Origin of the sequence: Pectobacterium sp. S5 (assembly GCF_051707265.1) — a bacterium.
GTDB lineage: Bacteria > Pseudomonadota > Gammaproteobacteria > Enterobacterales > Enterobacteriaceae > Pectobacterium > Pectobacterium polare.
Window position 1 is genome coordinate 1 of sequence record NZ_JAULSZ010000004.1, and the last position, 230686, is coordinate 230686.

Below are 230686 nucleotides of genomic sequence, written 5' to 3' on the forward strand. Positions count from 1 at the left end.
GGGTCTTCGGCGGCGATGGTTGGGCATACGATATTGGTTACGGTGGGCTAGACCATGTGCTGGCCTCCGGCGAAGACATCAATGTGCTGGTGTTTGACACCGAAGTGTATTCCAACACGGGCGGGCAATCGTCCAAATCCACACCGGTAGCCGCCATCGCCAAATTTGCCGCCGAAGGGAAGCGCACGCGCAAAAAAGATCTCGGCATGATGGCCATGAGCTACGGCAACGTGTACGTGGCACAGATCGCTATGGGCGCGGATAAGACACAAACCCTACGCGCGATGGCGGAAGCGGAAGCCTGGCCGGGCCCGTCGTTGATCATTGCCTACGCCGCCTGTATTAATCACGGCTTGAAAGCCGGAATGGGGTGCAGCCAGCGTGAAACCCAGCGCGCTGTGGATGCCGGTTACTGGCATTTGTATCGCTTCGATCCACAGCGGGTGGATAAGGGGAAAAATCCCTTCTCGCTCGACTCGGACGAGCCGGAAGAGAGTTTCCAGGATTTCCTGATGGGCGAAGTCCGCTATGCGTCCTTAAAACGTCAGCATCCTGCCATCGCCAATAGCCTGTTTGAGCAAACCGAACGGGATGCCAAAGAGCGATATGAACGTTATCGACGTTTAGCGGGCGGTTGATCGTCGCGAGAGCAGAAAACACAACGAGCAGGCGGATAGAACGACACGCTATCCGCTCCTTCGTTTCCCTACTGACTTTTCCTTGCCTGCCGATGACGGACAGTATCTTTTATACTGCCGATAATTTATCCTCTTCCGCCTTTCGTCATCGACCGATAAATAAGAAAAAGTAAGAGCCTGCACCTATGATCTCATCATCCGACGCCACGCCGACGTCAGCGCCCTCTGCCACGTCAACGCTTGCTGTATTACGCTCGCCCTCGCTGCTGATGCGCGAGGTTTTGGCGGGCACCATCACCGCGCTGGCGCTTATCCCAGAGGTGATTTCCTTTTCCATCATCGCGGGGGTTGATCCCAAAGTCAGCCTGTTCGCCTCCATCGTACTGTGCTTCACCATGTCCTTTCTCGGCGGCAGACCAGCGATGGTGACCGCCGCAGCGGGTGCCGTGGCGCTGGTTATCGGCCCGATGGTACACGCGCACGGCGTAGCCTATATTCTGCCGGCGGTGATCATGGCTGGGATCATCCAGATCCTATTTGGATTGGCCGGGCTGGCGAGGATGATGCGCTACATCCCCCGTTCGGTGATGATCGGTTTCGTGAATGCCCTGGGCATCCTGATTTTTGCCGCGCAGGTGCCGCATATTTACGGGCAATCCTCGCTCGTCTGGCTGCTGTTCGCGCTGACGCTCGCGATTGTTCTGCTGCTGCCTTATGTGGTGAAAAGCATTCCCGCACCGCTGGTTGCCATTGTGACGGTGACCGCGATTGCCCTATTTACCGGTATCACGGTGCCTAACGTCGGCGATGCGGGCCCCATGCAGCCCGGATTGCCGAGTTTCACCCAGTGGCTGGTGCCGTTCAATTTTGAAACGCTGCACATCATCTGGCCGACCGCGCTGAGTATCGCGTTTGTCGGGCTGATGGAATCGCTGTTAACCGCCAAACTGGTCGACGACATCACGGATACGCCGTCCAGCAAGCGTCGCGAATGCTGGGGGCTGGGCATTTCCAATATCTTCTCCGGATTTTATGGCGGCATTGCCGGGTGTGCGATGATCGGGCAGACCGTGGTCAACGTGGAGTTGGGTAAAGCGCGCACGCGCATTTCCACCCTCGCCGCCGCGCTGGTGCTGTTGTTGCTGGTAACCGGACTGAGCGAAATCATGGCGAAGATTCCGATGGTGGTGCTAGCGGGCATTATGATGATCGTCGCGCTGAAAACGATGAACTGGCATAGCCTGCACCCGACGACGCTGAAGCGGATGCCGCTGTCGGAAACGCTGGTGGTCATCGTGACGGTTGTCGCGACCGTCTCGACGGGGAATCTGGCTATCGGCGTAGCGGGCGGCGTGATCTTTGCCATCCTGCTGTTTGCCCGCCGCGTGGCGCACGTCATTCACGCGGAGCGTCAGGTGAGCGACGACGGGCAGTCGGTGCACTACACGGTACGCGGGCCGCTCTTCTTCGGCAGCAGCAACGATCTCTTCGAACACTTTCTTTATGCGCAAGACCCGCAAAACGTCACCATCGATCTGACGCACGCCCAAATCTGGGATGCCTCCAGCGTGGCGGCACTCGACGCGATCGAAACCCGCTATCATCGCTACGATGCGAAGGTCACGATTGTCGGGCTGGATACCCATAGCACCAAAATTCACCAGCGCCTGTCAGGACATCTCTAAGTCACTCGGCGTTCGAAGGCGGCTACCGTCGCGGACGCCAGCGTTGACAACCCGCACGCCTCTGTGATTAGACTCAATGCTAAGCAGGCTAACTTAAGGAAAGCATTGATGAAAATTACCGACGTGCGCGTGATCCTCGCGAATCGATATATGTTTGTTGAGGTCACTACTGACGAGGGGCTGACGGGTATTGGCGAATCCGGTGCCTGGGGCTTTCTCGATGCCTCCAAAGGTGCCGTCGAGGCATTGCGCACGTATCTGATTGGGCAAGACCCGCTGCGTATTGAACACCACTGGCAGTATATGTACCGCTGCTGGCATTTCCGTGGTGCTGCGATCATGGGTGCCATCAGCGCGATTGATATCGCCCTGTGGGATATCGCGGGCAAATATTACGATACGCCGGTTTATAACCTGCTGGGCGGACGCTGCCGCGACAAAGCGCGCGTTTATGCCCACGCGGGCGGGCGCACCACGGAAGAAACCATCGCCAATCTGAAAAAAGCCAAAGCCGACGGCTTCACCGCGATTGGTCACCTCACGCCATTTCTCGATGAATCGCGCGATACCCCCTACTTCACCACTCACGCCAAAGAGATCGGCGAAGCCATTGAGCGCATCGGCCTCTATCGGGAAGCGGTCGGTAACGATGTCGACTTGTGTATCGAAATCCACCGCCGTCTGAAACCCGCCGATGCGGTGGTGTTCGCTCGCGGCATTGAACCGTTTTACCCCTATTTTATTGAAGACCCTATCGGCGCAGATAACTTCGATTCGATGGCGGAAGTGGCCGACAAAATCAATATTCCTATCGCCACCGGTGAACGCCTGAATAACCCGCAGGAGTTTGCGATGCTAATTCGCCGCAACGCCGTCGCCTATGTGCGCCCTGACGTCTGCATGTGCGGCGGCATCACCGGTGCGAAAAAAGTGGCTGCATTAGCAGAAGCCAACGATTTGATGGTGGTGCCGCATAACCCGCTCAGTCCGGTGTCCACCGCAGCCTGCTTGCAGATCGCTGTCAGTATTCCGAACTTTGCGCTGCTGGAATATCCGGGCGATGACCAGCCAGCGCTGTCAGAAAAATTTGGCGCGACAGGCGTAGAGAACGGCGTGCGGAAGAAAGACGTGGTGAAGAACACCTTCAAATGCGTGGACGGGTTCATGGAGATACCGACGCAGCCCGGCATCGGCATCGAGCTGGCGGACGATCTGGAGAACCGCTTCCCTTATCGCCGCCGCGGCCTGAAAACCCGACTGCACGTCGACGGTTCCGTCGTCGATCAATAACGGCGTGTCGGCAGGCCGTGGCGATCACTCGTCGCGCCACGACCTGCCGACGTTTCACCTACGGCATAGGATTTGCCGTTTTCCGCCCTTCCCATTGCATGAGCAGGCTTAGTGCCGCGGGCAGAGCAAGCAGCGTCAGCAAGGTCGCCACCATCAATCCACCGATAATCGCGTACGCCATCGGCCCCCAAAACACCTGATGCGCAATCGGGATCATGCCGAGAATCGCTGCCAGCGCCGTCAGTATAATCGGGCGTGAACGATGGCTGGCTGCATTGACAATCGCCTCTGTCGCAGGCTGTCCATTTTTCACATTCAGATCGACCTCGCCAATCAGAATAACCGCATTACGAATGATCATTCCTGCCAGCGCAATCGCCCCCAGCAGCGCCACAAACCCCATCGGCGTGCCGGTCGGCAGCATGGCCGCGACAATACCGATCAGGCCGAACGGTGCGGTCAGAAATGCCAGCGCCATGCGGGAAATACGCTGTAGCTGAATCATCAATAGCACCAGCATCACCAACAGCGTCACCGGCAGCACCGCGTACACGGAACCATTGCCCTTATCAGACTCCGCCGCAACGCCGCCTTCCGTGATGTGGTAACCCGCTGGTAACGCGGCGCGATAGCGTTCAATCTCGGGTGCCAATTTTTCAGACAGCGCAGGTGCCCGCACGCCCGGCGCGACATCCATTTGCACTACAATAAACGGCTCGCGCTGACGCCGCCAAATAATCGGATCCTCGACGCCATACGCCACGGTAGCGATCTGCCCCAGCGGAACGGAGCGCCCCTCCGCAATCGGGATTTGCAGATTGGCGATCGTTGCGACATCTCTGCGTTCCTGCGGCGTGCCACGAATCACTACGTCCACCAGCCGATTACCATCTCGTACCGACGTTAGCGTTGAACCAGAAAATATCGCTGCCAGCATACTGGCCACATCCTGCGAACTGATGCCAACGGCGCGGGCTTCGGTCTGATTCAGCACCACGTTCACCGTGCGTTCTGGCTCGCCCGCCGTCAGATTCACCTCACGCACATCAGCCTGTTTCCCCACCAGGCTCGCCAGCCCTTGTGCGATATCGCGGACACGATGACTATCTGGTCCCGCTACCCGGTATTTCAGCGGCCAGCCTACCGGTGGCCCCAGCTCCAGTGCAGACACCCGCGCGACAATGTTACTGAAATCCCGCTCAAGCACCTGATTTAACCGTGCTGCCAACGCGTCCCGCGCCTCCAGATTTTTTGCCACCACCACCAGCTGCGCAATATTCTCATGGCTCAGCAACACATCCATCGGGAGATAAAATCGCACCGCGCCCGATCCTACATAAGTGGAAAAATGGTCAACGTCAGGATCGTTTTTCAGGATAGCTTCCAGCCGTTTTGCCTGCGTTTCCGTCACCGCCTGTGAGGCATTCGCCGGTAGCGTCAGGCTGACCAGCAGCTCAGGCCTGTCGGAGGCCGGAAAGAACTCGCCCTCCAGCCGCGTCGCACCGAACAGGGCAATGATCAGTAGGATCAGCGTGATCGCCAGCGTCATCCCCCGGTTTGCCAGTGCGCGCTGTAGCCACTGACGATAGAGTCGTCCCAAGCGTCCCGGTTCGTCGGAATGGTGACGAAACGTTTTTGGCAACAGCCAGACGCCGAGCAGCGGCGAAAAGAGAATCGCGACGATCCAGGAACTCAGGAGCGAAATCAGAACCACCACGAAGAGCGAAAAGCAGTATTCCCCCGCGCTGGATGCGGCAAACCCCACCGGAATAAACCCGGCGATCATCACCAGCGTCCCCGTTAACATCGGAAACGCCGTGCTTTCATAGGCCCAGGCCGCCGCCCGTTTGCGATCCCAGCCCTGTTCCAGCCGCGAGACCATCGCTTCCACCGTAATCATGGCATCATCCACCAGCAGCCCCAGCGCAATAATCAGCGCGCCTAGCGAAATGCGCTGTAGCCCGATACCGGTGATTTCCATGCCAATAAAGGTCATCGCCAGCACAATCGGGATAGAAGCGGCCACCACCAGTCCGGCCCGGCTGCCGAGGGAGACAAACGACACCGCCAGCACAATCGCCACCGCTTCCAGCAGCACTTTCACGAAGCCGCCAACCGCACCTTTCACCACCTCAGCCTGGTCGGCCACGCGCGTCATTTCGATCCCATGCGGCAGTTGCGCAGAAAGCGTGTTCATTTTTTCGCGAATCGCTTGACCGAAATTGAGCATGTTGCCGGTGGGTGCCATTGAGATCGCCAACCCAATGGCTTTCTCGCCATTTACCCGAAACGTCGGCGACGGCGGATCTGCCGTTTCACGGTTAATCGTGGCGATATCGACCAGCGGGACAAACTTGCCGCCGATACGCAACGTAATCTGACGCAGGCTTTGCTCGGAGGTAAACGCCCCGCTGACGCGCACGGCAATCTTATCGTCCTCGGTACGAATAATACCGGCGGGCGTGACCGCATTCTGCGCTTTCAGTGAATCGATAACCTGCTGCGGATCTAACCCCAGCCCAGCGAGACGTCGGGGAGAAAACGTCACCACAATCTGTTCTTCTTCGACGCCCAGCATGTCGACCTTACCGACATCCGGCACGCTCAATAACGCCGAGCGAATATCCTCGACGCGATCGCGCAGCTCTCGCGGCGAAAAACCGTCGGCGGTAAAGCCATAAATCGTCCCGAACGTATCATCAAACTCGTCATTAACAGCGGGCGGACTGACGCCATCGGGAAGCGAGCTGGCAATGTCCGTCATTTTCTTACGCACCGTATACCAGATATTCGGCACGGCAGACGGCGGCGTGTCATCGCGCAGGTTAACGAAAACCACCGCCTCTCCGGCTCGGGTGTAGCTCTCGACATAATCGAGGTATGGCGTTTCCTGTAATTTTTTCTCCAGCTTATCGGTGACGAAATTGACGGTATCGCTCACCGTCGCGCCCGGCCAGGCGGCAGACACCACGGCAGACTTGATGGTAAATGCCGGATCTTCGTTACGAGGCAAACGTTGATAGCTCATCACGCCTGCCGCCATAATCACCAGCATCATAAACGCGACCAGTTGCTGATGCGCCAGTGCCCAGGCGGACAGGTTAAATCGTGCGCGGGTCGATTGCGGTTCTTGTGACATCAGCGACGCTCCTCTTCATCCAGTCGAATTTTTTCATCCGGCCGTAGCTTACTGACGCCAGCGATCACCACGCGATCGCCCTGTTCCAGTCCCCCGGCAATGAAGATCGCCGTGTCGCTGTAGCGCGCCACGGTAACCGGCTGCAAGCGTACCGTCTGGGTTGTGGTATTTACGACGTAGACCGCAGGTTGATCTCCCTGCCGCGTGAGCGCAGACGCCGGCAGTTCAATAACAGCCGCGTCGGACTGCTGTATCGCGCCATTCACGCTGGCACCGAATACCATCGCGGTGGGTGGCGAGGTTAACGTGACTCTCACCCTGAAGGTTCGCGTAACGGGATCGGCCTGCGGGCTGATATCCCGCACGCGCCCCTCTGTCTGAACGCTCGGCTCAGACAGCAGTGAAACGCGGATAACGCGCGTGGAAAGCGACTGATTGACCAGCCGTTCCGGCACATCAAACACCGCATCGCGCCCGCCGAGGGAGGCCAGCTTCACCACCTCTTGTCCGGCGCTCACCACCTGACCGGGATTGGCGCTGACCGTCGTGATCACTCCGTCCTGCGCGGCCGTAAGCTGCGTATAGCCGAAACGCTCCTGCGCACCTTTCACCGTTGCCTGCGCACTTTCACGACGGGAAACCGCCGCGTCCCAATTTGCCTGCGCTTCATCAAGCTGCACGCGCGCAATCGCGCCGCCCGGTGCCAGCGCCTTCATGCGGGAAAAGTTGCTTTTTGCCAGCCGTTCCGCCGAGACTGCGCTCGATAAATCCGCCTGCGCGCTGCGCAGCTGGTTTTCACTGTCGCGAGCATCGAGCGTCGCAATCACATCGCCGCGCTTCACCGACGCACCCACATCCACCAGACGATTCAGGATGCGACCATCCAGCCGGAAACCTAGCGCGGTTTCTTCATGCGGGCGAACTTCCCCCGTCAACGTCACCGGTTCCCGGCTCATCGCCGGCATAACCACCAGCGTTTTTACCGGCCTGACGGGCGGTGACGCGGGCGTATCATTAGCGCTGTCACAGCCGCTAAGCAGCACGGCCAACAGCAGACAGAAAGCAAAACGGCTGACCATCATCACGTCCTCTCACTCATCAGATAGCCTCAGAACGCATACAGAACGGCCAGCGTGGCACCGGTATCATTGCGTCGTTCCACAACCTGACTGTCCGCGACCTTGTCAGTGAGCCAGGTTGAGGTCACCCCGACGTTGGTTGACCACGCAGGGCTAAATTGATGCGTCCAGTTCGCGCCCAACGCATAGCCGTAAACGCCTTTCCCGGCATGATAGGCCGCCAGCCCAGAGCGGATACTCTGCTGCTGCGTTACGCCGTAGTAGGTTTGATTAAAGCGGGCATCCCCCATCAGCACGTCCGCCGACAGCGCCAGCACATCGTCTTTTGTCGCGGACTGCCACACCGTGCTCTTTGCCCCGATGCGGTACTGATTTCCCCTATCTCTTTCGCTCAGCGCAAATTCGCCGCTCGCTTCCAGCGCCAGCCAGGGTGCAAACTGATACCCCGCCGTTAGCGTGGTCGTTACCGATCCTTTAACCTTGCCCATCCCTTTCAGACGGTTTGAACCCGCGCGCCACTGGCTGTTTTTGTCATCCCTTCCCAGGTCGTAACCGATCGCGTGATCGAGATAAAAACCGGAGGGCGACTGGTATTGCCAGCCGATACCGTGCGTAGAATCAACATAAAGTGCGCCGCGCTGAATGGTCAGCACAGGCAGCGCAGTGGTTTGACGATCTTTGCTCCCTCTGTAGCGCGGCGCATTCTGGGCAGCGACACCCACGACGACATCCGTGTGGTCACCCCAGAATGAAGGCGCGGCGTCTTCTGCCGCTTCGGCAACAGCCGCACTGGACAGCGCGGCAGCGGACAGGCAGGTGGATAAAATAATTTTTGTTATGTTCATACATCCCCTCTTTTACGCGGTAATCTTGCACCGTGGCGTTTCCCCGACGGGTACAGCGTGATTGGTGTTGGCTTTTCAGCATCGTGGCGGATTATGCTGACGTTTAGTCAAGAAACGCTTTGTGGTTTTTTAAGATTTCATCAAGAGGGTGCGATGGCAGAAAAACGGGAGTTGATTATTGAAGACGATATGGATGCTGCCAGCGTGCTTGAGGCCTATCTGCGGCGCGACGGCTATCAGGTGTCTATCGCGTCTGATGGGCAACGGGGTCTGCACATGGCGCTGACCAGTAAACCCGATTTGATTTTGCTGGACGTGATGCTGCCGAAGATGAATGGCTCAGAGGTGCTGTCCGCCCTGCGGCAGCGCAGTAATATTCCGGTGATTATGGTGACGGCTATCGGCGACGAACCGGAAAGAATCGGCGCGCTGCGCTACGGCGCGGATGATTATGTCGTCAAGCCCTATAACCCACAGGAAGTGGTGGCGCGGGTGCAGGCCGTACTGCGACGTACCGGCTACGCGATCCGGGAAGATGCAGTCCTGACATTCGAGAATTTGTCGGTTGACCCGACCTCCGTCACGGCAAGCATCGCGGTATCGCCATCAGAATCCGTGGTGCTCGATCTGACGCCGACCGAATTCAACATTCTGGTGACGCTGCTCAAAGCGCCCAACCGCGCCTTTACCCGTGGTGAACTGCTGGAAGCCAGCCTGCCGGAAAGCGACGCGCTGGAGCGTGTGGTGGATACCCACGTTCACAACCTCAGGAAGAAGCTCAATCAGTACGACATCATCAATGTATTAGTCACCGTCCGCTCCGTCGGCTATCGATTCCGGTAAGTGTTGCGATGAAAAAATCGATCTTTCTGTCAGAAAAAATGTCGCTGTGGCGCTGGCTATGCTTTCGCATTATTTCTCTGCTGCTTGCCGCCGTGGTGATTATCGCGGGCCTCATGTGGCTGCGTTTCGCCGTCAACAATCTCTACGTCGAGCAGCACATGCCGGTCGAGATACGGACCGAATTTCAGCAATTAAGCGAACAGAAAGACTACGCCAACCCGCGCTATCAACAGATTATCAATCAGTATTACGGCCCGGAGTTCTTTGTGCCGAATATTGCCAGCAGCGACTGGCTGGTGCTCGCCATTATGGTGCTGATCGCCCTGCCCACCATGGTGGTCGTGGTACTGTGGCGCGCGCGACCACTGTCACAGCAATTTTCCAACATCGCCAGCGCCGCACGCGATGTCGCTCAAGGGAAATTCGATACCCGCACGCAGTTGGTCGAGCAAGCACCGATGGAGTTGGTAACGCTGGCGGACGACTTTAACAACATGACCGCACAGCTGGAGCGCTACGAACGGGAACTGCGTGAATCCAGTGCGGCGCTGGCTCACGAACTGCGTACGCCGTTAAATGCGGCAATGGGCCGCGTTCAGGGCATGCTTGATGATGTCTTCCCGCGAGATAAAGCCCAGTTGACGATGGTCATCAAACAGCTCGAACAGCTCAATCATGTGATTCAGGATCTGCATTTTCTGTCGCTCGCCAGAGCCGGACAACTGCAACTGGTTCAGACCCCTTTCTACTTCGACGAACTCATCACCGAACGACTAACCTGGTATCGGCCACAGCTAGAGCAGGCCGGATTTCAGACACAGACGCATATCGAACAACACGACTTCTGCCTTGCCGACCGCGAACGGTTAGGACAGGTGTTCTCTATTTTGATCGAGAACGCCTTAAGCTACGCCAGCGATGGCCGCTATCTGGCGATTGAGGTGCGTGAAACGACGCTGCGTGAGAACATACCGTGCTGGCAGATTACCGTCTCCGATCGCGGACCGGGCATTGAGCCAGAATCGTTGCCCCTGCTTTTCGACCGCTTCTGGCGCGCCGAGCATTCGCGTGGAAGGCACTCCGGCGGCAGCGGGCTGGGGCTGTCCATCGCCTCAGCCATTATCACGGCACACGGAGGCACGATTTATGCCTGTACTGAAAATTCTGCTTATGCGGAAAGTTACGCAGAAAGTCATACGAAAAGTCATGCAGAAAGCGATACGCCAGAGCACGGTCATCACGGCGGTCTTACCATCGTGATGACGCTGCCACGTAGTATCTAATACGCCGCATACCGTGAGTTAATTGCCCATTATTAAAAAGCATAGCGAAATTATTGCTATGCCCTGCCGCAGGGGAAAAACATGGTAAATAGCGGCAATCCTCATCGGCTACATGACAAGCTAAACAGAACAACCCCAGACGCCGCGCCCTACCGCGGGGCAGACAGTCCGCCAACGTGATTTTTCTCTCAATGAATCGTTATATTTATCTGGAATGAGATAAGGCGAAAAGAACTAATTTCGCTATAAGTATTTCGCTACTCTGCATGAGCGAAATATATCGCCTCGATTAAAACTCAATCATCAAGGTAATTATCATGAAACGTTCACTTCACCAGGCATTCATGGCGATAACGCTGATTAGCGCCTCCTTTTTCAGCCACGCCGCCGAAACACAAACCTCGACGTGGCAACATATCAAACAGACCGGTGAGTTACGCATCGGCGTGGCACAGGGCGAGCCCTGGTATTTTAAAAACCCATCAACCGGAGAATGGGACGGCATCGGCTATAACATCGGTAAAGAGCTGGCAAAAGACCTCGGGGTAAAATTGGTGACGGTGGAAACCACATGGGGCAACGCCATCGCCGCCTTACAAACCGGTCAGATCGATACCATGCTGGTGCTCGACCCAACGGAAGAGCGGAAAAAAGCGGTCGATTTTCCTGAGCAGCCTTTCTTTTGGTATGCGCAAGGCGTGTTGATTCGCGATGGCATTACGGTGACCAACTGGGACGACCTCAATCGGGAAGATGTTAAAATCGGCGTCACGCTGGGCTCCAGCCCAGACCTAATTCTGACCAAACGCCTGCCAAAAGCGCAGCTGGTACGTTTCCCGAATATGGATGAAGGCGTGGCGGCGTTCTATGCGGGTCGGGTCGATGCGCTGTCCTATTTCCACCCGGCGCTGGCGCTGCAACAGGCTAAAGTCGGCAAGGGCAATCTGATTCTGCCGAAGCCGATTATTGAGGTCAGCACCAGCGGGGCAATCCGTAAAGAAGCCGATCAAACCTTCCATAACTTCCTGAATGACGAGTTTGCCAAGCTGTATCAATCCGGCAAGACGCAGCACTACTATGAACAGGCTCTCAAACTGCGCGGCGTGGACGTCAGCAAAGTGCCATCGGTCATTAAAGAAGATTGGAAATAAGTCGGAAACGGTTAAAGCAACAGTCCTGAATGGAGTCAGGACATCTGCATTAGCGGGGTCAGCAGCGCGGCGACATCCTGACATTGTTCCAGTTCGGATAACGCCGCCGTTGCCTCCGCCACCGTTGTTGAGGCAAATCGGGACGAGAGATTCTCCGCAAATTTCGCCATGATGCGGCTTTCCGCCAACGGGTGTTCTGCGCACCCCAGCGGGAAGGCAATGCGCTCACCGCTTACCACTTTTCCCCGCGTGACGACATCAACCTGCAACACTGGCCGACGCGCCTGCGCCATCAGTTGGTCGAGTTCGGGAGAAACCTCAACCTGTACCTTACCGGCCAGCGCCAGAAGTTCTGGGTTGGTTAAGGTGTCGTCCGCACTCCAGCGATGCCTCGGAATACGATAAGCCAGACACGCCAGCGCAAACGGCAGGCTGAACTGCGCATCCGTCGCATTTTGCGGCCGTGCATCCATAAAATCAGCGGCCAGCCTCTGGCTTCCTTTGACCCGAATCAGGTCAATAGCCTGCGGCGACAGCACCAGTTCGTGCTGTACGCGTTCGAAGGATTCCAGCGCGGTATGTATCCAGCGACAGGACGGATACGCTTTGAAACTGGCGTGCTGGATCGCCCACGCCTCTCCTAGTCCATCCAGCAATGCCACTTCATCAAAGCGATCAGACCCCATCATGCGCCAGAATCCTTGCTCGCCGGACAGCACATCCCTTGGGCCGATAATCCCGCCACGATGCAGCTCGACGGCACGGACGCCCGACTCCGCCGCAGGGGCGTTGTAATCCTTGAAAGACACCAGCGGACGCTGCTGCCAGTTGTATTTGTGCAAGCTAGGCAACGGCGTCAGCGACGCCGCCAGACCGATGGCGTTCTCTAGTCCTTCAGAATCACATCCAGTGAGCAGTCCGTAGGCCACCGCCGCCCCGATGGATTCGTGCTGGCACACGCCATACACCTGCTGAAAACGCGCCTGACTCGGCTGCTGAGACTGAATGATACGACCATTGATTTCATACGCGGCGGCCAGCGCACAGATCAGCGTTTCGCCGTCAATCGGGCGCGATCCGAGTGCCGCCAGCGCGGCGGCAACCAGCGTGGCGCCGGGGTGCCCCATGCCGCGTCCGGCAACCTCATAACCATCATCGTAATCCAGCGCATTGATCGCCGCCGCATTCAAAAACGCCGCGCCAATGGCCGCCAACGGCACGCCGCCATCCAATACCGGGCTATTGCCCGCCGCATAATGCAGGCGGGTGACACGCGCGCAGTCCTTCACCACCTGGCTGCTCGCACCCGCGATGCCGCAGCCCAGACTGTCGATAAAATGCAGCTCGATTTTTCGTCTTAACGCAGCGGGAATGTCCTGAATCGTCAATCGATGGGCAAAGGTCGCGAGGCGCAACGTCAGAGGGTGTTCAGCAGCGTGAAGCATCGGCATTCCGCCATTCTTTTATAAATAAAAGGAATATTAGCACCACGTTTTATTATTTATTTATCATTTTTTCGACCTGCTAAGATGCATCGGTTCTAACAAAATAAGAAACGTATTTCCTAATTATGCATTTTCCAGGGGCGCTATTTTATGTCGTATCAGTGGGATTTTTCCGCCATCTGGCCCTATTACCAGCTGCTGCTGGAAGGGCTATGGGGAACGATAAAGATCGGTGCCACCAGCATCCTGATCGGGATGGTCGCTGGCATGGTGCTCGCCGCCATGAAAATGTCGCCCCGCCAACTCTTGCGCCTGCCTGCCGCGATGTTGATTGGCTTTTATCGTAATACGCCCGCGCTGGTGCATTTTTTCTGGATTTACTACGCCCTGCCCGTCATTACGCCGTTAACGTTTTCGCCTTTTACCGCCGCCGTAATCGCGCTGTCCGCACAGTCCGGTGCCTTTTATGCCGAAGTTTACCGTGGCGCGATTTCCTCTATTCACGCGGGGCAATGGGAAGGGGCAAAAGCGCTGGGCATGTCGAAATCAACAGCACTGCGTCGGGTCATTCTTCCTCAGGCGTTACGCCGGATGATCCCGCCCTTTATTGAACGCTCATTTGAACTCATCAAATCCACGTCGCTGGCGTCATCGCTGGCCTACAGCGAACTGCTTTATCAGGCGATGCAGATCAACAGCCAGACCTACCGACCGCTGGAAGTCTACAGTCTGGTGGCCGTGATGTATTTCACCCTGCTGCTGCTGATTAGCCTGTTCAGTCAACATATTGAGAAACGGCTGTCGCTAGCAGATCGCCGGCTCGCGTAAGGAACATCATGCATTATCAATGGGATTTCTCGCTGGTCTGGCACAACCTTCCCGTGCTGCTGAAAGGCCTTGGCGTCACGCTCGAACTCTGGCTGCTGGCCGGTGTGCTGGGCACCGCGCTGGGGCTGGTTCTCGGTCTGTTTCGCGTATTTGGCAAACGCTGGCTGTCGCTGCCCGCCAGATGCTTTGTCGAAATCTTCCGTAATACGCCCGTTCTGATCCAACTGATCTGGTTTTATTACGCTTTCCCGGTTCTGGTCGGCGTGCAGTTCAGTACCTTTGCCGCCGCAGCGCTGGCTCTGACGCTGTATAGCGCCGCGTACTGTACGGAAATTTTCCGCGCTGGGCTGCAATCCATCGACCACGGACAGTGGGAAGGTGCAAAAGCGCTGGGCATGCGGCAGGCAGTGATCCTGCGGCGCGTGGTTCTGCCGCAGGTATTACGCAACATGCTGCCCGCCCTCACCAACCGGATGATCGAACTGGCCAAGGTAACCTCGCTGGCCTCGATACTGGCCGTCAACGAACTGATGTATCAAGGGCGGCTGCTGAGCAGCACCTATTATCGTCCGCTGGAAATCCTGACGGTGGTCGCGCTGCTCTATTTCGTTTTGATCTGGCCGGGGAGCTACCTTGCCGCACGACTTGAACGTCGTTTCCGTTCAACCCCCTAGCCTGACAGCACCACAGGATTGCTATGCGTGAAGCTATTAGTTTGAGTGAAAATCGTACTTTGAATGAAAACGGTACGCTGAGTAGAAATAATCCGTTGAGTGGAAATGAAGCTCTGAACGACGATATCGTCCTGCGCATTCGCGGACTCCAGAAACGCTTCGGTGCCGTTGAGGTATTGAAAGGGATCGATCTCGATGTGCGCCGCGGCGAAAAAATTGCCATCATCGGCGGCAGCGGATCGGGAAAAAGCACCCTGCTGCGCTGCCTGAATTTTATGGAGATCCCCAGCGCCGGCACCATCGAACTGGATGGTGTGGTGTTGGGAAAAACCAACGCGCAAGGCCAGCGCGACTACCCGGAAAAGCAGCTGTGCGCCGTGCGGGAACGCGTAGGCATGGTGTTCCAGCAATTCAACCTGTTTCCCCATATGACCGTGCTAGAGAATGTGCGTGAAGCGCTGCTGTCGGTGAAGAAAATGCCACGGCATGACGCGGATATCATCGCCAAAGCACAGTTGGAAAAGGTCGGTCTGGGCAACAAACAAGAAGCCCGCCCCGGTAGCCTGTCCGGCGGTCAGCAGCAGCGGGTGGCGATTGCCCGCGCGCTAGCGATGTCACCAGAAGTCATGCTGTTCGATGAACCGACATCGTCACTGGATCCAGAACTGGTGGGCGAAGTGCTGCACACCATCCGAGCATTAGCGGAGGAAGGCCGCACCCTTCTGCTGGTCACCCATGAACTGGGGTTTGCCTATCACTTCGCCGACCGCGTCGTGTTTATCGAAAACGGCGTGATCCATGAAATGGGCAGCGCCGAACAGGTACTCAAAAACCCGCAGCAGCCGCGAACCCAGGCCTTTCTTGCGCGCTTTGCCGAGCGCTCCTTTTAACTCATCATTCACATTCAGGAACAGCACGATGCAACCCACATTATTCAGCCAGAGCAGCCAGGCCTATTTGCAGGATCCGCGTAACAGCGACGTACAGGTGTATGTGAATGGAGAGTTTGTTCATCGCGATAACGCGGTGGTGTCGATTTTTGATTCCGGCTACGTGTGCGGCGATGGCGTATGGGAAGGCCTGCGTTTGGTTAACGGCCGCCTGATTGCGCTGGATGCCCATCTGGATCGTCTGTTCGACGGTGCCGCCGCAATCCAGCTGGATATCGGCCATAGCCGGGAAGCGCTGACCGATATTATCTATCAAACGCTCGCCATCAACGGCATGACCGATGGCGCGCATATTCGCCTGATGATTACCCGAGGGAAAAAGCATACCCCGAATCAGGATCCCCGCTTTATTATCGGCGGCGCAACGGTCGTGTGCGTGGCGGAGTATAAAGTCGTCGATACGGCGGCGAAAAAGCGCGGGCTGACGCTGTTTACCTCCACCTACCGCACCAGTACGCCAGACGTCTTCGATCTGAGGCTGAACTCACATAGTCGGCTCAATCTGATTCAGGCGCTGCTACAGGCCTTGCAGGCTGGTGCCGATGAGGCGCTGATGCTGGATCCACACGGTTTTGTCGCCAGTTGTAACTCCACCAACTTTTTTATCGTCCGTCGCGGTGAACTGTGGACGTCGTCGGGCCGCTACTGCTTCAACGGCATTACCCGTCAGACCATTATCAACCTTGCAGAGGCCAACGGGCTGAAGGTTAAGACTCAAGATTTTACGCTGGCAGAAGCGCTCACTGCCGATGAAGCCTTTGTCACCGGCACGCTGGCGGGCATCACCCCGGTAAAAGCGCTGGACGGCCGCCCGTTTAACCCCGAACACCGCCCGGTAACCGAACAGCTCAGCCGCTGGTATGAGGCGTATCTGCACGCGTAGTGATTGAGGCGCTACGTTCAGCAACGAATTGATTCAACGAAATATTAACCGTTAGAAACATTTCATGTAACCTAAGCGCACTTTTTCAAAAGAGCAGGTCAGGGAATGAAAGCCGTAAAGTTACTGTTTGGCATCCTACTACTGAATATGGTCATAGGGGTCAGCACGGCTATCGCCGCCCCGGACGACACCGCACACCCTTTTTACGCGGGTAAAACGCTGGCGCATCCTATTATTTCGGGCGCACGCGACAGCAGCGCCCTTCTGGTTTTCATTCAGGAAAACCAGGTGGTCAAAGGCTATTATTGCTTCTGTAGCGAAGAGGATCAGAGTGTCGATCACCTTCCCCACCTGCTCGGTACCTTCCCCGATTCCACCATCGAATCCGTGTTTTATGCTGACGTGGACCAGGCTGGTCAAATCACGCTGGTGTTGAGTAAAAGCCAGGGCAAGTTCGCCCTGCGCGGTTGGCGTTACATTGAAGACGGCAGCTATATTCCGGTGCTAAGTTTACAGCCGGTTCTGGACAAGCTGGTTCGCGAGAATAAGGACCTCAATTCAACGCTGGTGAAACGCGCACTCGGCAAGCTTCCACCTTATGACTACAGCGCGCAGTACCCTAAGTTCGATAATCACGATTTCGATAACATCGACTTTACTCAGGGCAACGTTGTCGGCTGGTATCTTGACGATGGCACACCTTCTCATGCTGCGAAACAGCCAGCAGACAACGTCTACGCTTATAAAAAAACCTTTGCGGAAAAAGACGGTTTATTTCTCACCGTAACCTTCCGTCGCGTGGAAGACAGCGCAACCCCCGGATTTCGCGCGACAGCCATCAGTTGGCAAACTGACCCGGCTAAATTCAGCGGCAGCGAGAATGGGCCTTATGTCTATTACTCGGCGCAATATGGCTTAGTAAAAGGTTTTTTCCTGCATGGCGTTCCTGACGGAAAATGGACCACCGTCGGCGAAAACTTCGGCAGTTCAGGTAGCTATATAGCGGGACAACAGCAAGGCCAGTGGACCATCAGCGATGGGCAAGAAACGGCAACGGGATTGATGAAAGACGATGAGCGTGAAGGCCGCTGGGAAATCACCGACGGCATGGATGGCAATACACCAGAGCTGGGTGGCTTCGATACCTACCTCAATGGACAGCGTCATGGCCCAAGCGAGCGCCGTCTAGCGGGTGTGCTACGCTCGAAGGGCGATTATGTTGATGACCAGCCTGAAGGCATGTGGATCACCGAAAACGGCGAAGGCCCGTTTGTGAAAGGCGTGGCTAACGGTATGTGGAAACTAAAGACGGCTGACGGCGAGATCCAGCAGGTCGAACTGATCGCTGGCATAAAGCAGGGAGAACTGCGCTGGAGTGATGAGAAAGGCCGTCTGACACAAATCATTCATTATAAAGATAATCTTCCCCACGGTTTGTACCAGAAGTTCAACGCTGCCGGAAAAATGGTTTATCAGGCTGACTATGTCATGGGCAAACTGGAGGGCCGTGAAATCGAATATTATGACGATGGCACCACTCTGCGCGCCGATCGCGGCTACCGCAATGGCGAACTCGACGGCCTGTATATCTATAATTTCCCCGACGGAAAACCGAAGTCCGTATCGACCTATGACCACGGTTATGAAGTCGGACTGATGCAGGAATTTACCGCCACTGGCGTCAAAATTACCGAGCGCAATTACTGCCCTCTGTCGATGAGCGGCCGCGGCTACTGCGGTAAACAGCAAACCTTCAACCCTGACGGCACGCCGCTCACCGAAGCCGATTATCTGTTCAACCGCCAGCAAACCAATAATACCTGGTATGCGAACGGTCAGCGTCAGGATGAAACGCGTATCGGCACCGATGACAGCTACACCCAAATCAGCTATTACCCTAACGGCCAGATGCAATGCATTAGTCGCGCGCAGGGTTTCAAACCGTTGGTGGTCGATGGCAAAGAGTACAAAGATTATCAGGGCGCGCTGCGCCAGGGCGAAAGCGCCTGTTATTACCCCGATGGCAAAGTCAAAAGCAGCGGAGTCTGGAAAGACGGCAGGCTGACCACAGGCTGTGAAACACGTTTCGATGAGAACGGAAAACAGACCGCCCCCGGCCCTAAAGGCTGCGTGATTCCGAAATGGGAGTATGAACGCTGATATCCCACACAGGAGAAACGCTCAGTAATCGATGATTCTGCGCGGGTGTGCGGGTGATTCATATCCTTTCGAAAGTGGCTCCGCATTGAGTGAGGTTATATGGAGGCAAGTGCTTTCCATTACCCACTCAATGGGATAACAATAAGTCCCAACGTCTGCTCGGGGAGATTGAGTCGCCGGGGTTTATGGGTCGTTCAGAGGTATTATTCAGCGACTTCTCAGATTTAAGAGCTCGTAAGGGACGTCTGCTTTGAGCGAGAGCGGAAGTTCGCCCATATTTATAATGCTAACATTGCCATGTGGGAATCTATGGGAAATTGGTCAATTATCGACTGATCCTCAATTTCACTTTTACAGCTTACTTGCATACTTTGCTCCTTATCCCCCCGCGTCAAATTTCGATTTCTGGCGGTTCTTCACCGAATATTTCAATCCATTCTGACTGCCAGGTGCTGCTCAGTGAAAACTTCCTGAACTTAGGATGTAAATCTGTCCTGATCAGCAACCATTTCTGTTTGATTAGAGAGTTAGAACGCAGCGCACGTGAAACATTATTTGTATATTTTTTATTGTCATCATTTACTATGTGATCGTTAATTGTTTCTGTGATCTGAGTGCCAATGCTGGTCTCAAAACCAAGATAGGATCGTATCACCAGAGCGACAAAAATGAGAGGGATATACTCACTTCCACAGGACATGGCATTTTCAAGAGATAATGGCTTGAATGAAGGCGGGATGTCTCGCTCTTCACCGGATGCGCAGGTTGTTTCAATTCCATCGTCGAAATCGAAAGATAAATTACCGTGATCGTTTTTTTCACGGCTAGCGGTAAACTCGTCGTTGTTCCCTATGTTACGACTGAACGATGCCACCAATCGGTTTATGCTTTTTTCCGTTAAGAGTACGTCTGTTTGAGTTCTCAGTAATGATAAAGTCAGTTTTTCTCTTACATACTCTGATGACAGATATCTTGATATCAGAATTGGCATCTGACTTTCTTCGACCAGATCAATAATCTCATGATTGGTGTTAATACTCTTATCATTATAAATTGAATTAATCAGTCTGGTGAGTTCTTGTTTTGCTTCATTATAGGGCTTTTTTTCATGGAAAGGTAAATAAAGAGATGTCAAAGACAGGTAAATTGATGTGTGGCAGATATCGAGTATCAAACAGGTGCCTAAAGGCGATATACGAAATGTATGGGCTGAGCTAACGGTGTATTCGATGTTGAAGTCACTGTCAGAGGGTAGTTCAATACATTCAATAATCCTTTCTTTAACCGAACCTTCAATTGCTTTGCTAATCCAGTCTTTTTTATAACCGTAAAGTGATGCGAACCGGATTATCCGTTCAAGGCTAATTCCTTTTGCAATTTCTCCGGGGGAAACGGCGTCATTCAAAAAATAGAGTATTCTTAACTTCAGGAAGTAGCACTGGTTTACGTTCTGATAGGGCAGATAAACATTCGGTATATATGCTTTTTCCGTGTGATCTGGATGGTAAGTGAGCGTGGAGATGACATCCTTTTTACGCCACGCTGACTCATTTCCCAATTGGTAGTGTACGTGTTTAATCAATTGATAAAAGTTTCGGATATTATGCCAAGACACAGAAGATAATATCTCCAGGATGGGCATGCTCTCACTCGACAGTTGAAGGTTTTTTCTCAGCACATCTGCGTAGAAATTCATTTTTTCCAAGAAATCTTGAAGCTGATATTTTTTTCTCCAGTCTTTAATCCTAAAATCCTCACTCAGATATTCTTTAATGTACTTTATCCTGGTCGAAATCAGTTTGTTAAAGTCTGGTGATTTGAGGTGAATGATCTTGTCTTCTGGCCTAACGTCCAGAAAACCTTTATCTTTATTTTTAAAGAAGGTGAACTCTCTGAGTGTGATGATGACTGTTGCACCCGATTCTTGGGTTATTAAATGAGATAAAGCATAAATTTCCTCTTGAAACGATTCAGAAGCTCGGTCGACATTATCAATCACAATAATAACGGATTTGTTTTCTTTGACACGTTTTTTGAATATTTTTAATACTAGACTCTGTCGGTTGACGCTTTCCTTCTCCAGCAGTTCAGCTTCTTTGACCATAAACATTTCTGGATTCTTGGAAAAGATATCCTTGTAGGGCCCATTTTTTAATACTTTAATTTCATGCGAAAATGTAATGCGTAGCTCATCTAATGTAAATTCACTTTCATACTCGCTTTTTATCTTGTCATGCAGATAAGTGAATACGACGTTTTTTACATCAATGCTATGTTTTGAAACGTCATTTATTAAATCTATGATGATTGGAGTTGCATATATGTTCTTTTGCTGTCTGGCTTCTACTAAACATTTAGTCACCAGAGTGGTCTTTCCACATCCAACGGCACCAGTAATGATGATAACTTTACCAGTATGATGCTCTAGAATGAATTCTTTACCTTCAGCAGGTGAGAGATCTAACGCATCATTCGGAAGAAAGCTGGGTTTTGAATCTTTTAACGCTCTTTTTATTTCTCCTTTAAACTGATCCAACTTAGAGTCACTGACAAAGCAGTGTTCCAGCATTTTTCGCTGATTGTTCTCTGTTATCTGGGAGAAAAAGTTTTCATAAAAGTCATCTATCCATTGATTATCTTTGTTACTATCCCAAATGAAATCATGAACATGATCTTTTAGCATGTAACACACTTCTGATGGTACATGATTCAGTTCTGAGAGATAGCTGTCCAGATTATTCTTTTCTGTGCTGTCCCTAGAGATGAGGTTGTACATGAGATCAAACGAAAACTCATCTCCAAAGATATTTCCAAAATAAACGCCTTTCATCGAGTCAGTTGTTTTACCGGCTTTTGGCAGCATGGGGCAAACAAACCACTCTGCACCATTTGTGATTAATGCATATTGAACTGCTTTTTCGACACAGTATCTTTGTGCCTGATCGATAACCTCAGAAATTTTCTTATTGAATGCTTTTTTGAGATAGGCGACAGAGTATTCGTTCAAGGTTAAGGTGTTTTTTGGAAGGCCAAAGGTCACGCCGATTTTTTTGGCTTCAACAACAAGGCGAGGCATTCTTTCAATACTCAGTATATAATCGGCATACCCCGCTGTTCCGCAATACGCTTCCGGTGTAAATTCTTCTTTATTCCAGCCCAGTATACTTAGGATCTCATCTATCACCAGTAAGCGGCTTTCAGCTTCATTTGCTTCAAAAAGAGTATCTTTTCGAGCGATATACCGTTCCTGCACTTCCTTAAATTTTTCGAATGCCTTTTCTCTGCTCATACATAGCCCCAATAAGAGTATTGAAAAATTTTCATTTTTTCAGTTGCTCAGTTTGAATGGTCGGGGGAAACCTCTCAGTATAACTTAAAAATTTATCACCCCCGGATTTCTGATCTGTGGCGCTTGTCTCAACGATCACGCTTTGCCGTTTAACTTGCAGGTCAAAAGAATGAAAGAGAGTAAGACAATGCTTTTCTGTTTGTTTTATAGCCTGTTATTGCATCTTTCTGAAACAACTGAAATAGGGATGGCGTCATTTTTTTTAAGGGTAAGCCTGCTTTCATGGCAAATCAGGCCTGACATACTTCCCTTTGGTTAGTACAGACTGTTTTAGGAACTTCCGCTTCTGGCACGAAGCCGTTCACAGCAGAAATTCTTGGCTGCTAAGAACAAAAGCTAGTCAATTATTGCAGATGGTTTTTCATTCTCGGGCGACCAATAGCCACCACTGCCATGGTAGGTTTCAGCTCCCAATGCGAACCGAGTCCCACAATGCTTACAAACAAAATGATAATCAACTATATCGCCCCATATCATCTTTTCAGCACACTCATGAAAGCTGTATTGGTTCCAATCATCAGTTGCTTTAATTTCGGTCAGAACCCCTTCGCTGAGCGCATGCTTTGCAATGCGGATTGCTTTACGTAATTGTTCAGGTTGACGGATAACGTATTTAACACATAAATCTAGACACTGGCCACAACTCATAAAACAGCCTCCATAATAACGTTAGCTATATCCGCTTCTGGCACGAAGCGGGCAGTGTGCAACATGATCTGCAGTGAGAGGCCAGTGGAAGTTCGCGATTTTCCTGGCGGCTGATCGATACTTTACGATCATAGCCGCGTATTTATCTATGGGGAGCAGATCAATGCTTGTCTGTCTGAACCTGAACGAAGGGGCGGGCGTAAAGATAACTGTTTATGACACTTCATCCTAACTGCTGTTAAAATAACATTTCTCCTCGTTATGAGATGCTATGTGCCGCCCAACACTGATAAGGAGTTCAGATGTCTATCTGGCAGCCAAAGAGCCATGAAAATAGCCTTAAATTGCTACTGAGAGATATTCCTGATTGTAATTGGGTGCCTTGTATCGAGATGGCCGTAGGTGGTTTAACCGAAGTCGCTTTTTCACGTAATTATAACCACTTGCTCCTGATAATTTCCTCTTCCGGAAGAGGGGTGCTTGATTGTATGAGTGGAGAGATTATTGCCAGAGATCATGAAGAGTATGGTAACTGGTACGACTCAGTTGGCCTTGCATGTGCAGGTATAGGACCGCTGAGCGGTGAGACTCTTTCCATTGCAGGTCTGTGTGGCGGTGGTTTACCAATGTATAACCGGTATGGAGAGGCCCTGGAGCGAGTGTCGCCAGGGTGGCCTCTGGAAATGTTAATCTGGTGCCCGCCGGGTAAGAGTGCATTAATTGCCTCCCATAAAGAAGGGTGTCTCAGACTTGCAAATGATTACTTTCGCTGTGTTGGTTTCTCATGGGATGGTGAGTTAATTATATCGGCAACAAGCAGTGATATTACGGTCTGGAAAAGACAGGGTTGATTAATCTGGCTGCTACGTGGTGTTAAAAATGACGGAAATGGACAATGAGTTTTTAGAATATGATTTGGACTGGTTTTTATCCAGCCAGGAAGGATACCTCGCGCATTTTGCAACAGCTGGTCAAGGTCCTGTTCCTGAAAGGATCAAAGCTTCTGCCGAGAACTATAATTTTATTCTTGATTATATATACACACTGGAATCTTTGTCAGAGGTTAGTGTTATAAAAAGTAATATTCCTTCATTTTCAAATGAGCAGCAACGTTCTCGCTACTTACGTTCTTTTGTTGAAATGTCAAGCAAAGGATTGTTCAGCTACGACTATGAACAAGGTGAATATAGATTAATTTCGACACCCCAAAAACCTTTGAGATATGAATCATTGCCAAATGAAGTGAAAAGCGCGATCTATGTTTCAGATGAGAAGATAGAATTAAAGATGTAATAGGGTAGTATGATCCGCGCCCAGTTTTTTGATACTCAATAGCCATAGAAACGTCCGCTGTTGGCACTTAGTAGTCAGGTAAAAGGACCGCTCCGTCAGTTAAGAGCGAAAAACAAAAATTTGCATCCCCAGTGAGTGAATTTATTAAGTAGAAACATTCAAAGCCAGATTAGAACTCGCTTGGGGTTGTGCCCATCATTGAACGAAATGCAGCAGAAAACGCGGCAGGGCAGGAAAAGCCGAGTTGGTAGGCGATCTGTTTAACGGATACACCATTAGAGAGAAGGTCTAATGATGTATATATTCTGGCTCTCTGTTTCCACATTCTGAAGCTAAAACCTGTGTCGCGTAAAAAATGGCGGGAAAAAGTACGTTCCGACATATTCGCAATATCAGCCATCTCAATTAAGGTCGCCTCCCACCGATGGCTGAGCATCAATTCTCTTGCGGTACGAGTGCTTCATAGAATAGTGGCAACCCAGTCAGAAAACGCGCGAACGGCCGGAGAAAGAAAACGCTGATGTGGGTAAAGTAATGTGACCGGAACTGATGGCGGCTGCCAGTCAGCCATAACCTCAACAAGTCTTCCTTCCTGAAGATTCTCAAAAACGATGCTTTCAGCAAGCTGTGCCAGCCCAAAACCGTCAAGACACATTTTAATATAGAGTCCCGTTTCATTAACGGCGGCATTTCCCTTTACTGGCACAGACAAAGTCTCAGTGCCACGCAGGAAATGCAGTTCATCCGCGCGCCTGGCAGAGCCGGAAAAGTAGTGAATGGCCCGATGCTGTGACAACTCTTCAGGGCTATCAGGAATACCATACTCCCTGAGATAGTCCGGTGAGGCGCAAGTGATCCACCGAAAACGGCCAAGCGGACGAGCCACAAGCGTAGAGTTATTCAGCTCCCCCGTCCTGATTACGCAGTCCACGCCCTCCTGAACGAGATTGACCTGTCGATCGCTTACTCCAATCATCAGGTAAATATCCGGATAAAGCCGGTAAAAGTCTTTCAGGTTTGGCATAACGATGAAATGGGCTATCCCACTCGGCATATCAACTCGCAGACGCCCCTGTGGTCGCCTGACGGAATCCTTCAGGCCGGATTCCGCATGTTCGATTAATGAGAGAATTTCCCTGCACTCACTGAGATACTGCAAACCTTCTGGGGTAAGGCTGACCCGTCTCGTTGTCCGGTTAAGCAGGCGTACCTGTAGATATTTCTCAAGACTTTTAATCGTACTGGTAACCGTTGAAGCAGGCAGTGAAAGCGCTTCTGCCGCCCGCACGAAGCTTCCGGCTTCAGCCACCCGGATAAAGATCTGCATAGCCTGTATACGATCCATTTCTTCCTCTTCCCGGCAGTCAGTGAATCTTATTATTCGCAGATTATGAATTATGAAAACGGTTTGAGCACCTTTTTAAGGTTAATTGGGTGACGTATCGTTTTCCTGATTTTCAGGAAAGAGGCTGTATAAATGACCGATTACATCAGAAACATTGTTAATAACCAGGTTGTAAACCCGCCTGTAACGTTGATTCGGGGCGCAACAATCCTGAGCATGGATGACAGCGTGGGTAACATTGAACGCGGCGACATTCTTATCAGTGGTTCAACCATTACCGCCGTAGGTCAGAACCTGAACGTACAGGATGCGCACGTAATAGATGCCACGAACATGATTGTCATGCCGGGGATGGTGGATTCGCATCGTCATTCATGGGAAGGTCAGTTGCGCCGCATCAACCCAAATGCCACCTGCCTAGACGATTACAGCAACGCCACGCACTTCTCTTTCGCCAAATACTACCGCCCTGCCGATATCTATGTTGGTAACCTGCTTACCGCTCTGGGGGCTATTGACGCAGGTATCACCACAGTGATTGATAATTCGCACAATAGCCGCACCGCTGCGCATTCGGACGCCGCCGTAGAGGCCCTGCTTGATTCGGGTATTCGCGCCATCCACGCCTCCGGTGCACCGGTCTCGGGCGAATGGGACAGAGCGCACTGGCCGGGCAACTGGCAACGCCTGCAGGAGAAGTATTTCAAAAATAACCCCGAGGGGCTTGTTACTCTTGGCGTCATGGCACAGTTGGAGCCAGAGTTGTGGGCCGAGGCCCGCAGGCTGGGACTGCCAATCGTCACTGAATTCTTTGGCGCTGAAATGGCCTCTGAACTTGAATCACTGCATCAGCAGGGGCTTCTTGGGCCGGACAATATCTTCAATCACTGCACGTCATTGCCTGACGAGGGATGGAACATCCTGCGGGAAGCGGGTGTTCGCGTGAACGTCTGTCCCCGCTCCGATGCGCACTATGGCATCGAAGACGGTATGTATGCCATTGAGGCTGCGCATCGCCACGGCATCAGCCCGGGACTCAGCGTTGATAACGAAACGTCTTACAGTACCGACATGTTTATGGAAATGCGCGTGGCATTTTACCTGCAGCGGGTGATGGGCATACACCAGCAGCACTGCTGCGATCCCGCACATTCGCTGAAAACTCTTCCAGCAGCACAACTCCTTAAAGCAGCGACCGTCGACGGTGCGGCCTGTGCAGGGTTGCAGAACAAAGTTGGCAGCCTGACGCCGGGCAAACAGGCCGATCTGATCCTGATTAACGCCAGTGACATCAACCTCTACCCGTCCGGGAATGCCTTTGGCACGGTGGTACATGCGACGGAGCGCAGCAACATCGATACCGTCATGATCGGCGGACGCATCGTCAAGCAGAACGGCAAAGTCCTGGGCGTGGACAGCACGCGTCTTCGTGCAGCCATTGATGAATCGCGTGAGCATCTGTTTGCCGCCGCCGGATATGAGCCTGACATTTTTGCGGAAACCTTCCTACCTCTGAAGTAAGCACACTGACAGGTAAACGCATGAGCATGATTTATTACGCCATCGCTTTTGCAGCAGGTCTCGGGATCACCCTACAAACCACCCTGAACAGCCAACTGGCACGAGGGCTCGGGGGCGATCCTGTCACCGCCGCGTTGTTTTCCTTCGCTGCCGGAGCGTTCAGCCTTGGGATTTATTCACTGCTGCGCGAGGGATCATTGACTTCGCTTGCGGCCATTCCGTCACAACCGTTGTGGAGTCTGGCGGGAGGTCTGATCGGGGCCTGCGCTCTGTTCAGCTATGTCGTACTCGCACCCAAAATCGGATTTTCAGCCCTGCTCGGGTTGGCGATTGTCGGACAGTTACTTTCATCACAGATGATTGACCATTTTGGTCTGCTGGGTGCCATACGAAGGCCGGTTTCGTTGCTCAGACTGGGCGGAATGCTGGTCATGCTGGCTGGGCTTGCCGTCATGCTCTTTGGCGATCGCCTGTCACAACGTTTTCTGAACTGACAGAGAAAACTCATACGCCCGTGGCGTCAGAAACTCATCCACTTTACGGCAGGGAATCCCTGCCTCTCTAAGGTAATAAACAATGCTTACTATTGCAGCTTATACCAGCAATGAACTGGGAGAGTGTCCCCTCTGGTGCGAAAGGACACGTCGCCTGTACTGGACAGATATTGAGGGGAGTGAATTACTCGCCATCCTGGAAGGCAGTGAAGAAATCAGCCGTTGGCCCTTACCGGAACGCCTCGGCTCATTTGCGCTGACCAATGAAGAACACATTCTGCTGATGGGGTTTGAATCCTGCCTGGGTTATTACGATTTGCAGAGCAATACGTTTACCCTGGTTGCCGCCTCACCCGGTGCACCCGGTACGCGTATTAATGACGGCCGCTGCGATCGTGCTGGCGACTTCGTATTTAGCACGATGCACGACGGCTATCCGGTGGAGCCCATCGGTAAATTTCACAGGCTAAATTCTGTCAGTCTGGAAACGGAAACACTCGACCTGCCCGCTGTTGCCATTCCTAACAGCATCTGTTTCAGCCCGGATGGGGGCACGATGTATTACAGCGATTCCATGCAGGGACGAATCTTTTGCTGTGATTATCCTACGCTCGACAATCAGCGAATCTTTACGGAAGTCGAAGGCGGCGGAGCGCCTGATGGTTCCTGCATTGATGCACAGGGTTATCTGTGGAACGCCGAATGGGGTGGCAGTCGGGTTGTTCGTTACAGCCCAGAGGGTGAAACGCACAGTATTCTGTCTGCTCCTGCCATCCAGACTACCTGCCCGGTGCTCGGCGGTTCGTCACTGAACACGCTTTTTTGCACCAGTGCACGTGTTGGGCTTACTGAGCCAACCACCTATGACGGTGCACTTTTCAGTATCCGGTCACCATTTTTTGCCGGATTGCCAGAAAGCCGCTTTGGCTTAATCTCATCCAGGCGTTGCAGGCGGAAGCGGATGAGGCACTGATGCTGGATCCGCAATGCGCGACTGATTTCTCAAGTAATAAGGAAAAGGACAACATTGTGTTTTCTTTCAGACGGAATTGTGGTGTGGAAAGTCAACCGTTACCGTGAGCCCGCCTTCTGCAGACGTACTTAGGTATACGTTGCTGTTGTGTTGCTGCGCAACCGCTTTGACTATTGCCAGTCCCAACCCACTCCCGCTTTGCATCTGATTGGGATCGCGAAAAAATCTATCGAACACACGCTCCCTCAATTCAACTGGAATACCGGGCCCTGCATCTGAGACACGTAACTGCGTGGATTTATCTAATGATCGTACATCTACCTCAACCCGTCCGCCCTCAGGACTGTACTTCACGGCATTTTCAATGACATTGTCAATCAGCGACATCAGGCGTTCCCTAACAGCGGTAATCCAGATTTCATCATGGGAGTAGAATTCAAGCTCAATCCTGCGCCCAGCCGCTAGCGGTGCCAACGCTGCCATTCGCTCTTGTATGAGCGTCGTCAGCGGCACAGGCTCCATAACCGTGTCAATGCGCGCTTCGCTGTGCATCAACAGCAGCAGTTGATTGACGAGACGAGCAGCACGGCTATTGCTGCGAATAATCCCTGCAAGCAACGCCTGTTGATTATCGCTGCTTATATAGGACTGCAAAGCCTCAACATTGATTCGCATCGCAGCCAGGGGGGTACGCAGCTCATGAGCGGCATCTGCAATGAAAACCCGTTCCCTTTCAGCACTTTCTCGCACTCTGGCAAGAAATATATTAATCGCGTCCACCATTTGGCGAAGCTCCCTGTGCTTTGGTACTTCTTTTAAGGGAGAGAGATCTTCTGGAGTGCGTAAGGCAATTTCATTTACCACCTTGTTCCAGGGTCGCATTGCAATGCGGATTGACAGCCACGCGGGAAACAAGAGAAAAGGAATGCATACCAGCAGCGGCAATATGTAGTATCCACGCGAGTTCAGGTATATAAAGAAATTCCAGCCTCCGGCAGGAGTGACCAGCGTGACCTCCGCATCGGAGTTCCCGGACTTTAGCGTACGGCTAGTCCAGGTGCGACCGTCGCTCTGAATGCTCTGAATTTTCCCATATTGGGTGTTTGTCACCCCTGCCGGAGCGCCATCAGATGAATAAATTATCTCTTTACTCTTCCGAACGATTAGGCTGATTGACAGTTCTGGATCTTCCCCCCCGCCATAACCTTCCTGCAACGCCTTGCTGAACGTTTCCAGCACATCAGTTAGATCCTGCGGACGATCCCCCATACGATCAACCAATGTAAGAATGGTTTCGTAAGTCTTGTTGCCCAATAGCATAGAGGGGCTACGCAAGTTCTCCCATAAAATGTAGGTCAGAAAAAGACACCAAAGCAGCGTAAGCAATAGCATTTGGGCGATCATAATTCTCCGTACGAGCGTTGGGATTTTTAGGTGGCGCCAAAAATTGCGCATCAACCAGCCCCCTTCTGAATCGGTACGGTATCAATGACATACCCTACGCCCCTCACCGTTCGCACATAGCCCTCGCCGATTTTGCGACGCAAATTACCCATATGCACATCGAGAGGATTGCTCATGTTTTCTTTTGCACCGAATATCTTTTCTTCCAGAAATCGTCGTGTAAGCACGCGGTCAGTACGCAACATTAACGTTTCAAGCAGCGCGTATTCACTTGCAGTCAAATCAACATTACGTGCACCCACCGTCACGCGTCGCGTCGGCACATGGAGGGATAATCCTCGAATTTCTATCACCTCATTCTGAAAACCGTAACTGCGCCGCGCAAGTGCTCTAACCCTGGCCAACAACTCAGCGAGAACAAAAGGTTTGACGAGATAGTCGTCTGCACCGGCATCCAGCCCAGCCAGACGATCTTGCAGAGTGCCTCGGGCAGTCAGGATGATCACGGGGATTCCCTTGAACTGCTGACGCAGGCTCGCCATCAGGCTCATGCCATCACCGTCGGGCAGGCCGAGGTCGAGCAATACAAGTTCTGGCACGCAGAGATCGAGTTGATGCAGCGCATCCACTTTACGGCGCACCCATATAACATCTAATCCTTGATCCTCAAGGGCAATGCGTACGCCATTGCCGAGATCGAGGTCGTCTTCAATTAGGAGAATGTTCACAATAGTTACTTTATCAACAGTGAATGAAGAACGTCTGAAGAAAAAACCGGTATCAGGAAATCTATCAGATTTGCAGCTCGGTACTGACTTCAGTATTTCTTCATTTTTGGCTCATGAGAACTTCAGGGTGAGCATTCAAACTGAGCGTTCTGGTGTTTAAAACCGCTTGTATCGTAATCAGTTGAATCCACAAGGACTTCTTTAATGAGAAACATCAACCTGCATCATAAGTTCCTCCATTCGCTCTCGGGCCGTGCCCTGAGAAAACTATTGTCAGGCGCTGTCCTGGCGTTACTGTCCACCCCAATACTGGCAGCAGAACAGAAACAGGGCAACGAGTTGACTCTTGGGGGAGGCGTGGATGTTGCGCCACGTTATTCTGGTTCGGATGAAAGCCGCGTCACGACTGCCCTGGTGATTGATTACTCTATGGTAAATGGTTTCTTCGTCAGCACCACGCGTGGTATCGGTTACGGTAACAGCATCGGCAAGTTGGATTACAGCGCTGCGCTGAGCTATCGCGCCGGCCGTAAGGATCGTGACGTGGACAGCGACTCGATCAGCTACGGTAGCGACCACTTGCGAGGTATGGGTGACGTCAAAGGATCGGCTGTCGGTGTGCTTGGTCTGGGGTATAAGGTGACGGACTGGCTTAATTTACAAGTGCAGGCTGAGGTGCCGGTTTCTCAACGAAGCAATGGTGAAGCCCTGCATTTTGGCATTATCAGCCCGCTCTATACGTCATCGAAAAATTCCGTCACGCTGGCGCTGACCAGCAGTTGGGGGACGAGCGAGTACATGCAGACTTACTACGGGGTAAATGCATCACAGTCGGCCGCATCGGGATTTGCCCAACATGATGTCGGATCTGGGATTTATGCCTATTCACTGAACGCTGACTGGACGCACAAGTTCAACCAAAACTGGAGCATGATTGCCGCAGCAGGCTTTACACAGTTGACTGGTGATGCGCGCAATAGCCCAATTGTTCAACGAAAAGCATCGCCTACCGGAAGCCTGAAGGTGACATATAGCTTCTGATTGTTGTTAGCTGTGTGCTTCCAGGCAGCTTGTGGCTATACACCGTCAATCAATACACATTCGAACCGCCCCAGTTCAGATGATGGGGCGGTACTCGGCTCACCCACTCGTCCTGCTTATGCCCTGTAAATCAGAGCATCTGCCTCATCTCAGGGGCCCCATAAAAATAAGGTTTTCTGAATAGATTCATCTGATGACCTGAAGTCACGCTTTCTGTCGGAAGTGTTAGTCTCCCGTCAAACCGCCCCATCCGCTTTTGGCACTTAGCAGTCATGCCAAAAAGAGATCAGGTCTCCAATGAGCGAGAAGCGGAATTTAAAAATTATTCTACGTAATAGTTGAAGGCTTATCTTACATGGGAAAATCAATCAGAAGTTAATTGCTCCAATGTAATGAATGGTTTTTCTAAAAATCAGAAAATAACCCTCCACCATACAGTTCTTTAAGATATTTAAATGGTGCTTTATAGATGGAGGGGAGTGCTGAAGCTAATTATTTATTTTATAATTTAATTTAAATTTAAACCCTTGTGGAGAAATGATCCTTCCACTATTTTCACTCTCATAGGCGCCCCATGAATGCTCATCATGTCGCTGGTTAAAATTCGCTTCGGTGACACTGTATTGATTAATCAATACAGATGCTTTGGTATTGTTTGAGGTGATGTTTTCTACCACATCAAATAACGACTTATCTATTCTAGTGCTGAATTTTATATGAGAAACTCCGCCTTCAGTTGGGTGTCTGAATCTGTGGCTGAATACTACTTTTTCTCGCTCAAAGTATTTTAATTCGGCAATGGACTGTGGGGAAAATTCGAAGCCTTCCCCTTTCACATAATTTGATAACTCATTCGCAGAATTGTTTGCACCAGCGAGATATAATTGTTTGATTACCGATCCCCGAATTATAGCCTTAGTAAGGTCCTGAGTATCAACCTCTGAAATGATTTTGTCAAATTCACTCCAGTCAGGATCACAGAAGTGTATAAGTGCATTTTGGGGATTGTCAAACTGCGGAATGAAAATCCCACCCACGAGCCCTATTTTAATTTGGCTAACGGGGTTTTTTGTTAAGTTTACCTTTTGGCCTATTCCCTTCGTTATGGCTTTATGTAAATCTTTTATTTTATTTTGTGTACCTTTACATTCAAGAGCGATGATTCTTCCAAAATTATCTAAGCCAATGTAGTCAGGAGTTTTACCTTGACCATTTTTAGATTTTTTTAAAAGAAGATGAGTAAGGTTCAATGTTTCCAATACATAAATTGCATCAATGAACCCCTGAAAACCTAGAGTATCGATTAATGTAAACGTAGTTGAGCCAACGCCTATCTCATCACTTAAAATGGTTTTTTGGTGAGGATCTATGTCTTTCCATTCTTTACGAAGTCGTAAGTCAGGAGATGTCTTTGAAAAGGCGGGGAAGTATCTTAGCCAGGCCCAGAAGTCAGACAAATTAAAACCAGTAAGCTTAGGAGGGCGAGTCCACAATGCGGTATGGATTAGCATGCAGTTGACATCGATTTTGTTAACATTGGTCAGAGGGATATAGTATTGACCTTGACCCTTAGGAAATGAATTTGAATTAATAGTTACTGTAATGTTTTTTTTCATAGAACATCCATTTAATGAATATATCTAAGGTAGCTGAAAAGGCAGTTGTCAAACCAGAATTTTACGGACTCGTTGGCTCACTTTCAATGATGAAAAGCCTATCAGGTTATCATTATCTTTTTTGGCACAAAAATTAAATGAGCATCTCACCCTTGGTTTAATACAATTATCCGCTAATAAGGAAAGTTTAACGAAGATGGTGAGTATGAGCATAGGTTGCCTGCCATAATGCCTGCTTCGTGTCATAATCTCGAGTTAATGTCTTTATGATAGTTATCAGTTTCCGTATTCAAGCAGGTTATATACAGTGTAGATAATAATCCAGCATTTAACGATAGCAGTAAAATAAATATAAATAACAGTTAAATTTTGTGAGCGCATGGGTTATGCTGCATGATTAACCTATCCTCTAAAAATTGATGCAGAGGCAACTTAGAAACGTCCGCTGTTGGCACAGAGCAGCCATGCCAAAAAGAGAGCTGGTCTCCTATGAGTGAGGGTAGACATCTGTATCCCCAATGAGTAAATTTATTAAGTAGAAATCGTCAAAGCCAGATTAGAACTCGCTTGGGGTTGTACCCATCACTGAACGAAATGCAGCAGAAAACGTGGCAGGACAGGAAAAGCCGAGTTGGTAGGCGATCTGTTTAACGGATACACCATTAGATAGAAGATCTAATGAGGTATATATTCTGGCTCTCTGTTTCCACATTCTGAAGCTGAAACCTGTGTCACGTAAAAAATGGCGGGAAAAAGTACGTTCCGACATATTCGCAATGTCAGCCATGTCAATTAAGGTCGCTTCCCACCGATGGCTGAGCATCAGTTCTCTTGCCGCACGAAATAAACGCTCATCACGCGGCACAGGGAGTTCCGCAGGCACGAATGACATCATTAGTGCGATAAATATATGCCGTCACTTTTAGGCTGAGAAAAAGCCCCCGGCTGAGACAGTCGTCGGGGGCTTATCGGAACAACATTGAGAAAGTTAAAGACCCAGCTCCGACAGACCTGGATGATCATCCGGACGGCGACCCAGCGGCCAGTGGAACTTGCGTTCACTCTCTTTAATCGGCATGTCGTTTATACAGGCGAAGCGGCGGTGCATCAGGCCATCTGCTTCAAATTCCCAGTTTTCATTGCCATAAGAACGGAACCAGTTACCCGAGTCATCATGCCATTCATAGGCGTATCGCACAGCGATGCGGTTGTCAGTAAACGCCCATAGCTCTTTAATCAGACGATACTCAAGTTCTTTTTTCCACTTCCGCGTGAGGAAACCTTTGGCTTCTTCGCGATTGGTTGCAAACTCAGCGCGATTACGCCATTTGGTGTCCAGCGTGTAGGCCAGCGATACTTTTTCGGCATCTCGGCTGTTCCAGCCATCTTCAGCGAGTCGCACCTTCTCAATCGCCGTTTCGCGAGTGAAAGGAGGAAGTGGCGGGCGAGTCTGTTTATCGGACATGGTAGAGCCTCCAGAAAATTTGGATATATCAGTAGAACGAGTTTTTTTGAAACTCAGGCCCTAGTGAGAGGCCTGCTTCAACAGCAGTTGCGCCACTTCTCTTGCGCTATCGGCCGCGCTGTCATCGCCCATCACGTGTGACATGGTGATAGCGCCCTCCATCAGAATCAGCAACTGTTTGGCCAAGGCTGACGGTTGCTCGATGTTTAATTGCCCGGTGAGTTCCAGCGTGTAATCCAGCAATTTTTGTTTATGAAGCTTTGCGATCTGGCGAACGGGATCGGCAGGGTCACCCACTTCTCCAGCCGTGTTAATAAAGGCACAACCACGAAAGCCATCTGACTCAAACCAGCCTTTGAGTACAGTGAACATATTCAGGATGCGCTCCTGAGGAGTAGTGCCTTTATCACATTCAGTTCTGAACCAGTGCATCCAGCGTTCATCACGTGCATTCAACGCGGCGGCAGCCACGTCATCCTTGGTCGCGAAATAGCGATAAATACTTTTCCTTGCTACGCCAGAGGTCTTGACCAGAAGGTCCATGCCTGTGGCATGAATGCCGTTCTGATAGATAAGTTGCTCGGCGGTCGCCAGGATTTTTTCTCGGGTATCGTTCGGCTTTTTGTTCATGAATTAATGGTAGAACGATCGTTCTACCTAGTCAAGCGTCAGCCTGAAAACATTTTTCAAAAAGTGAAGAAGCGAAGTCCGTGCGGGAGAGCGCTCTGCCCCTCTAAATAGATAGATCGTGACATGAGAACGTCCGCGTCTGGCAGAGCTATCACTGGAACGAGAAAATATCTATTACATAAAAGTGATGTCAGTCCCTCTCAAATATGAAAATACCACTTCCATTTTAAGCTCTACACCAGGCCATAACAGGAAGTTAGAATATAACCACTTTCAATAAATAACGGACTTATTGTTATGTAAATAACGTAAATACAATAAATTACCATTGTTTATGGCGTTAATATCCTTTTGAAAACCCACGCAGGATCTTTTCAAATTCATTACCAAATGTGAAAGGGTTTACGTTGTGATTGTTATACCAGCTGATAGTGACGCGAAATTGAATGAAGAGTCACAACATCTCGCCCAAGCACAAGTCCAGAAGGCTTTGCACAATAACTCCTGCAAGCATGGCAGGCGCTGGCACAGCTTCCCCTGGAGCTGACGGTTTATCCGAGCCAGCTGACTCGCAAGCACTTTTGGTCTGAACAGGAAATTTATCTAGAATGAATCAATTAGTAGCAGCTTACCTGAATCGCCTTGGCCTTGATGCCGAGACACCCTCCCTACAGGCACTGACCCGAATTCATCGAGCTCATGTTGAACGGATACCTTACGAAACCTTCTGGATTCACCTCAAAGAAGGATGGGGAATTGATCCACTTGAAAGTTTCAGAAGAGCAGCGACCACGCGGCGAGGCGGTTACTGTTTTCAGTTGAATGGCGGCTTATACACATTACTCACCCAGCTTGGTTATCGTGTGAGTCTCAACCCTGCAAACGTCCATGGTGTTGAAGGCCCTGAACGGATTAAGCTGGAAAATCATGTCGCCATTATCGCTGAGGGGATGCCGTGTGAAAGCAATCCCAATGGCCGATGGTGGGTTGATATCGGCCTCGGCGACGCGCTGCATGAACAAATGCCTCTTATAAATGCAACCGTCCACCAGGGATTAATGAAGTTTGGAATGGAGGCCGTTGGCGAGGATGGCGTGGGTGACTGGCATCTCACTGCCGATCCATCTTGCTGGATTGCAGGCGTAAGTATGGCTGATGAGCCTACTGATATGGGGAATTTATCAGACCGCCATCACTTTAATGTGTTTTCGCCAGAGTCTGGTTATGCCAAAGTTGTCACTGCGCAACTTCGACAGCCTAACGGTAAAACGGTAATGCGAGGTTGTGTTCTTACCAAAACTGACGGCGACGTCGTAACCACGCAGACTTCCGCGTCTCTACCGGAATGGCTAGACGTGCTGAGGGAAGAGTTTGGCCTGACTTTTGACAATGTTTCCGATGAATCACTCAAAACATTGTGGTCCAGAGTACAGAAGATCCATGAGGAATGGCTTCAGTCCCGTGATAAGGGGTAAAGCCGTAATCTGTTCGTTGAACCTGATACTTTAACACCCTGAATCGGTATTGCATCCGGCGGAAAGCTAAAGTGCTAAGACGTTGGTGCGTGCCACCTGTGAGCAACGATGTGGTCGGCCACAGGTGGCCGGGGCGGCATTCTTGAACGTCGTTGTCGACATTTGCTAGACCTATCATAAGCGCTGAGCAATCTGTCGGTGTGGTATCTCGCTTCGGATCTGAGGTGGACTACCAGTATGAAAGACTGTGGCCCGTGACGAATTATTTGAAGGCGTTATGAATCGAGTGACAGGCCGCTGTGAGCGAAGAGTGGATTTTTTCCTGCTGACGGAGGCTGATAAATGAATGGCATTTTCATTCATGTCATAGTTTTTTATAATGTTTTGTTATAATCCAAGCCTGCCATAAACTTTCTCTTTCCGCTAGTATCAAAGGACAGCATTACTACTAGGATAATGAGAATGTTTAATTTAACCATCGATGCATTAGCGTCTCCAGTTTCCCGCGAAACCGTTGAGCAGATAGCCTATTCTTTGGGAGTTGGTAGCTTTACGCTCACTCCATTACCTTATAATGAACTATCAAAAAAATTAGGATATACAACAAGTTTGCTAATGCTGTGCCTTTCAAAAAACCCCAGGGTCAGCATTCCTGCATTAAAAGGAACAGTAGAATTAATTTCTACACTGACTGAATATCCATCGTTCAAAATTAACTCGTTAACATTATCTAATGATGTCTATCCAGTTTTCACATTGGAGACCTTGGCTGCTCACGGTATATTTTCAAACGATTTGGAATCTTTTACAAACATCTCTCATTGCTTTAGAATTAGTCCAGAATTAAAAGTGCCAAAGATATCTCTAGGTTTGAATGCAAGAGGATCGTATGAATTAGACTTATCCTTGGAGTTGGTGATTATTAAAGAATTGATTGAATACTCTGTAGCAAAAGTAATCGTTGAATTTGATGGCCCGATGCATCTTAATTCAGATAAAGTTCGTGATGATAAACTAAGAGATTCTTATGTTCAAAGTCAAGGGGCTACGGTTTTTCGTATTCAGAGCGTGAATACTCATGATCTAACCAAAATCCAGCAAACCGAGAAATCACATGAACAATTGATGGCACATATTGGAAATATTAAAGAGCACTTTCGCACGAGACTATTCGAATTTTTAAGAACGTTTCATAATAGTTGATTAGCGACTATAAGTGAGTACCCCTCAATCAGAAATTATCACTTATAGCAATTCGGCATCAGCCCGAATTAATGGCAATACCCAGAAATTAGCTAGAACACGAGCAACGTCCGCTCCTAGCACGGAGCGGTCTGGCACGTGGAACTACAGGCCCGCCTTCAGCTAAAAAGCAGACAAGGGATAGTTGCTCGTTTAAATGTTCAGTTGGGGTATTTCAAAAATCATGTACTGCTAGAGGTAGCCAGAGCCAAGACCTAATCCCTTAGCTCTATTTACGCTCACGTACATTATTCTTGCTTTTTGGGAGGCCTTGGATGTTTCTCAGGTAATTTTTCTGCAATTTTAAATATACCATCATCTTTTAGTATTGTTCGCATTACAAAATTTTCTATAATTATCAAAAGCGATTTGAATTCAGCTTCGTTCGGTGCCCATGCCCTATGTGCAGCTGAGTTGCCAGCTTCGGTTACAATTTTAAGTTGGCTCCTTTCTGTTTCCCCAATAAAACCTTCCTCTTTGAGAATATCAACCTTCTGGCCTAATGTATGCCCGGGGTGAATATTTAGAATTTCAACTGTTCTGTCAAAAATAGTTCTAAGCCCAATCGCCGCTAAGATGAGTGATTTATTTTTGAATGCGATGTACATTTCGTTCATTATTACATACAGCTGATAATCTTTGCTTAATATCTCACCAAACCAAGTGGGCCTAATTTCTTCTTGCTCTTGCGTAGGATATGTTGATATATGATAGTTATGTACCATGCAATCATAGCCTGACTCATCTCTTTCTAAGTCGTAATCTTCACTGTGACGGGATTTTATATATGTAAATATTCCGTCGCATCCCATACATTCTAATAGTTTGTATTCACTTTCAGCCCAAAAATAGTTGTCTCCATCATATTCACTCCATTCTCTTTTTTTATAGCCTATTGTGTGGCAATTTTTTTCACCTTTACAGTATGGACAAGGAGCTTTATTTTTTTCCATGGTAATTATTCTGCCATTTAAATGAATGTTGGCATGACATATATGTTAATGATTTATAAATGATAACTTGAATGTACACTTTACTACAATAATGTTCATATGAGTAGTGATAAGCATCTCATTTTCTTTGCTGTAGATTGGTCTGCTCTGCATTGATTAACAACGAATGGGGGAGTAACTTCCGCTTCTGGCACAAAGCTGCCTGCTGTAGGACTCACAATGGAAACCGGAACCTTGCACTGCAATCATGATGAAGTCTGCCGTTAAGTTTCTGTCTGAGCGACGACAAGCTCATGAAAGTCAATATGTACGGTCCTTGCTAAACTAGGTTGGTATCATTTAAGGGATACAGCCTAAGATTGACTAAATTTTACTAATGATTCAGATATGTCCGTTATCTCAGGCTCATTTCATTGAGTTGTAACTTTGAATGCGGGATTTTTTTCAAAGATTTCAGCAACAAAATCCATGAACACAATCGCCCGTTTTGGTAAAAGTCGATTAGCAACATAAACGGCTTGAATGGGAACGGGCGGTGCAGTGTAATCAGCCAGTAATAACTGTAAGTTACCATTTTCCAGCCCCTCCTCGAACAGCCATTCTGGGCCTTGTGCGATCCCAACCCCTGCATTAACAAACTTCTGTACTGCTTCCGGTGAATTGACCCTGAGCCGACCAGAAACAGGGACATTGCTATCCTGAAATCTCCAGGTAGCTCCTGTTGTTAGCAAGGTATAGATCAAACAATCATGTTTTTTTAAATCTTCTGGGATATTAGGAGTGCCGTGTTTAGCTAAATACTTGTTACTGGCAACACAGACTCGCTCATACATGCCAAGTCTGCGGGCACGCATAGCACTGTCCTCCAGGTGTCCAATACGGATTGCCAGTTCAACCCCTTCATCAACAAGATTGATATAGCGGTCATTAATCTGTAGCTCGAGTGTTAGCTCAGGGTAGCGTTCTAAAAAATCGGGGATGTGCGGGACTAAGAATGTGTGAGCTAATGCTGTGGGGCAAGCAACGCGTAATAGCCCTGTGGGTGTAACATTTTCTCTGAAAGAAGACTCTGACTCTTCAACGGCTTCCAGAATACGCCTTGCTTCCAAATAATAACGTTCTCCTTCAGGAGTTAGGGAAAGCTTGCGGGTTGATCTGTGAAGTAATCTGGTCTGCAAATGCTCTTCGAGGGTGGCAACATGGCGACTCACGTTCGGTTGCCCTAAGCCTAAATCCCTACCGGCTGCGGAAAAGCTGCCTGTTTCAGCGGTACGGACAAAGCATGTCATCAAAAGTAATCTGTCCATCCTAAAACCTATCTATGCTTTTAAAGCATGAAACATATTTAAAAATACAATCTTATCACCATATGCGCATGAACTTATAGTGACTATCAAATCGGTCATTCGCCGATTCCTTGATAACACTATTTGGAGATTTGAAATGTCTAGACTACAAGGTAAACGCGCACTGATTACGGGTGGTACAAGTGGTATTGGTCTTGAAACAGCGAAGCTGTTTGTTGCAGAAGGTGCACGCGTAATTGTTACTGGTGTTAACCCTGATTCTATCGCAAAGGCGAAAGTAGAACTGGGTAATGATGTGTTAGTCGTGAGCGCGGATTCCGCTGATGTGAATGCGCAGAAAGCTCTGGCTCAAACGGTTAAAGAACACTTTGGTGAACTGGATATCGCTTTCCTGAATGCGGGTATATCAATGTATATGCCAATCGAGGTATGGACAGAAGAGACGTTCGACCGCATTTATGATATCAACGTTAAAGGTCCTTACTTCCTAATGCAGGCACTGCTGCCCGTGTTCGCAAGCTCGGCATCAGTGGTTTTTAATACCTCAGTAAATGCTCACACCGGCCCCGTGAACTCTTCCGTTTATGGCTCAACCAAAGCGGCATTGCTGAACCTGTCAAAAACACTTTCTAACGAATTACTTTCTCGTGGAATTCGTATCAACGCAGTGAGCCCAGGCCCAGTTGACACACCGCTTTACGATAAGGCGGGGATTCCAGTGGAATACCATGATCAAGTGATGAAAGATATCATTGCAACCATCCCAGCGGGTCGTTTTGGTAAGCCTCAAGAAGTCGCGCAAGCGGTGCTTTATTTCGCATCTGATGAGTCTGCCTGGACCGTAGGTTCAGAAATCATCATTGACGGCGGCGTTTCAATCTAAGCCATCTAAATAAGCGATATGGTTCTTCAAGCTCGCCACCTTGCTATGGCGGCGGGCTTTTATTTTATCTGGAGTTTGAAATGCCTAACCATGACCTAACACTTATTAGCCACCCACTCTGTCCCTTTGTACAGCGTTCAGCAATCGTGTTGCTCGAAAAAAATGTGCCATTTGAACGCATAAATGTAGACCTATCAGCGAAACCTGATTGGTTTCTAGCCCTGTCACCGACTGGTAAGGTGCCAGTACTGAAAGTGCATCAGGCAAGCGGTGAAGATGCCATTATTTTCGAAAGTATGGTGATCTGCGAGTACCTCAATGAAACACAAGACGGTGCTTCAATGTATGCAGACGATGCATTAATACGTGCTAAACAGCGCGGATGGATCGAATTCGCTACGGCGATACTTGGTAATGCATGGCAATTTTTAAATGCCACAGATCAAGCTGTAGCTGACAACAAACGTGCGTCGTTCCGTAACCAGCTTGAACGTATTGAAGCTGAGTTGGGCTCGGGGCCTTATTTCTCGGGTGCTAATTTCAGTATGGTAGATGCGGTATACGCTCCGATTTTCCGTTACTTCTCAATCATCGATGCCTCAGTATCTGAGTCGATTTTTGAAGGACTACCGCATGTTTCTGCATGGAAAGCATTACTTGCAAAAAGGGAAAGCGTAAAAGCTGCCGTACCAGCAGATTATGCACAACTTTTCCAAAATCATCTTCGTCAGCATTCAGCAATTCTCGCCGCTTGAAGATATTAACTGGGCAACCGTTGTGTACATATAAATTCGGCAAGTTGCCCAAACGCATTTTTCAGTTGGAGATTAATCATTAGCAACCGAGCTGTCGACAATAGTACCAAGAATGCTTTAATACTCATTTAACTCACAGCGTGAAGCGAATATTAGCTTGCGGAATAAGAGGCATCTCGATTATTCGTGGCTATTCGCAAAGAATTTGATAACTTGAGTCCCCATTACCTTAGAATGCGATCCTACTAATAAATGTGCGTGGGTTACTTGAAACTATAGTGGACAGAAACACGAGCGAAGTTGTAGAACGATATGAATATCATAATAGTCAATTCCCTGTACGCATAAGAAACTACAAAAATCAAAAGGACAAGCGCATCTTTTACCCATCCGGAAGCGCGCAATTTCTTGACTCAGAAGTAGTATCAAAAAGAGGGGAGTTAACTGTCCGGGTTAAGCAGAGCTGTGCTTACACCGCTGATGGCAACGCCGATAAATGTTCACTGATAACCTCCACTAATGACGACTATCACGGCTCAACCCTCATCTGGATTTCTAATCACGAAACGGAATATTTCTGAACCTATTAAAATCGCAACGCGTTTTGTACGGACTTGCCACCAAGTGATGCACCGGGTGGCAACATATCCTTTGGCCAACCTGACGTGTAGACGCAATGTTTATTAGAGGGCGTATTAAAGGGCGAAGACAGTACATACATGTTCCTTCATATATCAATTAAGGAACAAAGGTATCGGCATTATGACGTAGATTTTTAGTCTTACGTTAGCGAGATACACAACTAAGAAATACGTTTGCAGTCACAAAGCGATTTACTAAGCATTTCGCTGGCAGTCTATACACCCACACCGCTACGCCTCCGCACATCCTTACGGCCAAAAAGAATATTATATTACTTAAATGCATATTCTTTGGTGATTTACTTCGTTCAGTTTCGATTTTCAGCAGATCTACTATGTGGTATCCGACATTGTCGCCAGAGTGAAATGCTATGAAACGTGCTGAATCCGTTCTCGACTTCATCGGCCATACGCCGCTATTGGAGCTCACCCAGTTTGATATCGGCCCCTGCCGACTGTTCGTCAAGCTGGAAAACCAGAATCCCGGCGGTTCGATTAAAGACCGCGTCGCACTCTCCATGATCGAAAATGCGGAGCATCGGGGCTGGTTGAAGCCAGGCGGTACCATCGTTGAAGCTACGGCGGGCAATACCGGGCTCGGTCTGGCGCTGGTCGCCGCGCTAAAGGGCTATCACCTGATTCTGGTGGTGCCAGACAAGATGAGCCACGAGAAGACTTTTCACCTGCGGGCGCTGGGCGCAGAGGTTCAACTCACCCGTTCTGACGTCGCCAAAGGTCACCCTGACTATTATCAGGATTATGCCCGTCGATTAGCAGAAGAAACGCCTGATGCGTACTACATCGATCAGTTTAATAATCCGGCCAATCTGGAAGCGCACTACCGAACTACGGGCCCTGAACTGTGGCAGCAGATGGAAGAGAAGATTGACGCAATCGTCGTCGGCGTAGGTTCTGGCGGTACGCTGGGCGGCCTGAGCCGCTACTTCGCCGAGGTATCCCCTCAAACCGCCTTTGTGCTGGCCGACCCCGCAGGATCGATCCTGACCGACTACCTGCAACGCGGTGAATATGGCGAGGCCGGAAGTTGGCTGGTGGAGGGAATTGGCGAGGATTTTGTGCCTGCGCTGGCCGATTTCACTCAGGTCACCCACGCCTACGCGGTTGATGACGCCGAATCTTTCCACACCGCGCGTGAATTACTGCGTAAAGAAGGCGTACTGGCGGGATCGTCCAGCGGCACTTTACTGGCCGCCGCATTACGCTACTGTCGGACACAAACCGAGCCCAAGCGGGTCGTCACCCTCGTTTGCGACAGCGGAAATAAATACCTGTCCAAGATGTTCAACGACTATTGGATGATCGAAAAAGGACTTATCACGCGCCCGCAGCACGGCGATCTGCGCGATCTCATCACCTATCGCCATGATGAAGGGGCCACGGTTTCGGTGTCGCCCGACGACACGCTCAGCGTAGTGCATGCACGTATGCGGCTCTACGACATCTCCCAGCTACCCGTATTGGACAACGACCGCGTCGTCGGCGTGATCGATGAATGGGATCTCCTCAACAGCCTCAAAAATGATACCCAGCATTTTTCACTGACGGCGCGCGAGGCGATGTCCGATCAGGTCAAGACGCTGCCAAAAGAGGCATCACCTGACGATCTGCTGGCGATTTTCGACCAGGGATTTGTCGCCGTGATTCTCGACGGCGATCGGTTTCTCGGTTTAATTACGCGTACAGACGTCCTGAACCACTGGCGGCAGACGCTTCGCTGATACGTTTTCCACGCTTCCTTTTTCTTATTCATTCAGGAGTGACCATGTCTCAATTCGATACCCAAACCGTTCACGCGGGCTATACCCCGGATAGCACCGGTGCGGTGATGCCTGCGATTTATGCAACATCAACGTTTGCCCAGCCCGCCCCCGGTGAGCATACCGGCTACGAATATTCACGCAGCGGCAACCCAACGCGTGCGGTGCTGGAGGCGGCGATTGCCGAACTGGAGGGTGGGACGCGAGGGTTCGCTTTTGCTTCCGGCCTGGCTGCCAGTTCCACGTTGCTGGAATTGCTCGATCAGGGTAGCCATATTGTGGCCGTGGACGATCTCTACGGCGGCACCTGGCGTCTGTTAGAAAATGTCCGAAAACGCACTGCCGGATTACAGGTGACTTATGTTGACCCAGCCGATCTACGCGCGCTGGAGCATGCCATTACGCCGCAGACGAAAATGATCTGGGTGGAAACGCCGACCAACCCGCTGCTGAAACTGGCCGATCTGGCGGCCATCGCTGCGTTAGCCAAAAAACATCGGCTCATCAGCGTGGCGGATAACACCTTTGCTTCACCAGCGATTCAGCGTCCGCTGGATGTCGGGTTTGATATCGTGGTGCACTCCGCAACCAAATACCTCAACGGTCATTCAGACGTGATTGCCGGGCTGGCGGTGGTTGGAGATAACCACGAACTCGCTTCACAGTTAGCCTATCTGCAAAATGCGATTGGCGGTGTGCTCGATCCGTTCAGCAGCTTTTTAACGCTGCGCGGTATCCGCACGCTGGCACTGCGAATTGAACGTCACAATCAGAGCGCCCTTCAACTCGCGCACTGGCTGGAACTCCAGCCTCAGGTCGAGCAGGTTTACTATCCGGGGCTACCGAATCACCCGCAGCACGGGTTAGCGCAGCAGCAGATGCGCGGCTTTGGCGGCATGATCTCTGTACGGTTGAAAGGCGATGAGGACTATGCGCGTGACGTCATTAAGCGCACGCGGTTATTTACGCTGGCAGAAAGTCTGGGCGGAGTGGAGAGCCTGATTAGCCAGCCCTACTCCATGACTCACGCTTCCGTCCCGTTGGAAAAAAGGCTGCAAAAAGGGATCACGCCACAGCTGCTGCGTTTATCGGTAGGGATTGAAAATGTGCAGGATCTCATTGACGACCTGTATCAGGCACTGAATGCGAGCGCAGTAAATTAATGAAACCGGCGTCATCGGCCGCTTCAACGCGTTGGAAAACATCAACTAACGCGTATGGTTTTATGACACTTCCCTACACGGCGTAAAAAATTATGCTGAGGTGAACATGAACGCCGAGTGAGCGACAGGACGTCGCGAAAGCCAGCGCCATGCAGGGAGCATGTCGCTGGCGGCTCGAAAGCGGGCATGGGCACCGAAGGAACCGCGTTAGCGGCATAATTTCCGCCAAAAGCCAGGGTTCTTAGGGCGCTGGCGATTGAGCGCCCTAAGTCGGGCGTAGCATCAATGCCACAGAGAAATTCCGCTGCTTATCACGCACGAAACCTGACTGCTCCTTATATTGGAATGCATCTAACTGCCGCTATGGTTAATAGCGTTCCAGCCAGTGAGCGTAAGGCGCTGGCAGCGTCCACGAAGCGCGTTCAACGCCCAGTTCGCGGGCGGCCTGATAGCTCCAGTGCGGGTTCGCCAGATGCGCTTTACCTACCATCACCAGATCCAACTGACCCGATGCCACAGCCTGTTCCGCCAGTTCCGGCGTGCCGAAGCCCCAAGCGGAAGAAACAGGAAGATCGGCCTGCTCACGCACCTGTTTAGCAATCGGCCCCATAAAGGCGGGTGCCCACGGAACATTCGCTTCCGGCGTAGAGAAACCGATGCTGACGCTCAGCATATCCAGCCCTGCGGCTTTAAAGCGACGCGTCAGCTCAATGGATTCCTGCAAGGTTTCTTCATCACGGCCGTCAAATTCAATCACGCCGAAACGGGCGGTCAGCGGCAGGTGTTGCGGCCACACATCGCGAACGGCAGCCAGTGTTTCCAGCAGAAAACGACTGCGGTTGTCAAAACTGCCGCCGTACTGGTCGTTACGTTTGTTGGAGTGAACGGAGAAGAAACTCTGCGCCAGATAGCCATGAGCAAAATGCAGCTCCAGCCATTCAAATCCGGCTTCCAGCGCACGGCGAGCCGCAGCGACAAAATCATCACGAACGCGGGCGATATCTTCCAGCGTCATTTCCTGCGGCAAGTTTGGCAGATTTGCACCGAAAGCCTCTGCGGAAGGGGCGATGGTCTGCCAGGCGCGGGAGTCGCCAGCGGGGATATGGTCGTCACCTTCCCAGGGAATATTGGCGCTGGCTTTGCGTCCAGCGTGTGCAATCTGAATTCCCGGCACAGAGCCTGCGTCTTTAATGGATTTAGCGACCTTGGCAAACGCCTGTGCCTGCTCATCGTTCCAGATACCCGCACAGTGCGGCGTGATGCGACCTTCGGGCGCGACCGCAGTCGCTTCCACGATAACCAACCCGGCACCACCACGCGCCAAAGAAGCATAATGCACCTGATGCCACTCGTTGATCAGGCCATCATTCGCGGAATAGGTACACATCGGTGGAACGGCGATGCGGTTGCGTAACGTAATGTCTTTCAGTTTGAAGGGTTGAAACAGTGCGGACATAATATTTTCCTACCTTGTCAGGTTACTTCGATATTTCGATATTATTCGAATAATAGATTTCAGACAACCCTGACGCTATAATTCGCCCATGAGACCTTTTAAGCACCCTACCCCCGATGAGTTTACGCTTGAGCGCGTCCTGTACGCCCTGAGCGATCCCCTGCGCATGGAAATCGTCCGCCATCTGGCTAGGCAGGGCGAAGCAACATGCAGCGAGCTTGACGGCGGTCGCCCAAAATCCAGCGTGTCGCACCATTTTCGCGTCTTGCGTGACTCGGGTCTGCTTCATACCACCAACATCGGCACCACGCACATCAACCGGCTGCGCCGCAGCGACATGCAACAGCGCTTCCCCGGCCTACTCGACGCCATTCTGTCTCAACCCGCCGAGTAAAATAATCACGTCAATGGCGGCTTTCCGCCATTGCATATTGATTGCACATTCCCCCTCCCTTTCGCACTCTCTGCTATTCCAATATTGCTGCTTTGCTTTGCATTTCTATGAATATAGCGGCCGCCATTTTTCCATTATTCTGATGCTGATACGGGTTTTACGAGGCAGGATCAGAACAGGATGGACTACTACATTGGCATAGATATCGGGACCTCAAAGGTCAAATCGGTGCTATTCGATGCCGATTTCAATGAGCTGCTGATTGCGTCAGCCAACACCGTGACCTACTCTCCGCAGCCCGGTTACGCCGAGCAAGATATGTCTCAGGTGTGGGACGCCGTGATCGCTACCCTGAAAACGCTGGCCGCTTCGCCGTTGCTACAACATGGCCACGTGCGCGCCATCGGGCTGGCCGGACAGGGTGAAGGCGTCTGGCTGAGCGATCGCCACGGGCAACCGATACGACAGGCCATCCTCTGGAGTGATACCCGCACGGCGGAGCAGGTTCATCAGCTTAAACAGCGCCCGAATCTGGAAGCGACGCTCTTTCCCGAAACCGGTTCTCCCCTGCTCCCTTGTAATAGCGCGCAGCAGTTACGCTGGCTGGCACAGCATCAGCCGGATGTGCTAAGCGATGCCGATTACTTCTTTTTTGCCAAAGACTGGATTCGTTTTCGACTGACAGGACAGGCGAATCTGGAACTGACGGATGCCGGTACGTCGCTGCTGGACCTGCATAGCGAGACGCTGTCAAAAACCGTGCTGGATAAGCTGGATTTACACGCAATCAGACCGCTTTTTCCGCCGCTGCTTTATCCCGATGACATCGCCGGCACGCTCAGCGACGCCGTCGCCGCACAAACGGGCCTGCCCGCAGGAATCCCCGTCTGTGCGGGCGCACTGGATGTGTCTGCTGCGGCGCTGGGTATCGGCGCTATTCACGACGGCGACATTTTCACCATTCTCGGCACCACCTGCTGCACCGGCATTGTGTGCCGTGGTTTAACGCAGGTAAGCCTGAAAACCCGGTTTGTCGCCCACGCTTGGCCGGGTCACTATCTCAACCTGTTCGCCATGCAGTCCGGTACGCCGAATATTGACTGGGCGCTGAGCACGCTGACTGACGACGCCGATTTTCAGACGATCAATGCACGCATTGCCCGTGTACCACCCGGCAGCGGCGGCGTCTTCTACCAGCCTTATCTCAATGGCGAGCGTGCGCCGTTTTACAGCACTTCAGCACGAGCAGGATTTTTTGGTATCGAGCAGTCCACGACTAACGCGCATTTACTGCGCGCGGTCTTTGAGGGGCTCGCGTATGCGATTACCGATTCGCTCAGCGGCTACCCAGCCCACGGCGATCTCTATATCGCAGGCGGCGGTGCCGCCTCAGCGATTTGGCTGCAAATCATCGCGGACTGCACCGGACGGCGGGTGATCGCCAGTTCGGTCAAAGAGTTAAGCGCGTGCGGGGCCGCCCGCCTTGCCGCGCAGTCCGTCGGAGAAAGCGCCAACATGGTTCCTTCCGCCAACGCACAGGCGTCAACGTTTATCCCTAATGCCGATGTCCATCGGCAGTATCAGACACTGTTTCCCGTTTTTCGCCAACTGCGCGACCAGCTACAGCCGCTCTGGCAGGCGCGGGCTCAGGCGCTTAATGCACTCGACAGTCACAACGCGGCGCGTTCACACACGGTTCCCAGCTCACAGGAAAGTATTGCCTCATGAAAATCGTATTTACCGCCGAATACGGCGGCAGCCTTAATGCCTTTCAGGCACTGGGGGAATTGGTGGTAGACGGCTGGGCTATCGGCCAGCCCAAACTGAGCGAAGCGGCGCTAATTCGTCTGGCGGAGGACGCCGACGTCATCATCACCAGCTATGACGATATTACCGCCCACGTCATTGAGGCTTGCCCTCGCCTTCGACTCATCGCCTGTACCCGCGCCAACCCGGTCAACATCGATATCGAGGCCGCACGTCGTCGGGGCATTCCGGTGCTCTACACGCCCGGACGCAATGCCGATGCCGCCGCAGAATTAACGCTGGCGCTGATGCTAAATGCCACACGCCATATCCCTCAGGCTCATAGTGCGCTGAAGCGCGGCGAATTCACGCGTGAAACCCACAGCGCGACACAGACGCAAAATGGGCTACGGCAAGATGTGGTGTGGGACGTGGACAAAGACAGTCCGTATGAAGTTTTCAAAGGCGGCGAGCTGCGTAATAAGACGCTCGGCATCATCGGCTATGGCAGCATTGGTCATCGGGTCGGGAAGCTGGCGCGCGCCTTTGGGATGCAGTTGCTGATTGCGGATCCGTATGTCGCCGCCGAAGAGATCGACGAGCCGGGCATTCGAAAAACCACGCTGGACGAGCTGTTTTCGCAGTCCGACTTCGTCAGCCTGCACCTGAACAGCACGCCGCAGACCAAAGGGCTAGTCAACCTCGACAGGCTCAGAACGATGCGCCCCACCGCCTATCTGATCAACACCTCGCGCGCCGCAGTGGTTGTCGAAGCCGATCTGATCGCGGCGCTACGCGAAAAGTGGCTGGCGGGTGCCGCACTTGACGTTTACGACAGCGAACCGCTCTGGCGTCATCACCCGTTTATTACCGAATTTGATAACGTGGTACTTACGCCACACATTGCTGGCGCGACGCGGGAGACGCTGGTGAAACACACCGCGATGATCGCCGCCGACCTGCAACGCTTCATCCGCAGCGAACCGCTGCTTTACGAATGGAAATAGACGCAACTCCGATCTAGTAGGTCAGCGCCTCCTAATAGGTAGGCGTTTCTGCCATAAACCGCAACGTCTGTTCCCAGTCAATCACGCCCGCATCGGATCCCAATCCGGTGGCCACCAGCCCTGAAACGGCCGAGCCGAGCTGGCAGGCCTGCTCCAGATCCCAGCCTTTCGCCAGACCGGCAATAAAGCCGCCACAATAGCTGTCACCGCAGCCCGTGGTATCCGATACCACCACGCGATAGGCAGGAATGCGCAGCGCAACATCCTGGCCGAACACGTAAGATCCACCCGCCCCCGCCTTGAAAATACAGGTGCCGACGCCGCGATCGAGAAAGAAAGCCGCAATCTCTGCGGGTGTAGTCAGGCCGGAAATAAACGCAGCCTCGTCCAGCGAGGGCATAAAGTAGTCCACATCCGCCAGCAGCGGTGTCAGCAACGACAGCGTCTCCGCGTTTGGCGCAATCAAATCAAAACTGGTCGTCAGCCCCTTCGCTTTGGCGTGTCGAAGCAGACACGCGCTCTGCCCCTGATCCATTTTCGCCAGCAGCCCCGTGCCACCGTGGTGTAAGAAACGTGCATTGCATACAGCGTCAAAATCCTGCTCGTCGATAAAAAGATGATCTGACGCCCCGCGATAATGCAGCGCCGGACGCTCGCCGTCCGGTCGAATAGTTAGAATCGTTGCCGAGGTCGATGCCGCCGTCGTTCGCTGTACCAGAGAACAGTCGATGCCCAGCTTGCGATAGGCCGCCAGAATAAAATCGGCTTTTTCATCCTCACCAAGACAGGCCGCTGTCGCTGTGCGAATGCCGAGTTTGGCTGCGTTCATCGCCGCTCCGCTGGCCGTTCCGGCAGGATTAAGGCGAATTTCATCGATAAAGTGGACGCCGCCGCCTTCGGGCAAACCGGTCACCGGCCGACCGGCGACATCCAGAATAGTTAACCCAACAAAAACCGCATCAAATTGGCTCACGCTCGCTCCTTCTTCAAATTCTGCTTCTTCACGCTCTGTTTTTTATTCATGTTCTGCTTTTTATTCATGCTTGAACATTTATTGCCGCTGGCGCAGTCGCCCTTGTAGGAAAGAGAGCGCCAACGCCAGCACTAAAATCACGCCGCTCAGCGCATCTTTTACGATGAAGTTCAGCCCCATCAGGTTCAAACCGTTGGCGATCATACCGAGAAACAGTACGCCGATTAGCGTCCCCGCCACGTTGGGTCGCCCCTGCGCATGAAACGCGGTACCGATAAAAACAGCGGCAATCGCGTCCATCAGGTAAGCCTGTCCAGCCAACGGCGTAAACTGCCGCAGATTGGCGGATAACACCACGCCGCCGATGGCACACGTCACCGACGTGACAATCAGCAGCCAGAACATCGTACGCCGCACGTTAACGCCAGCAATCAGCGCTGCTGGCGCATTCAATCCCATCGCATGGATACGTTTACCCGCAATCGTCCGTTCAAATAACAGGTAATAAGCCAGCAACAGCACCGCCACAATAATGATCGGCACCGGAATACCCCACAGGTCACCCACGGCCAGCTCATGGTACTGCGGTGCCATCCGGCGGTAAGCGATCGGCCCACCGCCCTCGGTGTAGATACGTTCGATGCTGCTACCGATAAACCACGTCCCTAGCGTCGCCAAAAACGGCTTAATTCGACAGTGAATAATCAGCAGCGCGTTAAGCAAACCAATTAGTGCGCCTCCCGCTAATGCCGCCAACACCGCGGCCTGCCACGGCAGACCATAGACTTTGAGTGCCACCAGCGCGAAGGCAGCGCCAAAATCCAGTGCGACACCCACGGACAGGTCGATTCCGCCCGCTGTCACCACTAGCGTCATGGCCAGCGCCACAATCAGCAGTACCGCACTGCCCTGTAGCAGATTCGCCCCGTTGCCTAACGTTAAAAATATCGGGTTTTGCAGCGAGAAAAACACCAGAAAAGCCAGCAGGATGACCAGAAAGCCGTAGCGGATAAAGAACGACAGCCCCAGTCTGCCGCCCGGCAGCACAGGCAGCGCCGCCAAAGAAGAAGGTTTCACGCGTGACTCCTTTGCCTGCGTAGCGAGGCAGCGGTGAGCACCACCAGAATCAGTACGCCCTTAATCGCGCCGACCCAGAAGATATCGACTCGCAGCAGTGCCAGACCGTTCGACAGGGCGTTAACCAGCAGAGTGCCCAGCAATGCGCCCCAGATAGTGACCACCCGGCGGCGAGAGAAGGCCGCGCCGAGAAACGTCGCTAATACCATCTCCAGCAACAGCGGTTCTGCCGTGCCGGGCGAGCTGCCCGATCCTTGTGCCACCAGCGTTAGCGAGGCCAGCGCCGCCGCCAGCGCACCTAACAGATACGAACCGATAACCAGTGGCGTATGGGAAATGCCTGACAGCTGTGCCGCTTCTCGGTTTCCGCCTGCGGCCTGCAAGTGCTGGCCCCATCGGCTATGGTGAACGATAAATTGAAACAAGAGGAAGACCAGCAGCATAAACCAGACCGCCAGTGGCAACCCGAGCAGGCTGCTATCACGAAACGCCACAATCAGCGGATCGCTAACGCTGATGCGCCGCTGCTGGGTCAGCAAATTGGTAAGCCCGATAACCGCCACGGAGCAGGCCAATGTTGCCAATAGCGGCGGTAGCCGAATCGCCACCACCAGTGCGGCATTCACCGCCCCAGCCAGTAGCGCAGCTCCCGCTACCCATACAATCAACCACGGGTAGCTGACACCCGCATTCGTCAAACCGTCGCTGATTATCGCCACCGCAAGTACCGCAATCGCGGGCAGCGAGAGATCGATACCGCCGGAGACAACATCGTCACCGCCGCCCGTAATGACGCAGACCAACCCAAAGCACAGGATCGCCAGCGGCGCGCTTTGGCGTAAAATAATGGTGATATTTTGCCAGCTGAGAAAATAGGGTGCGCTCAGGCAGAGGAACAGCAGCAGCGCCGCAAACAGCAGTAAGGGAATATGATTGACGAGCCAGGCTAAACGCGGCGGCGCTCGGAGGGATTGTAAGGCACGAGTCATACCGCCTCCTGCGTTCGGCCGCTGCTGGTCAACGCCAACAGGCTATCCAGCGAGAGGCGTTCCGTCGGCACATCAGCGATGAGTTCACCGCGCCACATCACCAGAATGCGATCACACAATCCCAGAAGTTCGCCGTCATCGCTGGAAGAAACGATAACCGCTCGCCCTTCTGCCGCGAGCTGCCGGGTGAGCTGATAGATTTCTGCTTTCGCGCCAATATCGACGCCCAGCGTCGGTTCATCAAGAATAAACAAGCGAGTATCTGTCTTTAGCCAGCGTGCCAGTATCACCTTCTGCTGGTTACCGCCGCTTAAATTGCGCGCGGGCACGCTGACATCGCGCGGCCGGATATCCAGCGTCTGCGCCAGATGATTCGCCTGTGCTACCGCTTGCTTACGCCGCAGCCAGCCACGCCAGGCGACAGCGGGTAAGGAAGCCAGATTGATATTATCTGCTACGGATAGCGGTAAAATCAGCCCGTCGTGGCGACGATCGCGCGGCACCAGCGCCATACGCTGCGCAATGGCCTGTACCGGAGAACGCGGACGCAGCGTCTGACCATCGATCACAATGTGTCCTTCACGGGCGGGGCTGATACCATAGAGCGCATCAATCAGCGCCTCACGTCCCGATCCTAACAACCCCGCAATACCAACAATTTCTCCCGCCGCAACCTGAAAACGGATTGGCTGAAAATGCTGCCGATCCGTGAGCTGTTCGACCTGTAGCAGTGGTGTTTCACTTTTCGCTGCCTTCCGTTTCCCGTCAAACAGGCTGGCAATCTCTCGTCCCACCATCAGGCGAATCATCGTGTCGATATCCTTTGTTTCGGGATCGTCCAGCGTCGTCACGCCCTTACCATTACGTAACACGGTGACACGGTCGCAGATATCGGCAATTTCATTGAGATAGTGAGAGACATAGATAATCGCAATCCCACGCTGTTTCAGCGTCTGGAGCGTATGCAGTAGCTGCGTGGCTTCCCGCGCTTCCAGCGGCGCGGTCGGCTCATCAAACACCACTAGCCGCGCCTTGCCGTCAATCAGTGCTCGTGCGACCTGCACCAGTTTGCGTTCCGCCAGACTTAACTCTCGGATGAGTCGATTAGCGTCTATCGATAAATTGAATGTGTGCTGAAAGAACTGTTCCGTTTCACGCCGCATCGCCCGACGATCGACGCCTCGCCAGCGGTTCACTCGTTCCTGACCAAGAAACACCGACTCCGCCACGGTAAAATGGGGAATCAGATGCAGTTCCTGATGGATAAAACGAATGCCGTGCGCGTGGATAACCGCGGGCGTCACAGCGCTCAACCGCAGCCCATCGACAGCGATCTCGCCGCCGTCTGCGGCATAAACGCCAGCCAGCACCTTAATTAAGGTCGATTTCCCCGCACCATTTTCCCCGATCAGGCCGAGAATTTCTCCCGGCCTAACCGTTAGCGATACGTTGTCCAGCGCGGGAATCCCTGCAAACTGCTTGCTGATGTGCGCCATTGCCAGACCGCCGCCGGACGGCGACGGGGCTGAGTGATATCCCACCATAGCCTTATTTCAGTTCGCCATAGCCAAGTTGTTTATAGACTGCCTTGGCTTCTGCCTCCCCTTTTACGGGCAAGACCGGCACAAACGTCTGCGGCAGCAGTGTGGCACCCGCGAAATAACGGGCGACGTTTTTCGCCGATGTGGTGCCAATCAGACGAGGCTGCTGCGCAACGTTGGCAACAAACGGACTGCCTTTCTCCGCCATAATTTCCAATGTTTCTGGCCCGGCATCAATCGCCGTCACTTTCACGTCCTTGTCACGTCCGGTTTCTTCCAATGCCTGCACCACGCCGATGGCCGGCTGATCCCAACAGGCAACATGGATGGCATCCAGCGTGCCTTTCGGGTACTGGCTCAGCAGCTCAAGGGTTTTCTTGCGCGCGTCTTCCGGCGAGTTGGAATATTGTTCAGCCAGCTCAGGCTGAATAATTTTGATCCCCGGATAATCTTGCAGAACGTATTTCCACAGGTCATAGCGAATACCGCAGATACGCAGCGCGTTGGAGAACGCATTGAAAACTGCGATATTCCCTTTTCCGCCCAGCGCATCCGCGGTATAGCGCCCGATCGTCGAGCCGATCGCGTAATTATCCGACGTCGTGTTATTGATGGAATACGATGAAACATGGTCGACGGTAAAAACCGGAATCTTTGCCTCACGCAGCGCTTTAAACTTCGGCTCTACCGCACTGTCGCCGAGAATACTGATCACGGCATCGACCTTACGCGCCAGCAGGATATCGTGGTTATTGGCATGAACCTGATTATCACGCCCCCCATCCACGCCCACGACCTGCCCACCGAGTTTCTCAATTTCTTCGGTCGCCCCTTTGTAGGCCTCACGGTCCCAAAAGTGCTGTGTTCCCACCACGGCAACGCCAATGGTTTTTCCCTTCAATGACAGTGTCTCATCCGCTGCCTGAACAGAGGTCATAACCCCTGTAGCCAGCACGCATGCAGCCAGACGAGAAAAGCGAGTCTTCATCATTTTTATCCCGATTTTTATAAAATTATTAGCAGGAAAAGAGATTAGCAACGGGAAAAGTTAAATCGAAATAACAAAAATGATAATGGCTAGTGAATAAATAGAAATAGCATTGATGAACAGATGTAGCGATTTTTACTTATTGAATTTACAGGAATAAGTTATAAAAAATGCATCTTGTTTTTTATCCCTATAAAGGGAATGGTTAAGGTTCTTCTATACCTAAGGGAAAAGCAGACATGACAACATTATCGATTTACCACCGTCCACACATCACACAGCCCGTCCAGCAGATCACCGCGTTTACTGACATTGCTTCCCTGCTCGCCAGCGCTGGGATCCAGCTAGAGCACTGGCAGACCGACGCACCACCGCTCGACGCCAGCAGCGAAACCATTTTGACGCAGTATCATGCCGATATTGAACGTCTCAAACAGCAGGAGGGCTACACCTCTGCCGACGTGATCAGCCTGACGCCAGATCATGCCGAGAGAGTGGCGCTGCGGGAAAAATTTCTTCAGGAACACACCCATAGTGAAGACGAAGTGCGCTTCTTCGTACGCGGCAGCGGAAGCTTCTTTGTGCCGATTGGCGAGCAGGTTTTCCAGCTTACCTGCGAGGCAGGCGATCTCTTACGCGTTCCCGCTAACACACCGCACTGGTTTGACTGCGGCGAATTTCCTGATTTTGTCGCGATCCGCATTTTTACTAATCCAGAAGGCTGGGTTGGGCACTTTACCGGACGGGAGACGTTTCACTAATTCCACGATCGTTTCTGCATTTCTCCGCCGTTCCCTTTATACTGTGCGTTTTGTACCAAGACGAACGGCGAGACCCCTTCCGTAATGATGAATAACGATGTCCTGCGCAGCGTGCGCTATATGCTGAATTTGAATAACGACCACCTGCTGAAGATTCTGGCGCTGGTGGAGATGGCCGTCCCTCCGCAGCAGTTGGCGAGCTATGTCAAAAAGGAAGGGGAAGAAGGCTATCAACCTTGCCCAGACATCGTAATGAGTTATTTCCTGAACGGGCTGATTCTGCAAAAACGTGGGCAAGATGAAAACCAGCCTGCACCGCAGTTTGAGCGCAAGATGACCAACAATATTATTCTGAAAAAGCTGCGTGTCGCATTTTCATTAAAAACGGATGATATTCAGGCGATCCTGCTGGCACAAAATTTTCGCATTTCAGTGCCGGAAGTCACCGCGATGATGCGCGCGCCGGATCATAAAAACTATCGCACCTGCGGCGATCAGGTGATCCGCTACTTCCTGAAAGGACTGACGGCACGAGTACGCAAAGGCTAAAAGCGCCGTTAACGACACGACATGAGCGTTGCCTGACTGACCTTTTCTTGTAAAGGCATCAGCAACGCTCGGTTTTTAGTACGGTATCTTTTAATACAGTATTGTTTAATACAGTATCAATGCTGTGTGTCATGCAGGATAGCGGTTACCAACTGCTCGAGCTCTTCGTTTTCAAGTCGGGTAATTTGCCGCACTTTTTCCTTATCCATACCCGTTAACAGCAACTCTCGGGCAATTTGTCTGGCACTGTTTTTCATTCCTTGTTCAATGCCCTGCTCCAATCCTTGCTGAATACCGCGTTGGACTCCTTCCTCGAATCCCATTTTTTTCAATTGTTCTGCAATCGTCATTATGTCCTCCTGACCGGTTGATAGCGGTGCTGCCAGTGCGTCAATGAAATCTGCGGGTTTGGATGTGTTTCCCGCTTGTGCAACATAAAATAACAGCGCCCGACGCTGCGTCAGCGGCACCGACCAGCGTTCAAATAGTAACCCAATCTCACGCGCTAACTCCAGCATATCACGGGTACGAATATGCTTCTGTACCAGTTCCAGTAACGCCATGCGTCGGTGCGTGCGAATTTCATCGTCTGGCATGACCGTTAAATCCACCAGAGGGAAAGGCTGTTCATACAGCGCTTGTGCCAGTACAGGATCGGCAAAGCTGTCCAGCCAGCGAAGGCTGTAGGGATAAGGACGCGCTCTGCCATGATAAAACAGCAGCGGCACCACCAGCGGTAAGCGATCGTGTCCCTGATCCAGATGTTGCTGCATAGCAGCCAGACAATAGCGCAGCAGCCGGAAAGCCATCTGCTTTTCCGGGCGACTTTGGTGTTCAATCACGCAGTAAATGTACCCTTTGCCTGCGGTGGTACGTAGCGAGTACAGCACGTCCGATATCCGCGCGCGCAGCTTTTCATCAATAAACGACGCGGATTCCAATTGCAGCGTGCTGAAATCACATCGTTTGCGGATTTCATCCGGCAGATGAATAGTCAGAAAATCCCGTGCGACCGCGATGTCGCTTAGAAACTGTTTGAAGATCGCATCATGCGATGGCATCTCGTCCCCTTCCCTGTAGACCATGACTAAAAATTCAGTAGGGAGGGTAACGGGGACACGATAACAAAACAGGGAATAGCGTAGAAAGTGGAAAGCGCCTCGAAGAAAAACTGCTTTATTTCGAGGCGCTGGCTGTAGGCAGAGTGCCGTTGCTGTCAGGCGGCTTCATGTTTTTCCATCGTCAACCGCGCTGGGGCGGCGTCGACCTGTAGCGCCGGATGACGGCAGAAGCGGACGACGTCACCGACCACCAGCAGACTGGGCGACTGTGGCTGATAACGTGCCAGCAGTGCCGGTAAGGTCGCCAGCGTCGCGGTTAATAGTCGCTGATCCGGCTGGGTGCCGCGTTCGATAATCGCAACGGGCGTCTGCGCGGACAGCCCATGTTCGATCAAGCGCTGACACAGTCGACTGCTGTGGCTCAGCCCCATATAGAACACCAGCGTTTGCTGGCTGTCTGCCAGCGTTGGCCAGTCCAATTGCGGCTCGCCATCGCGCGAATGACCGGTCACGAAGCGGACCGACTGCGCACAGGCGCGGTGGGTCAGCGGTAACCCCACGGCTGCCGCACAGCCTGTCGCGGCGGTAATACCGGGTACGACATGGCAGACGATTCCGGCCTGTTGGGCATAATCCATTTCTTCACCGCCGCGGCCAAAAATAAACGGGTCACCGCCCTTAAGACGGATCACCCGCTGCCCGGCCTGCGCCAGTTCAACTAACAGCTGATTGATTTTTTCCTGTGACAGGCGGTGACAACCGCGCGTTTTTCCGACGTCGATACACAGCGCCTGCTCCGGCACCAAATCCATAATTTCCGCCGACACCAGCCGATCATAGACCACCACATCCGCCTGCTGGATTGCCCGCAGCGCCTTCAGCGTCAGCAGTTCTACATCACCCGGCCCTGCACCCACTAGCCAGATTTCACCGCCGAGTACAGGCTGACGCCGTTGGCCCTTCGCCAATATTGATTGTGTTGTCATCATGTCACACCTCATTACGCCGTGGCGCTCAACCTGCTTTTTTCAATTCATTGACCGTTATCGGCACATGCTGGCTCAATAACGCTTTCAGTTCGGGGATACAGGAACCGCAGTTGGTGCCACATTTCAGCGTGCCGCCTAACGCTGCTACGCTGTGGCAGCCTTTACGAATCGCGCCGACGATGATCGCTTCGCCAACGCTATAGCAACTGCAAATCGTGGCCCCTTGCGTCACTTGCCCCTGCGGTGCCTGACCCGCCAGCAGCGCATGGCGCTCGTGCGGGAGCTGCGGTGGAGTGATAAACGCCTGACGCACCGCATCGCTATCGATACGCAGCGCCTGTGCACTGACATAGCAGGCCAGTACCACGCGGCCATCGCGCCAGCCAATCAGGTGAAATACGCCGTTGCCCTGCGCAACCTGACACTGCATGTTTTCCAAACCATAATGCTCGGTCAGCCATGCCTGCCAATCGTCCACCGGTACGCGGTCGGCAAACAGATACTGCGTCACGCCTTCATGAGGCACTTTGCTCCAGTAGGTGGCGGGCGGCGGCAGAACGTCATGCTCTGCGGGTAACGTTAATGGTGCAGTCGGCGGTTCGTCAGCAAAAAACAGCGTGGCCTGCCAGGCGGTATGCCAGGGTTGGATACGCACCCGGCTGTGTTTGCTTTCCGGTTGCCCGGAATACGGGTCGGTAATCGGCGCAACTAAACTGTCAGCCCGCGCCTGAGCGCTGAACTGCTGATTCCAGTGCATCGGTACAAACACGCTACCGCGTGCCTGTCCGGCGTCGAGTCGCGCCCGCGCCAGCATCCAGCCGTTCACCGACGACAAGCGCACCAAATCGCCCGCCTGAATATCATGCGTCTGCGCATCCTGTGGATGCAGCTCGCAGTAGGGCTCGCTGATATGACGCATCAGCCGAGCCGCTTTTCCCGTACGCGTCATGGTGTGCCACTGATCGCGAATACGTCCGGTGTTCAGTATCAGCGGATACGCCGCGCTCCACGGACTTTGCGGCAGCGACGGCGTGACCGCCACCAGATGCGCTTTGCCATTGGCATGCCAGAATCGACCATCGTCACCCAGTCGGGCACGCCCGTGTGGATATGCCGCATTCACTGGCCACTGTATCGGTTCCAACTGCTGCCACTGCTGATTGCTGAGCGTCGCCAGCCCGCTGATATCAAACGCGCGGCTACCATTATTCTCAAATCCGGACAGCGCCGCATGTTCACGAAAGATTTCCGCCGGATGCTGATAAGCAAATGCTTCAGCAAATCCCATACGCTGCGCCACCTGACTCAGTATCCACCAGTTGGCTTTGGCTTCCCCTGGCGCGGGCAGAAAGGCTCGCTGACGTGACACCCGGCGTTCGGAATTGGTTACCGTGCCGTCTTTTTCTCCCCAACCCAGCGCAGGCAGTAAGATATCAGCAGTTTCTGCGGTATCGGTATGTCGCATCACCTCGGAGACGATCACCAGCGGGCAGCGTTCCAGCGCCTGTTTCACTCGGTCGGCATCTGGCATCGACACCACCGGATTGGTGCCCATAATCCACACCGCTTTAATATCGCCGCGCTCAACCGCGCGAAACAGATCCACCGCGTTCAGACCGGGCTGCGTCGCGACATTATCGCTCTGCCAGAAGCGCCCTACGCGGTCGATGTCCTGCGGCGTAAAGCCCATATGACTGGCAAGCTGATTGGCCAGTCCGCCGACTTCTCGTCCGCCCATCGCATTTGGCTGTCCGGTTATCGAAAAGGGGCCGGAACCCGACACGCCGATTTTACCGCTCAGCAGATGGGCATTGATGATCGCATTGCATTTATCGCTGCCCGAGGACGATTGATTTACGCCCTGCGAATAGAGCGTGACTACTTTATCGCTAGTGCTGAACAGGTGATAGAAGCACTCGATATCGGCTTCATCTAACCGACAGAACTCCGCCACCTGCGCCACCGACCACGCCTGTGCTGACTGTAATGCCTCTTCCACGCCGGAAAAGCGCTCGGCCAATTCGGCGCGATCGATGCGTGGATCTTGTGCAATCCAATGCAATAGGCCGTTGAATAGCCCCGCATCGCTGCCGGGTTGCAGCGGTAAATGCAGATCGGCAATGTCGCAGGTTGCGGTACGTCGAGGGTCGATCACCACCACCTGCATCTGTGGTCGCTGCTGTTTCGCCTGCACCAGCCGCTGATACACCACCGGATGCGCCCAGGCAGTATTAGAACCGACCAGCACCACCACATCCGCCAATTCGATATCTTCATAATTACAGGGGACGGCGTCCGCTCCCAGCCCGCGTTTGTAGCCGATCACCGCAGACGCCATGCACAGCCGCGAATTGGTATCCATATTGGCGACGCCAATGAAGCCTTTCATCAGCTTGTTGGCGACGTAGTAATCTTCCGTCAACAGCTGGCCTGAACCATAAAACGCGACCGACTGCGGGCCGTGTTGCTGCATGGTCGCCAGCAGCCGTTCGGCTACCGTATCGAGCGCCTGCTCCCAGCTAACGCGACGCCCTTCCACCAGCGGCCACAAGAGCCGGCCTTTCAAATCCAGCGTTTCTCCCAGCGCGGAGCCTTTAACGCACAACCGCCCCAAATTCGCCGGGTGTGCGGGATCGCCACTGATTTTTACCCCACCTTGCCCATCGTGTTCTGCCAGCACGCCACAGCCGACGCCACAATAGGGGCAGGTTGTCCGACAGACGCGCGCGTTCATGATGCTTTTGCCATGGCAGTGTCTGCCAGAACGACGCCTTCAGGCACGGCCAGCGGCTGACGGCATACCCAAATCTCGTCGTCTTCCACGCGCACTGGCCAGGCACGTACGTACAGCGTGCTGTCATCCGGGCTCACACCATCCCGCAGCTTGAAGCGTTTCTTGTACAGCGGTGAAATCACTACCGGTTCACCGGCGACATCCCCCAGTAGCCCACGCGACAGCACATTCGCGCCACTGCCCGGTTCGTGGTTTTCCAACGCGTACACCTGTTGCTCGCTCCCCGGCAGGTGGAACAGCGCGATCTGTTGCTGTCCGAGACGCGCCGCCATACCAGCATGGCGTGGAATATCGCCCAGCGTCGCCACCTGTACCCACTCCGCCTCATGCACGGCGGGTTTCAGGGAAACCGGTTCTGGCGAGACCACTTTCTCATGATCCTGCGCCGGACGAATCTGGCCACGCTCCGGCACCATCACCACCGCTTCATCCGGGCTATCGCTGTTCAGGAAGCCACGGAATAGCGCCAGACGTTCCGGGCTTTCCAGCGTGGTTTGCCATTCGCACTGGTAGGCATCTACCACGCGCTGCATCTCTTTATCTAATTCTTCGCCAATATTCAGGCTATCTTCCAAAATCACCTGACGCAGATAGTCGATACCGCCTTCCAGATTATCCATCCAGGTGCTGGTACGCTGAAGGCGATCGCCGGTGCGGATATAGAACATCAAGACCCGGTCGATGGTGCGCAGCAGGGTTTCTGTATCCAGATCGCTGGCGAAGAGATCCGCATGGCGCGGTTTCATGCCGCCGTTGCCGCACACGTACAGATTCCAGCCTTTATCCGTGGCAATCACGCCGATATCTTTGCTTTGTGCCTCAGCACATTCACGAGTACAGCCAGACACCGCCATTTTGACTTTATGCGGCGAGCGCAGCCCCTTGTAACGGTGCTCAAGCTGGATCGCCAACCCGGTGGAATCCTGCACGCCATAGCGGCACCAGGTCGATCCCACGCAGGATTTCACGGTACGCAGCGATTTACCGTAGGCATGACCGGTTTCAAATCCGGCATCGATCAGCTCGCGCCAGATTGCGGGAAGCTGCTCTAAGCGCGCACCGAATAAATCCACCCGCTGACCGCCGGTGATCTTGGTGTACAGGTTATAACGCTGCGCCACCTGACCGATCGCAATCAGTCCTTCCGGCGTAATTTCCCCCGCCGGAACGCGCGGCACGACGGAATACGTGCCATCTTTTTGAATGTTGGCAAAGAAACGATCGTTGGTATCCTGCAACGGCAGGTGCTGCGGTTGCAGCAGATAGTCATTCCAGCAGGAGGCCAACATAGAGCCCACCAGCGGCTTACACACTTCGCAGCCCAAGCCGTGGCCGTAACGCTCAAGGAGACTGTCGAACGAGCGGATCTCATGCACGCGAATCAGGTGGTACAGTTCCTGACGCGAATAGGCGAAGTGCTCGCAAATGTCCTTCTTCACTTCAACACCCAACTGCGTCAGTTCATATTCCATCACCTGTTTCAGCAGCGGCACACAGCCACCGCAACCTGTACCGGCTTTGGTACAGGTTTTCAGCGCGCCCAGCTCGCCGCAGCCGCCTGCCACCGCCGCCGAGATATCGCTTTTGCTGACGTTATGGCAGGAGCAAATCTGTGCGCTAGCCGGTAATGCCGCCACGCCCAATCCTTTTGGCGCATCGCCAGAACGCGCGGGCAAAATCAGCCCTTCCGGCTGTTTAGGCAACGGCATATCGTTGAGCATCATTTGCAGCAACGTACTGTAATCGCTGCTGTCGCCAATCAGTACCGCCCCCAATAAACGCTTGCCATCGGCGGAAACGACGATTTTCTTGTAAACCTCGTTTGGGCCGTCCGTCCATTGGTAGCTTTGGCTTCCCGCTGTGCGCCCGTGCGCATCACCAATCGAGGCCACGTCAACGCCCAGCAGCTTCAGCTTGGTGCTCATATCCGCACCGGTAAATGGCGTATCGCGCTGCGCCAGCGTATCCGCCACGCTGCGTGCCATCTGGTAGCCTGGGGCCACTAACCCAAAAATCTGACCTTTCCACAACGCGCACTCACCGATGGCGAAAATCGCGTCATCAGAGGTCTGGCAGCGGTCGTCAATCACGATGCCACCGCGAGGCCCTTTCTCTAAATCGCAGCTGTCTGCCAGCTTGTCACGCGGGCGAATCCCGGCGGAAAACAGCACCAGATCGGTTTCCAACACGCTACCGTCGGCAAAGCAGAGACGGTGCAACGCCTGCTCGCCGTCGGTGATCTCGCGCGTTTCTTTGCTGAGATGAATCTGTACGCCCAGCGCCTCAATCTTGCGCCGCAGCATGGTGGCACCGCCGTCATCGAGCTGCACCGCCATCAGACGCGGAGCAAACTCCACCACATGGGTGTCCAGCCCCAACTGACGCAGGGCATTTGCCGCTTCCAGCCCCAGCAGGCCGCCGCCAATCACCACGCCAGACTTGCCCTTTTTCGCCTGTGCTGCAATCGCATCCAGATCGTCCAACGTGCGATAAACCAGACAGCCGGGGCGCGTGTTGCCGGGAATCGGCGGAACAAATGCATAAGAGCCGGTCGCCAGCACCAGTTTGTCGTAGGCGGTTTCTCTACCCTGCGCATCGCACACGCACTGACGTTCACGGTCGATAGCCACGATCTCACTGGCGCTGCGCAGCTCAATGCCGCTCTCGGCAAAAAAGCCGTCTTTTACCAGTGACAAAGAAGCGGCGCTGCGGCCGGAAAAATACTCGGAGAGGTGAACGCGGTCATAGGCTTCATGGCGTTCTTCGCCAAAGACGACGATGTGGTAATGCTGATGCAGGTCACGTTCAACCAGCTGTTCAAGAAAATAGTGGCCGACCATACCGTGGCCGACGACCACCAAAATAGGTTTGCTCATGACAGGAATCCTTACAGCTTCAGGCTGTGGGTCAGAATCAGGGGAAGAAAGGCCGAAAAGCAGCGAGGCAGGCGGAGTCATCTCGCCCGCTGTCGTGCTCTCCATCGCGGCCAGCAGGCGCTGGCTGTCATCGGTGTCGCCATACAGCAGGACACCGCTCAGCCGCCCGTCGCGCAGTAGCAGACGACGGTAGTGCTGCGTCTGCGGATCAAAAAGGGTGTACACCTCATCATCCGGTGCCACGTTAATATCGCCGCCGCTGACCACGCCAATTCCTGTGACTTTCAGCCGCGTTGCCGCCTGTTCACGCTGATAGTCTTTCGGTGTGTGTCCGGCAAGGCGCTGTGCCACCAGCGTGGCATGAGCGAAACACGGGGCAACCAGCCCGAAGATTTCGCCATTGAGTTCACAACATTCGCCGATTGCGCTGATATACGGGTCGGCAGTTTGCAGCTGTCCGTCCACCAGCACGCCGCGGTTACAGGGTAAGCCGCAGTCGCGCGCCAACTGGCTAGCGGGAATCACACCCGCGGTCACCACCACCAGTCCGGCCGGAATCGTACGGCCATCGGCCAATTCAACAGCCGTTACGCCTTTTTCATCGCCATGCAGCGCGACTACCTGCACATCCGTCTCACAGGCAATACCGCGAGCACGCAGGCTGTCGCACAGCAGGTCGCTCGCCGTGGCATCCAATTGGCGCTCCATCAAAACCGGAACACGATGCAGCAACGTGACGTCAGCACCGCGCAGTTGCAGCGCCGCTGCCGCTTCAATGCCAAGCAAACCGCCGCCAATCACCACCGCAGGAACGGACTGGCCAATCGTCGCCAACATCAGCTCGACATCATCCAGCGTGCGAAAGCCGCACACGCCCGCCAGATCGATGCCCGGCATCGGCGGCATAAACGGCGTGGAGCCGGTCGCCAACACCAGATGATCGTAATGCAGCTGCCGTTGCTTCGTTGTCACCTCACGCTGCTGGCGATCGATATGCGTGACCCGCTCACCCAGCAAATAATTCACCGGCAGCACCGCATCGTCGTCGAGAGTCGCGGGCGTCAGCAGCGTATCCGTAAACGCTTTTTCGCCGCTCAATACCGGCGACAGCAGGATGCGGTTATAGCTGGCGCGCGGTTCATCACCAATCACGGTAATGCGGTAACGCGTTGCAGCCAGTTGGCGCAGTACCTCGACGAATCGCGCACTCGCCATCCCGTTACCAATCACAATCAGATGCGGTTTCATCATCGTTCCGGCCTCGCTGTCAGGCTGCTTTAGGCTGTTTTTCATATAAGAAATGCAGCACCTGCTGACGGTAGTGGTGGTAGCGCGGATCGTCGGCTAGCACGACGCGTGAACGCGGACGTTCCAGCTCGACTTTCATGATTTCACCGACCGTTGCCGCTGGGCCGTTGGTCATCATCAAGACGCGATCCGACAGCAGCACCGCTTCGTCAACATCGTGAGTAATCAGCACAATCGTGGTTTGCAAGCGCTGCTGAATCTCCATCACCGCATCCTGAAGATGTGCGCGGGTCAGCGCATCCAGCGCGCCGAATGGTTCATCCATCAGCAGAACTTTCGGCTTCATGGCCAGCGCGCGAGCAATCCCCACACGCTGCTTCATCCCGCCGGAGATCTCATTCGGCCGCTTGTTCAGCGCGTGCTCCATATGCACCAGTTCGAGATTGTGGGTAATCCATTCGTGCATTTCGCGCTTGTTCATCTGGCCGCGAAACACCTGGCGTACCGCCAGTGCGACGTTTTCGTAGGTGGTCAGCCACGGCAGCAGCGAGTGGTTCTGAAAGACCACGCCGCGCTCCGGCCCCGGGCCGTCGATTTCACGGTTGTCACACAGCAGGCCGCCGCTACTCGGCAGCGTCAGGCCGGCAATCAGGTTCAATAACGTAGATTTGCCGCAGCCGGAATGGCCGATCAGGCTGATCGTCTCACCGGTGTGAATATCAAAACTCACCTGATCCAGCGCCAGAAACTCACCGCTGGCGGTATTGAAACGCTGGCTCACCTGCTGCACTTGAATAATCGGTGTTGTACGCATCGTCGGCTCCTTAGCGGTTGTCATAGCTGAAACGGTTAGCAATCCACACCAGTCCCTGCTCAAGCAGCAGACCGATAACCCCAATCACCACGATGGCGATGATGATGTTTTCCACATTCAGGTTGTTCCACTCATTCCAAATCCAGAAGCCGATACCGACACCGCCAGTCAGCATCTCCGCCGCCACAATCACCAGCCAGGCGACACCAATCGACAGGCGCACGCCAGTCAACACGTTAGGCAGCACCGCAGGCAGTAGAATCTTGTGCATGATGGTGAATTCGGAAAGCTTCAGGACTCGCGCCACGTTCAGGTAATCCTGCGGGATACGACGTACACCTTCGGCGGTGTTGAGGATCATCGGCCAGATGGAGCAGATAAAAATGGTCCAACTGGATGCCGGTTCGGCACGTTGGAACAGCAGCAGGCCGATAGGCAGCCAGGCCAGCGGGCTGACTGGGCGCAGCAGCGAAATGATCGGGTTGAGCATGTTGGCCAGAAACGTAAAACGACCAATCAGGAAACCAGCGGGAATGCCGACCAGTGCCGCCAGCCCGAAGCCGATACCAACACGTTGCAGCGAGGCCAATACGTTCCAGCCGATGCCCTGATCGTTCGGCCCTGCGATGTAAAACGGGTCGGCAAAGAGGCTGAGCGCCGCAAGCCAGGTCGTCCACGGCGTCGGGAAGTTTTCGCTGTTAAGCGCGGCAATTTGCCAGACCGCAACCAGCAGCCCCAGTCCGAGAACCGCAGGGAAAAGTTGCTGAAACAGCTTACGCAGCAGCAAACGGTAGGCGAAAGTGGGAGCCGCGGGTGCTTTTGCGGGCGTGACGGGTTTAGTTGGCAGCGGCGTAATGTCAGCGCTGCGCACGGTTTCCGGGGCGTTATCCACGGTAATTGGAATGACCTGGGCCTGGTTTTTCATCATCAACCTCACTTATTTCTTCACGCTAAAACTGTTGGCATAACCCACCGGATCGCTACCATCCCAGCGACGGCCATCGATAAGCACGCTGCTGCGCATGTCGCTACCGGGCAATGGCACATTCCCCACGGCATCAGCCGCCTGCTTGTAGATATCAATACGGTTAACCTGCTTCGCGACGGCCAGATAATCTGGGTCTTCGGTGAGCAAGCCCCAGCGTTTGTGCTGGGTGAGGAACCACATGCCGTCGGACAGGTACGGGTAGTTCACGGAACCGTCGTGGTAGAAACGCATCGCGTGTTCGTCTTTCCAGCTTTTCCCCAGTCCGTTCTCGTACTGGCCCAGCATGCGTCCGACGATGGTTTCTTCTTTGGCATTGATGTACGCGCGTCCGGCAACAACGCCTGCCGTTTCGCGGCGGTTGTCGTCCGAGGCATCAATCCAGCGCGAGGCATCGAGGATCGCGGCGGTCAGCGCGCGGGCGCTATGCGGGTTGGCGTTTACCCAGTCAGCGCGGGTACCCAACACTTTTTCCGGGTGATCCGGCCAAATGTCTTGTGAAGTGGCAGCGGTAAAACCGATGTTTTCGCTGATGGCACGCTGGTTCCACGGCTCGCCGACGCAGTAGCCAACCATATTGCCAATTTTCATGTTCATCACCATCTGCGGCGGCGGCACTACCACGGTGCGCACGTCGTTCAGCGGATGAATGCCGGCGGAAGCCAGCCAGTAATAGAGCCACATGGCGTGCGTACCGGTTGGGAAGGTTTGCGCGAAGGTGTAAGTGCCCGCCGGGCTAGCGGCAACATATTTTTGCAGCGCAGCGAGATCCGTGACGTTGGCTGCACGCAACTGGTTCGCCAGCGTGATCCCTTGTCCGTTCTGGTTGAGCGTCATCAGTGCCGCCATATTGCTCTGCGATCCAGACAGCCCCATTTGCAGGCCGTACAGCTGGCCGTACAGAATGTGGGCGGCATCCAATTCACCCGACACCAGCTTGTCGCGTACCGCAGCCCAACTGGCTTCTTTGCTAGGAATAATGGTGATGCCGTATTTCTTATCGAAGCCTTTCACTGCGGCCATCACGACCGAGGCGCAGTCCGTCAACGGAATAAACCCAACCCGAATTTCCTTTTTCTCCGGTGCGTCGGAACCCGCCGCCCAGGCGCTATTCATCAACCCCGGCAACATCAGGCTGCCGCCCAGTGCAGCACTCCCCAACAGAAACTGGCGGCGAGAGACGGTCATGCTTTTGGTTTTGGTTTTGGAATCACTCATCAACGACACCCTTGCGCAAAACACCTTTTCAGGTGGTAAAAACAAAAACGGCGTCCACAAGCCCATGCAGAATCTGCACGCTTATGGACGCCGTTGTCCGATTAACACCTTCCGCACCGCCGTTGGCCCGAAACGCATTATGAATGTTTGGTTGTTACTAATGAGTTAAAGCAAGGTTTGTGCCAGCTATCACACTTTTACATATTGCCGAGGGGAGTAGTTTAATCGTGAGGTGAACTAAAATTTAGGTAACAATATGTAATTTAAGGTTATTGTTTCGTGCGCCAGAATATTGCCATTTCTATGCTACGTCGTAGCACGCGCCCGACACGGGGCGCTCAGTCGCCGCCGCCCCGTGACCCGTGGCTTTTTCGCGAGAAATAACGTCGCTACGCGATACCTTCATAAAAAACAGTCTCTTAACGGACCGTCGTTGACGCGTTCCCGACGCGGCAACGACTTTCGCGGCTTCCCTGCCGCTCATCCTAAGCCTGTTTTTTCTTCAGCGTTATTTACGCTCATCACAGCACAACAACAGTGGGTGCCAGCCAATATTTTTACGCACGAAACCACCTAACACTGTCAATTTCTCCTCAACAGTCCCTCCTACAAAGCGATGCCTTGCACCGCAAGCAAGCAGAACACGCACAGTTCATGTGCATATACCTCTTAAGGGTTATCTCCGAATACATCGGCCACCGCGAGCATCGCCGTCGCGATGTCAATCAGCTTTTTATTCTGACTCATCGCCATGCGGCGCAGGGTTTTGTAGGCCTCTTCTTCGCTTAATCCACGGTGCTGCATCAGTAAACCCTTCGCGCGATCGATCTGCTTTCTTTCATTCAACGTGGCTCGCAGCGCAGCCAGTTCATGATCCTGCGCCTGTAAGCGCCGCGACTGTTGCTGCACCAGAGACAGCAGCGATCGCCCCAGCTGTGGACTGACGCCATCGCTATTCAGCCAGCCGGGTGACGCACTTTGCCCTTCCAGATCATGACCAGCGATAAATATCGAATAGCCTGGATCGTCATGCTCCTGCTGCACCATCAGCGCGTCGAGATCCGCGCGCTGATCGCTGCATGCCTTCTCCGCTGCCGCAATGCGGGTACGGCAGCGCTGCATCAGCGTCTGCTCCAGCTCATCTTCCATCTGCTTCATTTCGTCGATGCGCCGCGTGGCAATCGAAAACCAGTGCAGGCTATCCGCTTCCGACAACTTTTCTATCGGGCTGCGGGTGCACACAATGCGGCGCAGGCGCTCAAATTCGCTGTCTACTGCGATAGCTCGCCAGCGCCGTTGGTTTTCTTCATCGCTAAAATTCAGAAAAGTATCGAAACAGCGATCCTGCCGCTCGATCAAATCCAGCAGCTTTTGCCGAGTTTCCTCATCGACGTTGCCCGCTGCATAGGCCGCCGCGCCAATAGCACGCTCCTGCCCCGCCAACTCTTTCCCTTGCATAAAGCTGAACATGGCAATCAACGCACGAGAAATCCCCGGGTCGGCCGCCGTATCCGATACCTCAAAAACCAGCGCCAGTAGGTTGCGGACAATGTCGTTGAAAAACGTCATCGCCTGCGGCTGGGGCAACAAGCGCTGACGAATCTGCTGACGCAGCGCGGGCAGCAGACTTAGCGCATAGACCACGCTGGCAACGCGGCTGAATAAACGGCTCGCCTGCGGCAACTCCGCCGTCATTTTTTCCAACCCGGCCAGATGCGTCATCAAATGCGTCTGCGCCGCTTGGACGTCTTTCTCACGTAGCGCCAGCTCGTCGGCGAACAATCGGCCGTCGGAGCAAAGAAACAGGTTGGCCGTTCCCCGTTCACGCTGCAATAGATGGACAAGCTGGCTAATTTTGCCCACCAGCTCACCGCTTTGCAGCAGGTAGCGCAGGCTGTTCAGCTCACACTGGCGCGAGGCAAGTAAAAATCGAATTGTCGTTGAAGGCTCCGCCACCATTGCACTCTCTCCTGAAAAAACCACAGTCAGGAATATGCAATTAGCGCGCCATTTGCATCAGCTCACAGTTATCAGGAAGCAAGGACATAGCATCCGCACGGTTACTGCTGCTCCGCACACGTTTCACCTCAATTTTTAAACTCCGTTACTAAACCAGCCACATCGCAACAGGTACTCTCATCATCGTTACTAAAACTGTTTTATAGCCATCGGCATGATGCTGGCATCGGCATGGAAACAGAAAGGATCGCTGTAAAAGCCGCATCGTAGCGACGTCACAACCATAGGAACGCATGAGCATGGCGAATTTATCTGAACAAGAAAGTTGGATTGATGGAATTTATCAGCTTGAGACATCGGATCCCGTTGTCGCAGGCCCTGGAGGTATCTCCAACCGTCAGGCAGAGCAGTTAGCCAGCCGCACGGCTTATCTGAAAAAAATGCAGGAAACCACCGGCGATAGTGTGCAAAAGCATCTCGCCGCCAGCGACCCGCATTCGCAATATGCCCCCAAAAATAGTCCGGCGCTGACAGGAACGCCCACCGCGCCAACGACCGCGCAAACGGCAAACAATACGCAAATTGCCACCACGGCATTTGTGAAATCGGCCATTGCCGCACTGATCAGTGGTTCTCCGGCAGCACTGGATACGCTGCAAGAGTTGGCGAATGCGTTAGGCAACGACCCAAACTTCAGCACAACCGTATTGAAGGCGATTGCTGATGTGAAATCTGACGTAGCCAATAAGCTGAATGCCCATGCTTCCATCCTCGATGCGCACCCTCAATATGCCCCAAAAGCGAGTCCGGCATTCACGGGCACGCCAACAGCACCGACTGCTGCATCCGGTGCTAATGACACACAATTGGCGACAACGGCCTTTGTGAAAGCCGCCGTGGCAGCATTGGTTAATGGTTCTCCTGCGGCGCTCGATACGCTGCAAGAACTGGCTAAAGCGCTGGGTAATGACCCGAACTTCAGCACAACGGTGCTGAATGCACTGGCGGGGAAGCTGGCAAAAGATCAGAACGGCGCGGATATTCCAGATAAGGCGAAATTCCGTGAAAACGTGGGGCTGGTGACTCAATCATCTGACACGGATGGTACTGCGGGTAGAGTGCTGAAATTTCAGAACACAGGAGGGGGGCCGTTTGGGCTGGGTAGTGCAGGAGTTATGTTAGAGAATAGCGATATTGTTGTTCAACTTCGCTCAGCTAGAAATGGTTTTTATCGCTGCCCTGCAAATACCATGCGTGCCCCATCGCCTGTTGCGTGGAATTTTTTAGTACAGCATTGGGATGCGAATACAATCAACATCATCGCATTTAGCACAACAATGGGCGTGGGGATGCAATTTATTACTATCCGCCCAGATACTGACTCTGGCTGGTATTCGCTGTGGGGACAAAACAATTTGCCTCACCCGATGAACACCGATACAGCGCAGACAATTACAGGCGTAAAGACGTTTACGCAGTATCCGCGAGCACCGGGCTACCACATCAGGACAAACGAAGCAGAGCCGAGGGACGTTTCATATTGGCGTGGTTTGCCAGCTGACCAGTCTAAAACTGAGCTATTTGCTAACATAAGCTCATTGTTTTTACGCTCGCCGACTGACGCATACATTACCGTTAACTGCGGTTACACTGGTACCAATTGGTACAAGTCAAACGCAGCAAACGCTTCACATATTCTGTCTATAACATCAAATGGTATTACAGTTTCTTCGTCACCTGCGGGTAACCCTAACGCAGTAGTGACGACTAATCCCATCCTCATCCGTAATGTCAACGCAGTAACAGATGCAAATGGGTATTATAAGACGCCGGGGAGCGCTGAAATCACACCTGTTTCAGCTAGTGATATCACAGGCATCCCGCTCCCATTCCCCGGCGCTGTTGCCCCTGCTGGCTGGCTGAAATGCAACGGCCAACAGTTCGACAAGGCGCAATACCCTATTCTGATCTCTCGCTATCCCAGCGGTTTCCTGCCCGATTTACGCGGCGAATTCGTGCGCGGCTGGGATGATGCGCGTGGGGTTGATGCGGGGCGTGCGCTCATCTCATCTCAATATGACGCATTACGCAGCCACAAACACTCAATCACCATGTCACATGAGCCAGGTGGTACGAAGGATTCTTCAGGTTTCCCCGCCACTGATGGGAGTGAGCCATTCATTGTTCACAGTGCGACAAATCCCGATGGTTCAGTATCGGATACAGCAGGGAAAGGTAATCCACTACATTCATTCGGCGATAACGAAACTCGTCCCCGCAATATCGCCTTTAACTACATCGTGAGAGCAGCATAATGAGCAACTATTCAACACAAATTAAAAACGCAGAACTGAACGAACACGGATTAGCTATCAACACCGGGTGGATTACGGTTTATCACGTTAACCCGGCTACGCGGGAATATCAGAGCGCCAGCTATGAATATGTTATGCAAGGTGTTGGTCTGCCCGCCGACAGCTACGCTGACGAGCCGGAATTACCGCCTGTCGGCAAGGCTCTGCGCCGCAGCTCTGACGGTAAAGCGTGGGAAGTTGTACCGGATTATCGCGGCCAGACCGTTTACAGTACGGAAACGCGACAGGCACAGGCGGTAACGCAGTTCGGCGAACTGCCGGGAAATATGACATTTCTGGCTCCAGCAACCGAGTTTGATCAGTGGGATGGGGCGGCCTGGGTGACAAACCCGGAAGCGCAACAGCTTGCCGCAACCAAAAACCTACAGCAGGAACTGGCGGCACGGCGCTCGACGGCAAATACCCAAATTGCCGAACTGAGCTACGCAGTGGACTTAGCGATTGCCACGGATGAAGAGCGAGAACGGCTAACCCAATGGAAAATTTATCTGGTTACGTTGAACCGCATTGACCTCACCGCTGCATCCGTCGTGTGGCCAGAAGCGCCTTCCGTGTAATCGCTGGTACCAGTACTTCATTATATAAAGTGTGCCGTATTTTAGCGTACGGCACACACGCCTCATCTCCGTCTCTTTAGGCAAGATAGCCTGATAATTCCCAATTATTTTTATCGCCAAATGTAAAATTAAATAAAAAATGAAACTGTTATATTTATACATCTCAAATCTGTACTATTTTAATTAAATTCAATTCCCAACACAGATAGAGACACAGAATAAAAAACCAATAATTAAATTTAAATAAAATTAACAACCAGAAAATAAAGTTAAATTGAAATATAAAAACAAAATAATGGCATTAGAGATAAAAAAACCAAATCAACAAACTGTACTATTTATCCTTCTATTTTTGCACGCTATAATCCCCGCACGTTTTATTCACTATTCATTCTTATCTCACTTCAATCAGTGAAGTTAATTTCTGACGGATGCAAATACCGTCGACTGTAATTTATTTTCGTTTTATTCGTCACGATTTATTCCGGCAAGCATCGGAATAACAATATGGCGTGCATTTTCCTGCCTGAAGCTAGGAGCCTAACATGTTTGATGTCGTTGAGCTGTCGCGGCTGCAATTTGCCCTGACCGCCATGTATCACTTTCTTTTCGTCCCGCTGACGCTGGGGTTGTCTTTCCTGCTCGCCATTATGAACACCACCTATGTGTTAACCGGCAAGCAAATCTATAAGGACATGACCAAATTCTGGGGCAAACTGTTCGCCATCAACTTTGCGCTGGGTGTGGCAACCGGTCTGACGTTGGAGTTCCAGTTTGGCACCAACTGGTCTTACTATTCTCACTACGTGGGCGATATTTTTGGCGCACCGCTGGCGATGGAAGGACTTATGGCGTTCTTCCTCGAATCCACGCTAATTGGTCTGTTCTTTTTCGGCTGGGATCGCCTGACCAAAGTCCAGCATATGCTGGTGACCTGGTTTGTCGCGCTGGGCTCCAACTTTTCCGCTCTGTGGATTCTGGTCGCCAACGGCTGGATGCAAAATCCGATTGCAGCTGAGTTCAATTACGAAACCATGCGCATGGAAATGCAGAGCTTCTCCGAGCTGGTGCTGAACCCAGTCGCGCAGGTGAAGTTCGTCCACACCGTGGCAGCAGGCTACACCGCTGGCGCGATGTTCGTCCTCGGGATCAGCTCTTACTATCTGTTGAGAGGCCGTGATATTGCCTTTGCCAAGCGCTCGTTCGCGATTGCCGCCAGTTTCGGTCTGGCCTCGGTGCTGTCCGTGATCGTACTGGGCGATGAATCCGGCTATGTGATGGGCGATGTGCAAAAAACCAAGCTGGCAGCGATCGAAGCCGAATGGGAAACGCAGCCCGCCCCCGCTTCTTTCACGCTGTTCGCCATCCCCAATCAGGAAACGATGCAGAACGATTATGCGATCCACGTTCCCTATCTGCTGGGGCTCATCGCCACGCGTTCGCTCGACAAACCTGTCGTCGGCATCAAAGACCTGATGGCGCAACATGAGATACGTATTCGCAACGGCATGACGGCCTATGGCCTGCTGGAGGAACTGCGCTCAGGTAACACCGACCCCGCCGTTCGCGCGCAATTTGAGGCTGCCAAGCGCGATCTTGGCTACGGCCTGCTGCTTAAGCGTTATACCGATGACGTCGCCAACGCCAACGAAAACCAGATTCAGCAGGCAACCAAAGACTCCATCCCTCGCGTCGCGCCGCTGTATGTCGCTTTCCGCCTGATGGTGGGCTGCGGTGTACTGATGCTCGGCATTTTTGCTCTGTCGTTCTGGAGCGTCATACGTGGCCGCATGGGACAACGTAAATGGCTGCACCGCGTCGCGCTCTACGGCATTCCCCTGCCCTGGATCGCGATTGAATCCGGCTGGTTTGTTGCCGAGTACGGTCGCCAGCCGTGGGCAGTTGGTGAGGTTCTGCCTACCGCCATCGCCAATTCGTCTCTGGAAGCACACGACATCCTGCTGTCGATGGGGCTGATTTGCGGACTGTATACGCTATTTCTGGTCGCGGAAATGTATCTGATGTTCAAGTTTGCCCGACTGGGGCCAAGCAGCCTGAAAACCGGCCGCTACCACTTTGAACAACCAACAACACAACCATTAGCGACACCTGCAAAACCGTAACGGGAGCCATAATAATGCTGGATTATGAAACATTACGCCTGATTTGGTGGGGATTGATTGGCCTGTTGTTTATCGGCTTCGCCATCACCGACGGCTTTGACATGGGCGTGGGCATTCTGCTGCGTCTGCTGGGCAAGAATGATACCGAACGGCGAGTCATGATTAACGTGATTGCCCCGCACTGGGACGGCAATCAGGTCTGGCTGATCACAGCGGCAGGCGCACTGTTCGCCGCCTGGCCGATGGTGTATGCCGCCGCTTTTTCCGGTTTCTACTTCGCCATGATTCTGGTGCTGGCCGCTCTGTTTTTCCGCCCGGTTGGCTTTGATTATCGCTCCAAGCTGGAAAACCAGCGCTGGCGCAATATGTGGGACTGGGGCATTTTCATCGGCAGCTTCGTCCCCACGCTGGTGTTCGGCATCGCATTAGGCAACCTGTTGCAGGGTGTGCCGCTGAGCGTCAATATGTATTTGCGCCTCACCTACCACGGCGGGTTCTTTGGCCTGTTGAACCCGTTCGGGCTGCTGGCAGGCGTTGTGAGTGTCGCGATGATCGTCGCACACGGTGCAATTTACCTGCAAATGCGCACCACAGAGGCGCTTCAGCGTCGCGCACAAAAAACTGTCCTGATCGCCAGCGCGCTGATGAGCATCGCCTTCTTACTGGCTGGCCTCTGGGTGCTAACCGGAATCGACGGCTACGTGATTACCTCCACGTTAGATAAAGCGGCCCCGTCTAACCCGCTGAATAAAGAGGTGGTCCAGCAGGCTGGGGCGTGGTTAACCAACTTTACGGCCCACCCTGCGCTGTGGGCGATTCCTGCACTGGGTGTAATTTTGCCGTGGTTCACCTGTCTCTTCTCACGCGTAGATCGCTGCGGCTGGGGTTTCCTGACCTCATCATTGACGATTGTCTGCGTGATTCTGACGGCAGGCATTACGCTGTTCCCATTCGTGATGCCTTCCAGTTTCGATCCCAACGTCAGCCTGACCATCTGGGATGCCACGTCCAGCCAGCTTACGCTTCAGGTGATGACCATTCTGGCCTGTATTTTTGTTCCCACCATCCTGATTTATACCAGCTGGTGTTATTACAAAATGTTTGGCCGGATCGATGCCCGCTACATCGAAGCCAATAAGCATTCCGTTTACTAACGACTTGAGGAGAAAGAGCATGTGGTATTTCGCCTGGATACTTGGCACGCTGCTGGCCTGCGCGTTCGCGCTGGTTACCGCGCTGGCAGTAGAGAACCATGAAGCGGGGAAAGACGCTTCGTAAAAAAACGAAGCGCCTCACTGGGCGCTTCATCATTCTTTGCTGAGACAGCATCGCTGAAACAATTGCCGCTGATACCGTCATCAGGGCAGACGAAACCCGCCAAGGGCGCTAGAATGCAGACGCTGCGCCCAATCGGATGCCCCCTTTAACCTGAAATCAGACGATGACATGACAACGCCCAGACAGGACAAAACGCCGTGGTGGAGTCAGGGGAAAACCCCGGACTACCGTTTTTCATTAGCGAATGAGCGCACCTTCCTGGCGTGGATTCGCACCGCGCTGGCGTTTCTCGCGGGCGCGGTGGGTATCGATCAATTCACCGTTCATATCGATCCGCTGGTGCGGCAGGGACTGGCCCTGCTGCTGGTCGTCTGTGCAGCATTACTCGGCGGTCTGGCCTATCGTCGCTGGGTTAGCAATGAGAAAGCGATGCGTCAGGAAAGTGATATGCCGTATACGCCGATGCTGCTGATCGTGACGCTGTTTATCACCCTCATTGCCATTGCGCTTGCCGCGATGATTCTGTTCGGGTAGCGCATGGACACGACACGCGATCCGGGATTACAGCCGCAGCGAACCGGCATGGCCTGGTCACGTACGCTGTTTGTGATGCTGATCAACAGCCTGCTGTGTTTTCGCCTGAGCATGGTGGATGACAGCCGTATCGTTTTTGCCTGCGCTATTCTGCTCTTGTGCGTTTCTGCCCTGATGTCGGTACTGGCGATTCTGCGCTACCGCTTTAATGCCCGTTGCCAACCGGTGCTATCACGCGCTAGCCACGGGCTGATCGTGCTCACATCATCATCGATTGTCATCACCGCGCTGGTCTTGCTGTTGCATTTCAGCGGCGTGTGGTAAGACCCGATTTTCTGTACTTTTTTCTGAAAAGAAAGGTTTTCTGAAAAGAAAAGCGGTGAAGCCCAAACGCGCTTCACCGATTAGGCGGGTTATTCGATCGAACTTTCCGGGAACAGGAAGGGGTTGATGCTACTACGAGAAAAGCCTTCTTCCTCCATTTTCACATCCAGCACCAGCGAAGCCAGATCGTCGGCGACAGCTTCCACTCGGTGATCTTTTTCCTGATATAGCAGCTTCAGATACGTGCCGCAGTGGCCACAGCTTTCCGCCTTGATAGCGGAATTTTCGCTATCCAGCGACCAGTAATTCAGCTCGCTCGACTCTTCACAGTTGCTGCATTTCACGCGCACCATGTGCCATTCGCTTTCGCACAGATTACAGTGCAGATAACGCAACCCGCTGGACGTCCCTAACTGCACCACTCCAGATACCGGAATACTGCCGCACACGGGGCAGAACTGGCGATGTTCACCGGGTACGGCGCGCGCTTTACCGGGCAGTTGGCTTGCCATCTGCGCCCAAAACAGCGATAGCGCCGCCCAGATGAACGGGGCTTTATCATTGCTCTCGGCACGAAACTCGTGTTGCAGCAGTGCAGTTGCCTGTTCTTCCAGCTCCTGCTCTGAGGCTTTTTCCAGATTCTCCAGCGTGGATAATACCTGTCCGCTGGCATCCGGTTTTAATTCTTCGATCAGCGCACGCAGCAGCGTGTGCCAATGCGCATCACGCGGGAACACCGCGATATCGAGCGGCGGACGTTCACCGGACTGTTTCAGCACATCACTCAGGTCAAGCTTCAACGGATGATCGTGCAATACCTTCTGCTGGGCTTCCACCACGCCTGCGGCGAAGGTGAGATAATCCCCCAACGGGTGCTCTTCAGCTAACTGGCGCAGACGCTCCGCGCGGCTGCTGTACAAGCTTTTCAGATTAGCAAAAAGCAGCGGAGGGATGTTCCCTTCCGGCATCGATTTTTCGTTCTGTTCTAACTGTTCCTGAGGAACAATGCGAATACTCATCAGGGTGGTTTTTCCTGTTGTTTACGTTGTCTATCCGATAGATTTCGGGGTGCAGGAAGGCCGCCAGCGCGGTCCGAAAGATAGCGGGTATAGCTCACCTTTAGCTGGGATTATACGCATCGTGCCTATCGACTTCCTGATTTCCGGCAAGGTTATGGCTGTTTTTCGCCATCCATTCCGTCACCTTCCGCCATGACGGGAACAGTAGCAGAAAAGCGGCAAACATCTCCACACCTCTAAAGAGGTGATCGGGTCAAACGCTCGCCTATCTGCGCCCGAATCAGCGATGCCAATACGATCACGCTTTGTTCGCAGCGCTCGTCCCATTCATAGGAGGCGTTGAAGCGGAAGTAGCGATCGTATTTGTCGCCAGTAGTGAACATTTTCCCCGGCGCAATGCTGACGCCTCGCTCCAGCGCGCGGCGGTATAGCTCCGTGCTGCTGACGCCTTCAGGCAATTCCAGCCAGAGAAAATAACCACCTTGAGAATGATTAATGCGGACGTCGCCCGGAAAGTGCTGGCGTAGCGACTGTAACGCCGCGTGTTTACGCTGTTCCAGTGCCCGTCGCAGGCGGCGAAGGTGGCTGTCATAGCTGCTGGTCGCCAGATAATCTGCAATCGCCAGTTGCATCGGGGCGCTGGTTGATAATGTACTCATCAGCTGTAAACGCTGAATACTGCCCGCATAGCTTCCTGCCGCCACCCAACCGATGCGGAACCCCGCCACCAGATTTTTAGAAAACGAGGAACAGTGCAGAATCGTGCCTTTTTTATCCAACGCCTTCGCGGGTAACGGACGTTGCAGGCCGGTATAAAGCTCACTGTAGACGTCATCTTCAACCAGCCCGACGCCGTGTTTTTCCAGCATCGCCACCAGCCGCTGTTTCTTCTCCCAGGACAGCGTGCAGCCGAGCGGGTTATGAAAATTGGTCATCAGCCAGCAGGCTTTGATCGGGTAGTCGTTCAACGCCTGCTGCAACGCGTCAAGATCGATGCCCTGCTGCGGATCGGTCGCAATCGCAATCGCTTTGAGTTTAAGCCGTTCGATCGCCTGTAGCGCGCCATAAAAAGCGGGAGATTCGATCACCACATAATCGCCCGGTTCCGTCAGCGCCTGAAGGCTGAGATTAAGGGACTCCATCGCGCCCGCCGTAATCACAATCTCATCGGGCGAGACGGCAATCCCCTGCAATGCATAGCGCTGGGCGATGTTCTTCCTCAGGCTCTCATTACCCGGCGGTAAATTATCCAGCGCGCTATGTGGCTGCATATGACGTGCCACCGAGGCCAGTGAGCGCGTCAACTGACGCTGTGGAAAGAGCTGTGGATCGGGAAATGCCGATCCGAACGGCATGACCGCCGGATCTTTGCTGGCCTGAAGCACATCAAAAATGAACGCGTTGACGTCCACGTCTTCGGTCAGTTGAACGCGCTCCTGTCCCACGGGCGAATGCAGGCTGTCTGCTGGTAGCGCGGACAGCTGTGGTGCCGCGTAATAACCCGACTGTGGACGCGACACAATCAGCCCCTGACTTTCCAGCAGCTGATAGGCGTGCAGCACGGTCATCAGGCTCATGCCCGAATGCAGTGATTTTTCCCGCAGCGAGGGCAGTTTGTCGCCCGGCTGCCAGATCCCTTCCTGAAGCTGCTCACGGATCTGGTGAGCGAGCTGTTCAAACTTTGCCATAGCGCTACGGTTTCGGTAGGTGAGTCTGTCATTATTTTTAGCTCGATCACCACCGACAGGTCATGATCGAGAAGGATGCTTTATCGAGAACAACGCATTTTTCGAGGACTATTTCGCCGCGTAGCGTTGTACAAAATCCAGCAGAATCTTGCGCGCCCAGATAGGTTCCTGCGGAATATCCATCATCCGATCGACATCCCAGCCGCCCTGTCGCAGCGCCGCTTCATTATGACGTAGGCACGTCAGCATGATGTCCGCGCTGAATTCCGGATGAAATTGCACTGTCAGGACTTTATCGCTGTAGCGGATAATCTGGCAGCCGTCCATCTCGGAACTTGCCAGCACCTGCGCGCCTTCAGGTGGTTCCAGCACAGATTGCTGATGGGTCAGATAAGCACCAAACTGCTGCGGATAATCACGCAGTAAGGTGTCTTGCGCAGCAGCTTCATGGGTTGTTACAACCTGAACGCCCACTTCCTTACCGTTCGGGTTATCCCCTACTTTGCCGCCCAGCGCATCGGCAAGCAGTTGATGTCCATAGCACACGCCCAGCAGCGGGATATCCGCGTAATATGCTTCACGCAGCCAGCCCGCGGTGTACTCGCTCCACTCCAGTCGATCGGTGACCATCGACCACGAACCGGAGATCACCACCGCCGCCAGCGTATCAAACGACGGCAGCGGCTCCCCGAGATCGGGACGGACCACCTGCACCGGCTGCGTGTTACCCTGCACCGCATCGGTAAACCACTTCCCTTGCTGCCCAACCTGAGACGCGATGCCTTCCGGCGGTTGGCCCAACTGAATTACCAGCAATACCTTTTCGCTCATCGTCCTGTTCTGCCCGTATTTGAAAAACCATCAACCTGAAAATCATCAGTTTGAAAAATCATCAGTCTGAAAAACCACAAGAATGCGGCGCTCGCTGCTGCTAACGAACGTAGCACTATGCTTTCATGAAAACCAGCCACTATGAAAATCTGCGCATGGGAAAAGCCATGCGCATTATTTTATCATCGCGAAATGAGACGGTTTGAGGGCAAAAAGAGTCTGCTAACGGGAAGGCTGTTGGTGGTAGGCCAGCGAGAAGACATCGTAGAAATCAACGTCACCTTTTGTGCGTCGAATTTTCTCTATCCCTGCTTTCACGGCTGACGGCACCTGTTCATTGCACAGTAGCTTATCCTGCGTGTCCTGCGATACGTGGCGGACAGTAAACCACTCGCCGTTATAGCACACACGGAGATCCAGGGTATCAATGTCTTCAAAGCGATAGGTCGGGTTGATATCTACCGAGAGCGCCAGCGTCATCACCAGCAGGAAAACAGTGAAGCCAATCAGGTAGGGCAAACCGAAATAAGGGGCATAAAAGAGGATGATCGCAACCGGCACGTAGCTCACCAGCATCGCGGCAAACAGATAGGGGTGTGACTGCATGAATTTGCGGCTAAAACGTATTTTATTGTCGCGTTTTTCTTCCCGATTAATACGTTCGATCTCTTCGGTCAGAAGGCGTTTTACTTCATCCATCGTCATCACCATCATGCTTGAGGAATACAACACTGCTGGCATCGATTAGAACATAGCCCCATGAGAGATAACAGATACAGTTTTCGACAGATTAACTATAACAGCTTGCCGGATGCCGGGATGGATTACCCCGGCAACCTCGGTGACAGAATGGTGAGATTATGGAATGGCGGGCATCGTGAGATCGGGATCGATCAGATTGTAGATATGATTGCCAAATACGGGTTGCTGCAACAGTTGATCAACCGCCAGCGCGACATCCCAACGTGACACCAATCCCAGCGTAGCAGCACCCTGCGTCAGTTTCGCATTGTGCGTCGCAACCACGTCCAGCAGACCGCCGGGACGAACAATACAGTGATCCAACGTGCTGCTTTGCAACCAGCTTTCTGCCAGCGATTTCTCACGTACGGCGAAACCAAACGCGGCTCTGGCGCGTGGCGACAACAGCGGCCAGCTATCGCCGCAGCCCAGTGACGTCACCAGCAGCATACGCTTAAGACCTGCCTGCTCGGCGCCATCAATCACCGTGCGGTGGCCCTGATAATTTACCGTGCCGCCGCCCATTGTCGATACCACAATGGCAGAGGGCCCCGCCACACGACAGGCTTCTGCTACCGTTTCTGGATCGCAGGCATCGCCTTCCACTACCGTCATTCCCTGCTCACGCCAGTGTTTGGCCTGTTCAGGATTACGCAATACGAGTACGACCGCCTGCTCACACTCAATCGCGCGCTGTAATAAACAGGCGCCGACCCCATTGCCTGCGCCGAAAAGTAACCACGTCATACCTGCTCCGGTTGTAATTCACTCGCCAGCGCGCGGAACGCCTCAACCTGAGCGCTCAGCAGCTGGCGGTGGCTGTCTCGTCCAAGGAAAATTTTAAACATCGCCGCACCACTGGCATTAAAGAACACCACGGACGCCGTGTCCATCCCCATGAACTTACGCTCAATAAACGCAATGTGCTGACAGCTTGTCGCGCGGATATGTCCGCTCAGGCCATTTTTGCCACGCAGGTTAAAGTAGCCGTGGCGGTGCGTACCGGTTGGCAGCTCGCTCTTGAATTCCAGAATCGCGTCCGCCGTGTGGCTGATTAGCGTCACTTCACCCCAGGTCGCAATCGTGTCCCAGACGTGATCGAAACGATCGCCCGTTACCAGCGTACGCTGCCCCGCAGGCAAGGCCTCTACGACAGCAAACAGCGAGGTATTATACTTTCCGGCAATCTCTTCCAGTGTGCCATCAGGGTTGGTTGCCAGTAATTCATTCAGTGTCATAGCCATGGTTGCGTCTCCGGTTAGTGCGCATGCTCTTCGGCATTAAGCTGGGGGATAATTTGTTGTAATGCCTGCATCAGGTTATTCGCCCAGAAGCGGCCATCATTGGTCAGGCGCAGGCAGGTGGAATCGTCACAGGTCAACCCGGCCTGATGCCATTGGCTGAGTAACGGCTGAAGTTCACGGGCATGTCGAGTCAGTTGAGGCAGCTTGATACGACCGACCTCAATACCCGCCTGAAGCTGATGCTGCCACGGCCCGGTAGGACTGGCTGGCGTCATCATCATGATCGGTTTTTTCCCCTGATCGATCTGCTGGTAGTAGCGCTCCAGGCTGCGTTCCATCATGTAGGCTTGCCCGTTTATATTGCCGCCCGCACCGCTGCCCATTGCCAGACAGTCCGCACCTTGTTTGATCAGCAGGTTATACAGGTTGCGTTCACGCGTGGTGCGCGCCCAGTGGCTGTTGCTAAGCTGGTGCCAGCCAGCGTCGGCCAGAAATGCCGCGCCAGTCCGGTAAAAATCACGGCGGGCAACCACATCAGGCAGCGAGACACGCTGGTTTTCAGCTGCCTTCGCCAGCGGCGTGGTTGGTAACAGATTCAGCGCATACAGATCGACGCCGTCTAGCGGTAAATCGCTGACGATCGCCAGATCTTCGCGCCAGATTTCCGGCGTTTGCTCCGGCAGGCCGAACATCAGATCGCACACTACGGCAGCTCGGTCCCGCTCACACAGACGCTCAAGGAAGCGAATTGACTGCTGCTTATCCGACGTACGCGCCATACGCTGACGAATACGGGTATCGAACGTCTGAATCCCGATAGAGAAGCGGTTCGCTCCCGCATCCAGACAGGCATCGATTCGCTCATCGTCGAAATCCATCGCCCGCCCTTCTACCGTGATTTCACAGTCCGGTGCCAGCGGCAGAGAGGTACGAATCGCACGAATGATCTGCGACAGCTCATCGGCCGCCAGCGCCGTTGGCGTCCCCCCGCCAAAATACACCGCATGAATCGGCGCAGACTGATGCAGCGGGCTGTCCGCTTCCATCGCCAATTCCTGCAACAGATAGCGGGTATAGGTCGCCGTGCTGTCATCACGCAGTTTGTTTTGATAAAAACCGCAGAACGTGCAGTGCGTGGCGCAGAAAGGAATGTGCAGGTAGAGCAGGCGCTTACGCGCCGGCACTGTCTGCTGCTTCAGCGCCTGCCAACCGGCCGGAATTTGTTCTGGTGAAAGCGGCACATGGTTGCGCCACGGCATTGCCATACGTCGGGCGCCAAAAGGCTGCTCACCGGGCTCAGCATAATACGGCGTAAAATCGATGTTCATTAACAGCCCCCAAATAATCAATAAAATAAATTAAATGATAATTATTTTTATTTGGCAACCTGCCCGGCAGGCAGAAAGGAGGCGGGTTATTCTTTTCGCGTCATTTTCTCTTTAAATTAACCGATTTGCTTATTTTGGTTAAAATTGCAGATATAAATAAACACGGTTATTTCTCATTACTTTCATAGCATTAATCCACTGCACCCACTTTAAATGTTAAATAAATGAAAACAAAAATCACTACATTAAAATTCGTTAACTTAACAACCAATAAAATATTGCAAGTCCTTATTTAATAATAAATGAGATTGCAGTCACATTTTTTAATATTCATTCAAATTTAATTATCGCCGCTCCCGCCCAAATGATAACGTTAATGATAATCATTAACTTTTCAGAGAAAAAGCCATGAATAAAAAGGCCACACACTGGGCTCTCTTTATGCTGCCTGCTATTTATAGCGGCGCAATTAATGCAGCGCCAAACGATTCATCCAGGAATCATTCGACCACAAACAGCGATGAAATAACCGTTATTAGTGCAGGGAGAACGGAACAGAATTTATGGGAAAGTCCGGTCACGATGCAGGTTGTCGATAATGAAAAGCTGAGTAAATATACGGGTGATTCTATTGCTGAAGCGCTACGTGATATTCCCGGCGTCGATATTACCGATACCGCATTGGCCGGTCGGAAACAAATACGTATTCGCGGCGAAGAAGCCTCACGCGTATTAGTGTTAATTGACGGACAGGAAGTCACCTATCAACGCGCCGGCCCCAATTACAGCCTCGGATTATTAATCGACCCTTCTTATATTGAACGCATTGAAGTCGTGAAAGGCCCGCATTCGGTATTATATGGCTCGCAGGCTATCGGCGGCGTGATTAACTTTATTACCCGCAAAGGCGGAGATAAACCGCTGAGCGGCAAAATCAAAGCCGTTTATGACAGCGCGACCGCAGGCTGGCAGGAATCGGGGTTAGCCTACGGCTCCATCGGTAATTTTGACTATCGCCTCAGCGGCAGCTATAGCGATCAGGGCAACCGCAGCACGCCGGATGGCCGTCTGCCGGATACCCACTTCCGCAACAGCGGCCAGTCCGCCTGGCTCGGCTATCGTCTTGGCGAGCATAAGTTCGGCCTGTCGCTGGACAGCTTCAAGCTCAGCACGCAGACCTACACCGACTCGGATGAATACGACAGCTTCAGCGTGCGCATTCCTGAACTGGAAAGAAAGAAGGTCGGCCTGTTTTATGACTGGCAGATCGGCGGTGATGTGCTGAAAAACCTGCATCTGGACGCTTATCAGCAAAATATCAAACGCGAATTCCGTAACGATCTGTCGCAGAGCGGCATGACCTATACCACGATGGGTAGAACGCTGACTAATGCGTCAATGGCCCTCAAAACAGGCACAGATGACAAGCAAGTTACCCGCGGTATGACCTTACAAGCCGATCTGGAACCGTTCGACCAACATTTGTTAATAATCGGTGGACAGTGGTCACAAGATGATGTGAAACAAAACGCTTACTCTAATGTGAATGTAGCGAGCCGCATTAATGTCATGGGTACCAATTACAACATCAATATCAGCCCACAATCTACTTCTGACGCACATTGGCAGCAAACCAGCTGGGCGTTGTTTGCACAAGACGAGTGGAAGCTAACACCAGACTGGAGCTGGACCGTCGGTGCACGTCAATATTGGGTCGAATCGTTATCTTATGGCGGCTCGCAACGAGGAAGTCTGACCTTATCCGGCTTCCCTGCGTTCACAAACGCAAACGGCACCACACCACTCAACAGCCAAAACAACAGCGAACGCACTCACGACAGCACATTAGTCACCGCCAGCAGCCTGCGCTATTCCGGCTTTGATAATATCCAGCTGCGCGCCTCCTTCGCGCAAGGTTATGTCTACCCTACCCTGACGCATAAGTTTTACGACACGGCAGCAGGCGGGAGCACCACTTACGGCAACGCCAATCTAAAGGCGGAAAAGTCGGATAACTATGAAGTCGGCATGCGCTACAAAGATGATAGCTGGCTGCTGGATAGCGCTGTCTACCATTCACGCGCCAAAGACTACATCACCACGCTGAACTGCGCCGGTAACGCCGTCTGTTCCGGCAGTACGGACAGCAGCAGCCGCTACTACGCCAACGCCAACCGTGCGACCACGTACGGGATGGAAATGTATGTGGAATACCTGGGCTGGCCGCTGTCTCCTTACGTTAACGGCAACATCATCCGCCGTGAGCTGGAATTGCCGACGCGCAGCACCTATCGCACTGGTGAACCCACCTTTACCGGACGCGTCGGGGTCAAAAACATCATGTTGTTTGATCGCATGGAGCTGGAGTCGGATCTCTACCTCCGGGCTGCCTCACGCGCGAAGGATGAAACGGCAGATACCGCCGTCCAGCACAGCGGTTGGGCAACGGCCAATCTGGAATTCACCAGCACCTTCGGTAGCGAAAATCAGTATCAGGTCACGCTGGCGCTGAATAACCTGCTGGATAAGCGCTATACCACTGCGCATGAAAGCATTCCTGCATCCGGCTTCAGCACCGCGATTGGCGCGGCGTTCTCATTCTAAGCATCATGATGATGAAGGCAATAATTGCGTTAATGCTTTTCGGGCTGTCTTCCTTCACCTGCGCGGCCAAGCCGCGCGTGGTGATTGCCGGTGGCTCACTGGTGGAAATCGCTTATGCGCTCGGCGCAGGCGATACGGTGGTCGGTGTGGATCAGACCACCACCTATCCACCACAAACGGCAACGTTGCCAAAGGTCAGCAACTGGCAACAGTTGACGAGCGAAGGCATTTTGTCGCTGCACCCAACGCTGTTGATGACCTGGCAAGATGCCAACCCGCCGCAGGTGCTTAATCAGCTTGAGCAGGCTGGCGTAACGGTAGCCCGTTTTACCCGCACGCCCAGCACGCCAGCGCAGTTGCTTAGCAATATTCGTCAGGCTGGTGCGCTGCTCAATCGCGCTGAGGCTGCTGAGCAGTTGGTCACTCGCCTTTCTCAGCAGTTGAGTGCGGTATCAGAGCGGCTGGCTACGCGGAAAGATCGCGTCAGCGTCGTGTTTCTGCTGAGTGTTGGCAGCAGTGCGGCGCAGGTCGCGGGGAAAAATACCGTGGTGGATGGCCTGATCACGCTGGCAGGCGGAAAGAATATTGCCACACATAGCCAGTATCGTATTTACGGCGGTGAGGCGATGATTGCGGCGAATCCTGAGGTGGTTGTAGTGACAACGCAAAGTGTGGAAAACGGCGTGGAGGCGCTGGCGGCAGTACCCGGATTAACGCAAACCGCAGCCTGGAAAAACCAGCGTATTATCGCGCTCGATCAGGCGATTTTATTGGGAATGGGGCCGCGCGTCGCCGAGGCGGTAGAAGCGCTGAATCGTGGCTTTTATCCTTAACAAAACGAATATATCCCCTAGATAATTCGAGTTGCAGGAAGGCGGCGACACAGTGAATCCTCAGGAGCTTACATCAGTAAGTGACTGAGGTGAGCGAGGAAAGCCAACGCACATGCAGCTTGAAGTATGACGGGGATTAACGGCCTCAATAATGAGGCCGTATCACAACGCTTACTGAATACCCTGACTGCGCAGGTAATCTTCATAGTTGCCGGTGAAATCGATCACTTTATTTGGCGTAATTTCCAGAATACGGGTCGCCAACGAGCTGACAAATTCACGGTCATGAGAAACGAACAGCAGCGTTCCTTCATACATTTCCAGCGCCATGTTCAGCGATTCAATGGATTCCATATCAAGGTGGTTGGTTGGTTCATCCATCACCAGAATATTCGGACGCTGCATCATCAGTTTACCGAACAGCATGCGGCCTTTTTCACCACCGGATAACACCTTCACTTTCTTCTTGATATCATCCTGGCTGAACAGCAAACGGCCGAGTATGCTGCGCACAGCTTGCTCGTCGTCTTTTTCCTGTTTCCACTGGCTCATCCAGTCAAAAACGGTCAGCGTCTCATCGAATTCGTATTCGTGATCCTGCGCGTAGTAGCCAATTTTTGAGTTTTCAGACCATTTCACTGTACCGCTATCCGGCTCGAAATCACCGACCAGCGTTTTCAGCAATGTCGATTTACCGATACCGTTGGCACCCAGAATAGCGACTTTCTCACCCACTTCGATCATCAGACCCAGCTTGCTAAACAGCGGGCCATTATCAAAACCTTTGCTCAACGCTTCAACTTCCAGCGCATTACGGAACAGTTTCTTATCCTGATCAAAACGGATAAACGGGTTTTGACGGCTGGACGCTTTCACTTCATCCAGCTGGATTTTATCAATCTGACGTGCGCGCGATGTCGCCTGCTTGGATTTAGAGGCGTTGGCGCTAAAGCGGCTGACGAACGATTGCAGTTCGGAAATCTGCGCTTTCTTCTTGGCGTTATCGGACAGCAAACGCTCACGAGCCTGCGTCGCTGCCGTCATGTATTCATCATAGTTGCCGGGATAAATACGCAGCTCGCCGTAGTCCAGATCCGCCATGTGCGTACAAACCATGTTCAGGAAGTGACGGTCATGCGAGATGATGATCATGGTGCTGTTACGCTCGTTCAGCACCTGCTCCAGCCAGCGGATCGTATCGATATCCAGGTTGTTGGTCGGTTCGTCGAGCAGCAGGATATCAGGATCGGCAAACAGCGCCTGCGCCAACAGGACACGCAGTTTCCAACCGGGAGCAATCTCACTCATCAAGCCATAGTGCTGCTCAACGGGAATCCCCACGCCCAGCAACAGTTCGCCCGCGCGTGATTCTGCGCTGTAGCCATCCATCTCACCGTATTGCACTTCCAGATCGGCAACTTTATAGCCGTCGGCTTCGCTCATTTCAGCCAATGAATAGATACGGTCGCGCTCTTCTTTTACCGCCCACAGCTCGCCGTGGCCCATGATAACGGTATCCAGCACGCTGTATTTTTCAAAAGCGAACTGATCCTGACGCAGTTTACCCAGACGTTCATTAGGATCGAGGAAGACGTTACCGCCGCTCGACGCCAGATCGCCGCCGAGAATCTTCATAAAGGTGGATTTGCCGCAGCCATTCGCGCCAATCAAACCATAACGGTTGCCGCCGCCAAATTTAACGGAAATGTTTTCAAACAACGGCTTGCTGCCGAACTGCATGGTGATATTGTTGGTACTTAACACAGCACTTATACTCGAGTCGGAATGTGATTTGGCGCGCATTATGCCACAAGCGCGCGATAGGATCGCGGTTAGTTTTGAGTAATATTTAAGCGATAGCGCATACAGGAGAAAAATGCGATGCCTATAGTACGTCGTTTCAAACAGGTCGACGTTTTTACCCAGCAGTCTTTCAAGGGCAATCCGCTTGCCGTCATTATGGAGGCGAAGGGATTAACCGATGCGCAAATGCAGGAGATCGCTCGCTGGACAAACCTGTCAGAAACCACGTTTGTCCTGCCAGCCACCGATCCTTTAGCGGATTACCATGTCCGTATTTTTACGCCAGAATCGGAAATTCCGTTTGCCGGACACCCTACGCTAGGCACCGCACATGCCCTGCTGGAAGAAGGATTGCGCCCTAAGTCTCCGGGCCAACTGGTGCAACAATGTGGTATTGGTCTTGTGCCGATCAACATCGGTGATGATGAGAGCCTCGCTTTTCACGCGCCCCAGGCCACCCTCGTTCCGCTTGGCGATGAGCACACGCCACTGCTGGAAAAAACGCTGGGTATTACCGGCGTTGATAGTCCCTGTATCGATAAACGCTACCCGCCTACTGCCGTACAGATGGGCATTCGTTGGCTTGTGATTCGCGTAGACAGCGCTGACACCTGTCTGAACATCACACCGGATGCTGAAGCACTCTCAGCCGTGCAAAACCTCAGCCAGACCAACGGCATCGCTGTCTATGGCCCGCACGATGGCGTAACGCCTGCCGACTATGAGGTTCGTGCTTTCTACATCGAACGCGGCCATCTCAAGGAAGATCCGGTTACCGGCAGTGCCAATGCTTGCCTGGCGGTACTGCTTCGTCAGCAGCATTATATCAATAACGTCACCGCGCCACTCAGCTACCGTGCGCGACAGGGCACCATGCTGCAACGCGATGGCCGCATTACCGTAACTTACCTGAACGATGAACCGTGGATCGGCGGGCACAGCGTCACGATCGTTGATGGAACATTGCAGCGGTAGGAGGGAGCGATTTTATGGAAGCGCCATTTGTCGATACGCCATTTAGAGATGCACGGTATGAATTACGTCATCAGCCACACCTGCGCTTAACGATCCAAGAAGAAAGCGATGCCGATGCGCTCTTTACTCTGATTCAGCAGGAAAAAGTGCGTCTGCGACGTACGTTACCCTGGCCGGATTCCGTCAAGAGCGTCGATGACACGCGTGAAACCATTCGCGCCAACCGAAAGGCATTCTTCGACAAAACGGCCGCTGTGTACGTTATTCGCTGGGACGATGCGCTGGCTGGCATCGTCTCCTTCAACACGATTCAGGATAAAGAAGGCGTCATCGGCTATTGGATCGCCGAAGCCTTTGAAGGCAAAGGCATCGTTTCTCAAGCTGTCAGCACACTGATAGCCGCCTATACCGATGCGAACCTCGTTGAGCGCTGCGTCATCAGAGCCTCAACCGCCAACACGCGTAGCAACGCGGTCGCTCAACGGCTTGGCTTCCGCTTTCACCACACGGAGAAAGACGCCGAGCAGATTGGCGAGCAGTGGTTCGATCACAATATTTATCACTATCCCGCCTGATATTACCTCGCATGCCTTCCATCACCTGATGCGCAACCGCAAGGTCAGCGCATCAGGTTCTTTCGCTCCACGACGCATTTCCTTTTCCATATCGTTATATTTTTGTGACTGACATCACAAAAATGTTGAAATCCGATCTCATCTTCGCTACCATTAAAAACGTGATGAACATCACACTTAACTAACCCGTTAGAGGAGTCTGATAATGAAAACCTTTCGCAAAATCAGCAAATTCTTTAAAAGAATGGGAGATGTTTATGTCAGTTACTGTGAACGTATTGGGTCAATCATCAGCCCGTTCTGATTGTGATATAAACAATCTCTAAAGCCGCCTCCTACAGGCGGCTTTTGTTTTTTCAGCCTCTCTCTCACCTTGTTCATCCCCCTTTCTTTTTTGTCTACCCATACGTCGCAGATTTGTGCAGCACACCGCATGCCTGAACATTCTCTTTTAAAAACAGCTCAATGCGTTTTCCTTTCACGGCAAAACCACCGTTAACAGACTATGCTTTTCTCTAGCTGTACTTGCTTCGCGTCCCCGACGTCTGCGCTAAAAGATAAAAAGGACATGACTATGAGTAAAGTTAAACAACAGGATATTGACCGTCTGATCGAACTGGTCGGCGGGCGTGAGAACATCGCGGCGGTCACGCATTGCATCACTCGTCTCCGCTTCGTCTTACATGATTCGTCCAAAGCCCATCCCAAGAACATCGAAGAGCTGCGTATTGTTAAAGGGTGTTTTACCAACGCCGGACAATTTCAGGTCGTGATCGGCACCAACGTAGATGAATATTACAAAGCGCTGCTCGCCACCACGGGAAAAGGCGAGATGAATAAGGAAGAAGCCAAAGTCGCCGCTCGCCAAAACATGAGCTGGTTTGAACGCAGCATTTCACATTTTGCCGAGATCTTTTTTCCGCTACTTCCGGCCCTCATCAGCGGGGGCTTGATCCTCGGGGCGCGTAACGTGATTGGTGATATCCCGATGCGCGACGGACAAACGCTGGTACAGCTCTACCCAACCTGGCAAACTATCTACGATTTCCTCTGGCTGTTGGGTGAAGCCATCTTCTTCTATCTCCCCGTTGCGGTCTGCTGGTCAACCGTACGCAAAATGGGCGGCACGCCCATCCTCGGCATCGTGCTGGGCATCACGCTGGTATCGCCGCAGCTAATGAACGCCTATCTCATCGGCCAACAAACGCCTGAAGTGTGGAATTTCGGCTGGTTCACGATTGAGAAGATAGGCTATCAGGCACAGGTCATTCCGTCCGTTCTGGCCGGGATGGCGCTGGCGATAATCGAGACACGGTTGAAAAAAATCGTGCCGGATTACCTCTACTTGGTGGTCGTGCCCGTAACCTCGCTCATTCTGGCTGTGTTCCTGGCACATACCTTAATTGGTCCGTTTGGTCGTATGATTGGTGATGGCGTCGCCTGGGCCGTTAAGGCAGTGATGACAGGCAGCTTCGCCCCCGTTGGTGCAGCGCTGTTTGGGTTCCTGTATGCACCGTTGGTCATCACGGGCGTGCACCAAACGACGTTAGCGATTGATATGCAGATGATTCAAAGTATGGGCGGCACGCCAGTTTGGCCGCTTATCGCGCTGTCCAACATTGCGCAGGCAGCTGCCGTTGTCGGGGTGATTCTCGTCAGCCGGAAAGCCAACGAACGTGAAATTTCTGTTCCCGCGGCGATTTCCGCTTTTCTTGGCGTGACCGAACCGGCGATGTACGGTATCAACCTGAAATACCGTTTTCCGATGCTGTGCGCCATGATCGGTTCCGCCTCCGCCGCGCTGATTTGCGGCCTGTACGGCGTAACGGCAAATGGCATCGGCGTAGGTGGGCTACCGGGCATTCTCTCCATCAAGCCACAGTTTTGGGGAATTTTCGCTATCGCCACGCTGGTTGCCACCGTCATTCCGATTGTGCTGACGTCGCTGGTCTATAAGCGCAAAATCCGTAATGGCACACTCGACCCTGCATAGCAGTGACATATCATTATTATCTCAACTCAGGCCGTGTAAACACGGCCCACTGTAATAAAGGAGCGACCTCATGACGATGAACGCCTCGCTTCCCTGGTGGCAAAACGGCGTGATTTATCAAATTTATCCGAAGAGCTTTCAGGACAGTACCGGAAATGGCATTGGCGACATCGCTGGCGTCACCGCACGACTCGATTACCTGCAACAGCTGGGCGTCGATGCGATCTGGCTGACGCCGGTTTATCTTTCTCCTCAGGTTGATAACGGCTATGACGTCGCCGACTACTGCGCCATCGATCCAACCTATGGCACGATGGCCGATATGGAAACGTTGATCGCGGAAGCGCATCAGCGCCGTATCCGTGTCGTTATGGACATGGTGTTCAACCACACCTCGACGCAGCATCACTGGTTCCTGAACGCGCAGGATCGCCGCAGTCCGTACCGTCACTTTTATATCTGGCGCGATGGTAATGACGGTGCACTGCCCAATAACTGGCGTTCAAAATTTGGTGGGCCAGCCTGGCAGTGGCACGCGGAAAGCAAACAATATTATCTGCACCTTTTTGCCACCGAACAGGCCGATCTGAATTGGGAACACCCACGCGTACGGGATGAATTAAAACAGGTGTGTGAATTTTGGGCGGATAAAGGCGTGGACGGGCTGCGGTTGGACGTCATCAATCTGGTCTCCAAGCAGCAAGATTTCCCGTCCGATGCTCAGGGCGATGGACGTCGTTTCTATACCGATGGCCCCCTGATTCATGATTACTTGCAGGAATTCAGTCAGGATGTTTTTCAGCCCCGTGGCTTGATGACCGTCGGTGAGATGTCATCTACCTCGCTGGAGCACTGCCGCCGCTACGCCGCGCTGGACGGCAGCGAACTCTCCATGACGTTCAATTTCCATCATCTGAAAGTTGATTATCCCAATGGGGAAAAATGGACGCTGGCGGAACCTGATTTCATCCAGCTCAAGCAGATTTTTAATCACTGGCAGGAGGGGATGCACAACCACGCCTGGAATGCGCTGTTCTGGTGTAATCACGATCAGCCGCGCATCGTGTCACGCTTTGGTGACGAAGGCGAATTCCGTGTGCAGTCCGCCAAGATGCTGGCGATGGTGCTTCACGGTATGCAGGGCACGCCCTATATCTATCAGGGCGAAGAACTGGGTATGACCAATCCCGGCTATACGCAGATTGAACAATACCGAGATATTGAAAGCCTGAATCAATTTGCTGAGCAACGCGATCGCGGTCATCCGGATACACAAACCTTAGCAATCCTCGCCAGCAAGTCACGCGATAACGGCCGTACGCCGATGCAATGGGATACCAGCCAGCATGCTGGATTTACGAGTGGTACACCGTGGATAGCGCCATGCCAGAATTTCACCCAAATTAACGCGGGGCAAGCGCTGGCGGATAAAGAGTCCGTCTTCTATACCTATCAGCAGCTTATCGCTATGCGTAAAGCGCTTCCGCTGCTGACGCACGGCGACTATCAGGATCTGTTGCCAGACCATCCTACAGTCTGGTGTTATCAGCGTATCTGGGAAGGACAACGGCTTCTGGTTCTGGCAAACCTCAGCAAGCAGCCCCAACGCTGGCAGCCCCCAATTGATACCCATGACCGCCGCTGGCGACTGTTACTCAGCAATTACTCTGACGCACAGCCTCAGCCCGCAATACTGGCGCTACGCCCGTTTGAAGCCATCTATTGGGTACAAGGGATGCCGGAGAAAGAGGATAAGATTCAGGACTAGAGGAGATCGGGAGATGTAGCGGGCAACCCCGCTACATTATTACCAGAAATTAAATTACCAGAAACGAGATTGGCAGAAACTAGCGCTTAGCCAGCAGTAATCCTAACACCAGACCCACGGTGGCGCCGATACCGATACCGTGCCAGGGTTTGTCATGCACATAGACGTCGGCTTTGTCGGCCACCTGCTTGGCGCGTGCATAATAGCTGTCAGTGACGCCAATGCGGGCTTTGACTTCCAGCAGCGCTTTTTCCGCGCCCTTCTTCAAATCAAGGTAGGCTTGGTCTGCCTGATCGCCCGTATAGCGTAATACCTCATCCAGCGTTTCAGACAGAAGTTTTAAGTCATCATCAACACGAATATCTTCAGGCTGTTTTTTTGTCGCTGCCATAAAGTGCTTCCTTCTGTTATGAAAAGTCATGAGTTATAAGTCGTTGCCTTCTTAACTATAGACAATTTTGCGCCGTTCCTACGGCTTCAACAGACCAGATCATTCCTAAAACGTATTTTGCTTCCATAAAAAAACGCAGGGAGCGTTTTTCAACGTCGCTTGCGACGGCCCTAAGGGTGGCGAGCAGGAAGCTCGCCATAAAAAACGCCGTTGATTCTCATCAACGGCGCTTCATTACTCAAGCAGACTCTCGTCAGCGGTTACATCATTGGCTGCGCCAATTGCACCAGAGAGATAAGTGGCTGCGGATACAAACCAAAGAACAGTACTGCGATGGAGGAGATCAGTACGACCACACCACCAGCGGTTAAAGCCCAGTTGTTTGGCGTATCACGCTGCAACACCTGCGGCGCATTCAGGAACAAACTGACCATCACGCGCAGATAGTAGTACAGGCCAATGGCGCTACCCAGCACGACCGCACCAGTCAGCCACCACAGCTCAGCATTAACACCGACAGCCAGCACGTAGAATTTACCGAAGAAGCCCAGCGTCATCGGGATACCCGCCAGAGACAGCATCATCACCGTCATCACCGCAGACAGGATCGGTTTATGCCAGAACAAACCACGGTAAGAGAACAGTGAATCGGCATCCGGGCCACGGTACGGGCTGGACATCAGGCTAACCACACCGAACGCACCCAGGCTGCTGAACAGGTAACCCACCAGATACACGCCAACGGTTTCCAGCGCCAGTTGATGGCTCTGAACCGCAATCAGGGCAACCAGCAAATAGCCCAAATGCGCGATGGAAGAGTAACCGAGCAGACGTTTGATATTGGTTTGCGATACCGCCATCACGTTACCGAACAGGATCGACGCGAACGCGATAATACCCAGCACGATTCTGACAGATTCACTGTCAGCCACCGGCGCGTACAGGAACAAACGCATGACGGCACCGAAAACGGCAATTTTACCGGCCGTCGCCAGAAACGTAGACACAGGTGCAGGTGCGCCCTGATACACATCAGGCGTCCACAGCTGGAACGGAACCAGAGACAGTTTGAAGCCCAGGCCAACAATCATCATCCCCAAACCTGCCAGCAACAGCGGCTCATGGATTTGGTGATCGCTCAGGCTCTTACCGAGGCTGGCAAAGCTCATATCGCCTGATTCAGCATAAATCAGCGCCATACCAAACAGCAGGAAGGAAGACGCCGCCGCCGACAGCAGCATGTATTTAATACTGGCTTCCAGCGAACGTTTCAGACGGAAGGCATAACCGACCAGACCAAACAGCGGGAGAGAAAGCAGTTCAATCCCGATGAACAACGAAGCCAGATGGTTAGCACTCGCCAGCAGGATTCCACCTAACGCCGCGATGAGAACCAGCAGGTAGAACTCATCACGGTTGTCCGGGTAGCCTTGCAGCCACGGATAGGCAAACGTGCTGGTTGCCAGACTGGCAAGCAGAACCAGTCCGGTATAGAACATCGAGAAGCCATCAACACGCAGCAGCGGCGTCACGTCCGTTGGGCCAACCTGACCGACAAAGTACAGTGACAGCAACGCAATATTCAGGCCGATAACCGTCATGGTTGCGTTGACAAAATGGTTGCGTCGCCACGCAATGCACAGCATCACAACCACTACCGTCAATCCGACGATCAACAGCGGCGATAGCGCAATTAGTTGTTGAAGAGTTATTGTCATGGCGAATTACGGCCTTGTTGTTGAAATAATTGAATCTGGAGCAGACGACATAAACCACTGCTGGATATTTGACATCGCGGCACTGGAGGTATCCAGAATCGGTTGCGGGTAAACCCCTAACAACACCAGTAATACCACCAACAGCATCACGATAGACAATTCGCGGAGCGACATACTCTTCAATGGTTCATCAGATTTAGGCGTACCGTAATAAGCACGCTGAATCATGATCAGTGAGTAGACCGACGCAAAGACCAGACCGAAGGTTGAGATCACCGTAATCACCGGCACAACCTGATAGCTGCCGAACAGAATCATGAATTCGCCGACAAAGTTACCTGTGCCCGGCATACCCAAGGTTGCCACAGCAAAGAACAGAGACAGCGCAGGCAGGAACTTCAGACGCGACCACAGGCCACCCATTTCACGCATGTCACGGGTATGCAGACGCTCGTACAGTTGACCACACAGAATGAACAGACCAGCAGCGGACAAGCCGTGCGCAATCATCTGAATCACTGCGCCCTGATAAGCCAGTTGATTACCGGAATAGATGGCAATCATCACGAAGCCCATGTGGGACACAGAGGTATAAGCAATCAGACGTTTGATATCCGTCTGTTTAAACGCCAGCCAGGCACCGTAGAAGATACCAATCACACCCAGCCACATAGCAATCGGGGCAAAGGCATGGGACGCGTTCGGGAACAGCGGCAGGCTGAAACGCAGCAGACCATAGGCCGCCGTTTTCAACAGGATCCCTGCAAGGTCAACAGAACCCGCAGTTGGCGCCTGACTGTGTGCATCCGGCAGCCAACCGTGCAACGGCACGACAGGCATTTTTACAGCAAACGCGATGAAGAAACCCAGCATCAGCAGATATTCAACACCGTATGACATTGGCGTCTTCAGCAGGTCTTCATAGTTGAACGTCCAAACGCCGGTGGCATTGTGATGCACAAAGACCAGCGCCAGAATCGCGATCAACATGATCAGGCCGCTTGACTGGGTATAAATGAAGAACTTGGTTGCCGCCGTAATTCTGGTTTTACCGTCAGAGCCTTTATGGCCCCACAGTGCAATCAGGAAGTACATCGGTACCAGCATCATTTCCCAGAAGAAGAAGAACAGGAACATGTCGATGGCAAGGAACACGCCGATAACGCCGCCCAGAATCCACAGCAGGTTCAGGTGGAAGAAACCCTGATAGCGCTGAATTTCATTCCACGAACAGAGGATTGCCAACACGCCCAGCAAACCAGTCAGCACCACCATCAGCAGCGACAGGCCGTCCAGCGCAAGATGGATGCCGATGCCGAAGCGTGGGATCCATGGCACATAAAACTCGGATTGCCATTGTGGTACGCCTGTCGGCGCCGTCAGTGAGTAACCGCCTTGCAACCACAGTTGCAGAGACAGTGCGAGTGTCAGCCCCATTGCAATCAACGCTATCCAGCGCGGTACTTTCGTACCAAAACGCTCTAACTGCCAGCACAGTAGACCGCCGATAAAGGGGAGAAGAATTAGCCAAGGTAGTAGCATGGCGTTTTGTGTCCCTAAATTAAAGAAATCTGAAAACTTGCCGTGGCGGGCATCCCTATCTGCGGAATGCCCTACCTTTTATACGTTACCGGATACTGCCTTAGACCAGCAGTAACAAGGCCAGCACCAGTACGGCACCAAAGCCCATAGAAGCAACGTACCAGCGCAACTGACCATTCGCACTGATCGCTAGCCCACGGTTACCCCAACGGGTAACTGTAGCCGGAAGCGTCATCAATGCATTTAACGGATCACGCTGCAACAGCTTCGCGATAGCCAGATACGGTTTAACAAAGACATGGTCGTACAACCAGTCGAAGCCCCACGCGTGGAACCACCAGGTCGAGAAGAAACGACCCGGAGCACTCTTCGCGATGCTATTCACCGCCTGACGTTTACCCAGCCACAGCACAGCGGCAAGCAGAATACCGGCAATCGCCACCACGCCAGAGGTAATTTCCAGCGTCATCAACTGGCCGTGTTCAAGCTCTGTCGTCGCCGGCAATACACCGTGCAACGGCGGAACAATCATCGCACCAATAAAGGTGGACAGAATCATCAGCACAACCAGCGGTAAGTGGTGAGAAATGCCTTTTCCTGCATGCGCTTTGGTTTTCTCTTCACCGTGGAACACGATGAAAATCATACGGAACGTATACAGCGAGGTCATGAAGGCACCGGCCAAGCCAGCCACCATCAGATTGGCGTGACCATTTGCCCATGCACCAGCCAGAATCTCGTCTTTACTGAAGAAGCCTGCGGTAACCAGCGGCAGTGCAGCCAGCGCCGCGCCCCCGACCAGGAAGCAAACATAAACCAGTGGAATCGTTTTACGCAGGCCGCCCATCTTGAAGATGTTCTGCTCGTGGTGGCAGGCCAGAATCACCGAACCAGACGAGAGGAACAGCAGCGCTTTAAAGAACGCATGCGTCATCAGGTGGAAAATCGCGGCATCCCATGCCTGAACGCCCAGCGCCAGGAACATGTAACCAATCTGGCTCATGGTAGAGTAAGCCAAGACTCGCTTGATGTCGGTTTGCACCAGAGCGGCAAAACCCGCCAGCACCAGCGTGACTGCACCCACAATACCTACCAGATGCAGAACATCCGGCGCCATCAGGAACAGGCCGTTCGTACGCGCAATCAGATAAACGCCCGCGGTAACCATCGTCGCGGCGTGGATCAGAGCAGATACTGGTGTTGGACCAGCCATCGCATCCGCCAGCCAGGTTTGCAGCGGCAGCTGTGCCGATTTACCGACCGCACCACCCAGTAACATCAACGTAGCCCAGGTGATTTCCGGTGAACCTTCAGCCAGTTTCTGCGGTGCCAATACCATCAGCTCGCGGAAGTTAAGCGTACCCAGTTCTTTGTAAAGGATGAACAGGGCAAAGGCGAGGAAGACGTCACCCACACGCGTAACGATGAAGGCTTTCATCGCCGCCGCGCCGTTCTTCGGATTGGTGTAGTAGAAACCGATCAGCAGGTAACTGCACAGCCCGACCCCTTCCCAACCGAGGTACATCAACAACAGGTTATCCGCCAGTACCAGAATGACCATACTTGCGATAAACAGGTTGGTGTAGGCGAAGAAGCGGGAATATCCCTCTTCCCCACGCATGTACCAGGAAGCAAACAGGTGGATAAAGAAGCCAACGCCCGTTACAACGGACAGCATCGTCACCGAAAGGCCATCGAGCGTCAGCGTTACGCTGATGTCGAAGTTGCCAACGGTCATCCATGTCCACAGATGTTGATTAAAGAAGGTCACGCCGCCGTGCTGTTGGCCCATGAAATCGACCACAACCCAAGCGGTAACCAACGCTGCCAGACCAATCGAGCCAACACCGACGGTCGCGGACGTATTTTCCGACCAGCGACCGCGGGAAAATGCCAGCAACAGAAAGCCGAGCAGCGGGAAGAGTATTGTTAAATAGAGTAAGTTCATCCGCGCATCTCACTGACTGTATCAATATTCAGGGTCTGACGACGACGATACATTTGCAGCAACAGTGCCAGACCAATACTGGCCTCGGCCGCTGCCAGCGTAATCGCCAGAATGTACATCACCTGACCATCCGGCTGCTGCCAGTAGCTACCTGCGACAACAAAGGCCAGCGCGGCAGCGTTGATCATAATTTCGAGACTGATCAACATAAACAGCAGGTTACGACGAATCAACAGACCAGTCAGCCCGAGAACAAACAGAATAGCGGCTAAAATTAACCCATGTTGTAACGGAATCATGCGCGTTCCCCCGTTATTTTCTTCTCAACGTCCTGGTTCGCGCCTTCTTTATTGACAACGTCACCACGTTTATCTTCACGACCAATGTGGAAAGCGACAACCAATCCCGCCAGCAGCAGCATTGATGCCAATTCAACGGCCAGAACATAAGGCCCAAACAGGCTGATACCCACGGCCTTCGCCTCAACTGGCGTACCCGTGATGCCCTGCTCTTTCAGGCTAAGGATGGCATTGACGACAATCACCAGTAACGCCAGTGAAAGGATGCTCGGACCGATCCAGACGCTGGGTTTCAGCCAATTCCGCTCTTGTTCTTCTACGGAATTACCGAGGTTAAGCATCATGACCACGAACACAAACAGCACCATGATGGCACCTGCATACACGATGATGCTCAGCGCGCCGGCAAAATTAGCCCCCAGCGAGAAAAATACGCCCGCAATCGCCATGAGCGAGGTGACCATATACAACAATGCATGCACAGGATTGGTATGCGTAATGACGCGCAATGTCGCCAGTATCGCAATCAAGCCTGTGGTATAAAAAGCGAATTCCATGCTAGCTCCTTAGGGCAACAGGCCTTTGACATCAATGGGTTTGGCTTCGTTTTCAGCTTCGCCTTTGTCTTTCCCATCGATTGCCATACCAGCCATCCGGTAGAAATTGTATTCCGGATATTTACCCGGCCCCGATATCAGCAAATCTTCTTTCTCGTACACCAGATCCTGACGTTTGTAGTCGCCCATCTCGAAATCCGGCGTCAGCTGGATAGCGGTTGTCGGGCATGCTTCTTCACAGAAGCCACAGAAAATGCAGCGCGAGAAGTTGACGCGGAAGAACTCAGGATACCAGCGACCATCTTTGGTTTCCGCTTTCTGCAATGAGATACAGCCGACCGGACAGGCCACCGCACACAGGTTGCAGGCAACGCAACGCTCTTCACCATCAGGATCGCGCGTCAGCACGATACGACCACGGTAGCGCGGCGGTGGATTCACAGGCTCTTCTGGATACATTCTGGTTTCGCGCTTCTTAAAAGCGTTCGATCCCACCATACAGATACTGCGTATCTGGGTGCCGAAACCAACCACTATGTCTTTCAATGTCATGGTTTATTCACCCCTTCTTAAGCGTTGTACAAAATGACGGCCGCTGTCGCCAGCAGATTCAAAAGCGTTATCGGCAGACAGACTTTCCAACCGAAAGACATCACCTGGTCATAACGCGGACGGGGTAACGAAGCACGAATCAGGATGAACATCATCATGAAAAAGCCTGTTTTCAGCGCAAACCAGACAAACGGAGGCAGGATTGGACCATGCCAGCCACCGAAGAATAAGGTCACCATCAGCGCGGAAACAGTCACGATCCCGATATATTCCCCGACAAAGAACAGACCGAATTTCATACCGGAGTATTCAATGTGGTAACCATCTGCCAGTTCCTGTTCAGCTTCAGGCTGGTCAAACGGGTGACGGTGACACACCGCCACGCCTGCGATGGCAAACGTAATAAAGCCGAAGAACTGCGGGATCACGTTCCACAGGTGTTCCTGAGAATCGACGATGTCACGCATGTTGAACGAGCCCGCTTGCGCGACAACGCCCATCAGTGACAGGCCGATGAACACTTCGTAGCTTACTGTCTGAGCAGAAGCACGTACCGCACCGAGCAGCGAGTATTTGTTGTTACTCGCCCAGCCGGCAAACAGCACCGCGTAAACGGCCAAACCCGCCATCATCAGGAAGAACAGGATACCGATGTTCAGATCGGCGACACCCCAAGTTGGCGTGATCGGCACAATCGCAAAGGCAATCAGCATTGAGGTAAACGCGATCATCGGCGCCAGTGTGAAGATCACCTTATCGGTGAAATTCGGCACCCAGTCTTCTTTGAAGAACATTTTGATCATGTCAGCGACAAGCTGCAATGAACCGCCCCAACCTACCCGGTTCGGTCCATAACGTCCCTGGAAGAGGCCGAGCAGTCGACGTTCACCCATACTCATGAATGCGCCACAGGTCACCACAACCAGCAGAATCACGATCGCTTTTCCGACAGAGATCAGAATCTCGATTAATTCCGGTGTTAACCAACTCATTGTGCGGCCTCCCGCAGATTTTCAACGGTTGCACCCGCCAGCATCGGTGCAATACCCGGTAAGCCCAGCGGTAAACCAACCTGTCCCTGACTCAATGCCGCACTTAAGCGCAGTGGCAGACGTAGCGTTTGTCCTGCACAGGTCAATTCCAGCAACGTACCGGCGTTCACGCCCAGCGTTGCCGCATCAGCCGGGTTCACCATCACGTAAGGCTCTGGCATACGCTGCTGAATCACGTCAGAACGCTGTGACATTTCATCACTACCAAACAGGTGATAATACGGCGCAACACGCCATTGGCCCGCTTGTGGGACGAAAGCCGCAGGAATGTTATCGAAATACGCCAGCGAACCTTCTCCGGCTTCGATCATACGCACACCCGGATCGCCATGACGCAGATGTCCACCCACTTCGTCCTGGAATTTGTTCCAGGCTTGCGGTGAGTTCCAGCCTGGCGCCCAGGCAAACGGAATCTGCTGACGATTAGCTGTCGGGCTGTTGTTCCCTTCCATTGAGAAGGCAAACATGGTGTCTTTATCAACAGGCTGACGCGGTTCATGCACGCTGATATTGGCACGCATTGCAGTACGGCCGCTGGAGCGAATCGGTGAACGCGACAGTTTCTGACCACGAATACGGAACGAGGCGTCAGGCGCGGCATCTTTAATTGCAGCCAGCTGCGGCAATTCAGCAACACACGCATCAATCACGTTATCCAGCTGCGTCCAGTCAACCTGACGGCTGTTATAGGTGATATACAGCGAGTGCAGCCAGCGCCAGCTTTCCAGCATCACAATTTTGTCGTTGTAATACGTTGGGTCATAAACCTGGAAGAAACGCTGAGCGCGGCCTTCCTGGTTCACCAACGTACCGTCGCTTTCAGCAAAGCTGGCGGCAGACAGAATGATGCTGGCCTTATCCATGATGCGAGTACGCTGATGGTCAACCACAATCAGGTTCTCAGCTTTTTCCAGCGCCGCATCAACGCGAGCGATTGGGGCATGACGGTAGAGATCGTTCTCCAGAACCACCACGCTGTCAGCGTCGCCGTTTTCCAACTGCGTCAGCGCGTCATCCAGCGAACCGCCACCCATGATTGACAACCCGATGCTGTTAGCAGCAGGCGCAACAAAGGTAATGCCAACGTCAGAGCCGCGATTTTTCAGCGCTTTGGCAACGTTTGCCGCCGCAGAGATCACGTCTTCGCTGCCAGCATTGGTGCCGGAGATGATGAGTGGTTTTCTCGCACCGGCCAGCGCCTGTACGATGATATCGACTTTCTGGTCGAGACCCGCAGCCAGATCGGTAACTGCTGGTGCGCTGTTATCCAGACCGTGTGCGATAGCGAAGCCAAGACGTGCCTGATCGGCAACCGGCGCACGGTAGTTCCATGCGGCGATATCGTCCAGACGGGTGTTGTCGACGTTGGTGACAAACAGCGGGTGTTTGGCATGCTGACCAATGTTCATGATCGCTGCAATCTGCCAGTCAGCCACTTTCTGTGCGGCTGCCATTTCGCGAGCTTTGCCTTTCACGGCCTGACGAACCGCCAGTGCGATACGCGCACCCGTCTGCGTCAAGTCTTCACCCAGGATCAGAACCGCATCGTAGCCTTCGATCTCACGCAGCGCTGGCGTTCTCACACCGCTTTCACGCAGCACTTTCAGGATCAGTTGCAGACGATTTTGTTCTTCCTGCGCGATACCGGTGTAGAAGTTCTCGGCACCCACCAGCTCACGCAACGCGAAGTTGCTTTCGATGCTAGCGCGCGGTGAACCGATACCGATCGTTTTCTTCGCCTGACGCAGCACATCCGCCGCACCTTGCAATGCCTGATCGGCATTCAGCGCGATCCAGTCATTACCACGACGTTGCAACGGCTGATTCGGACGATCTTTCTGGTTGACATAGCCGTAACCAAAACGGCCGCGATCACACAGGAAATAGTGGTTTACGCTACCGTTGAAACGGTTTTCGATACGACGCAGTTCGCCATAGCGTTCACCGGGGCTGGTATTACAGCCGATGCTGCACTGTTGGCAGACGCTCGGTGCAAACTGCATATCCCATTTACGGTTATAGCGCTCAGAGTGCGTTTTATCGGTGAATACACCGGTCGGACACACTTCAACCAGGTTTCCGGAGAACTCGCTTTCCAGCGTGCCATCTTCCGGACGACCGAAGTAGACGTTGTCGTGTGCGCCGTAAACGCCGAGATCTTTGCCATCCGCGTAGTCTTTGTAGTAACGCACGCAGCGATAGCATGCGATACAGCGGTTCATTTCATGAGAAATGAACGGCCCGAGATCCTGATTGCGGTGGGTACGTTTGGTGAAGCGATAGCGACGGAAGTTCTGTCCCGTCATCACCGTCATATCCTGCAAATGACAGTTACCGCCTTCCTCACACACCGGACAATCGTGCGGGTGGTTGGTCATAAGAAACTCAACTATCGTCTTACGGAATAGCTTCGCTTCTTCATCTTCAATCGCGATGAACGTTCCTTCGGTTGCCGGTGTCATACAAGACATCACCAGACGACCGCGGGTGTCTTCCGCGTTTTGGTACTGTTTTACCGCACAGAGGCGGCAGGATCCGACGCTCCCGAGCGCGGGGTGCCAGCAAAAGTAAGGAATATCAAGTCCCAGAGTCAGGCAAGCTTCCAGAAGGTTGTCTGCTCCGTTTACTTCATACTCTTTGCCGTCTACATGAATAGTAGCCATAGTCAGCATGCTTCCATAATGGCCCGTGTTACCACGAGCGCTAATCAAAAATTCTGTATACCCTCATCTTTCAAGCCGCAAATGCGTTGGCTACCTGCGCCTTGAAATCTATTGGGTTTATGAGGGTGGCTTATTTGCGCCACCCTGCGGATACATTCACTGCATCTCGCACGTGTTGATCGATAGCTTACCAGCGCTCTTTCAACAGGTTAGGCTGAATACCGCCAATCGCTTTAAGATTGCCTAAATACTGTTTAGAGATACCCGCTTCGAATTCTTCCCGGAAATACTTGATGGCACTTTGCAGCGGCTCGACTGCACCCGGCGCATGTGCACAGAAGGTGTTACCCGGTCCGAGGAAACGGCAAAGTTGCTCCAGCGTTTCGATGTCGCCAGGCTGGCCTTCGCCATTCTCCAGCGCACGCAGAATCTTCACGCTCCACGGCAGGCCATCGCGACACGGCGTACACCAGCCACAGGATTCACGGGAGAAGAATTCTTCGAGATTGCGCGTCAGCGAGACCATATTGATCTCATGATCGACGGCCATCGCCAGCGCGGTACCCATACGGCTACCTGCTTTCGCAATGTGCTCAAAATCCATTGGCAGATCGAGATGGCTTTCCGTCAGGAAATCCGTACCGGCACCACCCGGCTGCCAGGCTTTCAGCTTCAGACCATCGCGCATACCGCCCGCGTAGTCTTCCAGAATTTCACGCGCTGTCGTACCGAACGGCAGTTCCCACAGGCCCGGGTTCTTGACGCGGCCGGAGAAGCCCATCAGTTTCGTGCCGGCATCTTTACTTTTACCCGCAGACAACCCCTGATACCAAGCCGCACCGTGTTCGATAATCGCCGGTACGTTGCACAGCGTTTCCACGTTGTTGACGCAGGTCGGTTTACCCCAAACGCCCGCAGATGCCGGGAACGGCGGCTTAGAGCGAGGGTTAGCACGACGGCCTTCCAGTGAGTTAATCAGTGCGGTTTCTTCACCGCAGATATAACGCCCAGCGCCCGTATGCACGAACAGTTCGAAATCAAATCCGCTGCCCAGAATATTTTTACCCAGCAGACCCGCGGCTTTCGCTTCTTCGATTGCGCGACGCAGGTGAACGGCAGCCTCGATGTATTCACCGCGCAAGAAGATGTAGCCACGGTAGGCTTTCAGCGCAAAGGCGCTGATCAGCATGCCTTCAACCAGCAGATGCGGCTCTTGCTCCATCAGCAGGCGGTCTTTATAAGTGCCCGGCTCCATCTCATCCGCGTTACACAGCAGGTAGCGGATATTCATGCTTTCGTCTTTCGGCATCAGGCTCCACTTCAAGCCCGTCGAAAAGCCCGCGCCGCCACGCCCTTTCAGGCCAGCGTCTTTAACCAGTGAGACCACTTCATCCTGCGCCATGCCGGTTAACGCTTTTTGCGCGGCGACATAGCCGTTTTTGCTGCGATATTCATCCAGCCATACCGGCTGTTTGTCTGCACGTAAACGCCAGGTCAGAGGATGCTGCTCAGCAGTCAGAACAATGTCTTTACTCATTGATACTGCTCCAATAACGATTCAATTCCTTCCGGCGTCACATGGGTATGGGTATCTTCGTCAATCATCATTGACGGCCCCTTGTCACAGTTCCCCAGGCAGCAGGTCGGCAACAGCGTGAAACGTCCATCGAACGTTGTCTGTCCCGGTTTTATGCTGAGCTTACGCTCCAGCGCAGCCTGAACGCCCTGATAGCCATTGATGTGGCACACGACGCTGTCGCAATAGCGAATAACATGACGCCCGACAGGCTGACGGAAAATCTGGCTGTAGAACGTTGCCACACCTTCCACGTCACTGGCGGGGATACCCAGCAGATCGGCAATCGCGTGGATAGCCCCATCCGGTACCCAGCCGCGTTCTTTCTGCACAATTTTCAGTGCTTCGATTGACGCGGCGCGTGCATCTTCATAGTGATGTTTTTCGTGCTCAATAGCGTCACGTTCGGCGTCACTCAATACAAAAGCATTGTCTTTTGTCAGCGAGTCGGCAGCAGGTTGTCCCTGAGCGTCAATATGATCGTGATTGTTGTGATCATGCATAATTAGCGGTCCACATCTGACATTACGAAATCAATACTGCCGAGGTAAACGATCAGGTCGGATACCAGACATCCGCGAATTACAGAAGGAATCTGTTGCAGATGCGCATAGCTCGGCGTGCGAATACGGGTGCGGTAGCTCATCGTGCCGCCGTCACTGGTCAGGTAATAGCTGTTAATGCCCTTCGTTGCCTCAACCATCTGGAATGATTCATTGGCAGGCATAACCGGTCCCCAGGAAACCTGAAGGAAGTGGTTAATCAGCGTATCGATATGCTGCAACGTGCGCTCTTTTGGCGGCGGCGTCGTCAGCGGGTGATCCGCTTTGAACGGGCCTTCCGGCATGTTCTTGAGGCACTGATCCAGAATACGTAAGCTCTGACGCAGTTCTTCAACTTTCAGCATAACGCGGCTATAGCAATCGCTGATGCCGTCGCCTACTGGCACTTCAAAGTCAAAGTTTTCATAGCCGGAATACGGACGCCATTTACGCACGTCAAAGCCGATACCAGTGGCACGCAGACCTGCACCCGTTACGCCCCATTCCAATGCTTCTTTCGCATTGTAGGCAGCAACGCCCTGAGTACGGCCTTTCAGAATGGTGTTCTGCAATGCAGATTTGACATAGGTGTCCAAACGGGCCGGCATCCAGTCAAGGAATTCACGCAGCAGGCGTTCCCAACCGCGTGGCAGATCGTGCGCCACACCGCCAATACGGAACCACGCCGGGTGCATACGGAAACCGGTAATCGCTTCAACCAAATCGTAAATTTTCTGGCGGTCAGTAAACGCAAAGAACACCGGTGTCATCGCACCGACGTCCTGAATATAAGTACTGATATACAGAAGATGGCTGTTAATACGGAACAGCTCAGACAGCATGACGCGAATCGTCTTGACGCGATCCGGCACCTCAATGCCAGCCAGTTTTTCCACGGCCAGTACGTACGGCATTTCGTTAACGCAGCCGCCGAGGTATTCAATACGGTCAGTATAAGGAATGTAGCTGTGCCAGGACTGGCGCTCGCCCATTTTCTCCGCACCGCGATGGTGGTAACCCACATCAGGCACGCAGTCGACGATTTCTTCGCCATCCAATTGCAGAATAATACGGAAGGCACCGTGTGAAGATGGGTGGTTCGGACCGAGGTTGAGGAACATGAAGTCCTCATTTTCAGTGCCGCGCTTCATTCCCCACTCTTCCGGTTTGAACGTCAGCGATTCCATTTCCAGATCTTCTTTCTGCTTGGTCAGCTCGAAAGGATCGAATTCGGTCGCACGCGCCGGATAATCTTTACGTAACGGATGCCCTTCCCACGTCTGCGGCATCATGATGCGCGTCAGGTGCGGGTGACCATCAAAGGTCATACCGAACATCTCCCACGTTTCCCGCTCATACCAGTTGGCATTCGGGAACAGCTTGGTCACGGTCGGCAAATGCATATCATTTTCAGCCAACGCGACTTTCAGCATGATGTCGCGGTTACGCTCGATGGAAATGAGATGATAAAAGACGGAGTAGTCGGCGGCAGGTAAACCTTCACGATGGGTGCGCAGGCGCTCATCCATACCGTGCAGGTCAAACAGCATGACATAAGGCTTCGGCTGTTTTTTCAGGAATGCGACAACATCCAGTAATTGCTCACGTTTGACCCACACAACAGGGATACCTGTGCGGGTTGCCTGTACAGTAAATGCATCTGGTCCAAAACGGTTACACAGTTCGCCAACGACCGGATCGTTAAGATGATCGCGGGTTTGCCAGCCTGGCTGAGCGAGATCGTGTGTCGTTAAATCTGTCATAAATATGTCACCACATTAAATGTGCTATTTCTGTAGCTGATAATGACCGCACACTATTATCGGGGTATTACACGGCCACCGGGTTTATCATCTACAGGTCAAATCTCATCAGGCGAACGCAGGTTAGTCACAGCGATTCGTTCGCCGCGTTTGCGCTCACGCTCAGATTGCATGTTGGCGCGGTAAACGCCCTGTTCACCCACCACCCATGACAGAGGGCGGCGTTCTTTACCGATGGATTCTTTCAGCAGCAACAGCGCTTGCATGTAAGCTTCAGGACGCGGAGGGCAGCCCGGAATATACACATCAACAGGCAGGAATTTATCTACGCCCTGAACGACGGAATAAATATCGTACATACCGCCGGAGTTAGCACATGCACCCATGGAGATAACCCATTTAGGCTCAAGCATTTGCTCATACAGACGCTGAATAACAGGGGCCATCTTGGTAAAGCAGGTTCCCGCTACCACCATGAAGTCAGCCTGACGTGGCGACGCACGCAGAACCTCAGCACCAAAACGCGCCACGTCATGAACGGCGGTAAATGACGTCACCATTTCTACGTAGCAACAGGACAAGCCAAAGTTGTACGGCCACAGGGAGTTCTGACGACCCCAGTTCACCGTATCGTGTAATGCATGTTCCAGTTTGCCCATGTAGACACTGCGGTGAACATGTTGCTCCAGAGGGTCGGAAACGATCTCCTGACGTTGCAGGGGATAACGGTCATTCTCACCGTCCGGCTCTATGCGGGTGAGCGTATAGTCCATCTTAAAATGCCTCGCTGTTACTGCGGATGATTGTTGGTAGTGTTGATGATGTCTGATTTAACGACTTGTCTCTTGGAACGTACCGGGGTCCAGTCAAGTGCCCCAACGCGAACCAGGTAAATCAAACCAGCCAACAGCACCAAAATGAAAATGGTTGCTTCAATGAAGCCAATCCAGCCGCTTTCTTTGATAGACACAGCCCAAGCGTAAAGATAGAGGGCTTCAACGTCGAAGATAACGAAGAACATAGCGACAAGATAAAATTTAGCAGACAGGCGTAACCGCGCTGAACCTACGGAGTCGATACCGGATTCATAAGGTACGTTTTTGGCCCTGCCTTTTGCTCTTCCCCCCAGCAAGAATCCACCGGTCAGCATGAAGACGCAAAGGCCTACGGCAATGATAAGGAATAGCCCAAATGCCCAATGATGGGCGAGGATTTCAGTAGTTGTTGACATTCTCTTTGCTTACTCATCAAAAGTGGCGGGTAACATCTCTGCTCTATTATCGGCAGTTAATGCGCCACATCGATTAAAAGGAAGGATTAATAACCACAAAAAAGCACGGAAACGTATCAGGTAAGCCTTGCTTGGTATGGTTGAGCCCCTAAATTTGTAACCTTTTTTTCAACCTTACTAAAAATAACAGTACATTACTTTACATGCACGCTGTTTTGTTAACATTTTGTGTTCTCACCCGCAGCTAAATCGAGTCAGTACTTTTGTCAGTTAACCAATGTGCAGCAGCACAGGAAGCAAGTTCACTGCGTCACTATACCATTTTCACAGAAAATGCCTGTTCCCCCATGTGGTTATTAGGGGTATTTTTTGATCCAGCACACATTTTTACCAATTTAGTTAGTAAAAAAATCAAGATGATGCTGGACAAGGTTTGACGCTATTTTCCATAACATTATTTTAAAAAAATAGAACCGGCGTTTTATAAAATGGAAGAGGTCATTAATCTCGCCACGCCTAGCCTATTGATGTGAAATGGAAAACGCAAAATGGGATCGGCGTGAAAAAATCAGGCCAAGAAGGCGCTGCCGATGTGGGTTTAACACGTTAGTCATAAATCATCATCATTCGGGGTGCATCCCTACCCTCCCCGAATGATACTTAACTACCCATTACGATTAGATCGCGTCCTTCAGTGACGGATCGGAAGACAGTTTGCCATTAGCACTGTTTGCTAACATGCTGACAGGCGTAATGTGAGAGGGCTTCCCTGATTCAATCACATTGAAAATTGCCGTCGCCAGTTCGTTCTCCTGGTTAGGGTTCTGGCAGAGGAAATAACGTGTTTCAGGCAATCTCGGCAACCCTTCCTCCTCGCCCAATACCCGCAGTTCCGGGCTCATCATTTCTACTGAACGTACGGTGATACCCATGCCGGCCTTCACCGCAGCCCGCACCGCAGACAGCGTTGAAGCCACATAAGCAATTCTCCAGGGGATCCCTGCGGCCGTCAGCTGCTGTGTAGCCAGCGTACGGAAAGGGCTCGGTTCATCCAGAACAACCAGAGGCACGGGTTCTTGCGCTCGGAACTGATAATCCGCGGCGCAGTACCATAGCGTCGGAGAACTACGCAATAACACATGAGGAAACACCACACCGTTCATTGTGGTAATGACCAGATCTATTTTTCCCTCATTCAGCATCTCCATCATTTCAGCGCTACGTTTTACGCTGACATTGACGGAGAGTTTAGGAAATACAGATGTCACTCGGTGTAAAATATAAGGAAGGATAGTGTCTGCAGTATCGTCAGACGCCCCAATGGTCAGCGTACCCTGAATATCGCTGTACATTAATGAAATACAGGCTTCATCATTGAATTGTAATATTTTTCTGGCATAACCCAGAAACTGAATACCATGTTCGGTCAGCAGTTTATTACGCCCGTGTCGAGCAAAAAGCTCCTTTCCGATGAGTTGCTCCAGCCGCTGCATCTGCTGGCTGACAGCCGATTGAGTTCGATTAACTGCGGCCGCCGCAGCTGCAAACGTATTTAAATCTGCAACGGCAACAAACGTCCTCAGTAAATCAAGATCGAGATTAAGTACTGGTCGATTTGCACTGGTCATACGATTTTTCACTTATCTATTTTAATTTTAACAAAATATTCCTGGTGTTTTATTACATGTACAGGTAATGACCGATACATTTAAAGACACTATCGCAGACGCACGATAAGGGCAAAAAAATACTTATATTTCGTTACCACTATCGCCTTTCCATTGGTAAGACATCATGTAATTAAATGGCTCACCAGCCTTAATCCTTAATTCAATAACAACGGCACCTTCCCTTTATTTCATCTTGCGAAATAAATACGCTCCACACTTAAATAAACGAGATCTCCCTGTCACCCTATTTTGGCGCTAAAAAAGTGCGGCATGAACAGTCGTCCGCACCCCTACCATATCGCACCATCCAACGAGTACACAACCATATAGTGCAGATGCGCAATCATTTGCAGCGAAAGCGATAATCATTCTTCAAAAGGTACTATAGGAGGAGTACATTAAGCAGGTTATGCTATTCCGTCTGGGAATATGCGCTCTCTGCAAAAAGGTTCGTACTATTTATGTCTCCGATTGAAAAATCCAAGAAGCTGGAGAACGTATGCTATGACATCCGTGGCCCAGTCTTAAAGGAAGCCAAGCGGCTTGAAGAAGAAGGCAATAAAGTCCTTAAACTGAATATTGGCAACCCTGCCCCTTTCGGCTTCGAGGCACCGGATGAAATTCTGGTCGATGTCATCCGTAACCTGCCAACGGCACAGGGCTACTGTGATTCCAAAGGCCTCTATTCCGCCCGTAAGGCTATCGTTCAGCACTATCAGGCGCGGGATATGCGCGATATGACGGTCGAAGACGTCTATATCGGTAACGGTGTTTCCGAACTCATCGTGCAATCCATGCAAGCGCTGCTTAATCCGGGTGATGAAATGCTGGTCCCTGCACCGGATTACCCGCTTTGGACCGCAGCAGTTTCCCTGTCTAACGGCAATGCTGTTCACTATCTCTGCGATGAATCCTCCGATTGGTTCCCCGATCTGGATGATATCCGTAAAAAGATCACGTCCAATACTCGCGGTATTGTGATCATAAACCCGAACAATCCAACGGGTGCGGTCTACAGCAAAGAGCTGCTGCTGGATATCGTAGCGATTGCACGCGAACATAACCTGATCATTTTCGCCGACGAAATTTACGACAAAATTCTGTATGACGACGCACAGCATCATTCTATTGCCGCTCTCGCGCCGGATCTGCTGACGGTAACGTTCAACGGACTTTCCAAGACCTACCGCGTGGCGGGTTTCCGTCAAGGCTGGATGGTACTGAACGGCCCGAAAAAGCACGCAAAAGGGTACATTGAAGGGCTGGAAATGCTGGCTTCCATGCGTTTGTGTGCCAACGTGCCAATGCAGCATGCGATTCAAACCGCGCTAGGTGGATATCAAAGCATCAGTGAATTTATTCAGCCCGGCGGACGCCTGTACGAGCAGCGCAACCGTTCCTGGGAGCTGATCAATCAGATCCCCGGCGTGTCGTGCGTAAAACCACGCGGCGCGCTGTATATGTTCCCACGCATTGATGCTAAGCGCTTTAATATCCACGACGACCAAAAACTGGTGCTGGATCTCCTGTTGCAGGAGAAAGTGTTACTGGTTCAGGGAACCGCGTTTAACTGGCCTTACCCGGACCACGTACGCATCGTCACGCTGCCGCGTATTGATGAACTGGACATGGCAATCCACAAGTTAGGTCGTTTTCTGGGGCACTATCACCAATAGCCCAGCAGTCACCGAGCCTCCCTCGCCGGGCCATCACCGCTCGGCGAATACCTCACCTCCGTTTGCATAATCTCTGGCAAGTGCCCACAATAGATGCCCACGATATTGCTATTTCACCGCGCTGTTGTCTGAGAGAACGCCATGAATCAGAGCCACTTTTTCGCCCATTTATCTCGTCTAAAACTCATCAGCCGTTGGCCGCTCATGCGCAACGTGCGTACGGAAAACGTCTCCGAGCACAGCTTGCAGGTCGCCTTTGTCGCCCACGCGCTGGCAGTCATCAAAAACCGCAAATTCGACGGTAGCCTGAATGCAGAACGCATCGCACTATTGGCGATGTACCATGATGCCAGCGAGGTGCTGACCGGTGACATGCCGACGCCCATAAAGTACTACAACGCGCAGATCGCACATGAGTACAAGAAGATAGAGAAGATTGCACAGCAGAAACTGATTGAGATGTTGCCGGAAGAGTTACAGCAGGATTATCGAATGCTGTTGGATGATAACTACACCAGCGAAGAAGAGCGCGCTATCGTTAAACAGGCAGACGCACTGTGCGCCTACCTGAAGTGTCTGGAAGAATTATCGGCAGGCAATGCGGAATTCACACTTGCCAAAGCACGACTGGAAAAAACATTACAGCTGCGCCACAGCCCGGAAATGGACTATTTCATGACGGTCTTCGTGCCCAGCTTTAGCCTGTCGCTTGACGAAATCAGTCAGGATTCTCCGTTATAACGGGCTCCGCTATAACGGAAAGACACCGTCAGAACGGATACAGCCACGGTACCATCACTACGCTGACCAACATCACCAGCACGGTAAAGGGGACGCCAATACGTACAAAGTCCCCGAATTTATAGCCGCCCGGCCCCAGTACCAACGTATTCACCGGTGACGACACGGGGGTCATAAAGGCGGCAGATGCCGCTACGGCGATGATCATCGCGAAAGGATAAGGCGACACGCCCATCTGCTTCGCTGCGGCAATCGCAATGGGTGCCATCAGCACCGCCGTCGCCGTGTTGGAAATAAACAGACCGATCACGGCACACAGTACGAACAAGCACACCAGCATCACATGCGGCCCGGCGTTCCCGGCAACGTCCATCAGCCCTTTAACGATCAGCGCCACACCGCCCGTTTGCTGCAACGCCAGCGCAAACGGCATCATCCCGACGATAAGAATAATACTTGGCCAGTGAATGGCTCGATAAGCACTTTCCATATCAATACAGCGGAATTTCCCCATCAGCAAACAGGCGATCAGTGCGGCGACCGCATTCGGTATCTCATCCGTCAGCATCATCGCTACCATCAGCGCCAAGCAAAACAGCGCGTGTGGAGCCTGACTCACCGCAGGTGCAACGTCATCTACTTCGGCAGGGAGATTAAGTAAAAGGAAGTCGTTTTTCTGCGTGTGCAATTGTCGAATCATGCGCCAGTCACCCATCACCAGCAGAATATCACCGAGCTGGAGCGGTTCATCGGCGAGGATACCTTCCATTGCTTCGCCTGATCGGCGAATCCCCACGACGCTCAGGCCATAGCGGCTTCGAAATCCGACGTCGTACAGCGTTTTTCCTAGCAGTTCGGAATCGGGAATCAACGAGACTTCCGCCATTCCGACATCACGCGCCTGCTCGGAGAAATACTCACCGCGCAGCACCATCGGTTCAAGCCGCTGCGCGGTGCAAAATTCGCGTAAATCCACCTCAGAGGCCGACATGTCGATCAGTAAAACATCATTCAGGCGAAGTTCGGTATTGCCCGCTACGCTGATCATTACACGGCGAAACTTACGCCAGCGCTCAATCCCGACCACGTTCGCCCCAAAGCGCTGACGCAGGCGTAAATCATCAAGACGGTGGCCGATAAAAGGCGATCCTGGTCGAATTGCCAGCCGACGCGCCCTGCCCGTCAGTCGGTAATCACGAATCAGATCGCGAAACGTTCTTCTCTTCCACATCTCTTTTGCTGTTGCCGTCTCGGCATCGCCAAGCCAGTAACGCGCGACCATCATATACGCCACGCCCAGCAGCAATACCACCATCCCTATCGGCGTCACGCTGAAAAATCCAAAACCCGCAACGCCTTCGCGCATCAACTCGCTGCTCACCACCATATTCGGCGGCGTCGCCACCAACGTCATCATGCCGCTAATCAACCCGGCAAAACTCAGCGGCATCATCAACCTTCCAGGGGAAATTTTCATCCGTGCGGAAACGCTGAGCACCACGGGAATAAAAATCGCGACAACACCGGTGGAGCTCATGAAAGCTCCCAGCAGCGCAACGGTAACCATCAGTAAGATCAACATCTTCATCTCACTGCTGCCCGCCACGCGAACCAGCCAATCACCGACCTGATAAGCAACACCGGTACGAACCAACCCTTCACCAATCACAAACAGGGCAGCAATCAGTATCACGTTAGGATCGCTGAACCCTACCAACGCTTCAGACAGCGTCAGCGTGCCGCTCAGTACAAACGCGATAATGACCAACAACGCTACGACGTCCATGCGTAATTTATTGGTGGTAAACAACACAATGGCGATCAGCAACAGGGATAAAACCCAGAGAAGTTCGCTATTCAAAACGGTTCCCCTGACGGAAAAAATGCATATTGAGAGGTGAAGGTTCAGCATGCCATAAAAAAATGCAGGCGCATTTTTCAACACCGCACAGCGGTGGCCCAAAGGGTGGCAGACAAGGACAGTCTGCCATAAAAAAACCTCGCGAATGCGAGGTTTGATCATATTTAGTCACAGTTTTGTCATTATGTTACAGACGACCTACTGGCGCAGAAGCACCTTAGCGCCGTTCGGTAATGGTTCTATTTCTATCTGCTCCAATGAATCCAGAATCAGATCGACCTGATCCAGTTTCGGCGTATCCGCAGGTGCCTTCACCGCAATAACCTTGCAGCCGGCCGCCAGACCCGATAGCACACCCGCTGGTGCATCCTCAACGACGACGCACTCTTCCGGTTTCAGCCCTAGCTGCTGTGCGCCAAGTAGATAAGCATCAGGGTGAGGTTTGCCTTTGGCAACCTGCTCCGCCGTAATAAAGGCACGAGGAGCAGGCAGTTCTCCACGATGATGGCGGGCGCTGGCAATCGGCACCGTGCCGGATGTCACAATCGCCCAGGGAATATCCAGTGCATCCAAACGTTCCAACAGCGCCTTCGCCCCTGGCATGGCAACAATTCCCTGCGTATCAGACGCTTCTGTTTTCTCCAGCGCATCAAACTCTTGTTGAATCGTTTCTTCGCTTTGCCCTTGAAGAAAGTGGCGCAGGGATGTGATTGCCTGCTTGCCATGAATAAAATCCAGCACTTCCTGTGGTTCAATATCGTGATCTTTTGCCCAGTTAATCCACGCACGTTCTACAGCAGGCAGTGAATCAACCAACGTACCATCGAGGTCGAACAGAAAACCTTTACACTCCACAGAAAGCCCCTTTTTCATTAATCAGGCGTTGATGATCTGAGCGATCTCAACCGCACTCAAGTGATACTGACGCGGGCAGGATTGCCAGACAGCCAGCATTCTGTTGTATTTTTCCCACATTTTTGTCTGAGCGTTAAACCCATGCGTACCCGCATCAAAGTGGGGATAGCGACCTTCAACATGTACCATAAAACGTACAAAACCGAGGTAGCGAGCTTCCGTTGCGGCATCAAAGCCCAGGAAGGTCAGGCGACGCTCATCCAAATCCTGCTTATCTTTCAGATTGGTCCACGACACCTGCAAGGCATGATGCATTTCCATGATGTTAATAATCGCGCGGCAAACCTCTTCGGTCAGCTCACCAAACTCACGGTCCAGTTCGCGCATCTGCAAACCGTAACCACGCTCGATAATCGTTTGTAACCGGCGATAGCGCTCGGCGTTGTCGGGATCGAGCATCGTCATCATTTTATATTGATTTGAAAGGATCAATCTCTGGGCATTTGTCATTTCCATGTTGCTCTCCTGAACCCTTTTTGGGGTAAGCCAATATCGCTAAATAGGTATTGGCCTCAGAATCGCATACTGAATCGTGTCACGGTAGCGGTAGCCACCGCTTCTTTGATTTGAAACAGGGGAAAGAACAAAATAGCCCTCAACCCGCACACAGCCTGATGCCGATCACAAATCATCCAGGAAGGTTTTATCAAGCTGGTTAAACGCACGCTTAAGCACATCCGCCAACGCTTGGTAAGTCGGCGCTTCTTCCAATGGTGCTAAAGCCTGTCCTGACTCCAACAGCTTATGGCGAATCTCATGGAACCATTGCGCGAGCGTCGGCGGTAAAGGCGTCACAGAACGACGACCCAGCCACCAAAGCCCCTGCAACGGCAGGCTACAGGCAAACAGCGCGGTGGCGATAGCCGGACCGAGCTGACCACCGAGCGCAATCTGCCACGTTAAGGTAAACACCGCCAGCGGCGGCATGATGCGGATACCGAACCGCGTTGCTCGCGCCACGCGGTTTTCAGGAAATACCGGCGCCAGCCGTTTTTCTGCTGGCCATGTTTTCATGTAATGCTGCCCACGTTGGAGTAGCTGTAGCCAACTGATTCTACTGTCTGGTTTCGTCGCCATAGCCACACCTCAACTTTACAGATAAAAAATAAAACTTTTGCACAAATCAACAACTCAAGTTGATAAGGTTAAAATATATTTTGTGTTTAGCCTACGCTATCGGTATCCTAGATCGGCCTTTTGGCCGCTGTATACCTAAAGTAGTATGACTACACGCAAGGAGTATAATTCCCTTCGCGACATAAGCGCAGCCAACGGCCATAACGCGGTTATCCATCGCTTTAAAAGCTGCGGTTTACATCAGGTCGATGTCACGTTGTTGTAGAGATTAGTTGTATCGGTTATCCGATATAACCTACGTCATAGTATCGACCCTATTTCATCATCGTGTCTGGTGTATCACACCAAGGTATGATGTTAATCATAAATGCCAGCGGCGGCATGCGATACGCTATGCCCTGATGATATTTTTTTAACCATGTATAACAAGTAGGTACTTCCATGTCGAGTAAGTTAGTACTGGTTCTTAACTGCGGTAGTTCATCCCTGAAATTCGCGATCATCGATGCGATTAACGGAGAAGAGTACCTGTCTGGTTTAGCCGAGTGTTTCAACCTGCCTGAAGCCCGCATCAAATGGAAAATGGACGGCGGTAAACAAGACGCCGAACTGGGTGCCGGTGCAGCTCACAGCGAAGCGCTGAACTTCATCGTCAATACCATTCTGTCTCAGAAACCGGAGCTGTCAGCTCAACTGGTTGCTATTGGTCACCGTATCGTTCACGGCGGTGAGAAGTTCACCCAATCCGCGATCATCACTGATGATGTTCTTCAGGGTATCAAAGATTCCGTACCTTTTGCACCTCTGCACAACCCGGCGCACCTGATCGGCATCGACGAAGCACTGAAATCTTTCCCGCACCTGGCTGATAAGAACGTCGCTGTTTTCGACACCGCGTTCCACCAGACCATGCCGGAAGAATCCTACCTTTATGCACTGCCGTACAAACTGTATAAAGAAAACCACATCCGTCGCTACGGTTTCCACGGCACCAGCCACTACTTTGTTTCTCGTGAAGCCGCTAAAGTGCTGAACAAACCAGTAGAAGAGCTGAACGTGATCACTTGCCACCTGGGCAACGGTGGTTCCGTTACTGCAATCCGTAATGGCGAATGCGTTGACACCTCTATGGGTCTGACGCCGCTGGAAGGTCTGGTGATGGGTACGCGCTGCGGCGATATCGACCCAGCTGTGATTTTCCACCTGCACGATGCACTGGGCATGGACATTGATCGCATCAACACCCTGATGACCAAAGAATCTGGTCTGCTGGGTCTGACCGAAGTGACCAGCGACTGCCGCTACGTTGAAGATAACTACGAGACGAAAGCTGACGCTAAACGTGCAATGGACGTTTACTGCCACCGTCTGGCGAAATACATCGGTTCTTACGCTGCACTGATGGAAGGCCGTCTGGATGCCGTCATCTTCACCGGTGGTATCGGTGAAAACGCCGCAATGGTTCGTGAACTGTCGCTGAAAAAACTGGGCCTGCTGGGCTTTGACATCGATCACGAACGCAACCTGGCTGCACGCTTCGGTAAAGGTGGCAACATCGCTAAAGATGGCACTCGCCCTGCGCTAGTTATCCCGACCAATGAAGAGTTGGTCATCGCCGAAGACGCTTACCGTCTGACCGCGTAAAACACGTAACGCCCAACACCGTCAGCCAAGGCTGACGGTGTTGTTTTGACTAACGAGCAACCGTAAAGAGGTTCGGCCGTGTCCCGTATAATCATGTTGATCCCAACTGGCACCAGCGTTGGTCTGACAAGCGTCAGCCTGGGTGTCATCCGCTCCATGGAACAGAAAGGCGTCCGCCTGAGCGTGTTCAAACCTATCGCTCAGCCGCGCAGTGGCGACAATACGCCAGATCAAACGACTACCATCATTCGTGCTAATTCCGCCATCAGCGCCGCCGAGCCGCTGGCGATGAGCCGCGTTGAAGCCCTGCTGAGCTCCAACCAGCAAGACGTGCTGATGGAAGAAATCATCGCGCGCTACCACGAAAATACCAAAGACGCTGAAGTCGTTCTGGTTGAAGGTCTGGTTCCTACCCGTAAGCACCAGTTTGCTAACGCATTGAACTATGAAATCGCCAAAACGCTGAATGCAGAAATCGTCTTCGTACTGGCGCTGGGCAACGATTCCCCGGCACAGCTGAAAGACCGTATCGAACTGGCACGTTCCAGCTTCGGCGGCAGCAAAAACAAAAACATCACTGGCGTGATCATCAACAAACTGAATGCGCCAGTAGACGAACAGGGACGTACTCGCCCTGACCTGTCTGAAATCTTTGATGATTCCACGAAAGCTAGCGTTGCCAACATCGATCCGAAGCAGCTGTTCGCTAACAGCCCGCTGCCGGTTCTGGGCTGTATCCCGTGGAGCTTTGACCTGATCGCTACACGCGCCATCGATATGGCTAAGCACCTGAATGCCCGTATCGTCAACGAAGGTGACATTCAGACGCGCCGCGTTAAATCTGTAACCTTCTGCGCACGCAGCATCCCTCACATGCTGGAACATTTCCGTCCAGGCTCACTGCTGGTGACCTCCGCTGACCGTCCTGATGTTCTGGTTGCCGCTTGTCTGGCTGCCATGAATGGCGTGGAAATCGGTGCCCTGCTGCTGACTGGCGGCTACGAAATGGATCCGAACATTGCCAAGCTGTGCGAACGTGCCTTCCAGACTGGCCTGCCAGTATTTATGGTCGACACCAACACCTGGCAGACGTCACTCAGCCTGCAAAGCTTCAACCTTGAAGTTCCGGCTGATGACCGTCAACGTGTTGAGAAAGTGCAGGAATATGTTGCACGCCACATTGATACCCAATGGATCGACTCCCTGAGCGCAGCGTCTGAGCGTTCACGTCGTCTGTCTCCACCAGCGTTCCGCTATCAGCTTACCGAGCTGGCACGTAAAGCAGGTAAACGTATCGTTCTGCCAGAAGGCGATGAACCACGTACCGTTAAAGCAGCATCTATCTGTGCTGAACGCGGCATTGCTCACTGTGTGCTGATCGGTAACCCGGAAGAGATTCAACGTGTTGCTGCCGCTCAGGGCGTAGAACTGGGCAAAGGCATCGAAATCGTCGATCCGATCGTCGTGCGTGAGCGCTATGTGGCGCGTCTGGTTGAGCTGCGTAAGAGCAAGGGCATGACCGAAGTGGTTGCGCGCGAGCAGCTCGAAGACAACGTGGTTCTGGGTACATTGATGCTGGAACAGGGCGAAGTTGACGGTCTGGTTTCTGGTGCCGTTCATACCACCGCAAACACCATCCGTCCGCCGTTGCAGCTGATCAAAACTGCACCGGGCAGCTCGCTGGTATCTTCTGTGTTCTTCATGCTGCTGCCTGAGCAGGTTCTGGTTTACGGCGACTGCGCCATCAACCCAGATCCAACTGCAGAGCAATTGGCTGAAATCGCTATCCAGTCTGCTGACTCCGCTACCGCGTTCGGTATCGACCCACGCGTTGCGATGATCTCTTACTCTACCGGTAACTCCGGTGCGGGTAGCGATGTTGAGAAAGTGCGTGAAGCGACCCGTCTGGCGCAGGAAAAACGCCCTGACCTGGTTATCGATGGTCCGCTGCAGTACGACGCCGCTATCATGGCTGACGTTGCACAGTCCAAAGCGCCGAATTCGCCAGTTGCGGGTAAAGCCACCGTGTTCATCTTCCCTGACCTGAACACCGGTAACACCACGTACAAAGCGGTACAGCGTTCTGCCGACCTGATCTCCATCGGGCCAATGCTGCAAGGCATGCGCAAACCAGTTAACGACCTGTCTCGTGGCGCACTGGTAGACGACATCGTTTACACCGTTGCCCTGACCGCAATTCAGGCTACACAGCTCTAATCTATCCAGATTAATTCTGTTATCTTCTATGCCAGCCTCAGCGCTGGCATTTTTTATTGCTCTCCGCACAAAAAATCACACTGAGCAGGCTCAAGAATAACCATAAACAGGGTCTATGGATGACTGTAATACGACTATTGGATCAACACTTTCAGCAGCAGTTGGAAAAAGGGATCACGCCTTCATCGCCAAAAGGGTTAACCCGTTTTTTGATTGAATTTCTCTATTTCGGCGTCAAAGAAGCCCGCGCTTGTATCTTCGTTGGCCTGTTCTTTCTTGCCGTTTTCAGCGTGCCGAAAGCTGGCTGGTTCTCTATCCCGCGCTATGATTTGCTGTTGATATTTGCCATTGTGATTCAGGGATGGATGATCGCCAGCAAGCTGGAAACCTGGGATGAGTTAAAAGCCGTTACGCTGTTTCACCTCGTGGGCTTTGCGCTTGAGGTGTTTAAAACCTCATCAGGTATTCGTTCCTGGTCTTACCCTGATTTCGCCTACACCAAGGTACTGGGTGTGCCGCTGTTTGCCGGATTCATGTACGCCTCTGTCGGTAGCTATATCATTCAGTCTTGGCGATTATTCGATCTGAAAATTCGCCATCACCCGCCCTACTGGCTGGCGACGCTGGTTGCGCTACTCATTTATGCCAATTTCTTCACCCACCACTACATCGGCGACTACCGCTGGTACATTGCTGCACTGGCCGTCGGGCTCTATGCCCGTACCACCGTCATTTTCACGCCTTACGATCGGGAACGACGGATGCCGCTGTCATTGGCCTTTATTCTGATCGGCTTTTTCATCTGGCTAGCTGAAAATATCAGTACGTTTTTCAGTATCTGGAGCTATCCGGAACAGCTTGGAGCCTGGTCGATGGTTCACGTAGGGAAATGGAGCTCGTGGGCTTTGCTGGTGATCATGACGTTCACCATCGTGATTTACCTGAAGGACATCAAAAAGAGTATTCATGTTCCCGAGTGATCGCCCGCAGTTGATCACTCGGAAAAAATAGACGCCGCTGCGGGGAAAAGCAGCGGCGAGAGAGGAGCGGTATTACTTCTGCGAATCAGCGTCTGATGAAGTGACGATATTGCTGTCGTTTTCATCATGAGCATTTTCGTCATGAATGTTTTTATCATTAACAGCAGGTGTCGCAGCGGCTTCGACTGCCTCGTTCAGCTTACGTGAAATCGGCTTGCCATATTCCTGATCGCTATGGCGCGTCAGCCACAGCGACAGGGCTTTTAGCGAATCTGGCGTAAACTCATCGCAGCGTGCGGTGATCTCTTGCGGCGTCAGCCAGCTGACCTCATCGACCTCTTCTTCCTGTAGCGCAAACGGCCCGTGGGTGACGCAGCTAAACAGCCCGCCCCATACACGGCAATTCTCGCCTTCGTAATAGAACAAGCCATGCTCTGCAAACGGCACGCCCGCAATGCCAAGCTCTTCTTCAGCTTCACGACGTGCGGATTCCAGCATTTGCTCACCGCTTTGCACTACGCCGCCAGCGGTCGCGTCCAGCCAGCCTGGATAGAAATCTTTGATTTTCGTCCGGCGCTGCACCAGAATTTTACCCATTCCATCATGCACAACAATGTAAGTGGCACGATGACGAAGACTCTGCGCACGCATCTGCTGACGACTTGACTGAGCAATTACCTCGTTGTTTTCATTGACGATATCAACCCACTCTGTGCCTGCTGCCTGACTTTGTTCCGCCATCCTCTGAAACCCTTTAGTATTGGCACGTTGCTACGCGCGTCTGTTTTAAATGATCGAACTTTGCTGTGAATATTCCCTGCTGCCTTGCCGTTATTCAAGGTCAAAAACAGGGTATACGCTAAATTAGTGCCTAATCGCGACCTGTGCAATAGGTTCGCCGCCGTGTAACGGCAGAACCCGCAGCTCGTCTTGTTCAAGTAAACCATAGCTCGCGGGGTATCCCCCTTTCGGCAAGCTCACTGAGCCGGGATTGAAAAAATAATATTCACCGCGTTGCTCAGCAACCGGGATATGGGTATGACCATATACCAGAACATCCCCCGCGTGTAGCGGCGGCATATTCTCTGGATGATAAAGATGACCGTGCGTCAGGAAAAGGCGATTCTGCGGCAATAGCACATGTTGCCAGGGTGCCGTTATCGGAAAGGTCAACAGCATCTGATCAACCTCACTGTCGCAGTTCCCTCGCACGGCAATGATGCGTGACGCATAAGCGTTCAGTCGGGCAGCCACATCCGCAGGCTGATAGTTCTCCGGCAGCGGGTTGCGCGGGCCATGATTGAGAAAATCACCCAATAAAATAAGCCAGTCGGCATGACTCTGCTCAAAGATCGCCAGCACGCGATCCGTCGCGCTGAGAGAACCGTGTATATCGGACGCAAACATCAACTTCATCGTTATCTCCACAACGTTTATATCAATAGTATTACACCTACAACACCCGCATCCTTTATCGGACGTAGTCTACCAAAGTTGGCAACGCGCTTCCGGTAAAGATCGTGCAACGAGGTGCGTCATCGCTTATTTTTCACTCGCAGAAGTGGTAGGGTAAGAACCCGTTCCTCAATACGCTATTCTGACAGCGCATCGCTCTCTGAAGCGATCAACTGCCATACAGTCCATGATGTTTTTCTGAATTAAAACGGAGACTTGATTCATGATTGACCTGTATTACGCACCAACCCCTAACGGGCACAAGATCACCCTGTTTCTGGAAGAAGCTAATCTCCCCTACCAGCTCCACCGCGTGAATATCAGCAAAGGCGAACAGTTCCGACCGGAGTTTCTGGCTATCTCACCTAACAACAAAATTCCCGCGATTGTTGATACGCAGCCCGCGGAAGGTGACACGCCGATTAGCCTGTTTGAGTCCGGCGCGATTCTGCTCTATCTGGCGGAAAAACACGGCGTGCTGCTGAGCACCTCATTACGTGAGCGTACAGCCACACTGCAATGGCTGTTCTGGCAGGTCTCAGGTTTCGGGCCGATGTTGGGGCAGAATCATCATTTTAACCACTATGCGCCTCAGCCTGTGCCTTACGCCATTGAACGCTATCAGCAGGAGACGCAGCGCCTGTACCGCGTACTGGATAAACATCTGCAAGACAGCCCTTGGCTAGCAGGAGAAAATTACAGCATCGCTGATATCGCAACCTATCCGTGGGTGGTTTCTTATGCTCGCCAGCGCGTCGATCTTGATGACTACCCAGCGGTGAAGGCATGGTATACGCGTATCAGTGAGCGTCCGGCAACGCAACGGGCTTACCAGCTCGCCGAGCAATAAAATTCTGGCATCATCTCATTCGGCCTTTGGGTATCTTCTGCTATGGTAATCAACATATTGTCGTTAACGATACCCCCTGACGCTGCGGTTTAATCGCAGTAACAGAAGCAACCGAGGGCCGAGCAATGCCACATCACTATTCTGACGCCATTATTCGTATAAAAAATCTGCGGCTGCGCACCTTCATCGGTATCAAAGATGAGGAAATCACGAATAAGCAGGATGTGATCATCAACGTTGTGATTCACTACCCAGCAGAACAGGCACGCAATAGCGAGAATATCGCTGATGCGCTGAACTACCGCACCATCACCAAAAGCATTATTCGCCACGTGGAAGATAACCGCTTCGCTTTGCTGGAAAAATTAACGCAGGATGTGCTCAACATCGCCAGCGATCACGAATGGATCACCTATGCTGAAGTAGAAGTCGATAAACCGTTTGCCCTGCGATACGCCGATTCGGTTTCCATGACCCTGCGTTATCACAAGGCATAAATATAAGGGGGAGCGATGCAACTACTTATAACAGGCGGAACCGGCCTTATTGGCCGCCATCTTATCCAGCGATTACAGCTGCTTTCCCATGACATTACGGTACTGACACGCGATCCTGAGCGCGCCCGAGGCGTTCTCGGTAATCAGGTGGAATATTGGTCCACGCTGAGTAATATCACCTCACTGAACGACTTTGACGGCGTCATCAATCTGGCGGGCGAACCTATCGCCGACAAACGGTGGACGCCACAGCAAAAACAGCGCTTGGCAAAGAGCCGCTGGAACATCACCGAGCAGCTTGCGACGCTGATTAAGGCCAGCAGTGAGCCACCAGCGGTTTTTATCTCTGGATCCGCTGTCGGGTATTATGGCGATCAGGGGGAAGCGCTAGTCACGGAAGATGAATCCCCAGTCGATGAATTCACACATCATCTGTGCGCCCGCTGGGAAGCACTGGCGCAGTCCGCCGAAAGCGATAAGACCCGCATCTGCCTGCTGCGCACTGGCATTGTTCTTTCAGCACAAGGCGGTGCGCTGGCAAAAATGCTGCCGATTTTCCGCCTCGGGCTTGGCGGGCCGATGGGTTCCGGCAAGCAATATATGCCGTGGATTCATATTGATGACATGGTGAGCGGCATTATTTATCTGCTGAACCAGCCGATACTGAGCGGCCCTTTCAATATGGTTGCGCCCTACCCGGTTCATAATGAACAATTTTCTGCCACGCTGGCACACGTATTGGATCGCCCCGGTTTTCTGCGGGCTCCCGCTTTTGTGATAAAACTACTGATGGGAGAAGCGTCGACGCTGGTACTGGGTGGACAGCGCGCCATTCCGCAGCGGTTAGAAGCCGCAGGCTTTAATTTCAGCTTCATTGAGCTAGAAGAAGCCCTGCAGGACGTCATCAAAAAACCGAGCTGATAACTATCCATCTCAGGTCGCAGGTAGCCTTTCGCAGAACGGGAACGATGATAATGGGATAGAAGAGTAAAGCGTCCGCGCCAGGGATGGCGCGGCTCGAGCTTACAGGGAGGTACTTGCAGCGTCTTTACGATCTACCCATTATCATCGCTCAACGCACACCATCAGCCCCAAAACCTACTTCAACGCGCCTGACAGAAACTGCTGCAAACGCGCACTTTTTGGGCTACCGAACAGTTGATCCGGCGGCCCTTCTTCTTCGATCACGCCCTGATGCAGGAAAATAACGTGGCTGGAAACATGGCGGGCAAACTCCATTTCATGCGTCACCACCACCATCGTTTTCCCTTCCTCCGCAAGCTGCTGCATGATACGCAACACCTCGCCGACCAATTCGGGATCGAGCGCTGACGTAGGTTCATCAAATAACAAGACTTCCGGCTCCATCGCCAGCGCCCGTGCAATGGAAACGCGCTGCTGCTGACCACCGGAGAGATCCGACGGGTATTTCTGTTGGGCCGCATCCGTGATCCCGACCTTGTTCAGATAGAACACCGCCCGCTCACGCGCTTCCGCTTTACTGAGTCCTAACACCTGAATTGGCGCTTCCATCACGTTTTCCAACGCCGTCATGAAGCTCCACAGGTTGAAGTGCTGAAACACCATCGTCAGGCGTGTCCGCAGCATCTGAAGCTGCTTTTTATCAAAAACTTTCAGCTGTCCGTCAGTATCGCGCACCATGCGAATTTCCTGATCGCTGACGTAAATCGCCCCTTCACAGGGCTTTTCCAGAAAATTAATGCAGCGCAGTAAGGTACTTTTCCCGGAACCAGACGATCCAATAATCGAAATAACGTCACCCGCCTTCGCCTGTAATGAGATCCCTTTCAGCACCTCATGCTGGCCATAACGTTTACGCAGTTCCGTCACCATCAATTTGTTATTCGACATGCTCTTTTTTTCCTGCGTTTAATGAGATGAACGGGTATAAAGATGACGTAACCAGCGCCGTTCCGCCTTTCTGAATAGTCCAATTAACACAAACGAGATCGCCAGATAGATGACTGCCGCGATGCCAAACGCATAAAACGGCTGGTAGGTTGCCGCGTTGATATCACGGGCAATCTTCAGAATATCCGGTACCGTTACGGTAAAGGCCAGCGCCGTTGAATGCAGCATCAAAATCACTTCGTTGCTGTAGGCGGGCAGCGCAATACGCAGTGCACTCGGCAAAATAATGCAGCGGTACTGCTTAAAGCGGGAGAAGCCGTATGCTCTGGCAGCTTCAATTTCCCCATGAGGTACCGAGCGGATTGCCCCTGCGAAAATCTCTGTCGTGTACGCACAGGTATTCAGTGCCAGCGCCAAAACGGCGCAATTTAGCCCGCTGCGAAAAAAAGCATTCAGCATGTCAGTGCCGCGCACGATCTCCAGGCTATACACGCCGGAATAAAACACCAGAAGCTGCACGTAGAGCGGTGTACCACGGAACACATAGGTGAATAGCCAAACCGGAAAGCTGAATCGGCGTCTCGGCGATACGCGAGCAATCGCCAGCGGCAGCGCCATCAGCCCGCCGATAACCACCGAGGAAATGAGCAGCCAGAGCGTCATCGCCATCCCAGTCAGGCGGTAACCATCGCTCCACAGTAGCGGCTGCCAATATTGTTGCAGGATCTCACTCATAATTTATTTTTTTGACTCCCTGCGAATAGTGCCTTTCCAGCCACCACAACACGCCGTTAGAAACGGTGGTAAAAATCAGGTACATCGCCCCGGCAACCAGCGCAAAATAAAACGGTTCGTGTGTGCCCTTGCCAGCTAGTTGCGTCGCCTTAATCACATCATTCAGGCCAAGCAGTGACACCAGCGCCGTCGCTTTCAGGATCACTTGCCAATTGTTGCCGATGCCCGGCAGCGCGAAACGCATCATGGAAGGAAACAGAATACGGCGGAACACCTTCATCGGAGAGAAGCCAAACGCGACGGCAGCTTCGATTTGCCCCCGCGGCACGGCAAGATAGGCTCCACGGAAGGTTTCCGTGAAATACGCGCCGTAAATAAAGCCCAGTGTAATAATTCCGGCAGTCAACGGATCGATGTCAATCTGATCCAGGCCGATCGATTCCGTCACGCCGTTTAAGACAATTTGCAGACCATAAAAAATCAGCAACATCAGTACCAGATCGGGAATGCCACGAATCAGCGTGGTATAGCAGGAAAAACACCCCGCCAGCAGACGGTTGGAAGACAGCTTCGCCGATGCACCAATCAGGCCGATAGCCAGCGCCAGCAGTAACGAACTTGCAGCCAGCTCCAGCGTCATGATGGCACCATCCAGAATTAGCTGGGAATAGCCATAGAGCATCAATGATATCCGTTGAAATAGCGGTTAATGGCACGCTGCGTCATCAGTCAGGAACGCGACACGGGAGGAACGATCCCGTGCCGCATGCCCTACGATCCCGCTACATATGTGATAAAGAAATGAGCATCACTTTGGCGACATTAGCCGCCGTATACGTCAAAATCGAAGTATTTTTTCGCGAAGGTATCGTAGGTACCGTCTTTACGCATTTCTTCAAAAGCTTTATCCAGCGCGGCTTTCAGCTCGGTATCCGCTTTGCGCAGGCCCATACCGGTCCCCACACCGAAGAACTTGTCATCTTTTACCGCCGGGCCAGCAAACTCATAGTCCTTACCCGCATCCAACTTCAGGAAACCTTCACTGGCTGCGACTTCATCCTGAAAGGCTGCATCAATACGGCCTGCGGCCAGATCGGCATAAATCAAATCCTGATTTTGGTAAGCGACAACGTCAACGCCTTTCGGCTGCCAGTTAGCATTAGCAAAGGCTTCCTGTGTTGATGCCTGCAATACGCCAACACGTTTGCCGCCCAGAGAAGCCAACGTGGGTTCAATGCTTGTCCCTTTCTTCGCAATCAGGCGTGAATTGGCTGCATACAGCTTCTCGGTGAAAGCAATTTCCTGCTGACGTTTTTCGGTGATAGACAGAGAAGAGATGATGGCATCGATTTTTTTAGCTTTAAGGGACGGAATTAACGCATCAAAGTCACTTTCTACAAACGTACAGTTAGTCTGAATACGCTTGCACAGCTCTTTCGCCAGATCGATATCAAACCCAACCAGTTCGCCGCTGGCGTTTTTGGATTCAAAGGGAGCATAGGTAGGATCGGTACCAATTTTAATATTCTTAGGAATCTCCGCCATCGCGCTACCCGCAGCCAGAATGAGTGCCAATGGTAAGACTTTGATCAGTTTCTTCATATTGCTACCCTTATCATGAGTGATTGATGTCATGTGTCGTCAATGTCGGAACGATTTATACCCGTCATACTTCAAGTTGCATGTGCGTTGGCTGCGTTCACTCACCCGAATCACTTACCTAAGTAAGCTCATCGGGATTCCTTCTCTTGCCGCCTTCCTGAAACTCGAATTATTTAGGGTGTATTGTTTTAAAAATGAACGATATGAGTGCTATTTGTTTTCTGCGCCGACTATTACCGTTTTTGTAGCAGTTTTCATGCCACAATGAACGTAGGGACGTCGTAAAAACCCCATGAGCGAAGCGCGCAGAAAATAAAGGTTAACCATTTGATTCTGCAATATTTTTAGAGGATATTTTTTGGCGTGTAACAATAAGGATAGATAACATTGGCATGAATACAAAAACCCAATCGCACCATTTTGGTGCCTTTACGCACAAAATTAGTGCAATGTGATAAAAAGGCACAAAAAAAGGGCAGTAAAAGTTTACCGCCCCGAGAGAAAAAAATAGCGTGCCTAGGTCGCTATCCTGCTACGACGCACCTTGCCAGCGGATAAAGAGATCTTTTGGCAGGTCGATGTCAAACTGGTCCAGAATACGATTCACCGTCTGATCGACAATATCCTGCACACTTTCTGGGCGATGATAAAATGCAGGCACCGGCGGCATGATTATCGCGCCCAGTTCAACGGCGGTGGTCATCAGCCGTAAATGCCCTAAATGCAGCGGCGTTTCACGCACTCCCAGCACCAGAGGACGACGCTCCTTCAGCACCACATCAGCCGCGCGGGTCAATAGATTGTCGCTGTAGCTGTGCACAATGCCGGAAAGGGTTTTTATCGAACAGGGTAGAATCACCATCCCCGCCGTTTTAAACGACCCCGAAGAGACGCTGGCAGCGATATCACGCGTGTCGTGTACCACATCGGCCAGCGACTGCACGTCACGCAGGCTAAAATCCGTTTCTAACGCCAGCGTCTGCCGGGCGGCCTGACTCATGATCAGATGCGTTTCGATACCTTCCAGCGTCTGTAAAACCTGTAGCAGTCGGATGCCGTAAATGACGCCGCTGGCACCGGAAATTCCTACAATGAGTCGCTTCATTCATACTGCCTCTGGCTGGCCGCGTCAGCAGAAACGCGGAAAAATCATCTGCGCAAACTTTGCCGCATTGATTAGCGATAAGCAAGGGCAAGCGCCGAAAGCCTGTTTTTGATATGCCATTTTTATCTCCATACAAAATTTTCTCTACATACAACTTTTCTCTACATACAACAAAGGGGAGGACACTTTCGCGCCCTCCCCCTTCAATACAGCCTTGATGTACGACTAGCTGTTAACCTTCGTTGTGCAGTTCCAGATCTTCAACTTCATTCTGGCTACGCAACGCTTTGGCATCGTCGTTACGCAAGACTTCCAGATAATCCAAATAGCCTTGATCGACGTCCTTCGTTACGTAAATTCCGTTGAACACCGAGCATTCAAACTGAGCGATATCCGGATTATCTTCACGCGCCGCATCGATCAAATCTTCAAGATCCTGGAATATCAGTTCATCAGCACCAATAATCTTACAGATTTCATCCACTTCACGACCGTGGGCAATCAGCTCATTGACGCTTGGCATATCGATGCCGTACACGTTAGGGAAGCGAATTTCCGGTGCCGCTGAGGCCAGATAAACACGCTTGGCTCCTGCTTCACGCGCCATCTCTACAATCTGCTCTGACGTTGTACCACGCACGATGGAGTCATCCACCAGCAGCACGTTCTTGTCACGGAACTCAGCACGGTTAGCGTTCAGCTTACGGCGTACCGATTTCTTACGCGCCTGCTGTCCCGGCATGATAAACGTACGGCCAACATAGCGGTTTTTCACAAATCCCTGACGATACGGCTTGTTGATGATGCGCGCGATTTCCAGCGCGATATCACAAGAGGTTTCAGGAATCGGGATCACGACATCAATATCGAGATCTTCCCACTGGCGCGCAATTTTTTCACCGAGCTTCTGGCCCATACGAACGCGTGCGCTGTAGACCGAGATTTTATCGATGAAAGAGTCCGGGCGAGCGAAGTAGACATATTCGAACAAGCACGGATTGCTCTTTGGATTCTCTGCACACTGGCGGGTAAACAGCTGCCCTTTTTCCGTAATGTAGATCGCCTCTCCCGGCGCCACATCGCGTAAAAATTCAAAGCCCAGAGTATCCAGCGCGACGCTTTCTGACGCCACCATATACTCACTGCGGCCATCTTCCAGATCGCGCTTACCGATAACCAGAGGACGAATCCCGTTTGGATCGCGGAAAGCGACCATGCCGTGACCGATAATCATGCCAACACAGGCATAGGCACCGCGAATTTGCTGGTGCGTTGCGGCAACGGCCGCAAAAACATTATCGGCTTCCAGCGGGTAGTGTTGGAAACGGTCCAGCTCTCTGGCGAAAATATTCAGCAGGATTTCAGAATCAGACGTGGTGTTAACGTGACGACGCTCCTGCTCGAACAGCTTTTTACGCAGTTCGTGGGCGTTAGTCAGGTTACCGTTGTGAGCCAGCGTGATACCGAACGGTGAGTTAACATAGAAAGGCTGTGCTTCCGAGGCGCTGGAACTGCCCGCGGTCGGATAACGCACATGGCCAAGCCCCATGTTGCCCTGTAAGCGTTGCATGTGCCGCGCTTCAAACACATCTTTCACCAGGCCATTGGCCTTACGCAGGCGAAAACAATTAAAGGCATCGATGGTCACAATACCCGCAGCATCCTGCCCACGGTGTTGCAACACCGTTAACGCGTCATAAATCGACTGGTTGACCGGTGTAAAACCGGCGATACCGACAATACCGCACATGGTGTCTTTTCCTCATCAGCGCTACCGCAGCGATAAATGCTGCGGCAAGAAACTTGACGTGCTTTGCAGGTAGTCAAAAAACCACCTGATAATATAACTGAACTGCGGGATTAACTGGGACTGCTTCCAGTCATCACTTTGTGAAAAACCGGTGAACGTATCCAGAAAGAATAGCAGTGCGGAAACGATCAGCACCCCGCGCAGCGCACCAAAACAGATGCCCAGAACGCGATCGGTGCCGGATAATCCGGTACGTTCAACCAGTGAACTAATCACATAGTTGACGATAGCTCCCACAATCAACGTTGCAATAAACAGAATGGCAATCGCAATACCGTTACGCACCAGCTCATCATCAAAACGGGTGAAGTAGACCGCGAGGTAAGCGTAGTAATGACTGGCAACAAAAAAAGCACATCCCCAGGTTACTAACGACAGCGCTTCGCGAACAAACCCTCGGATCAGGCTAACCAGAGCCGAAAATCCGATGATGCCAATAATGACGTAATCAACCCAAACCATGAACTATCCTAATAATGAACGATGCTACCGATAAGCCGCTACGTCATCCTGTTCGCGGCGCATTCTAACAGAAAAAGAAAACGTTTGCGTAGCGTATTTCCGCCGATTTCATCGATAGATAATCAGGCGAAAAAACCGACAAGACGTCATGCCTGATTCTATTAACTCTCGGCATCTCAAAACTCACAGCAGGCATCTTAAAACAGCGGCGGGGCGACGTATCACTGATGTGAACCTCATCCCCGCTGCCTGCTTTTGCTTATTTACGTGGCCGACGGCGAACTATCCGTCACGTAATCATCACGCTCGACGACCGTTAACGAACGGAATGTGCTCGCACCTGCCCGCTTAGCCCACTGAGCTGTTTCAGCTCGCCCAGTGAAGACTCCAGCTTCTGCTTCGATGCATCCGGCCCCACGTAAATACGGGTGATTTCGCCTGAAACCGGCGTTGATGGCACGGTATACGCGCGGTAGCCAGAGAGGCGAAGCTTAGCGACAATTTCGTTCACCTTATCCGCGTTTTTCAGCGCACCAAGCTGCACAATATAGGCCTGCCCGACAGGCGCTTGCTGCGTCGGCTGCGTTTCAGGCTTCACTTCCGGTTTGGGTTCCGGTTTAGGCTCTGGCTTCGGTTTCACTTCTGGCTTCACCTCAGGCTTTGGCTGAGGCTTCGGCGTCACTGGCGCTGGCGTCTGAACTGGCGGACGCTCAACCACCACTGGCGGTGCCGTCATGGCTGGCGTATTCGTGCCAGAATGGGACGATGGCGGCGTCTGCGTCGTGGTTTCAGATCCTGTCGTTGTAGATGATGCAGACGATCTCGCTTCACTGGCTTCGGCTTCAGCACTGTTTTGCATCGCCGCTTCCGCCCCTTCTGGCGGCTGACTCGGCAACGACGGGTTCAGCGCAGGCAGCGCTTCCATCTCATTGCTGTCACCCGGTTTAGGGATCAGTGGAATCGATGCAAACTCGTCTTCGTAGTGCTTTTTCTTGCCGTCCAGCAGGCCGGGTAAAACGATCACGCCCAGCGCGACCAGAATAACCGTACCGACCAGTCGATTCTGAAATTTACTCGCCATTCGCCTTCTCCTCATCCAGCGCTTCCATCACATGCGCTACCGTATGAAAAGATCCACACACAATGACGATATCCTGCTCCGTCGCCTCGGACATTGCTTGCTGCCAGGCGGCAACGACATTGGAGAACGATTGGCTGTGCGTCAGGTGCTCGGCAATCTGCTGCGCCGTGGCACCACGCGGCCCCTCCAGCGGTGCGCAATACCACGCATCCACCAACGGCGTTAAGTGGGCCAACGTACCGGCGATGTCTTTATCCGACAGCATGCCGACGACAGCTCGCACTTTTCCAGTTTTCGGCAGCGCGGCCAAACGATTTGCCAGATACGCCGCCGCATGAGGGTTGTGTGCAACATCAAGAATCAATCGCGGAGACGCCTGCACGGTCTGAAAACGCCCGGGTAATGCGGCGTGCTGCAAACCTTGTCGAATCGCCTCTTCACTCACGTTGAGTGAAGAATAGTGCAATGCAGCCAGTGCCGTGGCGGCATTGGCTAACGGAACGTTAGGTAACGGCAGCCGTGACAGTTCGCGCTGTTTATCCTGCCAGCTCCATGTCTCACGCTGAACGGAATATTCCCAGTCGCGACCACGACGGCGCAGCTGTGCACCTTTCTCTGCGGCAACATCGGCAATCGTTCCCGGCATATCCGGTTCACCAACAACGGCAGGTCTACCCTGTCGGAATATCCCGGCTTTCTCGCGGCCAATGCTTTCCCGATCGTTACCTAGCCAGTCGGTATGGTCGATAGCAATACTGGTTACCACGGAGACATCCGCATCCACAATATTGGTGGCATCCAGACGCCCGCCTAGCCCCACTTCCAGAATGACGACATCCAGATTCGCCTGCTTGAAGAGTTGCAGTGCCGACAGCGTACCGAATTCAAAATAGGTGAGCGATACCGCCCCTCTCTCTGCTTCGATATCCGCAAACGCCTGCGTATGCTGTGCTTCAGGCAATTCTTTGCCCTGGATACGCACTCGCTCGGTATAGCGAACAAGATGGGGAGAACTGTACACGCCTACCCGTAGCCCGGCGGCTAACAGAATGGATTCCAGCGTACAGCAGGTCGTTCCTTTGCCGTTTGTCCCCGCGACAGTGAAAATCGTGGCGGCAGGCTGGAGCAGTTGGAGATGTTCAGCAACCTGCTTAACGCGCTCCAGGCCTAGATCAATGGCCTGAGCGTGCAGGTGCTCAAGATAATGAAGCCACGTGACCAAAGGTGACGTGGCTTGAGGTATTTGAAGAGTATCCATGAGTCCCGTTCACTAGCTTACGGTTCATTGCGGGCAGAGCGTGCATTGCAACTCGGTCGAGAACGACGTGGTCGAGCACCACACGTCCTGCCCATCATGTCAATTATGCGTCATCCTGTGATGATTCAGACGGCACATCGCTGCGGATTTCCACATCATCGTTGCCCGGTTCTGGATGGTTCGTCAGTTTGGCAAGAATCGTGGCCAGCTTGTAGCGCATTTCCGGACGACGAACGATCATATCGATCGCCCCTTTCTCAATCAGGAATTCGCTGCGCTGGAAGCCCGGCGGCAGTTTTTCACGCACGGTTTGTTCGATAACGCGTGGGCCGGCAAAGCCGATCAGCGCTTTCGGTTCGGCAATGTTCAGGTCACCCAGCATCGCCAGACTCGCGGAAACACCACCCATGGTTGGGTCAGTCAGCACAGAAATGTAAGGCAAGCCACGATCGCGCATTTTTGCCAATGCTGCACTGGTTTTCGCCATTTGCATCAGCGACATCAGCGCTTCCTGCATACGTGCACCGCCACTGGCGGAGAAGCACACCAGCGGACAACCGTCTTCCAACGACTGCTCAACGGCACGCACAAAGCGCGCACCCACAACAGACGCCATTGAACCGCCCATGAAAGAGAACTCAAATGACGCGACGACAATCGGCATACCGTATAGCGTGCCTTTCATCACAACCAGCGCATCTTTCTCATCGGACTGTTTCTGTGCAGAAACCAGACGATCTTTATATTTTTTGGAATCCCGGAATTTCAGGACATCCTTCGGCTCCAGTTCGCTTCCCAGTTCAACAGTATTTTCTTTATCCAGAAAAGCCTGTAGACGGGCACGCGCGGAAAGGCGCATATGGTGATCGCACTTCGGGCAGACACCCAGATTGCGCTCCAACTCGGCACGATAAAGAACCTGGCCGCAGCTATCACATTTTGTCCAGACCCCTTCAGGGATGTTCGCTTTACGGGTCGGTGTGATATTGCTTTTGTTAAGAATTCGTTCAATCCAGCTCATTGATAACCTTTCTGCTTGAACCTGGCAAATGCCAGTCCGCTGTTCATGTTATTCCCTGACAACATTGCCAATGAAAAAATGCCTGAGACGCACGACAATCGCGGTACAAAGGCATCGGCACCAAGGGTGTTCCCAAGAACAGACCATAAATGCTGCCCATTAAACCATAACGTTCCGGTACTGTGGATAAAAAACTGGTCAAACCGGATGTTAAAATACTTCACTTATTTCACATTGCCGCGCGAGGCCGCTCTACGGTGACGGGCAATCTCAATAATGCCCGGCAGGATAGAGAGAAAAATAATTGCAACAATCAGTAATTTCAGATTTTCCTGCACCACTGGCAAATCGCCAAACAGGTAGCCCGCATAGGTAAACGACAACACCCACAGCAGCGCACCAATGACATTATAGGCTGCAAAATGCCGATAGCTCATGTGCCCCATCCCGGCAACAAACGGCGCAAATGTTCTCACAATCGGGACAAAGCGCGCCAGAATTATTGTCTTGCCACCGTGACGCTCGTAAAACGCATGCGTTTTATCCAGATAGCTGTGGCGGAAAATTTTTGAGTTCGGATTGCTAAACAGCTTCTCACCGAACAGTCGTCCAATAGTGTAGTTCACTGCATCACCCGTAATCGCGGCAACGATCATCAGGAATACCATCGTGTGCACATTCAGATCGTTCGACGGCAACGCCGCCAGCGCCCCTGCGACAAACAGCAGCGAATCTCCCGGCAGAAACGGCGTCACCACCAGCCCGGTCTCACAGAACAGAATCAGGAACAAAATGGCATAAATCCAGACACCATATTGCGCCACCAGTTCCGCCAGATGAACGTCAATGTGCAGAATAAAATCAATAATAAACTGTATAAATTCCATCACAACTTCTTCTCCCAAAGTGTCTATCGAACGCACGCGGTCGATATACGCAAGGCAGCCGCACTCTCCGTGTTGCCTTGCGTATAGCACGCTGAATAGCCTCGTCCTTAATACGCATCGCACCCTGCCTTTGGCCTACGGCCATCTGGCAGTGTGCAACAGGTAAAAAAACGCACTCATTACAACAAAAAACGTCAATCCGCTAAAAAGAGCGGCCCCATCGTAGGCCGCGGCAAAGCAAAACGCGCAGGATAATCTACCGCCACCAAATACAGCCCTTCGGCTCTGGCTGTTGCGCCAGCCAGCGTACGATCTTTGGCCGCCAGCAGCTCGGCAATCCACGACTCTGGGCGATTGCCACAGCCGACATCCATCAGGCTACCAACGATATTACGCACCATATGATGAACGAACGCATTGGCCTTAATATCTACCACGATATAGTCACCGTGACGTGTAACCTTTAAATGATTTACATAGCGCCACGGCGTGCGCGACTGGCACTGCACTGCACGAAAAGAGGTGAAATCATTCTCACCCAACAGGCATTGCCCGGCTCGCTCCATGCGTTCCACGTCTAACGGGTGATAAAAGTGCGTCATGCCGCGCGACAGCACCGCAGGACGATAGCGGTGATTGTAGATGACATAGCGGTAGCGACGTGCCGTGGCGCTGAAGCGCGCATGGAAATCCTCATCTACCGTTTTCACCCAGCGCACCGCGATATCCGGCGGTAAATTTGCATTCACACCCATCGTCCAGGCGGCGTCTTTTCTGATCGCGTGCGTGGTGAAATGCACCACCTGCCCGGTGCCGTGAACGCCAGCATCGGTTCGCCCGGCGCAAAACACCTCTATCGGTTCATCCGCGACTTTGCTCAGCGCCTTTTCAAGACAGGCCTGCACGCTAGCGACATCAATCTGACGCTGCCAGCCATAATAGAGGCTACCGTCGTACTCAATGCCTAGCGCGATTTTCAGCGGGGCGCGTTCGTTTTCCGCAGCGGCATCGGCCTGAATAGCCTCTGCCTGAGTGGTTTCCGACATTACCCGAGATACTCCTGCACCAGACATTCTGCCGTTTCCACCGCCATCAACGCGCCGCCAAAGCGGGCGTTATCGGCGACCGACCAGAATTGCAGTAGCTCAGGAATACCGTAATCATTGCGCAGACAGCCGACGCTCAGTTGCCCATTGCCGGACGCATCACCAACCTGCGTCGGGTAATCCTGCTCGTCGCTTACCTCAATATTCCCGGCATTGAGCAGTTCATCGCGCGCTTCTTCCGCTGACAGCGGACGCAGTGATTCAAGATGAACAACCTGCGCGTGACCATAAAACACAGGGGACTGAATGCAGGTCACTGAAATCGGTAATCCGTCATCCTGCAAGACTTTACGCACTTGATCGACCAGCGCGCGTTCTTCGCGCACGCTGCCCACATCATCAGGCAGTAAAGGCAACAGATTGAATGCCAGCTGTTTCGGGAAAAGCCCAGCCTCAGGCGGAACACCATTCAGCAGACGAGCACTTTGCCCCGCCAGATCGTCTATCGCCGCTTTACCGAGTGCGGAAACCGACAGCATATTGACGACATGCAGGCGTGAGAGCCCAGCCGCATCGGTCAATGGCTTAATCGCCGTCAGTAGTTGGCTAGTCAGGCTGTCGGCCACCGCGACAATATTGCGGTTACGATAATCTGCCAGCGTATGCGTATTCACGCCGGGCACCACCAACGGGACATCCGGCTCCAGCGCAAACAGACCGCTGCTATCGATAACCAGACAGCCCGCGTCCCCCGCGTCTTCCGCATAGCGGGCGCTGACGTCCTGACCAGCAACAAAAAACGCCAGCTGCGCCTGTGACCAGTCAAAATCCGCCACATCGGTGACCAGGCAAGATTTGCCGTTAAAACGTATGGTTTCACCCGCGCTACGTTCACTGGCCAGCGGATACAGTTCACCCACCGGGAATTCGCGTTCCTGCAATAATTCCAGTAACGCCGTGCCTACTGCGCCCGTTGCGCCCAGCAGAGCAATATTCCAGCCGTCAGACATTTGGTTCTCTCCCAAATTTTGAATGAAACACAAATCATGAATGGAACCGGCAGACGATAGCGACACCGTCTGTCAGTTCATGAATAAATAACTGTCTATTAATGAATAAATAGCATGCTTATGCGACGCATCCGCCAGCGGAGAACCTCAGCGGTGCTCCGTTAACGTGCATCCCGCACTGACGCCGTGAACCCCAGCGCGTTCAGGCAATCTGCGCTATCAGCATCGGCGCAGATAACATGGAGTGACGACCATTCGCGTCGTTCCTGATAATGTTTGCGCAGGCGATCGAATTCGCCTTCCTGATGCGCAACGTGGCGCAACAGTGCATCGTCCCGGCGCACATCATACACCAGATGCACCAGACGTTTTAGCAACGCCTCATCCAGCGGCGCAGTCAATGTCACTTCGGCATAATCTGGTGCAGGCAAAAGCGACGAAAGCGCCACCTGCTGCGGAGTTCCGATAAACTCGCTCCACGCCTCAAACACCTGCGTGGTGCCGCGCGCTTTCCCTTCCAGCGTATAGCCAGCGATATGTGCCGTGCCAATGTCTACTCGCGCCAGCAGATCGGTCGATAACGCAGGTTCCGGCTCCCATACGTCAAGAATGACGCTGAGTTTTTTACCCTGTTGCAGTGCCTCAAGCAGTGCAGCATTGTCCACCACCGGGCCACGGCAGGCGTTAATCAGAATACGTCCGTCCGCAAACGCGTTCAGTACGGCGGCATCAACCAGATGATGAGTACGGTACGGTCCGTCGAGATACAGCGGCGTATGCAGCGTTAGAATGTCGGCATCACGCACCAGCGTGTCGAGCGGCAGGAAATCCCCCGCCTCACCGCGATCGGCACGCGGCGGATCGCACAGCAGCGTGTTAACGCCCCAGGCTTTCAGACGTGCATCCAGACGTCTGCCAACATTACCCACGCCGACAATCCCTACGGTTTTGTCACGTAGTTGGAAACCATCACGCTCGGCCAGCATCAGCAAAGAAGAAAAGACGTACTCCACTACCGCGATGGCATTGCAGCCGGGGGCGGCAGAAAACGCGATCCCGTTGGCGTTAAGCCAGGTGTCATCGACATGGTCGGTGCCTGCCGTCGCGCTGCCGACAAATTTTACCGCCGAACCAGCCAGCAGATCCGCGTTCACCTTCGTGACCGAGCGCACCATCAACGCATCCGCGTCCGCCAACAGATCGCGCGGCAAAGGACGTCCCGGTACGGCCTGCACTTCACCCAGACGGCTAAATAGCTCGCGGGCATACGGCATATTCTCATCAACCAGAATCTTCATTGTCTTCTCCGACATCGGTAGCCAGCCAAAAAAAGCGGGGAGATATTTTGCCACCGAATGGTGCAGAAACCCAAGGCAATTACGACGCGATATCTTTCCGTTATCGGTTCGCACCCATGAGGATCTGACAAGATGGTCGCCATAGAAAGCCGATGCCATACAAGGTTGATAGTCGTCACATGGCTCTGTTATGTTGTTTGCCATTGCTGCACTTGCCCCATTTTTATCGACCAGACAGGCAATTGGTGCGTTTTTCGTCTGGTCTGTTATGAGAAACCCAACGTGAACGCCCTCTTTCCCACCATTGCCGTCCTGATCTGGTCAGTTAACGTCATCGTCAACAAGCTCTCTGCAAGCGTTATTGACCCAGCCGCCATCTCGTTTTATCGCTGGCTGCTGGCGTTCCTCGTCATGACGCCGTTCATGCTGCCAACCCTTCGTCAGCACGCGGCGACCATTCGTCAACACGCCTGGAAACTGCTGGTGTTGGGTCTGCTTGGCATGGTGTTGTACCAAAGTCTGGCCTATTACGCGGCGCACTCGATCAGCGCCGTGATGATGGGGATTATGGGGTCACTTGTACCACTACTCACCGTCCTGCTCAGCATTCCGCTGCTGCGCCTGGCTCCCACGTTGGGCGTGCTGCTCGGTAGCCTGCTGTCGCTGGTCGGGATTGTCTGGCTGATCGGTGAGGGACATCCAGAACAAATTCTGGCGCAGGGCATCGGCCCCGGTGAACTCATGATGTTTTGTGCGTCGTTGTCCTATGCACTCTATGGCGTGCTGACCAAACGCTGGAGCATCCCGTTGCCCAACTGGGTGTCGCTCTATGTGCAAATTGCCTTTGGCGTAGTCGTGCTGATTCCAAATTTCCTGCTGACGGACAATGTGCAACTCAATGCCGAAAATCTGCCGCTGGTAATTTTCGCTGGCATCATGGCCTCAATCCTTGCGCCTTTTCTGTGGATTCAGGGGGTTATGCGCCTCGGAGCCAGCAAAGCCTCCATCTTTATGAACCTGACGCCGATCTTTACGGCGATGATCGCCATTAGCTTTTTGCACGAGCCGTTACATCATTATCATCTGGTTGGCGGTGGCATCACGCTACTCGGCGTGATCCTCGCCCAGCGCTTGCGCATCCCACTAGGACGTAGCTCATCAGCCACCCCATAAGATTAGTGCCGTTTTAGGCGACGTCTGACTATCGGCCGTCACGGGAGATTGCTATGATTCATCTCAATCATGACGGCAGTGAGGATAACCGATATGCAACCTGTAAGTGGCCCAGGTGCCCCGCTGCCCGGCGAACGCTCGGTTACACCAACAACCACATCATCAGCCTCTACTTCATCCGCTAACGCCGCAGGTTCCTCCAACGGCGATCGACCGTTGACGCTGGCGCAGCGCACAACGCTGGAAAATCTGGTGCTTAGAGTTGCCGCGCTGACAACGTCAAAGGCAGCGGAAGTCTGGACAACGGTAAAACAGGGATTAGGGCTGGCAGAAAATAATGAACTGCTGTCCCGCCATTACCAGCCTGCCGAGCAGATACTTCAGACGCGTTTAACGCAGGCGCAAGATAGCGGTGGACGTCAGCAGCTGCTTCAGCGTCTGACGGATATGCTGTCTCAGGGAAATAACCGTCAGGCGGTCAGCAATTTCATCCAGCAACAGTTCGGTAGCACTACGCTAAGCGCGCTGACTAAAACGCAGCTACAGCAGGTTGTTACGCTGCTGCAAAACGGGCAAATCCCGCAGTCAACGGCATCAGCCACAGCATCGCAAACCGCTCAGGCCGCCAACTCGCCCGATCGCCCGCTCTCTCCTGCTGAACAGCGCGGCTTGAATCAGTTAGTCACCCGCTTAGCGACCATGACCGGGGAACAGCCGGCAAGAGTGCTGAATAATCTGATGATGATGCAGAATCTTAGCCCGGGTGACGCCATCCCGTTAAAACATCTGCCGCTGATCACGCAGTTCCTGCAAGCTCAAGTTGAGCTGCAACAGACGCAAACGCTGCTGCGCGCCACCCCGCCTGCGCAGCAGGGAACACAGACCCATGCAGGCACGACAGGCGCTGCGCCAGAACCGCTGACAGCCAACACCACCAATACGGCTAACGCGAATTCGTCATCCGCAGCGAATCTATCATCACAGCCGCTACCGCCACAGAATGCGCTGCTTTCCCCGAATCTCGCGCCGTTGCAGGCTTTGCTACAACAGCCTATGACCGCGCAGGAACAGCACTTATTGATGGATTACACGCAGAATCGCTTCAATATCGGATTACAAACCCCGCTGACGCCGATGCAGGTTAGCGATCTGCTGACGTTCCTGTTTACGCAGCGTATTCAGCGCTCGCAGGAAACGGACTGGACCACAACCTCACAATTGCTGCATCCGCTGTTTAACCCGCTGATTGCGTCACTGCCGCTCAGTTGGCAATCCCTGTTCCATAAGCCAATGTTTTTGGTGATTGTCAGCACCTGCGTGGCCGCATTTCTGCTTTGGGTATTGATCTAACGTCAATACCGCCCATGACTATCGCTGACTGACCCTCATCAACCAAACCCGCGCTAACAAAAAACCCCGCGGCTTGCGCCAGCGGGGTTTTCTTTATTTCAATGAGAACGTTTGACTGATAAACCGATTATTTATCGAGTTTTCTCATTACCAGCGTCGCATTCGTACCACCGAAACCGAAGCTGTTAGACATCACCGTGGTCAGTTTGCGTTCCGTCGGTTCAGTCACGATGTTCAGGCCAGCAGCCTGCTCGTCCAGATTTTCCACGTTGATGCTCGGTGCAACGAAACTGTGCTCCAGCATCAGCAGTGAGTAAATCGCTTCCTGCACGCCAGCTGCGCCCAGAGAGTGACCGGTCATCGCTTTGGTCGCAGAAATAGCTGGCGAGTTGTCGCCAAACACTTCGCGAATCGCACCCAGTTCCTTCACATCGCCAACTGGCGTAGAAGTACCGTGAGAGTTCAGGTAATCGATCGGCGTATCCACACCGTGCATCGCCATCTTCATACAACGAACAGCACCTTCACCTGATGGAGCAACCATATCCGCGCCGTCAGACGTCGCGCCGTAGCCGACTACTTCCGCGTAGATGTGTGCGCCACGTGCCAGTGCGTGTTCCAGTTCTTCTACGACGACCATACCGCCACCGCCTGCAATGACGAAACCATCGCGGCCAGCGTCATAGGTACGGGACGCTTTTTCTGGCGTCTCATTGTATTTAGTCGACAGTGCTCCCATCGCATCAAATTCACAGGCCAGTTCCCAGCACAGTTCTTCCGCGCCGCCAGCGAACACGATGTCCTGTTTGCCCATCTGGATTTGCTCAACCGCGTTACCGATGCAGTGTGCAGAAGTCGCACAGGCAGAGCTGATGGAGTAGTTCACGCCGTGAATTTTGAATGGCGTTGCCAGACACGCGGATACCGCAGAACCCATGGATTTAGTTACCACGTAAGGGCCAACGGCTTTCAGACCGCGCGGGCTACGCATCGCGTCAGCACCGAATACCTGATAGCGCGCAGAACCGCCGGAACCAGCAATCAGGCCAACGCGCGGGTTATTCTGATAAACCTCATCAGACAGCCCAGAATCTTGAATCGCCTGCTCCATGGATAAGTAGGCATAGATCGATGCATCACTCATAAAACGCACAATTTTGCGGTCGATGAGGCCAGTGGTGTCCAGTTTGACATTCCCCCAGACGTGACTACGCATGCCGGAATCTTTCAGCTCTTGAGAGAAAGTAATGCCCGAGCGGCCTTCTCGCAATGATGCCAGAACTTCCTGCTGGTTATTACCGATGCTTGATACGATCCCTAGGCCAGTAATCACTGCACGTTTCATTTAATACCTCTTCTTCCACTTATAGAGTTTGGGATTTCGCTTCGCACTTTAGCGTACAGTTGTAAGCTGAACAAGTCCGATCAGCCAAACTATCGCGAAATCATTGCTAAATTTGCGCCACAATATTCAGCCCGATAGAATCTCATCATCACTTGAATAATGAGCTTTTTGTCGTGACCAACCTCCTCATCCAACACGCGTCGTTAAGTTGGAACGCTCAGGGTACACCTGTATCGCAACAGTTTGATGACGTCTATTTTTCGAATCAGGATGGGTTGGCAGAAACCCGTTATGTGTTTTTAAAGGGCAATCAGTTTCCAGAGCGTTTCACCACGCACCCGCGCGCAGCCTGCGTGATAGCAGAAACCGGCTTTGGCACGGGTCTGAATTTTCTGACGCTGTGGCAGGCGTTTGCCGACTTTCGTCAACAGAAGCCACAGGCGACATTGCGCCATCTGCATTTCATTAGCTTCGAGAAATTCCCTCTGCATCGGCATGATTTGGCTGCCGCACACGCACAGTGGCCGGAGCTGGCCGCATTCGCAGATGAATTGCGAGAGCAATGGCCGCTAGCGCTGCCGGGCTGTCATCGTCTGATTCTGGCGCAAGGTACTATCACGCTTGATTTATGGTTCGGTGACGTTAACGTCTTACTGCCTGAGCTGGATGATACTCAGAACCATCAGGTCGACGCCTGGTTTCTGGATGGCTTCGCGCCTGCCAAAAACCCAGACATGTGGACGGATAATCTGTTTCAGGCAATGGCTCGTTTGTGCCGTAAAGAAGGCACGTTCGCCACCTTTACCGCCGCAGGATTTGTCCGTCGCGGTCTGCAACAGGCGGGGTTTCAGGTCAGTAAAATCAAAGGATTCGGGCAGAAGCGTGAGATGCTGAGCGGCATTCTTCCCGACACGCTTCCCGTCATGTCGCCGACGCCGTGGTATTCGCGCCCTGCTGCTAGCACGACTGATGACATTGCGATTATTGGCGGCGGCATCGCCAGCGTGCTTACTGCCCTCGCGCTGCAACGGCGCGGCGCGAACGTCACGCTCTACTGCGCCGAGGCACAGCCTGCTACGGGCGCATCCGGCAATCGTCAGGGGGCGCTGTATCCTCTGCTGAATAACCGGCACGATGCCGTGTCCCGCTTTTTCTCCCTCGCGTTTGACTTTGCCCATCGTAGCTATACCGCGCTGGCACAGCAGGGGCTGGCATTTGAGCATCAGTGGTACGGCGTCAGCCAGCTCGCCTGGGATGAAAAAAGTGCGCGTAAAATCGAGCAGATTCTGCAAGGCGAATGGCCGGAAGCGCTGGTCGTCAGCGTGGATACGCAGCAACTGGAAAATCACAGCGGCCTGAATCCCGGCGTAAACGGCATCACTTATCCTGACGGCGGCTGGCTGTGCCCGGCGGAACTGACAGCTTCTGCGCTGAAGCTGGCACAGCAGAACGGTCTGTCGGTACAGATGAGTACTACCGTTTCCGCATTAGACAAAACGGACGGCGGCTGGGCGCTCACCCTGAGCACTGGCCAGCAGGTAAATCATGCAGTCGTGGTGCTGGCAAATGGTCACCACATTACCGACTGGCCACAGACATCGCACTTACCCGCTTACGCCGTGCGCGGACAGGTCAGCCATATTCCGACCAACCCGGTGCTAGGTCAGCTTAAACAGGTTCTGTGCTACGACGGCTATCTGACGCCAGTGAGTCCGCAACATCAGACGCACTGCATCGGAGCGAGCTATTTACGGGGTGAAACACACTGTGATTATCGGGAAGACGAACAGCAAGAGAACCGCCAACGGCTGCTGAATTGTTTGCCCGACGCAGACTGGGCGAAAACGGTCGATGTCAGCGATGCGCAGGCGCGTCAGGGCGTCCGCTGCGCGCTGCGCGATCATCTGCCGCTATTAGGCGCGGTACCGGACTATGAACAAACGCTGGCCGAGTATGAAGATCTACTGCACCCTCAACACCGTGCCGACGCGGTACCAAACGCCCCCTACTGGCAGGATCTGTTCATCATCGGTGCGTTGGGCTCACGCGGGCTTTGCTCTGCTCCACTCGCAGCAGAAATTTTGGCCTCACAGATGTATGGCGAACCGCTACCGCTGGACCGCGATACGCTCGCCGCACTCAACCCAAATCGTTTCTGGATAAGAAAACTACTGAAAGGTAAACCCGTGGCTCAGGATTAATAAACTATCTCTTCACAGACAAACGGCCTCTTGTGCACAAATGCCACGACTTGTAATGGTTTTTGCCAGAATCCGGCTTAAAAAATTATGCAGCGGTGAGCTTGGCCGCCGAGTGAGCGACAAGACGTCGCGAAAACCAGTGCCGCGTCGGACAAAAACGTCAGAGACGTTTTTGAACAGCACTTGTGCTGGCCCGAAGGGCGAGCTCCATTTATGGGGCGAGTAAACGCGTCACTGGTGGCTCGATTAGCGGTCACGAACACCGATGGCACCGCGAAGCGGCATAATTTAGCCGGCAGCCTGGGTTCGCAGGGCGGCGGCGACTGAGCGCCCTGCGTCGGGCGCGTATACGGTATCGCATATGAATAGCAGCAGTGTGGCGCACGAAACTGTCTCTGAATCTGCATAGGAATGTAACTGAGAGACAGTGAGTAGGGAACGGTCATAACGAGTTCAGCTAAACTCATTCTAAACAATTCAAGCTAGTGCGTACTATTCTGCGCCTGCTGGAACAGACGTTCCCACATCCCGTTAACCAGCACCTGATCCGGTGGTGACAGCTCACCGTTTTTGATGGCGTTATTGATACTGTCGCTAACGCGCAGATGCAGTGCTTCAAGCGTGTGTTCCCCATGCTCTTCCGCTTCTGCCACCGACACCGTCAGATGACCACGCAAATAGCCGCCGGCAAACAGTTCATCGTCGCTGGCATGCTCTACCATGTCATCAATCAGCGCCAGAATGCGCGTTTCAAATTCTGCGATCATTTCTTATCCTCAAATTTTTGCGGTTCCCGCGCATCACAGATCGGCTGGATACGGGAAGCTCGCCGCCGTCAGCGGTGGCGTATTGTAAAACGATTGTAATGCACGAATAAAGCTGGCCGGACGCGCGGGAATCCCTTCTTCCAGATACTGCATCACCTGTGCATGCACGCGCCGCTGGAAATCAATACGGTCCGGCTCACAGTCGCCGTTCAGGTTGTCGCAGCTGACGTTAAACGGAAAGCCTGCGGCGACACAGAACAGCCAATCGAAGGCCTGCGGTTTGATTTCTACGCCCTCAAACTGGCTTTGCGTCGAGGCATCACGACCATCCGGGCAGTACCAGTAGCCGAAATCGACCTGCAAGCGCCGCTGGGCACCCGCAATGCACCAGTGAGAAATCTCGTGTAGCGCGCTGGCATAAAAACCGTGGGCAAACACAATCCGGTGATACGGAATGTCATCATCCGCTGGCAGATAAATCGGCTCATCGTCGCCTTTTATCAGACGGGTATTGTATTCATCGCCAAAGCAATCATTAAAAATATCAATCAGCTGTTGATAGTGGTGCGTCGTAGTCATGTTATCTGTTGTTATCATAATTTGTTGTTATAAAAACTGTCCCAGCCAAACGGCAATCTCGTGCCCGTGGCTGTCATAAATCAGTTTGCCGCTCATGATGGCGGAAACCAGCACCAGCATCGGACGAATCAGCTTTTGCCCTTTCGTCATCACCATTTTGGCTCCCAGTCGCGCACCGAGGATTTGCCCGATCAGCATGACCCCTCCGACCACCCAGACCACTTTTCCGCCGAGCATAAAAAACAGCAGCCCGCCGAAGTTGGAGGTAAAGTTCAGGATTTTGGCATGCGCCGTCGCTTTTGCCAGATTGAAACCATACAGAGTAACAAAGGCCAGCGCGTAAAACGATCCGGCACCGGGGCCGAAGAAACCGTCATAAAAACCGACACAACTGCCTGCCACAATCGCAAACGGAAGTGGCGACAGACGACGCTGCCGATCTCCATCGCCGATTTTTGGCGTTAATAAAAAGTAGAGACCGATGCCAATAATCAGTAATGGCAGCAGTTGGCGCAGAAAATCAGCATTGATCTGCTGGATCAGCCAGGCACCGAAGGTCGAGCCGACAAACGTCAGCGCAATCGCCAGCTTCTGCTCGCCCAGATTCACCGCACGGCGGCGGATGAAATACAGGCTGGCGGAAAAGGATCCGCCGACAGCCTGAAGTTTATTCGTTGCCAGCGCCTGCGCCGGGGATAAACCCGCCGCCAGCAAGGCAGGGATCGTCAATAAACCGCCCCCGCCCGCAATCGAATCAATAAACCCTGCCAACGCCCCGACAAAAAACAGTACGGCCAGCATTTCTGGCCCAAGAACTAACCAGTCCATAATTATTTTTTATCTCGCGACATAGTTATCTGTTATCTCGCATAGTGACTCGTTATCTCGCAGCAAAATGTCTGTCGAGCAGTGCCTGACAAGACGGAGGCAACGGCGGCGGCGTGGTTTTTTCCGGAGCTTCGGTACTCGGCTGTTTTGGCTGGAACCAGCTGGTTAACTCGGCACCGCATCCGTCACCGACAGGTGGCTCGTCCTGATCCTGACACTCAAGGCTGTCCGCCGGGCAACGCAGGCGCACATGCATATGTGCACGGTGTGCAAACCAAGGGCGAACTTTGCGCAGCCAGTCACGATCGTGACCCGCTTCAACACACAGCTGTTTTTTAATCGCCGGATTAACGAAGATGCGCGTTACGTCGCTATCCAACGCAGCGGTTTTGATCAAGGTGGTGATTTCCGGTCGCCAAACGCGCGGGTTAACGTTCAGTCCGCTGGCGTTAACCAAGTCGATAGGCTGCGGCTTCAGCAACTGCTGCTCGCTCCAGCGCTGTCTGGGCAATTGCAGCCAGATGTCGACATCCAGCCCGGATTGGTGACTGGCGTGGCCGCTGCTGAAACGTCCACCAACAGGCATGCCCATATCCCCCACCAGCACATTACCTGAGGTCGTACGCTTGACCTCGTTGCTCAGGCGGTGGATAAACGCCAGAAGATCGGGGTGACCGAAATAGCGGCGCTGATCGACGCGCATCACCTGATAATCCAGCGACTGCAATGGCAGCGGCTGGGCACCGATGATACAGCCATTGGAAAAACTACCAATTGACTGTGACGTACCCGCGACCGGATGCGTTATCTCCTGCCAGGGCGTTTTCGCCCATGCGACATTCGACAACAGCGGCGCGCTCAGTGCCAGCGCGAGAACCCCGATTAACCCTTGTTTCATTATTTTTTACCAGCGAGGAACCAGACTGTTCACATCCCCACACTGTGCGCGTTGGCGCAGCAGGTGATCCATTAACACAATCGCCATCATGGCTTCGGCAATCGGCACCGCGCGAATACCCACACACGGATCGTGACGCCCGCGCGTAACCATTTCAGTCGCTTCACCCTGACGGTTGATCGTTTTCCCCGGCACCATAATGCTGGAGGTCGGCTTCAACGCCAGATGCGCAACGATATTCTGACCGCTGCTGATCCCGCCCAAGATGCCGCCAGCGTGATTGCTTTGGAAACCGTCCGGCGTGATTTCGTCTCGGTTTTCGCTGCCACGCTTGGTGACAACCGCAAAGCCATCGCCAATTTCGACGCCTTTCACGGCGTTAATGCTCATCAGTGCGTGAGCCAAGTCGGCATCCAGACGATCAAAGACCGGCTCGCCTAATCCGACAGGCACCGATTCCGCGACTACGCTGACCTTCGCGCCAATGGAGTCGCCTTCTTTTTTCAGCGCCCGCATCAGTTCATCCAAGGCTTCCAGCTTGTCGACATCCGGGCAGAAGAACGGGTTTTGCTCAACCTGTTCCCAATCTTTCAGCTCGCAGGTGACATCGCCAATCTGCGACAGATAGCCACGTATCTTCACACCATGTTGCTGTTGCAGGTATTTCTTCGCAATCGCACCCGCGGCAACGCGCATCGCCGTTTCGCGCGCGGAAGAGCGGCCACCACCACGGTAATCACGTTGACCGTATTTTTGCTCATAGGTGTAATCGGCGTGGCCGGGGCGAAAGACATCTTTAATCGCACCGTAATCCTGAGAACGCTGGTCGGTATTTTCAATCAACAGGCCAATACTGGTCCCTGTTGTCACGCCTTCAAAAACGCCGGACAGAATCTTGACCTGATCGGGTTCGCGGCGCTGCGTCGTATAGCGGGAGGTCCCCGGACGACGACGATCCAAATCGTGTTGCAGATCCGCTTCCGTTAGCGGGATGCCCGGCGGTACGCCGTCAACAATACATCCCAGAGCAATACCGTGGGATTCACCAAATGTAGTGACGCGGAAAAATTGCCCAATACTGTTGCCTGCCATCACAACTCCTTCGCATGTGTTCTGTTTCTGCCTTACCGTCTAAACGGTAAGGCGAATAAATATCGTTATGACCGTTTAATCACGGTAAGCGCTGAAATGCGCTTTGCAATCAACCAGCTGTGATTGCGTTAGCATAAACACGCCGTCACCGCCGTTATCAAACTCCAGCCAGGTGAACGGGATTTCTGGGTATTGATCGATCAGGTGCACCATGCTGTTGCCCACTTCGCAAATCAGCACGCCGTCGTCGCTCAGATAATCTGGTGCACAGGCCAGAATACGACGCACCAGATCCAGACCGTCGTTACCCGCCGCCAGCCCCAGTTCAGGCTCGAAACGGAATTCCTGCGGCAGATCGAACATATCTTCTTCATCCACGTACGGTGGATTAGTCACGATTAAATCATAGCGAATCGCCGGTAAATCGCGGAACAGATCAGAGCGAATCGGCGTCACGCGGTATTCCAGACCGTGCTGCTGAATATTTTGCTCGGTTACCGCCAGCGCATCGTTGGAGATATCGACCGCATCGACTTCCGCTTCTGGGAACGCCTGAGCGCAGGCAATAGCAATGCAGCCGCTGCCCGTGCACAGATCCAGAATATGGTTTGGCGTTTTTGGCAGTTGCTCATCAAAATAGTTATTGATCAGCTCACCAATGGGAGAGCGCGGCACCAGCACGCGTTCGTCCACGTAGAATTCCAGGCCGCAAAACCAGGCCTTGTTGGTCAGATAGGCGACCGGGATACGCTCATTGACGCGGCGAATCACACGTTCAACAATGCGCTGCCGTTCGCTGGTGATCAAACGGGACGTGTACATATCTTCAGGAATATCGAGCGGCAGATACAGGCTAGGCAATACCAGCTGTATGGCTTCATCCCAGGGATTATCCGTCCCGTGGCCGTAATAGACGTTGGCTGCGTTAAACCGGCTAACAGCCCAGCGCAACATATCCTGAATGGTATGAAGTTCACTGACGGCCTCATCGACGAAAATTTTGTCCAAGGGTGTCCTCCGCAGACAGTTCTGAATGGGAAATTGGCGCTTAGTTTGCCATGAAGCCCGCGACAAATCAGCAGATATAACCGACTGAACGCGCCCCGATACAGACTTTTATTTAGCGACAGCGGGGAGACAAGGTAAACTGATCGAATGTTGACGCAAGATGAATGAAACATGAGTAATAAATTTTCGCTGAATGACGACGAATTACAGCTTTTTCGCACGTCAATCACTGGCACAAAAAAATTGCGTCAGGATACCTATACCCATAAACCGCTGCGCAAAAAACCGGGCGAATTACCCGCCAAACGGGCATTGCAGGAGCAGGTTGATGCCAGTTTCTATTTTTCGGATGAGTTTCAGCCACAGCTGGATGCAGAAGGCCCGACGCGCTATATCCGTCCGGGAGCTAGCCCCTATGAATTGAAGAAGCTTCGACGGGGAGATTATTCACCGGAGCTGTTTCTGGATTTGCATGGCCTGACGCAGCTTCAGGCGAAGCAGGAATTGGGCGCGCTGCTAGCGGCCTGTCGGCGGGAGTATGTTTACTGCGCCTGTGTGATGCACGGGCATGGCAAACATATACTTAAGCAACAAACGCCACTCTGGCTGGCACAGCACCCTGACGTGCTGGCTTTTCATCAGGCCCCGAAAGAATTTGGTGGAAGTGCCGCGCTGCTGGTGTTGGTGGCGTTGGAAGCCCCTTCGCTTGAATAAGCTCATCCTTCTTCAAAAAACGATGAGGCATGTAAGTTCATTACATGCCTCATACCGTATGAATTCAGGAATGTGGGGTTAGTCGTATCAGGATTTCGCGTTCAACTGGGCCGGGCTGACTTGCCAGTGCAGAATGCCATGACCGGATTCCGCTTCCACCTTCACGCAGGCAATAGCAGATGTAGCGAACATCGGCGCAGTTTCATTCTGGCATAATTCGGCAACCAGATAGCCCACCAGCGGCAGATGCGACACAACCAGCACCGCCCCCACGCCTTCTCTCGCCAGCGTTTGCAGATAATAGCTGACAAGCTGGGCATCGCCACCGGGCGTCAGCTCATTCAGGCAATCCGCTTCTTCCGGCAACGGCAGCACTTTTTTCACCACCTCGAGCGTTTGCTGGGCACGCAAATAGGGGCTCACCAGAACGCGCTCAATATCGATATTTTGCTCATTCAACCAACACGCCATCTGGCGGGATTCATCACGACCAGCGTCGCTCAACGGCCGGACGGCATCACTCGCTGCATCAAGTACCGCATCACCATGACGCATTATCAACACTTGCATATTACACCGCTATGTTAATGAAATATATGATATATCCTCATACTTAATGCTGTATGAGCATTGGCTTTTCTGCCATTTTGGCATACCTGCAATGTAAGCCATATAAGGTATATACCCTACATCACTCAAGTATGATGGGTATAACCGCTTTATTGCTGTAGGTTACCTGAGTTTCTCGCTATGTAAACTCACCTGAGGTCAGGTTTAGGTAGAAAAGTCATCATACCCGCTTCCCAACCATAGACTACCCACTGAGATCTGCCGTGAATGCGACCCAATACTGTTATAACATTAACCATTCTGAAAACGCGTTGTTAGCACATCTATCGTTAATGAGTCAGTAATCGTAATGTATCAGCAACGTCATGAGACTCGCTCGATCTTCTTTTTCATCATTAATTACATGATAAATAAAAAATTTATAGATATACGGCAGAATCTACCCACTCGAAATACATAACCATGTCTTTATGATGGTCATTATGATCGCTTACAATAAAATCAAAAAATAGGATACAGAATTCAACAATGAACAAAAAATCAGCATAAAACACTGATAAAATCAAAAATGTCGATTTCTTGCACTTTTTTAACGCATATCAATTTTTGCGACATTGTTAAACAACCACTCTGGTTCTATCTTTATCTTAAATAGATCCTTTTTTACTATTCGTTTTTTATAAACAAGGTCATTACACAGAATATAACGCCATATAATGAAAATAGATTGCTCTTCTATTTATGGACGAATGTGCAATTCAGGATAAAGCCCGAAGAACCTCTCTGTTATTTATATGCCCGCAATTATTCACGCCACGGAAGATAAAATTAGTCATACATTTTCTTTATAGCATTACCTTCACCATACGGAACGTACTGAAAGTAGTAGCGATATATTTCAGTAGTGCGAAATTTTAGTGTCAATGGTTCTGCCAATCAGGAAAGAGAATAAACGCTCTGTATTTTCCCGGTCGGTTAATCTATGCCATATAAATATCCGTACTGATTAAAACGACTCGTTATGATTACTTTGGTAATAGTCATTCTTGACGAGCTGTTTTCACGAAAATCAATGTGCTGTCGTGAAAACACATTCGATGAAAATAAGTGAGAGGCATATAAAGGAATCATTATGAATTCTAAACGTATAGCATTACCTATTCTGGCCACACTATTTACCACATTCGGCCTATCCCCCACCGCAAGCAGCGTGACGATTAGTGGTCAGATCCCTGTATCACTGACGATTACTTCCGCCTGCACGGTCAACAACGGGGGAGGCGCAGGCACTACATGGGGAACAATCAACTTTGGCTCTCATTCCGATCTGACAGCCAGTATTGACTCTCAGGTTACCAGTGTCTCGGGCAACGGGATTACCGTCAGTTGCTCTGTTGGCACACCGGCGACGTTGTACATCGGTGCGGGTGCAAACGCCACCGCCTCGCTACGCCGGTTAGCGCCGGGCACAGGAGCCTACAACGTCCCTTACCGTTTATACAGTGATTCAACCCGTACGACCGAAATCACACTCAGTACTACAACCGGAATTGCCATTGTTGCAACGGGCAACCCACAGCCGGTTCCGGTGTATGCCCGTATCCTGCCGTCAGATCAGACCGTGCTATCTCCCACCGCAGGGGCTTATACCGACACCGTCACTGCCACGATCGAATGGTAGTTTTTTACAGGCTGGCATGTTCGCATGCCAGCCTCTTTAGGGTCATTGATCCACAAGAAAAGGAGCCGTTATGTCACTACATCTCATACGCGATTCCGCGTTGACTACCTACGCCCTGCCGTTCCCTCTGGCTTTGGGCGTTTCCCGTGCGGCTATTCAGGCTCGATAGCCGCGGGTATTGCGATGCGTTTTCCATCAGCATTGATTTTCTCGTTCCTGCTGTCTGGTTCCATCGTTCCCACGGTGGCGATGGCGCTCACCGTGAGCAGCACATTCGATGTCACCGCAACGATACAAAAAGGCTGTGTGTTTGGCACCAGTACAGCAAGCAGCCAGCCCAATATGGGAACGCTTAACTTTGGGACGCGCAGCGCCACGGCGACCAACGTGGATGTCGCCAGCACCAGCGGCGGGGGCTCGATTATCGCCACCTGTACACCTGGCACTAACGCCATCATTGAACTGGGCTACGGTACCAATGGCGGCAGCAGCGCGCAGCGTTATCTGAAGAATGCAGCCGGGACGCGCCTGTTGGCCTATCAGCTTTACCGCGATGCGGCACGCACACAGGTCTGGGGAACGGGAAGTCTGGCGCTCAGCATTGTTTCTTTTCCCGCCACAACCCAGACCTACACCGTTTACGCCCGCTATTTTGGCGGCACGCCTCTGCCTCCCGCGGGGGTTTATACCGATAACGTGACCGTCAGCCTGACTTATTAAAAACACAACAGGGTGAACACAGGATGAAAAGGAAAATGACGTTTTTTATTCGGGCAATGGTTTTTTTATTAAGCGGTTTCAGCGCATTTTGCTTTGCCGCCAGTTCTATCCTCGTTTGGCCGATTTATCAGGTCATTGAGTCCGATGAGAACAGCTCAGCGCTCTGGTTGGAAAATAAAGGCACTGCGCCCGTTGGCTTACAAATTCGTATTGTGTCCTGGAAGCAAATAGATTTTCAGGATCGTTATGCCGAGCAAAGTAACGTGATTGCCACACCGCCGTTCATGACGCTGGAGCCGGGCAAGCGCAATATGATACGCCTGATTCGCGTCAACCCTGCCCCCGCCAATACCGAACAGGCTTACCGCATCATCGTTGATGAAATCTCCGCGCCCTACCAACAAGATGCGCCACAGATGGGGCTGCAATTCCAGATGCGCTATCTGCTGCCGCTGTTTCTTGATGGTGCAGGCATTTGGACGCATAGTCGCCCGGACAAACGACGCGCCACCGCCGAGCCTACGCTGCCCGTGCTCAGTTGGCGAGTTAGCGCAGTTGGGGGGAAAAACTATCTTTATGTCCGCAATCGTGGCGTCGTCCATGCCCGCTTGAGCAATGTCTATTGGTCAGCCGACCAAAGCGGGAAAGGAAGCAGGGTAAAGGTAACCGACGGCTTTTTAGGCTATGTGCTACCGGGACAAGAGATGCGCTGGCCGCTGCCTGCGGGCGTATCCACACCGGGTGCGGCAATGCAGCTCTTCACCAGCCTGATCGATATCACCGACCCCATTTTGATCAAACGCGAATGATGGGTCGATTAACGACAGCGGCGTGTTTATTGACCGTACCGCCAGGATGAGGTCAGGCATGAAGAGTAAAACAGGTATGTTCCCCCTGCTCATCTATGCCCCGTTTACGCTGTTTTATTCTGCGACGATTCTCGCGGAAGACTATACCGATCTTCCCCCGCCCCCCAGCGCCATGCCCTCACTCAGCGAATCCGTTTACTATTTAACGATTTCCGTCAACGGGCAGAGCGATAATCTGGTCGTGCCTGTCACGTATCGTGAGGGAAACTATTATGTGGATGCAGCAACACTGCGTTCGAATCATGTCCGTCTATCTGAGCAAAGTGTGGGGCTGGTGAATGTCAGCGCCCTGCCAGAAGTCACCGCCGATTACGATCAGGCCATACAGCAGCTAAAAATCACCGTGCCTACACTCTGGCTACCCGAGCAATCTGTTGAAGGCGGCGGGCAGGACATGATGCGCTTTCCCGCCCGCAGCAGCCCTGGGTTATTGTTCAACTATAACCTTTATTACACCTCGCCCCGCAGCAATTCAGACTCACTCAACAGTTGGATGGAACAGCGTTTTTTTAGCCCTTACGGTACCTTATCCAATACGGGGGTCTACTATTTCGCCTCGGGCAGCGATACCGCGCAGCAAGATGGCTATCAGCGTTTCGATACCTATTGGCGCTATAACGATAACGAACGCATGCTCACCTATCAGGTTGGTGACCTGATTAGCAACTCGCTGACGTGGAGCAACTCGGTGCGTATGGGCGGTCTGCGCGTCGCCCGCAATTTCGGCCTTCGCCCGGATATCGTCACTTATCCAATGCTGCAATATACCGGTACGGCCGCCGTGCCCAGCACGCTTGACCTGTTTATCAACGGGTATAAAGCGAACAGCACCAGCCTGAATGCAGGCCCCTTCACCCTCACGAATACGCCTTACCTGAACGGCGCTGGGGAAGCCACCGTCATTACCACAGACGCTCAGGGGCGGCAGATTTCTACCACGATCCCGTTTTACGTCTCCAACGCATTGTTAAGAGAGGGGTTAAGCGATTTCGATCTGTCCGTTGGCGTGTTACGTCAGGACTATGGCATAAAGAATAATGCCTATACTGACGATCCCGCTGTCAGCGGCATCTATCGCTATGGGTTGACCAATAAGCTGACCGTGTCAGTGCATGGCGAAGCCGTACAGGATCTCTATCTGCTCGGTGCAGGAGCCGATTTTACCCTTGGCCGCTGGGGCACCCTGAGTTCGTCCTACAGTCAGAGCGAAAAGGAAGCCACCGGACACCAGTACACCACGGGCTACTCTTACTACGCTTCCGCGTTTGGCCTGAATGTTCAACATGCCAAACGCAGTGAGGAATATCGCGATTTAACCGCCGTACTCGCAGAAGGCCGCCTCAGCCGAGAAAGCTATCAGGCAACGCTCAGCAGCCAGCTGTTCGGCGAAGGCAACGGTTCATTCGGCGTGGGTTATTTCGATATCCGCGCGTACGATTCCACCCGTACTCGCCTGCTGAACTTCTCTTTCAGCCGTCAGGTCTGGCAAGACAGCTCTATTTATCTCGCCTTTAACAAAGCGCTGGGAGAAAACGGCTACAGCGCCCAGATCCAGTTCGTGATGCCTTTTGGTACAAACGGCAGCATCAATGCCGGCGTTCAGCGCGACAACAATGGCGATTATTCACCGCGTGTCGGGGTGAACCGTACCGCCCCGACAGAAGGTGGATTAGGCTGGAATGCGGCCTATGGCGCGGGGAAAAATCCTTATCACCAAGGCTCGCTGAACTGGCGCGGCCCTTATGCCATGGTTGCTGGTGGCACGTATGGCAATGAAGGAAACACCACGCAATGGGGTGAACTGAGCGGCTCGCTGATCTACATGAACGGGGGGCTTTTCGCCAGTAACCGTATCAACGATGCTTTTATTGTGGTCGATACCGAGGGATACCCTGACGTCCCAGTAAAATATGAAAACCAGTTAGTAGGAAAAACCAACAAACGCGGTCATTTGCTTGTGCCGTGGGTCGTGTCAAATTACCCCGCGAAAGTGGAAATTGACACACTACAGCTGCCAGCCAACGTCACCACGCCACAGGTGGAATCACGCGTGGCAGTCAAAGAAGGCAGCGGCACCATCGTCACGTTCCCCGTTCATGCCGTGCGATCCGCCAACATAAAGCTGCGCAATACGGATGGCAACCCACTCACCATCGGCACCTGGATAACAAACGAGGTCAGCGGGGACACCACCATCAGCGGCTACGATGGCCTGGTCTATTTCACCAACCTGGAAACCTCGAACCGCTTACGCTTTAAACAAGAAGACGGACAGCTTTGCCGAGTGACATTTTCACTGCCGGAATCACAAACCATGATGGCGACCATCGGCCCGCTTACCTGCCAGACTGACTCAAAAGGATAAAACGATGCTGACCCCGATACCGAAAATCCAGCACTTCTTCCCTGCCAACCGGCGAGCTGCCCGTTGGCTACGTCTGGCCTTCCTGTCGATGGCGCTGTATTACGCGCCCTTTAGCTACGCCGCCTGCACGACGCCACCGAGTTCCACTACGCTGGGGCCTTATGCCTCTTCCATTGTCGGCGTTAACGGGACCCCCCAAATCGTGACATCAGGCAGTGGATTCCGCTGTACAGGGAGTGTGTTGAGTTTAATCAGTACCAATACGATTACCGTCACAATACTCGATGACAGTAACCCCAGCGGTACCGCCATGCGGATGCGCAGAGGGGCGAGCACAGACTACGTTCCCTATAGTCTGTGTATCGATTCTGGCTGCGGGACGCTCTATAACATCGGTTCAACTTACACCTGGTCTCGGACTACGTTTCTGGGCATCTTAGGTCTGTTCAATTCAGCGGATGGCTCCATACCGATCTATATCCGCACCAGTATCGGCAACAACGTGGCGGCCGGGACCTATACCGATACAGTGACGATTAAATGGGACTATGAACTTTGTTCGCTGGGAGCGTTAGGTATTTGTGTTTACGAAAGGGGCTCAACCACTTCAACCCTCAATATCACCATGAACATCACCAATGATTGCCAGATCACCAGCGCGCCGAATATCAGTTTTGGTACGGCGGCGTTCCCTGCCGATTTCGCGGCAGTCAACAATAACCTCGGCGTTCGCTGTACGCTGCTGGGTGCCTATACCGTCAAGCTGGTCAGTACCCACCCCGACGATGCCAACTGGCGTAGAATGACGGCCACCGTCGGCGGCACGCCTTACTATTTGCAATATCAGCTCTACCGCACGGGGAACATCGCCTGGACCGAGACTAACGATTACAGCGGGGCGGGGACGGGGATCACACAGAATATCCCATACACCGCCCGAATTAACGCCAGTCAGGCCAGCAAGCCGGAGGGCGCGTATAAAGATACCGTCACGATTAACGTCACGATCAACTAGCGCGCTGGTCTTCATCGGTTGGCGGATAAAACGTCCGCCGACCTTCCCGCATCGCGAGTAGACGTTCACACGGCGCGAACCGATCGCCATACTGTTGTTGCAACACCAGCAGCGTTTTCACTACCGTTTCCACTCCCAGACGATCCATATAGTGGAACGGCCCGCCGAGGAAAGGAGGGAAGCCAATGCCAAATACCGCGCCGATATCGCCGTCACGGGCACACTGGATCACGCCTTCATCCAGACAACGCGCGGCCTCATTCAGCATCATCATCACAGCACGCTGGCTGATGAGCGCGGGGTCGATATGGGCCTTCGGTGTCACATCCAGCAGCGGATAAACCGAGCTGTCTACCTCTCTGCCCGCGTGCCAGAAACGGCGCGTTTTATTGTACCGATAGAATCCTTTCCCATTCTTGCGCCCTTTGCGCCCATCTTTCAGGATCGCGTCGAACGCTGGCGGGGAGGTAAAGCGCTTGCCCAGTTCTTCACTCAGCACTGGCACAATTTTGGTCGCGACATCAATGCCGACTTCATCAAGCAGCGCGAGCGGGCCGACGGGGAAGCCAAAACGCACCAACGCATAGTCAATCGATTCGATCGGCTCCCCTTCCAGCAGGCAATAAGCGGCTTCGTTGATATAAGGCGCTAATATGCGATTCACATAAAAACCAGCGCTGTCGCCCACGACAATCGCGGTTTTCCCCTGCTTTCTCGCCAGAGCCACCGTCGTTGCGACCGTCTCTGTGCTGGTGTGAGCGTGGGGAATAACCTCAACCAGCGGCATTTTATCCACCGGGCTAAAGTAGTGCAGGCCCACAACCTGCTGCGGGCGGCGTGCGCCCTCTGCGATCTGGTGGATCGGCAGCGAGGACGTATTCGACGCAAAAATCGTGTGCGGTGCGGCATGATCTTCAATCTCCGCCACCATTTGCCGTTTCAGCGCCAGATCTTCAAAAACGGCCTCAATGACGATATCCGCATGTTCAAAACCACGATAGTCCGTACTACCGGAAATCAACGTCATCAGCCGCTGGCGCTCCGTCGGCTTCATCCGCTTACTCTGAACGCGCTTGGTCAGCAGCTCCCAGTTGTACTTCAGCGCATGGTTAATGCCCTGTTCATTGATATCTTTAATACGCACCGGCAACTGCCCGCGCGTCGTCGTCACGCTGGCAATCCCACCGCCCATCAGCCCACCGCCGAGAATACCGACGCGGTGGATCGGCTTCGCTTCAGAAGCCGCACCGGAGGTTTTCTTTAATGCATTGGAGGCAAAGAACAGATGGCGTAGCGCGGCCGATTCCGGCGTCATCACCAGTTTTCCGAACGCTTTCGCCTCATGCCGATACCCTTCCTCACGGCCTTTTTCTATGCCACGCCGCACCACCTGAATGATTTTTTCCGTGGCCGGATAGTTGCCGTGTGTTTTCGCACGTGTTTTGCGTTTCACCATTTTGAACAGCACATGGCGAATACCCGGACTGCTCAGCAAACGCGAACGCCAGCCCAGCGGCACCGCTTTGCGTTTTCCTTTTTTGAGAATCTCGACCGCCGTCTCCAGCAGAATATCGTGCGGGACGGCCTCATCAACCAGCCCCTGTCGTAGTGCCTGACTCGCACGGAGGTGGCGACCGGTCAGAATGAGATCCAGCGCGCTATCCAGACCAATTAACCGTGGCAAACGCTGTGTTCCGCCTGAACCGGGAAGAAGGCCAAGCTGCACTTCCGGTAACCCCAGCACCGTTTTTTCATCCAGCGAGCAGACGCGATAGTCACAGGCCAATGCCAGCTCCAGCCCACCGCCCAGACAGGCACCGTGTATCGCGGCCACCACGGGGAACGGCAGCGCGGCCACCTGATCGAACGTTTCCTGCCCTTGCTTCGCCAGATTTTCTGCCTGTTCGGCGCTGCTGCACTGGTTCAACATGGTGATATCCGCACCGGCGATAAACGAATCAGGCTTGGCGGAAATAAAAATCAGCCCTCTGAGCGTCGCATGCTGCCGCGCCTGCTCGAAGACCGAAAGAATCTGTTCTGCAAATTCGCTCTTTAGCGTGTTCACCTTTTCGCCGGGGACATCAATGCGAATCACACCGATATTGTCCGGCCGAATGGTGAGGGAAAAAGCAGTCGGGCTTTCTGTTGCAGACACTGTTTTTTCCGTTGCAGATAATGTCTTTTCCGTTGCAGATGATGTTGTCACGGAGAAAGGCTGTTGATCGTTCATGGCGTCACCTCCAGTACCATTGCCGCACCCAGCCCGCCAGCCGCACAAGCGGTAGTTAATCCCAGTCCGCCGCCGCGACGACGCAGTTCATTCAGCGTTTGAGTAATCATCCTCGCCCCGGTGGCGGCAAAGGGATGCCCATAGGCAATAGAGCCTCCCAGCACGTTGAACTTGTCGCGATCCACTTCGCCCAGCGCGGCGTTTCTGCCTAATTGATTCCGAGCGAACTCATCGCTGGCAAACAGTTTGAGATTTGCCAACGTCTGGGCGGCAAAGGCTTCGTGCATATCAATGAGCGTGAGATCGGCCAGCGTCACACCAGCCCTTGCCAACGCCAGCGGGGAGGCATAAGCCGGCCCCAGCAACATATCACGCTGCACGCCGATGGCGCTGAATGCATAGCTGCGCAGATAGCCTAGCGGCGTGAGCCCCAGACTTTTGGCCTTGGATTCACTCATCATCAGCACCGCCGCCGCGCCATCCGTTAGCGGCGTACTGTTCGCCGCCGTGACCGTACCGTGTCGGCGATCGAACGCCGGGCGTAAGCGGGAATACTGATCCAGTGCGGAATCATGGCGCACGTTGTTATCTTCACTCAGCGCCTTGTCATAAGGTGGGACGTAAGCCGTCATGACTTCATCGCGCAGCACGCCGGATTCCCAGGCTTGAGCCGCCAGCTTGTGCGAACGGTGCGCCAGTTCATCCTGCTCTTCACGCGTGATGCCGTAGGTTTTTGCCATTTGCTCGGCGGTATCGCCCATGCGCAGCCCGGTGGAATACTCCGCCACGGCGGGCGCAACGGGGAGCAGGTCTTTCGGGCGCAGGCCGCTTAACAGTTTCAACTTCTGGCCCAGCGTCCGGGCCTTATTCATATCCACCAGCGTTCTGGCCAACGCTTTGCTGACGCCAATCGGCAGCACAGAAGAGGAATCTGCCCCGCCAGCAATGCCGACTTCCACCGTCCCCGCCATAATACTTTCCGCCACGTTGGCGACCGCCTGAAAGCTGGTAGCACAGGCGCGCGACACGCTGTAGGCATCGGTATGCACACTCATGCCCGTGCCGAGCACGATCTCTCTGGCAATATTCGGCGCTTCAGGCATTTGAACCACCTGTCCGAACACCAATAGCTCGATCAATTCAGGATCGATCCCCGTGCGAACCAGTAATTCGCTGGTGACGAGCTTTCCTAATTCGATGGCAGGTACACCATGATAGGCTGTTGCCTGCCGGGCAAATGGGGTGCGTAATCCGCTCACGAACGCAATGCGATCGCCACGGCGGGTTATCAGAGGTAATACCTCGCTCATAAACGCTCCTGTTAACCTAAAATAAAGTACGCGCACAACAGGTCAGACCTGATTTCATTGTTAACCAGATAGTTACATTACGCAAAGCTGCGCAACACAAAAGTGTGAAGAGCATGCGATTGTCAGCCCTGATACCATCAACCTTATGACAAGACTCAGGTGATAAAGATGACTAACGCAACCGAAGAAAGCAGAAACTGGTTTTCCTCAGGTGGAGAGAACTATGCTCGCTACCGACCGCAATATCCGCCCGAACTGGCAGAATACCTTTCCAGCCTCGCACCAAATACCCAAAATGCGCTGGATGTGGGATGCGGGACTGGGCAGCTTACGCGACAGCTGGCTGAACATTTCGACGCAGTAAAAGGCATTGACCCCAGCGCGAGTCAGCTAGGCAACGCCGTTGCACATCCTCGTATCGACTACGCATGTTCCCCCGCAGAAAATTTGCCCGGACAGCCACTCTCTTACAGCTTGATTACCGCAGCGCAGGCCGCGCACTGGTTCAAGCTGGACGCGTTTTATCAGGAAGTCCGCAGAGTGGCAGTCCCTCAGGGAATATTGGCCCTCATCAGCTATGGCGTTATGCAGCTTGACGACGATCTGAACGACAGATTTCATCAGTTTTATTACGAAGAGATTGGTCCGTTTTGGCCTGCTGAACGCCAGCTGGTTGACAATGGATATCGAGACATCCCTTTTCCCTTTGATGAAATTACCGCGCCTCCTCTGAACATCCGCCTTGAATGGCCGTTAGAAGCACTTATTGGCTATATTTCGACCTGGTCTGCCGTCGCCAGTGCCCGAGAAGCAGGGCGAGAGGAAATGCTGTGCCGTTTTTATGAAGACATTGCGACGCTCTGGGGAACGCCGACAACATGCCGACCGATTCTATGGCCGATTAACATGCGCATTGGGAGAATTGAAAAGTGACAACACCACCGACAGGGGTGGATATAAACAGCGAAGGGGAAATAAACAACGAAAGAGAAATAAAGCGAGTCTGGCAGACTCTGCGATAACGCAATGCCTGCCAGAAGGAAGGCTTAACGCAGGCCGAGCTGGAAAATCATCGTTTCAGCCTGGCAGCTAAACGTGAAATCAATGTCCAGTTTAACACCGCCGTCTACGTCTTCCAGCGTGCTGGTGATTTCGCAAGGTTCGGATTCTACCGCTCGCGCTTTTTCCGTCAGGGCGGCGAGAGTCGCTTCCGCCTCAGCACGATCGCTGAAAACGTTGCTGTAAGACGCCGTGCAATCCGTGTTATCCATGATTGTGCCGACATCGACACAGCAGCAGGCTGCGGTTTCTTCAGCGCTGCATTTGTTGATTACGTTCGTCATGCCTATTTCCTCTTAAAACGCGGGAGATATATACTCGTCATACTTCAAGCTGCATGTGCGTTGGCTTCGCTCACTCACCCGAATCACTTACTTATGTAAGCTCATCGGGACTCCCTCTCTTGCCGCCTTCCTGCAACTCGAATTATTTAGCGTATATGATCCAGTTCAAATATTTTTATCTTCCTTATATTTTACTCCCTCATCCCGAAGCAGTGCCAGCACTTCATGCTGACCAGTAATTTTAGTGATATCAATCACATTACGGTGTTATACGGCAGTAAAGACTGAGTAATATCTCTTCACACAAATTAACCAAAACGTTAAGCAGATCTAAATTTTGCATCATTCCGGACATATTTTTAACACACCAGCGCAACATTGTCGGATTCCCAACTTATACTTTGGCAACTGGTCTGATTTGTCAGGCTGAGTGCGCCCCCTACAATGCGCGTCCCTTGTTACTTCGTGTAACAAAGTTAAATAACAAGCATATAAAGAGGTTTTGGTCATGAACCAGAAAAACCTGTTCAAACAATCCACAATTGCTGTTGCGGTGGCCCTGTTTTCAGCAAATGTGTCCGCGGCTGGTTTCCAGCTAAATGAATACTCATCATCTGGTCTGGGACGCGCGTTTTCTGGTGAAGGTGCCGTAGCCGATAATGCGACCTCCGGTAGCCGTAACCCGGCGACCATGACCATGTTTGACCGCCCGTCCTTCTCCGGTGGTGTCACCTATATCAACCCAGATATCGATGTTCAGGGGAAAAACTCCCTGACCGGGCAAGATACCAGCGCTAAAAACATCGCACCACATGCTTGGGTACCTAACCTGCATTTCATCATGCCGCTGAATGAACAGTGGGCGATTGGTGCTTCCGCCACCACTAACTATGGTCTGGCGACTAAATTTAATGATAACTATGCAGCAGGTTCTATCGGCGGAGAAACCGACCTGTTGACGTCAAACCTGAACCTGAGCGCCGCGTATCGCCTGAACCAACATTTCAGTTTTGGTTTAGGGGTTAACGCGGTTTATGCCGATGCCAAATTTATCCGACGCGCGGGTGAACTGGCTAATGTTCCTGCCGGTGCGGGTGGCGCTCAGGGTGCCGTTGCGGGTCCGTCTTCAGAGATGGCTCGTCTGGAAGGTAAAGAATGGGGATACGGCTGGAACGCCGGTATTCTGTATGAAGTGGATGAAAATAATCGGCTCGGCCTGACCTATCGTTCCAAAGTCGATATCGATTTCAATGGCGATTACAGTAACCAACGCACCGCTGGACCTGGTGCCCTCAATGGCGCAACAGTACCGGGTCAGTTAACACTCAATCTGCCAGAAATGTGGGAAGCATCTGCCTACCACCGTGTAGCGCCGAAATGGGCAGTTCACTACAGCCTGACCTACACCAGTTGGAGCCATTTCCAGGAACTGAAAGCGACAGGTAACGGTGGCAACACGCTGTTCCAGAAAGAGGAAGGCTTCCGTGATGCCTACCGTATCGCACTCGGCACCACCTACTATCATGACGATAACTGGACGTTCCGTAGCGGTATCGCGTTTGATGACAGCCCGGTACCAGCCGACAGACGTTCTATCTCTATCCCCGATCAGGACCGTTTCTGGTTGAGCGCAGGCACCACCTACGCCTTCAATAAAGATGCGTCTGTGGATGTTGGCGTGTCTTATATGCATGGTAAGCAAGTTGATATCAGCGAACCGATCTCTGATAGAGCAGGTTCTCCAAGTTACAACTTCAGCTCCAAAGGTAAAGCCTGGCTGTACGGCGTGAACTTTAACTACGCGTTCTAAATAAAGAATGGCGTTCTAAGTAACGTACGAGTTTATAAATAAAGCACGCGTTCTCATTGCTATCAGTCAGAACGTGATAAAGCAGGTAAGGCAACTTACCTGCTTTTTTATTGCCTGTATCTACCAGACGAAAAGGCACAAAAAAGGCCGCTTTCGCGGCCTTACATTGTTATTTCCAGCTAACCCCGATTACTCAGGCTTAACCTCAATATAGTCCAGGTCCAGCGTGCTGCTGGTGTAGCTACGGATTTTATTGGTCATTTCAATATTACCGTCCAGCTTCTGACCATAAGATGGAATGATCTCTTTCAGTTTGCCCTGCCATTCTGGCGTCGCAACTTTATCTTTAAACACTTTTTCCAGCAGGCTCAGCATAATCGGCGCGGCGGTAGAGGCGCCCGGAGAGGCACCCAGCAGCGCGGCAATCGAGCCATCTTGGGAACTGACAATCTCCGTACCCAGCTTCAGCACGCCGCCTTTGTCATCATCTTTCTTGATAACCTGAACGCGCTGGCCAGCAATCGTCAATCTCCAGTCTTCTTTCTTCGCGTTCGGGAAGTATTCCTGCAACGAAGCGAAACGATCGTCGTCATCCATCATGACCTGACCAACCAGATACTTCACCAGATCGAAGTTATCCAGACCGACGTGCGTCATCGGCATCACGTTGGAGAACGTCACGGAACCGATCAGATCCCACAGCGAACCATTTTTCAGGAACTTGCTGGAGAACGTAGCAAAAGGCCCGAACAGCAGCACTGGCTTACCGTCAAAAATACGGGTATCCAGATGAGGAACGGACATCGGTGGCGCACCGACAGAGGCTTTACCGTAAACTTTCGCCATGTGGCGCTTCACGATTTCCGGGTTTTCTGTCACCAGGAATTCACCACCAACCGGGAAGCCACCGTACAGGTCGGCCTCAGGAATGCCAGATTTCTGCAACAGTTGCAGTGCCGCCCCACCCGCACCGATAAAGACAAACTTCGCCTTAATCACGCTTTCTTTCTCACCGTTCTTCAGATCGGCGTAAGTCACGCTCCAGCTGTTGTCCGCATTACGCTTGATATCACGCACTTCTGAATTCAGGTGCAGCGCAAAATTGGATTTGGTTTTCATCGCACCAACCAGCTGACGCGTGATTTCACCGTAGTTCACGTCGGTACCGATAGGCATACGAGTCGCCGCAATCTTCTGAGCCGGATCGCGACCTTCCATCACCAACGGCGCCCACTCTTTGATCGTATTGGGATCGTCAGAGAACTCCATGCCACGGTACAGCGTGCTGTGCTGCATCGCATCATAACGATGTTTCAGGAAGGCGGTGTTCTCATCACCCCAGACAAAGGCGATGTGCGGCACGCTATTGATGAAAGAGTGCGGATTATTCAGCACGCCGTTTTTCACCTGATAGGACCAGAACTGGCGCGAGACTTCAAACGCTTCGGTAATTTCCAGCGCTTTGCTGATATTGATGGGGCCGTCAGGATTATCCGGCGTGTAGTTGAGTTCCATGAAAGCCGAGTGACCCGTACCGGCATTATTCCAGCCGTTAGAGCTCTCTTCCGCCACGTTATCCATCCGCTCAACCATGTCGATAGACCAGTCTGGTTGCAGCTCCTGTAAATACACGCCCAGCGTAGAGCTCATAATGCCCCCGCCGATCAGTACCACATCCGTTGTCTTCTCTGTCGTTTTAGCATCTTCAGCCATCGCCAGTGGGGCGTTAACCACCACGCTGAGGCAGAAGAACATAGCAAGTAGTTTTTTCATGCTTATATCTCTATTTTTATAAGTGCAGGTAAATAGAATTCCGGGCATTCATTAACACACGGCCACGCCATCATCAGTAAAAAGCATCATTCTTATGACCTTTTTGTTAATAACCTTGCTAACAAAAAAATCAGCGTGCAGACACATTTCAACCATGATGGACATCGGTACGGGTTAACGACGTAGCATTATTGTTATCTGGCGGGAGGAAATAAATTTTAGTAAGTAAATAAATGAACAACAATGCCATAACTTTTAAGAAACAAACCACAGAATCATCATGGTAAAAGTAAGTTTAGCAGTGTTTTATAAAAGCAAAAGGCACCCGCAGGTGCCTGTAAAATGAGCGATGTGACGCGACACTATTTCGCTGAATCGATCTCGTCGAGCGAGTCTTCAATCGCTGCCGCATTTGGGTTCGTCTGCGGGGTGAGTTTTCCATCACTGGCAAGGAAATCATGCCGTTGGAAATAGGCTTCACGCACCATCAGATAAGGATCGGAAGAGTTACTCAGCAGCCCGTCGGAATCCAACAGCTGTGCTCGCGTTTCCAGCCCTTCGATAGCCCATTTACCCGCGGACATCCAGAACGTCAGATAGCTCAGCATCGGATACAGCGTATCCACTACGCCGCCGCCGTCTTCACGAGGTGTCACGCTACCGTAGCCAGGAACGACCAGATAAGGCCCGTAGCCCACGTCATAATGACCCAATGTGCTACCAAAGCGGCGAGACTCTTCTTTCGCCAGTTTCGGGTTAGCCATTGAGGCCACGTCAATCAGGCCGCCCATCCCGAGCAAGGTATTCAGGAAGAAGCGGTTAAAGTGAATCATCGCTTTATACGGCTTACCTTCAACGAAGTAGTTCACCATCGTTGCAGGTTCTTCCAGGTTACTGAAGAAGTTCCCCAGTCCGTTACGCGCGGGCGTCGGCACATAATCACGCCAGGCCACAGCCGCTGGGCGCACCAGATAAGGATCCAGAACGTCATAGTTAAAACTGAACATGGTACGGTTAAAGCCTTCAAGCGGATCAGAACGTCCTTCTTGAGCTCGATCCCCGGAACTGGCGCAGCCGATCAGTAACACGCTGGCAAACACCACCCCACTCAGGCGGTAATTCATATCTGTTCTCCCTGATTTATAGTGTGCTATACCCGCGACCGAAAATGGGTATTCCCAGTATCAGCCCCAGCCTATCAGGCTGAGCGACAAGGACGGGATATCGGCCAACAGTGTAACATTTTATCGCTCCATCGCTACGTTGGCTTACGCATTACTGCATTTTCAGAGGTTTGCCATTTTTCTTATGGGGACAACACGCGGCATCGTTGCGACACGCGCTCCAGCGTGGGCGACAGCACGGTATTCCCTTGTTCCCCTCACAGCTTAGCACCGCCAGCCTAAATCAGTGAGTCACGCAACGCCCCATGTTGTAAAAACTGACTACGCTTATCAGCGGGGCTGTCGGTCATTGCCCCTCAACGTCAGTACCGTTAGCAAGGCACCAACTGGCCCACTCGTCGAGAGAATCGCTATGAACCCACCTCCAGAATCCAGACAAATCCGGCAAGAGAAAGAAAAGGACGTGGCGGTAGAGAGTGAGGAAAGCACGCAGGGAAGAACGATCGATGTAGATGAAGATCACTTGCCTTCCCCCGCCGCCGCAATCCATGAAGAGATTCGTCAGGAAGGGCAAAAGGAGCTGGAACGCGATGCCATGGCGTTACTGTGGTCGGCGATTGCGGCAGGGATCTCCATGGGAACCTCATTCATGGCGGTCGGTATGCTGCACAACCATCTGGCTGGCGTACCCGGCGGCTTTCTGCTGGAGTGCTTCGGTTACACCATCGGCTTTGTGATTGTCATCATGGCGCGCCAGCAGCTGTTCACCGAAAACACGGTCACAGCCGTGCTTCCCATCATGCATAAGCCCACGCGCAGCAATTTCTACCTGCTTGGTCGACTATGGTTCGTCGTGCTGGCTGGCAACCTGATTGGCACAGCCTTGGCCGCCCTCGCCTTTACCTATATGCCCGTTTTTGATGGCGAAACGCGGGTGGCTTTGGTCGACATCGCCATGAAGGTCATGAAGCACTCACCAACGGAGATGTTCGCCAATGCCGTCGTCTCTGGCTGGATTATTGCCACTATGGTTTGGATGCTGCCGCGCGCCTACTCCGCCAAGCTGTGGATTATCATCATCATGACCTGGATGATTGCTTTCAGTAACCTCACCCACATCGTGGCTGGTGCCTCAGAGATTTTCTATCTGGTGTTCATTGGCCACATCCCCTGGCAGGACTTCATCTGGCCGTTTGCTCTGCCCACGCTGGCGGGGAATATCATCGGCGGCACCTTTATTTTCGCACTCATCAGCCATGCGCAAATCCGCAACGACATGAGTCGTTCATCCCACGGCAAACGCCAAAAGGTGCAAGGGAATGGGGAAAAAGAACATCGGCAGAAACGCTGATTGCCGACACTTTGAGCAAACGCACCGTTAAGTGCTTATTCTCAGAGCAAAAATGCGTATAATAGCCGGGCTTCATGTCCCCGTAGTTAAACGGATATAACAAGCCCCTCCTAAGGGCTAGTTGCAGGTTCGATTCCTGCTGGGGACACCATCACATCTCCTACGAACGCTCATTAAATTCTATTTTACCCTTATAATTCATTAAATTAATACGATTCCCCGTCTACTAAAATATACTCAGTTTTACCTACATTCTCACTATGTTGTTGGTATCAATGTTGGTATGGTAAGTTCGATAATACAGATACCATCACTGTAGGAAATTTACTATGGCACTCACTGAGGCAAAGGTTAGAAATGCAAAACCTGCTGAGAAATCCGTCAAACTGACTGATGCAAATGGTATGCACCTTCTGGTCCAATCTAACGGCTCTAAATACTGGCGTTTGCAATACCGTTTTGCAGGTAAGCAAAAAATGTTGGCATTAGGTGTTTATCCTGCGGTTTCTTTAACAGAAGCCCGTCGCAGAAGAGATGAAGCCAGACAACAGATTGCCAATAACATCGATCCAGGTGAAAAGAGAAAAGCGGAAAAGGTTGAAGAGAAAGGTTTACTCACCTTTGAAACCGTTGCCAGAAGCTGGCATGCCAGCAATAAAACCTGGTCTGAGGGGCATCGGACACTGATTCTCAATAGCCTGACAACGCACGTATTCCCAATTATCGGGCAAAAAAATATCACAACGCTTAAAACCCGCGATCTGTTGATTCCCGCTAAAAATGCAGAAAAAACCGGACATCTGGAACTGGCTTCTCGCTTGCAACAGCGCATCACGGCAATCATGCGCTATGCGGTTCATAATGATCTTATCGACGTTAATCCGGCTTACGATCTGGCAGGAGCTATTGCTACGGCTAAAAGTGTCCACCGCCCTGCTCTACCCCTTGAACACATTACCGAACTAATGACACGTATCGAGGCATACAAAGGAAAAGGGATCACCCAATTAGCCGTTCAGTTATGCCTTCTGACATTTATCCGCTCCAGTGAACTGCGGTTTGCGCGTTGGTCAGAGTTCGACCTCAAAAATGCGTTATGGACAATCCCTGCGAAGCGAGATCCACTAAAAAACGTTAAATTTTCCAATCGTGGATCGAAAATGAATACACCGCATTTGGTGCCATTGAGCAAGCAGGCTATTACTATCCTCAAAGAACTCCATGCTATCAGTGGTGAGCACAAACTTGTTTTTATTGGTTTTAGTCACGCAGATAAACCCATAAGTGAAAACACCATTAACAAAGCCTTACGGATCATGGGATATGACACGAAAACCGAAGTTTGTGGGCATGGTTTCCGCACAATGGCATGTAGTGCGCTGATTGAATCAGGATTATGGTCCAGAGATGCAGTTGAACGCCAAATGAGTCATCAGGAACGCAACTCAGTGCGAGCCGCTTATATCCACAAAGCTGAACATCTCGATGAACGTAAACTGATGCTGCAATGGTGGGCTGATTTTCTGGATACGAACCGCAATGGAGTAGTTAGCCCGTTTGAGTTTGCCAACAGGAAGCAATAACCACTCCCTTTCAGCCCCTTCATGGTGGTTGGGGCTTTTTCGGGCAATGTGCTTCAACGTAGATGGGCTACATTTTGAAGGAAAGTAGCCCATATCGTGCAAAAAATACCGCACTTACAGAACAGGTTTTATTTTTTCATTCACCCACACAGTCATATCATGCAGCAGTGTCATTGCCCCCTCCTTATCTTTCGATGGTCCCCAGAAACTGAGTGTTAGATAATTTCCATTATTTGTAATTGTTATTTCAGAATCTTCGCTACTAGCAGTTGGTATAAAATCACCTTTTTTTGAATTATTTCTTACTTCATTTTTAAGTGATTCTATATCATCATATTGGCTCCTACTAATTATTGCATTAACGTAAAATTCAATACCGCCATCATTCTTTTGAGGATGATATACCAAGGTCATGTATGACTCTCCCCATTCACTTGGCATAAAGTGTAATGCTTTATAATCTTCTTTCCAATTATTAACACTCTTTGTGATACGGCTGTCAGGCAATATTTTTGAGAGAATATCATGCCCTTCGAGATAGACAGCATTCTCAAATGAGTCTAATAAGTTCTTAGCTTTTATTAGCTTATCAAAGTTATCCGTAACAAAGGAAATTTGTTCATCATTTAGTAAATTACTCATTTCTCCCTCACTCAAGGTTGATAGATGGGATAGGAATTCTTTATAAAAAAACATCCATTTATTTGATGATTCATCAACGATATCTTTATCTAAACAAGAAAATGCCACATTAACTAACTCAGTATACGTAATCATTTTCCAATTATTATTTACCGACGAGCTATTAGACAAAGGTTTAATAATGCATTTATAGACACGCTGATTATTGTCAACATATTCGTTAAGTTGTTTTTCATACGCATCGAAAGGATTATTAATCACCGATTTAATTTTATTTTCAATGCCTATAATAAATTCATCATGACTTACTACTATATCAATTCTTTCACCATTTTCACAGCAAACCTCTCTTGCAATCCTGAGTGAAGATAAATCTATATTGTCAGTAACCTCGTTAAGAATTTTCAATAATGCAAGTAACAACCAAGGCTTAACTTCTTCATCCCCTCCCATAAACAATGCCATTAGATCCGATGTTGGATTTTCTAAATAACCACATCCGCCTACATCAAAGAAGTTGGTCTCAGGTTTTTCTTGGCTTACTATATTGCCAAGTTGTTCCAGGAAATCATCTGGAAAAACATTTCCGTTCATAATCCCTCATATAATAATTTAATCATAAAAATGGTTTCTGTAATTCAATCACTTTCTACGCCGGTTACTGACCAGTGAATTCTTTGAGTCAGTGACATAGATGATACCGTCTTTCGGTAAAGATTCATTGAGTTATTCACGACCTAAAGGTTATCTATATATGAAAATCAACACATCCCCCTCTGATAACCGCTCTTTACATTGTTTTTTGAGACATTAGCATATCTTCAACCATGATGAACAAAATAGCAGTTATCCTCACCAATAAATAGCAGGCTATTAATATAATAAGAATGTATTCCTCTCATTCACCGATTACACTACAATCTAATTAATCATGTAATTCATGGATGGAATGACAATGACTGAAGCAGATCTGGATGAACTGGCTGATGAAATAGTTCTTCTGTTTACAGCCGGTGAGTATTACAGAGGTATAGGGTCAGGGGTGGGTGAAGTCAGCAAAAACTTTGGCTATCTCGCCTACTCATTCCTTGATACGGATACCAGGTATACACGGTCACGAGAAATGGAAAGAATGATCCGTGCGATACACAGAGGGATTCTTTCACGCGATAAGGTCTATGAAACGGTAAAGAGGATCTTTGATAGCTTCAACAAACACACATCTGAGTCGCAGAAACGGAACATTTACCACGGCGCTGCGGGTGCGATGACCGGAAGTGTCATTGTATCTCAGGTAGTATTGCAGTTAGCAACCCGCATTGGAAATCTGGCGAGTATACCTTCTGTTTTTTCATATTACATATTGTTAGGTGGCGGAATGGCAGAGAGATCAATATTGTCGATAGGTTTTACCAGGGTGATAGGGTTATGGACTGCGTGACCGTCATTACTCATCATATGGTTAAAAGCCAGGATCATGATTTCATCGGTATGTCCTGCCTGATATTGGTTACCAATAGATTCTAATGTGGAGCAGCTCTCAGAAATCAATCCCTGTGATTTACCTTCGATAGTCATGTATGCATAATTAGCCATATAAATTTCCTTTTTAATGGTTTAAACCTTGTGGATATTATCGTTAATGAACATACAAGGCCATTGATGCAAAAACAATAATTAGAATGATATGGATATCAAAGAAATCAGCGAATCAACTTTCTCATTCGTAAACTATGATAGTCGTTCCCCGTTTACTGAGAACGAAATAGCTCTAATAATTTTTTGGAAATAACTTTCAACATGATAAACACATTTAATGAAATAGTTTCACAAGTGATTTTCTTATTCTAAGATGTTAACAACTGATGAAAAAAACCTGTATCATCGTTTTTTCGCCTTACGTAAAGAGAAAACAAACCCCATAAAAAATCATATTATGTGTAATCTAAAAAAGGAGTATATATGTCATTTTCTGTATTGGATCTAAAAAGTATCGCGGCATCAGGCGGTGGAATGGTTCTAGATGCAAGGCCATTTTCTGTACTAGATTTAAAAAGTATTGCAGCTTCTGCTTCAGGAAAACAAGCTAGAATAGTTCTTAAGAACTTGCAAGGTAAGTCAGTCCTAGATCTTAAATCGATTGCCGCATCAGGAAATGGATGTGTTGTTTTTGACTACACCTAAAAACGAAATAATACGCAACTAAGCTGAGAGGAATTTAAGCCAGATATGATCTGAAAGATAACCGTATAAATAACCGGATTCTATTATATCAAGTCTGAACTAATAAAATTAAATCCTCAGAAAAAAACTCTTAGCTATAATTAAAAAAATTAGGGAGGCTGGTTTTACCCTCCCTTACTTTTACTTTTCCCCGCCACCGGCTATAGCTATTTCATCATTAGAGTCTATCTTAGGTTTTTTGTCCTTTGCGTCATCTTGTTTTTTTCGCTGCAAACCTAATTTTTGTAAAACCCCATCGACTCTCTCCCCTCCAGAACTAATAAAATCCTTAAATTTTTCAGAAGAAACAATTTCCATCATAGGAGATGAGTGGGAGGCTTCTTCAACAAATCGTAAAGGTGGTTCTTCTAATCTGGTCAACGCATTACCAAATAACCTTTGGGTAAAACCATCATCTAACTGAATAGCTTCTCTCCTATACCCTTCATAAGCTTTAGAAACTGATGCTTTAAACTCATAGTCTTCGGCAAGCTTAAATCTCTGCCCTATTTGCTTTGTTGCCAACCAGGCAAACCATAACGGTGCACCAACACTAAATGCAGAGAGAAATATTTGTATTATCATCTTAAATATAGATGTATCTGATGATGATAAATAACTTTCTAATGCCTGCAATCTGAAATATCCAACGATGGCACCTAAAATCAAAGCACAAATTAACCCACCGACCCAATATCGAATACTCACATTCAATTTAATTGCTTTATCTTCAAAAGCCCCTGCAAGTCCTTTCGAGGTCGTAGTCCTGAATGCTTCCTCACATTTATCTATATATACTTCAGCCTCACTCTTAAGACCATCCATATATTCTTTAGCTTCGTTTTCAACATTTGATTTCAAGATCTTTATTTCAGAATAAAAATTCTCTATTTCTTTGTGAAGTTTATCTGAATTATCGTGGGCTTGTGTAGTAAGAGAGAAATTTTCCTCTGAGGATATTTTTAGTTTATCAATTTCTTCTTTTATATCCCTTAAATTCTTTAAGGTTGTAGGGAGTCCTTCTGCTGCATCATACGCTTCGTTAATGGTATCTATTTTTTCGTCTATACTTCCTGATTTTTCTTGAATTTCATTTAGCTTTGAATTGTAAAGTTCTAATCTACTTATTATTTTTTTTGGTAGCAAATCTTTATTAGCTAACACTTCAAAAGAAAAAAGATCATTGATACCATTACTAACAACCAGCATAGACAGAAAGAAAGAATAAATAGCTGGAGCAGAAACATTTACATTACTGCTTATTAGATGAGGAATGTTTTTTTTAGAATTATCTATCGCTAAAATGAAATATTCAATCGATGCTATATCCTCTTCGGACGGAAAATATTTTTTAAATCGAGAGATTTTATCTGATAGCTCTTTAGGGAAATAAACGATGTCGCTTGAATTGAGGAAGGGGAACTTATAATCGCCATTATCAATTAAATTGTCGAAAGGAAATGTCAACTCTTCTAATGCTGTATGCAAGCCTTCAAGCTTTTCTTGAAGCTGTATCAACTTCTCATGCACGATTATCTTCTCCATTCATAGTAAACATAAAATGATTATTTGGTTTTTATATAAAAACTATAGCTTACCCTTTCGGCTCAATCCCCTGCTTTCTCAACTCCTGACGGGCAAGCTCTTTAAACCAGTTGCCGAGGCTGACACCTTCTTTTGCTACGACTTCATCAAGCTGTTCACGTAACTCAGGCGAGATCCGAATCTGAAAAGTGGGTGATTTCCCCACTGATGAAGATTTTTTCGTATCGCGCTTTATCATTGACATGTACGTACCTTTTTAACTATGCTTGATTTTATAGGTACGTACCCTATCACAAGTCTCACACTCATCACCAGTTTCGCCCCTGAAAGGTATGCGACTACCAGACAGGGGCTGACCACAACGTTATAGGACTAACGACATGGCTATCAGCAAGTCTAGCAATTCCCTATTGGAAGATCAGCACTTTAAGCAATCCAGTAAACGTTATTTTAATCTGTTCTGGCAAGCTACGGAGGTGCGTCATGTTCGATAACACTCCGTTAGAACAAGAAGAAATCATCGACCAGTGCAGAGCGTTGATCTACGCCGTGATCGAGACCAAGCAGCCACAGGTGAAAGAAATTCTGACGTTCATTCTTTGGGAAAGACTCGACTGGTTGTATCAGGATTTTCATGCGGAAGAAGTCGTTCAAAACCAGTAATGTGAAATAATTACCATTCCTTCCGTAATCGGATCTGGCATACAGGCATACTCTGCCAGTCAGATCCCCCCTTAATAGATCACTTTAAGTGAATTCAATCCGAGTTTTGAATGTGGAGTTTCAGCCCAGCACCTTGCACTGTTACCTGAAACAGTATGGTATTGTCTGGCGCAAATCTGCGCTAACGCTAACTCAGGAGTTGGTAGAACATCTCATGGCTCATCAGGATGAAGTCGATATCAATCTGAATCCCATAATCAGTGCGGGATCGGTGACTAGGGGGCAACAAGGACACTTTGCCACACAAGCACAGAACCAGAAATATATCTGTCCTGAGCACATAGCACGAGTGAAGACCATAACGTTAGTTGGCATAGAACTACATCATCCACAAAAGACGAGAAGTTTATCGCGTGGTAAACACGAGTTATCTGAAGTGGAACGGTAGACAAAGAAAGGTATGTATTGGCATTACTGCCTTATGATATTTATCATATATGGCATACCTACTCTATATAAAATTATATTATGAAAAAACTATTTGAGTCAAACATATATACGTATGCTATAAAATAGGCACTTTAAATTCATTAAAAAACAATACGTTGTAAAAACCAACAATTAAAATCATCTAAAAAAACAAAAAGATAACAACAAATTTACAATCAGATAGATTTGATGTAGGATTCTGTTACATATCTGGTTGGAGCAATAAGATGAAATCTGAAAGCACAGCAAAAAAATCTATTGAAAACAAAGCCATTACTATAAAAAATAATGCAGTTCTAGCACGTCTAATGGAGGAGGTTAGACACGAGAAAGATATAATGGCAAACAGCCGTTATGATCGTGTTCACAACCGCCACAACCGTTAGTCAAATGTTAGACACAGTTCTGTTAAAAACAGCAAGTAGGTGCAACCTGGATTGCACCTACTGCTATGTGTATCGGGGGGCAGATACGAGCTGGAAGGAACAGCCGTATCATATGTCAGATACAACGATCAAAAAAATAATAGAAAGACTGTCTGAATACAGCACTTATCAAAGTGCTGGTTTTGCCATAGTTCTACATGGTGGGGAACCACTTTTACTTGGATACAAACGTCTCGTCTCCCTACTTACAGGACTAAGAAATTATTTAATTCCTGAAAAATACCCCATAAGTATACAAACTAATGGAGCTTTAATTAGTGATAAAATTCTTGAACTATGTGAAGAGAATCAAGTAAGCATCTCTGTAAGTATAGATGGTTCAAGAAAAGCGAATGATATTGCTCGGTTTACTAGGAGCGGGAAAAGTAGCTTCAATGAAGTTGTTGCTGGTATAAAAAAACTAAGTTCGCATCCTAATAGTAAGTTCTTGTTTGCAGGAACTTTATCCGTCGTACACCCCAATATAAATCCACAGGATACTTATAACTATTTAAAAAAATTAAATACACCAAGTATGGATTTTCTTTTTCAGGATGGAAACCACGATAAACTTCCTGTCGGGAAAAGAGGCTTTGTCTCAACTGAATATGGAAACTGGTTACACTCTATTTTTTTACTTTATATTAATGATCCCTCACCTGTACCAATAAAAATCCTGGATGACATTATTAAAATTTTACTTGGTGGCACGCCAAGTAAAGAGGGAAAAGGAGAAAATTATTTTGGAATTCTTGTGATTGAATCTGATGGAGAAATTAGAAAAAATGACACTTTGAGAGCCTCTTTCGAAGGAGTAGATTATTTTATCAATCGCCCGAATATTTATAATTCGTCTATTTCAGACGTGATCAACACTGATGAGTTTAAAAAATACACAAAAACATCCATGCCGATATCCGAGACTTGCAAATCCTGTGAACACATTCATGTTTGTGGCGGGGGGATGCCGCTGTATAGATGGAGTAAGGAAAATGGATTTAATAATCCCTCCGTATATTGTGAAGATCATAAAGTTGTTATAAATGAAATAAAAAAATACTTAATTGATAACAGTCTAATAAGTGAGCAATAAAATGATTACAACAGCATGGGAAAAAGAAATAAATACCTCTCCATATAAATATTTCTCTTGCTCTTCAGGGTTACCATCAGAGATATCGGATGATATTTTAGGTTGGCTTGAAACCAATGCCCCCTGGAAAAGAGTTAATCAGTCATTTTATGACCAATATGAATTTAGTTTTTATGATGCCGAACTACCAGAAAAAATCAGTTTTATTAAAAGCGATATTTTTATTAATGAACTAAAATCCTTTCTCGAAAAAAACTTCACTGTATGTTTGTCAAACAAAGTTGATATTGTTGCTCACAAACTTATATCAGGTGATAAAATTAAAATCCACAATGATTATATAGAAGGACAAGAGAGTCACAGGATTCTTTTTCATTTTAATAAGGAGTGGAACGAAAATAATGGTGGATATTTTATGGTTTTTTCTGAGGACAACCCCGAGTCGTTACATGCTATAATTCCTCCCTTACATGGAAATGTCCAAGGATTCGAAATCTCCATAAATTCACATCATGCTGTTAGCAAAGTATATGATATGGAAAGATATAGTATCTTATATTCTTTTTACAGGAAAAAACATGGACATTAATAAATTCATATGCAAACCATTATCATGGGGATATAACGATCCTATTTTTTTATCCTTATGTGAGGACCATGCCGGATATACTATAAAAAATACGACCCAACTCCAAAATAATTCAGAAAAAGACTTTATTTTAAAAAAACCGGGCATAGATTATATACATCCAAAATTCCTGTCTGAATCAGAAAAAATAGCATGGGAATCGATGGGTATATCTTTTGTAGAGGAAGAGAATTTCCAGTATAGCTCATTCAATGATTTAGCATTGCAGATGTATGAAAGCCTTACATGCGTCAGAAACTTACAAAGCTCCATTTCGTCATTTGCCTTGGTATTTCATCCAATTTTATCAGCACCAAATAATGACGTTAGTTTCAGTGACCCAGATATCCCTTTTGATATTTTTTGCTCTATACCATCGATTCAAGAAGCGGATCGTTTAGAAAGATTCACAGAAAGTGTTATTCACGAAACTTTACATCTTCAACTAACTTGTATTGAAAAACACATTCCATTGTTTCACGAAGAGTATTTATCTAACCACTTTTATTCTCCGTGGAAAGGTGAAGGTAGAAATGAAAGAGGCCTACTTCATGCCATTTATGTTTTCTCAAACATCAGAAAATACTGGATTACAATGAACAACTCATCTGTGAAAAATAGTAATTTCATAGAAAGAAGAATAATTTCTATAACGAACGAATTAGAAAAATCTGAACATATATTTACAAGCAAGGCCTTAACAAAGGAAGGCAGTAGACTCGCAACACTCTGTTTTTCTGATTTATAGCCGAGATAACATATTTAATTTAACCGACAATATTTTCATTCTTTATAGGATCGCTATCTTATAGAGCAGTAGTAGTCGGTATGCTCGGCATAAACTTTATTTTTATAAAAATAATTAACAACAATCGATAAAGCAGCATCTAAATTAGATGACAGCTATAAACATAGCTGTCATCTGAAAATCAATAGCTATTCCAGTTATTCTCTAACCAAGCAATTACATTTTTATGGCTACGGACATCACCTGGTAGATTTTCTCTGATCATCTTTTCTACTTTAAGACCAATCGCCTTATTTTTTAAAGAGTGTTTCTCAGCGAATCTATTGATAAATGGAAGGACTTCATACCCTTCATGTCGGTTAAGCAATGTGCTATCTGGCTTTCCTGTCTTTTTCGGATCATCATTACCTAATGCTGTCCAACTATATTTATACTTTAAATCTGATTGTGATAAAAGAGCCATTTCTCACCTCATTACATTATTTAATTGACGAAAGTAGTAAATATATTTCACCGAGCCAAAACCCCCAATGAATTCAGCAACTGGGTATCTAACGTTTCAGTGGCTGGTAAAGGAAGACCTTTATTAATCCGATATGTTCTTATAGCTGATCGGGTTCCTGGTCCCATGACGCCATCAATGATGCCCTCATAATAGCCTTTATCAAACAAGGCAAATTGCACACGCATGATAAGCCTGCGTCTCTTTTCCTGATCGGAAGAGACACCATTCATGGAGGTATTGGTATTTTGGCTCGTTCCAGATCTTGAAGAGCTTACAGAATTTCCGGTTTCAGGGCGAAGCGCTCTCGTTGAAGGTGAAGATGCCGCTGGCGAAGATGGTGATGACGTCACGCCTGAGCTGCGACTCCCGGAAGATGAACCACTGCTGCGGGGGTAATATGGCGTAGCACTACCGCCATAATATCCACCACCTGATGAAGAACGGTGAGAGCTGTGCGAACTGTGGCTACGATGAGAGCTGTGGCTTCGGTGACCGGCAATATAAAAAGGCACTTCGGTATTGAGCGGTGCAAGCACAAGGTCGTGATCATTTAACGGAGAGTAGCCAAACTCTTCAATATTCATCGCTGCATCACTGGCCCATACAGAGTTATTGAGTGCTAAAAACCCAGGTAATAAAGCGGCTAACTTTAATCTTTTCATAGTATTGGTCTCGGCATTTGATGAAAACGGCCTTTTGATGAGGAGAAATAACCTGCACAGGATGATTTTTTACTGCATGAATCACACGCTTCTGGATAGTAGTTTTTCCAGTCAGAAATAGATTGCGTTGAATAATCCCATAAAGACTCAGGCAGGTGACACAGTGGGTAATTAAATATCACCAATGGGATCCCTGCTCTGTTGGCTGTATCGGTAGCCAAAGACAGAGAGGTAGCATACGAATCGTGGCTGACAAAAATCTCATCCCAGTTTTTTCTTGCCCAGCCAATAGATTCCAGCCCCATAATGGAGATCTGGCTGATGTTAGAAAAAACCCTGCCAATATATTCCACAACGTCAGCAAGATCGTGATAATTCACCTTTGTTGGGATGATCCTTAATTCAATGCTGATACCTGAATTTCCAGCGTTAATTAAACCCTTAACGGTGTCCCTGAAAGCACCATCACTCCCCACAAGATGATCATGAATTTGTTGTCGTGAAGAATAAAGCGGAATCCCAAAGGTGATATTCATTCTTTTGCTTCGTTCCCTCACCTTTTCGGCAAAGCGTGCATCAGCAAACTGTCGGCCATTGGTTAATACATGCAGGGAGGTATCAGGAGCATTATCGATAACGAAATCAAGAAATGAGAGAAATTCTTCGCCATACAGCAGAGGCTCACCACCACTGACCCCGACAAGCCCATTAAAGTTAAATGCCGCAATCGCAAGGGCAGACTGTGTAAGAAGCCAGTCATCATTGGGCGTTTTGGGTGGTTGAGAACAAAACAGGCATCGGTTATTACATCTTTCCGTCACAAGGACAGTATTATGATTCGCTCTGCGAGACAAAGTCACTCTGAGCATATTGCCATTATTCACAACGCCAATATCGCCATCTTCTACGGACTCGTATAGCTGATTACTGACAATAGAGCCAGCATAATAAGGTGCAACCACACCATCATCAAAAGAAGGTTGGATCAGTAAATTTGGCAGAAAAAATTGTGGGTCAACGGGCTTGTTTTTGCACAGCCGATAGAAACCCATTTCAACCGTGTTTTTTGCCGTAAAACGGAAAATATCGTTTCTTAGCACCTCAGACATAAGCCCACCTTTTTAGCATCGTTGCGGTAGGCCCATCCTGAGCAATGGCATTCATCAGGAACCGGAACATTCCCTTATGATATTGGCAGAAGATGGAGCGGCTTCTGTCGCCTACCGGCTCTCCCTGAACACTAATATTCTGGCAAGGGTCAGCGCCGCAAAATGGCTGGTAAGCACAGGTATCACAACCCGGTAGAGCAAAATTGAACGATGAACTCAGGACTGACTGATAGTAAGGGCTTTGAGAAAAAGACAATCCTGAAACAGCCCCGGCACTAAAATCAGCATCTGCATTCACTTTCTGAAGCATTCTGCTTTCGTCGCTGCCATAAACACGGCCATCATAGTTAAAGAGAATACAGTTCAATACGACGCCGCTGGGAGATTTCAGATCGGCATAGCCACTAAAACCAGGATTAAAAATCCGTTTTAAATGTATCGCGGCTGAGTGTTCAACAACGGCAGTGCCTTTCTGGTTGTGCCACAGGATCTCTTCAATCAACGTGGCGTAGAAGTCGAAATATTCCTGCATAGAGAAAGTAAAACTTTCTTTATGGGCAAATCCGTAGGGGCTAACAGGTCTGACAAAGATATCAGTCAAACCTAATCCCAGATGGGCATCAATGATTGAACCCGGATGTTGGATCAGTGCCTTGGTAACGGTCGTGACTGTCGCCACGCGACCTGCGCCAAGCTGCTCCCGAACCGCCAGCATCCCCGCAACGGCTTTTGAATAGGATTTACCTTCGGCAAGGAGACGGTTTTTATTATGGATATCCTCACCACCGTCCAGAGAAACGGAGAACGTGATATTGCGATCTTTAACCCAGTCCATCATGGACGATTCAAGCAGTGAGAGCGTTGTGGCAATCACCATTTCAAAGCATTGCTGCCCCAGCGTTCTCTCACACTCAGCATATATTTCCTGGATCAGATCAAACCGGAGTAAAGGCTCCCCGCCCTGCACTTCTATTTTATAGGGAGGGGAAGACAGTTTTTTAATGGTCTGAACGATGTCAGGGATAAGAAGCGGATCAAGATCGTAACCTTCAGCACCGATTGCCGCCCGGCTGACCTGACAATACTTGCAGGTATGATCGCACCGCAATGTTGGCACAATCATGAAAACCGGTCTGACAGCCAGATCGTTCATCAGCCGTTTAGCAAATCCTGAACTGAGTGAAGCAGAAGCCAGGTCTTCGGAAGAATCGTCGGCAATGAAAAGCTTACTTTCCAGAATGTCACTAGACCGGAACTCCGGCGACCATTTATTGCAGGAAAGGCTTTCTAATTCATCGTTAGAGATGAAGTGATGAAAGCCAGCCAGATTGCTGATGAACACCCTGCCATCATTCAACCTGTCAAAGTTAAATGGCATTGGCTTCATTCATTCAGCCTCGCATCAATGCTTCTCAGCACAGTGGAGATGATTGAAGCCCTGATATGTCCGGTATGGCTTTGGTGGGCTTCACGAAGCTTGTAATCATTCAGGAGGCGTTCAAATTCAAATTTGATGGTATCGTCAAAGGAATCAAAAGAGACGATCCAGTTGTTGTCATCTGCTCCCAGTTGCCATCTTGTATAAGCAGACATCCAATACAAACTATTTCTCACCACCCATTCAGAATGGTTTGTTTTTTCTATAGTTTTTATAAACATTGCTGTCCTGTCTAATTAGTAACAATTAAAAAATTACAGATGTAAAATATTTTTATGCTAATGATTTTTAAAATACTGCTTATACGATATAGCTCTACTATTGAAAAAGATCCACCTGAGAGCTAAAAAATAATTAATCCAATAATTTTAGCCAAAAAAATGATAGCAAGATAATAATATCAACTTAGTTTATTTTGATTTAACTCGTATCCAGTTGATGACATGTTACATACAGGTGGATAGGTCATTGATCAGTTCTGTGCCTCAATTTACGCCGTGCTCGAAACCAAATAGCCACAGGTTAAAGAGATTTTGACGTTCATCCTCTGGGAAAGACGGGACTGGCGGCATCAAGATTTTCATGTTGAGAATTTATCTAATACGCCAATGATGCAGCAGTATCATCTTTCAATGGTTAATCTATTGAAATAGAGGAACAAAGTGTTTGCTAAGTAGGTTCTAGCTTATTGGTGGCATACATTTATAAAATGAGAAGATATCTTTAATTTCAGAAATTTTCTTCGGTATAAGTTACTTTTCCGTCAATCCAAGGTGCAGCTATATCAGTTGATAGGGTATTGAAAAATGAATTCCATCTATTCTCATCATGAGCGTTTGGTCCAACTACGAATAACAACAAATAATCATTATTGACTTCATCATGGGCATAAATTAACCAGTAATCAGAATTAGGATCTTTCAAAGCAGTAGTTCTGTCATAACTTGATCTACTTTCCCATTTTGCTTTGATTTGATCATTGGTTGCTAAATGAATATGAAATAGATATGAAGCTTTTAAATTAATATCCCTACCGAATCTATCTATCTTTTTATGATTAATTTTATAATCATAAAAATCTAAATAATAATATTCCCAATTTTGGATTGTTTTAAATAAATCGCTAACATAAACTTTGCTCAATTTAGTGAACCTTAATTTTTATCTTGTTATTGGCAATTTCCCAGTTTTAATAAAATATTCAAGCACAGCTTCGCTTCGGATTTTTGCCGCTTCAAGATCATCATCAGTAATACGACTTTTCTGTTCAATTACAGATGGTTGTAGATCTGACCTTCTTTTATAATGTTTAGAAGCCATATCTTCTGTTGGCATAAAATGCATATACTTAATCATAATTACAATCCCCTCAAAAGCTAAGAATTTAAAATTCTCCCTACAATATTATGCATAACCAAGCATGAATTGTCAATTATTTTTAAAAACATTAGTAGAATTTGGTCTCGATATTAATGAACTCGACATTTATGGAAAAACACCGTTGTTTTATTGTCAGGATATAGCTATATTCAATGAAATGCTCAATCACGGTGCAGATATTAATCATAGAGACAATACTGGCAGAAGCATTGCATTTTATTATCATAATGAAGATATTCTTGATGTAATACTTAATCATCCAGCAACAGATTATAATTTAAAAAGTAATGATGATGGAAGTATTCTTTCTGACAGTTTGTTCAGTTACTATCCTGACTTCATCATGAAGTACAAGCACAGATTTAATTTCAAAGAAGTTTTAATAACTAAGATTTCCTTTAATGAACCTCAGTTACTAAAAACCCTATTATCCAATGGCTTTAAATTTGAATTAGCTAAAAAAGTATTGTTAGGATATCCTCCTGAACACAATTCTGTTGAATTAAAGTAATTATTAGATATCATTTTAAAATCCAAAACACCGGATTACAGAAAATCCGTTTTTTATTTTATCGAATATAATGACATACCAGCAAAGATTTATACATTAAATGACTTACATCAAATAAGTAGTTTAGTATCGAATTAATGCCGTTTGCACTACAGCGTCCCAATAGTAGTAGCCAAAACTATCATTTAAATTGACATTATGTGTATATCTATATATAAAATTTCCACACCAAAATTTTCGATACAGAGGGAATAAATGGAAAATAAAAGTCAAGACAAAAAACAAAACAAGATGGAATTAGATAATGTTTTTTCTTTAGAAAGACGTTTCCCCGAAGTATCGAATATCTTTACAATCTATAAAGATGTTAATGCGTCAGAGAAAAATACCCTCATTTTTTTAGATACAAATGTTCTTTTGCTTCCTTATGTAGCCAAGCAACTTGGAAAACAAGACATTAAAGAAATTCAAAAACTTTATGTAGAACTAAAAAGTGAAGGAAAGCTATTTATTTCAGACAGGGTAGCAAGAGAATTTATAAAAAACAGAGATAACAAAATATCTGATATTGTGAAAGCATTGTCCGACGATAATAGTAGAATAAAACAATTAGAATCGTTATCTAAAATATTCCAAGAAACAAGCCAATTTGAAGAATTAGAAAATTTATCCACAAAAATAAATGAATTGATAGTAAATTATAAAAAAAAGCATAATAAGATGGTGGATGAAGTTAAATCCTGGAAAGGGGAAGATCCAATAACAACTATTTATGATAAAGTTTTTGATTCTAAAAATGTAATTTCAGTATCTGACAGTGAAGAGGTATTACTCACTGAATGGGGATATAGGAAAAAAATGAGAATCCCTCCAGGATATAAGGACTCAGAAAAAGATGATACAGGTGTTGGTGATTTTCTAATATGGAAATCAATACTGCAATTAGGAAAAGAACAGCAGAAAGACATCATTTTTATAACAGGTGAAAAGAAGAGTGATTGGTTTACATTATCAAATAACGAACCAATATCAGTTCGTTCAGAATTAAACGATGAGTTTAGAAGAACAACTGGTAAGTCAATAGGATTAATGAATTTGGCTGGTTTGCTTTCTGTATATAAGTTCTCAACAGAAATAGTTGATAAAGTTGAAAATGCGGAGTCTATCTTTAATAACCATTACTTACCTAAAAATGCTATAAAAAAACTCAGTAATAATTTAGAAGAAACATATTACCTCATATCCGAAATTGATTCTTTCGATTATTCGACTCATAATGGAACAATCGAAATGAGTAATGGGAAAATAGCATTCAATGTGAAATTCAGTAAAGCAAGTGATACTACTATACACGTATATAAAGATGGTGATTCGTATCAAATAGCGAGAGTTAAAAACTCCAATAGGGGTGATGTTTTAGAATTTGAAAACTATGATAGTAGCTCAAGAGGATACACTATCCATAAAGGAGAAGTGGTACTATTTAGAAATATGCAAGGTGATGTCTTAGCAATAAGAATTATAAATATTAAAGATGATTCCCGTAATGATGATCAAGATCTAGTCCAATATATATATGTAATTTACCCATATGGTGATGAAATAACTGCCCCATAACTAATAATGAGCAAGGGCTAACTCTACGAAGCGCTACGCTGCTTCTTCGAGTTCTCCCTTGTTTTTTCGCCCTTCGGTTGAAAAAAATTAAAATAAAAATCAATACCATACGGATTGACATTGTTGGCTTCTGTCATATAAGTAAGTATAAGCATACGGAATATGCTTTTATTTAAGATTATATGAAAAGGAGTTCATATGAGCACTGGTAATACTTTTAATAATATCCTTCGCTGCCATTGCGTCAGTGTTAGGCTTAATGATGAAGAGTTGTCGCTTCTGAATGAAAAACGAGGCCGTCATCGCAAAGGCGAATGGCTGCGTATGGCATTTCTGCATAACCTTCCCCCCGTTATTCCCCCGATTAATCTCGAAGCATGGAAAACCCTTGGTGAGGTTTCACAGAAGCTGAACAGGCTGGTCGCCCATCTGGATAACAAGGGTAATGACAGCCCACTCTCACAAACTGAACTCTTTGCCGTGAAGCGTCAGATCTCAGAGCTTCGCACAAATTTGATCACAGATAATATGTGGAGTGCTTCCCATGAAGGGAATGCAGAAGATCAGGCGGGGTAAAAACTTCGCTGGTGTCGTTCTCTACGCATTAAGACCAGGCTCTCATCATCAATGCACACCTTATGTCATTGGTGGAAACATGATGGGGGATATATCCGGTGATCTGATCGCTGAATTTACTACCACAAAAACGCTTCGCCCGGATGTGGCCAAACCCGTATGGCATAATTCGCTTCGATTACCGAAGAACGAAGCGTTAACGAATTCGGAGTGGTCAAAAATCGCTGATGATTACATGTCCCGAATGGGCTTCTCTGAAACGCACCTGAGATGCTATGTGTTACATGATGATGTTGACGGCCAGCACATTCACATTATTGCCAGTCGTATCGATCTCGTTAATGGAAAACTTTACTTAGGTAAAAATGAAAACCTCATCAGCACCCGCATCATCCAGCAGCTCGAACGCGACTATTCACTGACAAGAACCAAAGGGCCGGAATTGGTAGCATCACTATCCCCAGCTTCGCCCTTCCCTCCTTCGCAGTCTAGAAAATCCCCGACACAAAAGCCTATGGGCGCAATACCGAAACCTAAAAGGCTGTCGCGTAACGAAGCGATGATGGAGAAGTATAAAGGAGAGCCATCACCAAAAACACTCATCCAGGAAGCACTTGAAGCGTTGCTTCCTGATAAACCCTCCATTACTGAGTTTGTGAAACAGCTTGCTGCCCACAATATCAAAGCGCTTCCCAATATCGCTTCCACGGGAAAGATGAACGGCTTCTCATTCGAATACAGCGGGATTGCTTTCAAAGCTTCGCAATTAGGCAAAGGCTATTCCTGGTCTGTCTTGCAGCACAGACTCAATTACCAACCGGAACGCGACAATGCTTTCCTGTTTGGATTGAAAATGCCCTCAGTCAGTGAAGCATCTGTTAGTGAAGCGCCCGTTAGTGCCATAGCAACGGATACCCCTGAAATCATCAAAGAAGACGTTAACACTTCCATCGAAGCGCTTATCTTCGATAACGAAGCTGGTCAGGGCGAATACGCTATCGATTCTCCCAAAGCGCTTCTCTCTGATGCTGATGGTAAAGAAGCGCATGCAACCGAAGCGGTAAAAGAAGTTGATGCCGGTAGTAAAGAAACATATGCAACCGAAGCGGTAAAAGAAACTCACCGCAGAAAACCGATATCTATGGTGCTAACAGGCTTCAGATGGTTAGAAACCATCCCCTACCTCAACATCATCATTGGCATGTTAAAAAAACTCAAAATCCCAACCCTCAAACGTCCAGGTAAACACAACACCATTACTGGCGTGAAGATGATAGAAATTACGACCACACCAAAAACCACCATTCAAACGCCCCAAAAATCACACCCATCATCATTCCAAATGTAGGACAGGCAAGGCTTCTGCAAGTCCTTCTTCATACAAAAAAGACAAGATTAACGATCGGTATAAACGATCTATATTTTATTTATGATAGTTTTTAACTATCACAAGTAAACCATCGATCGTTATAAGCGATTTGCTTTGTTTAATCACAACTGTTCAAAATGTAGCTTTGCGATATCTCATAATAGACTGATTTAACTGGTCTATTTACTTATTCAGCTAACGAAAAGGTTTCAAAATGACAAACCTCATCTCATGCGTAATCCCTCATTTCTTCATACATCGAATATGACTTTCACTTTCAGCTATTGAGGAATTTGTATGAGCCTTTTACTCATGAGACGTTTCTGGATCGGCGTATTGCTTCCTGTGATTATTGAATGGGTTTCTATGACAGGTGCTATCCGGCTGTGGTGGCTCTGGCTACCCGTCAGTGCTCCCCTGCTTATCTGGGCTCTTTTCGCTTACAGGAAGAACCGGAAAGAAGAGGCTGATAGCAACGACTGGCGGCGTCAGCAATGGGACGCTAAAATCACTACCGAAAAATTTGAGTTTTGCGGCCAGGTATACACCTTTGAGGAAACATTCTCAGGCACGGTCATCAGCTACAACCCGAACAATGACACTATCTGGGTAAAAACAGATGACGGAGCAGAAACACAAATCTCTGCGCATGGTTTACCTTTCCGAAGCTCACACCGTATTAAAAAATACGCATTTCATTGCTACCATGAACATAATGCCTATACATCATTTCACGATGCACTGATTGTTAATACAACCACCAAAGAGCGACAAATTAACCTCCCCAGAAGATGTTTTGTTGTATTTGGGCCAAGTACAATTACGCTGCTTCTGGGTCCAGGATTTCAATTTACTGCTGCAAGCTATAGTTCTGCTATGTCTATCCCTAGTTTTTTCCCTGCTACTTTTATCATCCTTAACATTATTGCTACCGTTTCAATTCTCATTTTCGTATTCGATTTTGACAATATCGAATTATGGCACACCTATTTATTAGCAACGCTAGGCTGTCATATCTTGATAAGGTGGTTGAATGCCAGAATTGACAAATTTGAGCTCGCGTTCAGTCATCTTGTTAGTTCATTCAAATTAAAAAATTAATTAATAATAAACCCCAAGGTATATATTAATGAAAAGAATTATCATCACTGTATTGGTATCACTTTCTCTGGTCGGATGTTCATCCAGTGGTAATCAGTCATTAAAGAACGAAACGCATGAAAGTGTGAAAACTAAATTGGTCAAAGGAAAAACAACAAAACAGGATGTCTTAGCGTCGTTTGGCGAGCCCGATAACCATATGGTGAAAGACGGTGAAGACCGATGGTTCTACTCCATGTATAACAATCAGATGAAAGCGGCCTCGTTTATCCCCATTGTTGGCATGTTCACTGGCGGTCATGATATGCAACTGAAATCCCTCTTCATCACGTTTAAAGGTGAAAAGGTCAGCTCCTATGAATTCAATGCCGGTGCCAGCGAAACTAAAAACGGTGTCTTTTAAATTCAGCAATATTCAGAATGAGAGCCATGATGAATAAAAAATTATCTTTAGGTTTACTGGTGCTGTCATTTTTCCTTACCGGCTGTGACAGCGAACCATCAGATGCTGACGTATCTAAGGCAATGCAATCTTTTACTGAAGAGATGAACAAAGGCGCACCATCTGAATCAGCGAGGGTAACCTTTAACTCCGCTAAGAAAATCGCCTGTAAAGAGAAAGACAGCGACGGGGTTACAAATGCACGGTCGAATACAGTGCAAAAATTCCGTTTCTGGGTGAAAGAACATCAACTATGGAGATTAAATTCTTTAAATTTGAAGGAAAATGGAAAGTCTCGCCGTCGAAATAACCTATAAGTCATAAGCAACATCAGGGAAAGCATCAGCCCGTAGTTTCATCGCTACGGGCTTTTTTCATCACATCCTGCCACCACTCTTCCTGACACAGCGATAGCACATAACCAAACCTAACCTGACAGTCCGTTCTGTGCCAAGAGCGGATGTTTCTATCAGAATATATAACTCTTTAATCTTCACTTTCACCAACCGCTGATAAAGTAATATCTGGGTATGATTCAAACTCTCCTTCCCAATCTTTATCGCCTGGAATCTTTTTCATTTCTCGCCAATATTTTACATCAAGAGTATCTTTTTCATTTTTTTTAGGAGAAAAAGTTTGCGGAATGCAATGTCTTGGATGATCTGACAGATTCTTATCTAAGTTAGCACGATCAAAATCCACTTCATTTATTTTTGAAGCAACTTCCACAAGTAAAATTAGCGACATTAACGCCGAGTGAGATTCTTCATATGAGGGTGTTAATCCCTTATGGATAAAGTCATTCCGGGCAAACCGCGCTTTACTTAAAAACGAATAACCATCCTCACATAAATATTTGTTTTGAAAGAGAATTTCAATTTTATGTGCTGAGTTCCATTGTTGTGATTCAATAAATTTTCGTCTCTTATGAATATTAACAGATTTTGCATCTTCGACTATTGTTCCTTTCCAAACGAACTCCAATATTTGCTCTATGCTAATCCAAGCGTGCGCTAATGCCTCGCACAATTGGTGTTGTTTATAATATGTAAATGCACCGATAAATAGTGAGGGAGATAACGTTGGTAGTTTGGACAAAACCTTATGTCCATAGTCATATGCTGATATGATCTTATCAGCACTTATAATCTCAGGTTCGAGCAATCTGATAGAAGCCAATGAGCCTGCATCACACTCTCCAATTGCATGATGGAAATTAGCATTACTGCTGTGAGTGGAGTAATGACGGTAGTAACCTGTAACATTCATTATTCCCCTTGACACATCTAAAGGCACGATTGATTCGACATAAACCCCACCGATAAATATAGAAGCTAGAATTCTATTAACTTCTTCAACAACTAAATTATCATTTTTAAATTCTTCAATATATGGAAATATTAAGCTTCCGTCGAATCCCAAACATGCTGGCATTGGTTTAGGTAAATGTGCATTGAAGAACCTGCTTGTTCTGTGAAGTTTCACGTAGTCATATGTGGAATTATTTATCTCCTCTAAGCTAGGACTCCATACATCAGCATCATCACGAGATATTAGCCTGAATGGTTTGAAATTTGCGATCAAAATTGGAATGTTAATTTCGTTCATATGCTTTCTCGATGATTTAATAAAGCTTGTTATTTCTCTTACCTTTCAGCAGCACCCTGCAACAGCCAATTCCTATAGTTCTATCAACTCCATATTAGCAGTTACAAATGAGCCTAACCAAAAGAAAAATCGATAAATAGGGCTATTATTCTCCATAGTCTCCATGTGCAACATCCCTGTATATAAACAATCCATAATCCTATTATTTATATGAATTTATCCCTGTGCGAAAGAATTTAAACCTCCATTATCTGCCCCTAACGGAGTGCTAACAGTCCTGATGCTTGATTTCTAGATCAGAGATCGCTGTCTCTCTTATTTTTTTCAAGGCTGTTTCAATAGCTGATTTTATTCTATAGCCATAATCATCTGGATCTTCATAATCTAATGGGGAAGGATCAAAACCAATATTTCCAATTAATCTCTCTAAGATTACAGTTACGTCAGCATTTAAAAGAATTGCTTTTGTTATTAAAATTTCAGTTAGAGATGTCATTGCAATACTTAATTTTTGTTGTAGTTATCTGTTTTTACTCTGAATATCTTCATCATTCATTGCTTTATCAATATCCGCTTGAGCTTGTTGTATTTCTTTATAAAACTGCTTTTCTTGCGCCTCATTAAAATATGGTTGGTGACTGCTAGCTATCCACCCAGGAGTCATATGAAGCTCAATTATATGAAACTCATTATCTGCCCATTTTTTAATCGCGAGCAATTGTGCATAGACAAATTCATACATATCATATTTTTTTTGCCAGACCTGCTGAGAAATCCATAATTCGGAAGTTATCTTTTTCTCTATATCTTTAATGGTAGTGGTGTTTATAGATAACTGTTCCCGCAGTGTTTCATAGTTGGAATTAGTTGCTGATATTTTAGCCTTTTCAGTAACAATCGAAACCAGAAAACTCATTATTAGAGCTGCGACAATGACGGCGAGGCTTAACAAAATCATTTCTGCTGTAGAGAAATTGGACGATTGTAATGCCTTAATAAGTTCAAATAATTGCTTTTCTGTAAGCATTGCTTATTCCCAAACACTAAAAAACATTCCTTATGAATCAATAGATTACACTAGACCCTGCATGATTAAAATAAAAAATCAACAATCAATATATATCTATTGAAATCATATGGATAGGCTTTTTATGGCGAGATGGATCCGTCACATGTAATGGTTCGAAGCTGCGCATCTGACTGTTAACGGCATGCTAGTCTAGAAGACGTTCAGCCACCGTCCGCTTCTCGCTCATGGCTGCCCTTCAACCTTACTGGAACGATATGAGCTTCCACGGACATTAACTTTCTCGCCAGTAAGTCTCTCAACAATCTCAATTGCGTCTGGATCACCATGCCAAGCCATGCAACTTAAACAATCGCCACCACAGTCAAGATTCAGAGTTTCTGGTGTTTTGCTCATCGGTTGGCTGCAGGTCTGGCAGTTTTTTACTTTCACTGGAATGACATCCTGTTTAGGTTTTCAGTTCTATATTGCTTAACATAACATGGTTAAAACCGCTCTTCGCTCAAACCAGACTGCCATACTTGATTGTGTTCTGCCTACGAAACCGGTCAACTCAAGTCCGAGCTAATACACAATTTAAATTACAGTCTCCATCAAGGGACGCATGAGCCCGTAGTTTCAACGCTACGGGCTTTTTCATCACATCCTACAACTACTCTTCCTGACGTTCGTTGAAGCTCTTATCAGCTTATTGGCGTCATACTTCTTTTTCTCATGAACGTAAATTCTTTCAGTTCTTCCACCGTTATCGATAATGAAACTGATGATGGAGTGGAAGACTTTATTCAGACGGGGTTTATCAATCAAATCATCACTGATTTTTTCGATATGGGTATAGTAAGAGAGAAGCAAAAAGCTCAGCACTACTTCTCGGTTTGAAAACGTAAGATTTTCTATATCTTGCTGGTATTTAATGTAAAACCCTGCACAAAAAAGATAAGACTGCTCGGTGATTTCTGCTTCTGAAAATCCAGATTCATTGAGCTTATCAACGAATCTGTCCAGCAACAGCAGATACCTTTCCATCAAACTCATGTTTATTTTTTTCATAGCTATGCATCCTTGCATTTACATTATTATTAATTGTCATCCTGACAATTAAATGAATATCATAATATTTAACCATGTCAATAGCTAAAATCTATCGATTTATATTAAAGGAATTTTTTAGGTAAAGGATTATTAAGTTCTTCTGCCGCTATTTTTTTAAGGTGAGCATTGTATATCGGTGTAGCGCAGAGGCCTGCCGCGTCGCGTCATCGCTGATCCAGACTGTCAGCGAACCCCGTTGCCGGAGTGCGTTGTTATAGGTTTTCCAATTGGTGATTCTGAACTTCTGCTTTGCCACGGTTCGCCACGCTCTGTCAGGATTGAGTGCGATCTGATCCTGTTTCCCGCAGAAAGTTCGATTTACTCAACAAAGCCGTAGTATAGTTGCTATCAGCTTTTAGGCTTTTTTCTGCTGGATTTCATGCACCTAAAATGATGATTTAAAACTCAAATTCATCTGTTGGTATAAGTGTTGGGACATTTATGAGCGAAAAAGAAAATTATCTTTTGAATCATAGAAATACTCATAAATTCGATTCCTGCTGGGGACACCATTACACCCTCTTACACGCTCTCCAAAAGTCTAAAAAGCCCTTAAAAAACAACAAATATACTCAATTCATTGTCTTAGTTAATACCATAAAATCTTGTAGAAGCTATACACACTCAATGGCGGCAACACGTTTCTTTACTGATCGATAAGAAAGGGTTCGCGCTATCGGTTTTCGGGTACTGAGCAGAGGGAAGAGGCTAATTCCGAAAGAACTGAAAGTGCTTGCGAGCTATTACCCACTGGTTTTCCCCAGCCGAAATGACATCAGAAAGCCAATGAGCGATGCCGCGATTAATAAAGTGATCAAAATGCTGGGTTATCATGGCAGGCTTACGGGGCATGGTTTCCGGCATACCATAAGCACCATTTTTGCATGAGCACGGATTTAACAGCGCATGGATTGAAACCCAGCTTGCGCATGTTGATAAAAACTCGATTAGAGGTACCTACAACCATGCGCAATATCTGACTAGCCGAAAAGAAATGTTAGAATGGTATAGCGAACAAATTCTGGTATAAATACCAGAATTTGTTATTTCGTTTCATACAAAATTTTTAATCCAATTTATAACCGATGAATACCACGTATCACTTTTGTTCCAGTCGATAGTCATAGCAGCAAGAATAATTTGTATTATTACAAGAACGAAAACCATGGCAGAGTATCGTTTATTATATTTTATATTACTAACTTGTATTCTATTATTAGACAATGTGTATATTTCCCCACTAACCTCCTTAAGATTTTCAACCCTTGACATCTGATAAGATATAATATTACTTATGTTTTTTCTGAATGATTCTGGCATATTAAATAAAAAAAATCTCCGCGAAGATTTAAACCAAGCCAATATCATATGTAATTGATATGATATATCATATAAACTTTCATAAACTTTCTCGACCGATTGTTTTCTGTTGTGTAACTTAGCACTATTCAAATAACCACTAATCAAATCTATTTTTTTACTCATCAGCAATACTGGAATAATCGATAAATACCCATTTAAATTAGAGATAACCCCTGCATTATTCACTCTCTGAGCAACCTTCATGTAAATATAATCCACCCCAGAAACGTTAAGATACCGATTCTCAATAAATACATCCTCAGAATTATCACTCAATTGTGAATTAATGAATTTATTTCGCTTGGGAAATAAAACATGATGTTCGTCCTGATGGTTTTCCGAAAAAACACTATCATCAAAGTAGGGTGATACTTGATCCGCATACATATCTAAAACACAATACATATCACTTTCTTTCTTTTTAATGCCAATTTCATTAAATAGATGTTTAATTAATTCATTTGCAGATGATTTCACGTTTATTATATTCCGTCTTATGATTGAGTCAGCATGATGCCAATAATCCATCATAGAAATGCTGTGACATTTTCTTGAAAAGACATTGAAACTCTCAAACTCGACGAAATAATTCATTTTTGGCACACTGATGCTACTAACTAAGTCAGTGACCTGACTATTGCATGAGATATAAAAAGTCAAGAAAGACAAACCAGTAGAATATTTTGTCAGTGTAATATTTATGCTACTAAAAAAATCATTGGGTGTATATACAGAAAACAAATCATCCATGATCGTATCTTGGTTAATTCTAATAAAACCAACATTAGCCCAGCCGTTATCTTGATCGAAAGACTTAGAGACAATATGGCTCCCATTAGAGCTGGACATAAAAACAGAGTGTTTATTTTGCCATCGCCTTAAATACAAGAGTTCTTCACTACTCAAAAAAACAGAAAAAGATATCCCCTGCCAATAAAATGGAGACTCAAACAGTGAGGCTAATTTTATGTGATTATCCTCCTGTTTTTTATTAGTTATATAATCACTTTTAGAATTGTATTCTTTTGCGTAGCAACCAATAATTTTTGGAAAGACAAACGGGATCTTATATGCAAGATCGAGAATTACCTGCGTGTACTTATCTTTATTTACCATCATAACCATCACCATTTCAGAGCTAAATTCGGTTAGGAGACACATATAGTTGATAGCTATTAGAACTTCGCTCTATTTTTTAAACAAAATATTTTTATTTGCAACAATACTTTTTAACTCATCCAAACGAGATATATCAAAATTGTATCCCAAAATAATACAATCAATCACATCATCAGAATGGGTGCAAACTTTGTATCTGTCGTTCTCGCATTCCGATAACTCGTCATGAATGAAACGAACTTCATCTTCATACTTCCAACAAAATGACTTCCTAAATATAATATCAAGAGCAACATCCATATTATCAGTAAACACAGAAAGTAAATCTATTGGAGAGTCATCATATATTACGTCGCCATAACGTCTTAATCTAATGTCCTGAAGCAAGGATTCATATTTATATCTGATACAATACCCGGTATGGCTATTAGCATAGTGAGACCATAGTAAATGATTTGTCGCATTCTTTGAAAAGCAACATACAAAACTACGATGAAGATATTCCAACACATATTGAAGAACAAGGTTTATTGGATGCTCTTCAATTTTTCCAGCATCAACTAATCTTTGAGCATTTTTTATATGTTTCAATGCAATATTATTTATGTGTTCATCACTAATTATTCCCATTAACTTAAGATAGCTCGCGCTAGTTTTTTCTTTTATGAAATTTAGCATTGACGAACCTGTCATTAAATTTATTGGTACATTTAAAGAACAATCAAAAGGATCGTTAAAATTTTGTCCTACGGAAAACCATAGTTGCCTATTAGCAATAGCATTTAAATGATTTGAGGTCATTTCCCGATACTTATACAAGTACGACATTTCAACTTTCTCCAATTAATTGAAATGATAAAAAAATATCAATAGATTACATTCTATACATTTTGTAAAGGAGGTAAAACAACGAAAAGAAAAAAATGTAAAAAGCACCAAAATCGGCGCTACACCGCACCCGCCTGCGGTTTTCGGATCATAAAAATTTTTCAGTTTTCTTTTTCTACAAACCAACCCGCCCAGCCCGCGCCATTACAGGGATCGTGCGCTTCATCACCAACTAAAATCATTAAAACGAATTACAGTTTTTTCGTGTTGGGTGCTGCTGAAACCAGCAAAAACTACGCTATTTCTTTGACTTAAAACATGATGTAATTTTTCGTGCTACAAACTACGATGTCGTACCAACATCTGTACGTCTTTGTTGGTACAGCACCGAGCCAAGAGGAAATAGTGGTGTGATCGCCAGCGGCAGGGAGTGAAGCAATCGGCAATATGCAGGCGTTTGAGGGTTTCCTGCATAAGAAAGGCACTTATCGTCGTCGGGTTGGGCCAGGAAAGTTATCGACGAGCCTAGTTTCGAAATCAGGGTGAACGTCGACAATTTTAATCTTAAAATCAGGAAAATTATCAACAATTTCCCATTTCCCTGGGCGGTTAGCGAATGCGGTGACTTCCTGCACTCTTAGGTGCTCGCGCGAGTCGACAATCTGCACTCTATAGTCTGGAAACGAATCAACAATTTGAATTCTTCCATAAACCTTAGACACATCGACGGCAAGGGAAAATGGAGAAAAAAGAACCGCGCAACAAACCAGCGTTAAACCTAAATACCTCATACTTATTTCCTTGATTTATATGTATTCCTGAAAATCATTTGATGGTACTTACCTGATTTTGTCAATATGGGGGGCATACTCACACGACGTTCATCTCACGATACAGAGGGTTATATGGAATGGCGCAATATCACGCTGCGTTTGGCTACGCCGCAAGATGAAGCGTTCCTGTTTAAGCTTCGCCGCGCAACGATGGATGAGCATCTTCACAGGGCAGGCGTTATTGCTGATGATTCGGCGCATTGGCAGCGAATCAAATATCATTATAACGACGCTTATATTGTGCTGATGGGATCTGAACGTATTGGGTTATTCAAACAGCACAAAGGTGCCAACGAGTGGACCATTATACAAATCCAGATTTTGCCAGCCTATCAGGGACAAGGTATCGCGGCGTGGCTATTACAGACATTCCTGCGGCAGGCAGATGAAGCCAACGTCCCCGTCACTCTGAGTGTTTTGAAAGGCAACAGAGCAATAACGCTCTACCAACGCGTAGGTTTTAAGGTCGTTGATAGTGCTGGTGGTGCAGTAAAGATGAAACGCAGCAGAAAAGATCGTCTGTAGAACATCAACAACAATGTGAATGACAAAGAATATATACGCACAACCATGAATAACCTTATAATATCAAAAGGATTTATTCACTATTTGTAAGGAATGCGTGTTTATTATGAAACGGAGTTATATAAAAAGCGTCGTTTTACCTTTTCTTTTTCTCTCCAGCGCGGCACATGCGCAAGACTTCCCCACTTTTGTGACAGATTTCACCAAGGTGTTGCAAAAAAGTAAACTATCACAAAAAGACTATAACCAATTTATTGAACTCACTGATTCCTATTTTATTCCCGCTAGCTATGGTGTAAACATAGCGAAAAAAGATAAAATAAGTTATAAAAACAATGAAATAATGCCAAAACTGGAATCTGACGCCAGCTTTATCTTCAATGGTTCAAATGGAAAAGCGGCCTTTATTTCATTTCTGCAAGAAATAAAAAACCTCCCTCCGTCAGAAAAATATTTTGAAAAATCCTACACGGATGCAGGATCGGTCTTCGTCATGAATTACTATACGCTGTCATCAGGCACTATTAATATCCAGATGGACATCGTGTCTCCTCCTGACCTCAAAGAAATTGTCATCAATATACTTAACGAAAGGGAATCTGAACTTAGACAAGAAGCAGGCGAAGGCGCTTATATTTACCAATTCAAAAAAATAAATGAGACCTATAAGATGGTCAGTGCCAACGCCTATTCATCTTCAGATAAACGAATCTGCATGTCCTGCTAACGTGATTTCAATGGAATTGAAAATGATAAAAGTCATAATAAAATCTCTATTATTGATAATGCTTTCATCACACTATGTTAATGCAAATAATCTTGTATGTCGTAGCCCTCTCGTCATTCAATCGTTAATCAAAGAAGATCAAGAGAAAGCACAACCCATCAGAGACCGCGTGTCTTTAGAGACAATTAAAAAAATTGAATTTGAATACGACATCATTATCACAAAACTTAAAACAAAAAATAACCTAAGCTGCTTTGGCAAAGCCAAGATAAAAATCCCATCCGATGTGTCAAATTTTTTAAAGTACTATCCTATTCTGGAGAATGGAGATCCTAAAGCAAAAAGCGTTTACCTTCTCAATACCCCCCCCCACAAAAAAAGCGATGAATACATCGTATTAGACCGTGTTTATTATAATGTCCATATTGCTGATAATCAGCAAGAAACCAATATTATGTATCCACACGATGAGTCAGTCTCACGCACACTTTATGGCTTGGCCTGGTTACAAGAAAATGCGGCAAGGCTGGAAGAACAATCACCACGTTTTAAATATATTAAAGCCATTGTCGAATTCAGAGAGGCTGATAGTGCGCTCAATATTTACTGGAGTAGCCTGCCCGATTATATTAAAGGGCAACTGAAAGAGGATGCACGGCAGTGGATAAAAAACAAAAATAAACAATGTGGTGCAATAGAAACTATCGCGAATAACAACCGCTCAATGGAAGATCAGGCAAAAATTTATACCTGCCAACAGCAGATGACGAGGGAAAGGCTGGTGCAGCTTGGATTGGCTGAAAACAAGGACAAGAAATGAAACAGCTCCTCTATGTTATGATTGGAATTATCCTTACTTGTACGTCAGCGTATGCAAAGGACGACTTTCAATGCAGCGATCCCAACGCGGTTGAAGCCGTTAAAAAAACGTTTGCCGACCGTGCAAAAGAAATGTTCTATAAGTCCCCTTCTCAGTCTGTTGATACTGTAAACGTGATTTACTCTAAAATATCAACGCAGCCACGCTGGGGAAAAGCATTCTCGTGTAGTTTGCGGGCTGAAATTCCCGTTAGCCAGGAGGTCATCGACATCATTCTTAATAAAGATGAATTTTTGTATACAAAAGATGAAATGGGTAAAATTAGCAATAACATTTTTACTAAAACAGGTGAAAGCAAAGATAATAGATTCAGCGATAACAAAATCGTCATTCCATCTTTTGCCTACGACCTCAGTATGCTTGAAAAGGAAATAAAAGTAGAAAAAAAATCCTATGATGCCCTATCCAGAGCAATTTATGCCGTAGCCTGGCTCAGTGAAAATGCCGAAAAAATCACAAAAACCGCACAAGAGAAAACGCTTGAAAGTGAAAAGGAACAATATCTTTTCTTTTTCACCGATGTATATGGAATATTGGAAGACGCGCCTGAAGACATAAAGAGTAAATTCCATGCTTCTCAAGCAACATGGGTTAAAGAAAGAAATAAAAAATGCGGCAATGCCGAATCCTTAGAGACGAATAATCTTTCACTTAAAGAGCAGATTCATGCTTATCGCTGCCATAATGCAACGATGAGTGAACAAATATCCAGTTTAAATCCAGACGAAGGGTGATAGTCACACCGATATTGCTTCAGGCTATTGCCTGCTATCTTAGCAATGGCCTGAATATAAACCTCTCGCCCAGTTTACCCTACTTGGCCCAGCCAAATCGTCAGCGAATCAGCTATCACTCGGCTGTACAGGGCGCTCAAGGTAGGTGGACAGCACAATTTTTCGTATCGCGCCGAAACCGCTTGACCCGTTCATGCGCGGCAGGAGCGAAAAGCGCGACCTTTTCCCCTAATTCTGCATAGCTCAGCGTGGCATCTTCAACCAGTTCCCTTAATAAAAAATACCTCAATGGTATACCGACGTGATGCCCCCCTGAAGAACGACGGAAGTGCAGTCATGGTTTATTTTAGGAAACGAACACCAAGATAATGCCAAGAAATAACTGCATGATAGAATAGCTAAACTGGCATCTAGGATCGTTCCAAAAGCCGATACCTCAACCGGTTGGTGCCAGTTGAAAAATAGGGAGGAGGGTAACGGGGAACACCTTTGTCAAAGTTGAACAATTTACGGAAATGGCTCAGTCTCGACGAGTCAGCGAAATACCTCGAAAGAAAAATTAATGAGCAAGTGGCCATAACAGATATTCTGCGATTTGCTCTGGATGGGCATCTGATTTTATCAGTAAACCTACAGTCACCTAAAATCGCCAAAAAGGTTGAAATAAAAAGAGTAAAAATGGCTGAAACCGCTACGAGTGCGGAAGTGTATGTGCGTGAAAACTGGGGGGTGTATATCGGTGAATCATTCTCTCCAGATCGTGAAATAGACTTTGCTATCGCAACAAGCAATGAGATAACAAGCCTGAGTGGGGTCCAAGACACGCCACTGTTAGGTATTGAGCGCTTATTTGCTGAAGAACAATACTGTAAGAGCCTTGGACTCCCCAAGCCATCAAGAAAGCAAGACCTCATTCGAGGTGTAACCATCTCTGCTGGCCCATCAGGTCTTTACCAACTACAGCATTTTATCGACGTTGACGATGAGATTGAGGAGCTTAACCAAGCCGCGGAAGCCGCCGGGGATGCCAATCATCCCGCGTTCGATAGCATTATCGAAATATTCAAAAATCTCAGCACGATTAGCATGTGGGATGCTGATGCCCACATGAGGTATATACCCGCGCCATCCGTGCCAGATGATATCTATTTTGTTGCCCGAACGGCCAACCTGGATAAGTTAGTTGAGGTGCTCAATGCAACTCCAGTAACAAAAACACCAAAACAGTCAAAGAAAACTGAGAATGCTCAAGCCAAGTTTATTAAAAATCTACTCACTGTGATGTATGGCGCAGATGTCGCTGAACATCCAAGAAAACATATCGATGGAAAGATGGCACAAATTAGAACCGATCTGGAGGCAAAAAGCCTTTACTGTCCTAGCGGAGTCACCATCGAAAACTGGCTGTCTGACATAGAATAAATCGTAATATTGCACTTTCTCTTTGTAAGATTACCCCACCAGAGACCTAGCATTGACACAATTCTCCTGTAGACCGCAACCCCCTACAGGAGATAGTAAATGACTCACCCCTTGATACTTCGTTCCCCTCAACTCACTGCCCCTATCGGGAGCGTCAGCGATATCCATACTGAGGTCCGTGAATCGCAGGAACAGGGGACAGGCAAGTGAAGGAAGGGATCGAAGTAAAGCTGACCATGCTCCGTGGAATTATTGACCTAATGACCAGTTGCGACGATTCAACCGAACTTGAAACCCTCCGCAATGTTGCCTTAACGGCGCTTGTGATCGTGGACGACATCAATGATGAATATTGCCGTGAACAGTTCGACGAGAAGCGAACAAAAAGCTAAGAACGTCACAGTATAAACAATATTATTTCCTTGCCACATGACTGGAATAAAAAGACGCGTCTTATATTTTCCTGAACGAACTATGCATGCAGAATTCAATGATATAAATGGTAGTGTAATTAGGTTCGCATCATTCCAAGGACAGATCGCCCCTGATTATTATAAAAATCAATGTAAATATTTCCATATATCGAAAATCTCTCGACAGGAAATAAGAAAACAGAGAGAGGTATGTCTGACCATACCTCTCTTATGATAATTATTTCGACGCCGTTAGACTCGCCGCTGTAAATTCTGGATAACCAGCCGGTCGGCCATTATTCAGGTTAGTCAGGAAATTACTGTCTTTAAGCGGAATCGAAGCGGAACCATAATCAAATGCATTTAATTGGTTACGCAGCACTTCGTTACTGATACCGTCACCCGACATCGCATACCAGCTGACAATATCCGGCGTGACAAAGTTGCCGTAAGGGTTTTCTGCCTGTTCATTCGTTTTGGCAAACCGGAAAGCGTGCGTTAAGGCACCGTCTTTGTGGTACACGAATTTTAGGCGGCCGCCCTGCTTATCGATATTCGCTGCGGTTTCCGTCGTCAGTTTACCGTGCGCACTGAAGCTGCCGTGCGTTACCGCGCCGTTTTTAGTCCAGATGGCAACATGCTCCCAGTCATGTCGATGACCCGTATTCAAACCACCCAACACTTGATCTTTTAAGAAATAGAGCGCATAGAAGCTACCACAATAGCGAGCACCACCGGAATCAACACAGGCGTATCGATGCAATGTATTTGACGAGTCGAGAAAGTTACTCCATCGGCACCCGCCAGTCAGACTTCCTGTCGGCTTCAAGCCACCATTTTGTACCCCGCCTCGGCTAACCCCGGCACTGGGCAAACAGCCATCACTGTCGAAATCAAATACTGGCGCAATCGCAAGCGCATTAATGCCTGACGGTAGCGCTTGATCCAACTTAGAGAAATTATCCGCATGCGCAGAAAAAGCGACACATAATATGGATGTCGCCATGATCGTTTTCTTTCCTGAAAGCATTTTCACTCCTTTAGCAGAAAATAGCCCTTTTATGGACTCGTACCCTTGCAGTTACAATGAAGATAAAACGCAATATTGATAAAAAATGAAGGCGGGATTATTTTTAACAAGAAAGGAGTGGAAATAAAAATCATTTATTTCCAACAATGAACACCAATATATTTAGCCTGCAAAATAATGCAGGTAATTTATATATTAAAAATCGCTAACGATCCTAACCGTTAGAATCTTTACTCACCAACTACACCATAACGCTGGCTTGCCGCATCAAAACGATATTCCAGCAGAATATCGCCTCCGCCGTGGGAATAGCAGTTCAACATGATGCTGCGATTATCTCCGCCATTTTCAATATTCATATAAACCGGAGTCATGAAAAAGCCAAACTGGCATTGTTGAAAATCAGGCTGAAGAAGCTGATCGACATTGCCGCTCTTCTTATTAATTGCCTTGATTCCCTCAACGACCATTCCTGTATCACTGTTCTGATACACGCCGACGAAACTGTGAGTCGCTGTTTGTCCCCAGAACGGAATATCGACCTGCCCTTCGACCTTAGCGGGCTGCTCGCTATCGTCAAAGGATGCCACGCGCCGTAAGCTAACATCATAACGCGTCTTTCCGTTTGACCACTCGCCGCGCAGTTCTTCCCCCACCTCGGTCAATTTAAACGGGCAGTGCGTCATATCGCTGCCGGACTTAACGCCCTGAACAATATATTTATCATAGTCCTGCGGGGTATGGATTTCGCAGATTTCAAGCGACGTTTCCGAGAGCCGTCCATACAGAGGGATCGGCGCTCTGTATTTATCGTAAAAGTAGCTCCCAAGCAGATTCTTATCCTGGTCAATACTGTATTTCTGCAATGAAAAATGCACCGGATAAGGCCCAATGTGACCTTCGTAATTGCTCACGACATACCAGCCAGCTTGCGCTCCCCATGTTGCCGTCCACAGTCCACAGGCTATTAAGGTTGATACCGCTGCTCTCATACATTCACCTTGTCTACCCGTCATACTTCAAGCTGCTTATACGTTGGTTTGTCTGCAACTCGCGTTGTGTTTTTAGTGTGTCAATCATGAAGCCGAAGCCTTCAAAAACAGCTTAACGTATCAGGCTAATCATGGTGGCAGCAGGGGCAGATTTCTACCTCAGACACCGTAATGGCTGTTGTGCCTTCGCAATCCCATTCGACACGTACGGGCTGCGCTTCTCGCCCTGAGTGGTGCAAATATTTCTCGACTGGGCTTTCCGTCATCCCGGTAATCACCTCTGTGGCGATGAGCTCACCACCAACAAAAACGCGGGCGGTTGCCTGTGAGGCTTCACGCACTTCGCCGGCTTGCTGATACAAATAGTTAACCGTCAGTTTAATACTGGGCATAGCACTTCTTAACAGAGGGAAAAACAGGAAAACCAGTGTATCGCGTTACCCCGCGCTTGTAGAGCACATATGGGGTAAGAGTTATCACTGCATCACGCTAATACCCTGATAGTTTTCTATTTTTTAAAAATGGAGAAGTTTGGTCACATAAGCTCGCACGATTGGTAATCAAAAAGTTAAATCTTATGCCTTTTGGATATTAATGAAGCAGAAAAAACAGCCGATACCTTTTACGATAGGGTGTTTTTTAATGCAATTGCATTTTGCATAAATAGTGTTTGGCATAAATACTGTTTTACATTAACTGTGTTCTCACTGAACCATTTCGTTAATGTCATATTGTTGAATGATAGGAAATTATCCCCAGCAGACTGATCCCTCTTCCAAGGAAGATAATTATTCTGCTTGTGTTGGTGACCTCAAATTCAACGATTGTGGTATTAACGTATGTGGTTTTAACACACTGAAGTAACTCACTGGTAAAAACCATTACCAGCATTAAATAGCTATAAGAAGGAGTTATACTGTGGTGATTCCAGATATTCAACTCGTGAATGCAACTACCCCGGCAACCATGCCTCCGATTGGCGCGGCGGCTAACCCGACTGTGGTTGCAGCTATCAGCCCGGGGAATAAAACCGACACATCAACAAATTCCGACTCGCAAAATATGCCGGGCTCGAACGAGAGCACCAAAGTCACGCTGTCTTCTCAAAAGAAGCGTGCCGCTGAAGAGAAAGATGCTCCTCCACCTGAACAGATTAAGGCACAGCAGAAAGCCGCTACCGAATACTCGCTGGCGATGACGGGTATTCCCTTGTACAACGGCAAGCTTATTTCCGTGGTTAAGTACCCGGATGGTAATTCTGAAATGTTCGATGCCTTTACCGGACAGCGCATCACACAAGAAGATCTGGCACTCATGGGCGCACTTCATAGTTCCGGTGGTGAACAGGTATTACATTTTGAGAGCAAAACTTCATATAGCAATTTGTCTGCCGCCGAAGTTTATCAGCAGATTCAGGAAATGCTGCATGGTTCAGGCGATCAAGAAGAGCTGGCTTAATAAAAAATAGATGCCAAGACAACTATATTCATTGCCCTGGCATTAAAGAAAGATATAACGCTATCTTAATAATGTAATATGACTACTTGATGGAAACTGGCCGATTAACGAGTCTCAATGAGCGTTTCTGAAAACTCAGCTAATCTTGTCAGACCATATTCCCAGGGACCAAATCCCGCTTCTGCATTAATGTGCCCCGCCTCACCGACATCAACCAGTTCACTGTCCCACGCATGCGCCCAATATTGGGCGCGAGTGAAACTCATCAGCGGATCGTTATGACTGGCAAATGTCAGCGTCGGAACCGACAGCGGTGCAGCCTGAATACGATCGTCAATCTCAAAGCGCATCGGCTCAGCAGGGGCTACCAGCATCACACCAGCAATTCCCTCCTGACCTTGCTGCACCACATGACAGGAAGCCAGTGCGCCAAAGCTATGGCCGATCAGAACCACGGGCTGTGTACAGACGCTAAGCTCACGACGGATCGCCAACACCCAGCGATCCAGATCGGCCTGATACCATTCCCGCTGGCGTATACGGTGCCAGTGAGGGAAACGCCGTTCCCAATGGCTTTGCCAGTGTTCGTCATCGCTGTCCCGCAATCCTGGCACCAGCACCATCGTTAGCTGCTGGCTCACTTCCGTTAGCCGCCGATCGATTTCTGTTGTCTGCATCCGCCCTTAACACTCCTGTCAGTTACCCGTGCCCCTTCTGTCTGGTATATCAGCCACCGATTACTTTAACAATCTGGCCTTGCAGCTTTTTCCTTTGATTTTGCCTTTCTGGAGCTGCTGCAACGCACGCTTAGCGCTGGCTTTACGGATTGCCACATAAGCATGCATCGGGAACATATCAATTTTCCCCACTTCCGCTGCCGTTAATCCTGCATCGCCGGTTAACGCCCCGAGGATATCGCCGGGACGGATTTTGGCTTTTCTGCCACCATCAATGCACAGCGTCATCATCTCAGGTTCGAGCGCAACCTCACCACTGCGGCTAACTTCGTCCGCCGGTGTCCATTTAATGCGCATACCGAGATAGTCTTCAATCAGATTAGCGCGGTTCATTTCCTGTGGTGTACACAGGCTCACCGCCAGACCTTTCGTACCGGCGCGGCCCGTTCTGCCAATGCGGTGAACGTGAACTTCAGGGTCGAAAGCCAGCTCAAAATTCACCACCAGCTCCAACTCTTTGATATCGAGGCCACGAGCCGCAACATCGGTTGCCACCAGCACACGGCAGCTACGGTTAGCAAAACGCACCAGAACCTGATCGCGATCGCGTTGTTCCAGATCGCCATGCAGCGCGGATACGCTAATCCCGCGCATGTCCAGCGCATCAAATACGCTCTGGCAATCACGCTTCGTGTTACAGAACACCACGCAGGACGAAGGCTGATAATGGCCCAAAATGGCAATCAACAGCGGCAGGCGCTGATCTTTCGTTGTCTCATAGAAGCGTTGTTCAATGGCCGACTCTTCCACACCATCTGCAATCTCGAAACGTTGCGGCTGACGCTGAACGCGTGCGCTGATCTGTTCGATCTCTTCTGGGTACGTAGCGGAAAATAACAGGGTTTGACGATCGGACGGCGTGTAGGAAATCACATCATCAATCGCATCAGTAAAGCCCATGTCCAGCATGCGATCCGCTTCATCCAGCACCAGCACTTTCAGGCTATCCAGAGACAGCGACTGCTTGCGTAAATGGTCCTGAATACGTCCCGGAGTCCCAACAACAATATGCGGAGCATGAACCAGCGAATCGAGCTGCTGGCCCATCGGCTGACCACCGCACAGTGTCAGAATCTTAATGTTTTGTGCAAAACGCGCCAAACGACGCAGCTCTTTGCTGACCTGATCGGCCAGTTCACGCGTCGGACACAGCACCAATGCCTGCGTGGTAAAGTCGCTCACGACAATACGATCCAGCAACCCAATGCCGAATGCCGCCGTTTTACCGCTACCGGTTTTCGCCTTGGCCCGCACGTCTGCGCCGCTCAGAACGGCTGGCAGCGTCGCTGCCTGGACGGGCGTCATGTCGGTATAGCCCAGTTCATTAAGATTGGATAACTGCTCTGCGGGCAGCGCGAGGGAGGAAAAAGAGGTTGTACTCACAATGATTACTCTACCAAGGACGAGATAACGAAAGGTGACGCCGCGCTAAAAAGCGGCGCAGATATGCCGCAATGATAGCAGAGTTCGTCATCATTGACCGATTTACCTCCCGTTCTGCGACTAAAACAGTGAGGCAAATCCTTTGTTCACCAGAAAGCCTTGTCCTTCAGGAGATAAAAGATAGTTCGCCAGCAGCCGCGCCTCACGTCGTGCAGGTTTCATAACAGCCAGCATGTATTCGGCATCAATACGATAGGGATCGGGTAACTGAACCACATGCAGATCCGGTTGATTGAGCAATAACGGCAGATAGCTGGCATAGCCAATGTGCATATCGCTCTTCCCAGTCCGAATCAGGTAACTTCCCGCCGTCATGCCCGCCGGAATGGCATGATCGAGCCCGCCGCCCACCAGCGGTTTCGCTTTATCGCGCAACTGATTTCCCAAGCCTCGATGCAGACGTTCGATGCGATCAAAGAGCTCAAACGCATAGTCCCCACCGGGATCGCTGCCGGGCGTTGAGGTTGAAAGCACAAAACGTGGATCAAGGAGCGCCATCAGCCAGGATTGCGTGGTGAGTTCCGGCACGTTGCGCATCACAATACAAAGGTGGTTGCGCGTAAACACGCTGGTTTCTTCCGCCAGCCCCAGCGCTTTCAAGCGTAAAGGATGCGCACAGTTTGCCGAGGCGAAAATATCCACCGCGTCACCGTGCATCACTTTTTCACTCAGTAGCCCCGCCGGACCGAAAGTCGGCATCACGTCCACCGCATAACGTTCGCTGAACGTCGCCAACAGCGGAGCAAATGCAAGGCGCAGGCTACCCGCCGCATACAGGCGAAGGGGATCGGTCATGGTGACTCCGTCATGGTCAATATCGGTATCAGCGCATAATACGGCTGTGGCGCGATGTCCACGCACACCTGCCGCATCGGAATACCATACAGCTGTGACAGGTTATCCTCCGTCACAACCTCATCACAGCGGCCATAAAGATAGTGTTGATTGCCCATCAGCAGTAGCGCCCGATCGGCAATGGCCAGCGCATGCGAGGGATCGTGCGTAGTGAGCAGGATGCTCAAGCGCTGCGTTTTAGCCAGATGCGTCAATAACCGCAGCACCTGCGCCTGATTTTGCACATCAAGTGCCGCCGTCGGTTCGTCCAGAATCAGCGTCTGACACTCAGAAGCTAACGCACGCGCGATTAAGACCAGCTGTCGCTGCCCGCCGGACAACGCGCTAAACTCACAATCGGCAAGGGAGGCGATTCCCAGCATAGTTAGCGCATTCTGCGCTACGGTGATGTCATGCGCAGAAGGCATGGCAAACAGCCGAACGCGTGCCGCACGCCCCATCAGCACCATATCCAGAACGCTATAAGAAAACGGCGGTGTGAATATCTGCGGCACAAAGCCAATGTGTCCATCGCGCTGGATCGTCCCGGAAAGCGGTGATAAGTGCCCCATCAGCGTATTCAGCAGCGTCGTTTTCCCTCTGCCATTCGCGCCTAGAATCGCCGTAACTTCCCCTTCCCGACAGCACAAATTCAGCGGTGAAAAAAAGCCCTGCCCCCGTTGGTAGCCATATACCAGTTCTTCTGTCGATAACCTGATGGCTGGCATGCTAACGTCCTCGACTCTGCCGCTGTGTTTTATACAGCAGCACGGCAAAAAGTGGCGCACCAAGTAGCGCCGTCAGAATACCCAACGGGATTTCCGCTTCACTGAGATTGCGCGCCAGATCGTCCACCAGCACCATGAAGCCTCCACCCAGCCACAGTGACACTGGCAGAAGGCGACGATGATCGGCCCCTACCAGCATGCGTGCGACATGAGGAATCACCAGCCCAATCCAGCCAATACTGCCGCTGACCGCCACCTGCGCGGCGACTATCGCGGCACATAAGCTCAAAATCAGCCAACGCAAGGGCTGTACGGCGACACCTAGCGCACGCGCGTCCTGCTCGCCCATCGACAACACGTTGATGTGCCAACGCAGCCGCAGCAGTAATCCGCCAGCAATGATTAACGGCACCGCCATGGTCATCAGCGAGTTCCAGTGTGCGGTGGCAAAGCTGCCTAACAACCAGAAAACGATGCTCGGCAACTTCTCTTCGGTGTCCGCCAGATATTGCATCAGGCTGACCAACGCACCGAAGAAGCCGCTGAGGATGACACCCGCCAGAATCAGGATCAGCACGTTCTGTTTGCCGAATGCGGCGGCCATCATGAAAATTAGCAAGAGCGCCAGAATGCCGAACGTAAACGAAGACAGCAGCAAAAGCAGCGGCGTCCAGCTTAATAGAATCGCCAGCGTGCCGCCGAAAGCCGCGCCGGCAGACACACCGATGATATGCGGATCGACCAGCGGGTTACGGAAAACGCCTTGCAGCGTGGCCCCGCTCAGCGCCAGCGCCGCGCCTGCACACCAGGCTAATAACACGCGGGGTAAGCGCACGCTCCACACCACTTGCCGTTCAATATCGCCAAGCAGCGGTTTTTTTCCAAACAGCAGATCGTTGCCAGACAGCGGTTCGGCAAGTATCTGGACGATGCGCCACGGGGATAAGCTAAAACGCCCTATCCCCAGTGAGCACACGGCGATCAACAGCGTGACCACCACCACCGTGAGCAGCGTGATCCGGTAGGTGCGATACCTCATTGCGCCGCGGAGGCGTCCACACGGTAGTCCATACGATAGAAGCGTTGGTAATACGCATCGGCGGCTTTTTGCATATCGATATCGGCGAAGCGTTCAGGGTACAGCTTTTTCGCCATCCACAGTTCGCCAATCGCTAACGCTTCCGGCATCGGGTAACCCCAGGCTTTGGCGTATTCCGGCATCAGATACACGCGATGCTGTTTCACCGCCTCAATCGCCTGCCAGGCCGGATCGTTGACGATCTGCTTCACTACATCTGGGTAACGATCCTGTACGAAAATTACCTCTGGATTCCAGGCCAGCACATTTTCAATCGACACCTGTTTGAAGCCTTTTATCGATGCCGCCGCCACATTCAGCGCCCCTGCATACGACATCATCAGGCCGGTATATTTCCCTGAACCGTAGGTTGTCAGGTCTGGGTTAGCCATATACACGCGGATTCGCTTTTCTTCTGGGATAGACTCCAGACGCGCACTCACGTTTTGCCGCTGCGTAAACGTATAGTCGATCAGCGCTTCCGCCTGTTTCTGACGCTCAACGACGTCACCAATCAGCCGAATCCCTGCCTTAAGCCCTTCGTTATACGCCGTGTTTTCATCACCCATCGTAGGATTGATTTTGTCGGCTTCTCCAGGCTGATCCTGACGCAGCGAGATCGCCACGACCGAAATACCCGTTCGCTCAATCTGCGCAATCATTTCCGGCGGCGCATAGTTAGCGACAAAAACCACCTGCGGCGACAGCTTCAGCAGGCTTTCAATATTGACCTGCGTGAGATCGCCCGGCATTGGCAAATCCACCAGACGCGGAGCCAGCCGCACATAATGCTCGCCCAGCTGTTTCTTCCAACTGGACAGCACACCCACGACGCTCTCTTGTGCATCCAATTGCACCAGCAGGTTTAAGGTTTGATGCTGCAACACCACCACGCGATTAACGTGGTCGGGAATCGTGACATTGCGCCCGAGTTGGTCGGTCACCTGACGCGCCGCCCAAGCGTTAGAAAACACCAAAAACAGCCCAGCAACCCACAGCGTGTAGCCAAATTTCTTTATCATGTTGGTATCCTGATTTTCGCTATATATAAAATGATACAGCGATAGCGACAAAGAAAATACTGATCTCGCTCATAATAATATTTGGATACCAACTTGGAGGTAGAGAAGTCCGAGTGACGCTCTATTCCAAATAACAACAGGATTATTTACCCGCGCAAATCAGAAAGTGCCCGTTCAATAGACTATTAATTCTGCGAACGATTAGTCAGATAAACTGAATTATTACGTTAAAAAAATGATATTTATTCCCACTATTAATCGCGTAGAGTGCTTCTATTACTGATCTATAGAACCTTGCTGTGCAGGACGAATATGCTAAATATTTGTCTGAGTATAAGGATAAATACCCTATGAAGAAGATTGGCTTTTTATCATTCGGCCACTGGGCCCCATCGCCGCAGTCTGGTACACGTTCCGCCGCTGATGCACTACTGCAATCTATCGACCTTGCCGTTGCCGCTGAAGAGCTGGGTGCTGACGGCGCTTATTTCCGGGTGCACCACTTTGCCCGCCAGTTAGGTTCACCTTTCCCACTGCTGTCCGCGATTGGGGCGAAAACCAAAAGCATTGAGATTGGCACTGGCGTCATCGACATGCGCTATGAAAACCCGCTGTATATGGCTGAAAATGCCAGCGCCGCCGATCTGATCGCTGGAGGACGCTTGCAGCTCGGCATCAGCCGTGGCTCGCCAGAACAGGTGATCGATGGCTGGCGCTACTTTGGCTACCAGCCAACAGAAGGGGAATCAGAAGCAGACATGGCACGGCGTCATACCGAGGTGCTGTTGGATGTGTTGCGTGGCGAGGGGTTTGCAAAGCCGAATCCACAGCCTATGTTCCCGAATCCACCAGGCCTTTTGCGTCTGGAGCCTTATTCTGATGGGTTACGCGAACGAATCTGGTGGGGTGCTGGATCGAATGCCACGGCAGTATGGGCAGCGAAGCTGGGCATGAACCTGCAAAGTTCCACGCTAAAAGATGATGAAACAGGCGAACCTTTTCATATCCAGCAGGCACAGCAAATTCGTGCCTATCGGGCCGCCTGGGCTGAGGCTGGACATACGCGCACGCCACGTGTCTCCGTCAGCCGTAGTATTTTTGCCTTGATGGATCACCGCGATCGCGCCTATTTCGGCGGAAGCAGTAACGATAGTGACAAGGTAGGTTTTCTGGATGAAAACACACGCGCGATTTTCGGCCGCAGCTATGCCGCCGAGCCGGACGCACTCATCCAACAGTTAAAACAGGATGAAGCGATTGCCGAAGCGGATACGCTATTGCTCACGGTGCCGAATCAGCTGGGCGTGGATTACAATGCGCATGTGATCGAATCAATCCTGAAACATGTCGCACCCTCGATGGGGTGGCGAGCGTAGTCCAGCAGACTAACGCATTCAAGCCTATCCAATAGGCATCAAACCAACGATAACACCATCAAAAATCGGGAAGATTGAGGGGCTATTTTCACTCGAATCCTCCCGGTTTTCCCAGTCCCTGAAACGGTTCAACGCTTTTTAATGCTATTTTGAAAATATAGTTTCTGGACCTCTTGAATTCTCCCCCTCACTCGGCGTAGATTTAGCGCCGATCCCGTCATAACTAGTGTGACTCTGGTGATGACAACGGGAAAGATTACCCTTCGGTGACATCATCGGCAGCGTAATTATTTCCTTCCATAATAAAACGCACAATCGGGATCGTTGCTGGCGTGGTTTCTGCTGGAGAATAAATCGGTGAAGTATTTTTTTATGGGTATCTCATTCTGTTTAGTCGTTTGGGTGAGTACCTTTATGCTGATGGTAGAATAACCTGTCATTTGCCCGGCAAAGATTTATTCATTGAAGGGCACACACAGATAAAGATAAAAAAGGCTGATGGTATTTATACCCTCAGCCTATTTTTATGCCTGCCGATCGGCATTCAGCCGATGACTCGTATTGCCTTTGTTATTCTCTACAGATTGAATCCGTTCATTATCACGCTGAACACGCCGCCCATTGCCAGCCAGGGGCCAAAGGCCAGCGGTTTAGCCGTATCCTCTTTACGCAACCCGCGCCAGACGAGAGTAACGACCAACCCGCTCAGCGCCGCCACCAGAACCAGATTCGGCAATGCCTGCCAACCCAGCCAGGCACCCAGTGCAGCCAGCAACTTAAAATCACCGTACCCCAGCGCCTCTTTGCCCGTTGCGTATTTGAATACCCAATAAAGTAGCCACAGAGATAAATAACCGGCCATCGCGCCGACGACGGCATCATTCAATGAGACAAAGGTCTCCGATAAATTAAACAGCAGCCCCATCCACAGAAGCGACAGCGTAAGCACATCCGGCAGCAGCAGCGTTTTGATATCAATCACGGTCAGCACCAGCAGGAAGGACAGCAGAATCAATGCCCCCCACAGCGCCATACCGGGCAACCAGAGCAAACCCGCCGTCAGAAAAGCCAGCATAGTGATGACTTCCACTAGCGGATATTGCACAGACACCGATTGATGACAGCAGCGGGAGCGACCACGCAGCCACAGCCAACTGAATAGCGGGATATTATCTTTTACTGCAATAGCCCGCTGGCAGTGCGGGCAAGACGAAGGCGGCCACCACAGGTTGTAGCGAGTATCATGATCGGAATCGGCCATGCCCGCTTCAAGCTCGATGTCCTGCCGCCAGCGACGCTCCAGCATAATCGGCAAACGGTAAATCACCACGTTCAGAAAACTACCAACAATCAACCCCAACACGCCCAGCGCCCCAAACCACCACGCCGGAAACAGCTGTGCGAATTCCCTTAAATCGTCCACGTTAGTCCCTGATTGTTGATAAAGAAACGGTATGAATGAGCAGTTTATTTCTGCGCACGACGGCACAAAAATAACAACGCTTACCTCTATTAATTACAGCAAGCGCCCTTGAAAATTCAGCATTCTGGCACCCTGCTCGTCGGCTTTACCGATGGTTGCCAACAGCTTTTTCATCGTCGCGGGTAAGTCATTTCCGCTACTCAGCCGCCCCGTGAAACGATATTCGCCTTTCGGGGTGACGCTGCCTTTGCCAGACAATTGCAGATGTGAGGAGGTCTGCCGCAGGTTCGCTTCTAGCGCGCCTTGCTGGCAGCGTAACGTAGCCTGAGGTGTCGCAAGCACCAGTCCGCCCAGCGGCGTTTTCACTCGTGCGCCCGGCCAGGTTATATTGGCATCCAGCGACTGGCAGCCTGAACGATCGACCGTCGCCTCTTGCAGATCGAGCTGAACGTTGCCTTCGGCGCCGATGGGCACGATAAAACGCAGATGGCTGAATAAATAGCCCGCTGGCACAGAAAGCTGCCATTGATAAAACTGCGGCTGCTGCCAGCCGCGAATGATCCCGCGGCCTGCAATGCCTTCCGGGTTTTTAAACGCGATCTCCAGCGCGGGCATAAAGCCCGAGAAGGTGAGGTTCCAGTGCACATCGTCCAGCGTTAACGTGCGCCAGCTAAACCGTTGTAGATTCCCCTGCCACAGCGTTCCGGCAGCCTCTGCAACCACCATTCCGGCTGGCAGCGGCACGGCGGTGAGCAAACGGGCAGGCGCATAGCTCGCCAGGAACAGCCCATAGGCCAGAACCAGAGCGATACCTACGCCGATGCCGGACTTAAGCTTCATCCGCCCGTTCCAGCATCAGTCTGGTGACATCCACCATTCCGGGGCTTTGCTCGACGCCATTCACGTCCAGCGATATCACTTTTACGCCATTTTTCTGTTCCAGTTCGCCAAGCCAACGCAGCAGACTATTAAAGTCACTCTTCCCCAGCGTCACCGATGCCTGACTGCCCTGCGGCTGCAAACGCACAACGCTTAGTCCGTAACGCTTGGTGCTTTGTGAAATCAAGATCGGCAGACTGACGTCGCGCTGACTATTATCCCCCTCTGCCTGATTTCCCTGCGGAATCAATGAAGCCTGTTTCTGCATCCAGCTGACGGTCTGCTGCTCGCGGGAAATCGTGCGCTCCCACAGATCTTCCCGCTCCTGCCACGGCTGGAGAATAGCGTAATACACCAGACAGAGCAGAAGCACTGCCGCGCACACGACCATAAGCTGACGCTCACGCGGGCTCATCGCCTGCCAGCGTTGCCGTAATTCATTCATTGCTGGCTCCTTAACGTTAAGCGGCCTTCAACCCGATCGTTTTCCTGCCGCATCTCTCCCGCCTGTACCTGATAATAAGCGGCAGCCTGCTGCTGAAACTGCTCGAGTTCCTGATATGACGTGCCCTGCAACGCCAGCCGGAATTCACCCGCAGCGCCGTCGTAAGACAGCGACTGAATTTTGATCGCACTATTCTGTGTCATGAGTTGCTGTAAGGGATTCAATTGATCCAGCAGCGCTTTCCCTGCACCTCCGGCTGCCGTACGTTGCAGGTGCTGCTGCATCTGCGCGCGCGGGTTAACGACATTCGTTTCGGAAGGGAAAATCTGCCGATAGGTGCGCACGCTTTCCTGTCGCCAATGTTCAGACTGTTGATAGAGCTGGTAGTGCGCCCAGCCAGCATCTGCCACAACCAGCAGGAGGTAACAGGCAAACGCGATCCCGACGCCGCGCCACGGCAGCAGGGTGTTTTGCCAGGCTTTCTCCGGCGCATAGTCGCCTTGTCGCAGATCGACCGAGGCAGGTAAGTGTGCCGTTGCCGCCAGCGTGAAGAGATCCGTTTCCGGCTGCGCCTTCCACTCGCCCTCTTCCTGCCATTCGTACTGCGACAGCTCACCGCCGACCGATGCCGCGCTGTAGCTGTATATCGCAGGCAGCGGCATAGCGGCTTTCAGCAGATCACCGCACCAGGAGGACTCCGCCGCCATGGCATGGCCCGTCGGCTGGCGAAACAGCCACATGTCATCATGCTGCAACGCGCTCCAGCCATCCTGATGTTTCGGCAATACGCGGGCGTCAGGCAATAACGTATCGACGCTGAGCCCCAGCGCATCACACTGTGCCAGCCAACGCTGCATCCGGTTTTTTTCCACCACGGCAACCGTGCCGTCATCGCCATGAATTTCCAGCACAGCAAAATGCAGCTTTTCAATTTCCGTCGCCAGCAGGTCTTCCAGCATAAACGGCACGACTTGCGTCAGCTGACGCCGGGCCTGTCGGGGCAACGTCAGGGTATAAAACGTCACGTCAGTGGCCGGTACCAGAACGCGGGTGAAGGTCACGGACGGATAGGCCGCCAGCGCCTGACGAACCTGCTCTACGCTACCGCGCCCCTGACTCAGTAAACTTTCCCCATTGGATGAGCGCACCTGCCATTCGATCTCTCCCAGCTCTTCTACCGGAAGACGAACAATGAGGCACGGATGCCGAGCGATCGTTCCTCGATTTAATGGGGTTTTTGCGGCTTTTCGCTTCCATTTTCCCGCTATTTTCATGGATTCACCGTCCTATATCCTCCATATTGCCGCTGCACGACCTCTATCTTTTGTCCACTCAGATGAAGCAAGCTACGTTGATGGAAATCACTGTCGCCGACACGCACCTGGAGTTTTACAAAGAACCATTCACTTTTTACTGCCAGCACTCGCTGCGCAGTATTTTTACTATTCGGGGGCAATAGCCCAGTTTGTTGCAGAACTTCAATACTTGCCCACCCCATACGTGGCCGCTGCTGCACCAGCGCTTTTGCCTGCGACATCGTCATTTCGTTCAGGAACACGGCGGATAACAGCGGGGCATCAAATTCGGTTAGCGTGTTGATATTAATGGACATCGCATCCACCGGCAGCGCGCAGACATAGGGCAATAGCCGACGGTAGAGATCGCTGTCAATGCCATACACTGAGCGTAATTCGCTAATTTCACTCATTCTCTGATTCGCGGTACGATAAGGCACTGGCAGCGTGGCATAGACGTCGTCTTCCGCGCCGTTCGCCGACGGATAGTTATCTGCATCAATCCAGTCACGCACCGCCGCGGTAATTTTTTCTGCACGATCCGTTTCCTCGCCCAGATTTTTCAATAGCAAACGGAAAACCTGCGCCGGATAAGGCGTCTTCACCAGCGTGCTTTCGTTATCCACACCTTGATTGATCGCATTCACATTAAAGCAGGTACGCGCATCGCTAATCTGGCCAGTGATTTCGCCACCGTCCACGGGGAAACGGAGCCCCGGCTGCGACCAGTTCTGTCCGGCAAACGTACGCCCCGGCATACTCCGCGCATCGCGCTGTAATATCTGCCCGCTTAGCGTTTCCGCCCCTAATGCGTACCATTTCGCCTGCTGACGGCTCAAATGACTTTCGGTGCGCAAAAACGCTTTGCCTGTGCGCTCCGTAATCACCGCGGCAATCGTCACCATTAATGCCAGAATCAGGAGCACCACCAGCAGCGCCGCGCCGCGCTGACGCGACCTCATTTAACCGGCCCGGTGGTAATCAAAAATATACGCGACATCTCGCCGTAATCCCTTAAGGTCAGCACCACTTCAATCCCTTGTGGCAATTGCGTACTGTTGTCCCAGCGATCGCGCCAGGTTTTATTGCTGAAAAAGCGCAGGCGGAACCCGTCAACCTGTGTGAGAAGCGGTTTTACGCCTGGATCGAGCCCTTCAATCGGGTCAGGAGTCACATGCGTTAACCGTTCCAGCGTGTGTTCCCGCAGCCGATAGGCCACAGGCTGAAGTTCAGAACGCGGCAGAATACCAAACGGGTTCTGCCAGCCATTGCGCATAAAGCTGACGCCCCAGTCATCACTTTTTAACTGATCGCGACCGGCGTAAAACATCGAGGTACTTCCTCTGCTGCCGCGTGCGATCATCTGGGAGAAATCGTTGTCCATTTGTGAAAATGCGCGCTGTATTTCGGCCAGACGCTCAGCTTTACGCTGCGAAATTTCATCATTACGCATCACGCCGTTCAGCACCTGAAACGCGCTGAGGCTCAGCGCCGCAAAAATAGCGATCGCCAGAATCATTTCCAGCAGCGTAAACCCCTGCTGGCGTTTCTGTCGCGCGGGCTCTCGCCCCCTTCTTACTTGGCTACACATCCTTGTTTTACTAACCATTATTGCTTCACCACATAGGTGCGCAGGGAAGCATCGGCGGCAAAGGCGTCTTTATTACGTCGCACTTCCACATCCAGTGCTTTGGTCTGAGGGTCGCCAGTCTCTACGCCCTGCCAGCGCCAATGCCAGCGCAGGCCAGCGAACTGCGTCTCGCCTCTCACCCATGACGCTTCCGGCCAACGCTGTTCCAGCCGCAGTTGAACCTGCTGGTTTTCCGCCACCCAGCCTGCAAACGTCTTCTCTTCCAGCCGGCTCAGGCTGCTTGCCTGTCTGGCTGTCGTCTGCAAAACGGCAATACCTGCCAGCGCAAAAACACTCAGCGCGACCAGCACCTCCACCAGCGTCATCCCTTTCTGTCGTTTCATCGTTTCTTACCCTGACTCATCGACGTCACAAATCGCCCGGTGTTATCCACCTGGAGCCAATTCGAGAGCGCTTTGTCTTTAGACTTAACGAGCAGACGGAAAGGCGTGATTTCTCCACCGGGCAAAATCAGAATATCAGGGTCGTCACCACTCTGCGTTTTATCCACTTTTTTCCCATCGGCTTGCAGTAACTCAAGCCGTAATGCCTCGGGCAACGACGCCGATGCGCTCACCCGATGCGGTTGCCACGGCTGCCACTTGTAGCCCTGCCAGCGATCGCCGCTTGGGATCGGCGTCCCTTCCGATGCAGCGGGTCGCTGGAGTTGATAAAACTGCCAGCGATCGGGATGGATACGAACACCCAGCATGTATTCATTAATCTGACTGCTTTCAGCGGCAAATTCTAACTGCGCCTGAAAACGAGCCAACTGCCAGGCGCTGTCATTCTGGCGCTCGGGAGGAAACGCCATGACAACCATGCTAGCCGCGATGCCCGCCAGTAACACGACCAGCATCATTTCCAGCAGGGTGAATCCCTGCTGCTTCCTCGTTGACCGCTTCATTGCGCTTTTGCCGTCCTTTTCCCGCCGCCATCGATAGCAACTACCCACAACCCATTTGCAACAGTCACCAATAAAGACTGGCATAGTTATTTGAGGTTGCCGACAAAGTCCGTATGGCGGTAATAACGGATAGATCGTAAAGACGCTGTAAATACGTCCCTGTACGCTCGGCTTGCGCCATCCATGGCGCAAACGCTTTACTCTTCTATTCCGTTACTACCGTTCTCGTTCAATAAATAGGTTTGTCAACAATCTGCAACAAAGACCGACGTCTTTATTTCTTATCAAGATTCCAGTTGCCGATGTCATCTTCCGTTCCCGGCATGCCATCAGGCCCCAGAGAGAAGATATCGAGCTTGCCGTGCTGGCCGGGGTTCAGCAGTTGATAGTCCGTACCCCACGGATCCTGCGGCAGGCGACGGATATAGCCATCGGCTGGGTAGTTACGTGGTTCTGGCTGTACCGTCGGCTTCGTTACCAACGCCTTTAGCCCCTGCTCTGTGGACGGATAGCGGTTATTATCCAGCTTGTACATGTCGAGTGCGCTTTCCAGAGAGACAATATCGCTGACGGCTTTTTGCCGATCCGCCTTTTCCTTATTCCCCATCAGATTAGGCACCACCAGACTCGCCAGTACGCCGAGAATGACGATAACCACCATAATCTCCAACAGGGTAAAACCACGCTGACGATAACCGCTCTGACCATAACTATTTTGTCCACAACCACGCTGAGACTGTTGCATCCTTACTTTTCCTCATTCAATTGTTGGTTCTCTTACGAACTCATTAACGTATTCAGTTGCAGAATCGGTTGTAAAATCGCGAGTACGATAAACAACACCACCGCCGCCATGCTGACCACCAGCAGAGGCTCAAATAGCCCCAGCGCCAGCGTCATCTGCGAACTGAATTCCCGATCCTGATTATCCGCCGCCCGTTCCAGCATGCTGTCCAGCTCGCCGCTGCGTTCACCGCTGGCGATCATATGGCGCATCATTGGGGGAAAGAGCGCAGTCTGTTCCAGCGCTTTGTGCAGGCTGACGCCCTCTCGTACCGCATCCGTCGCCAGAGAGAGCCGATGACGGGCATAGTCATTGCTCATGACATCGCCGCTAATGCGCATCGCCTGTAACAGCGGCACCGCACTGGCGTTAAGAATGCTGAGCGTCCGCGCGTAACGAGCCGTATTTAAACCACGTGCTATGCGGCCGATCAGCGGTAAATGCAGCAGGCGTCGATGAAAACTGACGCGCCGCTTTTCCTGTCGCAGCATCACGCGAAACGCCATAAAACCAGCCAGCAATGCCAGCAGCATCCACGGCCCAAACGTGCGCACGGCATCGCTCATCCCCATCAATACGCGGGTTGAAAGCGGTAGCGCCTGCTTCATATGAATAAATTGCTCGACGACTTTCGGCACCACGACAGACAGCAAAATGCTGACCACGGCAATCGCGACCACGGTTAATACGCACGGGTAAATCATCGCCTGCTGAATGCGGCTGCGCATCTGCTGGCGCTGCTCGGTGTAGTCCGCTAATCGGTTCAACACGGCATCAAGGTGACCAGATGTCTCGCCTGCGGCGACCATCGCGCAATACAGCCGTTCAAAGCTGCCGGGGAAGCATTTCATGGCATCGGCCAGCGAGTGACCTTCCATGACCTTGCTGCGCACCGCCGCCATCAACTGGCTCAGCTGTGGCTTTTCGCTCTGTTTCGCCACTGCATCCAGCGCTTCTTCCAGCGGCAACGACGCTGCCACCAATGTGGCCAACTGGCGAGTCAATAGCGCCAAATCTGAGGTGCTGATCCGAATTTTTCGACGTAGGGAAAATCCTGTAGAACCGGATTTCTGCTGGTCGCCTCGGTTTTCATCAACCGACAGCGGCACCAACCCGCGCTCCCGCAATAGCTGACGCGCCTGTCTGGCAGAGTCGGCCTCCTGAGCGCCACGGCATTTTTTCCCCTGCGCATCCAGCGCCTGATAGTGGTACTGTGCCATATCATTCCTCTTTGGTTACGCGGATCACTTCTTCCCAGGTCGTGAGCCCCGCCAGTACCTTATCCAACCCGTCCTGACGGATGGTGGTTCGACTTCCCCCTAAAATCTGCGCAATCGCCATTTCACCGTCACTGCGGTGGATCGCGGCGCGGACGTCGTCATTAATCAACACCAGCTCATGAATGCCGATACGTCCCCGGTAGCCGGTAAAGCTACACTGCGGACAGCCAATGGGGTTATGCAGCAGCGTATCGGGCGCGATCCCCATCTGTTCAGCTTGAACCGGATCGACTGGCTGTGGCTGGCTACAGTCAGAACACAGCGTCCTGACCAGACGCTGCGCGAGTACGCCCAGCAGAGAAGTTGACAGCAGGAAAGGCTCGACGCCCATATCCTGCAAGCGGGACAGCGCGCCCAGCGCACTATTGGTATGCAGTGTGGATAACACAAGGTGACCGGTCAGCGAGGCCTGCACGGCAATCTGCGCCGTTTCACCATCACGAATTTCCCCCACCAGCACGACGTCCGGGTCCTGACGCAGAATGGCACGCAGCCCGCGGGCAAACGTCATATCGACCTTGGTATTGACCTGCGTTTGCCCGATGCCTTCCAGTTCATACTCGATGGGATCTTCCACCGTCATGATGTTACGTTCCGAGGCATTCAGGCGGCTGAGCGCGGCGTAAAGCGTGGTACTTTTCCCCGAGCCTGTTGGGCCGGTGACCAGAATAATGCCATGGGGACGATGGATCAGGCTGTCCAGCAGTTGCCGATTACGTTCCGACATGCCCAGCAGTTCAAGATCGAGCTTAACGCTGTTTTTATCCAGCAAACGCAGCACAACGCGCTCACCGTAGTTCGACGGCAGCGTGGAGACGCGCACGTCAATCGCCCGTCCCCCCACTCGTAGCGCCATGCGTCCATCCTGCGGGACACGTTTTTCCGCGATATCCAGCTTTGCCATGACCTTGATACGCGACACCAGCAGCGAAGCCAGCTTACGCTGTGGACGCAAAATCTCACGCAATACGCCGTCAACGCGGAAGCGGATCAGCAAATAGCGCTCATACGTTTCGATATGAATATCCGACGCTTTATTCTTAATCGCTTCGGTCAACATGGCGTTGATGAGGCGGATAATCGGCGCGTCGTCGTCGGCATCGAGCAAATCATCGCTGTCTGGCAATTCCTCCACCAGCGTATAGAAATCCATCTCATTACCGATGTCCTCCATCATACGCCGCGCTTCTTCCGAGTCGCGCTGATAGCTAATGACTAATTGCCGTTCAAACTCTTCTTCCGTAACGCGTTCAATCCTGAGCGAACAGCCTGCAACACGACGCGCTTCTAGCAAAGCGGCTGGCGGCGTTTGCGCGACACAAATCGTCTGCAAGCTCGCGTCATTTTCCCGCTGCAACAGCAGAATTTGCTGCGATCGCGCATAGGCAAAAGGCAGTATGGGGCGTAATTCTATTATCAGGGAGGCAGCGTCACTCATTTCCCGCCCGCCGGATAAAACGCCACAATCGAGGACTGAACCTGACGGAACGTATAAGCATTTCCACCTTCCGGCAAGCGCAGCAAATCGTTACTCAACAGCCCACCCTCACTGCCATTCACGTTTCGCTGTTTCTCTTCTTCAGCATTGAACGAGTGATACTTACTAGCGGAGGCGCTCTGGTATTGGCTGCGATCGCGAATAATAGAAGGACGGATAAACAGCATCAGGTTACGCTTTTTCGTTTCCGTACTGTTGGAACGGAACAAATATCCCAACACGGGAATATCGCCCAGCAGGGGCACTTTACTTGCAGACTCATTGGTACTTTTATCCAGCAAGCCACCCACCACCACGGTTTCGCCGCTGCTGACCAGCACCGCGTTATTAACGGTACGCGTATTGAATGTTGCCCCTAAATTGGAGCTGCTGCTGGAGGCAGAATCTGCCACGCTGGAGACTTCCTGTTCGATTTCCAGCAGAACGGAGTCACCTTCGTTAATTTGGGGCTTCACTTTCAGTTTGATACCCACCGTTTTACGTTCCACCGTTTGGAAAACGTTGTCGCCGGATGTCGTCTGCGAACCCGCCAATACGGGCACTTCCTGACCGACGTTAAACGTCGCTTCCATATTGTCCAGCGTCACAATACTGGGCGTTGCCAGAATATCGTTCTTGCTGTTGCTGGACAGCGCGGTCAGCAGCATGCTCCAGTTGCCCTGATAGAAACCAGCAGCAATCCCGTTGAAACCGCCAAGTGCTGCTGTCGCTGCTGTGCTCACCGTCCCATCACGTCTAAACTGGTCTGCCCCTGCCACCATTGTCGTGATCGGTAATCCCGTATTCGTGAATTGCGTTACGCCAGCATTTCTATTGGCCCACTGCACACCCAGGTTCATCCCATCACCATCTTGTATTTCCGCGATGATCGCTTCAACCAAGACCTGAGGACGGCGGATATCCAACTGTGCAATCACCTGCTCCAGATCGCGCATGATGTCCGGTGCGGCATTCACAATCAGGGAGTTGGTTTGCTCGTGTGCCTTAATCGAAATGTCTTTACGCAGCGCGGGCAACGCATTTTGCTGATCGGTTTGGATACTGTCGCCGACACCGGTGAGCACTTCGACCAGATCGGCAGCCTTGGCGTATTTGAGATAGATAACTTTGGTGTTGCCCTGTACCGCCTGCTGGCGATCGAGCTGCTTGACCATATCAATCACGCGCTGGCGTGAATTCGGCTCGCCGCGCACCAGCACCGAGTTGGTTCGCTCGTCCGCCACCACGTTGGCAGTCAACATGCCGGGCAAGGCGGATTTCTCATCCATCTTGTTCAGCTCATTCACCATCTTCACCACTTCCGTTGAGGAAGCGTAAGACAGCGGTATGCTGGTCACATTCCGATCGCCCGTCTGATCAACGCGTTCAACAATCGTCATCAGCCGTTGGATCACCCCCGCGCGGCCAGTCATCAGCAGCACGTTCGACGGTTCGTAATGCACCACACTCCCGGCACCCGCGTTGTCATTCAACTGGCGCAGCAGCGGTGCCAAATCACGGGCGGCGACGTTGCTGACGGGCACGACGCGCGTCACCACTTCATCGCCAATGCCAGGCTGTTCATCCGTGGCCAGCGGCATAGACGTCGATTTCGCATCCTTCGAGCGAATAATCTTCAAGACGTTGTTATCCATCGGAATCACGGTGAATCCATAGACATCCAGCACGCTCAGGAAGAACTGGTAATACTGTTCTTCGTTCATCATGTCATAGCTGCGTACGGTAATTGTTCCGCTGACCGACGGATCGATAATGACCGTCTTATTCAGATTCTTACTGACGGTATTAATAAACTCCTGAATATCCGTGCCTTTAAAACTGGCGGAGAATTCGGCGCTCCACGCCAATGATGACGCCATCAGCAAAACGCTCCCGCTGAGCAACAACATGCCCTTGCGGCGTAAATGACCAAGCCACTGGTTTTTATTCTTCGAAAAAACCTGACGCTTAAAAAATCCCTGTCCCTTGCTAAACAAATTAGTGGTCTCCATCCAGTGCCAGATATATATCCTGCTGTTGACCATCACGTTCGACGGTCAAATTAAATTTGCTCATCCCGGCTAGCTGCGCCATCGCCTGCTGTGCCTGATCCGCATCGCGTAAATCCATGCCGTTTAATGACACCGCGAGATCGTTATCCTGCAAGCCTGCGCGATAGAAAAGATCGGGATTTTTGCCGGGGTTTAGCTGATATCCTTTCAGTACTTCTTCTTCCGTGACGGGAGAAATGGTCAGGTAGTCCTGCGCCGAGAAGGGATCTTTTTGTATCTCGTCTTTCACTTGGCTAAATGCGCCAGACGACGACGGCGCGTCAGTCGCCTTTTCTTCCTGATACAAATGCAGCGCCTCGTAGCGCCCCTGATACTGGAGCACGACACGATCGGCAGAGATAGTCACAATTTTGGCTTCATAGCCCGGAATGGCATCGCCGACGTTGCGACTGTATTGCTGACTATCTTTAGCGATAATGGCAATCGAACGCTTGGCGTCTCCACTCGCCAACACCCCAGTCAGGCTGATATTTAACGAGGTTAGCGGAATATCGCCGGATAATGCGGCGTCGTTAACCGCAGACGCATCGGCATCGGGGGCATGGCCGAATAAGGTAAAATCACCCGGCGTAGCGGGTTTTTCTTTCGCCTGGGCAGGCGCGACCGACACGCCAGCAATGCGTGAGTCTTCAGGGAGGAGAAAGCGCCAGGTCAATACGGCCAACTGCTGACAAATCAGCAGCAAAATCAGCCCCAACGCGATACGTCGGATCAGTGGAGCGGGCAGTGACCGAAAAGTGGCAACCAACGAATGAAAAGACGGATCTTTAAAAGCTTGCAATCGTGCCATAGGTAATCATCCATAATACTCCCCACGCCGATTAGCGTGGGGAAAATGCCTTATTCCGTTGCGGCTTCCCGGGTGATGGTCTCATCACCGCTGGTCGTCAGCGCGGCATCATTATTTACACGGTCTTCGAGCCTGATATTTTCAATATGTCCGAAATTCCAGGCTCCCGGTACATTCTCAAAAATGACATTTTTAAATTCACTGTTCTTCAGGAACGTAATGTCCGTAGCTTTTACATTTTTGAATTTTACATTCTCAAAATGCAAGCCTTGGTGATAGGCATCACGTCCAAAAGAGAACTTATACGCATCAGCCATTTCAGCCACGGTCATCCCATCGACCAGGATGCTGTTTTTCTTCGCGGTCCCATCAACCGTGACGTTAGAAACGGTCACATCACGGAACTGTGCAGGCTCAGCGGCAGGCTGGGTATCGTTCACGTCCGCTTTATATTTAATCGTGAACACAAACGGCTCGTTGACAATATCACGCATCGCGTTATTACGGAATACCACGTCACGCGAGCCACCACCATAATAAGGTCGGCTCTTCATGCGCAGGCCAACATCCGTCTTATTCATTACGTTATCTTCAGCAACAATTTTTTCAATCCAGGCACCGGTATGGCTACCCGTAACCACCGCGCCATGCCCACGGCGGAAGTAGTTATTGAAGATCCAGGCACCGCTCTGCGCTTTTTGCCCCAGCGTTGCCACTTCGGCACCGTATCCCGCCGCAAAGTTTACGCTGTCATCACCCGTATCAAAAAAGTTATTAAATACCATGACGTTCTGGCTGTTGCCGAATTCAATGCCATCCGCATTATTGGCATCGTACGTCGTGTGTACCAGCGCATTCATTGCCACATTTTCGGATTCCAGCACCATCACACCGTGGAAAGCCGGGTTCAGAATCGTCAGCCCTTCCAGGTACATGTTGCTCACGCCGCGCAGCGTCATCAGGCTAGAGCGTCGGTTTTTGTACGCCTCATCCAGTAGCATTCCTTCAGAAACGGCTTTTGCCGTTTGGTCTTTTGCCAGAATACCGTCGCTGCCAACATTGGCGGCTTTACTCGCACGGTAGAGCGGCAATTCATTCTTTAACTCATCAATTTCAGTAATGTTTGTATCGGTGGCTTTAACGCCACGCGTCCAGCCGTTGCCATCAATGGTGCCCTGCCCGACGATACGAATATTTTTAAAGGTGCCTGCATGGCTGCTGCCCTGATCGTCTGCTTCCAGTACGTTAATCAGAGAAGGCGGACGCTTCGGCAATTTAGGTGAGCTGTAAGGGTAGAGATAATAGCCGCGAGCGAGTGGATAATCGTCACCGTTTGCCGACCCCAGCAATGT

At 50.7% G+C, this 230686-nt stretch carries 211 protein-coding genes, 1 tRNA gene and 5 pseudogenes (1 of these 217 cut by a window edge); 87 read left to right on the plus strand and 130 right to left on the minus strand.

What is annotated here, in order from left to right; all coding sequences use genetic code 11:
- From QWJ20_RS14765 to dgoD, 3 genes are all read left to right on the plus strand, one after another.
- A partial coding sequence (locus QWJ20_RS14765) for a thiamine pyrophosphate-dependent enzyme (RefSeq protein WP_433992853.1) occupies positions 1-638 on the plus strand: 638 nt, incomplete at its 5' end.
- 185 nt (positions 639-823) lie between these two features.
- Entirely contained in the window at positions 824-2323 is a 1500-nt protein-coding gene (locus QWJ20_RS14770; protein WP_433992854.1) for a SulP family inorganic anion transporter, read from the plus strand.
- Positions 2324-2431: 108 nt separating this feature from the next.
- Positions 2432-3613 carry a galactonate dehydratase gene (gene dgoD, locus QWJ20_RS14775; RefSeq protein ID WP_174869865.1) on the plus strand — a complete coding sequence of 394 codons (1182 nt, stop codon included), beginning with the start codon at positions 2432-2434 and terminating at the stop codon, positions 3611-3613.
- A gap of 58 nt (positions 3614-3671) precedes the next feature.
- Here dgoD and QWJ20_RS14780 read toward each other — a convergent pair whose 3' ends face one another.
- The 3 genes from QWJ20_RS14780 to QWJ20_RS14790 are packed head-to-tail and all read right to left on the minus strand — an operon-like array spanning position 3672 to position 8676.
- The gene (locus tag QWJ20_RS14780; protein ID WP_433992855.1) at positions 3672-6752 is read right to left on the minus strand and encodes an efflux RND transporter permease subunit; all 3081 of its coding nucleotides are present in this window, start codon (positions 6750-6752) and stop codon (positions 3672-3674) included.
- Entirely contained in the window at positions 6752-7834 is a 1083-nt protein-coding gene (locus QWJ20_RS14785) for an efflux RND transporter periplasmic adaptor subunit (protein WP_433992856.1), read from the minus strand. The genes QWJ20_RS14780 and QWJ20_RS14785 overlap by 1 nt, the downstream gene beginning before the upstream one ends.
- 26 nt (positions 7835-7860) lie before the next feature.
- Positions 7861-8676, minus strand: a complete 816-nt coding sequence (locus tag QWJ20_RS14790) for a MipA/OmpV family protein (protein WP_219680790.1) — start codon at positions 8674-8676, stop codon at positions 7861-7863.
- 153 nt (positions 8677-8829) lie between these two features.
- Between QWJ20_RS14790 and QWJ20_RS14795 the strand changes: the two genes are divergently transcribed.
- The 3 genes from QWJ20_RS14795 (at position 8830) to QWJ20_RS14805 (ending at position 11953) form a co-directional block, all read left to right on the plus strand.
- Complete coding sequence (locus tag QWJ20_RS14795) at positions 8830-9519, plus strand: response regulator transcription factor (protein WP_433992857.1); 690 nt, start codon at positions 8830-8832, stop codon at positions 9517-9519.
- An 8-nt stretch (positions 9520-9527) separates the two neighbouring features.
- A complete protein-coding gene (locus QWJ20_RS14800) occupies positions 9528-10802 on the plus strand; it encodes a sensor histidine kinase (protein ID WP_433992858.1) in 1275 nt (424 codons plus the stop codon).
- 317 nt (positions 10803-11119) lie between these two features.
- Complete coding sequence (locus tag QWJ20_RS14805; protein WP_120358042.1) at positions 11120-11953, plus strand: transporter substrate-binding domain-containing protein; 834 nt, start codon at positions 11120-11122, stop codon at positions 11951-11953.
- A gap of 35 nt (positions 11954-11988) precedes the next feature.
- Here QWJ20_RS14805 and QWJ20_RS14810 read toward each other — a convergent pair whose 3' ends face one another.
- Entirely contained in the window at positions 11989-13398 is a 1410-nt protein-coding gene (locus QWJ20_RS14810) for an MmgE/PrpD family protein (RefSeq protein ID WP_433992859.1), read from the minus strand.
- Between the two features lie 150 nt (positions 13399-13548).
- On the opposite strand from QWJ20_RS14810, the gene QWJ20_RS14815 reads away from it, so the two are divergent.
- The 5 genes from QWJ20_RS14815 to QWJ20_RS14835 all read left to right on the plus strand — a co-directional run bounded on the left by QWJ20_RS14815 (position 13549) and on the right by QWJ20_RS14835 (position 18893).
- Complete coding sequence (locus QWJ20_RS14815; protein WP_433992860.1) at positions 13549-14226, plus strand: amino acid ABC transporter permease; 678 nt, start codon at positions 13549-13551, stop codon at positions 14224-14226.
- Positions 14227-14234: 8 nt separating this feature from the next.
- On the plus strand, positions 14235-14900 hold the full coding sequence (locus QWJ20_RS14820) for an amino acid ABC transporter permease (RefSeq protein ID WP_039275425.1): 666 nt from the start codon (positions 14235-14237) through the stop codon (positions 14898-14900).
- A gap of 23 nt (positions 14901-14923) precedes the next feature.
- Positions 14924-15790 (plus strand): amino acid ABC transporter ATP-binding protein, encoded by an 867-nt coding sequence (locus QWJ20_RS14825; protein WP_433992861.1) that lies wholly within the window; start codon positions 14924-14926, stop codon positions 15788-15790.
- Between the two features lie 28 nt (positions 15791-15818).
- Positions 15819-16733, plus strand: a complete 915-nt coding sequence (locus tag QWJ20_RS14830) for an aminotransferase class IV (protein ID WP_433992862.1) — start codon at positions 15819-15821, stop codon at positions 16731-16733.
- Positions 16734-16838: 105 nt separating this feature from the next.
- On the plus strand, positions 16839-18893 hold the full coding sequence (locus QWJ20_RS14835; protein ID WP_433992863.1) for a hypothetical protein: 2055 nt from the start codon (positions 16839-16841) through the stop codon (positions 18891-18893).
- 391 nt (positions 18894-19284) lie between these two features.
- Here the strand turns inward: QWJ20_RS14835 and QWJ20_RS14840 are convergent, their stop codons facing one another.
- Positions 19285-22182, minus strand: a complete 2898-nt coding sequence (locus tag QWJ20_RS14840) for an AAA family ATPase (RefSeq protein WP_433992864.1) — start codon at positions 22180-22182, stop codon at positions 19285-19287.
- A 396-nt stretch (positions 22183-22578) separates the two neighbouring features.
- Positions 22579-22890 (minus strand): hypothetical protein, encoded by a 312-nt coding sequence (locus QWJ20_RS14845; RefSeq protein WP_433992865.1) that lies wholly within the window; start codon positions 22888-22890, stop codon positions 22579-22581.
- Between the two features lie 302 nt (positions 22891-23192).
- Here QWJ20_RS14845 and QWJ20_RS14850 point away from each other — a divergent pair, with 302 nt between their 5' ends.
- Positions 23193-23741 carry a hypothetical protein gene (locus QWJ20_RS14850; RefSeq protein WP_433992866.1) on the plus strand — a complete coding sequence of 183 codons (549 nt, stop codon included), beginning with the start codon at positions 23193-23195 and terminating at the stop codon, positions 23739-23741.
- A gap of 28 nt (positions 23742-23769) precedes the next feature.
- Positions 23770-24183, plus strand: a complete 414-nt coding sequence (locus QWJ20_RS14855) for a hypothetical protein (protein WP_226301515.1) — start codon at positions 23770-23772, stop codon at positions 24181-24183.
- Between the two features lie 169 nt (positions 24184-24352).
- On the opposite strand, the pseudogene QWJ20_RS14860 reads toward QWJ20_RS14855, so the two are convergent.
- Both QWJ20_RS14860 and QWJ20_RS14865 read right to left on the minus strand, forming a co-directional pair.
- Positions 24353-24637: pseudogene (locus QWJ20_RS14860) on the minus strand (helix-turn-helix domain-containing protein); the annotation flags it as partial.
- A gap of 6 nt (positions 24638-24643) precedes the next feature.
- Positions 24644-25528 carry a LysR family transcriptional regulator gene (locus tag QWJ20_RS14865; protein ID WP_433992867.1) on the minus strand — a complete coding sequence of 295 codons (885 nt, stop codon included), beginning with the start codon at positions 25526-25528 and terminating at the stop codon, positions 24644-24646.
- A gap of 132 nt (positions 25529-25660) precedes the next feature.
- On the opposite strand from QWJ20_RS14865, the gene QWJ20_RS14870 reads away from it, so the two are divergent.
- From QWJ20_RS14870 to QWJ20_RS14880, 3 genes are all read left to right on the plus strand, one after another.
- A complete protein-coding gene (locus QWJ20_RS14870) occupies positions 25661-27049 on the plus strand; it encodes an amidohydrolase family protein (protein ID WP_433992868.1) in 1389 nt (462 codons plus the stop codon).
- A 20-nt stretch (positions 27050-27069) separates the two neighbouring features.
- Complete coding sequence (locus QWJ20_RS14875; protein WP_433992869.1) at positions 27070-27543, plus strand: DMT family transporter; 474 nt, start codon at positions 27070-27072, stop codon at positions 27541-27543.
- Between the two features lie 82 nt (positions 27544-27625).
- Positions 27626-28516, plus strand: coding sequence for an SMP-30/gluconolactonase/LRE family protein (locus QWJ20_RS14880; RefSeq protein WP_433992870.1), 891 nt, complete (start codon positions 27626-27628; stop codon positions 28514-28516).
- Positions 28517-28582: 66 nt separating this feature from the next.
- Here the strand turns inward: QWJ20_RS14880 and QWJ20_RS14885 are convergent, their stop codons facing one another.
- A complete protein-coding gene (locus QWJ20_RS14885) occupies positions 28583-29971 on the minus strand; it encodes a sensor histidine kinase (RefSeq protein WP_433992871.1) in 1389 nt (462 codons plus the stop codon).
- Entirely contained in the window at positions 29971-30648 is a 678-nt protein-coding gene (locus tag QWJ20_RS14890; protein ID WP_014915965.1) for a response regulator, read from the minus strand. The genes QWJ20_RS14885 and QWJ20_RS14890 overlap by 1 nt, the downstream gene beginning before the upstream one ends.
- A gap of 204 nt (positions 30649-30852) precedes the next feature.
- On the opposite strand from QWJ20_RS14890, the gene QWJ20_RS14895 reads away from it, so the two are divergent.
- On the plus strand, positions 30853-31689 hold the full coding sequence (locus QWJ20_RS14895; RefSeq protein WP_433992872.1) for a MipA/OmpV family protein: 837 nt from the start codon (positions 30853-30855) through the stop codon (positions 31687-31689).
- A 488-nt stretch (positions 31690-32177) separates the two neighbouring features.
- Here the strand turns inward: QWJ20_RS14895 and QWJ20_RS14900 are convergent, their stop codons facing one another.
- The 4 genes and pseudogenes from QWJ20_RS14900 to QWJ20_RS14915 all read right to left on the minus strand — a co-directional run bounded on the left by QWJ20_RS14900 (position 32178) and on the right by QWJ20_RS14915 (position 35400).
- The gene (locus tag QWJ20_RS14900; RefSeq protein WP_174877932.1) at positions 32178-33305 is read right to left on the minus strand and encodes a hypothetical protein; all 1128 of its coding nucleotides are present in this window, start codon (positions 33303-33305) and stop codon (positions 32178-32180) included.
- A gap of 556 nt (positions 33306-33861) precedes the next feature.
- Positions 33862-34182: pseudogene (locus QWJ20_RS14905) on the minus strand (helix-turn-helix domain-containing protein); the annotation flags it as partial.
- A 111-nt stretch (positions 34183-34293) separates the two neighbouring features.
- Positions 34294-34770: a DUF1348 family protein gene (locus QWJ20_RS14910; RefSeq protein ID WP_095700008.1), complete on the minus strand. Its 477-nt coding sequence runs from the start codon at positions 34768-34770 to the stop codon at positions 34294-34296.
- 60 nt (positions 34771-34830) lie between these two features.
- Positions 34831-35400: a TetR/AcrR family transcriptional regulator gene (locus QWJ20_RS14915; RefSeq protein ID WP_039484125.1), complete on the minus strand. Its 570-nt coding sequence runs from the start codon at positions 35398-35400 to the stop codon at positions 34831-34833.
- A gap of 608 nt (positions 35401-36008) precedes the next feature.
- On the opposite strand from QWJ20_RS14915, the gene QWJ20_RS14920 reads away from it, so the two are divergent.
- On the plus strand, positions 36009-36875 hold the full coding sequence (locus QWJ20_RS14920; RefSeq protein ID WP_433992873.1) for an arylamine N-acetyltransferase family protein: 867 nt from the start codon (positions 36009-36011) through the stop codon (positions 36873-36875).
- Positions 36876-37337: 462 nt separating this feature from the next.
- On the plus strand, positions 37338-38078 hold the full coding sequence (locus tag QWJ20_RS14925; RefSeq protein ID WP_433992874.1) for a DUF559 domain-containing protein: 741 nt from the start codon (positions 37338-37340) through the stop codon (positions 38076-38078).
- Positions 38079-38365: 287 nt separating this feature from the next.
- Here QWJ20_RS14925 and QWJ20_RS14930 read toward each other — a convergent pair whose 3' ends face one another.
- Both QWJ20_RS14930 and QWJ20_RS14935 read right to left on the minus strand, forming a co-directional pair.
- Positions 38366-39070 carry a DUF4145 domain-containing protein gene (locus QWJ20_RS14930; protein ID WP_433992875.1) on the minus strand — a complete coding sequence of 235 codons (705 nt, stop codon included), beginning with the start codon at positions 39068-39070 and terminating at the stop codon, positions 38366-38368.
- A gap of 405 nt (positions 39071-39475) precedes the next feature.
- Positions 39476-40377 (minus strand): annotated as a pseudogene (locus QWJ20_RS14935) (LysR family transcriptional regulator).
- 136 nt (positions 40378-40513) lie between these two features.
- Between QWJ20_RS14935 and QWJ20_RS14940 the strand changes: the two are divergent.
- From QWJ20_RS14940 to QWJ20_RS14955, 4 genes are all read left to right on the plus strand, one after another.
- Positions 40514-41260: an SDR family oxidoreductase gene (locus tag QWJ20_RS14940; RefSeq protein ID WP_039484118.1), complete on the plus strand. Its 747-nt coding sequence runs from the start codon at positions 40514-40516 to the stop codon at positions 41258-41260.
- Positions 41261-41340: 80 nt separating this feature from the next.
- Complete coding sequence (locus QWJ20_RS14945) at positions 41341-42015, plus strand: glutathione S-transferase family protein (protein WP_433992876.1); 675 nt, start codon at positions 41341-41343, stop codon at positions 42013-42015.
- A 1012-nt stretch (positions 42016-43027) separates the two neighbouring features.
- Positions 43028-44395: a pyridoxal-phosphate dependent enzyme gene (locus QWJ20_RS14950; protein ID WP_433992877.1), complete on the plus strand. Its 1368-nt coding sequence runs from the start codon at positions 43028-43030 to the stop codon at positions 44393-44395.
- A gap of 44 nt (positions 44396-44439) precedes the next feature.
- Positions 44440-45597 (plus strand): trans-sulfuration enzyme family protein, encoded by a 1158-nt coding sequence (locus QWJ20_RS14955; RefSeq protein WP_433992878.1) that lies wholly within the window; start codon positions 44440-44442, stop codon positions 45595-45597.
- 367 nt (positions 45598-45964) lie between these two features.
- On the opposite strand, the gene QWJ20_RS14960 is transcribed toward QWJ20_RS14955, so the two are convergent.
- Complete coding sequence (locus QWJ20_RS14960) at positions 45965-47053, minus strand: NADH:flavin oxidoreductase/NADH oxidase (protein ID WP_120358059.1); 1089 nt, start codon at positions 47051-47053, stop codon at positions 45965-45967.
- Between the two features lie 88 nt (positions 47054-47141).
- On the opposite strand from QWJ20_RS14960, the gene QWJ20_RS14965 reads away from it, so the two are divergent.
- From QWJ20_RS14965 to QWJ20_RS14975, 3 genes are all read left to right on the plus strand, one after another.
- Positions 47142-47447: an ArsR/SmtB family transcription factor gene (locus QWJ20_RS14965; RefSeq protein ID WP_433992879.1), complete on the plus strand. Its 306-nt coding sequence runs from the start codon at positions 47142-47144 to the stop codon at positions 47445-47447.
- Between the two features lie 180 nt (positions 47448-47627).
- Positions 47628-49175: an FGGY-family carbohydrate kinase gene (locus tag QWJ20_RS14970; RefSeq protein ID WP_433992880.1), complete on the plus strand. Its 1548-nt coding sequence runs from the start codon at positions 47628-47630 to the stop codon at positions 49173-49175.
- Positions 49172-50200: a 2-hydroxyacid dehydrogenase gene (locus tag QWJ20_RS14975; RefSeq protein WP_433992881.1), complete on the plus strand. Its 1029-nt coding sequence runs from the start codon at positions 49172-49174 to the stop codon at positions 50198-50200. The genes QWJ20_RS14970 and QWJ20_RS14975 overlap by 4 nt, the downstream gene beginning before the upstream one ends.
- 31 nt (positions 50201-50231) lie before the next feature.
- Here QWJ20_RS14975 and QWJ20_RS14980 read toward each other — a convergent pair whose 3' ends face one another.
- The 5 genes from QWJ20_RS14980 to QWJ20_RS15000 all read right to left on the minus strand — a co-directional run bounded on the left by QWJ20_RS14980 (position 50232) and on the right by QWJ20_RS15000 (position 55768).
- A complete protein-coding gene (locus tag QWJ20_RS14980) occupies positions 50232-51173 on the minus strand; it encodes a carbohydrate kinase family protein (RefSeq protein ID WP_433992882.1) in 942 nt (313 codons plus the stop codon).
- A gap of 78 nt (positions 51174-51251) precedes the next feature.
- Entirely contained in the window at positions 51252-52250 is a 999-nt protein-coding gene (locus QWJ20_RS14985; RefSeq protein ID WP_433992883.1) for an ABC transporter permease, read from the minus strand.
- Positions 52247-53239 carry an ABC transporter permease gene (locus QWJ20_RS14990; protein ID WP_433992884.1) on the minus strand — a complete coding sequence of 331 codons (993 nt, stop codon included), beginning with the start codon at positions 53237-53239 and terminating at the stop codon, positions 52247-52249. The genes QWJ20_RS14985 and QWJ20_RS14990 overlap by 4 nt, the downstream gene beginning before the upstream one ends.
- Positions 53236-54783: a sugar ABC transporter ATP-binding protein gene (locus tag QWJ20_RS14995; RefSeq protein ID WP_433992885.1), complete on the minus strand. Its 1548-nt coding sequence runs from the start codon at positions 54781-54783 to the stop codon at positions 53236-53238. The genes QWJ20_RS14990 and QWJ20_RS14995 overlap by 4 nt, the downstream gene beginning before the upstream one ends.
- Before the next feature lie 4 nt (positions 54784-54787).
- On the minus strand, positions 54788-55768 hold the full coding sequence (locus QWJ20_RS15000; protein ID WP_043901888.1) for a sugar ABC transporter substrate-binding protein: 981 nt from the start codon (positions 55766-55768) through the stop codon (positions 54788-54790).
- Between the two features lie 239 nt (positions 55769-56007).
- On the opposite strand from QWJ20_RS15000, the gene QWJ20_RS15005 reads away from it, so the two are divergent.
- Positions 56008-56529 carry a 1,2-dihydroxy-3-keto-5-methylthiopentene dioxygenase gene (locus QWJ20_RS15005; RefSeq protein WP_433992886.1) on the plus strand — a complete coding sequence of 174 codons (522 nt, stop codon included), beginning with the start codon at positions 56008-56010 and terminating at the stop codon, positions 56527-56529.
- Between the two features lie 84 nt (positions 56530-56613).
- Positions 56614-57078 (plus strand): DUF1456 family protein, encoded by a 465-nt coding sequence (locus QWJ20_RS15010; RefSeq protein WP_433992887.1) that lies wholly within the window; start codon positions 56614-56616, stop codon positions 57076-57078.
- A 116-nt stretch (positions 57079-57194) separates the two neighbouring features.
- Here the strand turns inward: QWJ20_RS15010 and QWJ20_RS15015 are convergent, their stop codons facing one another.
- The 8 genes from QWJ20_RS15015 to QWJ20_RS15050 form a co-directional block, all read right to left on the minus strand.
- The gene (locus QWJ20_RS15015) at positions 57195-58139 is read right to left on the minus strand and encodes an Rpn family recombination-promoting nuclease/putative transposase (protein WP_433992888.1); all 945 of its coding nucleotides are present in this window, start codon (positions 58137-58139) and stop codon (positions 57195-57197) included.
- Positions 58140-58294: 155 nt separating this feature from the next.
- Positions 58295-59128, minus strand: a complete 834-nt coding sequence (gene cobA, locus QWJ20_RS15020; protein WP_174869901.1) for a uroporphyrinogen-III C-methyltransferase — start codon at positions 59126-59128, stop codon at positions 58295-58297.
- A 25-nt stretch (positions 59129-59153) separates the two neighbouring features.
- Entirely contained in the window at positions 59154-61862 is a 2709-nt protein-coding gene (locus QWJ20_RS15025; protein WP_433992889.1) for a molybdopterin-dependent oxidoreductase, read from the minus strand.
- The gene (nirB, locus tag QWJ20_RS15030) at positions 61859-66046 is read right to left on the minus strand and encodes a nitrite reductase large subunit NirB (protein ID WP_433993080.1); all 4188 of its coding nucleotides are present in this window, start codon (positions 66044-66046) and stop codon (positions 61859-61861) included. Before nirB ends, QWJ20_RS15025 begins: the two co-directional genes overlap by 4 nt.
- A gap of 19 nt (positions 66047-66065) precedes the next feature.
- Positions 66066-66860, minus strand: coding sequence for an ABC transporter ATP-binding protein (locus QWJ20_RS15035; protein ID WP_010295297.1), 795 nt, complete (start codon positions 66858-66860; stop codon positions 66066-66068).
- Between the two features lie 10 nt (positions 66861-66870).
- The gene (gene ntrB, locus QWJ20_RS15040) at positions 66871-67785 is read right to left on the minus strand and encodes a nitrate ABC transporter permease (protein WP_433993081.1); all 915 of its coding nucleotides are present in this window, start codon (positions 67783-67785) and stop codon (positions 66871-66873) included.
- A gap of 12 nt (positions 67786-67797) precedes the next feature.
- Entirely contained in the window at positions 67798-69063 is a 1266-nt protein-coding gene (locus QWJ20_RS15045) for an ABC transporter substrate-binding protein (protein WP_433992890.1), read from the minus strand.
- Positions 69064-69732: 669 nt separating this feature from the next.
- The gene (locus QWJ20_RS15050; RefSeq protein ID WP_433992891.1) at positions 69733-71022 is read right to left on the minus strand and encodes a nitrate- and nitrite sensing domain-containing protein; all 1290 of its coding nucleotides are present in this window, start codon (positions 71020-71022) and stop codon (positions 69733-69735) included.
- Positions 71023-71321: 299 nt separating this feature from the next.
- Between QWJ20_RS15050 and QWJ20_RS15055 the strand changes: the two genes are divergently transcribed.
- From QWJ20_RS15055 to QWJ20_RS15085, 7 genes are all read left to right on the plus strand, one after another.
- Positions 71322-73337: a phage tail protein gene (locus tag QWJ20_RS15055; RefSeq protein WP_433992892.1), complete on the plus strand. Its 2016-nt coding sequence runs from the start codon at positions 71322-71324 to the stop codon at positions 73335-73337.
- Positions 73337-73954 (plus strand): tail fiber assembly protein, encoded by a 618-nt coding sequence (locus tag QWJ20_RS15060; RefSeq protein ID WP_433992893.1) that lies wholly within the window; start codon positions 73337-73339, stop codon positions 73952-73954. The genes QWJ20_RS15055 and QWJ20_RS15060 overlap by 1 nt, the downstream gene beginning before the upstream one ends.
- Before the next feature lie 545 nt (positions 73955-74499).
- Entirely contained in the window at positions 74500-76077 is a 1578-nt protein-coding gene (gene cydA, locus QWJ20_RS15065) for a cytochrome ubiquinol oxidase subunit I (RefSeq protein ID WP_433992894.1), read from the plus strand.
- A 14-nt stretch (positions 76078-76091) separates the two neighbouring features.
- Complete coding sequence (gene cydB, locus QWJ20_RS15070) at positions 76092-77231, plus strand: cytochrome d ubiquinol oxidase subunit II (protein WP_433992895.1); 1140 nt, start codon at positions 76092-76094, stop codon at positions 77229-77231.
- Positions 77232-77250: 19 nt separating this feature from the next.
- Positions 77251-77355, plus strand: a complete 105-nt coding sequence (cydX, locus tag QWJ20_RS15075) for a cytochrome bd-I oxidase subunit CydX (RefSeq protein ID WP_010278781.1) — start codon at positions 77251-77253, stop codon at positions 77353-77355.
- A gap of 168 nt (positions 77356-77523) precedes the next feature.
- The gene (locus tag QWJ20_RS15080; RefSeq protein WP_039471932.1) at positions 77524-77889 is read left to right on the plus strand and encodes a YidH family protein; all 366 of its coding nucleotides are present in this window, start codon (positions 77524-77526) and stop codon (positions 77887-77889) included.
- Positions 77890-77892: 3 nt separating this feature from the next.
- Positions 77893-78213 carry a DUF202 domain-containing protein gene (locus QWJ20_RS15085; protein WP_349718660.1) on the plus strand — a complete coding sequence of 107 codons (321 nt, stop codon included), beginning with the start codon at positions 77893-77895 and terminating at the stop codon, positions 78211-78213.
- A gap of 89 nt (positions 78214-78302) precedes the next feature.
- Here the strand turns inward: QWJ20_RS15085 and fdhE are convergent, their stop codons facing one another.
- From fdhE to hutW, 8 genes are all read right to left on the minus strand, one after another.
- On the minus strand, positions 78303-79232 hold the full coding sequence (fdhE, locus tag QWJ20_RS15090; RefSeq protein ID WP_095995016.1) for a formate dehydrogenase accessory protein FdhE: 930 nt from the start codon (positions 79230-79232) through the stop codon (positions 78303-78305).
- A 100-nt stretch (positions 79233-79332) separates the two neighbouring features.
- Entirely contained in the window at positions 79333-79458 is a 126-nt protein-coding gene (locus tag QWJ20_RS15095; protein WP_433992896.1) for a hypothetical protein, read from the minus strand.
- A gap of 10 nt (positions 79459-79468) precedes the next feature.
- The gene (locus QWJ20_RS15100; RefSeq protein ID WP_174876573.1) at positions 79469-80920 is read right to left on the minus strand and encodes a PLP-dependent aminotransferase family protein; all 1452 of its coding nucleotides are present in this window, start codon (positions 80918-80920) and stop codon (positions 79469-79471) included.
- A 108-nt stretch (positions 80921-81028) separates the two neighbouring features.
- On the minus strand, positions 81029-81751 hold the full coding sequence (locus QWJ20_RS15105; RefSeq protein ID WP_433992897.1) for a glutamine amidotransferase: 723 nt from the start codon (positions 81749-81751) through the stop codon (positions 81029-81031).
- A 222-nt stretch (positions 81752-81973) separates the two neighbouring features.
- Positions 81974-82450, minus strand: coding sequence for a YlaC family protein (locus QWJ20_RS15110; protein ID WP_433993082.1), 477 nt, complete (start codon positions 82448-82450; stop codon positions 81974-81976).
- A gap of 159 nt (positions 82451-82609) precedes the next feature.
- The gene (locus QWJ20_RS15115) at positions 82610-83239 is read right to left on the minus strand and encodes an NAD(P)H-binding protein (RefSeq protein ID WP_039497494.1); all 630 of its coding nucleotides are present in this window, start codon (positions 83237-83239) and stop codon (positions 82610-82612) included.
- Positions 83236-83736 (minus strand): heme utilization cystosolic carrier protein HutX, encoded by a 501-nt coding sequence (hutX, locus tag QWJ20_RS15120; protein ID WP_433992898.1) that lies wholly within the window; start codon positions 83734-83736, stop codon positions 83236-83238. Before hutX ends, QWJ20_RS15115 begins: the two co-directional genes overlap by 4 nt.
- Before the next feature lie 14 nt (positions 83737-83750).
- On the minus strand, positions 83751-85064 hold the full coding sequence (gene hutW / locus QWJ20_RS15125; protein WP_433992899.1) for a heme anaerobic degradation radical SAM methyltransferase ChuW/HutW: 1314 nt from the start codon (positions 85062-85064) through the stop codon (positions 83751-83753).
- A 408-nt stretch (positions 85065-85472) separates the two neighbouring features.
- Between hutW and QWJ20_RS15130 the strand changes: the two genes are divergently transcribed.
- Together QWJ20_RS15130 and QWJ20_RS15135 are read left to right on the plus strand one after the other, a co-directional pair.
- Positions 85473-87668: a TonB-dependent receptor plug domain-containing protein gene (locus tag QWJ20_RS15130; RefSeq protein WP_433992900.1), complete on the plus strand. Its 2196-nt coding sequence runs from the start codon at positions 85473-85475 to the stop codon at positions 87666-87668.
- An 11-nt stretch (positions 87669-87679) separates the two neighbouring features.
- Positions 87680-88501: a heme/hemin ABC transporter substrate-binding protein gene (locus tag QWJ20_RS15135; protein ID WP_433992901.1), complete on the plus strand. Its 822-nt coding sequence runs from the start codon at positions 87680-87682 to the stop codon at positions 88499-88501.
- Between the two features lie 171 nt (positions 88502-88672).
- On the opposite strand, the gene QWJ20_RS15140 is transcribed toward QWJ20_RS15135, so the two are convergent.
- On the minus strand, positions 88673-90265 hold the full coding sequence (locus QWJ20_RS15140; RefSeq protein ID WP_072014383.1) for an ABC-F family ATPase: 1593 nt from the start codon (positions 90263-90265) through the stop codon (positions 88673-88675).
- 117 nt (positions 90266-90382) lie between these two features.
- Here QWJ20_RS15140 and QWJ20_RS15145 point away from each other — a divergent pair, with 117 nt between their 5' ends.
- From QWJ20_RS15145 to treC, 4 genes are all read left to right on the plus strand, one after another.
- Positions 90383-91279, plus strand: a complete 897-nt coding sequence (locus tag QWJ20_RS15145) for a PhzF family phenazine biosynthesis protein (RefSeq protein WP_433992902.1) — start codon at positions 90383-90385, stop codon at positions 91277-91279.
- Between the two features lie 14 nt (positions 91280-91293).
- Complete coding sequence (locus tag QWJ20_RS15150) at positions 91294-91854, plus strand: GNAT family N-acetyltransferase (RefSeq protein WP_433992903.1); 561 nt, start codon at positions 91294-91296, stop codon at positions 91852-91854.
- 574 nt (positions 91855-92428) lie between these two features.
- Positions 92429-93847, plus strand: a complete 1419-nt coding sequence (treB, locus tag QWJ20_RS15155) for a PTS trehalose transporter subunit IIBC (protein ID WP_174871651.1) — start codon at positions 92429-92431, stop codon at positions 93845-93847.
- A 76-nt stretch (positions 93848-93923) separates the two neighbouring features.
- Positions 93924-95615 carry an alpha,alpha-phosphotrehalase gene (gene treC, locus QWJ20_RS15160; RefSeq protein ID WP_433993083.1) on the plus strand — a complete coding sequence of 564 codons (1692 nt, stop codon included), beginning with the start codon at positions 93924-93926 and terminating at the stop codon, positions 95613-95615.
- A gap of 79 nt (positions 95616-95694) precedes the next feature.
- On the opposite strand, the gene elaB is transcribed toward treC, so the two are convergent.
- The 15 genes from elaB to lrhA all read right to left on the minus strand — a co-directional run bounded on the left by elaB (position 95695) and on the right by lrhA (position 113077).
- Positions 95695-96006 (minus strand): stress response protein ElaB, encoded by a 312-nt coding sequence (gene elaB / locus QWJ20_RS15165; protein WP_039484060.1) that lies wholly within the window; start codon positions 96004-96006, stop codon positions 95695-95697.
- A 260-nt stretch (positions 96007-96266) separates the two neighbouring features.
- Complete coding sequence (gene nuoN / locus QWJ20_RS15170) at positions 96267-97724, minus strand: NADH-quinone oxidoreductase subunit NuoN (RefSeq protein WP_095700046.1); 1458 nt, start codon at positions 97722-97724, stop codon at positions 96267-96269.
- Between the two features lie 6 nt (positions 97725-97730).
- Positions 97731-99266 carry an NADH-quinone oxidoreductase subunit M gene (nuoM, locus tag QWJ20_RS15175; RefSeq protein WP_039484058.1) on the minus strand — a complete coding sequence of 512 codons (1536 nt, stop codon included), beginning with the start codon at positions 99264-99266 and terminating at the stop codon, positions 97731-97733.
- 100 nt (positions 99267-99366) lie between these two features.
- Positions 99367-101214 (minus strand): NADH-quinone oxidoreductase subunit L, encoded by a 1848-nt coding sequence (gene nuoL / locus QWJ20_RS15180; protein WP_433992904.1) that lies wholly within the window; start codon positions 101212-101214, stop codon positions 99367-99369.
- Positions 101211-101513, minus strand: a complete 303-nt coding sequence (gene nuoK, locus QWJ20_RS15185) for an NADH-quinone oxidoreductase subunit NuoK (protein WP_005969835.1) — start codon at positions 101511-101513, stop codon at positions 101211-101213. The genes nuoL and nuoK overlap by 4 nt, the downstream gene beginning before the upstream one ends.
- Positions 101510-102070, minus strand: coding sequence for an NADH-quinone oxidoreductase subunit J (gene nuoJ / locus QWJ20_RS15190; RefSeq protein ID WP_005969837.1), 561 nt, complete (start codon positions 102068-102070; stop codon positions 101510-101512). The genes nuoK and nuoJ overlap by 4 nt, the downstream gene beginning before the upstream one ends.
- A 9-nt stretch (positions 102071-102079) precedes the next feature.
- Entirely contained in the window at positions 102080-102622 is a 543-nt protein-coding gene (gene nuoI, locus QWJ20_RS15195) for an NADH-quinone oxidoreductase subunit NuoI (protein ID WP_039484056.1), read from the minus strand.
- Between the two features lie 17 nt (positions 102623-102639).
- Positions 102640-103614, minus strand: a complete 975-nt coding sequence (gene nuoH / locus QWJ20_RS15200) for an NADH-quinone oxidoreductase subunit NuoH (protein WP_010278889.1) — start codon at positions 103612-103614, stop codon at positions 102640-102642.
- Positions 103611-106337 (minus strand): NADH-quinone oxidoreductase subunit NuoG, encoded by a 2727-nt coding sequence (gene nuoG, locus QWJ20_RS15205; protein WP_433992905.1) that lies wholly within the window; start codon positions 106335-106337, stop codon positions 103611-103613. The genes nuoH and nuoG overlap by 4 nt, the downstream gene beginning before the upstream one ends.
- 187 nt (positions 106338-106524) lie before the next feature.
- A complete protein-coding gene (gene nuoF / locus QWJ20_RS15210) occupies positions 106525-107874 on the minus strand; it encodes an NADH-quinone oxidoreductase subunit NuoF (protein WP_039484053.1) in 1350 nt (449 codons plus the stop codon).
- A complete protein-coding gene (gene nuoE / locus QWJ20_RS15215) occupies positions 107871-108416 on the minus strand; it encodes an NADH-quinone oxidoreductase subunit NuoE (RefSeq protein WP_010295381.1) in 546 nt (181 codons plus the stop codon). Before nuoE ends, nuoF begins: the two co-directional genes overlap by 4 nt.
- A 2-nt stretch (positions 108417-108418) precedes the next feature.
- On the minus strand, positions 108419-110218 hold the full coding sequence (gene nuoC, locus QWJ20_RS15220; RefSeq protein ID WP_039484051.1) for an NADH-quinone oxidoreductase subunit C/D: 1800 nt from the start codon (positions 110216-110218) through the stop codon (positions 108419-108421).
- Between the two features lie 98 nt (positions 110219-110316).
- Complete coding sequence (locus QWJ20_RS15225; protein ID WP_005969846.1) at positions 110317-110991, minus strand: NuoB/complex I 20 kDa subunit family protein; 675 nt, start codon at positions 110989-110991, stop codon at positions 110317-110319.
- 17 nt (positions 110992-111008) lie between these two features.
- A complete protein-coding gene (locus QWJ20_RS15230) occupies positions 111009-111449 on the minus strand; it encodes an NADH-quinone oxidoreductase subunit A (protein ID WP_010278904.1) in 441 nt (146 codons plus the stop codon).
- A 677-nt stretch (positions 111450-112126) separates the two neighbouring features.
- Positions 112127-113077, minus strand: coding sequence for a transcriptional regulator LrhA (lrhA, locus tag QWJ20_RS15235; RefSeq protein WP_095995412.1), 951 nt, complete (start codon positions 113075-113077; stop codon positions 112127-112129).
- 503 nt (positions 113078-113580) lie between these two features.
- Here lrhA and QWJ20_RS15240 point away from each other — a divergent pair.
- Together QWJ20_RS15240 and yfbR are read left to right on the plus strand one after the other, a co-directional pair.
- Positions 113581-114795, plus strand: a complete 1215-nt coding sequence (locus QWJ20_RS15240) for a pyridoxal phosphate-dependent aminotransferase (protein WP_039484049.1) — start codon at positions 113581-113583, stop codon at positions 114793-114795.
- 141 nt (positions 114796-114936) lie between these two features.
- Positions 114937-115536 carry a 5'-deoxynucleotidase gene (yfbR, locus tag QWJ20_RS15245; protein ID WP_095700051.1) on the plus strand — a complete coding sequence of 200 codons (600 nt, stop codon included), beginning with the start codon at positions 114937-114939 and terminating at the stop codon, positions 115534-115536.
- Positions 115537-115564: 28 nt separating this feature from the next.
- Here the strand turns inward: yfbR and QWJ20_RS15250 are convergent, their stop codons facing one another.
- From QWJ20_RS15250 to yfbV, 4 genes are all read right to left on the minus strand, one after another.
- A complete protein-coding gene (locus QWJ20_RS15250; RefSeq protein WP_039491521.1) occupies positions 115565-117397 on the minus strand; it encodes an SLC13 family permease in 1833 nt (610 codons plus the stop codon).
- A 198-nt stretch (positions 117398-117595) separates the two neighbouring features.
- Positions 117596-118252 (minus strand): sugar phosphatase, encoded by a 657-nt coding sequence (locus tag QWJ20_RS15255; protein ID WP_039484043.1) that lies wholly within the window; start codon positions 118250-118252, stop codon positions 117596-117598.
- A 21-nt stretch (positions 118253-118273) separates the two neighbouring features.
- The gene (locus tag QWJ20_RS15260; protein WP_039484041.1) at positions 118274-118768 is read right to left on the minus strand and encodes a YfbU family protein; all 495 of its coding nucleotides are present in this window, start codon (positions 118766-118768) and stop codon (positions 118274-118276) included.
- Between the two features lie 165 nt (positions 118769-118933).
- Positions 118934-119389 (minus strand): terminus macrodomain insulation protein YfbV, encoded by a 456-nt coding sequence (gene yfbV, locus QWJ20_RS15265; RefSeq protein ID WP_039491519.1) that lies wholly within the window; start codon positions 119387-119389, stop codon positions 118934-118936.
- Between the two features lie 441 nt (positions 119390-119830).
- Between yfbV and ackA the strand changes: the two genes are divergently transcribed.
- From ackA to QWJ20_RS15280, 3 genes are all read left to right on the plus strand, one after another.
- Positions 119831-121033 carry an acetate kinase gene (gene ackA, locus QWJ20_RS15270; protein WP_039484037.1) on the plus strand — a complete coding sequence of 401 codons (1203 nt, stop codon included), beginning with the start codon at positions 119831-119833 and terminating at the stop codon, positions 121031-121033.
- 78 nt (positions 121034-121111) lie between these two features.
- Positions 121112-123250, plus strand: a complete 2139-nt coding sequence (pta, locus tag QWJ20_RS15275; RefSeq protein WP_039484035.1) for a phosphate acetyltransferase — start codon at positions 121112-121114, stop codon at positions 123248-123250.
- A 119-nt stretch (positions 123251-123369) separates the two neighbouring features.
- Complete coding sequence (locus QWJ20_RS15280; RefSeq protein WP_120358098.1) at positions 123370-124230, plus strand: DUF817 domain-containing protein; 861 nt, start codon at positions 123370-123372, stop codon at positions 124228-124230.
- A 72-nt stretch (positions 124231-124302) separates the two neighbouring features.
- Here the strand turns inward: QWJ20_RS15280 and yfcD are convergent, their stop codons facing one another.
- Positions 124303-124971: an NUDIX hydrolase YfcD gene (gene yfcD / locus QWJ20_RS15285; RefSeq protein WP_109412263.1), complete on the minus strand. Its 669-nt coding sequence runs from the start codon at positions 124969-124971 to the stop codon at positions 124303-124305.
- A 123-nt stretch (positions 124972-125094) separates the two neighbouring features.
- Positions 125095-125646, minus strand: coding sequence for a phosphodiesterase (gene yfcE / locus QWJ20_RS15290; protein WP_433992906.1), 552 nt, complete (start codon positions 125644-125646; stop codon positions 125095-125097).
- A 262-nt stretch (positions 125647-125908) separates the two neighbouring features.
- Here yfcE and yfcG point away from each other — a divergent pair, with 262 nt between their 5' ends.
- The 3 genes from yfcG (at position 125909) to QWJ20_RS15305 (ending at position 127953) form a co-directional block, all read left to right on the plus strand.
- On the plus strand, positions 125909-126535 hold the full coding sequence (yfcG, locus tag QWJ20_RS15295; RefSeq protein ID WP_095700058.1) for a GSH-dependent disulfide bond oxidoreductase: 627 nt from the start codon (positions 125909-125911) through the stop codon (positions 126533-126535).
- 125 nt (positions 126536-126660) lie between these two features.
- On the plus strand, positions 126661-127032 hold the full coding sequence (gene folX, locus QWJ20_RS15300; protein ID WP_010278945.1) for a dihydroneopterin triphosphate 2'-epimerase: 372 nt from the start codon (positions 126661-126663) through the stop codon (positions 127030-127032).
- 15 nt (positions 127033-127047) lie between these two features.
- Entirely contained in the window at positions 127048-127953 is a 906-nt protein-coding gene (locus QWJ20_RS15305; protein ID WP_433992907.1) for a TIGR01777 family oxidoreductase, read from the plus strand.
- Between the two features lie 177 nt (positions 127954-128130).
- Here the strand turns inward: QWJ20_RS15305 and hisP are convergent, their stop codons facing one another.
- The 5 genes from hisP to QWJ20_RS15330 all read right to left on the minus strand — a co-directional run bounded on the left by hisP (position 128131) and on the right by QWJ20_RS15330 (position 132346).
- A complete protein-coding gene (gene hisP, locus QWJ20_RS15310; protein ID WP_039471302.1) occupies positions 128131-128904 on the minus strand; it encodes a histidine ABC transporter ATP-binding protein HisP in 774 nt (257 codons plus the stop codon).
- Positions 128905-128922: 18 nt separating this feature from the next.
- Positions 128923-129639 (minus strand): ABC transporter permease, encoded by a 717-nt coding sequence (locus tag QWJ20_RS15315; protein ID WP_226308478.1) that lies wholly within the window; start codon positions 129637-129639, stop codon positions 128923-128925.
- Entirely contained in the window at positions 129632-130321 is a 690-nt protein-coding gene (locus QWJ20_RS15320; protein ID WP_095700061.1) for a histidine ABC transporter permease HisQ, read from the minus strand. Before QWJ20_RS15320 ends, QWJ20_RS15315 begins: the two co-directional genes overlap by 8 nt.
- 140 nt (positions 130322-130461) lie before the next feature.
- Entirely contained in the window at positions 130462-131241 is a 780-nt protein-coding gene (locus tag QWJ20_RS15325; RefSeq protein ID WP_014916042.1) for a lysine/arginine/ornithine ABC transporter substrate-binding protein, read from the minus strand.
- 532 nt (positions 131242-131773) lie between these two features.
- Positions 131774-132346 (minus strand): UbiX family flavin prenyltransferase, encoded by a 573-nt coding sequence (locus QWJ20_RS15330; RefSeq protein WP_219678497.1) that lies wholly within the window; start codon positions 132344-132346, stop codon positions 131774-131776.
- On the opposite strand from QWJ20_RS15330, the gene QWJ20_RS15335 reads away from it, so the two are divergent.
- Positions 132333-132458: a hypothetical protein gene (locus QWJ20_RS15335; RefSeq protein WP_259391269.1), complete on the plus strand. Its 126-nt coding sequence runs from the start codon at positions 132333-132335 to the stop codon at positions 132456-132458. The two genes, QWJ20_RS15330 and QWJ20_RS15335, sit on opposite strands and share 14 nt — an antisense overlap.
- Before the next feature lie 120 nt (positions 132459-132578).
- On the opposite strand, the gene purF is transcribed toward QWJ20_RS15335, so the two are convergent.
- The 9 genes from purF to pdxB all read right to left on the minus strand — a co-directional run bounded on the left by purF (position 132579) and on the right by pdxB (position 142219).
- A complete protein-coding gene (gene purF / locus QWJ20_RS15340) occupies positions 132579-134096 on the minus strand; it encodes an amidophosphoribosyltransferase (RefSeq protein WP_095700062.1) in 1518 nt (505 codons plus the stop codon).
- Between the two features lie 21 nt (positions 134097-134117).
- The gene (gene cvpA / locus QWJ20_RS15345; RefSeq protein ID WP_005969889.1) at positions 134118-134618 is read right to left on the minus strand and encodes a colicin V production protein; all 501 of its coding nucleotides are present in this window, start codon (positions 134616-134618) and stop codon (positions 134118-134120) included.
- 316 nt (positions 134619-134934) lie between these two features.
- Entirely contained in the window at positions 134935-135699 is a 765-nt protein-coding gene (gene dedD, locus QWJ20_RS15350) for a cell division protein DedD (protein ID WP_433992908.1), read from the minus strand.
- Positions 135689-136957, minus strand: a complete 1269-nt coding sequence (gene folC / locus QWJ20_RS15355) for a bifunctional tetrahydrofolate synthase/dihydrofolate synthase (RefSeq protein ID WP_433992909.1) — start codon at positions 136955-136957, stop codon at positions 135689-135691. Before folC ends, dedD begins: the two co-directional genes overlap by 11 nt.
- Before the next feature lie 103 nt (positions 136958-137060).
- Positions 137061-137978, minus strand: a complete 918-nt coding sequence (gene accD, locus QWJ20_RS15360) for an acetyl-CoA carboxylase, carboxyltransferase subunit beta (protein ID WP_075278229.1) — start codon at positions 137976-137978, stop codon at positions 137061-137063.
- A gap of 224 nt (positions 137979-138202) precedes the next feature.
- Positions 138203-138865, minus strand: coding sequence for a DedA family protein (locus tag QWJ20_RS15365; RefSeq protein WP_433993084.1), 663 nt, complete (start codon positions 138863-138865; stop codon positions 138203-138205).
- Between the two features lie 194 nt (positions 138866-139059).
- Positions 139060-139911 carry a tRNA pseudouridine(38-40) synthase TruA gene (truA, locus tag QWJ20_RS15370; protein WP_095700066.1) on the minus strand — a complete coding sequence of 284 codons (852 nt, stop codon included), beginning with the start codon at positions 139909-139911 and terminating at the stop codon, positions 139060-139062.
- Complete coding sequence (locus QWJ20_RS15375) at positions 139911-140921, minus strand: aspartate-semialdehyde dehydrogenase (protein WP_120358413.1); 1011 nt, start codon at positions 140919-140921, stop codon at positions 139911-139913. The genes truA and QWJ20_RS15375 overlap by 1 nt, the downstream gene beginning before the upstream one ends.
- A gap of 161 nt (positions 140922-141082) precedes the next feature.
- The gene (pdxB, locus tag QWJ20_RS15380) at positions 141083-142219 is read right to left on the minus strand and encodes a 4-phosphoerythronate dehydrogenase PdxB (RefSeq protein ID WP_433992910.1); all 1137 of its coding nucleotides are present in this window, start codon (positions 142217-142219) and stop codon (positions 141083-141085) included.
- Between the two features lie 282 nt (positions 142220-142501).
- On the opposite strand from pdxB, the gene QWJ20_RS15385 reads away from it, so the two are divergent.
- Both QWJ20_RS15385 and flk read left to right on the plus strand, forming a co-directional pair.
- On the plus strand, positions 142502-143392 hold the full coding sequence (locus QWJ20_RS15385; RefSeq protein ID WP_433992911.1) for a DMT family transporter: 891 nt from the start codon (positions 142502-142504) through the stop codon (positions 143390-143392).
- A 93-nt stretch (positions 143393-143485) separates the two neighbouring features.
- Positions 143486-144742, plus strand: coding sequence for a flagella biosynthesis regulator Flk (gene flk, locus QWJ20_RS15390; protein ID WP_433992912.1), 1257 nt, complete (start codon positions 143486-143488; stop codon positions 144740-144742).
- 127 nt (positions 144743-144869) lie between these two features.
- On the opposite strand, the gene fabB is transcribed toward flk, so the two are convergent.
- Positions 144870-146087 carry a beta-ketoacyl-ACP synthase I gene (gene fabB, locus QWJ20_RS15395; protein WP_039284831.1) on the minus strand — a complete coding sequence of 406 codons (1218 nt, stop codon included), beginning with the start codon at positions 146085-146087 and terminating at the stop codon, positions 144870-144872.
- Between the two features lie 173 nt (positions 146088-146260).
- On the opposite strand from fabB, the gene mnmC reads away from it, so the two are divergent.
- Positions 146261-148288 (plus strand): bifunctional tRNA (5-methylaminomethyl-2-thiouridine)(34)-methyltransferase MnmD/FAD-dependent 5-carboxymethylaminomethyl-2-thiouridine(34) oxidoreductase MnmC, encoded by a 2028-nt coding sequence (mnmC, locus tag QWJ20_RS15400; RefSeq protein ID WP_433992913.1) that lies wholly within the window; start codon positions 146261-146263, stop codon positions 148286-148288.
- A gap of 482 nt (positions 148289-148770) precedes the next feature.
- Here mnmC and QWJ20_RS15405 read toward each other — a convergent pair whose 3' ends face one another.
- The 6 genes from QWJ20_RS15405 to prmB all read right to left on the minus strand — a co-directional run bounded on the left by QWJ20_RS15405 (position 148771) and on the right by prmB (position 153460).
- Positions 148771-149055, minus strand: coding sequence for a YfcL family protein (locus QWJ20_RS15405; RefSeq protein ID WP_014916053.1), 285 nt, complete (start codon positions 149053-149055; stop codon positions 148771-148773).
- Between the two features lie 33 nt (positions 149056-149088).
- Positions 149089-149634, minus strand: coding sequence for an elongation factor P hydroxylase (locus QWJ20_RS15410; protein ID WP_433992914.1), 546 nt, complete (start codon positions 149632-149634; stop codon positions 149089-149091).
- A gap of 27 nt (positions 149635-149661) precedes the next feature.
- Positions 149662-150462 (minus strand): sulfite exporter TauE/SafE family protein, encoded by an 801-nt coding sequence (locus QWJ20_RS15415; RefSeq protein ID WP_433992915.1) that lies wholly within the window; start codon positions 150460-150462, stop codon positions 149662-149664.
- Between the two features lie 52 nt (positions 150463-150514).
- Positions 150515-151360: a penicillin-insensitive murein endopeptidase gene (gene mepA, locus QWJ20_RS15420; protein ID WP_095700074.1), complete on the minus strand. Its 846-nt coding sequence runs from the start codon at positions 151358-151360 to the stop codon at positions 150515-150517.
- A 6-nt stretch (positions 151361-151366) separates the two neighbouring features.
- Entirely contained in the window at positions 151367-152452 is a 1086-nt protein-coding gene (aroC, locus tag QWJ20_RS15425; RefSeq protein ID WP_433992916.1) for a chorismate synthase, read from the minus strand.
- Positions 152453-152527: 75 nt separating this feature from the next.
- Positions 152528-153460: a 50S ribosomal protein L3 N(5)-glutamine methyltransferase gene (prmB, locus tag QWJ20_RS15430; protein WP_120358419.1), complete on the minus strand. Its 933-nt coding sequence runs from the start codon at positions 153458-153460 to the stop codon at positions 152528-152530.
- A 171-nt stretch (positions 153461-153631) separates the two neighbouring features.
- Between prmB and smrB the strand changes: the two genes are divergently transcribed.
- Positions 153632-154174, plus strand: coding sequence for an endonuclease SmrB (smrB, locus tag QWJ20_RS15435; protein WP_095700076.1), 543 nt, complete (start codon positions 153632-153634; stop codon positions 154172-154174).
- A gap of 87 nt (positions 154175-154261) precedes the next feature.
- Here smrB and sixA read toward each other — a convergent pair whose 3' ends face one another.
- Positions 154262-154744 (minus strand): phosphohistidine phosphatase SixA, encoded by a 483-nt coding sequence (gene sixA, locus QWJ20_RS15440; protein ID WP_095700077.1) that lies wholly within the window; start codon positions 154742-154744, stop codon positions 154262-154264.
- Positions 154745-155876: 1132 nt separating this feature from the next.
- On the opposite strand from sixA, the gene QWJ20_RS15445 reads away from it, so the two are divergent.
- The 5 genes from QWJ20_RS15445 (at position 155877) to QWJ20_RS15465 (ending at position 161394) form a co-directional block, all read left to right on the plus strand.
- Positions 155877-156425, plus strand: coding sequence for a Csu type fimbrial protein (locus tag QWJ20_RS15445; protein WP_095700078.1), 549 nt, complete (start codon positions 155877-155879; stop codon positions 156423-156425).
- 183 nt (positions 156426-156608) lie between these two features.
- Complete coding sequence (locus QWJ20_RS15450) at positions 156609-157145, plus strand: Csu type fimbrial protein (protein ID WP_095995047.1); 537 nt, start codon at positions 156609-156611, stop codon at positions 157143-157145.
- Positions 157146-157180: 35 nt separating this feature from the next.
- Positions 157181-157954 (plus strand): fimbrial biogenesis chaperone, encoded by a 774-nt coding sequence (locus tag QWJ20_RS15455; RefSeq protein WP_174876591.1) that lies wholly within the window; start codon positions 157181-157183, stop codon positions 157952-157954.
- 58 nt (positions 157955-158012) lie between these two features.
- Positions 158013-160379, plus strand: a complete 2367-nt coding sequence (locus tag QWJ20_RS15460) for a fimbria/pilus outer membrane usher protein (protein ID WP_433992917.1) — start codon at positions 158013-158015, stop codon at positions 160377-160379.
- A 4-nt stretch (positions 160380-160383) separates the two neighbouring features.
- Positions 160384-161394 (plus strand): Csu type fimbrial protein, encoded by a 1011-nt coding sequence (locus QWJ20_RS15465; protein WP_249714256.1) that lies wholly within the window; start codon positions 160384-160386, stop codon positions 161392-161394.
- Here QWJ20_RS15465 and fadJ read toward each other — a convergent pair.
- Positions 161387-163624: a fatty acid oxidation complex subunit alpha FadJ gene (gene fadJ, locus QWJ20_RS15470; RefSeq protein ID WP_433992918.1), complete on the minus strand. Its 2238-nt coding sequence runs from the start codon at positions 163622-163624 to the stop codon at positions 161387-161389. The two genes, QWJ20_RS15465 and fadJ, sit on opposite strands and share 8 nt — an antisense overlap.
- Positions 163621-164934, minus strand: a complete 1314-nt coding sequence (fadI, locus tag QWJ20_RS15475; protein WP_095700084.1) for an acetyl-CoA C-acyltransferase FadI — start codon at positions 164932-164934, stop codon at positions 163621-163623. The genes fadJ and fadI overlap by 4 nt, the downstream gene beginning before the upstream one ends.
- A gap of 168 nt (positions 164935-165102) precedes the next feature.
- Here fadI and QWJ20_RS15480 point away from each other — a divergent pair, with 168 nt between their 5' ends.
- Positions 165103-165867 carry a class I SAM-dependent methyltransferase gene (locus QWJ20_RS15480; RefSeq protein WP_433992919.1) on the plus strand — a complete coding sequence of 255 codons (765 nt, stop codon included), beginning with the start codon at positions 165103-165105 and terminating at the stop codon, positions 165865-165867.
- A gap of 113 nt (positions 165868-165980) precedes the next feature.
- On the opposite strand, the gene QWJ20_RS15485 is transcribed toward QWJ20_RS15480, so the two are convergent.
- Positions 165981-166277: a YfcZ/YiiS family protein gene (locus tag QWJ20_RS15485; protein ID WP_109411414.1), complete on the minus strand. Its 297-nt coding sequence runs from the start codon at positions 166275-166277 to the stop codon at positions 165981-165983.
- Between the two features lie 508 nt (positions 166278-166785).
- On the opposite strand from QWJ20_RS15485, the gene fadL reads away from it, so the two are divergent.
- Complete coding sequence (fadL, locus tag QWJ20_RS15490; RefSeq protein ID WP_095700087.1) at positions 166786-168087, plus strand: long-chain fatty acid transporter FadL; 1302 nt, start codon at positions 166786-166788, stop codon at positions 168085-168087.
- A 189-nt stretch (positions 168088-168276) separates the two neighbouring features.
- On the opposite strand, the gene mqo is transcribed toward fadL, so the two are convergent.
- Both mqo and mlaA read right to left on the minus strand, forming a co-directional pair.
- Entirely contained in the window at positions 168277-169860 is a 1584-nt protein-coding gene (gene mqo, locus QWJ20_RS15495; RefSeq protein ID WP_433992920.1) for a malate dehydrogenase (quinone), read from the minus strand.
- 362 nt (positions 169861-170222) lie between these two features.
- The gene (gene mlaA, locus QWJ20_RS15500) at positions 170223-170984 is read right to left on the minus strand and encodes a phospholipid-binding lipoprotein MlaA (RefSeq protein ID WP_095995053.1); all 762 of its coding nucleotides are present in this window, start codon (positions 170982-170984) and stop codon (positions 170223-170225) included.
- Between the two features lie 412 nt (positions 170985-171396).
- Between mlaA and QWJ20_RS15505 the strand changes: the two genes are divergently transcribed.
- The 3 genes from QWJ20_RS15505 to QWJ20_RS15515 all read left to right on the plus strand — a co-directional run bounded on the left by QWJ20_RS15505 (position 171397) and on the right by QWJ20_RS15515 (position 173918).
- Positions 171397-172335 (plus strand): formate/nitrite transporter family protein, encoded by a 939-nt coding sequence (locus QWJ20_RS15505; RefSeq protein ID WP_433992921.1) that lies wholly within the window; start codon positions 171397-171399, stop codon positions 172333-172335.
- A gap of 76 nt (positions 172336-172411) precedes the next feature.
- A tRNA-Arg gene (locus QWJ20_RS15510) sits at positions 172412-172486 on the plus strand.
- Positions 172487-172664: 178 nt separating this feature from the next.
- Complete coding sequence (locus QWJ20_RS15515) at positions 172665-173918, plus strand: tyrosine-type recombinase/integrase (RefSeq protein WP_433992922.1); 1254 nt, start codon at positions 172665-172667, stop codon at positions 173916-173918.
- A 114-nt stretch (positions 173919-174032) separates the two neighbouring features.
- Here QWJ20_RS15515 and QWJ20_RS15520 read toward each other — a convergent pair whose 3' ends face one another.
- Positions 174033-175154: a PD-(D/E)XK nuclease family protein gene (locus QWJ20_RS15520; protein WP_433992923.1), complete on the minus strand. Its 1122-nt coding sequence runs from the start codon at positions 175152-175154 to the stop codon at positions 174033-174035.
- A gap of 762 nt (positions 175155-175916) precedes the next feature.
- A complete protein-coding gene (gene tssD, locus QWJ20_RS15525) occupies positions 175917-176156 on the minus strand; it encodes a type VI secretion system tube protein TssD (protein ID WP_433992924.1) in 240 nt (79 codons plus the stop codon).
- Positions 176157-176522: 366 nt separating this feature from the next.
- Here tssD and QWJ20_RS15530 point away from each other — a divergent pair, with 366 nt between their 5' ends.
- On the plus strand, positions 176523-176744 hold the full coding sequence (locus QWJ20_RS15530; RefSeq protein WP_433992925.1) for a hypothetical protein: 222 nt from the start codon (positions 176523-176525) through the stop codon (positions 176742-176744).
- Between the two features lie 180 nt (positions 176745-176924).
- Here the strand turns inward: QWJ20_RS15530 and QWJ20_RS15535 are convergent, their stop codons facing one another.
- Both QWJ20_RS15535 and QWJ20_RS15540 read right to left on the minus strand, forming a co-directional pair.
- Positions 176925-178313, minus strand: a complete 1389-nt coding sequence (locus QWJ20_RS15535) for a hypothetical protein (RefSeq protein WP_433992926.1) — start codon at positions 178311-178313, stop codon at positions 176925-176927.
- 64 nt (positions 178314-178377) lie between these two features.
- A complete protein-coding gene (locus tag QWJ20_RS15540) occupies positions 178378-178572 on the minus strand; it encodes a toxin-antitoxin system HicB family antitoxin (RefSeq protein ID WP_433992927.1) in 195 nt (64 codons plus the stop codon).
- A gap of 239 nt (positions 178573-178811) precedes the next feature.
- On the opposite strand from QWJ20_RS15540, the gene QWJ20_RS15545 reads away from it, so the two are divergent.
- The 5 genes from QWJ20_RS15545 to QWJ20_RS15565 all read left to right on the plus strand — a co-directional run bounded on the left by QWJ20_RS15545 (position 178812) and on the right by QWJ20_RS15565 (position 182374).
- Complete coding sequence (locus tag QWJ20_RS15545) at positions 178812-178991, plus strand: hypothetical protein (protein ID WP_273854968.1); 180 nt, start codon at positions 178812-178814, stop codon at positions 178989-178991.
- Between the two features lie 716 nt (positions 178992-179707).
- The gene (gene yhhA / locus QWJ20_RS15550) at positions 179708-179866 is read left to right on the plus strand and encodes a YhhA family cyclophane-containing RiPP (protein ID WP_433992928.1); all 159 of its coding nucleotides are present in this window, start codon (positions 179708-179710) and stop codon (positions 179864-179866) included.
- Positions 179867-179870: 4 nt separating this feature from the next.
- On the plus strand, positions 179871-180998 hold the full coding sequence (yhhB, locus tag QWJ20_RS15555; protein ID WP_433992929.1) for a cyclophane-forming radical SAM/SPASM peptide maturase YhhB: 1128 nt from the start codon (positions 179871-179873) through the stop codon (positions 180996-180998).
- 1 nt (position 180999) lies between these two features.
- Positions 181000-181587, plus strand: a complete 588-nt coding sequence (gene yhhC, locus QWJ20_RS15560; protein ID WP_119888056.1) for a cyclophane-containing peptide 2OG-Fe(II) oxygenase YhhC — start codon at positions 181000-181002, stop codon at positions 181585-181587.
- Entirely contained in the window at positions 181577-182374 is a 798-nt protein-coding gene (locus tag QWJ20_RS15565) for an aKG-HExxH-type peptide beta-hydroxylase (RefSeq protein ID WP_119888057.1), read from the plus strand. Before yhhC ends, QWJ20_RS15565 begins: the two co-directional genes overlap by 11 nt.
- A 181-nt stretch (positions 182375-182555) precedes the next feature.
- On the opposite strand, the gene QWJ20_RS15570 is transcribed toward QWJ20_RS15565, so the two are convergent.
- The 7 genes from QWJ20_RS15570 to QWJ20_RS15600 all read right to left on the minus strand — a co-directional run bounded on the left by QWJ20_RS15570 (position 182556) and on the right by QWJ20_RS15600 (position 187444).
- The gene (locus QWJ20_RS15570) at positions 182556-182837 is read right to left on the minus strand and encodes a hypothetical protein (protein ID WP_433992930.1); all 282 of its coding nucleotides are present in this window, start codon (positions 182835-182837) and stop codon (positions 182556-182558) included.
- 47 nt (positions 182838-182884) lie between these two features.
- Positions 182885-183541 (minus strand): His-Xaa-Ser repeat protein HxsA, encoded by a 657-nt coding sequence (gene hxsA / locus QWJ20_RS15575; protein WP_433992931.1) that lies wholly within the window; start codon positions 183539-183541, stop codon positions 182885-182887.
- Positions 183538-184650 (minus strand): His-Xaa-Ser system radical SAM maturase HxsC, encoded by a 1113-nt coding sequence (gene hxsC / locus QWJ20_RS15580; RefSeq protein WP_433992932.1) that lies wholly within the window; start codon positions 184648-184650, stop codon positions 183538-183540. The genes hxsA and hxsC overlap by 4 nt, the downstream gene beginning before the upstream one ends.
- Positions 184643-186037 carry a His-Xaa-Ser system radical SAM maturase HxsB gene (gene hxsB / locus QWJ20_RS15585; RefSeq protein WP_433992933.1) on the minus strand — a complete coding sequence of 465 codons (1395 nt, stop codon included), beginning with the start codon at positions 186035-186037 and terminating at the stop codon, positions 184643-184645. The genes hxsC and hxsB overlap by 8 nt, the downstream gene beginning before the upstream one ends.
- On the minus strand, positions 186034-186309 hold the full coding sequence (hxsD, locus tag QWJ20_RS15590; protein ID WP_433992934.1) for a His-Xaa-Ser system protein HxsD: 276 nt from the start codon (positions 186307-186309) through the stop codon (positions 186034-186036). Before hxsD ends, hxsB begins: the two co-directional genes overlap by 4 nt.
- A gap of 508 nt (positions 186310-186817) precedes the next feature.
- On the minus strand, positions 186818-187231 hold the full coding sequence (locus tag QWJ20_RS15595) for a type II toxin-antitoxin system YafO family toxin (protein WP_433992935.1): 414 nt from the start codon (positions 187229-187231) through the stop codon (positions 186818-186820).
- A gap of 18 nt (positions 187232-187249) precedes the next feature.
- Positions 187250-187444, minus strand: a complete 195-nt coding sequence (locus QWJ20_RS15600) for a hypothetical protein (RefSeq protein WP_433992936.1) — start codon at positions 187442-187444, stop codon at positions 187250-187252.
- Between the two features lie 64 nt (positions 187445-187508).
- Here QWJ20_RS15600 and QWJ20_RS15605 point away from each other — a divergent pair, with 64 nt between their 5' ends.
- The 7 genes from QWJ20_RS15605 to QWJ20_RS15635 all read left to right on the plus strand — a co-directional run bounded on the left by QWJ20_RS15605 (position 187509) and on the right by QWJ20_RS15635 (position 193401).
- Positions 187509-187979 (plus strand): hypothetical protein, encoded by a 471-nt coding sequence (locus tag QWJ20_RS15605; protein ID WP_433992937.1) that lies wholly within the window; start codon positions 187509-187511, stop codon positions 187977-187979.
- Between the two features lie 255 nt (positions 187980-188234).
- Positions 188235-189596 (plus strand): PIN domain-containing protein, encoded by a 1362-nt coding sequence (locus tag QWJ20_RS15610; RefSeq protein ID WP_433992938.1) that lies wholly within the window; start codon positions 188235-188237, stop codon positions 189594-189596.
- Positions 189597-189794: 198 nt separating this feature from the next.
- Positions 189795-190172, plus strand: coding sequence for a hypothetical protein (locus tag QWJ20_RS15615; RefSeq protein ID WP_433992939.1), 378 nt, complete (start codon positions 189795-189797; stop codon positions 190170-190172).
- On the plus strand, positions 190141-191520 hold the full coding sequence (locus QWJ20_RS15620) for a relaxase/mobilization nuclease domain-containing protein (RefSeq protein WP_433992940.1): 1380 nt from the start codon (positions 190141-190143) through the stop codon (positions 191518-191520). The genes QWJ20_RS15615 and QWJ20_RS15620 overlap by 32 nt, the downstream gene beginning before the upstream one ends.
- 318 nt (positions 191521-191838) lie before the next feature.
- Positions 191839-192642: a hypothetical protein gene (locus tag QWJ20_RS15625; RefSeq protein ID WP_433992941.1), complete on the plus strand. Its 804-nt coding sequence runs from the start codon at positions 191839-191841 to the stop codon at positions 192640-192642.
- A gap of 28 nt (positions 192643-192670) precedes the next feature.
- A complete protein-coding gene (locus QWJ20_RS15630) occupies positions 192671-193045 on the plus strand; it encodes a hypothetical protein (protein ID WP_433992942.1) in 375 nt (124 codons plus the stop codon).
- Positions 193046-193071: 26 nt separating this feature from the next.
- On the plus strand, positions 193072-193401 hold the full coding sequence (locus QWJ20_RS15635) for a hypothetical protein (protein ID WP_433992943.1): 330 nt from the start codon (positions 193072-193074) through the stop codon (positions 193399-193401).
- A 169-nt stretch (positions 193402-193570) separates the two neighbouring features.
- On the opposite strand, the gene QWJ20_RS15640 is transcribed toward QWJ20_RS15635, so the two are convergent.
- The 5 genes and pseudogenes from QWJ20_RS15640 to QWJ20_RS15660 form a co-directional block, all read right to left on the minus strand.
- Entirely contained in the window at positions 193571-194692 is a 1122-nt protein-coding gene (locus tag QWJ20_RS15640; protein WP_433992944.1) for a hypothetical protein, read from the minus strand.
- Between the two features lie 268 nt (positions 194693-194960).
- The gene (locus tag QWJ20_RS15645; protein ID WP_433992945.1) at positions 194961-195188 is read right to left on the minus strand and encodes a hypothetical protein; all 228 of its coding nucleotides are present in this window, start codon (positions 195186-195188) and stop codon (positions 194961-194963) included.
- Positions 195189-195212: 24 nt separating this feature from the next.
- Positions 195213-195719 (minus strand): hypothetical protein, encoded by a 507-nt coding sequence (locus tag QWJ20_RS15650; RefSeq protein ID WP_433992946.1) that lies wholly within the window; start codon positions 195717-195719, stop codon positions 195213-195215.
- 639 nt (positions 195720-196358) lie between these two features.
- Positions 196359-196769: a hypothetical protein gene (locus QWJ20_RS15655; protein ID WP_433992947.1), complete on the minus strand. Its 411-nt coding sequence runs from the start codon at positions 196767-196769 to the stop codon at positions 196359-196361.
- Between the two features lie 171 nt (positions 196770-196940).
- Positions 196941-197067 (minus strand): annotated as a pseudogene (locus tag QWJ20_RS15660) (IS5/IS1182 family transposase); the annotation flags it as partial.
- A gap of 461 nt (positions 197068-197528) precedes the next feature.
- Here QWJ20_RS15660 and QWJ20_RS15665 point away from each other — a divergent pair.
- Positions 197529-197841, plus strand: a pseudogene (locus QWJ20_RS15665) (tyrosine-type recombinase/integrase); the annotation flags it as partial.
- Positions 197842-197864: 23 nt separating this feature from the next.
- On the opposite strand, the gene QWJ20_RS15670 reads toward QWJ20_RS15665, so the two are convergent.
- The 3 genes from QWJ20_RS15670 to QWJ20_RS15680 form a co-directional block, all read right to left on the minus strand.
- The gene (locus QWJ20_RS15670; protein WP_433992948.1) at positions 197865-199292 is read right to left on the minus strand and encodes a hypothetical protein; all 1428 of its coding nucleotides are present in this window, start codon (positions 199290-199292) and stop codon (positions 197865-197867) included.
- Between the two features lie 69 nt (positions 199293-199361).
- Positions 199362-200093 carry a DUF2971 domain-containing protein gene (locus QWJ20_RS15675; protein WP_433992949.1) on the minus strand — a complete coding sequence of 244 codons (732 nt, stop codon included), beginning with the start codon at positions 200091-200093 and terminating at the stop codon, positions 199362-199364.
- Between the two features lie 512 nt (positions 200094-200605).
- A complete protein-coding gene (locus QWJ20_RS15680; protein ID WP_433992950.1) occupies positions 200606-200911 on the minus strand; it encodes a hypothetical protein in 306 nt (101 codons plus the stop codon).
- Between the two features lie 114 nt (positions 200912-201025).
- On the opposite strand from QWJ20_RS15680, the gene QWJ20_RS15685 reads away from it, so the two are divergent.
- The 4 genes from QWJ20_RS15685 (at position 201026) to QWJ20_RS15700 (ending at position 203819) form a co-directional block, all read left to right on the plus strand.
- Complete coding sequence (locus QWJ20_RS15685) at positions 201026-201478, plus strand: GNAT family N-acetyltransferase (RefSeq protein WP_433992951.1); 453 nt, start codon at positions 201026-201028, stop codon at positions 201476-201478.
- A gap of 106 nt (positions 201479-201584) precedes the next feature.
- Complete coding sequence (locus QWJ20_RS15690; protein WP_433992952.1) at positions 201585-202205, plus strand: hypothetical protein; 621 nt, start codon at positions 201585-201587, stop codon at positions 202203-202205.
- Positions 202206-202227: 22 nt separating this feature from the next.
- Positions 202228-203025, plus strand: a complete 798-nt coding sequence (locus tag QWJ20_RS15695; protein WP_433992953.1) for a lysozyme inhibitor LprI family protein — start codon at positions 202228-202230, stop codon at positions 203023-203025.
- Positions 203022-203819: a hypothetical protein gene (locus QWJ20_RS15700; RefSeq protein WP_433992954.1), complete on the plus strand. Its 798-nt coding sequence runs from the start codon at positions 203022-203024 to the stop codon at positions 203817-203819. The genes QWJ20_RS15695 and QWJ20_RS15700 overlap by 4 nt, the downstream gene beginning before the upstream one ends.
- 136 nt (positions 203820-203955) lie before the next feature.
- Here QWJ20_RS15700 and QWJ20_RS15705 read toward each other — a convergent pair whose 3' ends face one another.
- Positions 203956-204108 (minus strand): AsnC family transcriptional regulator, encoded by a 153-nt coding sequence (locus QWJ20_RS15705; RefSeq protein WP_433992955.1) that lies wholly within the window; start codon positions 204106-204108, stop codon positions 203956-203958.
- A 200-nt stretch (positions 204109-204308) separates the two neighbouring features.
- Here QWJ20_RS15705 and QWJ20_RS15710 point away from each other — a divergent pair, with 200 nt between their 5' ends.
- Together QWJ20_RS15710 and QWJ20_RS15715 are read left to right on the plus strand one after the other, a co-directional pair.
- A complete protein-coding gene (locus QWJ20_RS15710) occupies positions 204309-205241 on the plus strand; it encodes a hypothetical protein (protein WP_433992956.1) in 933 nt (310 codons plus the stop codon).
- Positions 205242-205447: 206 nt separating this feature from the next.
- Positions 205448-205633: a hypothetical protein gene (locus QWJ20_RS15715; RefSeq protein ID WP_095700099.1), complete on the plus strand. Its 186-nt coding sequence runs from the start codon at positions 205448-205450 to the stop codon at positions 205631-205633.
- 259 nt (positions 205634-205892) lie between these two features.
- Here the strand turns inward: QWJ20_RS15715 and QWJ20_RS15720 are convergent, their stop codons facing one another.
- The 3 genes from QWJ20_RS15720 to QWJ20_RS15730 all read right to left on the minus strand — a co-directional run bounded on the left by QWJ20_RS15720 (position 205893) and on the right by QWJ20_RS15730 (position 208068).
- Positions 205893-206684 carry an NPP1 family protein gene (locus tag QWJ20_RS15720; RefSeq protein WP_433992957.1) on the minus strand — a complete coding sequence of 264 codons (792 nt, stop codon included), beginning with the start codon at positions 206682-206684 and terminating at the stop codon, positions 205893-205895.
- Between the two features lie 230 nt (positions 206685-206914).
- Positions 206915-207676: a hypothetical protein gene (locus tag QWJ20_RS15725; RefSeq protein ID WP_323635869.1), complete on the minus strand. Its 762-nt coding sequence runs from the start codon at positions 207674-207676 to the stop codon at positions 206915-206917.
- 125 nt (positions 207677-207801) lie between these two features.
- Positions 207802-208068, minus strand: coding sequence for a hypothetical protein (locus QWJ20_RS15730; protein ID WP_433992958.1), 267 nt, complete (start codon positions 208066-208068; stop codon positions 207802-207804).
- A 526-nt stretch (positions 208069-208594) separates the two neighbouring features.
- On the opposite strand from QWJ20_RS15730, the gene QWJ20_RS15735 reads away from it, so the two are divergent.
- Positions 208595-209134: a hypothetical protein gene (locus tag QWJ20_RS15735; protein WP_109411427.1), complete on the plus strand. Its 540-nt coding sequence runs from the start codon at positions 208595-208597 to the stop codon at positions 209132-209134.
- Between the two features lie 104 nt (positions 209135-209238).
- Here the strand turns inward: QWJ20_RS15735 and QWJ20_RS15740 are convergent, their stop codons facing one another.
- From QWJ20_RS15740 to QWJ20_RS15765, 6 genes are all read right to left on the minus strand, one after another.
- Positions 209239-209811, minus strand: a complete 573-nt coding sequence (locus tag QWJ20_RS15740; protein WP_433992959.1) for an alpha/beta hydrolase — start codon at positions 209809-209811, stop codon at positions 209239-209241.
- 60 nt (positions 209812-209871) lie between these two features.
- Positions 209872-211254, minus strand: coding sequence for an ATP-dependent RNA helicase DbpA (dbpA, locus tag QWJ20_RS15745; RefSeq protein ID WP_433992960.1), 1383 nt, complete (start codon positions 211252-211254; stop codon positions 209872-209874).
- A gap of 120 nt (positions 211255-211374) precedes the next feature.
- A complete protein-coding gene (locus QWJ20_RS15750; protein WP_433992961.1) occupies positions 211375-212109 on the minus strand; it encodes a molybdate ABC transporter substrate-binding protein in 735 nt (244 codons plus the stop codon).
- Positions 212106-212876, minus strand: a complete 771-nt coding sequence (locus tag QWJ20_RS15755; RefSeq protein ID WP_433992962.1) for an ABC transporter ATP-binding protein — start codon at positions 212874-212876, stop codon at positions 212106-212108. The genes QWJ20_RS15750 and QWJ20_RS15755 overlap by 4 nt, the downstream gene beginning before the upstream one ends.
- Position 212877: 1 nt before the next feature.
- Complete coding sequence (locus QWJ20_RS15760; RefSeq protein ID WP_433992963.1) at positions 212878-213915, minus strand: FecCD family ABC transporter permease; 1038 nt, start codon at positions 213913-213915, stop codon at positions 212878-212880.
- Complete coding sequence (locus tag QWJ20_RS15765) at positions 213912-214976, minus strand: ABC transporter substrate-binding protein (protein ID WP_433992964.1); 1065 nt, start codon at positions 214974-214976, stop codon at positions 213912-213914. Before QWJ20_RS15765 ends, QWJ20_RS15760 begins: the two co-directional genes overlap by 4 nt.
- 350 nt (positions 214977-215326) lie before the next feature.
- Here QWJ20_RS15765 and QWJ20_RS15770 point away from each other — a divergent pair, with 350 nt between their 5' ends.
- Both QWJ20_RS15770 and ypdK read left to right on the plus strand, forming a co-directional pair.
- Positions 215327-216352, plus strand: coding sequence for an LLM class flavin-dependent oxidoreductase (locus QWJ20_RS15770; protein WP_433992965.1), 1026 nt, complete (start codon positions 215327-215329; stop codon positions 216350-216352).
- Positions 216353-216709: 357 nt separating this feature from the next.
- Positions 216710-216784, plus strand: coding sequence for a membrane protein YpdK (gene ypdK / locus QWJ20_RS15775; RefSeq protein WP_099606229.1), 75 nt, complete (start codon positions 216710-216712; stop codon positions 216782-216784).
- Between the two features lie 145 nt (positions 216785-216929).
- On the opposite strand, the gene QWJ20_RS15780 is transcribed toward ypdK, so the two are convergent.
- From QWJ20_RS15780 to QWJ20_RS15845, 14 genes are all read right to left on the minus strand, one after another.
- The gene (locus QWJ20_RS15780; protein ID WP_433992966.1) at positions 216930-217775 is read right to left on the minus strand and encodes a prepilin peptidase; all 846 of its coding nucleotides are present in this window, start codon (positions 217773-217775) and stop codon (positions 216930-216932) included.
- A 93-nt stretch (positions 217776-217868) separates the two neighbouring features.
- Positions 217869-218615 (minus strand): type II secretion system protein N, encoded by a 747-nt coding sequence (locus QWJ20_RS15785; protein ID WP_433992967.1) that lies wholly within the window; start codon positions 218613-218615, stop codon positions 217869-217871.
- Positions 218605-219099 (minus strand): type II secretion system protein GspM, encoded by a 495-nt coding sequence (gene gspM, locus QWJ20_RS15790; protein ID WP_433992968.1) that lies wholly within the window; start codon positions 219097-219099, stop codon positions 218605-218607. Before gspM ends, QWJ20_RS15785 begins: the two co-directional genes overlap by 11 nt.
- On the minus strand, positions 219096-220373 hold the full coding sequence (gspL, locus tag QWJ20_RS15795) for a type II secretion system protein GspL (protein WP_433992969.1): 1278 nt from the start codon (positions 220371-220373) through the stop codon (positions 219096-219098). The genes gspM and gspL overlap by 4 nt, the downstream gene beginning before the upstream one ends.
- The gene (gene gspK / locus QWJ20_RS15800; protein ID WP_127156085.1) at positions 220370-221356 is read right to left on the minus strand and encodes a type II secretion system minor pseudopilin GspK; all 987 of its coding nucleotides are present in this window, start codon (positions 221354-221356) and stop codon (positions 220370-220372) included. Before gspK ends, gspL begins: the two co-directional genes overlap by 4 nt.
- Entirely contained in the window at positions 221353-222003 is a 651-nt protein-coding gene (gspJ, locus tag QWJ20_RS15805) for a type II secretion system minor pseudopilin GspJ (RefSeq protein WP_224073418.1), read from the minus strand. The genes gspK and gspJ overlap by 4 nt, the downstream gene beginning before the upstream one ends.
- A complete protein-coding gene (gspI, locus tag QWJ20_RS15810) occupies positions 222003-222368 on the minus strand; it encodes a type II secretion system minor pseudopilin GspI (RefSeq protein WP_109411441.1) in 366 nt (121 codons plus the stop codon). Before gspI ends, gspJ begins: the two co-directional genes overlap by 1 nt.
- The gene (gene gspH / locus QWJ20_RS15815; protein ID WP_095700116.1) at positions 222365-222931 is read right to left on the minus strand and encodes a type II secretion system minor pseudopilin GspH; all 567 of its coding nucleotides are present in this window, start codon (positions 222929-222931) and stop codon (positions 222365-222367) included. The genes gspI and gspH overlap by 4 nt, the downstream gene beginning before the upstream one ends.
- A gap of 274 nt (positions 222932-223205) precedes the next feature.
- Complete coding sequence (gene gspG, locus QWJ20_RS15820; RefSeq protein ID WP_048329249.1) at positions 223206-223676, minus strand: type II secretion system major pseudopilin GspG; 471 nt, start codon at positions 223674-223676, stop codon at positions 223206-223208.
- Positions 223677-223708: 32 nt separating this feature from the next.
- Entirely contained in the window at positions 223709-224935 is a 1227-nt protein-coding gene (gene gspF, locus QWJ20_RS15825; protein ID WP_095700117.1) for a type II secretion system inner membrane protein GspF, read from the minus strand.
- A gap of 1 nt (position 224936) precedes the next feature.
- Positions 224937-226433 carry a type II secretion system ATPase GspE gene (gene gspE / locus QWJ20_RS15830; RefSeq protein ID WP_233967398.1) on the minus strand — a complete coding sequence of 499 codons (1497 nt, stop codon included), beginning with the start codon at positions 226431-226433 and terminating at the stop codon, positions 224937-224939.
- Entirely contained in the window at positions 226430-228382 is a 1953-nt protein-coding gene (gspD, locus tag QWJ20_RS15835; protein ID WP_167385230.1) for a type II secretion system secretin GspD, read from the minus strand. Before gspD ends, gspE begins: the two co-directional genes overlap by 4 nt.
- 88 nt (positions 228383-228470) lie before the next feature.
- Entirely contained in the window at positions 228471-229334 is an 864-nt protein-coding gene (gspC, locus tag QWJ20_RS15840) for a type II secretion system protein GspC (RefSeq protein WP_095995083.1), read from the minus strand.
- 50 nt (positions 229335-229384) lie between these two features.
- On the minus strand, positions 229385-230686 hold the 3' portion of the coding sequence (locus QWJ20_RS15845; protein ID WP_433992970.1) for a glycosyl hydrolase family 28 protein. The gene runs 678 nt beyond the window's last position; only the last 1302 of its 1980 coding nucleotides appear in the window; its start codon lies off the right edge, out of view; the stop codon is at positions 229385-229387.

Excerpts from the sequence above, each read along its gene's own strand:
- QWJ20_RS14770 (WP_433992854.1), top strand. The coding sequence starts at position 824 with ATGATCTCATCATCCGACGCCACGCCGACGTCAGCGCCCTCTGCCACG.
- dgoD (WP_174869865.1), top strand. The coding sequence starts at position 2,432 with ATGAAAATTACCGACGTGCGCGTGATCCTCGCGAATCGATATATGTTT.
- QWJ20_RS14780 (WP_433992855.1), bottom strand. The coding sequence starts at position 6,752 with ATGTCACAAGAACCGCAATCGACCCGCGCACGATTTAACCTGTCCGCC.
- QWJ20_RS14785 (WP_433992856.1), bottom strand. The coding sequence starts at position 7,834 with ATGATGGTCAGCCGTTTTGCTTTCTGTCTGCTGTTGGCCGTGCTGCTT.
- QWJ20_RS14790 (WP_219680790.1), bottom strand. The coding sequence starts at position 8,676 with ATGAACATAACAAAAATTATTTTATCCACCTGCCTGTCCGCTGCCGCG.
- QWJ20_RS14795 (WP_433992857.1), top strand. The coding sequence starts at position 8,830 with ATGGCAGAAAAACGGGAGTTGATTATTGAAGACGATATGGATGCTGCC.
- QWJ20_RS14800 (WP_433992858.1), top strand. The coding sequence starts at position 9,528 with ATGAAAAAATCGATCTTTCTGTCAGAAAAAATGTCGCTGTGGCGCTGG.
- QWJ20_RS14805 (WP_120358042.1), top strand. The coding sequence starts at position 11,120 with ATGAAACGTTCACTTCACCAGGCATTCATGGCGATAACGCTGATTAGC.
- QWJ20_RS14810 (WP_433992859.1), bottom strand. The coding sequence starts at position 13,398 with ATGCTTCACGCTGCTGAACACCCTCTGACGTTGCGCCTCGCGACCTTT.
- QWJ20_RS14815 (WP_433992860.1), top strand. The coding sequence starts at position 13,549 with ATGTCGTATCAGTGGGATTTTTCCGCCATCTGGCCCTATTACCAGCTG.
- QWJ20_RS14820 (WP_039275425.1), top strand. The coding sequence starts at position 14,235 with ATGCATTATCAATGGGATTTCTCGCTGGTCTGGCACAACCTTCCCGTG.
- QWJ20_RS14825 (WP_433992861.1), top strand. The coding sequence starts at position 14,924 with ATGCGTGAAGCTATTAGTTTGAGTGAAAATCGTACTTTGAATGAAAAC.
- QWJ20_RS14830 (WP_433992862.1), top strand. The coding sequence starts at position 15,819 with ATGCAACCCACATTATTCAGCCAGAGCAGCCAGGCCTATTTGCAGGAT.
- QWJ20_RS14835 (WP_433992863.1), top strand. The coding sequence starts at position 16,839 with ATGAAAGCCGTAAAGTTACTGTTTGGCATCCTACTACTGAATATGGTC.
- QWJ20_RS14840 (WP_433992864.1), bottom strand. The coding sequence starts at position 22,182 with ATGAGCAGAGAAAAGGCATTCGAAAAATTTAAGGAAGTGCAGGAACGG.
- QWJ20_RS14845 (WP_433992865.1), bottom strand. The coding sequence starts at position 22,890 with ATGAGTTGTGGCCAGTGTCTAGATTTATGTGTTAAATACGTTATCCGT.
- QWJ20_RS14850 (WP_433992866.1), top strand. The coding sequence starts at position 23,193 with ATGTCTATCTGGCAGCCAAAGAGCCATGAAAATAGCCTTAAATTGCTA.
- QWJ20_RS14855 (WP_226301515.1), top strand. The coding sequence starts at position 23,770 with ATGACGGAAATGGACAATGAGTTTTTAGAATATGATTTGGACTGGTTT.
- QWJ20_RS14865 (WP_433992867.1), bottom strand. The coding sequence starts at position 25,528 with ATGGATCGTATACAGGCTATGCAGATCTTTATCCGGGTGGCTGAAGCC.
- QWJ20_RS14870 (WP_433992868.1), top strand. The coding sequence starts at position 25,661 with ATGACCGATTACATCAGAAACATTGTTAATAACCAGGTTGTAAACCCG.
- QWJ20_RS14875 (WP_433992869.1), top strand. The coding sequence starts at position 27,070 with ATGAGCATGATTTATTACGCCATCGCTTTTGCAGCAGGTCTCGGGATC.
- QWJ20_RS14880 (WP_433992870.1), top strand. The coding sequence starts at position 27,626 with ATGCTTACTATTGCAGCTTATACCAGCAATGAACTGGGAGAGTGTCCC.
- QWJ20_RS14885 (WP_433992871.1), bottom strand. The coding sequence starts at position 29,971 with ATGCGCAATTTTTGGCGCCACCTAAAAATCCCAACGCTCGTACGGAGA.
- QWJ20_RS14895 (WP_433992872.1), top strand. The coding sequence starts at position 30,853 with ATGAGAAACATCAACCTGCATCATAAGTTCCTCCATTCGCTCTCGGGC.
- QWJ20_RS14900 (WP_174877932.1), bottom strand. The coding sequence starts at position 33,305 with ATGAAAAAAAACATTACAGTAACTATTAATTCAAATTCATTTCCTAAG.
- QWJ20_RS14910 (WP_095700008.1), bottom strand. The coding sequence starts at position 34,770 with ATGTCCGATAAACAGACTCGCCCGCCACTTCCTCCTTTCACTCGCGAA.
- QWJ20_RS14915 (WP_039484125.1), bottom strand. The coding sequence starts at position 35,400 with ATGAACAAAAAGCCGAACGATACCCGAGAAAAAATCCTGGCGACCGCC.
- QWJ20_RS14920 (WP_433992873.1), top strand. The coding sequence starts at position 36,009 with ATGAATCAATTAGTAGCAGCTTACCTGAATCGCCTTGGCCTTGATGCC.
- QWJ20_RS14925 (WP_433992874.1), top strand. The coding sequence starts at position 37,338 with ATGTTTAATTTAACCATCGATGCATTAGCGTCTCCAGTTTCCCGCGAA.
- QWJ20_RS14930 (WP_433992875.1), bottom strand. The coding sequence starts at position 39,070 with ATGGAAAAAAATAAAGCTCCTTGTCCATACTGTAAAGGTGAAAAAAAT.
- QWJ20_RS14940 (WP_039484118.1), top strand. The coding sequence starts at position 40,514 with ATGTCTAGACTACAAGGTAAACGCGCACTGATTACGGGTGGTACAAGT.
- QWJ20_RS14945 (WP_433992876.1), top strand. The coding sequence starts at position 41,341 with ATGCCTAACCATGACCTAACACTTATTAGCCACCCACTCTGTCCCTTT.
- QWJ20_RS14950 (WP_433992877.1), top strand. The coding sequence starts at position 43,028 with ATGAAACGTGCTGAATCCGTTCTCGACTTCATCGGCCATACGCCGCTA.
- QWJ20_RS14955 (WP_433992878.1), top strand. The coding sequence starts at position 44,440 with ATGTCTCAATTCGATACCCAAACCGTTCACGCGGGCTATACCCCGGAT.
- QWJ20_RS14960 (WP_120358059.1), bottom strand. The coding sequence starts at position 47,053 with ATGTCCGCACTGTTTCAACCCTTCAAACTGAAAGACATTACGTTACGC.
- QWJ20_RS14965 (WP_433992879.1), top strand. The coding sequence starts at position 47,142 with ATGAGACCTTTTAAGCACCCTACCCCCGATGAGTTTACGCTTGAGCGC.
- QWJ20_RS14970 (WP_433992880.1), top strand. The coding sequence starts at position 47,628 with ATGGACTACTACATTGGCATAGATATCGGGACCTCAAAGGTCAAATCG.
- QWJ20_RS14975 (WP_433992881.1), top strand. The coding sequence starts at position 49,172 with ATGAAAATCGTATTTACCGCCGAATACGGCGGCAGCCTTAATGCCTTT.
- QWJ20_RS14990 (WP_433992884.1), bottom strand. The coding sequence starts at position 53,239 with ATGACTCGTGCCTTACAATCCCTCCGAGCGCCGCCGCGTTTAGCCTGG.
- QWJ20_RS14995 (WP_433992885.1), bottom strand. The coding sequence starts at position 54,783 with ATGGTGGGATATCACTCAGCCCCGTCGCCGTCCGGCGGCGGTCTGGCA.
- QWJ20_RS15000 (WP_043901888.1), bottom strand. The coding sequence starts at position 55,768 with ATGAAGACTCGCTTTTCTCGTCTGGCTGCATGCGTGCTGGCTACAGGG.
- QWJ20_RS15005 (WP_433992886.1), top strand. The coding sequence starts at position 56,008 with ATGACAACATTATCGATTTACCACCGTCCACACATCACACAGCCCGTC.
- QWJ20_RS15010 (WP_433992887.1), top strand. The coding sequence starts at position 56,614 with ATGATGAATAACGATGTCCTGCGCAGCGTGCGCTATATGCTGAATTTG.
- QWJ20_RS15015 (WP_433992888.1), bottom strand. The coding sequence starts at position 58,139 with ATGCCATCGCATGATGCGATCTTCAAACAGTTTCTAAGCGACATCGCG.
- cobA (WP_174869901.1), bottom strand. The coding sequence starts at position 59,128 with ATGATGACAACACAATCAATATTGGCGAAGGGCCAACGGCGTCAGCCT.
- QWJ20_RS15025 (WP_433992889.1), bottom strand. The coding sequence starts at position 61,862 with ATGAACGCGCGCGTCTGTCGGACAACCTGCCCCTATTGTGGCGTCGGC.
- nirB (WP_433993080.1), bottom strand. The coding sequence starts at position 66,046 with ATGAAACCGCATCTGATTGTGATTGGTAACGGGATGGCGAGTGCGCGA.
- QWJ20_RS15035 (WP_010295297.1), bottom strand. The coding sequence starts at position 66,860 with ATGCGTACAACACCGATTATTCAAGTGCAGCAGGTGAGCCAGCGTTTC.
- ntrB (WP_433993081.1), bottom strand. The coding sequence starts at position 67,785 with ATGAAAAACCAGGCCCAGGTCATTCCAATTACCGTGGATAACGCCCCG.
- QWJ20_RS15045 (WP_433992890.1), bottom strand. The coding sequence starts at position 69,063 with ATGAGTGATTCCAAAACCAAAACCAAAAGCATGACCGTCTCTCGCCGC.
- QWJ20_RS15050 (WP_433992891.1), bottom strand. The coding sequence starts at position 71,022 with ATGGTGGCGGAGCCTTCAACGACAATTCGATTTTTACTTGCCTCGCGC.
- QWJ20_RS15055 (WP_433992892.1), top strand. The coding sequence starts at position 71,322 with ATGGCGAATTTATCTGAACAAGAAAGTTGGATTGATGGAATTTATCAG.
- QWJ20_RS15060 (WP_433992893.1), top strand. The coding sequence starts at position 73,337 with ATGAGCAACTATTCAACACAAATTAAAAACGCAGAACTGAACGAACAC.
- cydA (WP_433992894.1), top strand. The coding sequence starts at position 74,500 with ATGTTTGATGTCGTTGAGCTGTCGCGGCTGCAATTTGCCCTGACCGCC.
- cydB (WP_433992895.1), top strand. The coding sequence starts at position 76,092 with ATGCTGGATTATGAAACATTACGCCTGATTTGGTGGGGATTGATTGGC.
- cydX (WP_010278781.1), top strand. The coding sequence starts at position 77,251 with ATGTGGTATTTCGCCTGGATACTTGGCACGCTGCTGGCCTGCGCGTTC.
- QWJ20_RS15080 (WP_039471932.1), top strand. The coding sequence starts at position 77,524 with ATGACAACGCCCAGACAGGACAAAACGCCGTGGTGGAGTCAGGGGAAA.
- QWJ20_RS15085 (WP_349718660.1), top strand. The coding sequence starts at position 77,893 with ATGGACACGACACGCGATCCGGGATTACAGCCGCAGCGAACCGGCATG.
- fdhE (WP_095995016.1), bottom strand. The coding sequence starts at position 79,232 with ATGAGTATTCGCATTGTTCCTCAGGAACAGTTAGAACAGAACGAAAAA.
- QWJ20_RS15095 (WP_433992896.1), bottom strand. The coding sequence starts at position 79,458 with ATGTTTGCCGCTTTTCTGCTACTGTTCCCGTCATGGCGGAAGGTGACG.
- QWJ20_RS15100 (WP_174876573.1), bottom strand. The coding sequence starts at position 80,920 with ATGGCAAAGTTTGAACAGCTCGCTCACCAGATCCGTGAGCAGCTTCAG.
- QWJ20_RS15105 (WP_433992897.1), bottom strand. The coding sequence starts at position 81,751 with ATGAGCGAAAAGGTATTGCTGGTAATTCAGTTGGGCCAACCGCCGGAA.
- QWJ20_RS15110 (WP_433993082.1), bottom strand. The coding sequence starts at position 82,450 with ATGGATGAAGTAAAACGCCTTCTGACCGAAGAGATCGAACGTATTAAT.
- QWJ20_RS15115 (WP_039497494.1), bottom strand. The coding sequence starts at position 83,239 with ATGACGTGGTTACTTTTCGGCGCAGGCAATGGGGTCGGCGCCTGTTTA.
- hutX (WP_433992898.1), bottom strand. The coding sequence starts at position 83,736 with ATGGCTATGACACTGAATGAATTACTGGCAACCAACCCTGATGGCACA.
- hutW (WP_433992899.1), bottom strand. The coding sequence starts at position 85,064 with ATGAACATCGATTTTACGCCGTATTATGCTGAGCCCGGTGAGCAGCCT.
- QWJ20_RS15130 (WP_433992900.1), top strand. The coding sequence starts at position 85,473 with ATGAATAAAAAGGCCACACACTGGGCTCTCTTTATGCTGCCTGCTATT.
- QWJ20_RS15135 (WP_433992901.1), top strand. The coding sequence starts at position 87,680 with ATGAAGGCAATAATTGCGTTAATGCTTTTCGGGCTGTCTTCCTTCACC.
- QWJ20_RS15145 (WP_433992902.1), top strand. The coding sequence starts at position 90,383 with ATGCCTATAGTACGTCGTTTCAAACAGGTCGACGTTTTTACCCAGCAG.
- QWJ20_RS15150 (WP_433992903.1), top strand. The coding sequence starts at position 91,294 with ATGGAAGCGCCATTTGTCGATACGCCATTTAGAGATGCACGGTATGAA.
- treB (WP_174871651.1), top strand. The coding sequence starts at position 92,429 with ATGAGTAAAGTTAAACAACAGGATATTGACCGTCTGATCGAACTGGTC.
- treC (WP_433993083.1), top strand. The coding sequence starts at position 93,924 with ATGAACGCCTCGCTTCCCTGGTGGCAAAACGGCGTGATTTATCAAATT.
- elaB (WP_039484060.1), bottom strand. The coding sequence starts at position 96,006 with ATGGCAGCGACAAAAAAACAGCCTGAAGATATTCGTGTTGATGATGAC.
- nuoN (WP_095700046.1), bottom strand. The coding sequence starts at position 97,724 with ATGACAATAACTCTTCAACAACTAATTGCGCTATCGCCGCTGTTGATC.
- nuoM (WP_039484058.1), bottom strand. The coding sequence starts at position 99,266 with ATGCTACTACCTTGGCTAATTCTTCTCCCCTTTATCGGCGGTCTACTG.
- nuoL (WP_433992904.1), bottom strand. The coding sequence starts at position 101,214 with ATGAACTTACTCTATTTAACAATACTCTTCCCGCTGCTCGGCTTTCTG.
- nuoK (WP_005969835.1), bottom strand. The coding sequence starts at position 101,513 with ATGATTCCGTTACAACATGGGTTAATTTTAGCCGCTATTCTGTTTGTT.
- nuoJ (WP_005969837.1), bottom strand. The coding sequence starts at position 102,070 with ATGGAATTCGCTTTTTATACCACAGGCTTGATTGCGATACTGGCGACA.
- nuoI (WP_039484056.1), bottom strand. The coding sequence starts at position 102,622 with ATGACATTGAAAGACATAGTGGTTGGTTTCGGCACCCAGATACGCAGT.
- nuoH (WP_010278889.1), bottom strand. The coding sequence starts at position 103,614 with ATGAGTTGGTTAACACCGGAATTAATCGAGATTCTGATCTCTGTCGGA.
- nuoG (WP_433992905.1), bottom strand. The coding sequence starts at position 106,337 with ATGGCTACTATTCATGTAGACGGCAAAGAGTATGAAGTAAACGGAGCA.
- nuoF (WP_039484053.1), bottom strand. The coding sequence starts at position 107,874 with ATGAGTAAAGACATTGTTCTGACTGCTGAGCAGCATCCTCTGACCTGG.
- nuoE (WP_010295381.1), bottom strand. The coding sequence starts at position 108,416 with ATGCATGATCACAACAATCACGATCATATTGACGCTCAGGGACAACCT.
- nuoC (WP_039484051.1), bottom strand. The coding sequence starts at position 110,218 with ATGACAGATTTAACGACACACGATCTCGCTCAGCCAGGCTGGCAAACC.
- QWJ20_RS15225 (WP_005969846.1), bottom strand. The coding sequence starts at position 110,991 with ATGGACTATACGCTCACCCGCATAGAGCCGGACGGTGAGAATGACCGT.
- QWJ20_RS15230 (WP_010278904.1), bottom strand. The coding sequence starts at position 111,449 with ATGTCAACAACTACTGAAATCCTCGCCCATCATTGGGCATTTGGGCTA.
- lrhA (WP_095995412.1), bottom strand. The coding sequence starts at position 113,077 with ATGACCAGTGCAAATCGACCAGTACTTAATCTCGATCTTGATTTACTG.
- QWJ20_RS15240 (WP_039484049.1), top strand. The coding sequence starts at position 113,581 with ATGTCTCCGATTGAAAAATCCAAGAAGCTGGAGAACGTATGCTATGAC.
- yfbR (WP_095700051.1), top strand. The coding sequence starts at position 114,937 with ATGAATCAGAGCCACTTTTTCGCCCATTTATCTCGTCTAAAACTCATC.
- QWJ20_RS15260 (WP_039484041.1), bottom strand. The coding sequence starts at position 118,768 with ATGGAAATGACAAATGCCCAGAGATTGATCCTTTCAAATCAATATAAA.
- yfbV (WP_039491519.1), bottom strand. The coding sequence starts at position 119,389 with ATGGCGACGAAACCAGACAGTAGAATCAGTTGGCTACAGCTACTCCAA.
- ackA (WP_039484037.1), top strand. The coding sequence starts at position 119,831 with ATGTCGAGTAAGTTAGTACTGGTTCTTAACTGCGGTAGTTCATCCCTG.
- QWJ20_RS15280 (WP_120358098.1), top strand. The coding sequence starts at position 123,370 with ATGACTGTAATACGACTATTGGATCAACACTTTCAGCAGCAGTTGGAA.
- yfcD (WP_109412263.1), bottom strand. The coding sequence starts at position 124,971 with ATGGCGGAACAAAGTCAGGCAGCAGGCACAGAGTGGGTTGATATCGTC.
- yfcE (WP_433992906.1), bottom strand. The coding sequence starts at position 125,646 with ATGAAGTTGATGTTTGCGTCCGATATACACGGTTCTCTCAGCGCGACG.
- yfcG (WP_095700058.1), top strand. The coding sequence starts at position 125,909 with ATGATTGACCTGTATTACGCACCAACCCCTAACGGGCACAAGATCACC.
- folX (WP_010278945.1), top strand. The coding sequence starts at position 126,661 with ATGCCACATCACTATTCTGACGCCATTATTCGTATAAAAAATCTGCGG.
- QWJ20_RS15305 (WP_433992907.1), top strand. The coding sequence starts at position 127,048 with ATGCAACTACTTATAACAGGCGGAACCGGCCTTATTGGCCGCCATCTT.
- hisP (WP_039471302.1), bottom strand. The coding sequence starts at position 128,904 with ATGTCGAATAACAAATTGATGGTGACGGAACTGCGTAAACGTTATGGC.
- QWJ20_RS15315 (WP_226308478.1), bottom strand. The coding sequence starts at position 129,639 with ATGAGTGAGATCCTGCAACAATATTGGCAGCCGCTACTGTGGAGCGAT.
- QWJ20_RS15320 (WP_095700061.1), bottom strand. The coding sequence starts at position 130,321 with ATGCTCTATGGCTATTCCCAGCTAATTCTGGATGGTGCCATCATGACG.
- QWJ20_RS15325 (WP_014916042.1), bottom strand. The coding sequence starts at position 131,241 with ATGAAGAAACTGATCAAAGTCTTACCATTGGCACTCATTCTGGCTGCG.
- QWJ20_RS15335 (WP_259391269.1), top strand. The coding sequence starts at position 132,333 with ATGAGTCGCTTCATTCATACTGCCTCTGGCTGGCCGCGTCAGCAGAAA.
- QWJ20_RS15330 (WP_219678497.1), bottom strand. The coding sequence starts at position 132,346 with ATGAAGCGACTCATTGTAGGAATTTCCGGTGCCAGCGGCGTCATTTAC.
- purF (WP_095700062.1), bottom strand. The coding sequence starts at position 134,096 with ATGTGCGGTATTGTCGGTATCGCCGGTTTTACACCGGTCAACCAGTCG.
- cvpA (WP_005969889.1), bottom strand. The coding sequence starts at position 134,618 with ATGGTTTGGGTTGATTACGTCATTATTGGCATCATCGGATTTTCGGCT.
- dedD (WP_433992908.1), bottom strand. The coding sequence starts at position 135,699 with ATGGCGAGTAAATTTCAGAATCGACTGGTCGGTACGGTTATTCTGGTC.
- folC (WP_433992909.1), bottom strand. The coding sequence starts at position 136,957 with ATGGATACTCTTCAAATACCTCAAGCCACGTCACCTTTGGTCACGTGG.
- accD (WP_075278229.1), bottom strand. The coding sequence starts at position 137,978 with ATGAGCTGGATTGAACGAATTCTTAACAAAAGCAATATCACACCGACC.
- QWJ20_RS15365 (WP_433993084.1), bottom strand. The coding sequence starts at position 138,865 with ATGGAATTTATACAGTTTATTATTGATTTTATTCTGCACATTGACGTT.
- truA (WP_095700066.1), bottom strand. The coding sequence starts at position 139,911 with ATGTCGGAAACCACTCAGGCAGAGGCTATTCAGGCCGATGCCGCTGCG.
- QWJ20_RS15375 (WP_120358413.1), bottom strand. The coding sequence starts at position 140,921 with ATGTCTGACGGCTGGAATATTGCTCTGCTGGGCGCAACGGGCGCAGTA.
- pdxB (WP_433992910.1), bottom strand. The coding sequence starts at position 142,219 with ATGAAGATTCTGGTTGATGAGAATATGCCGTATGCCCGCGAGCTATTT.
- flk (WP_433992912.1), top strand. The coding sequence starts at position 143,486 with ATGCAACCTGTAAGTGGCCCAGGTGCCCCGCTGCCCGGCGAACGCTCG.
- fabB (WP_039284831.1), bottom strand. The coding sequence starts at position 146,087 with ATGAAACGTGCAGTGATTACTGGCCTAGGGATCGTATCAAGCATCGGT.
- QWJ20_RS15405 (WP_014916053.1), bottom strand. The coding sequence starts at position 149,055 with ATGATCGCAGAATTTGAAACGCGCATTCTGGCGCTGATTGATGACATG.
- QWJ20_RS15410 (WP_433992914.1), bottom strand. The coding sequence starts at position 149,634 with ATGACTACGACGCACCACTATCAACAGCTGATTGATATTTTTAATGAT.
- QWJ20_RS15415 (WP_433992915.1), bottom strand. The coding sequence starts at position 150,462 with ATGGACTGGTTAGTTCTTGGGCCAGAAATGCTGGCCGTACTGTTTTTT.
- mepA (WP_095700074.1), bottom strand. The coding sequence starts at position 151,360 with ATGAAACAAGGGTTAATCGGGGTTCTCGCGCTGGCACTGAGCGCGCCG.
- aroC (WP_433992916.1), bottom strand. The coding sequence starts at position 152,452 with ATGGCAGGCAACAGTATTGGGCAATTTTTCCGCGTCACTACATTTGGT.
- smrB (WP_095700076.1), top strand. The coding sequence starts at position 153,632 with ATGAGTAATAAATTTTCGCTGAATGACGACGAATTACAGCTTTTTCGC.
- sixA (WP_095700077.1), bottom strand. The coding sequence starts at position 154,744 with ATGCAAGTGTTGATAATGCGTCATGGTGATGCGGTACTTGATGCAGCG.
- QWJ20_RS15445 (WP_095700078.1), top strand. The coding sequence starts at position 155,877 with ATGAATTCTAAACGTATAGCATTACCTATTCTGGCCACACTATTTACC.
- QWJ20_RS15450 (WP_095995047.1), top strand. The coding sequence starts at position 156,609 with ATGCGTTTTCCATCAGCATTGATTTTCTCGTTCCTGCTGTCTGGTTCC.
- QWJ20_RS15455 (WP_174876591.1), top strand. The coding sequence starts at position 157,181 with ATGACGTTTTTTATTCGGGCAATGGTTTTTTTATTAAGCGGTTTCAGC.
- QWJ20_RS15460 (WP_433992917.1), top strand. The coding sequence starts at position 158,013 with ATGAAGAGTAAAACAGGTATGTTCCCCCTGCTCATCTATGCCCCGTTT.
- QWJ20_RS15465 (WP_249714256.1), top strand. The coding sequence starts at position 160,384 with ATGCTGACCCCGATACCGAAAATCCAGCACTTCTTCCCTGCCAACCGG.
- fadJ (WP_433992918.1), bottom strand. The coding sequence starts at position 163,624 with ATGAACGATCAACAGCCTTTCTCCGTGACAACATCATCTGCAACGGAA.
- fadI (WP_095700084.1), bottom strand. The coding sequence starts at position 164,934 with ATGAGCGAGGTATTACCTCTGATAACCCGCCGTGGCGATCGCATTGCG.
- QWJ20_RS15480 (WP_433992919.1), top strand. The coding sequence starts at position 165,103 with ATGACTAACGCAACCGAAGAAAGCAGAAACTGGTTTTCCTCAGGTGGA.
- QWJ20_RS15485 (WP_109411414.1), bottom strand. The coding sequence starts at position 166,277 with ATGACGAACGTAATCAACAAATGCAGCGCTGAAGAAACCGCAGCCTGC.
- fadL (WP_095700087.1), top strand. The coding sequence starts at position 166,786 with ATGAACCAGAAAAACCTGTTCAAACAATCCACAATTGCTGTTGCGGTG.
- mqo (WP_433992920.1), bottom strand. The coding sequence starts at position 169,860 with ATGAAAAAACTACTTGCTATGTTCTTCTGCCTCAGCGTGGTGGTTAAC.
- mlaA (WP_095995053.1), bottom strand. The coding sequence starts at position 170,984 with ATGAATTACCGCCTGAGTGGGGTGGTGTTTGCCAGCGTGTTACTGATC.
- QWJ20_RS15505 (WP_433992921.1), top strand. The coding sequence starts at position 171,397 with ATGAACCCACCTCCAGAATCCAGACAAATCCGGCAAGAGAAAGAAAAG.
- QWJ20_RS15515 (WP_433992922.1), top strand. The coding sequence starts at position 172,665 with ATGGCACTCACTGAGGCAAAGGTTAGAAATGCAAAACCTGCTGAGAAA.
- QWJ20_RS15520 (WP_433992923.1), bottom strand. The coding sequence starts at position 175,154 with ATGAACGGAAATGTTTTTCCAGATGATTTCCTGGAACAACTTGGCAAT.
- tssD (WP_433992924.1), bottom strand. The coding sequence starts at position 176,156 with ATGGCTAATTATGCATACATGACTATCGAAGGTAAATCACAGGGATTG.
- QWJ20_RS15530 (WP_433992925.1), top strand. The coding sequence starts at position 176,523 with ATGTCATTTTCTGTATTGGATCTAAAAAGTATCGCGGCATCAGGCGGT.
- QWJ20_RS15540 (WP_433992927.1), bottom strand. The coding sequence starts at position 178,572 with ATGTCAATGATAAAGCGCGATACGAAAAAATCTTCATCAGTGGGGAAA.
- QWJ20_RS15545 (WP_273854968.1), top strand. The coding sequence starts at position 178,812 with ATGTTCGATAACACTCCGTTAGAACAAGAAGAAATCATCGACCAGTGC.
- yhhA (WP_433992928.1), top strand. The coding sequence starts at position 179,708 with ATGAAATCTGAAAGCACAGCAAAAAAATCTATTGAAAACAAAGCCATT.
- yhhB (WP_433992929.1), top strand. The coding sequence starts at position 179,871 with ATGTTAGACACAGTTCTGTTAAAAACAGCAAGTAGGTGCAACCTGGAT.
- yhhC (WP_119888056.1), top strand. The coding sequence starts at position 181,000 with ATGATTACAACAGCATGGGAAAAAGAAATAAATACCTCTCCATATAAA.
- QWJ20_RS15565 (WP_119888057.1), top strand. The coding sequence starts at position 181,577 with ATGGACATTAATAAATTCATATGCAAACCATTATCATGGGGATATAAC.
- QWJ20_RS15570 (WP_433992930.1), bottom strand. The coding sequence starts at position 182,837 with ATGGCTCTTTTATCACAATCAGATTTAAAGTATAAATATAGTTGGACA.
- hxsA (WP_433992931.1), bottom strand. The coding sequence starts at position 183,541 with ATGAAAAGATTAAAGTTAGCCGCTTTATTACCTGGGTTTTTAGCACTC.
- hxsC (WP_433992932.1), bottom strand. The coding sequence starts at position 184,650 with ATGTCTGAGGTGCTAAGAAACGATATTTTCCGTTTTACGGCAAAAAAC.
- hxsB (WP_433992933.1), bottom strand. The coding sequence starts at position 186,037 with ATGAAGCCAATGCCATTTAACTTTGACAGGTTGAATGATGGCAGGGTG.
- hxsD (WP_433992934.1), bottom strand. The coding sequence starts at position 186,309 with ATGTTTATAAAAACTATAGAAAAAACAAACCATTCTGAATGGGTGGTG.
- QWJ20_RS15600 (WP_433992936.1), bottom strand. The coding sequence starts at position 187,444 with ATGATTAAGTATATGCATTTTATGCCAACAGAAGATATGGCTTCTAAA.
- QWJ20_RS15605 (WP_433992937.1), top strand. The coding sequence starts at position 187,509 with ATGAATTGTCAATTATTTTTAAAAACATTAGTAGAATTTGGTCTCGAT.
- QWJ20_RS15610 (WP_433992938.1), top strand. The coding sequence starts at position 188,235 with ATGGAAAATAAAAGTCAAGACAAAAAACAAAACAAGATGGAATTAGAT.
- QWJ20_RS15615 (WP_433992939.1), top strand. The coding sequence starts at position 189,795 with ATGAGCACTGGTAATACTTTTAATAATATCCTTCGCTGCCATTGCGTC.
- QWJ20_RS15620 (WP_433992940.1), top strand. The coding sequence starts at position 190,141 with ATGAAGGGAATGCAGAAGATCAGGCGGGGTAAAAACTTCGCTGGTGTC.
- QWJ20_RS15625 (WP_433992941.1), top strand. The coding sequence starts at position 191,839 with ATGAGCCTTTTACTCATGAGACGTTTCTGGATCGGCGTATTGCTTCCT.
- QWJ20_RS15630 (WP_433992942.1), top strand. The coding sequence starts at position 192,671 with ATGAAAAGAATTATCATCACTGTATTGGTATCACTTTCTCTGGTCGGA.
- QWJ20_RS15635 (WP_433992943.1), top strand. The coding sequence starts at position 193,072 with ATGATGAATAAAAAATTATCTTTAGGTTTACTGGTGCTGTCATTTTTC.
- QWJ20_RS15640 (WP_433992944.1), bottom strand. The coding sequence starts at position 194,692 with ATGAACGAAATTAACATTCCAATTTTGATCGCAAATTTCAAACCATTC.
- QWJ20_RS15645 (WP_433992945.1), bottom strand. The coding sequence starts at position 195,188 with ATGACATCTCTAACTGAAATTTTAATAACAAAAGCAATTCTTTTAAAT.
- QWJ20_RS15650 (WP_433992946.1), bottom strand. The coding sequence starts at position 195,719 with ATGCTTACAGAAAAGCAATTATTTGAACTTATTAAGGCATTACAATCG.
- QWJ20_RS15655 (WP_433992947.1), bottom strand. The coding sequence starts at position 196,769 with ATGAAAAAAATAAACATGAGTTTGATGGAAAGGTATCTGCTGTTGCTG.
- QWJ20_RS15670 (WP_433992948.1), bottom strand. The coding sequence starts at position 199,292 with ATGATGGTAAATAAAGATAAGTACACGCAGGTAATTCTCGATCTTGCA.
- QWJ20_RS15675 (WP_433992949.1), bottom strand. The coding sequence starts at position 200,093 with ATGACCTCAAATCATTTAAATGCTATTGCTAATAGGCAACTATGGTTT.
- QWJ20_RS15680 (WP_433992950.1), bottom strand. The coding sequence starts at position 200,911 with ATGAGGTATTTAGGTTTAACGCTGGTTTGTTGCGCGGTTCTTTTTTCT.
- QWJ20_RS15685 (WP_433992951.1), top strand. The coding sequence starts at position 201,026 with ATGGAATGGCGCAATATCACGCTGCGTTTGGCTACGCCGCAAGATGAA.
- QWJ20_RS15690 (WP_433992952.1), top strand. The coding sequence starts at position 201,585 with ATGAAACGGAGTTATATAAAAAGCGTCGTTTTACCTTTTCTTTTTCTC.
- QWJ20_RS15695 (WP_433992953.1), top strand. The coding sequence starts at position 202,228 with ATGATAAAAGTCATAATAAAATCTCTATTATTGATAATGCTTTCATCA.
- QWJ20_RS15700 (WP_433992954.1), top strand. The coding sequence starts at position 203,022 with ATGAAACAGCTCCTCTATGTTATGATTGGAATTATCCTTACTTGTACG.
- QWJ20_RS15720 (WP_433992957.1), bottom strand. The coding sequence starts at position 206,684 with ATGCTTTCAGGAAAGAAAACGATCATGGCGACATCCATATTATGTGTC.
- QWJ20_RS15725 (WP_323635869.1), bottom strand. The coding sequence starts at position 207,676 with ATGAGAGCAGCGGTATCAACCTTAATAGCCTGTGGACTGTGGACGGCA.
- QWJ20_RS15730 (WP_433992958.1), bottom strand. The coding sequence starts at position 208,068 with ATGCCCAGTATTAAACTGACGGTTAACTATTTGTATCAGCAAGCCGGC.
- QWJ20_RS15740 (WP_433992959.1), bottom strand. The coding sequence starts at position 209,811 with ATGCAGACAACAGAAATCGATCGGCGGCTAACGGAAGTGAGCCAGCAG.
- QWJ20_RS15750 (WP_433992961.1), bottom strand. The coding sequence starts at position 212,109 with ATGACCGATCCCCTTCGCCTGTATGCGGCGGGTAGCCTGCGCCTTGCA.
- QWJ20_RS15755 (WP_433992962.1), bottom strand. The coding sequence starts at position 212,876 with ATGCCAGCCATCAGGTTATCGACAGAAGAACTGGTATATGGCTACCAA.
- QWJ20_RS15760 (WP_433992963.1), bottom strand. The coding sequence starts at position 213,915 with ATGAGGTATCGCACCTACCGGATCACGCTGCTCACGGTGGTGGTGGTC.
- QWJ20_RS15765 (WP_433992964.1), bottom strand. The coding sequence starts at position 214,976 with ATGATAAAGAAATTTGGCTACACGCTGTGGGTTGCTGGGCTGTTTTTG.
- QWJ20_RS15770 (WP_433992965.1), top strand. The coding sequence starts at position 215,327 with ATGAAGAAGATTGGCTTTTTATCATTCGGCCACTGGGCCCCATCGCCG.
- QWJ20_RS15785 (WP_433992967.1), bottom strand. The coding sequence starts at position 218,615 with ATGAAGCTTAAGTCCGGCATCGGCGTAGGTATCGCTCTGGTTCTGGCC.
- gspM (WP_433992968.1), bottom strand. The coding sequence starts at position 219,099 with ATGAATGAATTACGGCAACGCTGGCAGGCGATGAGCCCGCGTGAGCGT.
- gspL (WP_433992969.1), bottom strand. The coding sequence starts at position 220,373 with ATGAAAATAGCGGGAAAATGGAAGCGAAAAGCCGCAAAAACCCCATTA.
- gspK (WP_127156085.1), bottom strand. The coding sequence starts at position 221,356 with ATGAGGTCGCGTCAGCGCGGCGCGGCGCTGCTGGTGGTGCTCCTGATT.
- gspJ (WP_224073418.1), bottom strand. The coding sequence starts at position 222,003 with ATGGTTAGTAAAACAAGGATGTGTAGCCAAGTAAGAAGGGGGCGAGAG.
- gspI (WP_109411441.1), bottom strand. The coding sequence starts at position 222,368 with ATGAAACGACAGAAAGGGATGACGCTGGTGGAGGTGCTGGTCGCGCTG.
- gspH (WP_095700116.1), bottom strand. The coding sequence starts at position 222,931 with ATGAAGCGGTCAACGAGGAAGCAGCAGGGATTCACCCTGCTGGAAATG.
- gspG (WP_048329249.1), bottom strand. The coding sequence starts at position 223,676 with ATGCAACAGTCTCAGCGTGGTTGTGGACAAAATAGTTATGGTCAGAGC.
- gspF (WP_095700117.1), bottom strand. The coding sequence starts at position 224,935 with ATGGCACAGTACCACTATCAGGCGCTGGATGCGCAGGGGAAAAAATGC.
- gspE (WP_233967398.1), bottom strand. The coding sequence starts at position 226,433 with ATGAGTGACGCTGCCTCCCTGATAATAGAATTACGCCCCATACTGCCT.
- gspD (WP_167385230.1), bottom strand. The coding sequence starts at position 228,382 with ATGTTGTTGCTCAGCGGGAGCGTTTTGCTGATGGCGTCATCATTGGCG.
- gspC (WP_095995083.1), bottom strand. The coding sequence starts at position 229,334 with ATGGCACGATTGCAAGCTTTTAAAGATCCGTCTTTTCATTCGTTGGTT.